Origin of the sequence: Streptomyces olivaceoviridis (assembly GCF_014650115.1) — a bacterium.
GTDB classification, from domain to species: domain Bacteria; phylum Actinomycetota; class Actinomycetes; order Streptomycetales; family Streptomycetaceae; genus Streptomyces; species Streptomyces olivaceoviridis.
Genome location: NZ_BMUI01000008.1, coordinates 1 through 224,234 on the forward strand (window position 1 = coordinate 1; position 224,234 = coordinate 224,234).

A 224,234-nucleotide genomic window follows, 5' to 3' on the forward strand; every position below is an offset into this window, starting at 1 on the left:
TCACCCTCGAAATGGTCACCGACGAGGAACGCGACTACATGTGGGCCGAGTACGCCAAGGACCCGCGGATGCGCGCCAACATCGGCATCCGCCGCCGCCTCGCGCCCCTGCTCGACAACGACCGCAACCAGATCGAGCTGTTCACCGCCCTGCTGCTCTCCCTGCCCGGCTCACCGATCCTCTACTACGGCGACGAGATCGGCATGGGCGACAACATCTGGCTCGGCGACCGCGACGCCGTCCGCACCCCCATGCAGTGGACCCCCGACCGCAACGCCGGCTTCTCGACGTGCGACCCCGGCAGGCTCTACCTCCCCACGATCATGGACCCGGTCTACGGCTACCAGGTCACCAACGTGGAAGCCTCCATGTCGTCCCCGTCCAGTCTGCTGCACTGGACCCGCCGCATGATCGAGATCCGCAAGCAGAACCCCGCCTTCGGACTCGGCTCGTTCACGGAACTGACGTCCTCCAACCCGGCGGTCCTGGCGTTCCTGCGCGAGTACGGCGACGACCTGGTGCTGTGCGTGAACAACTTCTCCCGCTTCGCCCAGCCCACCGAACTCGACCTGCGGGCCTACGACGGGCGGCACCCCGTCGAGCTGATCGGTGGAGTGCGCTTCCCCGCCATCGGTGAACTGCCCTACCTGCTCACCCTGCAGGGCCACGGCTTCTACTGGTTCCGGCTCACCCGAGTCGCATCCCGCATCGGCCGCCGCCGCTGAACGCCCGGCGCCGAGGAAAGGACGCGTCACCATGCCGAAGACCATCACCCCCCGACCGCGCACCGCGGCCGGGCCCGACGGGCCACTGGCCTCGTTGGGCGGGCTGCTGCGCGACTGGCTGCCGAGGCAACGCTGGTTCGCGGGCAAGGACCGGCCGGTCACCGATCTGTCGGTGCTGTCCGTGACGGAGCTGTTCCCGGGGTGTCTGCACCTGCTGGTGCACGCCTCCCACGTGCCGGTGCCCACTCCCGGCGGCACTCCCCCGCCCGGCGACTGCTACCAGCTGCTGCTGGGCCTGCGCCGGCACCTCGCCCCGCGGCTGGAACGGGCGTTCATCGGGCGTGCGGTGGACGGCCCGCTGGCCGGGCTCGCGGTGTACGACGCCCTGCACGACCCGCGCTCGGCCCATCTGCTGCTGGAGCGGCTGCGGCAGCCCGGCACGGTGGGCCCGCTGCGGTTCGAGACGGACCCGGCCGCCCGGGTGCCCGGCGGTCTGCCGCCGCGGCTGCTGGACGCCGAGCAGTCCAACTCCTCGATCGTGTACGGCGACGCGTACATCCTGAAGCTGTTCCGCCGGATCCAGCCGGGCGTCAACCCGGACCTGGAGGTGCCGGCGGCGCTGACCGCGCAGGGCTGCACCCGGGTGCCCGCGCCGGTGGCCTGGTTCACCACGACCGCCCCGCGCCCGGCCACCCTCGGGGTGCTGCAACCGTTCCTGCCGGACGCCACCGACGGCTGGACGCTGGCGCTGCGCGCGCTCGCCGCGGGCGACCACTTCACCACCGAGGCCCGCGCACTGGGCCGGGCCATGGCCGAGGTGCACCTGGCGCTGGCCGAGGCCTTCCCGCCGGCCGGGCCGGGCGAGAACGGCCGTACGGCCGAGGCGATGTGCGCGCGGCTCGACGCCGCCGCGCACGCCGTCCCCGGGCTGCTGCCCTACGTGCCCGGCCTGAAGGCCGCGTTCGGGGCGCTGGCCACGTGCGACACCGGGCCGCCCGCCCAGCGCATCCACGGCGATCTGCACCTCGGGCAGGTGCTGCGGGCCGGCCGCGACTGGTTCGTCATCGACTTCGAGGGCGAGCCGTCCCGTCCGCTCGCCGAGCGGCGGGCCCCGCAGTCCCCGGTGCGGGACGTCGCCGGGATGCTCCGCTCCTTCGACTACGCGGCCCGGCAGCGCCGCCCCTGGCGACCCGAGTGGGCGCGCCGCTGCCGGGAGGCGTTCTGCGCGGGCTACGCGGCCCGCGCCGGCTGGGACCCACGCAAGAAGCACGCGCTGCTGCGCGCGCACGAGACGGACAGGGCGGTCTACGAGGTGCTGTACGAGGCGAGACACCGGCCCGACTGGCTGCCGGTACCGATGGCGGCGATCAAACGGCTCGCCGTGTGGGGAGGCTGACCCATGGCACTGAAGGACACCACGCGCCCCGAGGCCGCCGGGCCCAGGCCCCCCGCGGCCGTGGCCCTGGACCCCGCCGACCGCGGCCGGCTGCTGGCCGGCGCGCACCACGATCCGCACGCCCTGCTGGGCGCCCACCCGATGCCGGGCGGCACGCTGTTCCGGGCGCTGCGCCCGAACGCGCGGGCGGTGAGCGTCGTGATCGACGGCACGCCGACCGAACTGCGGTCGGAGGGCGACGGTCTGTTCGCCGCCGTCCTGCCCTGCGCGCAGGTCCCGTCGTACACGCTGCTGGTGGCGTACGACGACACCGAGCAGGAGGTGCACGACCCGTACCGCTTCCTGCCCGCCCTCGGCGAACTGGACCTGCACCTGATCCGGGAGGGCCGGCACGAGCAGCTGTGGCGGGCGCTCGGGGCCGAGCCGATGGTCCACCAGGGCGTGGCCGGCACCCGCTTCACCGTGTGGGCGCCGAATGCCCAGGGGGTGCGGGTGGCCGGGGACTTCACGTACTGGGACGGCACGCAGTACCCCATGCGGTCGCTCGGCGCGTCCGGGGTGTGGGAGCTGTTCCTGCCCGGGATCGGCGAGGGCACCCGGTACAAGTTCGAGATCACCTCGCGGTACGGGCACCGGTTCCTGAAGGCGGACCCGATGGCGCGGGGCACGGAGGTCCCGCCGGACACGGCGTCCGTCGTGACGTCCTCGCACTACGAGTGGGGTGACGCGCGGTGGATGGCGCACCGCGGTGACCTCCCCGTTCACCAGGCGCCGTTCTCGGTGTACGAGGTGCACCTGCCGTCGTGGCGGCCGGGTCTGAATTACCGCCAGCTCGCGCAGGAGCTCCCGTCGTACGTCACGGAGATGGGCTTCACGCATGTGGAGCTGATGCCGGTGGCCGGGTACCCGTTCAGCGGGTCCTGGGGCTATCAGGTCACCTCCTACTACGCGCCCACGCCCCGGCTCGGCTCCCCGGACGACTTCCGGTACTTCGTGGACGCCTGTCACCGGGCCGGTCTCGGCGTGATCATGGACTGGGTGCCGGCGCACTTCCCCAAGGACGACTGGGCGCTGGCCCGGTTCGACGGGGACCCGCTGTACGAGCCCGGGAACGCGTTGCGGGCGGAGCACCCGGACTGGGGGACGTACGAGTTCGACTACGGCCGCACCGAGGTGCGCAACTTCCTCGTCGCCAACGCGGTGTACTGGTGCGAGGAGTTCCACATCGACGGGCTCCGCGTGGACGCCGTCGCCTCGATGCTCTACCTGGACTACTCGCGGGACTCCGGGCAGTGGGAGCCCAATGTGTTCGGCGGCCGGGAGGACCTGGACGCCGTGGCCTTCCTCCAGGAGATGAACGCCACCGTGTACCGGCGCTGCCCGGGCGTGGTGACCATCGCCGAGGAGTCCACCGCGTGGGACGGCGTGACCCGGCCGACGGACGGCGGCGGCCTCGGGTTCGGGCTGAAGTGGAACATGGGCTGGATGCACGACTCTCTGGAGTACATCCAGAAGGAGCCGGTGCACCGCAAGTACCACCACAACGAGATGACCTTCTCGATGGTGTACGCCTACAGCGAGAACTACGTCCTGCCCATCTCCCACGACGAGGTGGTCCACGGCAAGCAGGCGCTGGTGTCGAAGATGCCCGGCGACTGGTGGCAGCGGCGCGCCAACCACCGGGCCTACCTCGGCTTCATGTGGGCCCACCCCGGCAAACAGCTGTTGTTCATGGGGCAGGAGTTCGCCCAGGGGGCGGAGTGGTCGCACACCCACGGCCCCGAGTGGTGGCTGCTCTCCGACGACTACCACTCCGCCGGCGACCACCGGGGCGTCCAGGCCCTGGTGCGGGACCTCAACACGGTGTACCGGGCGACGTCGGCGCTGTGGCAGCGGGACACCGACCCGGGCGGCTTCCGGTGGGTGCTGTGCGACGCGGCGGACGACAACGTACTGGCGTTCCTGCGCTTCGCCGCCGACGGCGGCCCGCTGCTGGCGGTGTCGAACTTCTCCCCGGTCGTCCGGCACGACTACCGCCTGTGGGTCCCCGACGGGTTCCCCGCCTGGCGCGAGGAGCTGAACACCGACGACACCCGGTACGGCGGCAGCGGCGTGCGCACCGAGGGGCCCGTCAAGCCCGAGGAGGGGTTCCTGAGGCTGACGCTGCCCCCGCTCGCCACCGTCTGGCTGACGCCGGAGGACTGAAAGCCGCAGGTGTCGGCGGCCGTGCGAGGGGCAGTCGGGGTCGTACAGACAGCGACTGCCCCCCGTGGCACGGACAGAAGGGCGGCACCCAGGTGCGCACCGTCGGAGTGGAGGAGGAACTCCTTCTGGTCGATCCGGACAGCGGCGACCCGAAGGCACTGGCGGCGGCCGTCCTCGCACGGGCCGCCCAGGACGATCCCGGACAGGACGTCTTCGAGAAGGAGCTGTTCGGGCAGATGCTGGAGTTCGCCACGCATCCGCAGTCGGACATGGCGGCCCTGGGCGACGAGATCGTCCGCTGCCGCAAGGAGGCCGCCCGGCACGCCGGGCAGATCGGCTGCGGGGTCGCCGCGCTGGCCACCTCGCCGCTGCCGGTCAGTCCCGCCCTCAGCGTGAACGACCGGTACCAGTGGCTGGCCGAGCGGTTCGGGATACCGACCTGGGAGCAGTTGGTCTGCGGCTGCCACGTCCATGTGTCGGTGGAGTCCGACGAGGAGGGCGTCGCGGTCCTCGACCGGCTCCGTCCGTGGCTGCCGGTGCTGCGGGCGATCAGCGCGAACTCCCCGTTCTGGCAAGGCCGGCCCACCGGTTACGCCAGCTACCGCAGCCGGGTGTGGAACCGGTGGCCGTCGGCCGGGCCGACCGAGGCGTTCGGGTCCGCCGAGCGGTACCACCGCAGGGTGGCCGACATGGTTGCCACCGGCGTGATCCTCGACGAGGCCATGGCCTACTTCGACGCACGGCTGTCGGCCCGCTACCCGACGGTGGAGATCCGGGTGGCGGACGTGTGCCTGTGCGCGGAGACCGCCGTACTGATCGCGACGCTCTGCCGTGCCCTCGTGGAGACGGCCGCCCGGGAGTGGCGGGCGGGCCGGCCGGCTCCCGACCCCGGCGTGAGCCTGCTCCGGCTGGCCGACTGGCAGGCCGCCCGGTACGGCCTGGAGGAGGATCTGCTCGACCCGGTGACCATGCGGCCCCGGCGCGCGCCCCGGGTGCTGCGCTCCTTGCTGGAGTACACGGGGGACGCGCTCACCGAGAGCGGCGACGCGGCCCGTGCCGAGCAGTCCGTCGAGGAGCTGCTGCGCACGGGCAACGGCGCACGGGAGCAGCGCAGGCTGCTGGAGCACACCGGCAGCCTGCGGGACGTCGTCACCGACTGCGTGCGGCGCACACAGGGCTGAGCGGGCCGCTCAGAGGATCAGTACCAGGGCGTACACCAGGAAGAAGGCCGCGATCAGCACGACCAGCAGCAGGATCAGGGTCAGCGGCGCCTTGGCCCAGCCCCTGCGCTGGGCGTGCGGCTCGCGGGGGCCGGCCTCGGGCATGCTGCTCTCGGCCGGCGGGGTCTCGCCGGGCGGAACTCCCCCACCTGGTTCCAGACCGGTCGTGCGCTCGGGTTCCGGATCGGGGTTCACATGACTCATGTGTCCCGAGTCCCCAGGACACGCCGACATCATCAGCCGATCACGACTTCCACGTTCCCCTCACCGAACGCGCTTGCCTGGGCTACATTCGAGCACCGCCGACACCGAGCCGAACGGCGGTGTGACCCTCCGTACACCAGGAGCAGCGCATGCGGAACCTCGCCCCCGGTCCCGCCGTCGCCCCGCCGCTCACCGGCGGCCTCGCCGACAGCGTGTTCACCACGGCGGAACGGGATCCGGCGCTGCCGGTCCTCGCGCGCCGGGCCGGTCCCGCCGCCGCGGGATGGCAGGAGCTGACGGCGGTCGAGGTGCGGGACGAGGTGGTCGGCCTGGCCAAGGGCCTGATCGCCGCCGGGATCTCGCCCGGCCACCGGGTGGCCCTGATGGCCCGCACCCGCTACGAGTGGACGGTGCTCGCGCACGCGCTGTGGGCGGTGGGCGCGGAGATCGTGCCGGTCCATCCGGCTTCCGCACGGGACCAGGTGGAGTGGATCCTGCGCGACGCGGGCTGTGTGGCCGTGGTCGTGGAGGACGAGCAGGGCGCCATGACCGTCGGCACCGTGTGCACCCGGCTGCCGCGGCTGCGGCACGTCTGGCAGCTCGACGCGGGCGCCCTGGCGGACCTCGTGGAGCGGGGCACGGCCGTCCCGTACACCACGGTGGAGTCGCTGCGCCGGATCGTGCTGCCGGACTCCACGGCGGCCGTCGTCTACACCTCCGGCACCTCGGGGCGCCCGATGGGCTGCGCGCTCAGCCACCGCGGTCTGGCCTACCCCTGCGACACGCTGCTGGCCGGCTGGGCGCACACCGCCGCACCCCCGGGCGAACAGCCGTCCGTGCTGGCGTTCCTGCCGTTCTCCCACGTCTACGGCATCATGATCATGCTGATGTGTGTGCGCGGCGGGGCCCTGATGGCGCACGAGCCGGAGCTGACCGGGCCGGCCCTGTCGGCGGCCCTGAGCACGTTCCGGCCGACGTACCTGTACGGCGTGCCGTCGGTGTTCGAGAAGCTCTACAAGACGTTCCTGCGCACCGCCCGGCAGGCGGGCCGGGGCGCCCTGTTCGAGCGGGCCGCGCAGACCGCGCGGGACTTCGCCGCCGCGGAGGAGCGCCGGCGGCTGGGCACCGGGCCGGGCCCCGGGCTCGAACTGAAGCTGCAACACGCCCTGTACGAGCGGACGGTGTACCGCAGGCTGCGGGCCGCGCTGGGCGGCCGGGTGGTGCGCGGGACCTCCGGCGGCAGCGCGCTCGACCGCGAACTGTGCCTGTTCTACGCGGGCATCGGGGTGTACCTCCACGACGGGTACGGGCTCACCGAGGCCTCCGGCGGGATCACCATGCAGCCGCTCGGCCGGGAGAAGTCCGGGACCGTGGGCCTGCCGCTGCCCGGCACCGAGATCCAGGTGGCCGACGACGGGGAGATCCTGGTGCGCGGCCCGTCGGTGTTCCAGGGCTACATCAGCGACGAGCACGCGACGCGGGCCGCGCTGCGCGGCGGCTGGCTGGCCACCGGGGACATCGGCCGGCTGGATTCCGAGGGCCATCTGACGATCACCGGGCGCAAGAAGGACATCATCGTCACCAGCGGCGGCAAGAGCGTGGCCCCGGCCCCGCTGGAGCAGCGGCTGCGGATGCACCCGCTGGTCCACCAGGCGGTGGTGATCGGCGACGACCGGCCCTGTGTCGGTGCCCTGATCACCCTGGACCCGGAGTTCCTCGCGGACTGGCGGGCCGCCCTGGCGTTGCAGGGCGACGCCCGGGGACGGGAGGCCCGGGAGGAGAACGCGCTGCGGGAGGAGATCGCGCGGGCGGTGGCCTCCGCCAACAGTGCGGTGTCCCGTGCGGAGTCGATCAGGGTCTACCGTGTCCTCCAGGAACCCTTCGCACCGGACAACGGACTGCTGACGCCGTCCATGAAGCTGCGCCGGGACGCCGTCGTGCGGCACTACGCGGCCGAGATCGAGGCGATGTACGAGGCGCGCTCCCGGTCGCGTCCGGGTCCGCCGGAGCCGGCCGAGTGGGACGAGCCGGACGATGTCTTCCGCTGACGAGGGCCGCGGAGGTACGGCGTACGGGCGGCGGGTCCGAGGGGAGACGGATAGCCTGCGCGGCTGGGGGAACCCGCAGCGCATCGAGAGATCAGCAACGACGACCGTTCCGGTCGGAAGGGGCCGAGCCGGCCGCTTCCGGGCCGGGGCCAGGGAATGCGAGATGGTGACGGAGCCGCGCTGGGACGACACACCACCCTCGGAGGAGAGGTACGAGCGTACGTTCTCCTTCCCCGGGGAGCTGCGCAACGTCACGGGGGCGCGGCTCGCGGCGGAGGAGTTCCTGTGCTCCCTCGCCCGGGACGCGCCGCCGGGCGCGCACGAGTACTGGGACGACATCCTGCTGGTCGTGACCGAACTGGCCGCGAACGCGATCCAGTACGCGCCCGGTCCGTTCGACCTGCGGATGCGCCGCACGTTCGACGGGGTGCACGTGACGATGCGGGACACCAGCACGACCAAGCCGGAGCCGAGGCCGTTCCACCCGCGCACGGGCGGCGGCGGCATCGGCTGGCACCTGGTGCACACGCTGTGCACCCAGGTCAGTGTGGTCGTGCACGACCGCGGCAAGGACATCCACGCGTTCCTGCCCTGGTGACAGGTGTTCGACGTGTAGGTGTGCGCCAGCCGGTTACTCCACGTCCCAGTGGGGGCATGCTGGTTCCCACGCGTTCGTCTGCCTGCCGCACCCGGCTCGCGGAACGGCTGGACGCACGGTGGGATCGGAGTTGGCGCAGAGCGATCCGGGGCATGCGAACGGCGTCGAGTCGGACCGCCCGGAGCCGCAGAAAGGGATGAACACCGTGACACGACCCAGGATCCTGGTGGTTGGCGCAGGTTTCGCCGGAGTCGACTGCGTCCGCCGCCTGGAGCGGAAACTCGCCCCGGACGAGGCCGACGTCACCCTGGTGACGCCGTTCGCCTACCAGCTCTATCTGCCGCTGCTGCCCCAGGTCGCCTCCGGCGTGCTCACGCCGCAGTCGATCGCCCTGTCCTTGCGCCGCAGCCGGAAGTACCGCACCCGGATCATCCCCGGCGGTGCGATCGGGGTGGACCTGAAGGCCAAGGTGTGCGTCATCCGCACCATCACCGACAAGATCGTCAACGAGCGCTACGACTACATCGTGCTGGCACCGGGCAGCGTGACCCGCACCTTCGACATCCCGGGCCTGACCGAGCACGCCTTCGGGATGAAGACCCTCGCCGAGGCCGCCTACATCCGCGACCACGTCATCTCGCAGCTCGACCTGGCGGACGCCAGCGACGACCCGGCCGAGCGGGCCGCGCGCCTGCAGTTCGTGGTGGTCGGCGGCGGCTACGCGGGCACCGAGACCGCGGCCTGCCTCCAGCGGCTGACGCACGCGGCCGTGCAGCGCTACCCGCGGCTGGACCCGGGCCTGATCAAGTGGCACCTGATCGACATCGCGCCCAAGCTGATGCCCGAGTTGGGCGACAAGCTCGGCCGCAGCGCCCAGGAGATCCTCGGGCGGCGCGGCATCGAGGTCTCGCTGGGCGTGTCGATCGAGAAGGCCGGCCCGGAGGAGGTGACCTTCACCGACGGCCGGGTGGTGCCGACGCACACCCTCATCTGGACGGCCGGGGTGGTCGCCAGCCCGCTCATCGCCACGCTCGGCGCGGAGACGGTGAAGGGCCGGCTGGCGGTCACCGCCGAGATGTGCCTGCCGGGCCACGACGGGGTGTTCGCGCTCGGCGACTCGGCGGCCGTGCCGGACCTGGCCAAGGGCCAGGAGGGCGCGGTCTGCCCGCCCACCGCGCAGCACGCCATGCGGCAGGGCAGGAAGGTCGCCGACAACGTCATCGCGACGCTGCGCGGGCAGCAGATGCAGCCGTACGTCCACAAGGACCTGGGCCTCGTCGTCGACCTCGGCGGCAAGGACGCGGTGTCCAAGCCGCTGGGGATCGAGCTGCGCGGGGTTCCCGCGCAGGTGGTGGCCCGCGGCTACCACTGGTCGGCGCTGCGCACCAACGTCGCCAAGGCCCGGGTGATGACCAACTGGCTGCTGAACGCGGTCGCGGGCGACGATTTCGTCCGCACCGGCTTCCAGGCCCGCAAGCCCGCCCGGCTGAAGGACTTCGAGTTCACCGACTCCTACCTGACGCCGGACGAGGTCCGGGCCCGGGTGGAGGGCGCGGGCATCGACCATCCGTGAGGTGACGTGGATCACTGAGGACCGCCGATCATTGCACCGTGGATCGGCGGTCTTCCCATGTGACCGCAGACGCCGCACGAAGGGGGCACCCCAGCATGACCGAGAAGACCGTCAAGGGCCCGGCGAGCTACTTCCCGTCGATCGAGAAGAGGTACGGCCGCCCGGTCGGCGAGTGGCAGGAGCTGATCCGCCGCTCGCCGCTGACGAAGCACATGGAGCTGGTCGGCTGGCTGAAGTCGGAGCACGGTATGGGGCATGGGCATGCCAACGCGCTGGTGGCCGCCACCCTGGCCGGAGAGAGGTGAGCCGGGGCCGCGTGCGATGCTGGGGCGGAGATCGATTACCGGCACGGGAGAGAGCGCGGCGGCGTGAGGGCAGTGGCACGGTCGGGACGGGTACGGATGTGGGACCGGCTCGCGGCGTCGGATCCCGGGCTGCTCCGCCTGACCGCGGGACTGCGCACGGTCACCGCGATCGCCCTCACCCTCGCCGTCCTCGCCGCGCTGCACGTCCCGGTGTCCCAGTTGGTCGCCGGGGCGATCGCGGCGATGGTCGCCACCTTCGCCATCCGGGAGAAGCAGCGCGCCCAGCAGGCCGTGACGCTGGCGGTCGGCCTGCCGGTGGCGCTGGCCTCGGTGTCGCTGGGCGCGCTGCTCAACCAACGGGTCGTCGCCGGCGACCTGTTCTTCGTCGTCCTCATCTTCTGCGCCGTCTACGGCCGCCGGTTCGGCGACCGGGGCACGGCACTGGGGCTGATCGGCTTCCAGGTCTACTTCCTGTCGCTGTTCGTGGGCGCGACGGCGTCCGTACTGCCGGAGCTGTACGGCGTCATCTGCGTGGCGTTCGCGTGCAGCGCCGCCGCCCGCTTCGTGCTGCTCCCGCAGACCCCGGCGGGCACCCTGGACCGGCTGCGGCGGGCCTTCCGGGCCCGGCTGGCCCAGCTCCTCGCCACCCAGGCCGAGTTGCTGGACGCCGGTCCCGAAGAGGCCGAGAAGGTGCTCGCGGACCTGCGCACCGGGACCGCGCGGCTGCACGAGACGGCGTTGCTGATCCAGGGCCGGCTGGAGGACGGCACCTCGGACCCGGCGGTGGCCCGGCTGCTCCAGCGCAGGGTCGCGGACGCGGAGATCGCGGCCGAGCGGCTCGGCCTGCTGCTGCTCACCGCGCGCAGCGCGCAGCGGACCGACACGCTCACCCTGCATCTGCCGGGCGCCCCGCTGCCCGCCGGCGGCGAGCTGCCGGTGCGGGACCAGGCGACGGTCGCGCTGAGGCGGGACCTCCAGGCCCTGCGGCTGCTGATGCTGCGGCCGGCCGGGGAGGCGTCGGGGACGGCGCTCGCCCAGGTGCGCAACCGGCTGCTCGGCTACCGGGAGGAGGAGAACCTGCCCCCGGCCGCCCCGGCCGTGCAGGACGTCTTCCGTGGCCTCGGCGAGGCCGCGCGGGCCGCCCTGGGCCTGCGGCTCGCCCTGGACGGGCCGCAGGACGAGTCCGACGACACCCCGGCGACCGCACGCTCACGCGAGGAACTGGACGCGGAGGACACCGCGATCGAGATCAGCGAGGGGAGCGAAACGGAAGAGGCGCCGCCGACCGGCCTGAAACGACCCACGACCCGGGCCGCCGTCCAGGTGGCCGTCGGCTCCTCGCTGGCCATCGCCGGCGGTGAGCTGCTGTCCGCCCAGCGCTGGTACTGGGCGGTGCTGACGTGCTGGATCGTCTTCCTGAACACCGCCTCCACCGGCGAGATCCTGGTGAAGGGCTACCGGCGGCTGCTGGGCACGGTGCTCGGCGTGGTGGCCGGCATCGGGCTCGCCGCCCTGGTGGGACACCACACGTGGACGGCGTTCGCGCTGGTGCTGCTGTTCATCTTCGCGATGTTCTACACCGCGCCCCTGTCCTACACGCTGATGTCGTTCTTCGTGACGGCCATGCTGGGGCTGCTGTACACCCTGCTGAACACCTACAGCCTGTCGGTGCTGGTGCTGCGGATCGAGGAGACGGCGCTCGGCGCGGCCTGCGGGGTGATCGCGGCGGCCGTGGTGCTGCCGGTCCACACCGACCGCCGTACCAACGAGCTGCTGGTCGCGGTGCTGGACCGGCTCGCCGACGTCACCCGGGGCGCCGTCGACCAGCTCAGCGGCGGGGCGGGCGGCGACCTGGTGGAGCAGGCGCGCGAGCTGGACCAGGCGCTGGCCGACCTGCGCGCGGCCACCCAGCCGCTCACGCATCCGATCACCCCGCTGCGCTCGCGCCGGAACACGGTCCGCTATGTGGTGGCGCTGCTGGAGACCTGCGCGTACCACGGGCGGTCCCTCGCGGCCACGGCCGAGCTGCTGCCGACGCACCCGTCGATCGCGGCGGACCCCCGGCTGCGCGGGGCGTGCGCGCGGATCGTGCACAACATCGAGGCGATCGCCGCGCACGTCACGGACCCGAAGTCCCCCGCCCGGATCGAGACCGGCTCCAGCATCGCGTCGATGCTGGAGCCTGGAACCCTGCGCACCCCCCGCTACGGCCGTGTGACCGACCGGGTGCTGCGCCATCTGCAACGCCTGGACGAGGCCGTCTCCGGCCTGGCCCGGCCGCTGGGCCTGGCCGGTGGGCCGGCTCAGCCGCGGAAGTGAGCGCTCACCGCGGGTCGGCGCCGGGGCGGCGGCTGCCCAGCACCTCGTCGCGGACGCGGGCGCAGCTGCGGCTGATCAACCGGGAGACGTGCATCTGGGAGATGCCGAGCCGGTCGGCGATGCGGCTCTGGGTCATGTCCTCGAAGAAGCGCATGTAGAGGATGGCCCGCTCGCGCTCGGGCAGTCGGCGCAGCCCCTCCTTGGCGGCCTCGCGGTCGACCACGACGTCGTAGGAGGTGTCCGTGGCGCCGAGGGTGTCGGCGAGGCTGTAGCCGTCGTCACCGCTGGAGAGCTCGGCGTCCAGCGACAGGGTGCTGAAGCTCTCCAGCGCCTCCATACCGGCGGCCACGTCCTCCTCGCTGAGCCCGGTGTGGGCGGCGATGTCGGCGACGGTGGGTTCGGGGCTGCCGGGGTTCTGGGTGAGTTCCCGCCGGGCGACGCGCACCCGATTGCGCAGTTCCTGCACCCGGCGCGGCACCCTGAGGGCCCACATCCGGTCGCGGAAGTGCCGCTTGACCTCTCCGGTGATGGTCGGCACGGCGTAGCTCTCGAAGGCCCCGCGCGAGGGGTCGAAACGGTCGATGGCCTTCACCAGGCCCAGGGCCGCCACCTGGCGCAGGTCCTCGACGGACTCGCCCCGGTCGCGGAACCGGCCGGCGATCCGGTGGGCCATGGGGAGCCAGGCGGTGACGAGTTCGTCGCGTACGGCGTCCCGCTCGGGTCCGTCCTCCAGTTCCGCCAGCCGGACGAACAGCTCCGCGGTGTCCGGGGCGTCGTCGTGGTTCCGTCGGGTGGTCGCCGCGGGGGCGCCGGCGGTGTCGCTGGGGGTGGCGGGCGTGCCGGGACGGCTTGTCGACATGTCGGTCAGCATGCGGAATCGCTCCTGAACGGGGTTTCAGGGCACATGGCCGGAACCGCGGTTCCGGGTCCTGGCCCGAACGGTGGTGTCAGGGTTCTCCGCGGGTGAGCCACCGGGCCCGCCGGAAGGGGGCCCAGGCAGCGGGATTGTCCCCGCGGGGCAGGCGCCTCCGGTCCGAAGCACGAGATTCCGTCTGCCCCTCGCCCCCATGCGCAAACGCGCTGAGCGGAACTTCCGGGACCGCTTCAGCGCAGCGGTACGACGGCCGTGATGCACTTGCCGCCGCAGGGCAGCTCAGCCACCCGGATGTCCCGGGCCAGCCGGCACACGATGGGCCAGCCACGGCCGCCGGGGTGGGGGTGGCCGGGCTCGTCGCCGGCCGGATCGGTGACCGGGAGGTCGTCGCTGTTGTCGCTCACCGAGACCCGGACGCCGCCACCGTCGACGTCGACGCCGAAGCCGGTGATGCCGCCGCCGTGCAGCAGGGCGTTGGTAGTGAGTTCCGACGTGACCAGCAGGGCGTCCTCGACGGCCTCGTGCGCACACGGCAGGTCGCGGGCCCGGCACCGCTCGGTCATGACGCGCTCCACCGTTCTGCGGGCCTCGGCCGGCCGGCACGGCACCCGGCCGCGCGTCTCCGGCAGGGTCGCGCTGGAACTGGTCCGGTGCTTGTCGTCGAGCATCCCTTCCTCCTTGAGCGGTGCCCGGATTGCAGGGTTATCTCCCTCATTCGGCTGACCCGTCAGAGCGTCGTCAAACACCCTCGGTGCCCGTGTCATCACGGCGGACCGAGCGGGTACCCGCCGGACATGACCGATGTGGTGGACGCGGACGAGTTGTTGCGGCGGATCCGAAGGGGCCAGGAGCACGCGGCCGAGGAGGAGCGGGCCTGGCGGGAGCGGGCGCAGAGCCTGACGGCGACGGATCCGGAGGGCGCGCGGGAGGCGGCGGACCGGGCCCGGGCGTTCGAGGCGGTGCTGCGGGTGCTGGAGGAGATCGTCCGCCCGGGCGGGGACCCCGTGCGGACGGAAGGAGTGAAACAGGTCACCTGACCCACTGCTGGTTACCCAAAGGTACGACAGATGGTTTATGGTTCATCCATAACTGACGCGGGAGCGGCGTGGAAGCCGTTCTTCCCCGCTCCTTGTGTCACCACATACGGCCCTGGCTGGTTTCCCCCGTCCAGCCAGGGCTTTTTGCCCCGAGCACGACACGCGGGCGGAGATCCGCCTCCCTCGACGTGCTCCGGACGGTCACAGCGGCTGAAATGGGCTTGGGAGCACACCACCCGGACCGCGACCGCCGCCGGCGAGGAGCCATGCGCCATGACCAAAGCGATCAAACTGCTGACCGCCCTCCCCCAGGCGCAGCGCGAGCGCCTGATGGAGCTGGCGAAGGAGGTGTCCTTCCCGGAGGACACCCACATCTTCGAGGCCGGCGGCACCGCCGACCGGTTCTGGGTGATCCGCTCGGGCGCGGTTCACCTGGACCAGCAGGTCACCTCGCGGCAGCGGGTGACCGTCGCCACGCTGGGCGCGGGCGACATGCTCGGCTGGTCCTGGCTCTTCCCGCCGTACCAGTGGGACTTCGGCGCCGTCGCCTTCAGCAACGTACGGGCCTACGAGTTCGACGGGCCGTCGGTGCTCGGGCTGTGCGTGGAGGATCCGCTGCTCGGGCTCTCGCTGGTGCGGACGGTGGCCGAGATCCTCGCCCACCGGCTGGAGACGACCCGGGGGAAGCTGATGGAGCAGTACACGATGCGGCGGCGCAGCAGCCCGATCTAGGGCACCCGGATCCGCCGGGCCCCGGGCGCGCCCGGCCCTCAGATCCGGTAGCGGCGCAGGGCCGGGACGGTGGCGGCCAGGGCCAGCATCACCACGACGACCAGGACGCCGCCGCCCGCGACGGCGGCCCGCGGGCCGAACGCCGAACCGGCCGTGCCGTGCAGCACGTCGGCCAGCCGCGGCCCGCCCGCGACGACCACCGTGAACACGCCCTGCATCCGGCCGCGCATCTCGTCGGTCGCGGCGGACAGCAGGATGGCGCCGCGGAACACCATCGAGACCATGTCGGCGACACCGGCCACGGCGAGGAAGGCCACGGCGACCCAGAGGTTCGCGCTCAGCCCGAACCCGGCGACGGCCAGACCCCAGGCGACGACCGCCCCGATGACCATCCAGCCGTGCCGGCGGGCCCGCGAGAACACGCCGGAGAACAGGCCGCCGAGCACCGCGCCGACCGGGATGCCGGCGAACAGCACACCGAGCGCGAGACCCTCGCCGTAGGAGCCGTACGTGTGCGCGGCCAGTTCCGGGAACAGGGCGCGGGGCATGCCGAACACCATGGCGACGATGTCGGCGAGGAAGGACAGCAGCAGCACCTTGTGCCGGGAGATGTACTGGAAGCCCGCCGCTATCTCGCGCAGTCCGGCGCGGCGGGCGGTGGCGCCGAGCGGCGGCAGCGCGGGCAGCCGGAAGACGGCCCACACCGTCACGCACAGCGCCAGCGCGTCGATCAGGTACAGCTCGGGCAGCCCGATGACCGGGATGAGCACACCGGCGAGCAGCGGGCCGGCCACCAGGCCCGTCTGCATCACCGTCGAACCGAGGGCGTTGGCGGCCGGCAGTTGCTCAGCGGGGACCAGCCGGGCGATGGACGCGGTGCGGGCGGGCGAGTTGAGCCCGAAGAACGCCTGTTGCAGCGCGAGCAGGACCATGAGGACGACGACCGAGTCCAGACCGGTGACGGCCTGCGCCCAGAACAGCAGCGAGGTCACCGCGATACCGACGTTGGTGACCAGCAGCAGCTTGCGCCGGTCCACGGTGTCGGCGACCGCCCCGCCCCACAGCGCGAAGGCCACCATGGGCACGAGGCCCGCGAGGCTCGCGTAGCCGACCCAGGCCGAGGAGTGGGTGATGTCGTAGATCTGCTTGGGTACGGCGACGGCGGTGAGCTGGCTGCCGACGGCGGTGACGATCGTCGACGACCACAGGCGCCGATAGGCGGGGATGCGCAGCGGGCGGGTGTCCATCGCCCAGCGGCGCCAGCCGCGCCGGGGCGGGTCCCCGGCCGTCGGCGCGTCGGTGCCGGACGGGCCCCGCGTTCGGCTCTCGGACCGGTCGGCCTGGGTACTGCTGCTCTCGCTGGTGTCCACGGATGTCCTGGTTGCTCGTTACATCTTTTCGCTTCGAGAGCCTAACTGTCCCAGGAACTCTCGTGCGCGCCGAACCGGTTCGTCTCAGGGTCCGGTGACCAGGGTCGCGCCGAGGGCCAGCATGGTGAGGGCCACCAGGCCGTCCAGGACCCGCCAGGCGCCGGGCCGGGCCAGGAACCTGCCGAGCAGCCGGGCGCCGAAGCCGAGCGCGGCGAACCAGCACAGGCTGGCGAGCGCGGCGCGAGCCCGAACGTCCAGCGCAGCGGGCCCCGGTCGGCGGCCAGGGAGCCCAGCAGGAACACGGTGTCCAGGTAGACGTGCGGGTTCAGCCAGGTCATCGCCAGGCAGGTGAGCACGGCCCGGCGGCGCGAGCCGGCCGCCTCGCCCTGCGCGCGCAGTCCGGTGCCGGGTCTGAGCACCCGGCGGGCGGCGAGGGCGCCGTAGCAGAGCAGGAACACACCGCCGACGATCCCGATCGCCCGCAGCGCGCCGGGCCAGGCGACCACGACCGCGCCGACCCCGCCGACGCCGAGCGCGATGAGCGCCGCGTCGGACAGGGCGCAGATGCCGACGACGGCGAGGACGGCGTCCCGGCGCACCCCCTGCCGCAGGACGAAGGCGTTCTGGGCGCCGATGGCGACGATCAGGGAGAGGCCGGTGCCGAAGCCGGCGGCAGCGGTGGTCAGGGCGTGGTGCATGCCGTCGACGCTAGAAAAGTCCTGGCCGCAAGTACAGCTAAAGGTTTTTACGTATCATTAGCGCGTGTGATGTCAGAACTGCCTCTGGAGCAGGTGCGGACGCTGCTGGCCGTGGTGGACGAGGGCACCTTCGACGCGGCCGCCGCCGCGCTGCACGTGACGCCGTCCGCGGTCAGCCAGCGGGTCAAGGCCCTCGAACAGCGCACCGGCCGGGTGCTGCTCCAGCGCACCAAGCCGGTGCGGCCCACGGAGTCCGGCGCCGTGCTCGTGCGGTTCGCCCGGCAGCTCGCCCGGCTGGAGCGGGACGCCTGGGGCGAGCTGGGGCTGAACGGCACCGGGGAGCCGACGCGGGTGTCGGTCGCGGTGAACGCGGACTCGCTGGCGACCTGGTTCCTGCCGGCCCTGACCCGGGTCGCGGGCCTGTGCTACGAGCTGCACCGGGAGGACGAGGACCACACGGCGGCGCTGCTGCGCGAGGGCCTGGTGATGGCGGCGGTGACCTCCTCGGCCGACCCGGTGCCCGGCTGCACGGTCCGTCCGCTGGGCCGGATGCGCTATCTGCCGGTGGCCGCCCCCGAGTTCACCGCGGCCCACCTCGACGGGCGGCCCCTGCCGGCGGCGCTGTCCCGGGCGCCCGTCGTGGTCTTCGACCGCAAGGACGACTTCCAGGACGCCTTCGCCCGCCGGCACGGCCGTACGTCCGCCGGCCCGTTCCGGCACCACGTGCCCACCTCGGAGGGGTTCCTGGACGCGGTCGCCGCGGGGCTCGGCTGGGGCATGGTCCCGGAGGTGCAGGCGGGCCCGCTGCTCGACCGGGGGCGGCTTGCCGTGCTCGCCCCCGGCGAGTGGATGGACGTCACGCTGTACTGGCAGCAGTGGAAGCTCGACTCGCCCGCGCTGGCGTCCCTGGCCGATGCGGTGGCGACGACAGCGTCGGAAACGCTGCGCGGCTGACTCCCGTAGCGCCGCCCCGCTCCCCCGCTGAAGCCCGACGGAACTGTCCCGCCGCGCCGCTCCGCCGCCGGAGCCCGGCGGGGCCGAGGGGCGTGCCGCCGGGCCACTCATCGGTGCTGAAGGCCGGCGAGGCCGGGGCGCTGTGGCCCTGGCCCGGTCCGGGGCCCAAGCCCGGCCAGGCCGGGACGCCGTACCGCTCCCCCGTCGAACCCCCGCGAGGCGGACGGTCCAAGGCGCCCCGTCGAACCCCCGCGAGGCGAAATGCCGTGCCGTCGTGGCGCATCGGCGCTGACGGCCGGCGGGGCCGGGCGCCGTGCCGCCGGCCGCTTCCGTGATGAAGTCCGGCGGGGCCGAAGCCGAGCTCCGGGCCCTCGTGTGTTCCTCGTCCGGCGGTCCGTCACCTCGTCGGTGTCGGACGGTCCCTGGCGGAGTGGCGGGGCCCCTCGGTGTCGGGCCGGGCGGTCGGCCGGTTCGAACTCCTCGTCGGGGGTGCGTGGTCGGGTGGTCCGGCGTTCTCCGGGCCCCGCTGCCCGGCCTGTTGACCGCGTGCGGACCCGTCGGACCGGCGCCGCCCGGGGAGATCGCCGCGCGCTCCTCACCCGATCTCCGCCTCTTGTGCCGTTTCACACCCTCCCGACCGGTCACCCGAGACCGGAGAACGCGTGCGGAACGCCTCCACGACCCATCGGCGACGCATGCGACAGGGCACGGACGACTTCGATCCCGAACCAGGAGATTTCCGATGGACAACTGGCGCGAACATGCCGCGTGCCGTTACGAGGACCCGGACCTGTTCTTCCCGATCGGCACCACCGGACCCGCGCAGGTGCAGGCACAGCAGGCCAAGGCGGTGTGCGGGCGCTGCCCGGTGCGGGAGCAGTGCCTGGACTGGGCGCTGGACACGGGCCAGAGCATCGGGATCTGGGGCGGTACGACGGAACTGGAACGCCGGGCTCTGCGGCGCCGCGCCCGCTCCCGGCAGCGCTCCGGCTGACCGGGGCCCGGCGGGGGCTCAGCGGCCACCCCGGCGCAGGGTCCCCCACTCCCGCTCCTGCCGGCCCACCTCGTCCCGGGCCGCGTCGATCACCTCGTCGGCGATCCAGCACAGCGGCTCGACGTCGGCCACGAGCGGCTCGTTGTCGGGGCCCCGGCCCGTCTCCCGGCCCCGCAGGACCCAGGGGCGCACGCCGGGGCCCTTGTCGTGCGGCAGGTGCGCGTAGTCGTAGAGGCGGCGCGCCACCCACAGCTCCACCGACCGGTCCTCCCACCAGTTCTCCACGCCGAGCGGGTTGGCGGACAGCCCCGGCATGGGGACGCCGGTCAGTTCGTCGGTGCTGGAGACGCCGTCGAGGTCGGTGCCCGGTCCCTTGGACCAGCGCACGTACAGACCCTGGTGCCGTTCCACCAGGCGGGCCACTTCGGCCAGTGTGGACACGACCGGCAGGTCGTCCGGTCCGCTCATGGCATGGCCTCCCTCTGCCTCGCTGTGCTGCGCTCGCGCGACCGGGGTACCCCCGGCGCGCGCCGGAAATCGGATTCCGTCGCTCCGCTCCCGGGGCCTCGTAGGCACCGTTTTTCAGATCCCGTAGGCGCCGCCCCCAGGGCCCCGCATGCTCCGCCCTCAGGGCTCGTCGCCGGGCGGTGGCGTGGCCGGGAGCCGCAGCGTGAACACCGTTCCCACCCCCGGCTCGCTCGCGACCCCGGCCGTGCCGCCGTGGGCGGCCACCAGGTGGCGGACGATCGGCAGGCCGAGCCCGCTGCCCCCGGTGCGGCGGCTGCGGGACTTCTCCGCGCGCCAGAACCGCTCGAAGACGTGCGGCAGGTCCCCGGGCGCGATGCCCGAGCCGGTGTCGGCGACGGTGAACACGGCCTCGTCGCCCTCCCGGCGGGCGGAGAGCGTGACGGTGCCGTCGGCGAGGGTGTGCCGCAGCGCGTTGGAGACCAGGTTCCCGAGGACCTGCCGCATCCGCACCGGGTCGGCGTCCAGCCAGGCGGCGGCGTCGGCCTCGGTGCGCAGGGCGACCCCGGCGGTGTCGGCGGCGACGCGGTGGGCCGCGGCGACCTGGTCGAGCAGGTCGCCCGCCCGCAGCGGCTCCCGGTGCAGGCGCAGGGTGCCGGCGTCGGCCGCGGCGAGGTCCTGGAGGTCGTCGATGATCCGCTGGAGCACGAGCGCCTCCTCGTGCAGCGAGTCCAGCAGTGCCGGGTCGGGCTCGACGACGCCGTCCCGGACGACCTCCAGCCAGCCCCGGATGTTGGTGAGCGGGCTGCGCAGCTCGTGCGCGATGTCGCTGACCATGGCCTTGCGCTGCGCCTCCAGGCGGGCACGGCGCTCGGTGAGGTCGTTGAAGGCCTCGGCGAGGATGCCGGTCTCGTCCCGGGTGGTCACCGGCACGCGCACGTGCAGCTCGGGCGGCTGCTGCGCGGCGAGCGTGAGCGCGCGCAGCGGCCGTACCAGCCGGACGGCGACGACGGCGGTCACGGCGACGGTGACGGCGAGGACCAGACCGGCCACGCCGACCACCTTGGCCTTGTTGGCCGGTGACATGTCGAAGCGGGCCGGGTTCTGGTCGCCGATGCCGAGGAACAGCTCGGCCACCGGGGCGACATAGGGCTGGAGCTGGGTGCGACGGGCGGTCTGGACACAGCGCTGGGCGGTCCGCGTGGCCTCGCCGCTGCCGAGCTTGGGGAGCTTGGCGACCAGGAATCCGCCCCCGAGGGAGTCCTTGCCGCGAGGGTCGAAGGTGAAGAACAGCCGTCCGTCGAGGTTCAGTCCGTTCTTGCGCAGGCAGGGCCGGACCAGGTCGGACAGGGTGTCCAGGGCCTTGTGCTCGGTCACGGTGGGGGTGTTGAGCCGGCCGTCCTCGCACACGTCGGCGCCGTAGGCGAAGGGGTCGGCGCCGTCCGCGACGGGGACCACCGGCCGCCCGCTCTCGGTCCGTTCGACGGTGGCCTGGAGGCCGTGGCGTTCGTAGCAGTGTTCGCGTCGCTCGGCCAGCGAGTCCAGTTTGACGCGTTCCGCGGCCGGGAGCCGGTAGGGGCCCACCACGCGTGGGTCGACGCCGCTGAGCTGGGCGCCGGTCTCGGTGTAGGTGTCGGTGCGCAGCGGGTCGACGGTGGCGGCGGCCCGGGGCGGCAGCGGGGTGCCGCGGGGCGCGGAGTCGGCGACCGGGGTGCGGTCGGCGGTGGTGAGGGCGATCCGGCGTCCGGTGCGGGCGGCCAGTTCCCGCAGGGTGGGCCGGACCCCCGCCCAGTCGGAGTGGGTGGCGGCGTAGCCGCTGAGCTGGGCGAGGATGCGGTTGTCGGCGGCGAGGTCCTGCCCCTGCTCCTCCTTCAGGGCGCTGGTGGTGGTGGTCACGGCGAGCCAGGCGGTGGCCGCCACGGAGCAGACGGCGATCAGCGCGGAGACGAACAGCAGCCGGACGACCAGCCGTTTGCGCACCGGGATCCGGCGCCTCACCGCCGGGTGCCGCTCAGCTTGTAGCCGACGCCGAACACGGTCAGCAGCCGCACCGGCCGCCGCGGGTCGGCCTCGATCTTGCGGCGCAGGTTCATGATGTGCACGTCGACGGCCCGCTCGGTGGAAGCCCGGTCGAAGCCCCGGGTGCAGTGCAGCAGTTGCCGCCGGGTGAACACCCGCTCCGGCTCGCCCGCCATGGCCAGCAGGATCTGGAACTCGGCCGGTGTGCACTCCACCGGCGCGCCGTCGCAGCGCACCTCGTGCCGTACCGGGTCGACGCTGATCCCGGCGGCCCGGACGACCGGGTCCTCGTCCCGGGCGCCGACGCCCCGCCCGCTGCGCCTGAGGACCGTACGGATACGGGCCATCAGCTCGCGCGGGCTGTACGGCTTGGTCAGGTAGTCGTCGGCGCCGATGTCGAGGCCGAGCAGGACGTCGTCCTCGGCGGAGCGGGCGGTGAGCATGACGACCGGTATGTCCGGCCGCTCCGGGCCGGCGCGCAGCGCCCGGCACACGCCGAAGCCGTCGAGGACCGGCAGCATCAGGTCCAGGACGACGAGGTCGGGCCGCAGCCGGCGGGCGGCGTCGAGCGCCGCCGCGCCGTCGTGCACGACCGTGGCGGTATGGCCCTCGGCCAGCAGGGAGCGGCGGAGCAGTTCGGCCTGTTTCTCGTCGTCCTCGGCGACCAGCACATGTGCGCACACGAATGCGGATCCTAAGCGGCTCAGTGCGCGAGCCAGTCGGCGTGCCCCATGACGACGACCGGGTGCCGGTCGGGGTCGAGGGTGCGCAGGAGGTCCTTCATGTGCGCCTTGGCGACGCTGACGCAGCCGTGGGTGGGTCCGCCGTGGTCGACGTGCAGCCACACTCCCCCACCGCGTTCCGGACCGAGGGGCCGGGTCCAGTCCAGGGGCGAGGTGCCGGGCTCGCGGTTGTAGTCGATGGCGATGACGTAGTCGAAGGAGCCCTCCAGGGGCTCGCCCTTGAAGCCGGTGCCGGGCGAGTGGAATCCGCTGGAGTGGTGGTACGGGAGCTTGCCGCCGGGGTCCGGGAGCAGCCCGCCGGCGTCGGAGAGGGTGTAGACGCCGAGCGGGGAGCGGAGGTCGCCGAGCATGTGGTGGGCGCTCCAGCCGTGCAGCGCGTTGTGGCCGGGCCAGGCGGCTCCGGCCTGCCAGCCGGCGGGGGTGCGCTGGTGCAGGACGACGGTGCAGAGCGGGGAGTTCTCGCCGCGCCCGGTGACGACGACGGCCTGGGTGCAGCGCGCGGGTATCGCCGCGGTCCGCTCGGGCCCGAGGCCGGGTATGCCGCGCGGGGCCGACGGGCTGGGCGTGCCGGGGGTGGGCGCTGGTGCCGGAAGGCGGGCCGGGGTCCGGCCTTCGGTCGCCTCGGCTCCGCCGCCGCAGCCGGTGAGGAGCAGCGGGGAGGCGAGGAGAGCGACAGCGGTTCTGCGTCGGATCATGAGCCGATCTTGACCGGCAGTTGTTTGGAACCGGTCAGCGTCGGGAACGCGCGGGGAACTGGCCGGATCTCAGGCGTGGTTCGGCTTGCCCGAGGTGTACAGCCAGGTGTGGAACAGCCCGTCCAGCCGCTTGCCCGACGTCGCCTCGGCGAGGCTGACGAACTGTGCCGTGGTCCCGTGTCCGCCGCGGTGCCCGGTCGCCCAGGCCCGAAGGATCCGGAAGAAGTCCCGGTCGCCGACGGTCCGGCGCAGTTCGTGCAGCGCCATGGCGCCGCGGGCGTAGACGGGGGTGCCGAAGATGTTCCCGCCGCTGCCCGGGTCGCCGGGCGGGTAGGCCCACAACTCGTCGCTCGCGGGGCGGGCGTAGAGGGAGTCGAAGGCCTGCTGGGCGCTCCGGCCGCCGTGCTGCTCGGCGTAGAGCCACTCGGCGTAGGTGGCGAAGCCCTCGTTGAGCCAGATGTCCTTCCAGGCGGTGAGGGTGACGGAGTCCCCGAACCACTGGTGGGCGCTCTCGTGGACGAGGGTGTCGAGGTCGGGGGCGGAGTCGTAGACCGGCCGGGTCTGGGTCTCCAGGGCGTAGCCGACGTCCGGGGCGTGGTCGACGATGGCTCCGGCGGCCCGGAACGGGTAGGGCCCGAACAGCTTGCTCTCCCAGTCCAGCACGGAGGGCAGCTTCTTCAGCACGGGCGCCGCGGCGCTGGCCTCGCGGGGGTCCACGGCGTTGTACACCTGGATGCCGTCGCGGGTGGTGTACCGCTCGACCTGGAACTTGCCTATGGTGGCGGTCGCCAGGTAGGTGGCCATGGGCTGGGTCTCGCGCCAGCGGAAGGTCGTCTTCCCGCCGGCGGTGCTCCGGCCGAGCAGGACGCCGTTGGCGACGGCGGCGCGCCCCTCGGGCACGGTGATGGTGAAGTCGTACGACGCCTTGTCCTTGGGGTGGGCATTGGCCGGGAACCACGTCATCGCGCCCTGCGGCTCGCCGGCGACGAACGCGCCGTCGTCGGTGGGGATCCAGCCGTCCGCCGAGCCGTCGGGGTCGGTGACCGGCTTGGGTATGCCGTGGTAGGCGACCGTGACACGGAACTCCTGCCCGGCGCGCAGGGCGTGGCGCGGGGTGACGACGAGTTCCTGGCCGTCGCGCCGGAAGGCCGCCTTCGTGCGGTCGACGGTGACGGCGGTGACCTTCAGGCCGGTGAGGTCGAGGTCGAAGCGGGTGAGGCGCTGGGTGGCGCGGGCGGTGAGCACCGCGGTGGCGTCCAGGCGGCGGGCCGAGGTGTCGTACCGCAGTGTCAGGTCGTAGTGGCGGACGTCGTAGCCGCCGTTGCCGCTGAGCGGGAAGTACGGGTCGCCCGCGCCGGGGGCTCCGGTGGTGCCCGGGGCCGTGGGTCCGGCGGCGCCCAGGAGGGCGGCCACGGCGACGGGGACGGTGGCGAGGACGGCGGTACGGCGGCGGGCGGGCTGTCTGCGGGATGGCGTCACATGTGCTCCTCGGAAGTGGCCGATGATCGACTGGCCGTCAGAGTAGGCGCCGTGCGGGTCCATTTCCCCCTTGTTCAGGTCAAGTCGTTCCGCGTCGCCGCCAGGTGGGCGCGGGCCGGCGCAGTAGGCTCGCACGACCGTCCACGACCCGAGAGGGGCCCGACCGTGAGCGTGCGTGTGCGCCGGATCTACGAACCGCCCGAGCCCGACGACGGTCTGCGCGTCCTGGTCGACCGGCTGTGGCCGCGCGGCCTCGCCAAGGACGCGGCGCACGTGGACGAGTGGCCGAAGGAACTGACCCCGTCGAGCGAGCTGCGCACGTGGTACCACGGCGGGGGCTCCTACGAGGAGTTCAGGAGCCGCTACGAGCAGGAGCTGGAAGCCCCCCGGGCCGCCGAACTGCTGGACCGCCTCAGGGAGTCGGCCCGCTCGGGCACGGTGACCCTCCTCACGGCGTCCAAGAAGACCGAGGAGAGCCACGCGCACGTCCTCGCGGAGCTGGTGGAGGGCTGAGGTCAGCCGGTGTGCCGGGCCGCGTGCCGGCCCGCCGCGCGGCCCGAGAAGAGGCAGCCGCCGAGGAAGGTGCCCTCCAGGGCGTTGTAGCCGTGGACACCGCCACCGCCGAAGCCGGCGACCTCGCCGGCCGCGTACAGCCCCTCGATCGGCGTGCCGTCGGTGCCGAGCGTCCGGGAGTCCAGGTCGGTCTGGATGCCGCCGAGGGCCTTGCGGGTCAGCACGTGCATCCGAACTGCGATGAGGGGGCCGGCGGCCGGGTCGAGGAGGCGGTGCGGGGCGGCGACGCGGCCGAGCCGGTCGCCGATGTAGCGGCGGGCGTTGCGGATGCCCTGGACCTGGGCGTCCTTGCTGTAGGGGTGGGCGATCTGGAGGTCGCGGGCCTCGATCTGGCGGCGCACCACGGCCGCGTCCAGCAGCGGCTCGCCGGTCAGGCCGTTCATCTTCTCGACGAGCTGCTCCAGGTTCCCGGCCGTGACGAAGTCGGCGCCGTGGTCGAGGAAGGCCCGCACCGGTGCCGGGGCCCCCTTGCCGAGCAGCCGGTCGCGCAGCACGGCCTTGCGGTCCTTGGCGGTGATGTCGGGGTTCTGCTCGGAGCCGGAGAGCGCGAACTCCTTCTCGATGATCTTCCGGGTGAGGATGAACCAGGAGTGGTCGTACCCGGCGATGTCCTCGGTGGTGCGCAGGTACCTGAGGGTGCTGAGGGTGTCGTAGCCGGGCAGGCAGGGGTCGGGCAGCCGGCGGCCGAGGGCGTCGAGCCACAGGGACGACGGGCCGGGCAGGATGCGGATGCCGTGGCCGGGCCATATCGGGTCCCAGTTGCGCAGGCCCTCGGTGTAGTGCCACATGCGGTCGCGGTTCACCAGGCGTACGCCGGCCTCGGCGCTGATGTCGAGCATGCGGCCGTCGACGTAGGCGGGGACGCCGGTGACCATCTCGGCGGGGGGCGTGCCGAGCCGCTCGGGCCAGTAGCGGCGGACGATGTCGTGGTCGGCGCCGATGCCGCCGGTGGTGACGACCACGGCCTGGGCTGTGAGTTCGAAGTCGCCGGCGCGGTCGCGGCTGGAGGCGACGCCGCGCGGGGAGTCGTCGGGGGCGAGGACGGTGCCGCGCACACCGCGTGCCGTGCCCCCCTCGACGACCAGTTCGTCCACCCGGTGGCGGTGGTGGAAGGTCAGCAGTCCGTCCCGGGCGGCCTGCCGGGCGTAGCGCACGAAGGGCTCGACCACGCCGGTGCCGGTGCCCCAGGCGATGTGGAAGCGGGGCACGGAGTTGCCGTGCCCGTCCGCCCGCAGGTCGCCGCGCTCGGCCCAGCCGACCGTGGGCAGCAGCTCGATGCCGTGTCCCTGGAGCCAGGACCGCTTCTCGCCGGCCGCGAACTCGACGTAGGCGCGGGCCCAGCGCACCGCCCAGGAGTCCTCGTCGGCGAGCCGGTCGAACCGCGCGCTGCCCTGCCAGTCGCTCCAGGCGAGGGCCAGGGAGTCCTTGATGCCGAGGCGGCGCTGCTCGGGCGAGTCCACCAGGAAGAGGCCGCCGAAGGCCCAGAACGCCTGGCCGCCGAGGTTGGCGGCGTTCTCCTGGTCGACGAGGGCCACCCGGCGGCCCCGGCTGGTGAGTTCGTGTGCCGCGACCAGGCCGGCGAGACCCGCTCCGACGACGATGGCGTCCGCGTCCATGACGACTGTGTCCTTCCTGACGGTGCTCGGTACGGTGCTCGGCGCCGGCCCGTGCCGGTGCGCGTGCGCTCGTACGACGGTGCCGTGCCGGCTGTGCTCATGCGGCGGGGGTGCGGCTGCCGTCCGTGAGCAGTGCGGTGAGCAGCTGCCCCAGCCAGGCCCGGGCGGCCTCGACGTCCCGGTCCAGCAGCAGTTGGGTGGTGACCCCGTCGTACGCGGCGACCACGGCGTGCGCGGCGCCGTCGGCGTCGCCGAGCACGGCGGGAAGTGCGGTGTGGCCCCCGGCCCGGGAGAGCCGGTCGACGATGGCCCGCCGGAGCCGCGCGCGGTGGTCGAGGAGGGCCCGGGCGACGGCCGGGTTCCGGGCGGCGTGCACCAGGAAGTCGGTCTTCACCAGCAGCCAGTCGACGTCGAGCAGCAGCACCTCGGTGACCCGGTCCACGGAGGCGGGCACGTCGAGGTCGGGCCCGTCCTGGGCGAGCGCGTCGGCCACCTGGGCGGCGATGAGGTCGGCGCGCTCCTGGTAGAGGGCGAAGAACAGCTCGTCCAGGGTGGCGAAGTTCGAGTAGAAGGCGCCCCGGCTGAACCCGGCCGCCTCGCAGACCTCCTCGATGGAGACGCGCCCGTAGCCCTTGGCCGCGAACACCGCGAACGCGGCGTCGAGCAGCCGGGCGCGGGTGCGGACCCGGCGCCGGGTGACGCGTCCGGCCGTCTCCATGGCTGCCTCCTCCATTGGATACGCGAATGTATCGGATACACCAGTGTATCGAAACCCTCTGCGCGCCCGCTGATCAAATGGAACGAACTTTCGATTAAGGAGTACGCTGGACCCATGTCCACGCACCTCCAGGGCTCCCTGTTCGACCAGACCGACGAGCTGAGGCTCGGCCCGCTCGTCGGGCTGCGCCGGGCCGAACTGGGCTCGGGCGCCTGGATCGATGTCCTGCCGGGCTGGCTGAGCGGCGCCGACGACCTGTTCGAGCACCTGGCGGCCGAGGTCCCCTGGCGGGCCGAGCAGCGCAAGATGTACGACAACGTGGTGGCCGTGCCGCGCCTGCTCGCCTTCTACCGGGCCGAGGACCCGCTGCCCCACCCGGTCCTCGACGAGGCCCGCACCGCCCTGTCCCGGCACTACACCGGCGAACTGGGCGAGCCGTTCACCACCGCCGGGCTGTGCTACTACCGCGACGGCCGGGACAGCGTCGCCTGGCACGGCGACCGGATCGGCCGGGGCTCCCGGGAGGACACGATGGTCGCGATCCTCTCCGTCGGCGAGCCCCGCGACCTGCTGCTGCGGCCGGCCGGCGGAGGCGGTACGGCGGTCCGGCACCCGCTCGGCCACGGCGACCTCATCGTCATGGGCGGCTCCTGCCAGCGGACCTGGGAGCACTGCGTCCCCAAGACCAGCCGGGCCACGGGACCGCGCATCAGCATCCAGTTCCGCCCGCACGGCGTGCACTGACGACGGGGCCCGCCCGCGCGGGACGATCCTCCGTCTGGTTGGCTGTCCCCGACGATCCGCCGCTGAGGGCTCGGAGAGATCATGCGGGCAGAAGTAAGACAAGTCGCCGACGGCACCTACCTGGTGCACGGCCACAACACCAACTGGGTGATCCTCAAGGACGGCGACGCCGTCACGCTGGTGGACACCGGATACCCCGGGGACCGGTCCGGGCTGCTGGAGTCCCTCGCCGAGGTGGGGAGTTCACCGGACGCGGTCGCCGCCGTCCTCATCACCCACGCGCACAACGACCACCTGGGCTCCGCCGAGTACCTGCGCGCCGCCCACGGCACCCCGGTCTACCTCCACCCGGCCGAGGTCCCGCACGCCCGGCGCGACTTCCTCCAGCAGGCGACCATCGCCGACGTGGTGCGCAACGCCTGGCGGCCCGGCGTGCTGCCCTGGGCGGTGCACGTGATCCGCGTGGGCGGCACCGAGCAGCACCCCGTCACGTCCCCCGAGCCGTTCCCCACCGAGGGGGCGCTCGACCTGCCGGGGCGGCCGGTCCCGGTGCACACCCCCGGCCACACGGACGGGCACTGCGTCTACCACCTGCCCGACGCCGGCATCGTGATTTCCGGGGACGCCCTGGTCAGCGGGCACGCCACCTCCCGGCTCAAGGGCCCGCAGCTGCTGCCCGACTTCTTCCACCACGACCGCGCGCGGACACTGGCCTCCCTGGACGTGGTCGGCGCGCTCGACGGCGACACCCTGCTGCCCGGCCACGGACCGCTCCACCATGGTTCGGTACGGGCCGCGGCCGAACAGGCCCGGGAACGGGCGTCGTAGCCGAACGAGCCGCCTGGCGGAACCGGTCCGCCCGGAGCGCGCCGCGTCTCCCAGAGGGACCAGGCCGCGCGAAGGGACCGAGCCGCCCGGAGAGCGGCCCGCCCGGAGGGACCGGACCCGCCCGCAGCCTGCGTGGCCTCCCGGAAGGACCCGGCCGCCCGAAGCGTGGCCGGCTTCCGCGGGGGCCGGACCGCAGGAGGCACGCCTGGCCCCCCACAGGGGCCGGGCCGCCTGGCGCGAAGGTCCGCGCGGAGCGCGCCGGGCCTCCCGGAGGGGACCGGCCTCCTCGAACCGGAGCGCGGGGCCTTAGGGTTCGTGCCATGGCCTTGCAGATCAGCGCCACGAAACCGGAGCACCCCGCGCTCCTGCTCGCGCTCCCCTGGGACACCCCGCTGGAGGAGTGGCCCGAGGAGTACCTCGTGCCGCTCCCCCGCGGCATCTCCCGGCACGTGGTGCGCTACGCCCACGCCGGCGACGAGGTGGTCGCCGTCAAGGAACTGGCCGAACGGCCCGCCCTGCGCGAGTACGAGCTCTTGCGCGACCTGGACCGGCTCGGCATCCCCGCCGTCGACCCGCTCGCCGTGGTCACCGGCCGCACCGACCCCGCCGGCGCCCCGCTGGAGCCGGTGCTCATCACCCGGCACCTGCGCGGCTCGATGCCCTACCGGTCGATGTTCGAGACGACCATGCGCCCGGCGACCATGCACCGGCTCATGGACGCCCTCGCCGTGCTGCTGGTCCGCCTCCACCTGGCGGGGTTCGCCTGGGGCGACTGCTCGCTGTCCAACACCCTGTTCCGGCGGGACGCGGGCGCCTACGCGGCCTATCTGGTCGACGCCGAGACCGGCGACCTGCACCCCCGGCTCAGCCCCGGACAACGCGACTACGACCTGGACCTGGCCCGCGTGAACATCAGCGGGGAGCTGCTGGACCTGGAGGCGTCCGGCGCGCTGCACCCGTCCGTCGACCCGGTCGAGTTCGGCCACGAGATCTGCACCCGTTACCACGGCCTGTGGCAGGAGCTGACCCGCACCTCGGTGTACCCGGCGGGCAAGTACCACTACATCGAGCGCCGGATCCGCCGCCTGAACGACCTCGGCTTCGACGTCGCCGAGATGCAGATCGAGCACTCCTCCAACGGCGACACCGTCACCTTCGTGCCCAAGGTCGTCGACGCCGGGCACCACCAGCGGCAGCTGCTCCGGCTGACCGGTCTGGACGCCGAGGAGAACCAGGCCCGGCGGCTGCTGAACGACCTGGAGAGCTGGATGGCCACCCAGGACGACTACGCGCCCGGCGATCCCCTCGCCGCCCGCCCGGAGGTGCTCGCCCACCGCTGGGTGCGGGACGTGTTCCGGCCGACGGTGCGGGCGGTGCCACCGGAGCTGCGCGGCTCCATGGACCCGGCCGAGATCTACCACGAGCTCCTCGAACACCGCTGGTACCTGTCCGAGCGCGCGCAGCACGACATAGGTCTCGACACCGCCGTCAAGGACTACATCGAGAACGTCCTGCCCAAGGCCCGGGCCGGCCTGGAGACGGCCGACCCGGAGTAGGTCACTCGTGCGGGACCACGGCCACCGGGCAGTCGGCGTGGTGCAGCACCCCGTGCGCGACCGAACCGATCCGGGCGCCGACGGCCGTACGGCGCGCCCGGCGCCCGACGACCATCAGCTGGGCCCGGCCGGTCATCGACAGCAGCACCTGGGCGGCGCTGCCCATCTCGACGTGCTCGGCCACGGGCACCTCGGGGAACCGCTCCCGCCACGGCCGGAGGGCATCGGCCAGCGCCTGCTTCTCGTACGGTTCGAGACCGCCCGCGTCGTCCAGCAGCTTGAGCGAACCGGGGCTGTAGGCGAAGACCGGCGGCAGGGTCCAGGCCCGGACGGCCCGGACGGCGGCGCCACGGGCCGCCGCCGTCTCGAACGCGAACCGCAGCGCCGCCGCGCTGTCCTCGGGGCCGCCGTGCTGGCCGACCACGACGTCCCGGCCGGCCGCCTCCGCCGCGGGCTGGTCCTCGGCGCGCACCAGGACCACGGGCCGGGTCGCCTCCGCGATCACCTGCTGGCCGACCGAGCCCAGCAGGAACCCGACGACGGGTCCGTGGCCGCGCGAGCCGAGCACCAGCATCTCGGCGTCGGCCGCCGCGCCGGCCAGCGCGTGCGCCGCCGCGCCCTCCACCACGTCGGTGGTCACCGTCAGCTCGGGGTGCCGCTCGGAGATGGTGCGCACGGCCTGCGTGGCGCCCTCCGACACCCACCCGCGCTGGGTGTCCCGGTCGGCGGTGGCGAGCGCCTCGGCGTACCGCCAGGCATGGACCACCCGCAGCGGCAGCCCGCGGCGGACGGCCTCCCGGGCCGCCCAGTCCAGCGCGGCCAGGCTCTCCGCCGTACCGTCCACCCCTGCCGTGATCGGGCGTGTCATCCGTGGGCCTCCTCGTCGTCGTGTCCTCGGGTTCCGGGTGCCCGCTGTCGGGCGCCGGTGCGCACGGTCATGATGATCTCTTCCACGAACCGCCGCACCGGTCCCCCGGGCAGCGGGCGCGCTGGATGGTCACTGTCAGGCAAGTACCGGTCTCCGTCGGACAAGCGCGTCCGGGCGGACCGACCATACGATGGCCTGGAACCGGTGCGGTGTCCGCATGACACCGGCCGGGGGGGATCCGACACTCGGGTGGGAGACGTATGGCACAGGCCGCCGACACCGCGCGGACCGTCATCCTGACCGTGGACGACGACCCGGGGGTATCCCGTGCCGTCGCCCGCGATCTCAGGCGGCGCTACGGCGAGTCGTACCGGATCGTGCGCGCGGAGTCCGGCGAATCCGCGCTGGACGCCCTGCGCGAGCTGAAGCTGCGCGGCGACCTCGTCGCGGTGATCCTGGCCGACTACCGCATGCCGCAGATGAACGGCATCGAGTTCCTGGAGCAGGCGCTCGACGTGTACCCGGGGGCGCGCCGGGTGCTGCTGACCGCGTACGCGGACACCAACGCGGCGATCGACGCGATCAACGTGGTCGACCTGGACCACTACCTGCTCAAGCCGTGGGACCCGCCGGAGGAGAAGCTCTACCCGGTCCTGGACGATCTGCTGGACGCGTGGCGCAACAGCGCCTACAAGCCGGTGCCCAGCACCAAGGTCGTCGGGCACCGCTGGTCGGCGCGCTCCTCGGACGTGCGGGAGTTCCTGGCCCGCAACCAGGTGCCCTACCGCTGGTACTCGGTGGAGGAGCCGGAGGGGCAGCGGCTGCTGGCGGCGGCCGGGCAGGACGGGCAGCGGCTGCCGCTGGTGATCACCCCGGACTGCACGGTCCTGGTGGAACCCGAGGCGCCCGAGCTGGCCGCGCACGTGGGCCTGGCGACGACACCGACGGCCGACTTCTACGACCTCATCGTGATCGGCGGCGGCCCGGCCGGGCTCGGCGCGGCCGTGTACGGGGCCTCCGAGGGCCTGCGGACCGTGCTGGTGGAGCGCTCGGCGACCGGGGGGCAGGCCGGGCAGAGCTCCCGGATCGAGAACTACCTCGGCTTCCCCGACGGGGTCTCCGGCGCCCAGCTCACCGACCGGGCACGGCGGCAGGCCGCCAAGTTCGGCGCCGAGATGCTGACCGCCCGTGAGGTGACGGGCCTGGAGGTCAACGGGGCCGCACGCGTCGTACGGTTCGCGGACGGCTCGGCGATCGCCGCGCACAGCGTGATCCTCGCGACCGGGGTGCAGTACCGCCAGCTGGAGGCGGCGGGCTGCACCGACCTGACCGGCTGCGGGGTGTTCTACGGCTCGGCGCTGACCGAGGCAACCTCCTGCCAGGGCCAGGACGTGTACATCGTCGGCGGCGCCAACTCGGCGGGCCAGGCGGCCATGTACCTGTCCCGGGGCGCGAAGTCGGTGACGCTGCTGGTGCGCGGCCCGGACCTGTCGGCGTCCATGTCGCACTATCTGATCCAGCAGATCGGCGAGGCCCCGAACATCTCGGTGCGCTGCCACACGGTCGTCGAGGAGGCGCACGGCGCCGAGCACTTGGAGCAGCTGACGCTGCGGAACACGGTGACCGGGGAGACGGAGCGGGTCGACGCGCAGTGGATGTTCGTGTTCATCGGCGCCGCCCCGCTGACCGACTGGCTGGGCGAGGCGGTGCTGCGCGACCGGCGCGGGTTCATCCTGGCCGGGCCCGACCTGACCGCCGACGGGCGGCCACCGGCCGGCTGGGAGCTGGACCGGCCGCCGTACCACCTGGAGACCAGCATCCCCGGGGTGTTCGTGGCGGGTGACGCGCGCTCCGAGTCCGCCAAGCGTGTCGCCTCCGCCGTCGGAGAGGGAGCCATGGCCGTGATGCTCGTCCACCGTTACCTGGAGCAGTCGTGAGCGGGCAGGTCGTGGCGTGCAGCCCGCAGGAGGTCGGCTCGCTGTTCCTCTTCGAGAAGCTCAGCGACGAGCAGCTGGGCCGGCTGTGCGCCCAGGGGCGGGTGGAACTGTTCCAGCCCGGCCCGGTCTACGCCGAGGGCGACCCGGCCACCCGCTTCTACGTGATGATCGAGGGGGCGGTCGTCCTGTCCCGCCGGGTCGGCGGTGACGACGTGGAGGTCATCCGGACCTCGCAGCCCGGGGTGTACGGGGGCGCGATGCAGGCGTACCTCGGCGACCGGGTCCCGCAGGTCTACAACAACTCCATGCGGGTCACCGAGCCGACGCGGTTCTTCGTGCTGCCGGCGGAGCTCTTCGCGGACGTCGTGCGCGAGTGGTTCCCGATGGCCGTGCACCTGCTGGAGGGCCTGTTCTTCGGGACGAAGAACACCCAGGCGATGATCGGGCAGCGGGAGCGGCTGCTGGCGCTGGGCTCGCTGTCGGCGGGGCTCACGCACGAGCTGAACAACCCCGCCGCGGCGGCGGTCCGGGCCACCGCGACCCTGCGGGAGCGGGTCGCGAAGATGCGGCGCAAGCTCGGCCTGATCGCCGAGGGCCCCTTCTCCCGCGATGTGCTGGCGCGCCTGGTCGAGATCCAGGAGCGCACCGCGGAGCGGGTGGCGAAGGCCCCGGCGCTCAGCCCGCTGGAGGCCAGTGACCGGGAGGACACGCTCACCGACTGGCTGGAGGACCACGGCGTCGAGCGGGCCTGGCAGCTGGCGCCCACCTTCGTGCAGGCCGGGGTCGACGTGGACTGGCTGGAGCAGGTCGCGGCAGCGGTGGACCAGGAGATCCTGCCGAACGCGGTCGGCTGGCTCAACTACACCATCGAGACCGAGCTGTTGATGAACGAGATCGAGGACTCCACCGCCCGCATCTCGCACCTCGTCGACGCGGCCAAACAGTACTCGCAGCTCGACCGGGCGCCGTACCGGGTGGTGGACGTGCACGAACTCCTCGACAGCACGCTGCTGATGCTCTCCGGGAAGATCGGGCGGGGCATCGAGGTCGTCAAGGAGTACGACCGCGCGCTCCCGCCGGTGCCCGCCTACCCGGCCGAGCTGAACCAGGTGTGGACCAACCTGGTGGACAACGCCGTCTCGGCCATGAACAGCGCGGGCGGCCAGGGCACGCTGACCGTGCGGACGGCGCTCCACAACGAGCAGTTGCTGGTCGAGTTCCGGGACACCGGTCCCGGTGTGCCGCCGGAGATCAAGGACCGGATCTTCGACCCGTTCTTCACCACCAAACCGGTCGGCGAGGGCACCGGGCTCGGCCTGGACATCTCCTGGCGGATCGTCGTCAACAAGCACCACGGCGCCCTGCGGGTGGAGTCGGTCCCCGGCGACACCCGCTTCCAGGTGCTGCTCCCCCTGACCGCCGAGACGCCCGACGAGGAGCCGGTATGAACGACATCGAGGGAATCGACCCCAGCGTCCCGCCCAGCGGCACGGGCTGCGTGGAGTGCGAGGAGGCGGGCGGCTGGTGGTTCCACCTCCGCCGGTGCGCACAGTGCGGGCACGTCGGCTGCTGCGACGACTCCCCCTCGAAGCACGCCACCGCCCACTACCGCGAGACGGGACACCCGATCATCCAGAGCTTCGAGCCGGGCGAGGACTGGTTCTGGGACTTCGGCACGGACCAGCTGTACGGCTCCGGGCCCGCCCTCACTCCCCCGGACTCCCATCCCGCCGACCAGCCGGTGCCGGGCCCGGCGGGCCGGGTGCCGGCGGACTGGGCGCGGACACTGCGCTGAGGAACGCGACGGCCGGGCCGGGGGCGACCCCGGCCCGGCCGTCGCGTGTCCTGGGCACTGCCCTCAGCGGGCGCAGTCGAGGCTGTCCAGGTCGACGGCGTCGGCCATGGCCTGCATGCCCTTGTCGTTGGGGTGCAGGTGATCGCCGCCGTCGAGGAACGGCAGCATGCGCTCGGGGTCGTACGGGCTGCGCAGCACGCGGTCGAAGTCGGTGACGGCGTCGAACTCGTCGCTGCCGCGCAGGTACCGGTTCACCTCCTGCCGTACGGCTTCGCCGGCCGGGTCCCATTCCGGCCAGCCCTTGAACGGTCCGACGGTGGCGGCGACCACGCATGTGCCGGCCGCGTGCGCCCGGCGGGCGATCTCCCGGTAACCGGCGATCAGATCGTCGGCGGTGACCCCGGTGTGGGCCTTGATGTCGTTCACGCCCTCGAAGAGGAAGACCGTGCGCACCCCGGGCTGGGACAGCACGTCCCGGTCCAGCCGGTGCGGAGCGGCCTGTCCGGCGCCGTCGGCGAGGACCTTGTTGCCCGAGATGCCCTCGTTGGCCACGCCCTGGACGGGTCCGCCGGCCGCGTTCAGGCGCCGGGCGAGGTAGTCGGGCCAGCGCCGGTTCAGGTCGGTGCCGGACTGCCAGCCGTCGGTGATGGAGTCGCCGAGCGCGACCACGGCACCGCCGGCCGCCCGGGAGGGCCGTACGGCGACCGAGTCGATGTACCACCAGGACCCGGTGGTCCGCGTCCAGTGCGTCCCGCTCTCCTCGGCGGTGTACTCGCCCGGTCCGGTGTACGACGTCTGCATCGCCATCCCGTGGCCGGTGGCCGGGCCGGCCGCGTCCGGGGTGCGCAGACTGACGACCAGGTCGGTGCCGGCGGCGATCCGGCCGGGCAGCGGGTCGCTCCAGGCGACGGCCCCGGCCGGGACGGTGACCGTGCGGGCGCCGCCGAAGGTGAGCGGCCGGTTGCTGCCCGGCCGCAGGGCGGCGCCCTGGGCACGCACTCCCGCGTGGACGCCGTCCAGGGTCAGCGGCCGGTCGCCGAAGGCGTTGGTGAAGCGGACGCGGAGGTCGCTGCCGCCGACGCTGGTGTGGACGACGAGCCGGTAGCCCTGGCCGGCCGTGCCCTCGCCCATGCGGTCGGCGCTCGCCGCCCAGGTGACCACTCCGGTGGCCCGGGTGGCCGACTCGGGCAGGGCGGCCGACTCGGGCGGGGTGGCGGCCCGGGCGGCGGGCGCGGTCTGGAGGGCGACGGCGGTGAGCAGGACCGCGAGGACGCGCCGGCGGCGTGCGGGGCGGGCGCTCACCGGGCGAGGTCCCGGAGCGTGACGGTCTCGCCGGGCCGGACGCGGACCGTGCGGAACGTCCCCGCGTATCCCACGGAGGTCGTGGTGCCGCCGACGCTGCGCAGCCGTACCTCGGTGGGTTTCCCGTCCCGCCACCGAAGGTCCACGAGGAAGCCGCCGCGGGCCCCGGCACCGGTGAGCGAACCGGCCGCGGCCCAGGCGTCCGGGAGGGCCGGCAGCAGTTCCAGGTGCCCGGGGCGGGAGTAGAGCAGCATCTCGGCCACGGCGGCCGGGGTGCCGAAGTTGGCGTCGATCTGGAAGATGCCCCGGCCCCGCTCGACCTCGTAGATGTCGAAGAGGTTGGGCGCGGTGCCGTTGCCGCCGCCGGTGGAGGGGCGCAGGTTGGTGACGACGAGCTGGTAGGCCTTGTCGGCGTTCTTCAGCCGGGCCCAGCACAGGGCGCGCCAGGCGTTGGCCCAGCCGAAGCTGTTCATGCCGCGCGCGGTGAGCAGGGCGGTGGCGCCGGTGACGATGTCGGCGGGGGTGGAGCCGTCGGGCCGGATGCGGTCGCCGGGGAACAGGCCGACGAGCGGGGAGAGGTGCCGGTGGGTGGTCTCGCCGAGGTCGTCCGGCGACATCCACTCCTCCAGCAGGCCGGTCTTGGGGCTCACCACGGGCAGGTACAGCTTGTCGCGCAGGGCGCCGACGGTGCGCGCGTACCCGGCGTCCCGGCCCAGCTCACGCGCCGCGGTGCGGTAGTTGCCGAAGAGGGCCCACACCAGTTCCTGGGCGTAGGTGATGCCCTTGGCGTCGAGCGGGCCCTGCTCGGGGGACCAGTCGCTGTCGGCGATCAGCACCTCGCGGCCGTTGTCGGGCAGCGTGGTGGTGAGCAGCCGGGCCACCCAGAACTCGCAGGCGCCCTTCAGCAGCGGGTAGATCTTCTCCAGGTGGGCGCGGGACCGCGTGTACTCGTAGTGCTCGAACAGGGAGTTGCACAGCCAGGCGTTCCCGGCCGGGTGCCACCACCAGCCTCCGCCGCCGAAGGGGTTGGTGGAGATGGCGAGGGTCCAGCCGGCGTTCTCGCCGCTGGAGTTGCGGTAGCGGTTGCGGGGGTCGTTGAAGAGCCTTCGGGTGAGGTCGGTCCAGGAGGGGAGCTGGGCGACGCAGTAGTCGGTGAACGCGTCGAAGCAGGACGACAGGCCGGCCCGGTCGGCCATCCAGTAGTTCATCTGGAGGTTGATGTCGGTGTGGTAGTCGCCCATCCAGTCCGGGTCGTTGCCGTCGAGCCAGGGGCCCTGGAGGCCGAGCGGCAGGCTGTCCCGGGAGCCGGCGATCATCAGGTACCGGCCGAAGTGGACGTAGGCCGCTTCCAGTTCGGGGTCGGGCACGTCGTCGCGGGCGCGGGCCTGGATCCGCTCCCAGGTGTCCAGGGCGCGCTGTTCGGCGGAGGAGGTGCCGAGGGAGAGCCCGAACCGGTCGAACAGGGCGCGGTGGTCGGCGACGTGGGTGCGCAGCAGGGTGCCGGCGGAGTGCCGTGCGGCGGTACGGACCTTGGTGCGGGCCAGTGCCCGGGGGTCCAGGCCGGGGTCGCGGTAGTGGGCGGCGGCGTCGGGGGTGTAGTTCGTGCCGCCGCTGAGTACGACGGTCAGTTCGCGGCAGCCGGTGAACTCCAGGCGCGAGCCGGTCGTGCGGACCGTGCCGCCGTCGCCGCGCGCCTCGACGGCGGCGCCGTAGCGCAGGCCGCCGGGGAAGGCACCGGCGAAGGAGTCCGCCGTGCCGTTCTCGCCGTGGGTGCCGTCGAGCGTGATCGTGCCGGTGTACCGGCCGCCGCCGCTCTGGCTGAGGTGCAGCACGATGACGTCGTCGGGGTGGCTGGCGAACATCTGCCGCCGGTAGGTGACGCCGGAGCGGACGTAGGAGGTGGTGACCACGCCCTGGGCGAGGTCGAGGGTGCGGCGGTAGCCGGTGACGGCGGACAGGTCGTGGTCGGGGATGTCGACGGTGAGCCGGGCGAGGAGGGTGAGGGAGCCGAAGTCGTCGCGTCCGTAGGGGAACTGGCCGTCGGCGTCGAGGGTGTCGTTGAGGCCGCCGGTCCACATCGTGACGTCGGTGACGAGGAGCACCTCCCGGCCGGGGTCGTTGGTGGCGAGGGCGCCGAGGCGGCCGTTGCCGACGGGCAGTCCCTGCTCGATGAGCGAGTGTTCGTCGGCGGGGGCCCGCCACCACAGCCGGTGGCGGGCGTCGGCGGAGGGCACCGCGGTGGGCCGGCGCGGTGCGGCGGTGGCGGTGAAGGCGGGCAGTGAGGCGAGGGCTCCGGTGGCCGCGGCGAGCGCGAGGAAGCCGCGTCTGCTGGGCGGGGTGGGTATCACGGCGGGCTCCGAACTTCCGTGGCGTCAGCGCGGGGAGGAGGGGACGTCGATGCGGTCGATGTCCGGGGCGTAGTCCGAACCGCTGTCGAAGGTGACGGTGTTGCTGCCGGCCTTGAGGGTGACGGGGACGCTGACCGTCTCGACGGTCCCCCAGTCGCCGGTGGAGGGGAAGCTGTGGCGGGTGGCGGCGCCGGAGTTGGCGGAGACGTTCACCGGGCGGGGGTCGCCGCTGACGTAGGCCACCTTGATCAGGTAGGTGCCGGGGCGGTCCACGACCACGTCGTTGAAGCGGAGGGTGCCGCCGACGTAGAGGTCGCCGACCTTCTTGCCGCCGGAGCAGGCGGAGCAGTCGGTCACGGAGGCCCGGCCGCCGAGGGTGTTGGCGCCGGCCTCGGCCTCGTAGCCGGTGGTGGTCAGGGCGCTGCCGCGCGGGGTGACGGTGAACAGCCGGGAGCCGTGGGCCGGCAGGGCCTCGGTGATCCTGTTCTTGTAGGAGCCGAGGTTCTCGTGGTTCCACAGGTCGCGGACGGACGCCTTGCCGGTGAAGCCGAGGGAGGAGAAGTCGGCGGTGACGGCGGCGGGGGCATCGGCGAGGTTGAACAGGGCGACGGTGTAGGTGCCGTTGGGGTTCTTCGCGGCCCACACCTGCTGGGGGTCGGAGGGGGTGACCGGCCGGGCGGGCGGGGAGTCGCCCTGGTCGACGGCGATGACCTCACGGTTGGTGAGGAGCTTCACGCCGTAGTCGTCGAGCTTCGTCAGGTCGTCGCCGGTGTAGAGCGGGGACTTGGCGATGGCCCACAGGGTGGCGTAGGTCTGCCGTTCGGCCTTGGTCAGACCGTCCATGGCGCCGTTGCCGACGTCGAGGGAGTCCAGGTCGTTCCAGCCGCCGGGGCCCGCGTGCCTCGTCCAGCCGGGGGTGTCGGTGAAGCGGTCGTCCACCGAGTTCTCCCAGCTGACGAGGGTGTTGCAGTAGCACTCGACGTCGGTGTCGACGCGCCAGCCGTTGGAGTACTTCTTCCAGTCGGCGGCGTGGCCGATGTCCAGGGACCAGGAGATCTCCAGGTGGACGGGGCGGCCGGTGGCGGCGATCGCCTTCTGCCAGGCCGCGACGTCGGCGACGTTGTCGTAGTTCTCGCCGCTCTTGAAGGAACCGGGCCCGACGCCGTCGAGCTTGAGGAAGTCGTAGCCCCAGGAGGCGATCAACTGGGCCTGGGAGTCGATGTACTTCTGGGCGCAGGGCTTGTCGAAGTCGAGTTTGTAGGCGCTGTCCCAGCCGTTGGTGGTGCGCAGGTCGCCGTAGACGATGTCGGCGGTGGTGCAGCCCTCGGCGTGCCGGACGGGCACCTTGCCGTCGCCGTACGCCTCCTTCTCCAGACCGACGGGCAGGTAGATGCCGGCCTTGAGGCCGAGGCCGTGGATGTGGTCGGCCACCGCCTTCATGCCGTGCGGGAAGCGGACCGGGTCGGCCTGCTGGCGTGCGTAGGCGTCGAACTCCGGTTTCCAGTCCTTGTCCCGCCACCAGCCGGAGTCGATGTTGACGTAGGTGTAGCCGTACGGCTTGAGCCGGGCGGCGAGGGCGTCGGCCTGCTTGAGGACGTTCGCCTCGGTCAGATAGCTGAAGTCGCCGTCCGGGTTGAGGCCCGGGTACTTGGACGACTGCATGCTCCAGCTGGACCAGCCCATGTAGGGCTTGGCGGCCAGGACGGGTGCGGTGTCGGCGTGGGCGGTGGCCGGGGCGGCCGTCGTGAGGCCCGCGGTGAGGGCGAGGACGACGGCGGCTCCGAGCCCGCGAGCGGGCAGGACGGACGACGAGGGTGACCGCATGGGTCTGCCTCCTGGTGGGTTCGGGTCGGGGCGGCTCAGCCCTTTCCGCGGGCGGGGTTCTCGGTGATGAAGGTCTGGATCGCGGCGGCGGCCGCGCCCCGCGCCCACTCCTCGAAGGGGAGCGGGCGGGTCCGTACGTCGCACCGGGCGGCGGACCCGAAGGCGGCCGTGGTGAACGCCTCCCGGATCTGTTCGGCGAAGAGGTCGTAGGCGGCGAGCCCCTCACCGGAGATGATCACGCGTTCGGGGCCGAGCAGGTTGGCGACGGTGGCGATGCCCCGGCCGATGGCCTCGCCCGCCCGCGCGTACACCTCGCGCGCGCCGGGCAGGTCCTGGTGGGCGAGGGCCACGGCGGCGGCGCTGTCGGGGACCTGGTGCCCGGTGACCTCGCGCATCCGGGCGACGATCGCGGCGTCCCCGGCGATCGCCTCCACGCAGCCGCGGTTGCCGCAGTGGCACGGGGGCCCGGCGGGGTCGACGACGAGGTGCCCGATCTCGCCGGCCACCCCGTGGGCGCCGGCCACCACCCGGCCGTGCACCACGAGTCCGCAGCCGATGCCGGCGCCGACGGTCACCACGGCGAAGTCGCTGAGCCCCGCTCCGGCGCCGAACCACCGCTCGGCGACGGTCAGCGCGCGGACATCGTTGTCGACGGTGACCGGCAGTCCGCAGGCGGTGGCGGCGAGTCCGGCCAGCGGCACGTCCCGCCAGTCCAGGAACGGCGAGTAGCGTACGGCTCCCTCGGCGCGGTCGACGTCGCCGGACACGGCGATGCCGAGGCCGGCCACCGGCGCGCCCGACTCGGCGGCGTGGGCGAGGAGTTCGTGGACCAGGTCCGCGATCGAGGCCAGAGCGGGCCCGGCGGCCCGGTCGGGCAGGGGGGTGCGGCGGGCCAGGCGGACCCGGCAGCACAGGTCGGTCAGGACGGCGATCAGCTCGTCCCCGGTCGCCTTCACCCCGATGAACAGGGCGCGTTCGCCGTTGACCCGGACCAGGCCGGCGGGCCGGCCGAGGGCCGGGCGGGCCTCTTCCACCGGGCCCTCCCCCGGGCCGGTGCCCCCGGCCGGGTCACCGCCCTCCACCAGGTATCCCGCCGCCAGCAGGGGTCGTACCGCCTTGGTCACCGCGGCCGGGGACAGCCCGGCCCGGCGGCCCGCCTCCAGGCGGGTCAGGGGGCCGTGGGACAGGACCGTCGTGAAGACCTGGGCAGCGGCGGGCGTCTGCGCCGGGAAGGTCTCGGCGCGCGGGGTCGAGCGCATGGCACGGGAACCTAGGGCTCTTATTTTCCGCTGTCAATAAAAGAAACAGCGGTTGTTCCGGGGGCTGTTGGGGCTGAAAGGGCCCCCGGACACGCGGATGCCCCGCACGGGGCGGGGCATCCGGTGGTGCCGGTGTGGTCCGGTGTCCGTCAGTGGCGGACGCTCGGCGTGTTGGCGGCGGTGACGTTGACCGCGGCCCACGACTTGTCCACGGTCTTGTACTCGGTGCTGTTCGCGCCGTACAGGTCCTTGGCCGCCTTCAGCGTCGCGGTGCGCGCCTGGTGGAAGTCGGTCGTGGAGACCATGTACCGGGTCAGCGCGCGGTAGTAGATGGCCGTCGCCTTGGTGCGGCCGATGCCCTTGACCGCGATGTTGTGGTACGTCGGCGAGTTGTAGTTGACGCCGTTGATCGTCTTCTTGCCGCTGCCCTCGGCAAGGAGGTAGTAGGCGTGCGAGGAGACACCCGAACCGGCGTGCACCTCGGTGTAGTAGGTGTCCGCCGACCAGTAGTCGATCGTGCCTTCGAGCTTGTCGAGGGACGGGTGGTCCAGGCGGCGCAGGAACTTCTGCGCGAGGCCCAGCTTCTCGCCGACCAGGTAGTCCGGCGTGTCCTTCGTGTTCTTGGCGTAGAACTCGACGTTCGAGCCGAAGATGTCCGCGAGCGACTCGTTCAGCGAGCCCGGCTCGCCGTACTGGTTGCCGTCGGAGTCGACGAAGGTCGGCTGGAGGTTGGCGGTCGCCTCCACCACGCCGTGGGTCAGTTCGTGACCCGTGACGTCGAGCACGACGAGCGGCTTCTTGAACATCTGGCCGTCGCCGTCGCCGTACAGCATGCAGTTGCAGGTGGGGTCCCAGAAGGCGTTGGCGACCTGCTTGCCCCAGTGGACCATCGCCTGCGCGGGCTTGCTGTTGTTGGCGATGCCCTTGCGCTGGAACGTGGACTTGTAGAAGTCCAGCGTCTTGGTGATGCCGTACTGCGCGTCCGCGGCGGCGCTGACCCGGCTGGTGGTCGCGCCGTTGCCCCACACGTTGGTGGTGTTGGTGAGCTTCGTACCGGCGCTGAACTTCTCCGTGTACGAGCCCTTGGCGTCCCGTGTCTCGGTGCCGTACCGGTTCGGGTCCTTGAGCTGGTAGTGGCCGCGCGACGTCTGCGTGGTGGTCAGGCCGACGGTGCCCACGAAGAGGGTCTTGCCGGTGCCCTTGGCGGCCGACGGGTAGGCGGCGGCGCCGGCGCCGCGGGAGCCGACCAGGCCGGAGACGGCGGCGCCGGAGCCGGTGCCGGTGGCCGGGTCGAGGGTCTCGCCGCGCTCGCGCAGGGCGTCGAGCAGCTTCGGCGACAGGAACTCGTCCCTGGTCGGGGTGTTGCTGCGCACCTTGCCGGTGACCGCGTCCACGACGACCGTGCGGGCGCTGTCCTTGCCGGTGACGGTGACCTGGTAGGCGAGCGCGGAGGCACCGTCGCGGGCGTCGACGACGAGCTGCGCGCCGCCGGCGTCGCCCTTCGCGGCCTGGGCGGCCTTGGCGGCGGCCTGGCTTGCGGTCAGCTCGGCCTTGGCGGCGGCCGGCTTGACGGCGTGGTCGGCGGCGCGGGTGACGCCCGTGTAGCCGAGCCGGCGGTCGAGGTGGACGACGAGGTCGCCACCGAGCACCGGCAGGTCGTTGTGGGTGCGCACGAAACGGACGTGCCGGGCACCCTCGGGGTCGATCATGACGTCCTGCGCGTGCAGGTCGTCACCCTGGGAGACACCGGTCGCCGAGGCGTGCGCGAAGGCCGCGGTGCGCGCCGCCTCCACCACCGCCGTGGCGCTCGGGGCGGCGGAGGCGGCGGACCGCTCCACCCCCGTGGAAGGAGCCGCGAAGGCCGTACCGGCCAGGCCCGTGGCAGCGGTCGTCACCGCGACGGCGACAGCCACGGTGCGTATGTGCGGTCTACGCAATCTGATCAGGGTTCCTCCGTTCGAAGGCGGCCGGTCTGCCCAACCGCCTTGGGACGCGGCGCGGTTGGGCGCCACGGGGGCCGGTCCGGCCCCGAGGGGCAACCCTTGCGGATCAGTCATGGGCACGTAAAGCCGGAATGATCCATTTCGCGAACTTCTATGGCAATCCTTTACGAACGGCAGCCGCAGAGTGATCGCGAGATGACCAACTGTGTGTCGGCTGTGGAGACGCGGTCGCGATCCCCTAGGTTCCCAGGCGGACCGAAATCGCAGCGGAAACCGACCGATGGGAGTGGTTGAGGGATGGTCTCGGCAACGGTGGGGCGGGGAGCGGTCCTCGGAGCGGTCGCGCTGTCGCTGCTCGCGGTCCCGGCGCGGGCCGCTACGGCAGGCCCGGACACGCCGGTGCGGGCGGCGCTGCCGGCACCCGACACCGCCGGACTGGCCGCTGTACTGCGGTCGGCGGTGGCGCAGGGCGCGCCGGGGGCGTTGGCCCGGATCGACGACCGGGGCAGGACGTACCGGGTCACCCAGGGCGTCGCCGACCGCGCCACCCGGCGGGCCATCAGCACCGACGACCGCTTCCGGATCGGCAGCGTCACCAAGACCTTCTCGGCCGTCGTACTGCTCCAGCTCGTGGACGAACACCGGCTCTCGCTCGACGCGCCGGTCAACCGCTACCTGCCGAACCTGCTGCCGGACGACCGGATCACGGTCCGCCATGTGCTCAGCCACCGCAGCGGGCTGTACGACTACACCGACGACATGTTCGCGAGCAGTGTCTCCGGCTTCGAGGCGGTCCGGAAGAAGGTCTTCACCTACCGGCAGTTGGTCGCCCTCTCCCTGAAGAAGCCCCGCACCAACGCGCCGGGCGCCGCGTACGCGTACTCCAACACCAACTTCGTCGTCGCCGGGCTGCTCATCGAGAAGCTCACCGGGCGGTCCGTGAGGACGGCGTACCAGGACCGCGTCATCGGGCCGCTGAAGCTGAAGGACACGTTCTACGTCCATCCGGACACCGCGATCCCGGGCCGGTACGCCCGCGGGTACCTGACGCCGGACACGGCGGGCGCCCCGCTGGTCGACGCGACCGCGCAGACCGTGTCCTGGGCGCAGAGCGCCGGGGCGATCATCTCCAGCGCGCGGGACCTCGACGTCTTCTACAGCGCGCTGCTCAAGGGGAAGCTGATGTCCGCCGCGCGGCTCGCCGAGATGGAGCGGTTCACCAAGGTGAACAGCACGACGGCGTACGGGCTCGGGCTGCGGCGGCGGGACCTGTCCTGCGGGGTGTCGGTGTACGGGCACACGGGGGCGGTGCAGGGGTACTACACGTATGCGTTCAGCACGAAGGACGGGGGGCGGAGCCTGACGGCCGTGGCCAACACGTCGAACAACGGGAAGGTGCTGGAGACGTTGGCGGGTGCCCTGGAATCGGCGTTCTGCGGCAAGCCGGCGCCCCGCCACCGCGCGACGGTGCCGTCCGCCCGGACGCTCCGGTCGTGACGTCCGGAGCGCTCGGGAGATCCGGAGCGTCCGGAGTGTCCGGAGTGTCCGGGCGGACGGCGGTTCCCGGGGTCAGCCGCTCACTGCCGCTGCCACAGCGCGGGGGTGTTCGGCGGCTCCCAGCCCTGCTGGGCCTGGTGGGTCTGCAGACAGCGGTAGGCGGCGCCGCCGTAGGTGACCGTGACGCCCGCCTGGTAGACGGTGCCGGCCGACCAGGTGCCGCCCGGGTCGCCCGGATCACCGGGATCGCCCGGGTCACCGGGACCGGTCGCGGTCGTCTTCAACGTCAGGCCGTACGACTGGAGGATCGGGTTGACCGGCTGGAAGTACGTCGTGCCGCCGCTCGTGCAGTTGCCCGTGCCGCCCGAGGTGACGCCCTGCGCCTGGCTGCCGGAGATGAACGAGCCGCCCGAGTCGCCCGGTTCGGCGCACACCGAGGTGCGGGTGACCCCGGTGACCGTGCCCTCCTGGTAGGTGACGCTGCTGTTCAGCTGCTGCACCGTCCCGCAGTGCCAGCCCGTTGTCGAGCCGGAACGGCACACGGAGGAGCCCACCGTGGCCTGGGTGGAACCGGTGACCTGCGCACTGGAACCGTTGACGTACGGCGTCGCCGTCCAGCCGGCGTTCGCGGCCACCCACGCCATGTCGTTGCCGGGGAAGACGGACGCCTGGAAGGTGCCCTGCGCGACCCGGTTGGAGCCGGTGGTGGCACTGCCGGCCCGGCCGCAGTGGCCGGCCGTGGCGAAGCCCTGCTGCGTGCCGCGGGTCACCGGGAAGCCGATCGAGCAGCGGCTGCTGTTGTCGATGTAGTACGCGTCGCCGCCGCGCAGGTCGTAGAGCGGACGGGGGTGCTCGGCGGACTTCACGACGCGGACGAGGGAGGCGTCGACGTGGGCCGCCGCCAGCAGGGGGCGTGCGGCGTCCGTGCGTACCGCCCGCACCACCAGCGTGTTGGTCGGGACGTCGACGTACCAGACCGGGGTGTCGGTGGTGGCGCGCCGGGCGGCGACCCGGTCCAGGCGTGCCTTGGCCGCGTCGAGCGCGGCCAAGGAGTGGTCCACCACGCGCGCGGCGGCGCCCTGGGCCCGGATCGCCGGCACGTCGGCCGGGTCCGTGGTGGCGACGGTCAGCGTGTCCGACTCCGCGCCGCGCACCCAGGCGCCCGCGTAGTGCGCGCCCAGTGCGGCCCGCAGCCGGCCTGAGGCGGCGCCCGCCTCCGCCTCGTTGCCCAGGCGGCGTTCGGCCTGCTGCCGGTTCAGGCCCAGATCCCGTTGCAGCGCCCGCAGGAGGGCGGGCGGGGCCGCGTCGGTGCGGAGCGTCTCGGCCGCAGTGGGCGCGGCCGGGAGGCCGGACGGCCGGGCGCTCGCGGAGCCGCTGAGCCCGGCCACGAGCAGGGCACCCGCCGCCACGGCGGCGGCGCACGCGGCTCTGAGGTGTCGTTGGAGCATGGGGAGGTCTCCTCGGATTCGGTGGAGTGCCGGAAACCGTACGGAGCACCCGCCCGTTCCCGTAAGACGTCAACCGACCCCCTGCCCCGGTGTTATGGCAGCCGCGCGTCCCGCCGCGTGCCGTCAGGACGCCCGCGCCCGGTGCGGCGGTGCGCCGTGGCCGCCGGTTCCCCGCGGTGGGCGAGCCAGCGGGCGTAGCCGTCGCTGCGTGCCGCCGCGTCCTCGTGTGCCTTGCGGCTCTGCGCGAGCACCGTGGCCGCGGTGCCCGGTCGCTGGCCGGCCGGACACCAGCCCAGCAGGTGCCGCCACACCAGCGGGGTGCCGGCGAGCGGACGGGTGGTGAGGCCGGGCGTCGACGGGAAGGTGGCCCGGCACAGGCCCACCGCCCGGCCGACCTGCACCAGGTGGACGCAGGACGCGGTGTCCGTCTCGTACATGCGGCGGGGGGTGAAGCCGGCCCGGGCGCAGGCCGCGGTGAAGCAGTCGCCGAAACAGCCGTCGCCCGGGACGCACGCCCACTCCTCGTCCGCGAGCGCGGCCAGGTCGATCTCCCGCCCCCCGGCGAGCGGATGGGTGTCGGCGAGCATGACGAAGACCGGGTCGACGGCGATCTCCTCCCAGACCAGGTGCGTGCCGTCGGGCGGGGGCGCGGATCCACAGGTACCGGCCAGGGCGAAGTCCAGGCGCCCTTCGGCGAGCAGACCGGCCAGTTCCCGTTCCGACCAGGAGGCGCGGGTGGTCAGGCTGGTGCCGGGGGCGGCGTCGGCGAGCCGGTCCACCAGCGCGCCGAGCAGCGGCCCGTGGGTGCCGCCGAGCCGCAGCCGCTCCCCCTCCCGGCGCCCGCGGGCGAACTCGGCCGCCTCCTGCTGCAGTTCGCTGACCGCGGGGAGCACGATGCGGGTGCGTTCCAGGACCAGTTCGCCGAGCGCGGTGGCCCGCACCCCGTTCCGCCCCCGTTCGAACAGGGTGCCGCCCAGGGTCCGCTCGATGCGCCTGAGCTGCGCGCTGAGTGCGGGCTGCGCGAGCCCGAGCACCGTCGCCGCCCTGGTCAGACTGCCGGCCTCCGCGATGGTCCGAAGGGTCCTGAGATGCCGCAACTCCAACTCCATGAGGGGAGCTTGCGACGCCGTGGGGCACGGGGCAAGAGGTTGGTACAGACCATAGTGCGGTAGGTGATCCCTGCCCGTGAGAAGCGGCGAGCGCTCCGGCTCGCCTGGAGGAGGGGAGCACCAGCCATGCGCGGCACCACCGTCCCACCGGGAACCCCCGGTCTGCCGACCACTGCCGGGGACGTGCCCCTGCACCGGCTGGAGGTGGCCGGGCCCGGGGACCCGCCGTTCGCCGCGGGCTCCTTCGAGGCGGTGGGGCCGATGTCCCGGTGGGGCCGTCCGCACCGGCACACGTTCTACGAGATCATCCACGTCAGCTCCGGTTCCGGCACGCACGTCGTCGACCTGGCCCGGTGGCCGGTCCGGCCGCCGCGCCTGGCCGTGGTCCTGCCCGGGCAGGTGCACCACTGGGAAGGCGGCCGGGGCCCGGAGGGGACGCTGGCGCTGTTCACCGACGACTTCCTGGTCGACCACCCCGGCGACCGCGCGGTGCTGCGGCGGCTCGGGGAGCGGGGCTGGTTCGCGCTGGACGCCGAACACGACCGGTCCGTGGGGCGGTTGATGGCCGAACTCGTCGCGGAGCACCGGCAGCGCGCCCCGGGTCACGAGAGCGTCCTGCGCTCGCTGCTGCACGTGCTCGTCGTACGCGCCGCCCGGCTGCCACGGCACGCCGGGGACGACCGCGACGCGCGGGTGCTGGGCCGGCCGGCCGCCGTGTCCGAGGAGTTCACGCGGCTCATCGCGCGCCCGGAGGCGGCCGGGTGGACGGTGCGGGAGTGCGCGAGCCGGCTCGGCGTGACACCCGGCTACCTCACCCAGGCGGTACGGGCCGCCACCGGCCGTCCGCCGGGACGGCTGCTCATCGAGGCCCGGGTGTACCAGGCGCAGCAACTGCTCGCCCACACCCGGCTGTCGGTCCGGCAGGTCGCCGCCCGCACCGGGTTCACCGATCCGGCCTACTTCAGCCGGTTCTTCCGGCGGGAGACCGGCAGCAGCCCCGGCGACTTCCGAAAACACCACAGCCACCGCGACCAGTCCCTCGAAGTGCCGCCCGCGCGCGCCTAGTTTCGTTCCGCATCCGACCCCCCACGAGGAGGAGACATGGACGGAGCAGGCAGGGACGGCGCCGGGGCGCAGGAGGAGCCGAGGTCCGGGCGGCTCGTCCACCGCAAGACGGTGCTGCGCGCGGCACTCGCCGCCACCGCCGCGGTGCCCGTCGCCCTGATCGGCGGTCCGGCGCTCGCCCGCACGTTCGCCGCGGGCGGCACGGCGCCGGGGCTCACCCCGTCGTGCGACGACGGCGACGACCCCACTCCGGAGCAGATCGAGGGCCCCTATTTCAAGCCGAACTCACCGGAGCGCACGAGTCTGCTGGAGCCGGGTCTGCCGGGCACCCGGCTCACCGTGACCGGCTTCGTCTTCGGCCGGGCCTGCCTCCCCTTGTCCGGCGTCCTGCTGGACTTCTGGCAGGCCGACACCAACGGCGCGTACGACAACACCGGTTTCCGGCTGCGCGGCCACCAGTTCACCGACTCCCGCGGCTCCTTCGCGCTGACCACGATCGTGCCGGGCCTGTATCCGGGCCGGACCCGCCACCTCCACGTCAAGGTGCAGGCACCGCACCGTCCCGTCCTGACCACACAGCTGTACTTCCCGAACGAACCGCGCAACAACACCGACACCATCTTCGACCCCCGCCTGCTGATGACGGTGCGCGACGGGGGCGGTGGCCGGGAAGCGGCGTTCGACTTCGTCCTCGACGTCCCGCAGGACCCCGGCCCGGGTCCCGGCCCCTCCTCGCCGGAGAACACCTGGACGCCTGGGACCGCCTACCGGACGGGCGACTGGGTCACGTACGCGGCGCGCGCGTACGTCTGCCTCCAGCCGCACACGTCCCAGCCGGGCTGGGAACCCCCGGCGGTACCGGCGCTGTGGCAGGCCGCCTGACGGAGGAGGGGGCCGCCCGTGCCGGACGCCGAGCGCCGGCACGGGCGGACGGGCGACTGCCCCGGAAGGGCCGGTACGTTCCGCGATCTTGGCGGAATGCCACCTTCCGGGACACCATGCCCCGCATGAAGGGTGATCTCTTTTCCAGTCAGCACGTGGTGCAGCCGGCCGTGGAGCCGGGAATGTCCGTCGAGAACGCCAAGTGCCTCAAGTACGCGGTGAACGGCGAGATGTACGCCCGGCAGGGCGCGATGGTGGCCTACCGCGGCAGCCTCAAGTTCGAACGCAAGGGGCAGGGCGTCGGCGGCATGCTCAAGCGCGCGGTCACCGGTGAGGGGCTGCCCCTCATGGCGGTGCGCGGGCAGGGCGAGGCCTGGTTCGCGCACGAGGCGCAGAACTGCTTCATCGTGGAGGTGGAGGCCGGTGACCAGTTCACCGTCAACGGCCGCAACGTCCTGTGTTTCGACGCCTCGCTCTCGTACGAGATCAAGACGGTGAAGGGCTCCGGCATGGCCGGCGGCGGCCTGTTCAACAGCGTCTTCAGCGGGCAGGGCCGGCTCGGCCTGGTCTGCGACGGCAACCCGCTGGTCATACCGGTGTCGGCGCAGGCGCCGGTGTACGTCGACACGGACGCCGTGGTCGGCTGGACCGCGCACCTGGAGACCTCGCTGCACCGCTCGCAGTCCATCGGCTCGATGCTGCGCGGCGGTTCGGGCGAGGCCGTGCAGCTGATGCTCCAGGGTGAGGGCTTCGTCGTGGTGCGGCCGAGCGAGGTGACCCCCCAGAAGGACCAGCACTGAACCTTCACAGGTGATCCTGTAGGGCGGGCAACCCCCGTCGCCGTACCGGCGTCTTGATCATCGGCAGACCGAGCCCCGGCCCCTCGGGCCGGGGTGATTTTCCTGGATGCTATACACGCCATGTATACACTCCGTGTATAGAAGGGTACGCATGTACGGCAAGGCTTTCGCCCCGGAGTACCAGGGCACCCTGACCACCCTGTCCGTGAACTCCTCGCTGGTCGACGTGCTGGCCGCCGGCACCGAGCGGCTGCGCGAGGCCGAGCGCGCCGGACGCCCCGACGAGGCGGCGCGCTGCGGGCTCGCCGTCGCCGAGGCACACCGACGGCTCGGCCATGTGCGGGACGCCGACCGGGCCTGGAAGGCGAGTTACCGCGCCGCCCGGGAGGCCGGCGACACCGCCGCGATGGCCTGGGCGCTGTGGAGCGGGGGCACGCTCGCCCGGCAGCGCGGGGCCTTCCCGCTGGCCTGGCGGCTGCTGGGGCTCGCGGCCGAACTCGGCGAGCGCGGCGGGGACGTCGTCGTGCGCGGCTACTCGCTGGCCGGCCTCGCCGAGACCGGCCGCATCCAGGGCGACTACGCGGCGGTCGGCCGGCTGCACGAGCAGTTGCTGGCCGAGGCGCGCGAACGGGGTGAGGCCCGGCACACGGTGTGGGCCCTGGAGGGCATCGCCCAGATACACCGCAACACCGGGGACTACGACAGGGCCTACGCCCTGTTCGAGGAGGCGGCGGAGATAGCCGGCCGGGCCGACGACCGGCGTGGGCACGCCTGGGCGCTGCGCGGACTCGCGGACGTCCTCTCGGTGCGCGACGGCGCCACCGAGCGGGCGCTGGAGCTGCTGGCCGAGGCGGAGGCGACCTGCCGGGAGATGAACCTCTCCAGCGCGCTCGCCTACAACCACAAGATGCAGGGCAACGTCCTGTACCGCGCGGGCCGTCACGCCGAGGCCCGCGAGCGCTACGAGCTGGCGCTCACCGAGTTCCGGGCGATGAGCGAACCGCGCGGCGAGGCGCTGTCCCGGCTGGGCCTCGCCAAGTCCCTCGCCCGGCTCGGCCGCGACCGCGCCGAGACCGCCGCCGAACTCGCCGACCTGGCCCGGACACTGGAGCGCAGCGGGCTGCGGCACGCGCGGGAGATGGTGGCCCGGGCCCAGCGGGAGTTCGGCCTCGACGCGGAGGCGGTGCGATGACGGCGCCCGTCTCACCGGTGCGGGAGTCCGCCCGGGACGTCCTCGCCCGCTGTGGGGAACTGGTCCGGCCGGAACTGCGGAACGCGGTGGGGCGGCTGCACCCGTGGGTCGCCGAGATGGCCGCGTACTCCTTCGGCTGGTGCGAGGTCGGCGGGGCGCCCGTCACCGCGCCGGGCGGCAAGGGCGTACGGCAGGCACTGGCGGTCCTCGGGGCCGAGGCGGCGGGCGCCGACGGCCGGGCCGGGGTCCCGGCGGCGGTCGCGGTGGAGCTGGTGCACGCCTTCTCGCTGCTGCACGACGACATCATGGACGGCGACGCGACCCGGCGCCGCCGCCCCGCCGTCTGGCAGGCCTACGGCACGGGTCCCGCGGTGCTGGCCGGGGACGCCCTGTTCGCGCTGGCGGTCGACACCCTCGCCGCGGTGCCGGAGGGCGCCGGCGCGGTACGGCTGCTGTCGGCGGCCCTCGCCGAGCTGGTGCGCGGGCAGGCCGACGACCTGCTGTTCGCCACCCGGCCCTGGACCGGCCCGGACCGGGTGACGCCCGAGGAGTACCGGGCGATGGCGGAGGGCAAGACCGGCGCGCTGCTGGGCTGTGCCGCGGCGCTGGGCGCCACGCTCGGCGGGGCGCCCCGGGACACGGCCGACGCGCTCGACCGGGCCGGCCGCCACCTCGGGGTCGCCTTCCAGCTGGTGGACGACGTGCTCGGCATCTGGGGCGACCCGGCCGTCACCGGCAAGCCCGTGGGCGGTGATCTGCGGGAGCGGAAGAAGACGTTCCCGGTGCTGGCCGCGCTCGGCTCCCCGGCGGCCCGGCGGCTGCCCGCGCTGCTCGGTCCGGACGGGCACGCCGAGGAGGCCGCCGCGCTGATCGAGATGGCGGGGGGCCGTACGGCGGCCCTGGCCGAGGCCCGGACGCACACGGCCGCGGCACGGGAACTGCTCACCACCGCTCCCCTGGCCGCCGGGGCCGCCGAGCAGCTGACGGAGCTGCTGGAGTCCCTGGTGGGCCGCGCGCTGTAGCCATGATCCGGGACGCCGTTGACCTCCGGCCTCCTGGCGGGTGAAGGTGCGAGCGGCGCGGTCCCGACCCGCGCCGGAAGGGTGGAGCACCGTGATCGAGATCTCGGACATCGAAACCGCCGCCCGGCGGATCGCCGGGCACGTCGTCCGCACGCCGACGGTACCGAGCCCCGGCCTCGGCGCGCTGCTCGGCGTCCCCGTCACCGCCAAGCTCGAACTGCTCCAGCGCACCGGCTCGTTCAAGGCCCGCGGGGCCACGGCGAAGCTGCTGTCGCTGAGCGAGGCCGAGCGGGCGGCGGGCGTGGTCGCGGTGAGCGGCGGCAACCACGGGATCGCGCTCGCGGTGATGGCGGCGGCCCTCGATGTGAAGGCGACCGTGGTCATGCCGCGCACCGCGCCCGCGCGTTCCCTCGCCCTCGCCGAGGAGGCCGGGGCGGTGGTGCGGCTGACCGACGGCATGGACAGCGCCTTCGAGCTGGTGACGCGGCTGCGGGACGAGGGCCTGACCCTGGTCCATCCGTTCGACGACCCGGTCGTGATCGCCGGACAGGGCACCGTGGGTCTTGAGCTGGCCGAGGACGCCGGGGAGCTGACGGACGTCGTCGTCAGCGTGGGCGGCGGCGGTCTGATCGCCGGGGTCGCGGCGGCCCTGCGCGCCCGGCGGCCCGGGGTGCGCGTGTGGGGCGTGGAGACCGCGGGCGCGGAGGCGATGTCCGGCGCGCTGGAGGCCGGCGGTCCGGTGCCTGTGCCGCTGTCCTCCCTGGTCACCACCTTGAGCGCGCCCTCGGCGTCGCGGCTGACGTACGACCATGTGTCCGCGTTGGTCGAGGAGGTGCTGGTGGTCCCGGACCAGGAGGCGGTGCGGGGCTGTCTGGACCTCGCCGAGCACGCCAAGGTGTGGGCCGAGCCGGCCGCGGGCTGTCTGCTGCCGGCGGCCCGGCAGGTGGTGGAGCGGGTCGGCGACGGGGCACGGATCGGGCTCGTGGTGTGCGGGGGCAACACGACACCCCGGGAAATCACCGACTGGGCCGGCCGTTTCGGGCTGCTGTGACAGCGCCGCTGTGAGAACTCCGCCGTGAGTACTCCGCCTTGTGGACTCCACCTTGTGGACTCCGCCGTCAGGACTACGCCGGGGGAGCTTTTGGACGCGCCCCTGAACGCTCCCCCGCTCGCCCCGCGTACCTCTGGGAAGGACGAGGCAGGGGTTTCAGCGAGGGATGACCATGGTCAAGGCGCACGTCTCCGCACACGAGCTGGTCGACGGACGGTACCGGCTCCTGGAGGTCTTCGCCCGCGAGACGAACCGCCTGTGGTGGTACGCCGAGGACGTGGCGGCGGGGCAGCCCCGCCTGGTGGCGCGGACGGCCCTGCCGGGGCCCGTCGACCAGGACACCGCGCGGCACGTCACCGCCCGGGTCGTCCGTACGTCGGAGACGGTGCGGCTGCTGCGCCCCGGCCAGGTGGCGGCGGTCGTCGACGCCGTGGTGGAGGCGCACGCCCTGTGGACGGTCACCGAGTGGGTCGACGGCACGCCCCTGGGCGAACTCCTCGCCCAGGAGGGCTCGTTCCCCCCGGTGCGGGCGGCCCGGCTGGGCCTGGAGCTGCTGGACGTGCTCCAGGCCGCGCACGACGAAGGCGTCACGCACGGCGAGCTGAGCCCCGGCCAGGTCTTCGTGCGGGACGGCGGCCCGGTCGTCGTCACCGGGTTCGGGCTGGCGGGCGCGACGCTCGTGCCCCGGCTGACGGCACCGTCGTACGCCTCACCGGAGCAGGCCCGTGACGAGCGCATCGGCCCGGCCGCCGACCTGTGGGCGCTGGGCGCGCTGCTCTACACGATGGTCGAGGGCCGGCCGCCGTTCCGGGACCGCGGCCGGCCCGACGCCACGCTGAGGGCGGTGGACCGGCTGCCGCTGCGCACCCCGCTGCGCGCCGGGCCGCTCACCCAGGTCGTCCAGGGTCTGCTGCGCAAGAACGCGCGGGAGCGGCCGACCCGGCCGGTGGTCCGCGAGGCGCTGACCCGGGCGCTGCGCGAGGACACGGACGCGGAGCGGCGGCCGGGCCCGGAGCCCCGGCCGCGCGGCGCGTTCCGGGCCGTGCGCCACGCCGGACCGCTGCGCGGCGGACGGGTCCTGGCCGCCGGCACCGCGCTGGCCGTGGTCACCGTGGCCGCGGCGGCACTGGCCGCGTCCGGCGCACTGTCGTCCGGCACGGACACGGCGGGGGCGACGCCGCCCCGGGCCACCCCGTCCGGCCCCGCGGCCCGGCAACCGGGCGGCGGCACCGCACCCGCCTCGACACCCACCTCGGCCCCCTCCTCGAAGCCGGCTCCCGCCCTGCCGGCGGGTTACCGCCGGTACACCGCCCCGGAGGGCTTCTCGGTGGCGCTGCCCGACGGCTGGGAGCGGCTGACCACCTCCCGGGAGTCCGACCTGGCCTATCGCGTCACCTTCGGCCGGGGCGGCGGCTCGCCCGCGCTCGCGGTGACCTACAGCGAGCGCGTCGGCCCCGACCCGGTCGCCGTCTGGCGGGACGACGTCGAGCCCGGGTTGCGGAAGCTGCCCGGTTACGGCCGCGTCGGCGCGGTGCGGGCGACCACGTACCAGGGCCGCAGGGCCGCCGACCTGGAATGGCTGGCGGGGTCCGGGGCCGCGCGGGAGCGCACCTTCGGGCGGGGGTTCCTGCTGGGCGGGACGCGGGGCTTCTCGCTGCGCTTCACCACCCCGGCCGCGGCCTGGGACGACGCGGCGAACCGGCTGGCGCTGAAGACGTTCCTCGGGACCTTCCGCACGCCGGAGGAGCGACCCGGGCCCGTCGGCCGTTTTCCGGACGCCGACCCGGGGACTCGCCACCCATGGTGCGAATCGGATACACGATGATGACCGAGCAGGCAGGTCCCCGTGACCTGGTGGATCACGTGGTGCAGGCCGAGGAGGCGGGTTTCGACTTCTCGGTGATCTCCGACCACTACTTCCCGTGGCTGCGCTCGCAGGGGCACTCCTCGTACGCGTGGAGCGTGCTGGGCGCCGCCGCCCAGGCCACTTCGCGGATCCCGCTGATGACGTACGTGACCTGCCCCATCCTGCGCTACCACCCGGCGATCGTGGCGCAGAAGGCGGCGACCGTGCAGCTGCTGTCGGGCGGCAGGTTCCGGCTCGGCCTCGGCGCCGGCGAGAACCTGAACGAGCATGTCGTGGGCGGCGGCTGGCCCCCGGTCGACGTCCGCCACGAGATGCTCGAAGAGGCGGTGGAGATCATCCGGGCGCTGTTCGAGGGCGGCCATGTCACGCGGCACGGGCAGCACTACGACGTGGAGTCGGCCCGGCTGTGGGACCTGCCGGAGCAGGCGCCGCCGATCGGCATCGCCGTCTCCGGCGACCAGTCCTGCCGGCTGGCCGGGCACCTCGCCGACCTGGTGATCGCCACCGAGCCGAAGGCGGGCCTGCTGGAGGCGTTCGACCGGCACGGCGGCACCGGCAAGCCCCGGGTCGGCCAGCTGCCGGTGTGCTACGACCCGGACCGGGAGACGGCGATCAAACGCGCCCACTCCCAGTTCCGCTGGTTCGGACTGGGCTGGAAGGTGAACGCCGAACTGCCGCACCCGGACTCCTTCGAGGCCGCGACCCAGTTCGTGACCGAGGACGACGTCGCCTCCTCCATCCCGTGCGGTGACGACCCGGACGCGTTCGTGGAGGCCGTACGGCCCTACGCCGAGGCCGGGTTCGGGGAGGTCGCCCTGGTCCAGATCGGCGGTGACACGCAGCCCGAGTTCCTGGACTGGTCGGCGAAGACCCTGCTGCCGGCCCTGCGGGAGGCGTTCGCCTGACGCCGTACCGCCCCTGTGGCACGCCTCCCGTCCGCGGGATTCAGTCACACGGGTGAGCATTCCGGGCGCAGCGGGGGTACTAGAGGGCCCTACGCCGATCGTCCCGGAGGCCCCCGCGTGAACTCGTTCGTGCACAAGACCCTGGTGGTGCAGCTCCTCGCGCACGGCACCGGCCGGTGTCCGGTGCTGGCCCACCTCAGCTACGACGCCGACGACCCGTTCGCCGTCACGGCCGTGTTCGCCCACGACGGCCGGGTGCTGGCCTGCTGGCGGCTGGACCGGCAGATGCTCGCCGACGGACTGGCCGGGCCGGTCGGCATCGGTGACGTCCGGATGCGGCCGGAGGCCACCGGCCTGTGGCACGAGCTGCGCCTGGAGTTCCTCGGGGACGCCCGGCCGGACGGCGGCCGGCACCACGCTGTGGTGTTCGCCTGGGCGCCCGCCGTCGCCGCGTTCCTGCGCGAGACCTACCGGATCGTCCCACCGGGCCGGGAGCTCATGTCCGTGGACGAGCTGCTGGCGGAGATCCTCTCCGCGGCTGAGTAGCCGTACTCATGCCGGCGGCCCCGGCCGGGCGCCACGATGGGGCTCCTACGACCCCCAGGCCGACCCCAGGCAAGGAGCCTCGCCGTGACCGCAGTGCACCCCGCCCCGCGCCGCGCGCCGCGCCGCGTGCCGCCCGCCCTCTTCGCCGGCGTGGTGGCCGTGGGGCTGGCCGTGTCGGCGTGGGGCGCACGCGACCGCACCACCTGGTTCCTGGAGACGGTGTGGGCGCTGGCCGGACTGCCCCTGGTGGTGCTGCTCTGGCGGCGCTTCCCCCTGACCGGGCTGCTGTGCGGACTGCTGACCGCGCACGCGCTGGTCCTCGCGGTCGGCGGGCACTACACCTACGCGCAGGTCCCGGTGGGCGACTGGGTGCGCGACACCTTCGGCCTCGAGCGCAACCCGTACGACCGGTTCGGCCACCTGATGCAGGGCTTCGTCCCGGCCGTGCTGGTCCGTGAACTGCTCAGCCGCACCTCGCCGTTGCGCGGCAGCCGCTGGCTGGCGCCACTCACGGTGTGCGCCTGCCTGGCCTTCAGCGCCTGCTTCGAGCTGCTGGAGTGGCTGGCGGCCGAGATCGGCGGCCACGGCGCGGACGCGTTCCTCGCCACCCAGGGCGATGTGTGGGACACCCAGTGGGACATGTTCTGCGCCCTGATCGGCTCGGTCCTGTCCCTGCTGCTGCTCAGCGGGACGCACGACCGGCAGCTGAGGGCCCTGGCGGCCCGCCGGTCCTAGCCGTCCGTGCGGGACGTGTGCCGGCGGCGGGCCCACAGCGGCAGGCCGTACCAGCACAGCAGGTACCAGGCGACGACGGCCGCCACCAGGTACGGCACATAGCCGTCGTGGGTGGCCACCCGGAGGATGAGCAGCAGGGACGACGTCATCGTGGCGAGCAGCAGGACCAGGCCGACGAAGGTCATCCGGGACGCCAGCCGGACCGCCTGCGGCTTGACCCGGCGGCCGGAGACCAGGCGGTGCAGGGACACCGGTCCGATGAGGGCGCCGGTCGCGCAGGCGCCCAGGACGACGGTCACGATGTAGATGACCTGGTCGACGGGGGCGAGCTGCGCGTACTTCGGCTGGAAGACGACGGTCAGCAGGAAACCGAAGAGGATCTGCACCCCCGTCTGCGCCACCCGGACCTCCTGGATGAGCTCGCCCCACATCCGGTCGGCCCGCTCCTCCTCGGTCTCGTTCCGCCCTCTGCGCCGTCCTGCCTCCGTCATGCGATTGCGTGTAACCGCCCGGCCGTCCCTTCAAACGGTCCGCAAGCCCGCGGCTACCAGCGGTGCTCGACCTGGTCCTTGATCCGGCGGTCGTACAGCTCGCGGATCGCGGTGGACGTCTCCGGCGGCAGCGGCGGCAGCTTGGCCGCGGCGGCGTTGGCGCGGGCCTGCTCGGGGTTGCGGGCGCCCGGGATCACCGTGGTCACGCCGTCCTGCTCGATGATCCAGCGCAGCGCCAGCTGGGCCGGGGTGTACCCCTCCGGGGCGAGCGCGGCGAACTCGGCGGCGGCCTCGACGCCCGTGCCGTAGTCGACGCCGGAGAAGGTCTCGCCCTGGTCGAAGGCCTCGCCGTGCCGGTTGTAGGTGCGGTGGTCGTTGGCCGCGAACACCGTCTCCTTCGTGTACTTGCCGGACAGCAGCCCGGAGGCGAGCGGCACGCGCGCGATGATGCCGACGCCGGCCGCGCGGGCGGCGGGCAGCACCTCGTACAGGGGCTTCATCCGGAACGGGTTGAGGATGATCTGCACGCTCGCCACGTTCGGCCGGGCGATGGCGGTGAGCGCCTCGGCACAGGTCTCCACGCTCACGCCGTAGGCGGCGATCCGTTCCTCCTCGACGAGGGTGTCCAGGGCGTCGAACACCGCGTCCGAGGAGTAGACCGGGGTGGGCGGGCAGTGCAGCTGCACCAGGTCGACGCGGTCGACGCCGAGGTTGCGGCGGGAGCGGTCGTTCCAGGCGCGGAAGTTGTCCAGGACGTAGTTCTCCGGGACCTGTTCGACCCGGCGGCCCATCTTGGTGGCCACCAGCACGTGCAGATCGGGCCGGCCGCGCAGGAACGAGGCGATGGTGGCCTCGCTGCGCCCGTCGCCGTACACGTCGGCCGTGTCGAAGAAGGTCACCCCGGCCTCGGCCGCCGCCTCCAGGACGGACAGCGCCTCCTTGTCGTCCACGTCGCCCCAGTCGGCGCCCAGCTGCCATGTGCCGAGCCCGACCACCGATGCCCACTGACCCGACCTGCCGATTACGCGTTCGTCCATGCCGTCAGTCTGTCATCCGGCCGGGGAGCCCGCGTCGGCGGCCACCCCGGCGGTGGCCCAGGCGGAACTCCCCGGGCTTCCGGACGAGATGGACCCCTGCCGCACGGCGCTCACCGACCGGCTCCGCGAGATCACCGCCGGGGGTCCGCCCCGGCCGGGTCCCGCTGGTCGGCACCGGGTGTCAGCTGCGCCTGGACGGCGGGTCCGTAGCGGTCGGCGAGGGCGTCGGTGTCGGTCTCGCGCAGGTGGGGGCCGCGGGCGACGCCGTACATGACGCCGAGGCCGACCAGGGCGGCGACGGCGAGTTCCGCGCGCAGGCCCGCGTCGGGGCCGGCGAGCCGGGCGGCGAGGCGTTCGGTGACCTGGGCGCGGAAGTTGGCGCGCAGGACGTCGCCGTGGTCGCCGTGCAGCGGGGCGAAGGCGATGCGCAGCAGCGGGTCGGCGCCCCGCTCGCGCTGGCTGGACACGACGTGCCGGACCATGTGCCGGCCGAGTGCGTCCAGCGGCGCGTCCAGGAGGGCGTCGGCGTCGGTGTCGAAGGACATCACGCGGGCGAACAGGGCGTCCTTGTTGCCGAAGTACTTCAGGATCAGCGGCGGGCTCACCCCGGCGCGCTCGGCGACGGCCTTGAGGGTGATGTCGGCGTGCGCGTGCCGGGCCAGGAGGTGGCGGGCGGCCTTCAGGATGGCGGCCTTGGTGGCCTCGGCGTCCCGGCGTGCGGGGGCGGGCGCCTGACCGGGTGGCGTGGTCATGGTCCTCATGCTCCCTCCATCGCCTCGTCACGGGCGCCCCGGGTGCCGCTCCGGGCCCGCCGGGTGCCCGGCGCGGGGCCGTCGCCGGGGATGGACAGGGCCGCCGTGCAGGCCGCGAGGGCGACGGCGCCCGCCATGGCGAAGGCGAGCTGGTAGCCGTGCAGGCTGGGCACGGGGACGCCGCCGAGGGGGCTGCTGTGGTGGACGAGGACGGCGGCGACGGCCGCGCTGGAGACGGCCTGGCCGATGGTGCGCATGAGGACGTTGACGCCGTTGGCGGAGGCGGTCTGCGCGGCCGGTACGGCGCGCAGGATGAGGGTCGGCAGCGCGGAGTAGGCGAGCGTGGTGCCGGTCGCCACCACGGTGGCGCCGAGGATGATCATCCACAGGTCGCGGCTGTCGGCGATGCGGAGCGCGTACCCGCAGGCGATGACGGCGGCGCCCAGCGCGAGCGTGATCCGGGGGCCCCGCGTGGCCGATATACGGGCCGACAGCGGGGAGAACAGCAGCATGGTGACACCGCCGGGCAGCAGGCAGAGGCCGGTGGCGACGATGGACAGGCCGAGGCCGTACCCGGTGGCCTTCGGTGCCTGCACCAGCTGGGCGGTGACCAGGGAGTTGGCGTAGAAGGCGAACCCGATCAGCAGGGCCGCCACATGGGACAGGCCCACCCGTGGCCGGGTGACCAGCCGCAGGTCGACCAGTGGCCGTGCGGTGCGCAGCTGCTGCCGGCACCACAGGGCGAGCACGACGGCCGCCCCGAGGAACAGTCCGAGGACCCCTGCGCTCCCCCAGCCCCAGGTGCCGCCCTGGGAGACGCCCAGCAGCAGGCAGACCAGGCCGGCGGCGAGGCCGAGGGCGCCGAGGACGTCGAACCGGCCGGGTTCCCGCACCGGCGACTCCTTGACCGCCCACCAGGTCGCCGTGACGCCCGCCGCGCCGAGGACGCTGGTCAGCCAGAACATGGTGTGCCAGTCGGCGTACTGCACGACCAGCGCGGCGAGCGGCAGGCCGAGCGCGGCGCCGATGCCGACGGTGGAACTCATCAGCGCCACCGCCGAGCCACGGCGTTCCGGCGGGAGTTCGTCGCGCAGGATGCTGATGGACAGCGGGACCACCGAGGCGGCGGCGCCCTGGAGGGCGCGGGCGGCGATGAGGACGCCGATGTCGGAGGAGAGCGCGCACATCACGGAGCCGACGGTCATCAGGGCGAGCGCGGCGGTGAGCACCCGGCGCTTGCCGTACATGTCGCCGGCCCGGCCGAGGACGGGGGTGAGGACGGCGCCGGAGAGCAGGGTCGCGGTGACCGTCCAGGAGACGGCGGCGGCCGACGCGCCGGTGAGCCGGGGCAGGTCGGGCAGGAGCGGGACGACCACGGTCTGCATGACCGCCATGAGGATGCCGCCGGACGCCAGCACGGGAATGGTGAGCCGGTCGCGCAGCCGGGGCGACGGGGATATCGGGGCGGGCTGGTCCATCGGCGCTCCTGCGGGCGGCACGGTGACGGGGTGAATACTCATTCACCATATCGAGTGAATGGGAATTCACCAACGTTTCCTGGCCCGAACGGGGAGGCCACGACGACCGGGTGCGGGCGGCCGGACCTCAGGCCGGGTTCTGCTCCGGGACCGTCAGGCCAGGTTCTGCTCCAGGACCGTCAGATAGGTCCGCATGGAGTGGTCGCGGACGCCGTCGGAGGCGGGCGCGAACGGGTCCGCGGTGTGGCCCCTGGCCCGGTCGCCCAGCGCCGACAGCATGGGCATCGACTCGTGCAGCCGGCCCTTGGAGTCGAAATACCGCAGGGCTCGTACGTGGGTGTAGGCGGGCTCCGGCGGGAGCTGGGCGACGATGTCGTTGTTGTTGACGAAGCGGTACATCCGGCCGCCGAATCCCTCGTGGAACGCCTCGGCCAGCAGCCGGTCGCAGGTGCGGGGCTGGCCGTAGGTGTAGACGCCGTCCGCGGCCAGGTGCGGCTCCTCCAGGTAGAGGCGGGCGCCGGCCAGCATCGCGAGCGCCCCGCCGAGGCTGTGCCCGGTGAAGTAGACGGCCTGGCCGTCGGTGCGCAGCTCGGTGAGGGTGTCGTGGACCGCCGGGTAGACCGGTGCGAGGGCCTCGGCGAAGCCGTGGTGGACGTAGCCGTGGCCGCCGGGTCCGGGCCGGGGCGGGGTGGTGGCGTCGGAGAGCCAGTCCTTGATCTGGCCGGGTTCGGTGCCGCGGAACGCGGTGACGATCATCCGGCCGCTCGCCAGGGTGCAGGCCTGGGTGTCCTGGAGCGGGAAGGGCGGGGTGAACCGGGTGTGGTGGTGCCGCACCTCCTCGAAGCCCCACCGGGCGGCCTGTTCCCCGATGGCGGCCCGGTCCCGGTACGCCAGGTCGGCCGCGCGGGCCAGCCAGTAGGCGCGCCGGAGGCTGTAGCCGGTGGAGGTGTGGTCGAAGGCGACGGGTACGGCCATGCGGGGCTCCTCGGGTGGGGCGGGAGGGAGTGGCTAGTCCCGGCGGGCCGCGGCACGGGCGTGCAGGGCGCGGGCGGCGCGCGGGCCGAGCCAGCGCTTGAGCCGGCGCAACGCCTCCAGTCGTCCGGCCGCCTTGTCCAGGCCGTAGTAGAGCTGCGGCGGGACGTACGGCAGCAGGGGCGAGTGGCGCTGGCCGAGCAGGGCGAACATCCGGTGCGGGGGCAGCTGGACGTAGCGGGGCAGGTTCTCGTACCACTGGGCGCTGTAGCGGGCCGCGCTCTGCACGGACAGCAGTTCGGCCTGGCGCCGGCGCTGGTAGGCGGCGAGGGCGTCGGGCAGGTCCGCGTGTGCGCCCAGGGCGTCGGCGAGGCACATGGCGTCCTCCAGGGCGAGGGTGGTGCCGGCGCCGATGGAGTAGTGGGTGGTGTGGGCCGCGTCGCCGAGCAGGACCAGGTTGCCGTCGTGCCAGGTCTCGTTGGTGAGGGTGCGGAAGGTCAGCCAGGATGCGCCGGAGCGGGCGGTCAGCCGGTGGCCGTCGAGGACATCGGCGAAGAGCTTCTCCAGCAGGGCGAGGCACTCCCCCTCGTCGGCCCGGTCCAGGCCGAGGCCGGTGAAGGTCTCCGGGGAGCACTCGACGACACAGGTGCTGTGGTCGCCGCTGTAGCCGTAGCCGTAGGCCCAGATCCAGCCGTGGCCGGTCTCGGTGAAGGCGAAGGTGAAGGCGTCGAAGACCTTGCTGGTGCCGAGCCAGATGTAGGGGTTGCGACCGGAGGTGATCCGGGTGCCGAAGTGGCCGGCCCGGCGGGTGCGCAGGGCGCTGTGCACGCCGTCGGCCGCGACGACCAGGTCCGCGCCGGCGGGCGGTTCGGTGAGTTCGCTCTCGTACTCCAGGCGGACGCCCAGGGCGCGGGCCCGGGCGGCGAGCAGGTCGAGCAGGCGGTGGCGGCCGATGCCGAAGCCCTCGTCGCCGTGGTGCCGGGTCGTCAGGTCCCGTACGTGGGCGACGCCGTCGCTCCAGCGGACGGAGTGCTCCTCGATCGCCCGCGCCGATGCGGGGTCGTGGGCCTGGAGCTTGTCGAGGAGGCCGCGCCAGTACGTCACGCCCCAGCCGTAGGTGGAGCCCCGCGGGTTGCGTTCGTGGACGGTGATGTCACGGGAGGGGTCCTGCCGCTTGAGCAGGATGGCGAGGTACAGACCGGCGGGCCCGCCTCCGACACAGATGATCTTCACGCGCACACCCCTGACAGTCACCTTACGTGGTCGATCGGCACCGGAGAGTAGCAGGGTGGGGGACGCGCCCGATCGCGTCAGTCTGCCGCGGTGAGCCGCGCCACCCGGACGGACGGCAGCCGGAAAGGATCGGCGGGAATCCGGTCGGCCGGGCAAGGAATTCCCCGTTCCGGGGCGGACCACACCGTCGTCACGGCAAGATCATCTTGGTTCAACTCTGTACGACATGTGGCTGATTGTCCGGATCCCGGCCAACCGGTTCCGCCCGATTTCTCCCGCTCCCCGACCTCCCGATAGGCATGCGTCGTCACCACCGGGACCACTCCTGAGGAGGACCCGCATGCCCGACATCACCCGGCGCCGCGCGCTCACCGCGGCAGCCGCCGTCGCCGCGACGGCCTCGGCCGCCCCCCTCGCCGCGCCCGCCGCGCCCGGCTCCTTCGACGAGGTCTACAAGGGCCGCCGGATACAGGGCCGTGAGGCGAGCGGCGGCGGGCACCACCACGGACACGGCGGCGACTACGCCGTGTTCGTCGACGGCGTGCGGCTGCACGTGATGCGGAACGCCGACGGCAGCTGGATCAGCGTCGTCAGCCACTACGACCCAGTGCCCACCCCGCGCGCCGCCGCCCGTGCCGCGGTGGACGAGCTCCAGGGCGCGCCGCTGCTGCCGTTCCCCGCCAACTGACCGCCCCCGCAAGGACTTCCGGAGCACCGCGCACCATGACCGTACGCAAGAATCAGGCCACCCTGACCGCCGACGAGAAGCGCCGGTTCGTCGCCGCCGTCCTCGCACTCAAGCGCAGCGGATACTACGACGACTTCGTCCGCACGCACAACGAGTTCATCATGGCGGACACCGACGGAGGCGAGCGGACCGGCCACCGCTCCCCCTCCTTCCTGCCCTGGCACCGCAGATTCCTGGTGGACTTCGAGCGGGCGCTCCAGTCGGTGGACTCCTCCGTCACGCTGCCCTACTGGGACTGGAGCACCGACCGCACGGTGCGGGCCTCGCTGTGGGCGCCGGACTTCCTCGGCGGCACCGGGCGCAGCACCGACGGCCGGGTGATGGACGGCCCGTTCGCCGCGTCCACGGGGAACTGGCCGGTCACCGTGCGCGTCGACGGCCGTACGTTCCTGCGCCGCTCGCTCGGCACCGGTGTGCGCGAGCTGCCCACACGCGCCGAGGTGGAGTCGGTGCTGTCGATCGCGACGTACGACACGGCGCCGTACAACAGCGCCTCGGACGGCTTCCGCAACCACCTGGAGGGCTGGCGCGGGGTCAACCTGCACAACCGCGTCCATGTGTGGGTCGGCGGGCAGATGGCCACCGGGGTCTCCCCCAACGACCCGGTGTTCCGGCTGCACCACGCCTATGCCGACAAGCTGTGGGCGGAGTGGCGGCGGCGGCACCCGGGCGCCGCCTACGTGCCGGCGGGCGGCACACCGGACGTGGTGGACCTGAACGACACGATGAAGCCGTGGAACACGGTGCGCCCGGCGGACCTGCTGGACCACACCGAGTACTACACGTTCGACGCCTGATCAGGCGTCGGCGGTACGGCACTCCGGATGGCCCCAGCCCTGCGCGTTCTTGGCGATCTTCTCGCCGGCCGCGTAGGACCGTCCGCACAGGCAGCGGCCGGGGAACTTCGCCTTGATGGTGCGGGCGGACGCGGTGCCGCCGGCGCGTGCGGCCGCGGTGGCACCGGTGCGGCGGGGCGCCTTCTTGCGCGCCGCCCCGGCGCCCGCCGGGGTGTCGGGCGACGGCGGGGGCTCCGGCGAGCCGAGCGCGCTGCCGGCCGCTTCCTGGACGGAGGCCGCCTGGCTGGCGGCGCGGTCGGCGAAGTCGTTCAGCGGGTCGCCGTCGACCTGGTGGGCGGGGACGTAGCGGAACTCGACGGACCGGCCGCCGAGCAGTTCGTCGATGCGGACCACCAGGTCCTGGTTGGCGACGGGCTTGCCGGCGGAGGTCTTCCAGCCGTTGCGCTTCCAGCCGGGCAGCCAGGTGGTGACGGCCTTCATCGCGTACTGGGAGTCCATCCGGATCTCCAGCGGCACGTCCGGGTCGACGGCCGTGAGCAGCCGCTCCAGGGCGGTCAGTTCGGCGACGTTGTTGGTGGCCCGGCCGAGCGGGCCCGCCGCCCAGCGGGCGGGGGTCCGCTCGTCGTCGTCCGAGACCACCCACGCCCATCCGGCCGGTCCGGGGTTTCCCTTCGAAGCCCCGTCGCACGCGGCCACCACACGTTCACGCATGTGCCCGATCATGCCATGGCCGTGCGGAGCGCTGTTCCGGGACCGGTCAGACGTCCTTGACCTTCGGCATCTCGCCCTCGGTGGTGGTGATGTCGATCACCGAGAAGTTCGCGCCCTGCGGGTCGCTGAGCGCCGCGAACCGGCCGAAGGGGCTGCTCATCGGCCCGAAGCGGAGGATACCGCCGAGCTTGACGGCCCGGTCGACGGCCGCGTCGCAGTCGTCGACGGTGAAGTAGACGTTGATGTACGACGGCACCTCGGGCGGGAAGTCGTCGGTCATCCGCATCCGGCCGAGGACGGTGTCCTCGCCGACGTCGAACATCCGGAAGTCCACCGCGTCGTCCTCGATCTCCTTCATCCGGTACGGGAAGACCGCGGCGAGGAAGGCGTCCGCCTGTTCCGGCTCCCTGGTGAAGACCTCGGCCCAGCAGTAGGCCCCGGGCGTGGCCGTCGCCTCGAAGCCCTCGTGGGTGCCCGCCTGCCACACGCCGAACACGGCTCCGCTGGGCTCCCGGGCCAGACACATCGTGCCGAACTCACCGACCTGCATCGGCTCCATCAGCACCTCGCCGCCGTTCTCCCGGATCTTCTCCGCGGTGGCTGCGGCGTCCGGCGAGGCGAAGTACAGGCACCACTGCGACTGGCCCTCCTGACCGGGCATGGGCGGGACGACCGCCGCCACGGCCCTGCCGTCCGCGTAGGCCTGGGTGTAGTGGCCGTACTCCGACGACGACTCGCCGAAGGTCCAGCCGAGGACGTCGCCGTAGAACCGCTTGGCTCCCTCGACGTCACTGAACATCGCATCGGCCCAACAGGGCGTTCCTTCGGGTTGCACGGCCATGCTGGCGACCCTCCTGAGGTGGTGTGTCCCGTTTGTTCACGCTAGTCATCAGGAGTCCGGCCCGCGCGCCGAGCCGGGAGCCGCGATTCGGTCGACAGCGGGGCCCGCGTCCCGCTGTGATGGGCCCGGTGAACACCGTCAGGATGCGTGAGGGCGAGGTCGCTGTCGACGCGGCGCTGGTCGGCCGGCTGATCGCCCGGCAGTTTCCCGGGTGGGCGGCGCTGCCCGTACGGCGCGTGGACTCCTCCGGCACGGAGAACGCCATGTTCCGCCTGGGCACCGGCCTGGTGGTACGGCTGCCCCGGCACCCCGGCGCCGTCGCCGACGTGACGCACGAGCAGCGCTGGCTGCCCCGTCTCGGCCCGCTGCTGCCGGTGGCCGCGCCGGAGCCGGCCGGGCTCGGCGCGCCCGACGAGGACTTCCCGTGGCCCTGGTCGGTGTACCGCTGGCTGGACGGCCGGAACCCGGTCGCCGGTGCCGTCGCGGAGCCCGCGTGCCTCGCCGAGCGGCTCGGGGCGTTCGTGGCGGCGCTGCGCCGGGTCGACCCGCACGACGGGCCGCCCGGCCCCCGGGGCGTGCCGCTCACCACCCGGGACGAGCCGACCCGGGCCGCGCTGGGGCGGCTCACCGAGCTCACCGACCGGATCGACGCGGCTGCCGTGACGGCCCTGTGGGAGGAGGCGCTGCGGGCCCCGGCCCACTCCGGTCCGCCGGCCTGGGCGCACGGGGATCTCTCCCCGGGGAACGTGCTGGTCGACGGGGACGGGCTGGGCGCGGTCATCGACTTCGGCTGCGCCGGCGTCGGCGACCCGGCCGTGGACCTGATCGTGGCCTGGAACCTGCTGCCCGCGTCCGCCCGGGACGTCTTCCGCGAGGCCGTCGGCGCGGACGACGCGGAGTGGGCGCGCGGGCGGGGCTGGGCGCTGTCGATCTCGCTGATCCAGTTGCCGTACTACCGGCACACCAACCCGGCCCTGGCGGAGAACTCCCGGCATGTGATCGCCGAGATCCTCGCCGAGGCCGGGCGACGGTGACGGCGGCCGGCCGGGCGTCGCGCTACGCGCCCGCGTACGCCTCCTCCAGCGCGGCGGCGTCCAGCTTGCCCATGCCCATCATGGCCTTGGTGGCGCGCGCGGCCTTCTCCGGGTCGGGGTCGGCGACCATGTCGAGCAGCTGGGCGTAGACGACCTGCCAGGAGACGCCGTACTTGTCCTTGAGCCAGCCGCAGGGTCCGCCCTCGCCGCCGTTCTCGGTGAGCTTCGTCCAGTAGTGGTCGATCTCCTGCTGGTCGGAGCAGAGGATCTGGAACGAGACCGCCTCGTTGAAGGTGAACTCGGGGCCGCCGTTGAGCGCGACGAACTTCTGGCCGTTGGCCGTGAACTCCGCGGTCAGCACCGAGCCGGCCGGCCCGGGGCCGCCCTCGGGCCAGCGGACGACGCGCCCGAGCGCGGCGTCCTTGAAGACGGACACGTAGTGGTGCGCGGCCTCCTCCGCCTGGCCGTCGAACCAGAGACAGGTGGTGAATCCGGCGGTGGTCATGAGCGCCTCCCGAGGCGTGAACGAGGGGGTGGAACCGGGCGTGGAACGCCGTCGTGTGCAGGGACCGCTCCCCCACGCGAAACTCATCGGTCCGCCCCGCACCTGCCGGAAGGACGCCCGGACGCGGACAGCCGGTCAGGCAGCCAGGCACAGTCCCTGGTACGGCCGGTTCGGCGCGGCGACGGCCCGGCTCGGCGCGGTGGCGGACCGGTGCGGTGCGGCGGCGGGCCGGTGCCGCTCGGCCGTGCGCCGGACCAGCTCGCCGTGCGCCAGCGACAGCAGGTCGCCGAGGCCCAGGCCGAGCGCGTGGGCCGCGGCGGCCAGCACCTCGGACGAGGCCTCCTTGCGGCCCCGCTCGACCTCCGACAGGTAGGGCAGCGAGATCCGGGCCGCGTCGGCCACGTCCTTGAGCGTGCGCTCCTGCGCCTGCCGCTCCCGGCGCAGCACCTCGCCGACCAGATCCCGCCACAGAGGCTCCCGGGGCGCGGGTTCGCCGTCCGGCGCGTCCGGGCGGACGGGCGCCGGCCGCAGGGGGATCACTCGGGCTTCCTCGCTCAGCGGGTTGCTCATCCCGTCAGCCTAGAAGCGGTACGGTGCGGGACAAGGGCGCGGCGTTCCGCCCTCAGGGAAACCCGGGCCGGACCGTTCGTTTCTCGCCACTGCGGCACGGCGTACGCATGCGCCCCGTCACCGGGGGTACTCGCGCCGTGAGCGGCTCCGCGGGAGGAATGACCCGCCGCACATCGGGTACCCGCAGGGACGCGTCCTGTGCCGGGAGCCACGAAGCTGCCGTGCAGGAAGACGTCGAACCGTGACTTTCGTGGGAGAGGCAATGAACACCGCCGCCGGGATCCGGTCGCAAGCAGAGGTCGTCGAGCAGACCGAGCAGGACAGGACGGGCGAGGGATCACTGCCTGGCATCACGGACCCCGCGTCCGTCGCCCCGCGGGACGCACGGGAGCTGTCCCGCCAGTTCTTCCGCCGGCTGACCGAGCTGGAAGAGGGGACGCACGAGTACCAGTACGCGCGCAACACGCTCATCGAGATGAACATGTCGCTGGTGCGGTTCGCGGCCGGACGGTTCCGGGGCCGTGGCGACGACATGGAGGACATCGTCCAGACCGGCATGATCGGCCTGATCAAGGCCATCGACCGGTTCGAACTGGCACGCGAGGTCGAGTTCACCTCCTTCGCGCTGCCGTACATCGTCGGCGAGATCAAGCGGTTCTTCCGGGACACCACCTGGGCCGTCCATGTGCCGCGCCGGCTCCAGGAGCTGCGGGTGGAGCTGGCCAAGGCGCGGGAGGAGCTGTCCAGCCGCCTGGACCGGGACCCGACGGTCGCCGAGCTGGCCACCCTCATGAACCTCTCCGAGAAGGAGGTCGTCGAGGCCCAGCTCGCCTCCAACGGCTACAACTCCGCCTCCCTGGACGCCGCGCTCACCGGAGACGGCCCCGAGGACGGCGAGGCCGTGCTCGCCGACTTCATCGGTGTGGAGGAGGAGGGGCTGCGGCTCGTCGAGGACTTCCACGCGCTCGCCCCGCTCATGGCGGAGCTGAGCGACCGCGACCGGCAGATCATCCACATGCGGTTCGTGGAGGAGGCCACCCAGGCGGAGATCGGAGAGCGGCTGGGGTGCTCCCAGATGCACGTCTCCCGGCTGATCAAGCGGATCATCACCCGGCTGCGGCAGGGGATGCTGGGCGAACTCGGCTGTGCCTGACACCTCGGTCGGGCCGACGCCCCGGCGTCGGCCCGACAGCTCAGACCATCGGGGGTTGATCAGTCCGTCAGGCGCGGGTCAGCCCGTCCGGAAAGGGTCGGCTCCGGCTGCCGGAGCGGGAAGACGGCCCGCACGCGTTTGCCCACGGGCACCCGCTCCACGGTGACCTCCGAGGCCAGGGCGTGCACGATCTCCAGCCCGTGCCGTCCGACGCGCTTCGGGTCCTTCGGGTAGCGGCGGGGCAGGGCGGTGCTGCTGTCGTACACGGACACCGCGACCGAAGCGGCCGTGCCCTCCAGTTCCAGGATGTAGGGGCCGTCGCTGTGCTGGTCGGCGTTGGTGACCAGTTCGCTCACCATCAGCAGCAGCTCGCCGTCGGCCCGGCCGTCGGCGGTGGCACACCATTCGGTGCGCAGCTGCTGGAGGAACTGGGACGCGAAGGCACGCGCTTCGGCGATGCATCCGGGTTCGCCTGTGTAGTGCGCCGCACGCCGCAGCGGCTCCACGGGTACATCGAAACCAGTCGGTATCACTGCCCCGCCCAGGTGCTTGATCATGCTGTCTCTCTCGAAAACCCGGTCCGGCCGGTCGCTGTTGCACCAGTCCTCGTACCCCGAGCCCGGCCCTCCAGTCCACCGGATGCGTTCGCCCACCGCGCACAGTGGCGAGGGTCACGCCGCACGCCGTCACGAGAGGCCGGAACGGACCGGGCGGCCGGCCGGACACGGGCGCCTGCGGCAAGCCGGCCGGCCACGGCGGGGGCCGGCCGGGTGACGGGTACGGCGGCCGGTCAGGCGACGGGTACGACGAGGGCCGGGACGGTCCGCTGCATGCGCAGGGCGTCGACGGACTCCGCGAGCAGTTCGTACTCGGTCGTCTCGTCACCGGTCGCGATCCGCACCAGCCTCCCCGCGGCCAGCTCGTCGGCGACCAGCTCCTGCTGGGCCGGGTCGCCGCACCACGCGCGCAGGACGGCCGGCACGTCGGGCACGGTGTCCGCGACCGGGACGAGCGCGCTCGGCGGGAAGTGCCCGGCCTCGGGGCTCGGGTCGAGGCGGTCGGCGATCCAGTTGGCGCGGTCGCGCAGCCACCACAGGGCGAGGGCCAGGGTAGGAGCCCGGTAGGTGCCCAGGGGCACTCCGATGCGCTGCCCACCGCAGGTGCCGTACGCGGTGACATGGCACAGGAACTCGTCGTGCATGCGCACTCCCCCGTCGCGTCGTTCGCCTGCCGGCTGGCCTCGCTTTCGGTGCGGCTCATCTGCGGGTGCGGCCGTGTGCGGTGCGTGATCGGAACCTCGCTGGAAGTGAAGTCCTCACAGTTGAGTATGTTCACTACTGAACCACTGTCACCATGACTTTCCGGCCACTCTCTTGGCATATTCAGCGCCCGTTCTGGCCGAAATGAGACGGGCCGTCCCGCCCGTCGGGCCATGACCCCGGAGGTAATCGACCCGGCACCCCCTCCTCCCGCATGGTGGTCACACCGGAGCGGCGATCCCCGCGTCCGGGACCTGACCAGCAGAGACGACCTCTATGGAGGATGCTTCACCATGGCCGCGCACACCGACCGTCACGACAACGCCGCCGCCCGTTACTTCGAGGCCTGGAACGCCACCCGGCCGGAGGACATCGAGAAGGCCGTCGCCGCCGCCTGGACCGAGGACGGCGGCTACACCGACCCGCTCGTGGACGTCCGCGGGCACGAGCAGATCGCGGCCGTGATCGCGGCGACCCACGAGCAGTTCCCCGGCTTCGTGTTCCGTCCGCTCGGCACGGTCGACGGCCACCACGACACCGCGCGCTTCGGCTGGGAGCTGGTGAACGAGCAGGACGGCTCGGCGCCGGTGGCCGGGTTCGACGTCATCACGCTGGACGAAGAGGGCCGCATCCGGCAGGTGCTGGGATTCCTGGACCGGGTTCCGGCGGGCGCCTGACCACGCCGTACCGGCGCCTCCAGGGAGGGCGACGGGGTGGCGGTACGACGGAGGGGAGCAGCCGCGGTTCATCGCGGCCGCTCCCCCGGACCGTCCGGTACGCCGGCGCTGAGGCGCCAAGGCAATACGGCGCTACGGCGCTACGGCGCTACGGCGCTACGGCGCTACGGCCGGACGATCGCGTCGATCCGTGCCAGTTCGTCGGAGTCGAAGTCGAGGTTGCCGATGGCCGCGACGCTGTCCTCGAGCTGCCGCGGGCTGCTCGCGCCCACCAGGGCGGACGTCACCCGGCCACCGCGCAGCACCCAGGCGAGGGCGAGCTGGGCCAGGCTCTGGCCGCGGGACTTGGCGATCTCGTCCAGCGCGCGCAGCCGCGCGACCAGGTCCGCGGTGACCGCGTCCGAGTTCAGGAACGGGCTGTCGCTCGCGGCCCGGGAGTCCTCGGGGATGCCGTCGAGGTAGCGGCCGGTGAGCAGGCCCTGCTCCAGCGGGGAGTACGCGATGGAGCCGACCTGGAGCTCGTCCAGGGCGTCGAGCAGGCCCTGGTCCTCGGGGCGCCGGTCGAGCATCGAGTAGCGCGGCTGGTGGATGAGGAGCGGCGTGCCCAGCTCGCCGAGGATGCGGGCGGCCTCGCGGGTCTGCTCGGCGGAGTAGTTGGAAACGCCGACGTAGAGGGCCTTGCCCTGCTGCACCGCCGTGTGCAGGGCACCCATCGTCTCCTCCAGGGGAGTGTCCGGGTCGAAGCGGTGCGAGTAGAAGATGTCGACATGGTCCAGGCCCATCCGCGTGAGGCTCTGGTCGAGCGAGGACAGCAGGTACTTGCGCGAGCCCCACTCGCCGTACGGACCGGGCCACATCAGGTAACCGGCCTTGGTGGAGATGACCAGTTCGTCGCGGTAACCGGCGAAGTCCGCCTTGAGCGCCTCGCCGAAGGCGGACTCGGCGGCGCCGGGCGGCGGGCCGTAGTTGTTCGCGAGGTCGAAGTGGGTGACACCGAGGTCGAAGGCGCGGCGGAGGATGGCCCGCTGGGTCTCCACCGGCCGGTCGGGCCCGAAGTTGTGCCACAGGCCGAGCGACAGGGCGGGGAGCTTCAGGCCGCTGCGGCCGGTGCGCCGGTAGGGCATGTCGGCGTAGCGGTCGGGGTGTGCGGTGTACAACGCGACTCCAGAGGGGTTGGCACACGATCTACCGGTGCCACTCTTCCCCGGGCGGCGGGCAGCGGTCCAACAGAAGAATCCGATGGAATTCAGCGGATAGGCTTCTCAATCATGGAACTGCGCCATCTCCAGCACTTCGTCGCGGTCGCCGAGGACCAGCACTTCACCCGGGCCGCCGAACGCCTGATGGTGTCCCAGTCGGGCCTGTCGGCGTCCATCCGGGCACTGGAGCGCGAGCTGCGGGCGCCGCTGTTCGTGCGGACCACCCGCCGGGTGACGCTCACCGAGGCGGGGCGCGCGCTGCTGGGGGAGGCCGAACGCATCCTGGCACAGGTGCGTTCCGCGCACGAGGCGGTGGCCGCGGTGCAGGGTGTCCTGCGGGGCACGCTGGCCCTCGGCACCGAGCAGTGCATCGCCGGGGTGCACGTGGCCCGGCTGCTGGCGGCCTTCCGGGGCCGGCACCCGGATGTGGAGATCCGGCTGCGGCAGGCCGGCTCCGGCGCGCTGGCCGAGGAGGTCGCGGCCGGGCGGCTCGACCTGGCCTTCGCCTACCGCACCCAGGCCGACACCGACCAGCTGCGCTCGGTGTCGCTGACCAGCGAGCCGATGACCGTGCTGTGCCACCCGAGCCACCGCCTGGCCTCCGCCCCGGCCGTGCTCGGCCCGGAGGACCTCGCCGGGGAGGTCTTCGTCGACTTCCACCCCGACTGGGGTCCGCGCCGCACCACCGACGCCGCGTTCGCCACGGCCGGCGTCCGGCGCACGGTCGCGCTGGAGGTCAACGACGTGCACAGCCTGCTGGACCTCGTGGACGAGAACCTGGGGATCGCGGTCGTACCCCGGCACTTCCGGCACAAGCGGCCGGCACTCACGGCGCTCCCGCTGAAGGGCGCGGACGAGCCGGAGTACGAGACGGTCGCCCTGCTGCCGCCGGAACGGGCCACGAGCCCGGCCGCGCGAGCGCTGGTCACCCTGCTCGAAACGGGGGTGCCGGCCGCGGCCACCGACGAGGTGCGGTGACGGCGGCCTCCGCGAAAGCCGGGTTCCGGGCGCGTGGGCGCTGGTGATTTGCGATGGTGGACGGTATGCATGCGAAGGACATCCTCATCGACGGCTACGGCCGCATCCAGGAAGAAGTCCATGCCGCCCTCGACGGCCTCGGCCCGGACGAACTGCACCACCGCCCGGCCGCCGACGCCAACTCCATCGCCTGGCTGGTCTGGCACCTCACGCGGGTGCAGGACGACCACGTCGCCGACGCCTTCGACCTGGACCAGGTGTGGCTCGCGCAGGGCTGGGAGAAGCGTTTCGGTCTCGACCTGCCACGGCACGACACCGGGTACGCGCACACCCCCGCCAAGGTCGCGAAGGTGCGGGTGGAGTCGGCGGACCTGCTGACCGGGTACTACGACGCCGTCCACGAACAGACCCTCGGCTGCCTGCGCGCGCTGGCCGCCAAGGATCTGGAACGCATCGTGGACGAGCGCTGGGACCCCCCGGTGTCACTGGGGGTGCGTCTGGTGAGCGTCCTGTCCGACGACCTCCAGCACGTCGGACAGGCCGCCTACCTCAGGGGGCTCCTCTAGAGCGCGCTCCCGTACCCCGGCAGGACCACGTCCTCGATGAGGGCGTTGCGCTCGTCGAACGGGAGGAACGCGCTCTTGAGGGCGTTCACCGTGACCGTGCGCAGGTCCTCGACGGTCCAGCCGGCCTCCTCGACCAGCAGGGACATCTCCCGGGTCATCGTCGTCCCCGAGACCAGACGGTTGTCGGTGTTCAGGGTGACCCGGAAGCCCAGGTCCTTCAGGGCGGTGATCGGGTGCTCGGCGATGGAGGTCGCGCAGCCCGTCTGGAGGTTGGAGGTCGGGCACATCTCCAGGGCGATACGGCGGTCGCGCACCCAGGAGGCGAGACGGCCGAGCTTGCCGGCCGCGAGGTCGGGGATGTCCTCGGTGATGCGGACGCCGTGGCCGATGCGCTGGGCGCCGCAGACCTGGAGGGCCTGGTGGATGCTGGGCAGTCCGTGCGCCTCGCCGGCGTGGATGGTGAACGGGACGTTCTCGCGGCGCAGGTACTCGAAGGCGTCGAGGTGGTCGGCGGGCGGGAAGCCGTCCTCGGCACCGGCGATGTCGAAGCCGACGACGCCCGCGTCGCGGTAGGCGACGGCCAGGTCGGCGGCCTCGCGGACGCGGTCGAACATGCGCATGCCGCACAGCAGGGTGCCGACGCGGACGGGGGTGCCGGCGGCGGCTGCCTTGGCCATGCCGGCGGCGAGGCCCTCCTGCACGGTCTCCACGACCTCGCGCATCGTGAGCCCGCCGCTCGTGTTCAGCTCGGGGGCGTAGCGGACCTCGGCGTAGACGACACCGTCGGCGGCGAGGTCGAGGACGTACTCCTCGGCCGTGCGCAGCAGGCCCTCGCGGGTCTGCATGACGGCGAGGGTGTGCTCGAAGGTGGCTATGTAGCGGACCAGGTCACCGGAGTTGGCGGCCTCGAAGTACCAGGCGGCCAGCTCGTCCGGGTCGGTGGTGGGCAGTGTGTGGCCGACCGCGGCCGCGAGTTCGACGACGGTGGCGGGGCGCAGACCGCCGTCGAGGTGGTCGTGCAGGACGGCCTTGGGGAGCCTGCGGAGGGTCTCGGTGTCGATGCGGGACGCGGTCATGGGCGTTTCGTTTCCTCGGGTCCTGGGACAGGTGGTGCGGTGGTGGGTCAGTGGCCGGCGGGCTGGAGCAGGTCCCAGCGGTTGCCGTACAGGTCCTGGAAGACGGCGACCGTGCCGTACGGCTCGTGGCGCGGCTCCTCCAGGAAGGTCACGCCGGCGGCGGTCATCCGGGTGTGGTCGCGGGCGAAGTCGTCGGTGTGGAGGAAGAAGCCGACGCGCCCGCCGGTCTGGTCGCCGACGCGGGCCCGCTGTTCGTCGCCCTTCGCGCGGGCCAGCACCAGCCCGGGTCCGTCGCCCCCGGGCTCCACGACGACCCAGCGCGAGCCGTCGGGACGCGGGGCGTCCTCGACGAGACGGAACCCGAGGGCTTCGGTGTAGAAGCGGATGGCCTCGTCGTAGTCGTGCACGACGAGGGTGACAAGGGCGACGCGACGCATGGCGACCTTCCGGTGGGGGTGGTTAGCCGGTGAGGTTATACGTAAAACTTCTCGGACGCCAGTCTTGGTCTACGCGCGTTGCGGGAGGGGGTCGGCGGGATGCGCGGCGGGGGCACGTGGGGCGCTGTGGGGGGCGGGCGTACGGGGGCCGCGGAGGGCGACGCCCGTACGAGGCCGCTCGGGGGCCCGGCCCCGCGCCCCCGTACGAAGCCCGCGCCACGGCCTCCTGCCCGTCCCACCCAGGCTGCCCGCGCCGGGGTGGGTTCGCGTGGGCGCCGTCGACGCTCTCTACGGATCGCTGGGCAGTTTCCCGCCGGACGCCGGGGCGGGGTGCGCTCGCTCGTCGACCGGCAGGCTCGCATGGGCGCGTCAGGCGCTCTCCACAGCTTGCCGGGCAAGTTCCCGCCGTCGCCGGGCGCGGGTGCGCACGCGCGCCGACCGGCAGGCTCGCATGGACGCATCAGGCACTCTCCACAGCTTGCCGGGCAGTGTTCCCGCCGGTCGCTGCGGCGGGTTGGGGTGCACACACGCGCGTCGCCGGACGGGTCCGCACGCGCATCTCCAGGCGGTTCTCCCGGCCGAGTCGGCCCTCCCCCGTGCGCCGGGCGGATGGGTTGCGTGCGCGCTCAGCCGGACGTCTCCCTCGCGGGCGGTGCGCGTCGGCGTACGGGCCGCGTGGCGGTCGGCGGTCCCGGGTCTGTCCTCCGTGCTCCCGCGGGGCGGAGCGGCGGAGGTGTGTCAGGGACTCGCCTCGCCCTGTGCGATCTCCACACGGTGGTGGACGTCGGCCGTCGAGGTGGCCGCGGCCACGCAGGAGAGCGCGGTGCAGGCGATGAGGAGTGCGGAGATCGCGCGGGCGGTGCGGGCCCGCGGGGCGGCCAGCAGGGCCTGGACGCGCTGCGGGACGGGGCCCGTGGCCGCGCCGGGCGCGAAGCCGGGGCGTGCGGACCGGGCGGCCTGCCCGGCGAGGGCGGCGCGGGCGATGGCGCGGGCGGTCAGGCGCCGGTCGCCGACCGAGACGGCGGCGGCCTCGTCGGCGGCGCGCTCGGCGGCGAGCCGGATCGTCGCGCGGACCGGGCGCAGCGCGGGGTGGCAGTGCGCCGCGAGTTCGGCGGCGGCGAGGGCGTAGTGGTGGCGGCCCGCGGTGTGCGCCCGCTCGTGGGCGAGCAGCGCCTCCCGCTCGGGACCGTCCAGGCTGCGCAGCATCGCCGTGGTGACGACGACCCGGTGCGGGCGGCCCGGCAGGGCGTAGGCGTCGGGGCGGGACGAGTCGATCACGCACAGGTCACCGGCGACGGCTCCGCACGCGGCCTCCGCACGGGCCGCCCGGAAGGCACGGGCCTGGCCCAGCACCGAGCGGACGAGGCTCCAGCCGCACCCGGCCAGCGCGCCGGCCGAGGCGATGGCGGCCGGGACGACGAAGGCGTCGGGGGCGGTGCGCAACGGATGGACCAGTTCGCCCAGCGCGGCGAAGAGCGGCAATTTCAACAGCCCGGTCAGGACGGAGGTGCCGAGCGCCAGCGCCGAACAGCCGGCGAGGAGCACCGCGCAGCCGGTGACGGACCACAGCGCCGCGACCGGGCTCAGCCGGTCCAGGGCCCGGCGGGCCAGGGGCGGCAGGGCGCACGGCAGCAGCAGCGGCAGGATCAGCAGGAGCGGGGCGGTCATCGGCCGTCGGATTCGAGCAGGTCGCGCAGGATGCGTTCGTCGTCCGGGCTGAGCTGGGCGACGAAGCGGGCGAGGACCGTCTCACGGTCGCTGTCCCGGTCCAGTTCGCTGTGCATCCGGCGGGCGGTGAGGCCGTGGGCGTCCTGGACGTCCTGGGCGGGGAAGTAGGCGTACCCGCGGCCCTGGCGCCGCCGGTGGACGACGCCCTTGTCGTGCAGGCGGGTGAGGATCGTCGTCACCGTCGTACGGGCGAGGTCCGCGCCCAGGCTCCGCTGGACCTGGCCGGGGGTCTGGGGTGCGCCGGCGGCCCAGAGCGCGGCCAGGACACTCGCTTCGAGCTCGCCGGCCGGCCGGCGTTCGTCCTTGGCATCGGTCATGGGGAGGTTCTTCACCCGTCCTCGTGTGCGGTCGTCTTCGCGTGCGGTCCAGCAGGGCGTCCACGCCATCGTAGTCAGCCCGGCGCCGGCCCCGACCGCACGCCGTCGTGATCACGCGGGCCGGGTACGGCTCGCACCGGACGCACCACGAGACGCCCCACGACACCCACCCAGGACCTGACCCTGCGCACGGGGGCGCCTGCGGATCCTCGGTGCCGACCACACTCCGTGGCCGTCGGTCAGCCCGCCCGCGCGCGTTCAGCCCGCCTGTGCGCGGGCCTCGTCCAGCCGTGCCCGCTCCTCCTCGGTCAGCCGCAGCGCGCCGGCCGCGACGTTCTCGACCAGGTGACCGGGGTTGCCGGTGCCGGGGATGGCGAGGACGTGCGGGCCCTGGTGCAGGGTCCAGGCGATGCGGACCTGCGCGGGGCTCACGCCGTGGGCCCGGGCGACGGAGAGCACCGCGTCGTCGTGAGCGGTCGTCGCACCGCGCTCTCCGGTCTCACCGGCCACGGCGTAGAAGGGGACGAAGGCGATGCCGTGCTCGCCGCACAGCCGCAGCACCTCGTCGTCCACGGGACCGGGCCGGTCCACTGCGTACCGGTTCTGCACGGACACCACCGGCGCGATCTCCAGCGCCTCGGCGAGGTGCCGGGGTTCGACGCCGGAGATCCCGAGGTGCCGGATCAGACCGGCCTCGCGCAGTTCGGCGAGGGCGCCGAAGTGTTCGGCGACGGAGTCCTGGCGCATCCGGCGGAGATAGACCAGGTCGAGATGGTCCCGCCCGAGCTGGCGCAGGTTCTCCTCGACGTGCCCGCGCAGCTGGTCGGGCCGGGCGGAGGTGCCCCACTCGCCGTGGTGGTCGCGGTAGGGGCCGACCTTGGCGGCGATGACCAGGTCGTCGGGGTACGGGGACAGCGCGGTGTTGATGAGTTCGTTGGCGGAACGCAGCGACGAGAAGTAGAAGGCCGCCGTGTCGATGTGGTTCACACCCAGCCCGACGGCCTTGCGCAGGACGGCGAGGGACCGTCCCCGGTCGCTCGGGGTGCCGTGGTGGAAGGCGGCGCTGCCCGTCAGCCGCATCGCGCCGAAGCCGATGCGGTGGACGGGCAGGTCGCCGAGTTTCCAGGTGCCGGACGCTTCCGCGGTGATCATGTCGTCAGCAGTCATCGGCGGAGTCTCGCACACGGCACCCGGCCGGGCCCCGGCAGTGCGTCAGCAGTACAGGTTGGCGCCCGGGGAGACCCCGAGGACCTGGGCGAAGCGCTGGTAGGCGGAGACCCGGCTCTGCACCTGGGCGGGGTTCTTGCCGTCGCATTCCAGGGAGCCGTTGATCGAGCGGATGGTCTGGCCGAAGCCGGCGCCGTTGACCATGGCGTTGTGCGGGGTCATCGTGCCGGGCCCGGACTGGGTGTTCCAGTACCACAGGCCGGTCTTCCAGGCCACGGACGCGTTGTTCTGCACCAGGGAGGGGTTGTTGAGCAGGTCGATGCCGAGCGCGTCCCCGGCGGCCTTGTAGTTGAAGTTCCAGGACAGCTGGATGGGGCCGCGCCCGTAGTAGGCGGCCTGGCCCGCCGGACAGCCGTACGGCCTGCTCCAGTCGCAGTAGTGCGGGTAGTTGGCGGTGTTCTGCTCGACCACGTACACCAGGCCGCCGGTCTCGTGGCTGACGTTGGCGAGGAAGGCGGCGGCCTCCTGCTTCTTCACGGTGTCGCTGCCGGTGTTCGCGAAGGCGGGGTAGGCGCCGAGGGCGGCGGTCAGGCCGCTGTACGTGTAGAAGGAATTCCGGTTCGGGAACATCTGGTTGAACTGCGCCTCGCTGACCACGAACCCGGCGGCCGAGGCCGTGGGCGCCGCCTGGAGCACCAGGGCGGACGTGCCCAGGGCGAGCGAGGTCAGAAGCGCGGCGATGCGGTGCCTCACCATGGACCAACTCCTTTGTGCGGCACGGCCGCACCCACGAGGTGGGAGCGGCCGTGGTGGGGGGTTGGGCACACTCAACCGCCTTGGTCTGTACCAGTCAAGGGTGTAGACCAGTCAATCCCTGACCGGTCGCGTCGGCGAACACCGGCTGCCCACAGGGGAGTTGTCCGGACGCAGGCCGAACCCGGACGCGTGCGCGCGGCCGGGCCCGGAACGCCGGAGGACGTCAGCGCAGCGGCTTGGACAGCACCGCCTTGCGGTGGCTGAACGTCTCGATGGAGTAGCGGCCGTGGTAGCTGCCCATGCCGCTCTCTCCCACCCCGCCGAACGGCAGGTCGGAGACGGTGAGATGGGCGAGGGGCAGGCCGTGGCCGAGGCCGCCCGAGGACGTCTCGGCGGCGATGCGCTCACGGGTCTCGTCGGACTCGCTGAAGACGTACAGGGCGAGCGGCTTGTCGCGGTCGTTGATGAAGTCGATCGCCTCGTCGAGGCCGGGCACGGTGACGATCGGCAGGATCGGGCCGAAGATCTCCTCCCGCATGACGGGCGACTCCGGGTCGACGTCCGCGAGGACGGTGGGCGCGAGGTACTTCGTCGCCCGGTCGCCGACGCCGCCGACGGCGACGCGGCCCGAGTCGAGCAGGGCGGAAAGCCGGTCGAAATGGCGCTCGTTGACGATCCGGCCGTACTCCTCGGAGCGCTGCGGATCCGCGCCGAACAGACCCTCGACCGCCCGGACCAGCGCGGCTTCCAGGGCGGTCGCGGTCTCCGGATCGGTCAGGACGTAGTCCGGGGCGACACAGGTCTGGCCCGCGTTGAGGAACTTGCCGCGGGCGAGCCGGCCCGCGACCGTCTCCAGGTCGGTGCCCCGGTCCACGAACACCGGTGACTTGCCGCCCAGTTCCAGGGTGACCGGGGTGAGGTGCTCGGCGGCGGCCCGCATGACGATGCGGCCGACGGTGCCGTTGCCGGTGTAGAAGATGTGGTCGAAGCGCTCGGCCAGCAGGGCCGTGGTCTCCGGGATGCCGCCCTCGACGACGGCGACCGCGTCCGTGTCCAGATAGGCCGGGAGCAGCTCGGCCAGGACGGCGGAGGTGGCCGGGGCCAGCTCGCTCGGCTTGGCGACGACCGCGTTGCCCGAGGCCAGCGCGCCGACCATGGGGGCGAGCAGTAGTTGCACCGGGTAGTTCCAGGGCGCGATGACGAGGACGACGCCCAGGGGGTCGTACTGCGTCCAGGCGGTGGCGTCGGCGCCGAGGTGCGCCGGGACGGGCGCGGGCTCGGGGCGCAGCCACTCCGCCAGGTGCTCCAGGGTGTGGTCGATCTCCCGGACCGTGAAGTCGATCTCGGTGCGGTAGGCCTCCGCGCCGCTCTTGCCGAGGTCTGCTTCGAGGGCGGCGGCGAGGTCGGCGCCGCGTTCCGTGAGCATCGCGCGCAGCCGGCGCAACTGGCCGGTGCGCCACTCGACGGGCTTGGTCCGGCCGGCGGCGTAGGTGGCGCGCAGCCGGGCCACGACGTCGGCGGGCCGCTCGGTGGGAGAGTCGTTCACGGGTGCCTCACTGGGTGCACGGGCCGGTTGGGGCCAGGTCCGGGTTTCCGGTTCGATCAGGTGTAGACACCAACCTTTCATATCCTGAAGTTCATTCCGAAGCCGCGTCGGGGTGAGGAGGGTCACGTCCCCCTACGGCCCGGCGCCCGCCGGCGCGCCTCCCGTCGCCGGAGCTCCAGCTACGCCCGTTCGGCCTCGCTCGGTGCCGGCTCGGCGGCGCGGCCGTACTCCGCCGCCGCCTCGGCGGTCCGGCCCAGTCGGCGCGGCAGGTCGGCGCGGACGGCGTGCAGCACGTGGCACCGGCCGAGACCGAGCGCGTCGGCCAGTTCAAGGGCCGTCGCCGGCCCCTCGGTCCCGGCGACCGCGACGGCCCGGTTCAGGGCGACGACCGGCGACGGCGCCACGGCCATCAGCTGGTCGTACAGAGCGAGGATCTGGCGCCAGTCGGTGGCGGCGGCGGTGGGCGCGTCGCTGTGCACCGCGTTGACGGCGGCCTGGATCTGGTACGGCCCAGGCAGCGGCGGACCAGTTCCTGCCCCTCGGCGATCAGCGCCCGGTCCCACCGGGCGCGGTCCTGCTCGGGCAGCGGGACGAGAACGCCGTCCGCGTCCCTCCGGGCCGGCCGTCGGGCCTCCACCAGCAGCATCAGCGCGAGCAGACCGGTGACCTCGGGTTCGTCCGGCATCAGCTCGGCGAGCAGCCGGCCGAGGCGCAGCGCCTCCGCGCACAGGGCGGGATCGCCGGTGTACCCCTCGTTGAAGATCAGGTAGACGACGGCGAGGACGGCGGAGAGCCGGTCGGGCAGGTCGGCGTCCCGGGGCACGCGGTACGGGATGCCCGCGTCCCGGATCTTGGCCTTGGCCCGCACCAGCCGCTGGGCCAGGGTCGCCTCGGGCACCAGGAAGGCGCGGGCGATCTGCGCGGTGCTCAGGCCGCCGAGCAGCCGCAGGGTGAGCGCGATCCGGGACTGCGGGGCGAGCGCGGGGTGGCAGCAGGTGAAGATCAGCCGGAGCCGGTCGTCGCGCACGGGGCCCTCCTCGGGCGGTGCGTCGGGGGCGTGCAGCCGGGCGGCCTCGGCGTGCCGGGCGTCCCGGGAGGACTCCTGGCGCAACCGGTCGACGGCCCGGTTGCGGGCGGTCGTGATGATCCAGCCGACCGGGCTCGGCGGCACACCGGTCTCCGGCCACCGGGCCACGGCCGTGGCGAAGGCGTCCTGGACCGCTTCCTCGGCGAGGTCGATGTCGTCGAGGAAGCGGACCAGGACGGCGACCGCGCGCCCGTACTCGGCGCGGAAGACGGCCTCCATGTCGGGGGCCTCGGCCATCGGTGCGCTCCGCCGTCGGTGCTCGTCATCCGTGCTGGTCGTCCGTGCTGGTCCGCCGTCAGTGCTGGTCCACGAAGGGACGTACCTCGATGGGCAGGGTGGTGGCGAGGGCGGCCTTGCGGCCCCAGTCCAGGGCCTCGTCCAGGTCGGCGGCCCGGATGAGGCACAGGCCGCCCAGGTACTCCTTGCCCTCGGCGTACGGGCCGTCGGTGACGAGCACGTCACCGCCCCGGGGACGGAGCATGGTCGCGGTCTCCGGGCCGTGCAGACCACCGGCGAAGACCCAGGCGCCGGCGGCGCGCAACTCGTCGTTGAAGGCCTCGACATCGCGCATGATCGCGGCGAGGGCTTCGGGACCGGGCGGGGTGGCGCCGGCCGGCTGGACCACGCTGAGCAGGTAGTGCTTCATGACGTCCTCCAAGGCGTCGGGCCCGGGGCGGGCTCTGTGTCACCTCCTACACGAACGGCCGGGCCCCGGCTCGACACCGCGCGCCACGGTCGCGGAAAAAACCGCGGAGCGCCGGAACGCCGGAAGTCCGGAACGCCGGAACGCCGGAACCCCGCGATACCGGAAGTCCGGAACACCGGAACCCGCGATACCGGAAGATCCGGATGACCGGGCGGCGGGGAAGAGCGGAAGAATCTCCCGTATGGACCTCACCTCGCATCCTCTCGTCGTCCGCGCCCGCCGGCTCGCCACGGACCTGCTGGCTCCCGAGGCCGAACGGATCGACCAGGAAGGGGTGCCCGCGAGCCACATCGAGGCGGTGAAGCGTTCGGGGCTGCTCGGGGTGGCCGCGCCGGCGGAGTACGGCGGCGCGGGGGCGCCGCCGGCCGTGCTGCGGGAGACCGCGGAGATCCTGGCCGGCGCGTGCTGTGCGACCTGGTTCGTGCAGACCCAGCACCACACGCCCGTGCAGACGCTGGCGCGCGGTGAACGGGCGGTGCGGGAGCGGCTGTTGGGCCCGCTGTCCCGTGGGGAGCTGCTGTCCGGGGTGGCGTACGCGCACCTGCGCTCGTATCCGCGCCGCCCGGTGCGGGTCCGCCGGGAGGGCACCGGCTGGCGGTTCGACGGCACCGTCCCCTGGTACACCGGGTGGGGCCTGAACGACGTGATGCTGCTGGCCGGGGTGACGGACTCCGACAAGGTGCTGTTCGCCTTCGCCGAGGCACGCGAACAGCCCGGGCTGCGGGCGTCGGCGCCGATGCGGCTGGCGGCCCTCACCGCCGCGCGCACGGTGTCGCTGGAACTGGACGGCCTGTGGCTGCCCGCGGAGGCGGTGTCCCTGCACACGCCGTACGACCGGTGGGCCGCCGGCGACCGGGTCAAGACCCTGAGCACCAGCCCGGCGGTCTTCGGCGTGGCGGAGGCGGCGCTGTCCCTCCTGGACGACGAAGCGGCCACCCCGCTCCGCTCCCGCCTGACCGGCCTCCGCGAACGGGCCTACGCCTTGGCCGACGCTCCGGTCCCGCAGGCGCGGGGCGAGGAGCGAAGCATGGCGGGGGCCGAGGGGGCCGGGCATGGGCCGACCGTACGGGGAGCGGCGGCCGGGCCAGGCGTGGACGACTGGACCGGGCCAGGCGTGGACGACTGGGCCGCGGAGCGGCTGGCCGTGCGCGCGGAGGCGTACGACGTGCTGCGTGCGGCCACCACCGCGGCGGTGGTGGCCGGCGGCGGCCGTGCGATGGCCCTGACGAGCCGCGCCCAGCGCCTGGCCCGGGAAGGGCTGTTCCTGCTGGTGCAGGGCCAGACGGCGGAATCGCGCGCGGCACATCTACGGGCGCTGGGCGGGGCACCGGCCACCACCGGGGAACGGGACCGGTAGGAGCAGCCGCCGTGGGCCGACGGCCTCCGCCCAGCTTCGCTCCCCCCGTCACCGGGCCGGCCGGCTGCCCGCCGCTCGCTCAGCCCGCGAACGGCACCTCCGCCGATGCGGCGGCCCTGCTGTCAGGGTGTGTCCACAGTCCCTGGGCGGCGAGCCGGGGCAGGACGCCCTCGCCGAACCAGTAGGCCTCCTCCAGGTGCGGGTAGCCGGAGAGGACGAACTCGTCGATGCCGAGGGCGTGGTACTCCTTGATGCGCTCGGCGACCTCCTCATGGCTGCCGACCAGCGCCGTGCCCGCGCCGCCGCGCACCAGGCCGATGCCGGCCCAGAGGTTGGGGTGGATCTCCAGGCTCTCCCGGCTGCCGCCGTGCAGCGCGAGCATCCGCCGCTGGCCTTCCGACTCGCTGCGCGCGAGGCCCGTCTGAACAGCTCGTACGGTCTCCGGGTCGAAGCCGTCGAGCAGCCGGTCCGCCTCCGCCCATGCCTGCTCGGAGGTGTCCCGGGTGATGACGTGCAGCCGGATCCCGAAGCGCGGGGTACGGCCGTGCTCCGCGGCGAGCTGCCGGATCCAGGCGATCTTCCCGGCGACCTGCGCGGGCGGTTCGCCCCAGGTGAGGTACACGTCGGCGTACCGGGCCGCGACCTGTCCGGCGGCGGGCGAGGAGCCCCCGAAGTACACCTCGGGGACCGGGTCGGGCAGCCGGCTGAGCTTGGCGTCCTCGACTTGGAGGTGCTCGCCGCGCAGGTCGACGCTCTTGCCGTCCCACAACTGCCGCACGATGTGCAGGAACTCACCGGTACGGCGGTAGCGGGCGTCCTTGTCGAGGAAGTCGCCGTAGGCGCGCTGCTCGTGACTCTCGCCGCCGGTGACGACGTTGAGCAGCAGCCGTCCGCCGGTCTGCCGCTGGAAGGTGGACGCCATCTGGGCGGCGAGCGTGGGGGAGACGAAGCCGGGCCGGAAGGCGACCAGGAACTTCAGCCGCTCGGTGTTCTGGCTGACCATCGCGGTGGTCAGCCACGCGTCCTCGCACCAGGCACCGGTCGGGGTGAGCGCGCCGGCGAAGCCCAGGTCCTCGGCGGCCCGGGCGATCTGGCTCAGGTAGGCGACGGTCGGCGGCCGGTCCCGGCCGGAGGCGGTCGCCGGGGTGCCGTGGCCGCCGCCTACGACATGGCGGCTGTCGCCGTTGGTGGGCAGGAACCAGTGGAAGGCGAGGGACACGTGGGGTCTCCGATCAGGGCAGGCCGTGCCGGGGCGGCCGGTGGAGCGGCGCGGTGTGGCACGGTGCGCGTCGCCGGGGGGCGGGAGTATGGGGCGGTGCGCACACCGAGGGGCGGGGGTGCCGGGCATCCGGCGGCCGACGCCGTCAGCTCGCCGCCGCCAGCAACGGGGTGCGGTCCAGGGCCGCGGCGAACTGGTCCACCACGTGCCCCAGGGCCTCGGCGGTGGTGGGCGTGAGGGACACCGCGCCGTCCTCCCGCACGGTGATGTCCTTGTCGAGGGTGAACCAGCCCTGGACTATGTGCGCGGCACCCATGGAGTTCAGCACCGGGCGCAGGGCGTAGTCGATGGCGAGCACATGGGCGGTGGAGCCGCCGGTGGCGAGCGGCAGCACGGTCTTGCCGGTGAGCGCGTACTGCGGGAGCAGGTCCAGGAGCGCCTTGAGGACGCCGGAGTACGACGCCTTGTAGACGGGGGTGCCGACCACGACGCCGTCGGCGCGGGCGAACAGTTCGGTGGCCTCGACGATGGCGGGGTGCCGGAAGTCCGCGCCGAGCAATGCCTCGGCCGGGACGGTACGGACGTCGAGCGGGATGACCTCGTGGCCCTGGGCGATGAGCCGCTGGTCCAGGTGGCGCAGCAGACGGCCGGTGCGCGAGGAGGCGGAGGGGCTGCCGGAGACGGACAGGACGGTGGCCATGGGTGCCTCGTTTCTGGGGGTGCGCCGGGCACGCGCGCACGGGGACGGGCGCCCGGTGAAGTCGAAGGGGAGCGGATTCCGGCTCGGCGGTCAGGCGGGGACCCGGCGGGCGGAGTCACAGGCGCTCCGGGCATGCGGGACCCAACGAACTCCGCGCACCCGAGAACCCGAGAATCCGAGAACCCGAGAACCCGAGAACTCCAGGGACCCGCGCACTGCGCGGACTGAAGAACCCCAGAACCTCGGGACTGCCGCTGTGGAATTACCCGGCGTGATTTCCGGGCAGGCCGAATTCCGGTGCCGAAAAGGGCGGAGAGGGCAGGCGAGTCACGCGTAGGGGAGGCCCGACGGGACCGGCGGGAAATCGCGGATCAGGCCGTGGGGCGACAGGAGGCGCTGGAGACGCGCGCGAGGTCGACGTGGCGTCGCCGCGTGAGGTCCAGTCGCATCGTCATGCCGTGATCGTGGCAGCAGCCGACGACGGCCGTCAAGGAATTCCCGACCGGTCTCGTATGGCGGACCGGGGAGGAGAAGGAAGGCGTGGCGGGAAATCGGGAACGCCTCCTGTGGGGCCGAACGCCTCAGGCCCGGCCGTCCTCCTCCTGTGCCTCGACCACGACGAGGAACGCGTCCGACTTCAAGTCCATGACCACGGTCGCCGGTTCGCCCTCGGCGCGCCGGGCGGCGGCGTACTCCTCCGCGGGCCACGATCCACGCGGAGCCCCTGCGGGGAATCGCTCCAGCACCTTGGCACTCATGGCGGCGGACACCTCCTGCGTCGCTGACCGAACGGAATGTACAGCTTGTACCGGACCGGCTGCCCCCGATCGCTGAGGACATGTCACCGCATCCGGTCCTCGGCACCGCGCGGCGGGCCGTGCGGTCGACCGGTGGCGGCCGACCGGCCGACGCGCGGACACGCACGACCACACGAACGCACGACCACCCGAACGTACCTAGACACGAACGCGCACAGACACACAGACACACAGACACACAGGCACACAGACGCCCGGACGCGCTCGGACGTTCGGCCGATGGGACGACGCGCATCCGCCCACCGGGCCCGGCGGGAAGTGATTCCCGGGGGACCACCGACACGGAGGGCCTGCACGGGATGAACCACGACGACTCGACGGGCCGGCTCCGCTGCCTGGTGACGGGAGCCACGGGCTACATCGGCGGCCGCCTCGTGCCCGAACTGCTGACCGCCGGGCACCGGGTGCGCTGCCTGGCCCGCTCCCCCGAGAAGCTGCGCGACCACCCGTGGGCTGACGAGACGGAGGTGGTGCGGGGGGACGTCACGGACGCGGACTCGGTCGCCCGGGCGATGCGGGACGTCGACGTGGCGTACTACCTGGTGCACGCGCTCGGCAGCGGCAAGGACTTCGAGGACACCGACCGCCGCGCGGCCCGCGTCTTCGGGGAACGGGCGAAGGCGGCCGGTGTGCGGCGCATCGTCTACCTCGGCGGTCTCACGCCGTCCGGGGTGCCCGCGCACCAGCTCTCCCCGCACCTGAGGTCCCGGGCGGAAGTGGGCCGCATCCTGCTGGCCTCCGGCGTGCCGACCGCCGTACTGCGTGCCGCCGTGATCATCGGCTCGGGCTCGGCCTCCTTCGAGATGCTGCGCTACCTCACCGAACGGCTGCCGGTGATGGTCACGCCGAGCTGGGTGCGCACCCGTATCCAGCCCATCGCCGTGCGGGACGTGCTGCGGCTGCTGGTCGGCAGCGCGGGCCTGCCGGACGACGTGAACCGGGCCTTCGACATCGGCGGGCCGGACATCCTCACGTACCGGGACATGATGGTCCGGTACGCGCGTGTCGCGGGGCTTCCCCGGCGGCTCATCGTGGCCGTGCCGGTCCTCACCCCCGGCCTGTCCAGCCACTGGGTGGGGCTCGTCACGCCCGTCCCGGCGTCCATCGCGCGCCCGCTGACCGAGTCGCTGCGCCACGAGGTGGTCTGCCGCGAGCACGACATCGCCCGGTATCTGCCCGACCCGCCGGGGCATCCGCTCGGCTTCGACCAGGCCGTACGACTCGCCCTGCGCCGGGTGCGCGAGGCGCGCGTGACCACCCGCTGGTCGTCCGCCGCGGTACCCGGCGCGCCCAGTGATCCACTGCCCACCGACCCCGACTGGGCCGGCGGCAGCCTGTACACGGACCGTCGCGAGGCGGTGGTGGACGCCCCGGCGCAGGAACTGTGGCGGGTGATCGAGGGCGTGGGCGGAGAGCACGGCTGGTACTCCTTCCCGCTGGCGTGGAGCCTGCGGGGATGGCTGGACCGGATGGTCGGTGGGGTGGGCCTGCGCCGGGGCCGACGGGACGCGGAGCGCCTGCGGGCGGGTGACTCGCTGGACTTCTGGCGGGTGGAGGAGATCGAACGGGGTCACCTGTTGCGGCTGCGGGCGGAGATGCGCCTGCCCGGGCTGGCCTGGCTGGAGATGTGCGCGGAACCGGCCGGCGACGGTCGCAGCCGCTACCGGCAGCGGGCCCTGTTCCACCCGCGCGGGCTGCTGGGCCACGCGTACTGGTGGAGCGTCTCACCGTTCCACGCCGTGGTCTTCGGCGGGATGGCCCGCAACATCGCGCGGGCGGCGGCCCGGCAGGGTCCCGAAGTCGCTCGCTGACGCCGCATCCGCCGGGCCCACCGGGACGGAAGTGACCGGTTGTCCCCCTAGCCCGTTTCTCGCTCGTTCTTCCTCGTTCTTCCTCGTTCCGGAGCCGCGCCATGGATGTCTCGGTCGTCCTGTTCACCGCCGACCTGCGCCTGCACGACCATCCGCCGCTACGGGCCGCGCTGGACGGCCCCCGTCAGGTCGTCCCGCTGTTCGTCCGCGACCGGGGCGTGGCCGACGCGGGCTTCGCGGCACCCAATCGGCTGGCGTTCCTCGCCGACTGCCTGCGGGACCTGGACACCGGGTTCCGTGAGCGTGGCGGGCGGCTGGTGGTGCGCTCCGGCGACGTCGTGGAGGAGGTCTGCGCGGTGGCCGCCGAGGCGGACGCCGACGAGGTGCACATGGCGGCCGACGCGAGTGCCTACGCCCGGTCGCGGGAGCGGCGGCTGCGGCGCGCCCTGGAGGCCGAAGGGCGGCGGCTGCACGTGCACGAGGCCGTGACCACGGTGGTGCCGCCCGGCGAGGTGACCCCTGCCTCCTCGGACCACTTCGCGGTGTTCACGCCGTACTTCCGGCAGTGGTCGCGACAACGGCCGCGGGACGTCCTGGGTGCGCCCCGCTCGGTCACCGTGCCGCCCGGCATCGGCTCCGAGGAACTGCCGTCCCGGGCCTCGCTGCCGGGAACCTCGCCGGGGCTGGCGGAGGGCGGCGAGGCGGCCGGCCGGAAGCGGCTCGCCGCCTGGCTCCGCTCCGGCATGGCGCTCTACGCGGACCGGCACGACGACCTGGCCGGGGACGCGACCTCCCGGCTCTCCCCGCACCTGCACTTCGGCACGGTGTCCCCCGTCGAGCTGGTCCACCGGGCGCGCCGCGCGGGCGGTCCGGGAGCGGAGGCGTTCGTACGGCAGATCGCCTGGCGGGACTTCCACCGTCAGGTGCTGGCGGCCCGGCCCGGCGCGGCCGTCGCCGACTACCGCACCCGGCACGACCGTTGGCGGTCCGAGCGGACGGCCCGGGAGGACATCGAGGCATGGCGGGAGGGCCGTACCGGCTGGCCGGTGATCGACGCGGCGATGCGCCAGCTGCGCCACGAGGGCTGGATGCACAACCGGGCCCGGCTGCTGACGGCGAGCTTCCTGGCGAAGACGCTGTACGTCGACTGGCGGGTGGGGGCCCGGCACTTCCTGGAGTGGCTGGTCGACGGCGACCTGGCCAACAACCAGCTGAACTGGCAGTGGGTCGCGGGCACCGGCACGGACACCCGCCCCAACCGGGTCCTCAACCCGCTGCTCCAGGCCAGGCGGTACGACCCCGACGGGGTGTACGTGCGGCGGTGGGTGCCCGAGCTGAAGGAGGTGGCGGGCGCGGCGGTGCACGAGCCGTGGAAGCCGGCAGGCCCCGACCGCGAGCTCGCCGCCGCGTATCCGGAGCCGATCGTCGACCTCGCCGACGGGCTGGCCCGGTTCAGACGGGCACGCAGCCGCGGTTGAGCGGGTCGGCCGGCCCGGCCGGGGCCGCCGAACATCACCAGTGGTATCGCGTCGCGGGCGCCCCCGGTGCCCCGTTCCATGGCGGCGAGGTGCTCCGCCAGGCCCTCGGGGCGCGGTGTGTGCCACCTAGGCGTGGTGGACATGCCAGGGCAACGGTGCTCGACCTCGACGTACCGGTCCCCCGCCCAGGCCCGTCCGCGGCCCACGGCGTGCAGGGTCGGCACCCCGGCACGGCAGCCTCCTGCGGCGGTGGCCAGAGACCGCCACCCAAGCCCTACACATAAGGAAGAAATAAGGGCAAACTGGAGTATGCGGCGCTTATCGCAATGCCGCACCAGACGCGGTCTGGCCTGCAACGTCAAAGGAGACGACTCATGGCCAACTTGCACAGGGGTGACATATCGAGCCACCCTGATGTCTCCGAAATGCGGGACCGCTACGCCCGCATGCTCGGCGGTCGTGATGTGGCGCTCGTGGACGGGCCGGTGTTCCTGCTCGGCCTGTACTGCGCCGCCTCCCCGTGGATCCTGCACTACACGGCCAGCCAGCCCGCCCTCATGACCCACAACTTGATCATGGGCATCGCGATAGGCCTGCTGGCACTGGGATTCACCCGGGCACCCGAGCGCATGTACGGCCTGAGCTGGGCCATGTGTGCCCTGGGCATCTGGATGATCGTCGCTCCGTGGATCGTGGGCAGCGGCCCGGACACGGGCGTCGTCATCAACAACATCGTCATCGGAGCCCTGGCCCTCGTCCTCGGACTGATATGCGCCGGTACGGCGGCGAAGAGCGCCCCCAGGCCGTAGAAGCGCCGTAAGAGCCCTCAAAGAGGAGACCGAGGAAAGGAAGGGAAGAACGCGGGGCCGGTCCGCCCTCGGCGGACCGGCCTCCGCGTTCCCGCGTCCGCGCGGCGCGCGCCCACCCTCGTCGTCGCGGTCCAGGAAGCCCCTGCGCTCCGGCGTGGTCAGCCGGTCACCGTGAGGGAGATCCACATGTCCGCGGGCAGGTCCGGCCGCCCCGGCACCGGCCGTGGCTCCCGGGTCCACGCGTCGCCGGCCAGGTCCCCGGCGACGCGCGGCCAGAAGCTCACCGCGGCCGGGTTGCCCTGCTGGAAGGCGATCTCCCACGGCCCCGGGTGCCGGGTGAGCACCTCGCGCACGGCCCGCAGCCCGATGCCCCGGCGCCGGGCGCCGCGTACCACGAAGAAGCTGTTCAGCACGCGGACCGGACCGTCGAGCCCGCGGACGAAGGCGAACCCGGCGGGGCGTTCTCCGCAGGTCAGCAGGTACGGCGCCCAGCCCGGCTCCGTGAAGGCGTACGTCACGCGTTCACTGCGGAAGGTGCCGTCGGCGGCGGGCAGGAGGCCCGTGAACTCGGACAGATCGTGGCGGAACATCAGCCACAGCCGCTCCACGGCGGGCCGGTCCTCAGGGGTCGCGGGGCGGACGGTGACGTCCGCGGTCATGATGTCGGTCATGAACCGAAGCCTCCCCGGCGGACTGTGGTCCGGCCGGGGAGGTGCGCTTCGATGACAGTAACTCTAGCTCATGCCAAGGGCGTTGCCGTGACCGCCCCCGGGGTTTCCGCGCCGGTCTCCTCGCCGACCTCCTTCGGGCCGAACGGCCACACCTTCTCCAGCCGCGCCCAGATCACGAAGGCCACACCGCCGAGGGCCAGCCAGGCCAGGGACCACTCGATGGGATGACGGCCCGGGGAGTTCTTGTCGGCGTAGCCGTAGATCACGCACCAGCCGACGAAGGCAGCGGCGCTCGGCAGGGGGTACAGCCACATCCGGTACGGACGGGGCAGGTCCGGCCGGCGTCGGCGCAGCACCGTCAGCGCGACGATCTGCGCCAGTGCCTGCACGATGACCATCACCGTGGTGAGCAACTGGATCAGGGTCGCGAGGTCGGTGTGGCGGCCGATCAGGAACCCGACGGCGGTGATCACGCCCATGGTGGCGAGGCCGAGCATCGGGAAGCGGTGCCTCGGGTGCAGCTTGGCGTACGGGCGGAAGAAGACCCGGTCGCGGGCGGCGTCGTAGGGCACCCGGGAGCCGCCGAGCAGGCCGGCGAAGACGGAGGCGAACGCGGTGATCAGGATCAGCACGGTCACCGTGTCGGCCGCGCCCTTGCCCCAGGTCTCCTCCAGCACGGCGGAGGCCACGGAGGAGGAGGCGATGTCGTGCGGGTCGGTCATCCGGTGCCAGTCGACGACACCGAGGGTGCCGATCTGAAGCATCAGGTAGATCGCCATGATGCCGAGGATCGAGAACAGGATGGAGCGCGGCAGCGTACGTCCGGGCTCCTTGATCTCGGCGCCCATGTAGGCGGTCGTGTTGTAGCCGAGGTAGTCGTAGATGCCGATGGTCAGGCCCGCCGCGAACCCGAGCCAGAAGTGGTTGCTCATCACATTGAAGGCCCCGGCCGGATAGGTGAAGGCCATGTGTGGGCTGAAGTGAGTGGCGGCGGCGACGATCACCAGCAGCACGGAGGCGATCATCACGGTCCACATCACGGCGGTGATCCGGGCGATGTGCTCGATGCCGCGCCAGAGCAGGACCACCACCAGGGCGATGGCGCCGAGGCCGACCAGGTCACCGGCGGTCTGCCCGAGGCCGGGGGCGAGATAGCCGAGGTACTGGACGAAGCCGACCACGCCCGTGGACATGATCAGCGGAATGAAGAGCATCGCCGTCCACACGAACAGGAACGGCATCAGACGGCCGGTGCGGTACAGGAAGGCCTGGCGCAGATAGAGGTAACTCCCGCCGGAGCCGGGCAGCGAGGCGCCCAGCTCGGCCCAGACCAGGCCGTCGCACAGCGCCAGGACCGCGCCGGCGACGAACCCGATGACCGCCTGGGGGCCGCCGAACGCGGCGACCATCAGCGGGATCGTCACGAACGGCCCGATGCCGCACATCTGGCTCATGTTGATCGCCGTGGCCTGGAACAGACCGACACGGCGGACAAAACCACCCGGGGGTGGCGGGCTACCGGACATGGGGGACTCCTGACGCGACGGGCGCGCGACGCCCGGCGGAGGGTGACTGGCGGATAAAGTTAAGGAGCCTTACTAGAGGCGTCAAGTGTGCGACAGGAATGCACGAGAATGGTGCGATGCCCGCCAGCGATGTCGCAGAGCAGCCGGAACAGCCCTGGAGCCGCCGGCGTCTGCGCAGTACCAACGAGCGGCTGCTGCTGGACCGGCTGCGCGCGCTCGGCGCCGCCTCGCGCGCCCAACTGGCCCGGGAGACGGGCCTGTCGAAGCCGACGGTCTCCAGCGCGCTGGCCTCGCTGGCGGCGGCCGGCCTGGTGCACGAGGTCGGCACGCAGGCCCCGGAGCGCGGGCGCACCGCCGTGCTCTACGCCCCCGATCCGGCCGCCGGGTACGCGCTCGGCGTGGACATCGGCCGGGGCTGGCTGCGCGTGGCGGTGGTCGACCTGGACGGCACGGTCGTGGCCCGCGCCGACATGCGCAACCGGGCCCGCGCCTCGGCCGCCCTCACCGACCTGGTCGTGAGCACCGCCCGCCAGGTGATCGCCAACTCGGGCGTGGACCCGGCCGAGGTGGTGCACGGAGTGGTGGGAACGCCGGGGGTGTACGACGAGAGGCAGCGGCGGGTGCGCTACGCGATGCACCTGCCGGGCTGGGGGCGGGCCGGGCTGGTGGACGGCATACGCACGGAGCTGGGTGTGCCGCTGGAGGTGCACAACGACGCCAATCTGGCGGCGCTCGGCGAGTACACCTACGGCGTCGGCGCGGGCAGCCGGCTCTTCGCGTACATCCTCATCGGCACCGGCCTGGGGATGGGGGTGGTCAGCGAGGGGCGGCTGTTCACGGGCGCGCGCGGGCTGGCCGGGGAGATCGGCTTCCTGCCGTGGCACGGCAGACAGAAGCCCGAGCGGCTGGAGGACGCGGTGTCGGGGGTGGCGGTGGTGGAGTCCGCCCGGCGGTTCGGGATGCACGGGCAGCTCACGGCGAAGGCCGTGTTCGACGCGGCCCGGCAGGGACATCCGGGCGCCGTGCGTGCGGTGGAGCTGGAGGGCGAGCGGATAGCGCACACCGTGGCGGCTGCCGCCGCCGTGCTCGACCCGGACCTCGTGGTGCTGGGCGGCGGTGTCGGGCACAGTGTCGATCTGCTGCTGCGGCCCGTACGGGAGCGGTTGCGGGCGCTGACCCCGCTGCGGCCCCGGATCGCGCCGAGCCGGCTCGGCGAGGACGCCGTCCTGCTGGGCGCGGTGGCCACGGCGCTGGACACGGCCCGCGACCTGGTGTTCGAACGCCGTACGGCCGGAACCTGACCCGTGCAACGGCCTCCACGGCGGGGGTCGTTGACACGACCCGTGGTGCGCCCTAGCGTGGCCCAGGTTAGTAAAGTTTCCTAACTTTACGAGGCTGGAGACCATCGTGTTCCCTCGCCCCGCCCGCCGGCTCCCCCTGACCGCCGCGCTCCTCGCCCTGGCCGGCGCCCTGACCATCGGCGCCTGGGCCGGCCCTCGGGACACGGCGGAGCCCCACCGGCCGGTCCGGATCACCCATGTCCCCTCCGACCCCGGCACCAGCACCCCGCTGTCCGGCTACGCCGTCCAGTCCACGGCGAAGGTGGGCGACTCGGCGGCGGACGTGTCCTCCCCCGGCTATCCGGCGCGGGACTGGTATCCGGCCGGCCCACGCTCCACGGTGCTGGCCGCACTGCTGGCGAACGGCGTGTACGCCGACCCGTTCCACTCCACCGACCAGCAGAAGATCCCCCGGGCCGACTTCGAGGTGCCCTGGTGGTACCGCTCCGACTTCGCCGTCGGGGACACCCGGCAGCGCACCTCTCTGGACTTCAGCGGGGTCGTCTCGGCGGCGGACGTCTACGTGAACGGCCGGCAGGTGGCGAAGGCCGCCGAGGTGACCGGCGCCTACACCCACCACGAGCTCGACATCACCCCGCTGGTCAGGTCCGGCACCAACACGGTCGCCTTCCGCGTCCGGCCCAACGATCCGCTCAAGGACCTGACCATGGGCTGGATCGACTGGATCCAGCCGCCGCCCGACCAGAACATGGGAATCGTCCGGGACGTCCTGGTCCGCAGGGGCGGCCCGGTCGCGCTGCGCGACGCGCACGTGGTCACCGAGCTGGCGGTGCCGTCACTCGCCACGGCCGACCTGACCGTCAAGGCCCAGGCCCGCAACGACACGGACGCGCCGGTCACGGCGGAGGTCGCCGGCAGCGTCGGCGGGACCGGGTTCCGCACGACGGTGTCGCTCGCGGCACACGAGACGAAGACCGTCACCTTCTCCCCCGCCGACACCCCCGGCCTGCACCTCACCGACCCGAAGGTGTGGTGGCCGGCCGGCATGGGCGGGCAGCCGCTGTACGACCTCGACCTCACCGCCACCGTGGCCGGCACGACGTCGGACACCGCGCACGAGACCTTCGGCATCCGGGACGTGAAGGCCCCGCTGGACTCCGACGGCGCCCGGCAGTACCGGATCAACGGCCGCAAGCTGCTGATCAAGGGCGGCGGCTGGTCCCCGGACGAGTTCCTGCGCTGGGACCCCACCTATGTCGAGGACCGCTTGAAGTACGCCCTGGACCTGGGCCTGAACACCCTCCGCCTGGAAGGCCACCTGGAACCGGACGAGTTCTTCGACCTGGCCGACCGCCACGGCGTGCTCACCCTGCCGGGCTGGGAGTGCTGCAACAAATGGGAGGGCCAGGTCAACGGCAGCGAGAAGGGCAACCGGTGGACCGACGCCGACTACCCGGTCGCCGGGGCGTCCATGGCCGCCGAGGCCGCGCGGCTGCGTGACCACCCGAGCGTCGTCTCCTTCCTCATCGGCAGCGACTTCGCCCCCGACGCGAAGATCGAGAAGACCTACCTGGACGCCCTGGAGTCCGCCGACTGGCCCACGCCCGTCGTCTCCTCCGCCTCCGACCGGTCCTCCCCACGGCTGGGCGGCTCGGGCATGAAGATGACCGGCCCCTACGACTGGGTGCCGCCCGGCTACTGGTACGCCAAGCGCGAGGGCGGGGCGACCGGCTTCAACTCCGAGACCAGCGCGGGCCCGAGCATCCCCACCCTCGACACCCTGCGCCGGATGATGACGCCCGCCGAACTCGACACCCTGTGGAAGGACCCGGACGCCAGGCAGTACCACCGTTCGCCGTCCCCCGTCTTCGGCACGCTGAAGATCTACGACGACGCCCTCGCCGGCCGCTACGGCGCCCCGACCGGTCTCACCGACTACGTCCGCAAGGCCCAGCTGGCCCAGTACGAGAACGTCCGCGCCCAGTTCGAGGCGTACGGACGCAACGCGACCGACCAGGACCGGCCCGCCACCGGGGTGATCCACTGGATGTTCAACAGCGGCTGGACGTCCCTGCACTGGCAGCTCACCGACCGCTACCTCGACCAGAACGGCTCCTACTTCGGCGCGAAGAAGGCGAACGAGCCGCTGCACATCCAGTACTCCTACGACGACCGCTCGGTCGTGGTGGTGAACAACCGGCCCGCCGCCGCCAAGGGCCTCACCGCGCGAGCCACGCTGTACGACCCCGACGGCACGCAGAAGTACGACAGGACCGTCACCGGCGTGGCGGTGGACGGGGGCGGGGCGCACGGCACACCGCTGACCCTGCCGTCCTCGGTGAGCGGGCTGTCGCGGACATATCTGCTCCGGCTGGTGCTGACGGACGCGCACGGCACGGAGGTGAGCCGGAACGTGTACTGGCTCTCCACCCGGCCCGACACCCTCGACTGGGACGGCACCACCTGGTACCACACGCCGACGACGAGCTACGCCGACATGAAGGGGCTCGCCTCGATGGCACAGGTCCCGGTGACGGCGACGGCGACCACGCGTTCGTCGGACGGCACGGCGACCACGACGGTGACCCTGCGCCACAGCGGAAGCGGCAAGACCCCGGCGCTGCTGACGGACGTGCACCTCGTGGACGGGCGCGGCAGGCCCGTGCTGCCGGTGCGCTGGTCGGACAACGAGGTGAGCCTGTGGCCGGGCGAGTCGGTGACGCTGACCGCCACCTACCGGACCGCCGACCTGCGCGGCTCGGCACCGGGTGTGCGGGTGTCCGGGTGGAACACGCCGGAGCGGACGGTGCCGGCGGCCTGACGCCACAGGGGGGTGGGCCGTCCCGGCCCACCCCCCTGTCCCTGTCCCTGTCCCTGTCCCGGCTCAGCTCAGCTCAGCTCACGGTGAGCGCGGTGTCGTCGAGGACGAACGACGTCTGGAGGGTGGAGCCCTCGGTGCCGGTGAACTTGATCGTGACGGTCTGGCCGGCGTAGCTCGCGAGGTTGAAGGCGCGCTGGGTGTAGCCGCTCGCCGCGTTCAGGTTCGAGTACGTCGCGAGGGTGGACAGCACCGTTCCGCCGCTGCTCAGCACCTGCGCCTTGAGGGTGTCGTAGGCCGTCGAGGTGGTCGTCTCGGCGGTGTCGACGTGGAGGTAGAAGCTCAGGGTGGCGCTCGTGCAGCCGGCGGGGACGGTCACCGACTGCGCGAGGGTGTCGGTGTGGGCGGAGCCGTAGCCGTTCAGCCAGGCCTTGTAGGAGCCGGTGCGGGCGGCCTCGCCGGTGTCGTTGGTGACCACACCGCTGGAGGCGGTCCAGGAGGTGGCGCCGGACTCGAAGCCGGGGTTGGCCAGGAACTGGCCGGCCGTGCAGGTGCCGCCACCGCCACCGCCACCACTGCTGCCGCTCGCGCCGGACAGCCACTCGGTGGCGTTGAGGGCGAGGGCCGCGTCGGTGGCGCTGGAGTCGTTCCAGCCGTCGTACAGGGTGTTGCCGGACTGGCCGGTGCCGTCGTCGATGGGTGAGCTGTCGCCCCAGAACGCGACCCGGCCGCTGCCGAAGGTGCTGGTGGCGAAGAAGGCGCCGGTGTTGCCGGAGTAACCGGTGCGGTAGAGCAGGCCCTTGACGGCCGCGTTGTCGGCGGGCTTGAGGGTGGCGGTCGTACCGCTGGCGATCAGGCTCTTGGTGACGGTGCCGAAGGAGCCGTGGAGCACCGGGTCGGTGCTGTCGCCGATCGCGGCCGGGTGGTCGGAGCTGATGCTCAGCGAGTCGACGGAGAAGCCGAACGGGTCGGTGGAGTCGACGCTGTTGTTCGTCATCAGGTCGTTGAAGATCTCGACCGCGTCGTAGCCGTCGTTGTTGCGGTCGGCGCCGGTGTGGTCGGAGATCATGAACAGACCGCCGCCGTTCTTCACGAAGTTCATGATCGCCGTCTTCTCGGCGCTGGTGAACGGCGTGTTGGGTTCCGGCAGGACCAGCGTGTCGAAGTTCGACAGGTCGGTCGCGGACGTGCCGCCATAGGCGAGGCTGGAGCCCGACGGCAGGGTCTTGAGGCTGTAGTCGCCGGTCTTCTGGAGCGCCACGCCCCAGGAGGACAGGGCGCCGGTCCAGTCCGTCTCGGCGGACGGGGTGGAGTCCTGGCCGAGCGGGTCGGGCTGGCTGGTGGAGATGATCCAGTCGGCGTTGCCGGCCGTCTCGGCGTGGGCGTTGTCGAACAGGACGCGGTGCGTGGTCGCCGCGTGGGCGGGGGTGCCGGTGCCGACCTGGAGGGCGGCTCCGGTGACCAACAGGCCCACGCCGGCCAGGGCGGTGGTGAATATGCGGCGGGATCTTTCGGATCCGGGCATCCGTCGAACCTCCGTGAAGGGGTGGGGAAGAGGGCGGTGCGGGCGCCAAGTCTGCGCGCGTAGAACCCGCTTGAGGGTTCTACACGCGTCGAACGGTTGAAAGGTACATGGCATGAAGGGGCGGTGAACAGAGGCTTCCGGGGGCAACCGGAGCGGAGTGGCTCCGCTTACAGCGGGCACATGCCACATCAGCGGGGATCACCCACAAGAACGTCAAGGAGGGGCGGCCATGGAGATCTCAGGCATCATCAGCGCCATCGTCATCGGCCTCGTCATCGGTGTGCTGGGGCGGCTGGTCGTCCCCGGACGGCAGCACATCGGGGTCCTGTGGACCATCGTCGTCGGCATCGTGGCCGCGCTGCTGGGCTCGGCGATCGCCGCCGGGCTGGGGGTCGCCGACACGAAGGGGCCCGACTGGATCGAGTGGCTCATCCAGATAGCCCTGGCGGCCGTCGGAGTGGCCGCGCTGGACCGGAGCCGGGCCCGGCGCTGAGTCAGTTCTCGTACACGTAGGGCGTCGTGGTGCTCAGCGCGTGGAAGCCGAGGCGGGCCAGGATCGGGCGGCTCATGGACGAGGCGTCGACGTACACGTAGCGGTAGCCCTGGGCGGCGGCGACGCGGGCGCGGTGGGCGATCAGGGCGCGGTAGATGCCCCGGCCCCGCCAGGCCGCGACCGTGCCGCCGCCCCACAGCCCGGCGAACCGGGTGCCGGGCACCAGCTCCATGCGGGCGGCGGCGACGGGTTCGCCGTCGGCGAGGGCGGCCACGGCGACGACCGTGCCGGGGTCGGCGGCCAGGCGGGCGAGCAACTGGTGCCGCAGGCCGCCGCCGTCGGTCCCGAAGACCCTCTCGTGCACGTCCACGACGAGGTCGACGCCGGCCTGATCGGTGGCCTCGACGAAGCGGACGCCGGCCGGCGGTGCGGTGTCCAGCGGCAGCCCGGCCACCTCGGCCACCATGAGCGTCTCGGCGGGCTCGGCCCGGAATCCGGCGGCGAGCAGCCGGCCGCCGAGATCGGCCGGCTCGTCATGGCCGTAGAGCTTCCACTCGAAGTCCAGACCCAGGCCGGCGAAGTAGGCGATCTGCTCGCGGACGGTCCGGTCCACGTCCGCCGCGCCCAGGCCGGACCAGAGCACGCCGTTCCAGCCGTGCGCGTCCGCGACCTGGCGCACCACCCCGTCGGCCCGCTCGATCCGGGCCCCGGGTCCGTCGGGCCGGGCACCCTCGCGCAGGTCCCGGTCGTACACAGCGAGCACTGAGGCATGATCCATGTCCTCACTTCAGCACGCCGACCGGGCAGACACAAAGGATTTACCGGTCAGACCCGGAAGATATGGCAGGAAGTCAGCGGCCGTCCGGCCGTACCGCCGCCAGGTAGGCGGTGAGGCGGTCGCGGTTGCGGGCCAGGCAGTCGATGCGGGCCTGGATGCGGTCGATGTGCCCCCTGGAGCAGGGCGGCCGTCTCCGCCGGCACGTCCTCGGGAGCCGGCACGAGGTGATCCGGACCGCAGAGGTACGGCAGGATCACGCGGATCATCCCGGTGGTCAGACCGGAGTCCAGCAGGCCGCGGATCTGCCCCACCCGAGCGACCGCCGACTCGGGATAGCTGCGGTAGCCGTTGCCGGTGCGTTCCGGGTGGAGCAGGTGCTGTTCCTCGTAGTACCGCAGCAGCCGGGTGGGGACGCCCGTACGGCGGGACAGCTCACCGATCCGCATGACGGCCTCCCGGACCCGCGCTTGACCTTCACACTGATGTGAGGCTTCGACCATGGTCGCATGACCCTGTCCTCCCAGGTCGAGGGCGGTCGCTTGCCGTGGTCGGGGCTGCTCGCCCTGTCCTGCGCCGCGTTCACCGCCGTACTGACCGAACTCCTCCCGGCGGGCCTGCTGCCCGCGATGGCGCCCCCGCTGGGGGTGGCCGAGTCCCGGATCGGTTTCCTCGTCACCGCGTACGCCGCCGCCTCGTTCGTGGCCGCGATCCCGGTGACCGCGGCCCTGCGGGGACTCCCCCGGCGGCCGGTGCTCTGCGGCACGCTGGTGGGGTTCGCCGTCAGCGACGCCCTGGTCGCGCTGTCGTCGTCGTACCCGCTCACCGTCGCGGCCCGGCTGCTGGCCGGGGCGATGGGCGGCACGCTGTGGGCGATGCTCGCCGGGTACGCGGCCCGGATGGTGCCGGCCGAGCGGCGCGGCCGGGCCATCGCGGTGGTGCTGGCCGGGATCACACTGGCCCTGGCGCTGGGCGTGCCCGCCGGTACCGCGCTGGCCGGAGCGATGGGCTGGCGGTCCGCGTTCGGCACGCTCGCCGTGCTCGCCGCGCTGCTCGTGGGCTGGGTACGGCTGCGGGTGCCGGGCTTCCCGGGCGAACCGCCGCACGTGCGCGTGCCCCTGGTCCGGGTCGCCGTACGCCCCGGGATCCGCCCGGTGCTGTCCGTGACGCTGTTCCTGCTGCTGGGGCACCAGGTGATGTACACGTACCTCGCCCCGTTCGCCGCGGACGCGGGGTACGGCCGTACGGGCGTGCTGCTCGCGGTGTTCGGGTCCGCCACGGTGGCCGGCATCTGGCTCACCGGCGTGCTGGTCGACCGAAGGCCACGCCCCACCCTGCTCACGGCGCTCGCCCTGGTCGCCGCCGTGCTGCCGGCGCTGGGCCTGGGCGCCCGGGTGCCCGGGCTGCTGGTCGGCGCGGTGGCGCTGTGGGGCGTGGCCTTCGGCGGGGCGCCCACGCTGATCCAGACCGCGCTGGTCGACGCGTCGGGGCCGGCCGACGCCGACGTGGCGACCTCGTTGCAGACCACGGTGTACAACGCGGGCATCGCCGCCGGTTCGCTCACCGGCGGTCTGGCGCTGGACGCCGCGGGCGCCGGGGCGCTGCCCTGGACCGCGCTGGCGCCGGTCCTGCTGGCGCTCGCGACGGTCGCGGCCGGACGCCGGTACGCCTTCCCGGCGCGGCGACCGGCTGTTGCCGCTGGGGCGAACGCGCTGGCCGGGTCGGCCGCGGTGGCCGTAGCCTGCCCTGTCGGAGATCATGCCGTGAGGAGGCGGGCCGATGGTACGGGACAGTGAGCTGCGGTATCTGCGCCGCTGTGTGGAGCTGGCGACAGAGGCGCTGGACGCCGGTGACGAGCCCTTCGGGTCGGTGCTCGTGGCCGGGGACGGGACGGTGCTGGCGGAGGACCGCAACCGGGTGGCGGACGGGGACCGCACCCGGCATCCCGAGTTCGAGCTGGCCCGCTGGTCGGCCGCGCACCTGACGCCCGAGGAGCGTGCCGCGGCGACCGTCTACACCTCCGGCGAGCACTGCCCGATGTGCGCGGCGGCGCACGCCTGGGTGGGGCTCGGCCGGATCGTGTACATCGTCTCCTCCGTCCAGCTCTCCGCCCTGCTGGCCGAGTTGGGCGTACCCGCGCCCCCGGTGCGCACGCTGCCCGTGCGGGACATCGCGCCGGACGTGGCCGTGGAGGGGCCGGTGCAGGAACTGGTGGACGAGGTACGGCAGTTGCACCGCCGCCACCGCACCGGGAGCTCCGACGGCGCCTGAGCTCAGCCGAGTTCGAGGGTGGTGACGCCGAACACCCGCTCCCGGGTGTACGCGCGCACCGGTCCCGTGTACATGCGGGCGGTCTCGAACGAGGGGCGCAGGCCCGCCGCTTCGGCGAGGGCGACGCCGGCCGCGTTCGGCTCGGGGACGTCGATCGCCACCTCGCTGCCGGCCGCCTCGGCGGTGAGGGCGGCGAACAGGGCCCGGGCGTCGTCGGCGGTGTCCGCGAAGAGGGGGCCGATGCGCAGGGTGTCGTGGCCGGGGCGGAGCACGCCGTAGCCGGTCGGGCGGCCGTCCTTCGCACGGAGGACGGCACGGTGGCCGGGTGTGCGGAGCCACTCCGCGAGGAAGCGGGGGCGGTCGGCGGGGTGGCAGGCGCTGTCGTAGGCGGTCAGCGCGGCCAGGTCGGCGGGCCCGGCCGGGCGGACGCCGGTGGGCGTGCCGCCGCCGGGGGCGGTGCCGGTGAAGCGGATGGTGCGGTGGGCGGAACGGAAGCCGGACTGGCGGTAGTTGCCCTGCTGGGCGACGACCCCGTCCAGGCCGACCGTCCGGTTCCCGGCGTGGGCCAGCGCGGTCTTCCACGTGGTGAGCCCGTGTCCCAGGCCGCGCAGGTCGGGGCGGACCAGGTAGCAGCCGAGGAAGGCGTAGTCGGGGCCGTGGTTGACGACGGAGATGGCCGACACCGGCTCCCCGTCGATCCGGCCGAGGAAGAACCCCTCGGGGTCCTGCGCGAAGAACGCGGGCCCGTCGGACAGCCCGGGATTCCAGCCCTCCGCGGCCGCCCACCCGCTGATCACCGGCCAGTCGTCGAGGGTGGCCCGTGTGACGACGAGGTCGTGGGGGGTCGCAGAGGTCATCGATGCGCTCCGTTTCCGTCGGGTGGGGCTGTCGGTACGGCACGGCCGTCCGCCGGCCGCCCGCAGCATCCTTCCGAATCGGGGGAGGCCGCGCCATGGGGAGATCGGACGATACGGCTGGACTCCGTCCACCGGGCCGGGGAGTTGGAGACGCCTGGATACGGCGATACAGGATGCCGGCCACCTGGTGGGAGGGCACAGGGATCGGCCGGATCGGCTTCGCGGTGCCGTCGGCCGCTCCGCGGGGTGGTACGGCGTCGGTGGGGGCACGGGCCCGCACCCGACGTCCGCCGCAGCGTTCACCGCACCCCGCGCGGGAGCGCACGGCCCCGCCGGGCCGGGGTCCGGTGGGGCCGTGTGCGGGGTGGGTCAGTAGGGGCGGCCGGGGCGGAAGCGGCGGTACAGGATCGCGCCCGTGAGGAGGAACGCGGCGCTGCCGGCGAGGGCCGGGGCCGTCACGTCCGCTCCCGTGTGGGCCAGCGTGGAGGTCGCCGGGTGCGGAGCGGGGTGCGACCGGACGGGGGCCGGCGGCTTCGGGGCCCGGTGCGTCGGGGCCGGGGTCCGCGGGGGCCGGGTCGGTTCGTCGCCGGGGCCGTTGACCGACTGGTTGCCGTGCGCCGGGTTGCCGATGCCGACGACGTCGACGCTGTTCCCGCTGACGTTGACCGGCAGGTCGACGGGGAGCTGGATGCCGTTGCCCGAGAGGACCCCGGGCGAGTCCTCGGTGGCGCCGTGGGCGGACGCCCCGCCGGACGTGGCCGACGCCCCGCCCTTCCCCGTGCCGCCGCTCTTCGCTCCGCCGGTGTTCGCGCACGCGTTGCCCGCGGCCGGATTGAGCAGCCCCACGACGTCCACCGTGTTGCCGCAGACGTTCACCGGCACGTGCACCGGCAGTTGGATGCCGTTGCCGGAGACCAGCCCGGGCGAACCGGCCGCCGAGCCGTGGGCGTCGGACCCGCCCGCCGCGAAGGCGGTGGACACCGGCAGCGCCACGACCATCGCGCCGGACGCGGCGGCGACGGCGATCACACCGTTTCGGGTAGCCCGTCTCATAGGTTCCCTGCCTTCCAGACATCATCGCGAGTACTCACCCGCACCACCTAAAACGGAGTCCACCCAATCGGAGTTATGGCTGATCGGCCTTTCACCCCATCGAGCGGCACGGTTATCGAACTGCGTGTAAAGCCGCTGAAAGATCACCAACGGGGCCCGGAGGGCGGGCACGGTACACCGCCGGCAGCCGCCCCGCTCGCCCGGAGGCGAGCCGTGCGGGGCCCGCTTAACCTGTTCCGAGGGCGCCGACCCCGGTCCGCGGCGGGCGCCCCGGGAGGCGAACGATGCTGGCCAAGCTGTCCACACGGCCCGCCGTCCGGCGCTGCGCGGGTGCCTCGGCCCTCGCCCTCGCGCTGCTCGGAGCCGGGCTGCCCGCGGCTGCCGCCGACCAGCCGCAGCCCGACCTGTCCCGGTTCTACCGGCAGAAGCTCACCTGGGCCCCCTGTCGGGGGACTGCCATGCCGAAGGACCTCCAGTGCGCGAAGGTCACCGTCCCGCTCGACTACGCGCGACCACGCGCCGGCACGCTCGACGTGGCGCTGGCCCGCTACCGGGCCAGTGGCACGTCCCAGGGCTCGCTGCTGCTCAACTTCGGCGGTCCGGGCGCCGCCGGCATCCCCTCTCTGGCCGCCGAGGGCAAGCAGTTCATGGACCTGACCAACGGCTATGACCTGGTCACCTTCGACCCGCGCGGGGTCGGCCGGTCCTCCCCCGTCAGCTGCGGCGACGGGAGCGACGAGGCCTCGGCGGTGACCGAGAAGGACGCCGACATCAGCCGTCCGCGGACGCTGCTCGACCGGTTGCGGCAGGCCGCCGACCAGTGCGCCCGGTTCTCCGGCCCGGTGCTGCCGCACATCGGCACCGTGAACGCCTCACGCGACCTGGACGTCATCCGCCAGGCGCTCGGCGACGGCCGGCTCAACTACCTCGGCTTCTCGTACGGCAGCCGGCTCGGCGCGGTGTACGCGGCCCAGTTCCCCGGCAAAGTCGGCCGGGTCGTCCTGGACGGCGTGGACACGCTGACCGAGTCGCCGGCCGAGCAGGGGGTGGCGGGGGCCGAGGGGCAGCAGACGGCACTGGACGACTTCCTGGACTGGTGTACGACGGACCTCGGCTGTCCGTTCGGGCAGGACCGGCGCAGGGCCGGGGACCAGGTGATCCGGCTGGTGCGCTCGCTCGACGAGAACCCGGTGCCCACGGGCTTCGGCGGATCGTTCTCCGGCCAGGACCTGGTGGGCGCCATCGGGCAGGCCCTGTACAGCAGGGAGCTGTGGCCCTCGCTGGAGCGGGCGCTGGCCTCGCTGGTCGACGACGGCGACACCCGGGGCGTCCTGGCCTTCGCCACGGGCGGCATCGGCCTGCCCCACGAGCGGCGCCGGACGGACGGCGGGCTGGCCGACGCCCAGGACGTCCCGGCGGACAACCTGCCGGCGGCGCTGATGGCGATCAACTGCGCGGACGACCCCGACCGGCCCACCGCGGCACGGCTCACCGAGGACCTGAAGGACCTGCGGGCCGCCTACGACCAGGCCTCACCGGTCTTCGGCCGCTACCGGCTCACCCAACTGCTGCTGTGCTACGGCCGGCCCCGGGGCACCGACTTCATCCGCGACCGGGTGAAGGACGTGCGCTCGGCGAAGATGCTGCTCGTCGGGACGCGCGGCGATCCGGCGACGCCGTACCGGTGGACCGTGGAGACGGCGGACCGGCTCGGCCCGTCGGCGGTGGTGCTCGACAACAGGGGTGAGGGCCACACCGGGTACTCGTCCTCCCTGTGTGTGCACCGCAAGGTCAACGACTTCCTGCTGTACGGCTCGCTGCCCGCGAGCGGCAGCTCCTGCCCGGCCGACGCGAGCCGCCAGAGTCCCACCTCGGACAGCACCGGCTGAGGGCCGCACACCGCCGGCCTCCGGTCCCGCCCGCGCCGGATGTGGCGCATCCTGGTGAATGCCGCACACCGGGGCAACCTCCCGGCCGCGCCGGCCGTCCCACTCGACAAGGCGCGCCCAGGCCGCCGTATCCCCCATCCCGTACGTGACCATGACAGGGAGCCCGTCATGCGCATGCGCGCCGTCATCGCCGTACCCGCCGCCTCGGCCGCCGTGGCGGCCCTGCTGCTGACCGCCCCGCAGAGCCAGGCGGCCCCCGGCCAGGACCGGCCCGCCCGCTGCGCCGAGAAGGCGCTGACGATCCGGGCGAAGGCCGTGACCGGCCACCCGACCGTGCTGCGCACCAGCGTCACCAACCGCGGCACACGCGCGTGTGCCGTCGACCGGGTGCCCACGGTGACCTTCGGGGACCTGGACGGGATCGCGTTGCCGGTGCCGGAGGGCGGCGCGGGCGGCTACCGGCTCGCGGCGGGCGGCACGGCCTACGCCGACGTGCGGACCATCGCCGACCCGGCGGACCCGGAGGCCCGCCGGGTGGTGGGGGTCGGGGTGGCGGCGTCGGCCGCGCACGGGGGCCGCTCCTTCACCGCGGGGCGGCTCGGCACCGGGCGCCGGGTGCTCGTCTGGGAGCCGGTGACCACCTGGTGGCAGCGGTCGGCGCAGGCCGCGGACCGCGCCATCGGGCTCGGCTGACCGCTCAGTCGAGCACCAGCTCGGGCGAGTAGAGGTCCAGCCACTGCGCGAGGTCCAGGGTGCGTTCCAGGCCGCGCCGGGCCGCCTGGGTGGAGACCGGCGCCTCGCGTTCGGCGGCCTGGCGGACCCGGTCCCGGTCGACGAGGTCGAAGACGGGGTGCGAGGGCCGGGCGAGCAGCTCCTTGGTCTGCTCCTGGAGGGCGCGGGCGTACCGGGGGTCCTGCGTGGACGGGTACGGGCTCTTGACGCGCTCGTACACCGAACGCGGCAGCACGTCCGCCGCCGCCTCCCGGAGCAGGCTCTTCTCCCGGCCGTCGAAGGACTTCAGGGCCCAGGGCGCGTTGTAGACGTACTCGACCAGCCGGTGGTCGCAGAACGGCACCCGGACCTCCAGCCCGACGGCCATGCTCATACGGTCCTTGCGGTCGAGCAGCATGCGCACGAAGCGGGTCAGGTGCAGGTGGCTGATCTGCCGCATCCGGAACTCGAAGTCGCTCTCGCCGTCCAGCCGGTCGATGCCGGCGACGGCGGTGCGGTAGCCGTCGGCGACATAGCTCTCCAGGTCCAGGGACTTGACGAGGTCGGCGCGGACCACGCCGGCGTCCTCGCCGAAGTGGCGGCCCATGGTCGTCAGCCACGGGAAGGTGTCGGCGCGGCGCGCCTCCTCGTCGAAGAACTGGAGGTAGCCGCCGAAGACCTCGTCGGCGGACTCGCCGGACAGGGCCACCGTGGACTTCTCCCGGATGGCGCGGAAGAGCAGCAGCAGGGAGCTGTCCATGTCGCCGAGGCCGGACGGCAGGTCGCGGGCCCGGATGACCTGGGCGCGTACGGCGGGGTCGGCGAGGGCGTCGGCGTCGAGCACGATGTCCTGGTGGTCGGTGCCGGCGAGCCGGGCCACGTCGTGCACGAAGGGCGTGTCGGGGGTGCCGCGCAGTTCGTCGGCGACGAAGTTGTCGGTCTGGCCGACGAAGTCGACGGCGAAGCTGCGCACCTTCTCGCCCTGCGCGGCGAGTTGCCGGGCGGCCAGCGCGGTCATGGCGGAGGAATCGAGCCCGCCGGAGAGCAGGGTGCAGCGCGGCACGTCGGCGACCAGCTGGCGGCGCACGATGTCGTCGAGGAGCGAGCGCACGGTGGCGATGGTGGTGTCGCGGTCGTCGGTGTGCGGGCGGGTCTCCAGGCGCCAGTACACGCGCGTGGACAGGCCGGAGCGGTCGACGGTGACGACCGTGCCGGGCTCGACCTCGCGCATGCCGTCCCAGAAGGCGTGGCCCGGCGTCTTGACCATGACGAACAGCTCGCGCAGGCCGTCCAGCGTGACGCGGGGCCGGACCAGCGGGTTGGCGAGGATCGCCTTGGGTTCGGAGCCGAAGAGGACGCCGTCGGCGGTGGGCTGGTAGTAGAACGGCTTGATGCCCATGCGGTCGCGGATCATGACCAGCTTGTCGTGGCGGCCGTCCCACACGGCGAACGCGTACATGCCGTTGAGCCGTTCGGCGACGGCGTCGCCCCACTCCAGATAGCCGTGCAGCACGACCTCGGTGTCGGAGTCGGTGGTGAACCGGTGGCCGCGGTCCGTGAGTTCCCGGCGCAGCTCGGTGAAGTTGTAGGTCTCCCCGGAGTAGACGAGGGCGACGGTGCCCTCGGGGGTCGGCAGGGACATCGGCTGACGGCCGCCCGGCAGGTCGATGATGGCGAGCCGGCGGTGTCCCAGGGCGGCGGAGCCCTCGGTCCAGGTGCCGCGGTCGTCCGGGCCCCGGCAGGCCATCGTCTCGGTCATCGCATGCAAGGTGGTGGCCTCGGCCGCGAGGTCACGGTCGAAGGAGACCCATCCGGTGATGCCGCACATGCGCTACCTCCTGCCTCCGGCTGCCCGTCGGCCCCGCGTTCACCTGCGCTTTCGCGGTCGCGGGGGATCGACCGGCAAACCAGTTGTATCGAGCACCTATATGACGAGCGTCCGTCAGTCGGTCCGCCGAGTCAACGCGGCCGTAACACCGGCGCGGGCATGCACCCCACGGTTTCAGCCGCGTTTCAGCCGCGTTTTGCCTCAGCGAAATCCATGGACAGGCCCGACACCGGGGTTGGGGTGACATGAACCGGCCACAGGCAAAAACTTCCTCAAGCGGCCCGAGCGGTTGGCCCCGCTACGGCTTCGCGGTCAGAAACGAGTCCGGCAAACCGGTCTGTTCGGTCGGCCGCTCCACCGGCAGTACATGGCCCGCGTCCGGGACACGGACGACCGCGTCGGGGCAGGCCGGCCCAGGATGTCGACGACCCGCAGCGCGCCGTGGAGCGTCAGGGCAGCCACGCGCGGGGTGCGCGAGGGCCACGGTCCGCGCATCCATCCCGCCCGTCGAGTGGCCGACCGGCGCGCACCGCCCCACGTCGAGGTGATCGAGGAGCGCCACGACGTCCCGCGCCGCTTCGGTGGCGGTCCGCGCCCCGGCGCCCGTGCTGGTGGTCCAGGCGGGTGCGACACGGTCCGGTTACCGGCGAGTACGGCAACCGGCCGCCGGGGCGCGTCGCCGCCGTCCGCCGGGAACGGGGGCGGCGGTCAGCGCGGGAACAGAAGCCCGGATTACCCCGAATGCCGTAATGGTGAATCCGCCCTATCGTCGTGTCATGGAGCACGCACTGAGTCCCGTGACCCTTGCCGAACTGCGGCGCCCGCGTCCGTATCCGGCAGTCTCCGTACTGACCCCGACGCACCGTCGGGAACGCGGAGGCGGCCAGGATCCGGTCCGGCTGCGCAACGCGCTGACCGAGGCGCGCAGGCGCCTGGAGTCCGACCCCGCCGTCACCCGTGAGCGGCGCGCCGACGTCGTGGCACAGCTCGACCGCGCCCTCGCGGAGGTCGACCTGACGCATGCCGAGGACGGTCTGGTGATCTTCGCCGCTCCGGGTGAGCACCAGGTCTGGTCCCTGGCCCGGACCGTCCCCGAGCGGGTGGTGCTGTCCGACACCTTCCTCACCCGCAACCTGGTCGCCGCACACACCGCCGAGCGGCCCTACTGGGTGCTGTCCGTCGCCGCGGACCGCGTCACCCTGTGGAGCGGCGGCCCGGACCGGGTCGTGGAGGACCGCTGGGGCGGCTTCCCGCTGGAGCGCAGACGGGAGAACTTCGACGCGGAGCGCCAGATGCGGATCGGCGATCTGCCGAGCACCTTCCGCGACGAGGGCACCCGCCAGTTCCTGCGCGAGGCGGACACCGCCATGGGCACGGTCCTGCGCGAACAGCCCCGTCCGCTCTACGTCATGGGCGAGCAGGCGGCGCTGTCGCTGCTGGACGAGGTCGGCAGCGTCGCCAAGTCCGCCGTGCACGTCCCGCACGGTGGCCTCGGGCACGCCGGCCCCGACGCGGTCTGGCAGGCGCTGCGCCCGGTACTGGCGGAGGAGTCCCGCAAGGACACCACGGCCGTGGTCGAGGAGCTGACCTCGGCGCGCGGTCACCGCACGTACGCGGCCGGACTGGACGAGCTGTGGCAGAGCGCCCGGGAGGGCCGGGTCCGGCTGCTGGCCGTGGAGGAGGACTTCCGGGCCACCGTCCGCGATGTCGGCGAGCACCTGGTGCCGGCCGAACCCGGCGACCTCGACGCCCGCGACGACATCGTGGACGAGATCGTCGAGCAGTGCCTGGAGACGGGCGCCGAGGTGCGCTTCGTGCCCGACGGCGCGCTGGGCGACGCCGACGGCATCGCGGGAGTGCTGCGGTACTGACCCTGCGGGGCCGCCCTTGCGTCGGCGTACGCTACGGCGTGATCGTCGGCGTAAGGGAGCGCGCACATGGGTGACCTGCTGGGTGTGGCGGTACTGGGTGCCGGACACATGGGGGCCGATCACATACGACGGCTCGACCAGGTGGTCAGCGGAGCCAGGGTCGCGGCGGTGGCCGACCCCGATGCCAAGCGGGCCGCGTCAGCGGCGGCCGGGCTCGACGGGGTCAGCGTGCACACGGACCCGGTGGCCGCGCTCGACGCGCCCGGCGTGGCGGCCGTCCTGATCGCCTCCCCCGGCCCCGCGCACGAGGAGGCGCTGCTCGCCGCCTTCGCCCGCCGGCTGCCGGTGCTGTGCGAGAAGCCCATGGTGCCGGACTCCGCCGGTGCCCTGCGGATCGTGGAGGCCGAGGCGGCGCTCGGCCGCCGGCTGGCGCAGATCGGCTTCATGCGCCGCTACGACGCCGAGTACCGGCGGCTCAAGGCCCTGCTGGACGGAGGCGGCCTGGGCCGGCCGCTGATGCTGCACTGCACGCACCGCAACGTCTCCTCCCCCGCCGGCTTCACCAGCGCCATGCTGATCAACAGCTCGGTCTCGCACGAGATCGACGCGGCCCGCTGGCTGCTCGGGCAGGAGCTGACGGCGGTCACCGTGCTGCGGCCCACGCCGTCCTCGGACGCGCCCGAGGGCCTGCTCGACCCGCAGTTCGTGCTGTTCGAGACCGAGCGGGGCGCCCTGGTGGACGTGGAGGTCTTCGTGAACAGCGGCTTCGGCTACCAGGTGCGCTGCGAGGCCGTGTGCGAGGCGGGCAGCGCCCGGATCGGCGACGAGCACACCATGGTCGTCACCACCCGGGGCGGCGCCCGGGAAGAGGTGGCGCAGGACTACCTCGTCCGCTTCGCCGACGCCTACGACCGTGAGGTGCAGGCGTGGGTCGACGCGACCCGGCGCGGGGAGGTCACCGGGCCGGACGTGTGGGACGGCTACGCGGCGTCCGCCGTCGCCGAGGCGGGGGTCCGCGCTCTTCAGACGGGAGGCCGGGTGGCCGTCGACCTGGCCCCGCGTCCGGACCTGTACGCCACCGCGGGCCGCTGACGCCGGCGGCGCGGGCGGCCGGTGCCGTCCGTCCGGCTGGCTGGCTGGCTGGCTGGCTGGCTGGCGACCGGACCGCCACTGAGGTGCCACCGCCTCACACCCCGTCGAACAACGCGCTCAGCCCCCGCTCCACCACGTCGGCCACGTCCTCCTGCCCGCCGGCCACCACCTCGTACGTGCGCACCAGGAAGCGCCGCAGCGACGACGCCGGGAACAGCAGCAGGGCCATGCCGTGCGGCGAGTGGAACTCCACCACCGTCCGGGTACGGCCGTACGGCCATATCTGCACGTCCCCGTGGCCGGCCGGGGCCCGCAGCCCCTGGTCGAGCAGGGTGCGCGCGAAGGTCCAGGTGACCTCCTCACCGTGCAGCGCGGCCTCGGCCGGGAAGTCCACGAACACGGCGAGGGGGTCGTCGGCGGTGTAACGAAGAGTGGCGGACACCGGGACCTCCTGGTCCTGGGCGGTGACGAGCCGGGCCTCGGCGAGCTGTTCGACGGTGATGTCCATGCTCTTAAGGAGTCGGCTCGGCCCTGTCACATGCCGCCAATTCCGGTCAGACTTCGTCAGATACCGGCCGCTCCGCACCGTCACGGAACACACAGGCGTCGAACACGCGCTTGAACACGGGGGCCGGGCGGCCCGAATTGGCTCAACTCGCGTACCAGTGCTACGACTTGGCCACCCGGGCGGGTACGCCGTTCGTACCCGCGAATCCCCTCGGGGAGACTCTGGCATATGCCAAAAGCACCACCGTATCGTGTGTTGCCAAATCCCTTACAGGGCGTCGCGGGCTGTGCGACAGTCGTAGCGGTCCCCCGTCATCCCCGCCGTACCGTCCCCCATCGGAGTGCGTCATGCCGTCCCCAGTCTCCGCGGACCGCCCAGCCGCCCAGCCGCCCGGGCGCGGCTCGGTCGAGGCGCTGATAACGCAGGCGCGGCGGCTCAAGGGCGACGTGGACGCCGTACGGCGGGACACCCGGAGCGACGGCGCGGACCCCGAGGAACGCTGGCAGCGCGCCCTGTACGACCTCGCCCTGCACCAACTCGACGATCTGGACGCCCACTTGGCCCAGCTGCGGGACGGCCCGCAGCCCGCCCCGGCCGAGCCCGCGGCGCCGCCCGCGCCGGCCGCCGTCCCGAGCGGCTCGCTGCTCAGCCGCGTCGGCAGCGCCGAGTGGGATCTGCTGACGGACGAGGCCACCTGGTCCGGCGAGCTGTACCGGATCCTCGGCCTCGACCCGGACCGTCCGGCGCTCACCCTGGACGAGCTGCCCAGCCTGGTCCTGGACGAGGACCGGCCGAAACTCACCGCGATGGTCACGGACTGCCTGGTCGACGCCAAGCCGATCGACGGCGAGTTCCGCGTCGTACGGCCCGACGCCTCCGTGCGGACCGTGCACATGATGGGCGAGCCGGTGCTCGGCGCCGACGGCGGCACGACCTCCATGTGGGCCGTGCTGCGGGACGTCAGCGAACTGCGCCGCAGCCAGCGGACGGTGCGCGAGACCCGTGACTCGCTGCACCTCCACCGCCGGCAGCAGCAGACCGAGCACCGGATCGCGGTCGAGTTGCAGGAAGCCGTGCTGCCACCCTGGCGCGGCTCCCTGCGGCTCCCGCGCCAGGGACCGGGCGCGCTGGACCTGGCGGCCCACCGCCTCCCGGCCGCGACCCCGACGCTGCTCGGCGGCGACTGGTACGACGCCCTGGAACTGACCGACGGCCAGATGCTGCTCAGCGTCGGCGACCTCACCGGACAGGGCGTGGCCGTCGCCTCCGGCATGGCCACGCTGCTCGGCGCCGTACGCGGGATGGCGATGGCCGGCACGGAGCCCGGCCAACTGCTCACCCTGCTCAACCGGTTACTCGACACCACCGTGCAGCCCGCCCTCGGCAGCGCCGTCTGCTGCCGCTACCGGCCCGAGACCCGCACACTGGTCTGGGCGCAGGCAGGACACCCCGCCCCGCTGCTGTACCGCGACGGGACGGGGCGCGTGCTGAACGCATCGGACGGCGTCCTGCTCGGCGCCTCCTCGGGCGCCGTCTACGGACAGTCCGTCGTCACCCTGCGACCGGGCGACCTGCTCCTCCTGCACACCGACGGGCTGCTGTCGGGCCACAGCGGGACGGCGGCCGTGGACCGGCTGCTCGGCCTCGCCCCACGGTTCGGCGCGGCGCGCACCGCGCAGGACTGTGTGCGAACGGTCGTCGAGGAGTTCGGTGGAGCCGGGCGCGAGGACGACGCGTGCGTGCTCGTCGTCAAGGTCACGACCTGACGGTCACCCTGTGACCGACCCTCCGGTCCGGGCAGCGCACAGGCCCCCTACGCCTGTGCGCTGTTGCCCTCCCCCTTGCTCCTCGGCTTGGGCAGGGCGCGCCTGATCTCCTCCCGCAGCTCGTGGATCTTCGGGTAGCCGGCGTACTCCGCGGTCAGCCGGTACATCTGCCGCAGCCGGTCCCAGGTGCGCCGGGAGGAGTTCGAGCCCATCGACATCAGGGCCAGCCGGGCGTAGCGGTCGGCCTGTTCGGGGTCGTCGGCGATGAAGCAGGCCGACGCCATGGACAGATGGTCGAAGATCTTCGACCGCTCCCGCCCGTCGACGCGGAGGGCGAGGGCCTTCTGCGCGTAGTGCTGGGCGGGCGCGGCCGCGCCCGGGTCGAACTCCGCCAGCGTGCGGTACGCGAGCGCCTGCATGCCGTACAGATCCTCGTCCTTGAAGGTCTGCATCCAGCCCGGCGGTTCCACGTCCTGCCGGTCGGAGACGAAGAGGTCCTCCGCCCGCCCGAGCGTGCGGCGCATCGCCTGGCCCTTGCCCATCGACGCCTGCGCCCAGGCCTCGATGGTGTGGAACATCGCCTTCGTCCGTGGTTGCAGGCGGTCCCCGGCGCCGGACTGGGCGAGCTTCATCAGGTCCAGCGCGTCGTCCGGCCTGCCGAGGTGCACCATCTGCCGGGCCGCCCGCGACAGCGCCTCACCCGCGCGCGGACGGTCACCGCCCTCTCTGGCGGCGTGGGCGGCGATGACGAAGTACTTCTGCGCCGTGGGCTCCAGGCCGACGTCGTGCGACATCCAGCCCGCGAGGACGGCGAGGTTGGCCGCGACGCCCCACAGGCGCCGCTGGAGGTGGGGAGGGTGGCGGTAGGCGAGCATGCCGCCCACCTCGTTGAGCTGGCCCACGACCGCCTTGCGCTGCAACCCGCCGCCACGGGCCGCGTCCCAGGCGCGGAACACCTCGACCGAGCGCTCCAGCTCCTCGATCTCCTGGGATCCGATGGGGGCGGCCTCGTAGCGGTCGAACCCGGCGGGGTCGGCGTGCAGGGGGTCGTCGAGGACAGGGGCGTCGGCCTTCAGGGCCGGGTCGGTGTGCAGCCAGTCGTGCATGGCGCTGCTGAGTGTGGATCCCGCGGCGAGCGCGGCACCCGCGCCCACCAAGCCGCGTCGGTTGAGCATGAGGTCCATTCCCGTGAATTCGGTGAGGACCGCGGCGGTCCGTTCGGGCGCCCACGGCACAGCGTCAGGATGTTCCTCGATCCCGTCGCTCTGCCGTTTCCCCGTACGCCCGTGCCGCACCAGACCTAGGTCCTCGATGGTCACGACACGGCCGAGACGCTCGGTGAACAGGGCCGCCAGCACCCGCGGCACCGGATCGCGCGGGATCTCTCCCCTGTCGATCCACCGCCGCACCCGGGAGGTGTCGGTCGCCAGCTGGGGGTGGCCCATGGCCGCCGCCTGCCGGTTGACCAGCCTCGCGAGTTCGCCCTTCGACCAGCCGGCCAGGCCGAACAGGTCCGCAAGGCGGGTGTTGGGTTGTCCGCTCACGTCAAGCCCCCAGGTTCTCGGCTGAGTTGACAGTAGCCGGGTGCAGGTTGCCGGGCGACTATTCGCCAGGGTTCGCCAGGGTCCGCCAGATGGTGTGCCACCGGCGATCGGGTGTCAGGTAGGAACGCGCCACCCCGACCCGGTCGCCACCCGCATATGACGGCCGTATACGGCCGAGCACGGCGGGCGATGACGGGCACATTCCCCAGGGTGTACCCGGACGGCCGGGCCGGGTGGGCGCACGCTCCCGGAACCACGCTCACGGGGCACGCGATGTGAGCATGGGTTCGGGACGCGGACGTACAGGCAGGCACCGCAGGCACACGAAGGGATCTGTTTCTCCCATGTACGCAGCATCGTCCTCCGTGTCCGCCCCGCCCCGGCCGCTGCGCCCCCGCCCGGCGGGCGGTGGGCCCTACCTCGACCCGGCGCCGCGTCCGGGCGGTCCCGTGCCGGTCGCGGGCCGGACCCGGCGGGTACCGGGCCAGCCCGGCACCCAACCGCTCAGCGGGAGGCTGGACTTGTCCGGCCCCCAGGGCGCGCAGCTGCGCACCGCGCTCGCCTCGGTGCACCGGATCTGCCCGGAGTTCGCCCCGGTGCAGGTCCTGCGGCGCAGCGGACGGTCCGTCCTCCTCGTCGGGACGACAGGGCGCAGCACGGCCGTCGCGAAGTGTCTCCTGGACCACTCACCTGCCTGGGCGGAGCGGAGCCGCCAGGAAATAGCCGCATACCGCACGTTCGTCCGGCACCGGCCGCCGGTCCGGGTGCCGAGGCTGATCGCGGCGGACCCGGACAACTGCACGCTGGTGATCGAGCGGATGCCGGGCCGGACGGCGGCGTTCCAGCGGCATCCGATGGAGGCCCCGCCTCGCGCGGACATCCGGGCCGCGCTCGGCGCGATCTGCCGGCTGAACGCCTGGCGGCCCCCGGCGGGCACCTTCGACGTGCCGCTGGACTACGCGGCCCGGATCTCCCGATACCACGAGCTGGGCCTGCTCACCGACCGGGACCTCGGTGACCTGCAAAAGCTGCTGCACGGCATCGCCCATGAGGTGGGCCGGCAGGGCATGCTCCAGTTCTGCCACGGCGACGCCCTGCTGTCGAACATCCTGTTGTCACCGGCCGGTCCAGTGCTGGTGGACTGGGAGCACGCGGGCTGGTATCTGCCGGGGTACGACCTGGCGACGCTGTGGCTGGTCCTCGGGGACGCGCCGGTGGCCCGGCGGCAGATCAGCCAGATCGCCCAGTCGGCGGGACCGGCCTCCCGGGACGCCTTCCTGGTGAACCTGATGCTCCTGCTGACCCGGGAGATCCGTAGGTACGAGACGGCCGTGCAGCGTTCGATGCACGACACGGCCCCGGCGGCACCGGCCGTGTCCCATCCCGGTGCCACGCCGTCCGGCGAGGAACAGCGGCTGCTGCTCAGGCGGTTGCACGACGACTGCCAGATGGCCCGCAAGGCCGTCCGCGCGGCGGTCGGCACTCGCTGACGGGGCGACGGCTCCGCGGTGCGTCCTGAGCGGCGGCGCACCGCGGACCTTCTGCGCACGCCCGGACTCCGAGAGCCACTGGTGTATGCCAGTGACGCCCCGCAGGCCCGCGCACCGCCGCCGCGAAACTCGCCCGAAACCCTCCGTGACATGGGAAATCACCGTCCTGAAGGCATCATTGACGGATCGTCGGCAAGCCGGTACCACTGACCCAGCTCGGCGCCGTACGCCCCGCCACGCCCCGCCCGTCACAGGAGGCCGCATTGCGAGGATCCGCCACCGACCCCACGTCCACACCCGGCCACAGACGTCTGCGGCGGACCGCCGTCCCGCTCGCCTCCGCGGCCCTGCTGCTGCCCCTGCTCGGCGCCGCCCCGGCGCCCACCACCGCGGATTCCAGCACGCACCGGTTGCAGCACGCGTTCGCCACCGCGGCGGCCGACCACCACGTGCCGCAGAGCGTTCTGCTGGCCGTCTCCTACCTCCAGTCCCGCTGGGACGCGCACGGCGGCGCGCCGAGCGTGACCGGCGGCTACGGCCCGATGCACCTCACCGACGCCCGGACCGCGCTCGCCACCGCGGAGCACTTCGCCGAGGGAACGGAGGACGCCCGCGGCGACAGCGCCCGTGCCGCGCTGCACCCCGTCGTCGAGGCGCCGGCCGAGTCGGCGGTCCCGGCCCGTCTGAAGACGCTGCCGAGGGCGGCGGAGCTGACCGGCATCCCCGCCGAGGAGCTGCGCACCGACCCGGCGGCGAACGTGGCGGGCGGTGCCGCCCTGCTCGCCGCCACGCAGAAGGAGCTGGGCGAGCCGCTGAGCGCCGACCCGGCCGACTGGTACGGCGCGGTGGCCCGGTTCTCCGGCGCCGACGACACGGCGACCGCCGCCGCGTACGCCGACGACGTGTACGACGTGCTGCGCACCGGCGAGGAGCGCGTCACGGACGACGGCCAGCAGGTGTCCCTGGCCGCCCAGCCGCGGCTGACCCCCGACACCGGCCGACTGGGCCGCACGGGCCTGCGCACGCTGCCCGCGGACGGCACCGAGTGCCCCAAGTCGGTGTCCTGTGTGTCGGTCCCGGCGCCGTACGAGGAGTTCGGGGACAACGACTACGGCAACCACGACCTCGGCGACCGCCCGGCGTCGCAGAGCGTCAAGTACATCGTCATCCATGACACGGAGGGCGCCTGGGACGGGGTCATGAACCTCATCCAGGACCCCACCTATGTGTCCTGGAACTACACGATCCGCTCCACCGACGGTCTGATCGCCCAGCACGTCAAGGGCAAGGACGTGGCCTGGCACGCCGGCAACTGGTACGTCAACGCCAAGTCGATCGGCATCGAGCACGAGGGCTTCCTCGTCTCGCCGGACGCCTGGTACACGGAGGCGATGTACCGGTCCTCGGCGCGGCTGGTGCGGTACCTGGCCCGGACGTACGACGTCCCGCTGGACCGGCAGCACATCCTGGGCCACGACAACGTGCCCGGTCCGACCGCGTCCACCGTCCCGGGGATGCACACGGACCCCGGCCCGTACTGGGACTGGCAGCACTACTTCCAGCTGCTCGGCCACCCGTTCCGGCCCACGGCCGGCCGGCACGCCGAGGTGCTGACGATCCTGCCGGACTACGCCTCCAACCGGCCCGTGTACACCGGCTGCACCACCAAGGGCGAGCCGTGCGCGGCGCACGGCTCCAGCGAGGTGCGGCTGTACACCGACCATGACGTGACCGCCCCGCTGATCAAGGACATCGGGCTGAAGACGGACCCGACCGACGGGGTGAACGACCTGTCCTCGCGGGTCTCCACCGGCCAGCAGTACGCGGTGGCCGACCGCTGGGGCGACTGGACGGCCATCTGGTACCTGGGGCAGAAGGCCTGGTTCCGGAACCCGGTCGGGGACCCGACGGCGGTACCGGCGAGGGGCCTCGTGGTGAGGCCGAGGGACGGCCTGGCGAGCATCCCGGTGTACGGCCGCGCCTACCCGGAGAAGGAGGCCTACCCGGCGGACGTCCCCGCCCAGTCGGTGGTACCGCTGCCCTACACGATCCCGGCCGGGCAGAAGTACGTGGTCGGTGACGAGGTGCCGGGCGAGTACTACTACGCGGTCACCTTCACCCCCGACTCGCACCGGGTCGTGGTGGGCCGGGACCTGTACTACGAGATCCAGTACGGCCACCGGGTCGGGTTCGTCCGGGCGGCGGACGTGACGCTCGAAGGGCCGGCGCACTAGCGAGGGCCGGGGTCTGTCACCCCGTCCCTCGCCCCGCGCCCGTCCCTGCTCTCAGCCCTGCTGGAAAAGCTCCGCCGGGAGCGGCTTCAGCAGGGCGTACAGGTCGTCGGTGATCGGGCGGTCCCAGGCCGCGATGGTGACGAGGACGCCGTCGCTGCGGTCGAACTGGACGCAGGAGATCCGGCTCTCGGAGAGCTTCAGCCGCCGCACGATGAGGAGGTTGTCCCCCTGGAGCACCGGGGTGTCCTCGACGCCGACGACGGTGACCTCCTCGTCGTTCTCCAGCGCCAGCAGCAGCTGTCCCACCTCGAAGGGGATCTCCCCCTCGGCGACGTCACGGGCCGGGGAGCCCTCGGGAAGGTTGCCGATGATCATGGCGGGGCCGCGTCCGCCGAACAGGTCGTACCGCAGGAAGACACCCTGGCAGGTGCCGTCGGGGGCGGGCAGCAGGCCCGCGCCGAGGTTGCCCGGCCAGTCGCCCGGGTCCATGGCCAGCACGTCGAAGTCGGGTCCGGCGGGGGTCGCGCTGCGGCGGCGGAGGAACGACATGCGGCCATGGTACGTGCCTGGGCTCGGGTGGGTGACCTGCGGGCGCCCGGGAGATCGGCCAGGCCCTGTCGTGCGGACCGGACCGGCTGCCGGGGGCCGTCGAGCCGAGCCGGGCGGGGCCTGGCGCGTGCAGCCGCCGCGAGGCGGAGGAGGCCGCCGGCGCGATCCGGGCCCCCCGCGCGGGCGCGGCCGAGCGCGCGGGAGTCGGCAACCGGCGGCAATGCGGCGGACGCGCGCGCCGGGCCCCGCGACGCCGGGATGACCGACGGCAGCGGCTAGCGCAGGGGGCAGCTGGTGAGCAGGGTGGCCGGGTCCGCGCCGGCCGGGCGGGCGACGGTTCGGTCGGCGGGCGGGCGGCCGGCTCCGGCGAGCCAGCGTTCCAGGGCCGTGAAGGCGGAGCGGTGGCAGGGCACCATCGGGCGGAGCCGGTCGGGGAAGGCGTCGGCGAGCGAGTCGGTGTGGGTGCCGTCCTCGATGCGGTAGTAGCGCAGCAGGGAGCCGCGGCCGGCCTGGTGGACCATGCGCGCGTAGACGTCGGAGTCCTGGCTGATCGGCAGGAGTACGTCGAGGGTGCCCTGGAGGGTGATCAGGGGCTTGCCGATGCGTCCGGTCAGGGCGATGCGGTCGACGGCCCGGTGGACGTCGGCGGGCCGGTCCGGGTAGGCGTAGTCGGCGTCGCAGGCGGGGGTGCCGGAGGCGCAGTACGGGGTGCCCGCCTCGGTGTCACCGTCGTAGCCGGGGTCGAGTTCCTCCCGGTAGATCCGCTGGGTGAGGTCCCAGTAGACCTGGTGGTGGTACGGCCACAGGAACTCGGAGCCGGCCGGGAAGCCGGCCCGGTGCAGCGCCGCCTCGGCCTCGGCCGCGCCGGGGCCGCCCGCGGCGTAGGCGGGGTAGTGGCGCAGCGCGGCCGGCAGGAAGGTGAGCAGGTTGGGGCCGTCGGCGCGCCAGAGGGTGCCCTCCCAGTCGACTCCGCCGTCGTACAGCTCGGGGTGGTTCTCCAACTGCCAGCGCACCAGGTAGCCGCCGTTGGACATGCCGGTGGCGAGGGTGCGGGCCGGGGGCCGGTGGTAGCGCTGGGTGACGACGGCGCGGGCGGCGCGGGTGAGCTGGGTGAGGCGGGTGTTCCATTCGGCGATGGCGTCGCCCGGACGGCGGCCGTCACGGTAGAAGGCCGTGCCGGTGTTGCCCTTGTCGGTGGCGGCGTAGGCGTAGCCGCGGGCGAGCACCCAGTCGGCGATGGCCCGGTCGTTCGCGTACTGCTCGCGGTTGCCGGGGGTGCCGGCGACCACCAGGCCGCCGTTCCAGTGGTCGGGCAGCCGGATGACGAACTGGGAGTCGTGCTGCCAGCCGTGGTTGGTGTTGGTGGTGGAGGTGTCCGGGAAGTAGCCGTCGATCTGGATGCCGGGGACGCCGCTGGGCGTGGGCAGGTCCTTGGGGGTGAGGCCCGCGTAGTCGGCCGGGTCGGTGTGGCCGGTGGCCACGGTCCCGGCGGTGGTCAGCTCGTCCAGGCAGTCGGCCTGCTGGCGGGCGGCACCGGGGACGTGCAGCCGGGCCTGCCCCGCGCAGTGGGCGTCCGCCGGCCCCGGGCCGACGGGTGCCGCGGTGGCGGGGGTGACCAGGAGGGAGCAGGCGGCGGCGAGCGAGAGGGCGCCCAGCGCGGTGCGCCGGGCGGCGCGGCCGAGTGGTGGTGTGGGGCGGGGAAGCATGGGGTTCCTCCGGCGGGTTGGGGACGCGCTGGAGGCTAGGGGTGGTGTGGAGGTTTCGGACATGTGTTGGGCCGCCATGATGACGGCGCGTTCGACGGCGTCGGGCACCATGGCGACCCTTCATGTGCGCTGACTGGCTGTCAGGGGCAGCCGGTGTCGGCGAGGGTGAAGTAGCCCGGGGGTGACTCCTTCAGCGTGTGGGTGACGAACGTGTTGTAGAGGCCCATGTTCTGCTGGGAGCCCTTGGCGTAGGTGTAGCCGCCGCTGGTGGTGGCCCGTCCGGCCTGCACCTGGGCGTAGTTGCTCGCCGTCCAGCAGGCGGCGGTGCCGCCGCCCGGGTCCGGGTCCGGGCTGCCCGGGTCGCTGGTGTCCAGGCCGAAGAACCGGGCGATCCAGCGGCTGGAGCAGATCGAGTCGAGGAAGTACGGGGCTGCGGTGCTTCCGCACTGTTCGCTGCCGGTGCCCGGGTCGACCGGGGTGCCGTGCCCGATGCCCGGGACCCGGTCGACCTCGACGGCGACCGTGCCGTCGGCGGCCAGGTACTGGTCCTGCCGGGTGGCGTCCGGCCCGATCGTCGTCGTGCGCGTGGGCGTCTGGGACAGGCCGTGCAGGGCCGTCCACTGGTCGCGCAGCTCGGTGGCGTTGCGCGGTACGACGGTGGTGTCCTGGTCGCCGTACCAGATGGCCGTGCGCGGCCACGGCCCGCCGTACGACGGGTAGGCGTCCCGCACGCGCTGGGCCCACGCGGCCGGGCTCAGGTCGACGCCGGGGTTCATGCAGGTGTAGGGGCTGTTGTCCTTGGTGCAGTCGTAGGGCAGGCCGGCCACGACCGCGCCCGCCGAGAACACGTCGGGGTAGGCGGCGAGCATGACCGCGGTCATCGCGCCGCCGGCGGACAGGCCGGTGACGTAGACGCGCTGCGGGTCGGCGCCGTAGGCGGTGACGGCGTTGCTCACCATCTGCCGGACCGACAGGGCCTCGCCCTGGCCGCGCCGGTTGTCGCCGGTCTGGAACCAGTTGAAGCACTTGCTCGCGTTGTTGGCGGTGCCGGTCTCGGCGAGCACGAGCAGGAAGCCGTCGCGGTCGGCGAGTTGCGGCAGCCCGGAGTTGTCGGCGTAGACCTGGGCGCTCTGCGTGCAGCCGTGCAGGGCCACGACCACCGGCGGATGGGCCGGCAGGGTGGCGGGCCGGTACACGTACATGGTGAGGGCGCCCGGGTTGGAGCCGAAGTCGCTCACCCGGGTGAGCGTGACGGCGGCGTGCGCCTGGGGCGCGGGGCCGACGAGCGCGGTGCCGAGGACGACGGCGAGGACGGCGAGAAGGCGGGGCAGGAGGCGGGACAGCAGGCGGGCCCGTGGTGGCGCTCCGGGTGCCCGGCTGAACGGGGACAGTGGCATGGCGGCTCCTTCGGTGGACACACGGGTCCCGGCCGCTCCCGCGCGGGGCGGCGCCTTGCGCGCCTGGCGTGCCGAGCGCGGCGGAACCAGCCGGGAGTGCCGGAACCATAGGTTCAGGTGTGTCCGGGGACCATGGCGCGGCGCACCACAGCGGTGGGGTCGTCCGTCGGCATCGGACGGATTGCGGAGCGCGGTGCGGTCTGCTAGGCCGACGTCGTCCCGCACCACCCCACGTGCACCACCCCATGTGCGTCACTTCGCCTGCATCGTTGAGCCGACCGCACTCCGCCGACCGCACTCCGCCGGCCGCACTCCGCCGCACCTCACCCGGCGGCCGAACTCCTCGGCCGCACTCCCCTGTCGTCGCTCCTCGGCCTCACTCCTGTGGTGGCGTCGGCGGCACCACCGCGATCGGGCTCGCCGCGTGCAGCAGGACGGCCTGGGTGACCGAACCCATCATGCGGGCCGGGGCGAGCAGCCCCCGCCGGTGCCGGCCGACGACGACCAGGTCGGCGTCCTTCGAGGCGGCGACGAGGTGGCCGGCCGCGTCGCCCGGCAGTGCCTCGGCGTCGGCGCGGACCTCGGGGTGCCGCTCGCGGTGCGGGGCGAGGAAGCCCTCGGCGAGGGCGCGGGTCTCGTTCGCCACGGCGTCCTGGTCGATCGGGGGCGGCACCAGCTGGCCGGGCGCCGACCAGGTCTGCACCGGCCACGGGTAGGCGGCGATCACCTGGAGCCGGGCGTCGCGCAGGGCCGCCTCGGCGAACGCGAAGGCGAGGACGGACTCGTCGGGACTGTCGACGTGCAGGCCGACGACGACCCGCGCCCCGGGCTCGGCCGGCCCCTCCCCGTGCACCTCCCGGCCCGGCCGGGGTACGACGACCACCGGGCACTCGGCGTCCCGGGCGGCGGCGAGGCCGTTGGAGCCGAGGAGCAGGCCGGCGAAGCCGCCGCGGCCCCGGGAGCCGAGCACCAACAGCTGGGCGTCGCTGCCCAGTTCGGGCAGGACGGCACCCGGTACGCCCTCCACGGCGAGGTACTCCACGGCCGGTGGCCCTGCGTGGTCCGCGAGCCGGCCGCGCACCTCGTCGAGCACCGGATCGCCCTCCGCCTCGGGCGGCCCGGCGACCAGCACGTCGGCCTGACCCCAGGCGGCGTACTGCCGTACGTGCACCACGCGCAGCGGTGCCGCACGGCGGCGGGCGGCGTCCAGGGCCCAGTCCAGGGCGCGCAGACTGTCCGCGGAACCGTCGACCGCGGCGATGACCGGCGCAGTGTTCATCCTTGCCCCACCTCCGGAACACGACCTTCCCCTTGCTGGAACCAGCCTGGCTCAGGCCCGGCCCCGGCAGGGCTCTGCCGGTCGCGTGTCCGGAAATCCGGCCGGAACACCCCCGGTTCAGGTGAGGTCGAACTCGCCCTCCCGCGCGCCGGAGACGAAGGCGCCCCATTCCGCGGGCGTGAAGATCAGGGAAGGGCTCTCCGGCCGGCCGCTGTTGCGCATCGCGATGAAGCCCTCGACAAAGGCGATCTGGACATCGCCCAGACCGCGGCTGCTGGACTGCCACTCGGCCTTGCTCAGGTCCAGCTCCGGCTTGTCCCAGCCCGCGAGCGGCGGCTGCTGGATGGTGCTCTCGGCCACGTCCCTGCTCCTCCCGGTTCGTCGTCCGCGGGTCAGCCTAGCGACCGGTCGCTACGGCGGACAGGGCACGCGGGGAGAACCCTCCGGCGGGCCGGCCGGTCGCTCCGGCGGGACCGTCAGGAGTCGGGGGGCTCGGCGCCCACGAGCCACATCGAGAAGAACTGGGAGCCGCCGCCGTACGCGTGCCCGAGCACCCTGCGGGCGCCGTCCACCTGGTGTTCTCCGGCCTGGCCGCGCACCTGGAGGGCGGCCTCGGCGAAGCGGATCATGCCGGAGGCGCCGATGGGGTTGGTGGAGAGCACACCGCCCGACATGTTGACGGGCAGGTCCCCGTCGAGCTCGGTCACGCCGGACTCGGTGAGCTTCCAGCCCTCGCCCTCCGCGGCGAAGCCCAGGTTCTCCAGCCACATGGGCTCGTACCACGAGAACGGCACGTACAGTTCGGCGGCGTCGATGTCCCGGCGCGGGTCGGTGATGCCGGCCTGCCGGTAGACGTCGGCGGCGCAGTCCTGGCCGGCCCTCGGGGAGACGAAGTCCTTGCCGGCGAAGAGAGTGGGCTCGCTGCGCATGGCGCCGCCGAGCAGCCATGCGGGCGGCCGGGGGGCACGGGCGGCCCCGGCGCGGTCGGTGAGGACCATGGCGCAGGCTCCGTCGGAGGACGGGCAGGTCTCGGAGTAGCGAATGGGGTCCCACAGCATGGGCGACGCCACCACCTTTTCCAGGGTGATGTCGTGCTCGTGGAGGTGGGCGTAGGGGTTCTTCAGGGCGTTGCGCCGGTCCTTGTGGGCCACGAGGGCGCCGATGGTGTCGGGGGCGCCGCTGCGTCGCATGTAGGCGCGCACATGGGGGGCGAAGAAGCCGCCGGCTCCGGCGAGCAGGGGCTGCTGGAAGGGGATGGGCAGCGACAGGCCCCACATGGCGTTGGATTCGGACTGTTTCTCGAAGGCGAGGGTGAGGACCGTGCCGTGGACGCGGGCGGCGACCAGGTTCGCGGCGACGAGCGCGGTGGAGCCGCCGACGGAGCCCGCCGTGTGCACCCGCAGCATGGGTTTGCCGACCGCGCCGAGCGCGTCGGCGAGGTACAGCTCGGGCATCATCACGCCCTCGAAGAAGTCGGGCGCCTTGCCGATGACGACGGCGTCGATGTCGGCCCACGTCAACTCGGCGTCGCCCAGCGCGCGTTGCGCGGCCTCGCGGACGAGTCCGGCGATCGACACGTCCCGGCGGGCGGCGACGTGCCTGGTCTGGCCGATCCCGACGACGGCCACGGGTTCCTTGCTCATCGTGGATCCCCTTCGAGTACGGCGACCAGGTTCTGCTGGAGGCAGGGGCCGGAGGTGGCGTGGGCGAGGGCGCGGTCGGAGGCGCCGCGGTGGATGCGGGCGGCGGCCTCGCCGATGCGGATGAGCCCGGCGGCCATCACGGGGTTGGCGGCGAGGGCGCCGCCGGAGGGGTTGACGCGCACGCCGTCGTCGAGGCGGAGGGCCCGGCGCAGGACCACTTCCTGGGAGCTGAACGGCGCGTGCAGTTCGGCGGTGTCGACGGGCCGTTCGAAGGCGCCCGCGTTCTCGGCCGCGAGCCGGGTGGAGGGTGAGTCGGTGAGGTCGCGCACGCCCAGGCCGTGGGCCTCGACGCGGTGGTCGATGCCCCGGATCCAGGCGGGCCGCTCGCACAGCCGGCGGGCCCGCTCCCCCGCCGCGAGGATCACGGCGGCGGCGCCGTCACCGATGGGCGGGCAGTCACCGGTGCGCAGCGGCCGTACCACGTAGTCGCCCTGGGGTACGCGGCCGGTGAGCTGGGCGTGGGGGTTGGCGGTGGCGTCGGAGCGGCTGCGGGCGCCGACGGCGGCGAGCGCGGGTTCGTCGGTGTGTCCGGCATCCAGGAGCGCCTGGGCCTGGAGGGCGGCGAGGGCTATGGCGTCGGGCCACAGGGGGGCGACGTAGTACGGGTCGAGCTGGCGGGTGAGGACGTCGCGGACGGAGCCGGGCGAGCACTTGCCGTAGGAGTAGACGAGCGCGGTGTCGGCGTCGCCGGTGAGCAGTTTGGTCCAGGCCTCGTACAGGGCCCAGGCGCCGTCCATCTCGACGTGCGACTCGGAGATCGGCGGCCAGGCGCCGACGCCGTCGAGGGCGAGGGTGAAGGAGAAGGCGCGGCCGGCGAGGTAGTCGCTGGAGCCGGAGCAGGTGAAGCCGATGTCGGCGGTCCGCAGGCCGGTCTGCGCCAGGACGTCGTGCAGGACCGGCATGAGCATCTCGACCTCGGAGGACTCCTGGGTGGAGCGCCGGTGGGCGGTCTGGGCGAAGGCGACGACGGCGATGTCCCGCGGGCCTGCGGCTTCCTCGCTGGTCACAGCAGCTCCTTGTACGTCTCGTAGGCCGCGTCGGGCTCGCCGGTGGGCCGGTAGTGGTCGGGGTGGCGGGCGCCCTCGGTCCACACCGGTTCGACGCGCAGGCCCATGCGGACCTGGTCGTAGGGGATGCCGCCGATGCGGGCGTGCAGGGCGAGGTCGGCGCCGTCCAGGGCGATGTGGGCGTAGACGTACGGGACCTCGATGTCGAGGTTCTTCGCCTTGATGTTGACGATGCAGAAGGTGGTGACTGTGCCGCGGGGCCCCACTTCGACCTGTTCTGCTGTGGCGACCCCACATGTGGGGCAGGCACCCCTCGGCGGGACGTACACCTTGCGGCAGGACGGGCAGCGCTCTCCGACGGTGCGCCGCGCGGAGAGGGCGTCGATGTAGGCGGACTGGGCGCGGCCGGGCGAGTAGGTGTAGTCGAGGCGGGCGGGGGCGACGATGCCGGTGAGCGGGTCCTCGAACGCGCCGCTGTGACCGCCCGGTCGGGCGGGGTCCCCGTCGTACGGTTCGAAGCAGGCGATGTCGGTGATGGCGCCGGTGCGTTCCCCGGCCCAGCGGACGCGGACGCGCAGGCCGGTGCGGACGGCGTCGGGGCCGGGGGCGTCGAGAACGTGCAGCAGGGCGGTGTCGGCGCCGTCGAGCCGGACCAGGACCCACGCGAAGGGTGTGGTGAGGGGCTGGCCGCGGCGGGGGGCGTGGTTCCAGGCCCAGGTGGTGACCGTGCCGGTGGGGGCGACCTCCACCAGGTCGTGGATCTCCTCGGCGGTGACGGGGTCGTACTCGACGGGCGGGACCAGGGTGCGGCCGTCGGTGGTGCGCACGCCCAGGACGACGCGTTCGCGCAGACCGGTGAGGAAGGCGCTCTGGACGGGGCCGAGGGAACGGGTGAAGGGGAACTCGACGACGAGTGGGGCCTTGAGGACTTCTGGCATCGGCTGCCTCCTCGGGAGGTCGACGGTGGGAGCGCGCGCGAGGGGCGCGGGGCGGTGGCATCCGCGGTTCCGCCGCGCGGGTACGGCCGGCCGGGGACGGCCCGCCGGCGGCACGTCATGCGCGCTTGTAGACGGGTGGCCGTTTCTCCACGAAGGCGCGGGACCCCTCCTTGGCGTCCGCGGTGTCGAAGACGGGCCGGCCGCGGGCGAGTTCGGCGGCGAGGCCGTCGGCCTCGGTCATCTCGGCGGTCTCGTACACGGACGCCTTGACGGCTTCGACGGCGAGCGGGCCGCACGCGTTGACCTGTTCGGCGATCTCCAGGGCCTTGGCGAGGGCGGTGCCGTCGGGGACGACATGTCCGATCAGGCCGATGCCGGCGGCTTCCCGGGCGCTGTAGGGGCGTCCGGTGAGCAGCATCTCCAGGGCGTGGGTGCGCGGGATCTGGCGCTGGAGGCGGACGGTGGAGCCGCCGATCGGGAAGAGGCCGCGTCTCACCTCGTACAGGCCGAAGGTCGCGGACTCGCCCGCGACCCTGATGTCGGTGCCCTGGAGGATCTCGGTGCCGCCCGCGACGCAGGGGCCCTCGACGGCGGCGATCACGGGTTTGCGGGGGCGGTGGTGGCGCAGCATCGCCTTCCAGTGCAGGTCGGGATCGGCCTTGAGCCGTTCGCGGTGCTCCTCTCCCCGCATACGGTCGCCGGCGAGGGCCTTGAGGTCCATGCCGGCGCAGAAGGAGCCGCCGGCGCCGGTGAGCACGATCGAGCGGACGGAGTCGTCCGCGTCGGCCTCGGTCCAGCCGTCGTACAGGCCGACGAGCATCGCCAGTGAGAGCGCGTTCCTGGCGTCGGGCCGGTTGAGCGTGAGCACCAGTGTGGCGCCTTCTCGTCGCACGGTGAGGTGTTCCGTCCCACCCATGGGTCATCTCCCCTCGGTCAGAACGAGAACAGGTTGCAGGAGGCGAGGGGGCACTTCAAGAGTTTTCTGACAGCCAGTCAGATTTCTTCGGTACGAGCCCTTCACAGTTGCCGCGCCCTTTGCTCTGATGACCGGCGAACCGACGGACGCGCCTCACGTCGCCAGCACTGCCGGGTCAGGAGGAAGCGGTGGAGTACAACCTTGCCGACCTGTTCGAGTCGGTCGTCGACGTGGTCCCCGACCGCGAGGCGCTCGTGTACCTCGACCATCCCGGCACGGGCGCGGAGCGCCGGCTGACCTACGCGGAGCTGGACGCCGCCGCCAACCGCGTCGCGCACCACCTGATCGACCACGGCCTGCGCCCCGGCGAACACCTCGGCCTGCACCTGTACAACGGCGTCGAGTACCTCCAGACGGTGCTGGCCTGCCTGAAGGCCAGGATCGTGCCGGTGAACGTCAACTACCGCTACGTCGAAGAGGAGTTGGTGTACCTCTACCGGGACGCCGATCTGGTGGCGCTGGTCTTCGACGCGGAGTTCGAGGACCGGGTGGCGGGTGCGCTGCCACGGGCGCCGAAGCTGCGGCATCTGCTGCGGGTGGGCGCACCGGCCGTGGAGGCGGTGCCCGGGGCGGTGCCGTTCGCCGGGGCGGAGGCCGCCGGGTCGTCCGGGCGGGGCTTCCCCGCGCGCTCCGGGGACGACCAGTTCATCATCTACACCGGCGGCACGACGGGCATGCCGAAGGGTGTGATGTGGCGTCAGGAGGATTTGTTCTTCGCCGGGCTGGGGGGCGGGGCGCCGACCGGGGAGCCGGTGAAGGCCCCGGAGGAGCTCGCCCGGCGGGTGGCCGCGGGCGGCGCGGGGATCACCTTCTTCCCCACCCCGCCGCTGATGCACGGCACGTCGACGCTCACGGCGTTCATCGGCTTCCACTTCGGCCAACGCGTGGTGCTGCACCGCAAGTTCGTACCGGAGGAGGTGCTGCGGACCGTCGAGCGGGAGAAGGTCACCAGCATGTCCCTGGTCGGGGACGCGATGCTCCGGCCGCTGGTCGACGCGCTCGGCGGTCCCCTGAAGGGCACCGACTGCTCGGCCCTGTTCAGCGTCTCCTCGTCGGGCGCGATCATGTCGGAGACGGTGCGCCGGCAGTTCCACGAGCTGCTCCCGCACGCCGTGCTGCTGAACAACTTCGGCTCGTCCGAGTCGGGCTTCAACGGCACCGCGACCGAGGACTCGGGGCCCGAGCGCGGATTCCGCGTCCGGGTCAACTCCCGTACCCGGGTGGTGGATCCGGCGACGCATGAGCCGGTCGCACCGGGCGAGGTGGGCCGGGTCGCGCAGTGCGGTCACGTACCGCTCGGGTACTACAACGACCCGGCGAAGACCGCCGAGACGTTCTTCGAGAAGGACGGGCGGCGCTGGGTGCTGCTGGGCGACATGGCGACGGTCGACGCGGACGGCGTGGTCACCGTCCTGGGCCGGGGTTCGCAGTGCATCAACACCGGGGGCGAGAAGGTGTACCCGGAGGAGGTCGAGCAGGCGCTCAAGGCGCATCCGGATGTGTACGACGCGCTGGTGGCCGGGGTGCCGGACGCCAGGTGGGGCAACCATGTGGCGGCCGTGGTCCAGCTGCGCGCGGGGGCGCCGCGCCCCTCGCTGGCCGACATCCAGGGCCACTGCCGTAGCCGCCTGGCCGGGTACAAGGTCCCCCGCCAGCTGGTCATCACGGACGCCATCCAGCGGTCGCCGAGCGGCAAGGCGGACTACCGGTGGGCGCGGCAGGTGGCGGTGGCGGCGGAGCGGCCGTAGTGCGGGGTGCCCCGCCCCGACGGGACCGCACCCGGTGATCACTCCGTGTGCCGGTCACGCTCATCGCCCACGACCCCGAGGCCCGCCTCCGGTCGGGGGACCCGTCACCGGTCGAGGAAGGCGAGCGTCCGGCCGACGAACCGTTCCGGGGCGTCCAGCCAGGGGTAGTGCGCGGCGCCGGGCTGGACGGCGCACTCGGCGTGCCGGAAGGCCTCGGCGGTGCGGCGGGCGACGGCGGGGCTCGGCCAGCCGTCGAGCGCGCCCGCGTACACGAGGACCGGCGCGGTCAGGGCGGCGAGGGCCTTCCGGGTGGCGTCCGGGGTGAAGGCGCCCTCGGCGAAGTAGCGCTCGCCGGCCTCCTCGTTGGTCTGGCGCAGCTCGGCGTCCGCGTGGGCCCGGGCGGTGTCGTCCCAGCGGCCGTGGAAGAACGGCAGGAACACGTCGTCGAAGTCCGCCTCGCCCGTGAGCCAGGCACGGAAGGCGGGGAACGCCCGCCCGAACCACGGCTCGTCCGCACGCAGCCGGGCCGCGGCCAGCCGGTCCTCGGCCACGGCCCGCAGGCCCAGGGCGGACGGGTTGGGGGTGACCAGCACCAGCCGTCGTATCCGCTGCGGATGGCGGGCCGCGTAGAGCATCGCCAGGGCGGCACCCGCCGAGTGGGCGAGCAGATCCATGTGCTCCAGACCCATGTGGTCCCGCCATACCTCCAGGTCCTCGACCATCCGGTCGCAGCGGTACGTCGCCGGGTCCGCGGGCGCCTCAGAGTCACCGGTCCCCCGCAGGTCGAGCAGGGCCAGCCGGCGGTGCGCGGCCAGCCCGCCCAGTTCCCCGAGGTACTCGGAGGCCCGCATGGGCCCGCCGGGCACCACGGCGAGCGGCTCCCCCCGCCCCCGCAGGTGGTAGGCGAGCCGGGTGCCGTCGGACGCGGTGAAGATCGGCATGCCGTCGATCATGGCGGCGCCCGCCGCTCGGGCGCAACACAATCGCGCCCCCGCGCGGAAATTCTTCGCCGCCCTCTTGCCTCAGGGTTCGTGAGCTGCATTTACTGACCCGGAACACCTCGACCGAATGATCGGTCGGTGGAACGACGTGCTGGTGAGGGAGACGTCGCGATGGCGGATGTGACGGACCTGCTCGACGCGGGCGAACGGCTCGGACCCGAGGAGTTGCGGGCGCTGCAACGGGAGCGGCTGCGCGCGTCGCTGCGGCACGCGTACGAGAACGTGCCGTTCTACCGCGAGTCCTTCGACAAGGCCGGCGTCCGCCCGGAGGACTGCCGCACCCTCGCCGACCTCGCGCACTTCCCCTTCACGACCAAGGCGGACCTCCGGGAGAACTACCCGTACGGCATGTTCGCCGTGCCCCGGGAGAAGATCCGCCGGCTGCACGCCTCCAGCGGCACCACGGGACGCCCCACCATCGTCGGCTATACGGACAACGACATTTCCATGTGGGCCGACGTGGTGGCGCGGTCGATCAGGGCGGCCGGCGGCCGACCGGGCGATGTCGTCCATGTGGCGTACGGGTATGGGCTGTTCACCGGTGGTCTCGGTGCGCACTATGGCGCCGAGCGCCTGGGCTGTACGGTCGTCCCCGCGTCCGGCGGCATGACGGCCCGGCAGGTGCGGCTGATCCAGGACCTGGAGCCGTCCGTCATCATGGTGACCCCGTCCTACATGCTCACCCTGCTGGACGAGTTCGAACGGCAGGGCGTGGACCCGCGCACCACCTCGCTGCGGGTGGGCGTCTTCGGTGCCGAGCCCTGGACCGAGCAGATGCGGCGGGAGATCGAGGAGCGGTTCGCGATCGACGCCGTCGACATCTACGGGCTGTCCGAGGTGATCGGCCCCGGCGTCGCCCAGGAGTGCGCGGAGACCAAGGACGGCCTCCATGTGTGGGAGGACCACTTCTACCCGGAAGTCGTGGATCCGATCACGGGTGAGGTGCTGCCGGAGGGCGAGCGGGGCGAGCTGGTGTTCACCTCGCTGACCAAGGAGGCCATGCCGATCGTCAGGTACCGCACGCGGGACCTGACACGGCTGCTGCCCGGCACGGCCCGGGTGTTCCGGCGGATGGAGAAGATCACCGGGCGCAGCGACGACATGGTGATCCTGCGCGGGGTCAATCTGTTCCCGACCCAGATCGAGGAGATCGTGCTGCGCACGCCCGGTGTGGCGCCGCACTTCCAGCTGCGTCTCACCCGCGAGGGCCGCATGGACGCGCTGACCGTGCGGGCCGAGGCCCGCCCCGACGCACCGCCGGAGGTGCGGGAGGCGGCGGCCCGGTCCATCGTCGCGGCGGTCAAGGACGGCATCGGGGTGTCGGTCGGCGTGGAGATCGTGGAGCCCGAGTCGCTGGAGCGCTCGGTGGGCAAGATCCGCCGGATCGTGGACCTGCGGCCACACGACGCCGGGTAGGACCCGGCCGGCGGAACTGGGCGAGGTCGTACGGCGCCGGCGGTGGCCAGCGGGTCTGCCTGATCCACCTCGACTTACCCCGACGACGACCCTCCTCCGGCGGCGACCGCTTCGTGGACGGCCTGGTGTTCCGGTGCGACCCGGACACCGTCGTACGGAAGCCGCGCGGGCACGTCGACGCGGGCGCCGACCGTGGGGCCGTACAGGTGATCGGCGTGCGGCCGGGCGAGTCGGCGCCGCCGCACCGACGGTCGCCGGCCGACGCGCTGCCGCCGGCGAAGGACTCGGCCGGCCGATGAGCGACCGGCCCGGTCGCGGTACCCGCCGGCCGAGCGTCATGCCCCGGGCCCGGGCGTCGTGTGTCCGGGCCCGGGCTCCGTCCGCGCCCGGGCGCCGTACGCCCAGACCCGGGCTCCGTCCGCGCCCGGGCGCCGTACGTCCGGGCCGGCCGCCGTGCGCCCCGGCCGGCCGCCCTACGCCCCGGCTAGCCGCCGAAGCGGTCGCGCAGTTCGCGCTTGAGGATCTTGCCACTCGCGTTGCGCGGCAACTCCCCCGCGAACAGCACCCGTTTGGGCGCCTTGAACGGCGCGAGCCTCGCCTTCACGTGCGCGATCAGCTCCTCCTCCGTCACCTCGCCGCGCGGGACGACGACCGCCGTGACGGCCTCGATCCACCGCTCGTCCGGCAGGCCGACCACGGCGGCCTCGGCGACCGCCTCGTGGGTGTACAGGGCGTCCTCGACCTGGCGCGAAGCCACCAGGACGCCACCGGAGTTGATGACGTCCTTCACCCGGTCCACGATGGTGAAGTACCCGTCGGCGTCCCGCACGGCGAGGTCCCCGGAGTGGAACCAGCCGTCGCGGAAGGCCTCGGCGGTCTCCTCGGGCTTGTCCCAGTAGCCCTCGCACAACTGCGGTGACCGGTAGACGATTTCGCCGGGCGTGCCGGCGGGGACGTCCTTGCCGTCCTGGTCGACCACGCGGGCGTCGACGAACAGGACAGGACGGCCGCAGGAGTCCATCCGGCCCTGGTGTTCGTCGGGCGCGAGGACGGTGGCCAGCGGGCCGATCTCGCTCTGGCCGAAGCAGTTGTAGAAACCGAGCTCCGGCAGCCGCTCGCGCAGGCGCTCCAGGACCGGCACCGGCATGATCGACGCGCCGTAGTAGGCCTTGCGCAGTCCGGACAGGTCCCGGGTCGCGAAGTCCGGGCGGCCCGCGAGGCCGATCCAGACCGTCGGCGGGGCGAACAGGCTGTCCACGCGGCCCGCTTCGATCAGGTCGAACAGCCGGTCCCCGTCGGGCGCGTCGAGGATCAGGTTGGTGGCGCCGACCGCGAGGTAGGGCAGCAGGAAGACGTGCAGTTGCGCGGAGTGGTACAGCGGCAGGGAGTGCGCGGGGCGGTCACCGGCGCTGAGGTCGAGGGCGGTGATCGCGCTCAGGTACTCGTGGACCAGGGCGCGGTGCGTCATCATCGCGCCCTTGGGCAGGGCGGTGGTCCCGGACGTGTAGAGGAGCTGCACCAGGTCCTCTGTGCGTGGCTCGGGGCCGTCGTACGGGGGTGTGGTCGCCAGGCGCGCCAGGAGCGAATCGCCGGTGTCGCGCAGGGGCAGCGTGCGGACGTCGTCGGGGAGCCGGCCGGCGATGCCGGGGTCGGTGAGCACCAGGGAGCTGCCGGACTGGCGGACGAGGTACGCGAGGTCGTCGCCGGTGAGGTTGTGGTTGACCGGCACGTGTACGAGGCCGGCGCGGGCGCAGGCCAGGAAGCCGATCAGGTACGCGTCCGAGTTGTGGCCGTAGGAGCCGACCCGGTCGCCGGGGGCGAGGCCCTGGCCGAGCAGGACGCCCGCCGCGCGGGAGACGGCCTCGTCGAGTTCCGCGTACGTCCAGGCGCGGCCGGCGTACTCGACCGCGACCCGTGCCGGGGTGCGCCGGGCGCTGCGCCGCAGCACCCCGTCCACCGTGCTGCCCTGTCCCTGCGTCATGACTCATGATCCTGGGTCCGGCGCCGGGGCGGGTCAAGCACCCGGGCGGCCCGGACGCGTACCGGTCGGCACGCCAACCGTCGATTTCCTCCACGACGTTGGGAGACACGACGTGCGGATCGGGGGCGATCCGGCGCGAACACTGATCCGCGCGCCCGTCTGTGGTCCCGTCCCCCATGGGGCGGGACCACACCGGTCTCACACGGGACGTGTGCGTCCCTCCCAGTACGGGTCCCGCAGCCGCCGCTTGTACAGCTTGCCGTTGGGGTCGCGGGGCATCTCGGCGATGAAGTCGACGCTCCTGGGACGTTTGTAGCCCGCGAGCCGCCCGGCGCAGTGGTCGAGGAGCGCGGCGGCCAGCGCCGGGCCCGGTTCATGGCCCGGGGCCGGTTCGACCACGGCCTTGACCTCCTCGCCCCAGTCGTCGTGCGGGATGCCGAAGACGGCGGCGTCGGCGACGGCGGGATGGGCCAGGAGGGCGGACTCGACCTCGGCCGGGTAGATGTTCACCCCGCCGGAGATGATCATGTCGATCTTGCGGTCGCGGAGGAAGAGGTAGCCGTCCTCGTCCAGGTAGCCGAGGTCGCCGACGGTGAAGAAGTCGCCGATGCGGTTCTTCCGCGTCTTGGCCTCGTCCTTGTGGTACGAGAAGCCGCCGGTGTTCATCTTCAGGTACACGGTGCCGAGTTCACCCGGCGGCAGCCGCTCGCCGTCCTCGTCGAAGACCGCGAGTTCGCTGATCGGCCAGGCCTTGCCGACGGTGCCGGGCTTCTTCAGCCAGTCCTCGGCGGTGGCGAAGGCCCCGCCGCCCTCGCTGGCGGCGTAGTACTCCTCCACACAGTCCCCCCACCAGTCGATCATCGCCCGCTTCACGTGGTCGGGGCAGGGGGCGGCCCCGTGGATGGCGTGCCGCATGGACGAGACGTCGTAGCGGGCCTTGACGTCGTCCGGGAGGGCCAGCAGCCGGTGGAACTGGGTCGGGACCATATGGGTGTGCGTGCACCTGTGCGCGTCGATGAGGCGGAGCATCTCCTCGGGCGTCCACTTGTCCATCAGCACCAGGCGGTGGCCGATGTGCAGGGAGGCGCCCGCGAACTGGAGAACGGCGGTGTGGTAGAGCGGCGAGCAGACGAGGTGCACGTTGTCGTCGTACGGCTGGATGCCGAAGATGCCGAGGAAGCCGCCGAGATAGGCCTCCTCGGGGCGCTTGCCGGGCAGCGGCCGGCGGATGCCGCGCGGGCGGCCTGTGGTGCCCGAGGTGTAGTTCATGACCCAGCCCAGCTCCCGGTCACAAGGTGCCGACCCAGGCTGCCCGGCGAGCAGTTCGGCGTACGGCCGGAAGCCCTCGACCGTGCCGACGGCGTACCGGTGGCTCGGCGGGAGCCCGGCCTCGTCGGCCGCCCGGCGGGCCGGGCCGGCGAACCGCTCGTGGGCGAGGAGCACCTTGGCGCCGGAGTCGGCGACGATCCAGGCGATCTCCGGGCCCACGAAGTGGTGGTTGACGGGGACGAGGTAGAGACCGGCCTGGCTGGCGGCGAGGTACGCGGTGAAGAACTCGGGGCCGTTGGGCAGGACGACCGCGAAGGCGTCCCCGCGCCCGAGGCCTGCGGCGCGCAGGCCGTGGACGAGACGGTTCGCGGCGGCGTGCAGCCGTCCGGCCGTCCACTCCTCGCCGTCCGGGGCGATCAGGACCGTACGGCCGGGGTCCTGGGCGGCCTGGGCCCAGAAACCGGGGGGTGTGCTGGCGGGTGCGCTCACGGCCGGCCGCTCCTTCCGGCGATGCGGTTGACGCGGTCCACGGCCTTCTCGAAGCCGCGGGTGAGGTCGTCGAAGACGGCCTGGACGCTGCGTTCGGCGGTCATCCGGCCGACGATCTGGCCGACCGGGGTGCCGAGCAGGGGCTCGACCTCGTACTTCTGGATGCGGGAGACGGCCTCGGCGACCAGCAGACCCTGCAAGGGCATGGGCAGGGTGCCGGGGCCGGCCGGGCCGTCCCAGGCGTCGGTCCACTCGGTGCGCAGCTGGCGTGCGGGTTTCCCGGTCAGGGCGCGGGAGCGGACGGTGTCCCCGGACCCGGCGGCGAGCAGTTTGCGGGTCAGGGCGGGCGAGTGGAGGTCGGCTTCTGTGGTGGTCAGCCATATGGAGCCCAGCCATACACCTTGGGCGCCGAGGGTGAGTGCGGCGGCCACCTGTGGTCCGCTGCCGATGCCGCCCGCGGCCAGGACGGGCAGCGGGTCGACGGCCTCCACGATCTCGGGTGTGAGCACCATGGTGGCGATCTCCCCGGTGTGGCCGCCGGCCTCGTAGCCCTGGGCCACCACGATGTCGATGCCGACTTCCTGGTGCTTGCGGGCGTGCCGGGCGCTGCCGGCGAGCGCGGCGACCAGGATGTCGCGGTCGTGGGCTCGCTCGACGATGTCGGCGGGCGGCGAGCCGAGGGCGTTGGCCAGCAGCCTGATCGGGTAGTCGAAGGCGACGTCGAGCTGGGTGCGGGCGACCTGTTCCATCCAGCCGGTGATGCGCCACCCGGACGCCTCCCCCTCGACCAGTTCCGGGACGCCGTGCGCGGCGAGGGTGTCCCGTACGAACCGCCGGTGTTCCTCGGGGATCATCGCCTCGACGTCGGCCTCCGTGACGCCCTCGACCTTCTTCGCGGGCATGACCACGTCCAGCCCGTAGGGCCGGCCCCCGGCGTGGGCGTCGAGCCAGTCGAGGTCGCGTTTGAGGTCGTCGGGGGCGGTGTAGCGGACCGCGCCGAGCACGCCGAAGCCGCCGGCCCGGCTGATGGCCGCGGCGACGGCGGGGAACGGTGTGAAGCCGAAGACGGCGTGCTCGATTCCCAGTTTCCTGCTCAGCTCCGTCTGCATGGGCGCAGGATGCCGCAGCCGACCGGACGACGGAAGACCCTTTCTGATACATCGTCAGATTTCTCGGAAGCTCACGCGCCCCGTTGACACATCCCCTCCCTGACAGGAAAGTTTCACGGTGCAAGGCAGGCGCCGAAAGATTCTTTCACGCGGGAGGCCGCAGCATGACGGACGACGTGGCAGGCGGACGAGCGAGCGGACCCACCCGCCGCCGGCTCGTCGCGGGCACCCTGGCGGCGGGCGGCGCACTCGCCCTCGCCGCGCTCCCGGCGGGCCCGGCCGCCGCCGCACCCGCCCCCGGCCGCCACCCCACCCTGCGCCACGGCTCGCCGGAACGCGCCGGGCTGCTCCCCGCGCACCTGCGGCAACTCGTCACGGACGCCGAGGCGTTCCTCGCCCCCTCCCCCCGGCACCCCTGGTACGCGGGCGCCGTGCTGCTCGCCGGGCGCGGCGGCACCGTGGCGCTGCACGAGCCGATCGGCATGGCGGTGCGCTACGCCCGGTACGACGAGAAGACCGACACCGGCGTCGAACTGCCGCCCGAACAGCGGCTCCCGATGACCCGGGACACCGTGTTCGACCTCGCCTCCGTCTCCAAGCTGTTCACCTCCCTCCTCGCCGTGCAGCAGATCGAGCGGGGCGCACTGGCCCTGGAGGGGACGGTCGCCTCGTACCTGCCGGAGTTCGGACGCGCGGGCAAGCAGTCGGTGACGATCCGTCAACTCCTCACCCACACCTCGGGCTTCCGCGCGTGGCTCCCGCTGTACGACGCGCCGACGTACGAGGGGAAGCTCCAGCTCATCTGGGACGAGGCACCCCTGAACCCGCCGGGCACCGCCTACCTCTACTCGGACCTGAACCTGATCTCCCTCCAGCTCGTCCTGGAGAAGATCACCGGCCGCGCGCTGGACGTGCTGCTGCGTGACGAGATCACCGGACCGCTCGGCCTCGACAGCACCCGCTACAACCCGCCCGCCTCCTGGAAGCCGCGGATCGCGGCCACCGAGGACGCGCGCCGGCCCTGGTCCGGGCTGGACCGCGGGATGGTGTGGGGCGAGGTGCACGACGAGAACGCGTACAGCCTGGGCGGGGTGGCCGGCCACGCGGGGGTGTTCGCGAGCGCGTGGGACCTCGCGGTCCTCGGCCGTACGCTGCTCGGTGGCGGCCGGTACGGCCGGGCCCGCATCCTGCGGCCCGAGTCGGTGGACCTGATGTTCACCGACTTCAACACGGCCTTCCCCGGCGACGAGCACGGCCTCGGCTTCGAGCTGTACCAGCACTGGTACATGGGGGCGATGGCCACCCCGCGCACGGCCGGCCACACCGGCTTCACCGGCACCTCGCTCGTGCTCGACCCCACGACCGACTCGTTCCTGGTCGTCCTCGGCAACTCCGTGCACCCGGTGCGTAGCTGGCGGTCCGGTTCCGCTCCCCGGGTCGCCGCCGGGAACCACCTCGCCCGCGCGGTGCCGGTCCGTCCGGCGAGCGGCCGTACGGCCTGGTTCTCGGGCATGGCGAACGCCACGGCCGCCACGCTCACCCTGCCGGCGCTGGACACCTCCTCGGGCGCGGCCCGGCTGCGCTGCGCCCTGTGGTGGGACACCGAACCCCGGTCCGACCTGGTGGCCCTGGAGTCCACCACGGACGGCGGGACCACCTGGCACCCGGTTCCCTTCACCACCACCCGCCATGGCGAGGACCCCGAGGACCACCCGGCGGGCACGGTCACCGGCTGGTCGGGCCGCGTCTGGCACCGGCTGACCGCCGCCCTGCCGGCCGACCCCCGGCTGGTCCTGCGCTGGCGGTACACCACGGACGCGCTGTACGTCGGCCGTGGCGCGTACGTCGACGCGCTGCGCGTCGACGCGGGCGGGACGGTGCTGTTCGACGGGGCGCGCCCGGCGGACGCGGCACGGATCGCGGCGGTGGGCTGGCAGGGCTCGGCCGACTGAGCCGGGGACCCCGTGGTCAGTGCCGCTCCAGCACCGCCATCGCCGCGTTGTGCCCCGGCACCCCGCTGACCCCGCCCCCGCGCACCGCGCCCGCCCCGCACAGCAGGACGTTGGGGTGCCGCGTCTCCACGCCCCAACGGCCGCTGTCCTCCTCGGCGTAGGGCCAGGACAGGGCCCGGTGGAAGATGTTGCCGCCGGGCAGCCGCAGGTCCCGTTCGAGGTCGAGCGGGGTCTTCGCCTCGATGCAGGGGCGGCCGTCGGCGTCGGTGGCCAGGCAGTCCGCGAGGGGCTCGGCGAGGTGGGCGTCGAGCTGGGCGAGGGTCGACTTCAGCAGTTCCTCGCGTACGGCGTCGTTGTCCCGGTCGAAGAGCCGGGCCGGGGCGTGCAGGCCGAAGAGGGTGAGGGTCTGGTAGCCGCGTTCGGCCAGGTCGGCGCCGAGGATGGTGGGGTCGGTCAGGGAGTGGCAGTAGATCTCCGAGGGCGGGGCGGCGGGGAGTTCGCCTGCGGCGGCCTGGGCGTGGGCGGTGGCCAGTTGCCGGTAGCCCTCGGCGATGTGGAAGGTGCCGGCGAACGCCTCGCGCGGGTCGGCCTCGGGGTCGCGCAGCCGGGGCAGCCGGGTGAGCAGCATGTTGACCTTGAGCTGGGCCCCTTCGACGGGTTCGGGCGCCGGACCGCCGGTGAGGACGGCCAGTTCGTGCGGGGAGGCGTTCACCAGGACGTGCCGGGCGGCGGCGGTGCCCTCGCCGGCGGCGGTGCGGTAGACGACCTCGGCGGTCGTCCCGTCCGTGTCGATCCGGATCGCCTCGTGCCCGGTGGCGATGCGCGCGCCCGCCGCGCGCGCCGCGGCGGCCAGCGCGTCGGTCAGGGCACCCATGCCGCCGACGGGCACGTCCCAGGCGCCGGTCCCGCCGCCGATGACGTGGTAGAGGAAGCAGCGGTTCTGGACGAGGGTGGGGTCGTGGGCGTCGGCGAAGGTGCCGATGAGCGCGTCGGTGAGGACGACACCCCGGACCAGGTCGTCGGTGAAGGTCCGCTCGATGGCGGCGCCGACCGGCTCCTCGAACAGGGCGCGCCAGGCGGCCTCGTCGTCGATGCGGCGGCGCAGTTCGTCGCGGGTGGGCAGCGGTTCGGTGAGCGTCGGGAAGACGCGCTGGGCGACGTGGCCGGTCATGCCGTAGAAGCGCTGCCAGGCCTCGTACTCGTGGTCGCCGCCGGTCAGCCGGGCGAACGCCTCCCGGGTGCGCTGCTCGCCGCCGCCGACGAGGAGGCCGGTGGGCCGGCCCGCGCGCTCCGCCGGGGTGTACGACGAGATGGTGCGGGAGCGGACGCGGAAGTCCAGTCCGAGGTCGCGCACGATCTTGTCCGGCAGCAGGCTGACCAGGTAGGAGTAGCGCGACAGGCGGGCGTCGACCCCGGCGAACGGGCGGGTGGAGACGGCGGCGCCGCCGGTGTGGTCCAGGCGTTCCAGCACCAGCACCGAGCGGCCGGCCCGGGCCAGGTAGGCGGCGGCGACCAGGCCGTTGTGGCCTGCGCCGACGATGACGGCGTCGTACGCGCGGGATCCCTCGTTCGCGGACATGGTCCTTCGTAGCACGCGGTGATCCACGACGGCCAGAGGCGGGCCGGGGCCGGATCAGGCCCTCACCTTGTGCGGTGCCGGACGCGCCTGCGGGCCGAGTCGCGCCATGGCGCGCAGGATGTGCTTCGGCGGGAGCTGCCAGCGCAGCCGTGCGGGGATCCGGCGCAGCACGGCCGCGGTGACGCGCAGCCGGCGGGTGACGTCGGCGGGCGCGGGGGCGGGCCTGCCGTACAGCTCATGGGCGTACGGCGGCAGGGCCGCGTACGCCAGCAGGGCCACCCGCCGCCACAGCAGTGCGCGCGCCGGAACCAGGAGGGGGTGGGCCGGCGGCCGGAGCAGGAAGTCGTCCACGTCGTGTGCATCGGGTCCGGCGGCCAGCTCCGGCCGGACCGCCTCGAAGTACGCGGCCAGCTCCGCCCGGCTCGCCGGTACGGTGTGCGGGTCGAGCCCCACCAGGCGGGCGCTGACGCGGTGTTCGGCGATGTACCGGTCGGCCTGGGCGTCGGTGAGCGGGAAGCCGGAGCGGCGCAGGACGTGCAGATAGGAGTCGATCTCCGCGCAGTGCACCCACAGCAGCAGCTCCGGCTCGTCGACGCCGTACCGCTCGCCGGTGTCCGGGTCGGTCGCGGTGAGCATGCTGTGGATCTTCCGCACCCGCGCCCCGGCCCGCTCGGCGGCCTCGCTCGTGCCGTAGGTCGTGGTCCCGACGAAGTGCGCGGTCCGCATCAGCCGCCCCCAGGCGTCCCGCCGGAAGTCGGAGTTCTGCATGACACCCCGGACCGCACGCGGGTGCAACGCCTGGAGGTACAGCGCACGGACCCCGGCGACCCACATCATGGGGTCGCCGTGCATCTGCCAGGTCACGGAGGCGGGGGTGAACAGTCCGGGGTCACCCGGGCCCGCGGATGTGCCCACAGCCATCGGACGTGACCCCCTGCCGTTGTCGACCGGCGCGTGTGCCGGTGCGCGGAGCATCGCACCGAGCTCCCTCGGCGCAGCCTATTCGCCCGAGCCCTCCGGCGGAATCGGAGCGTCGCGGTGGCTGTGCGGCAGCGTGTACCGCTGTCGACCCGCGCTCCCGACTCACTGATCGATACGGCGCGCCGTTCATCAGGGCGCCCATGGCGAGCCCCTCCTCCCCGGCCGCCTTCTCAGGGCTGTCGCAGCGGACGACCGCGAGGGCGCGAACAGGGTGGGAACGGCCCTGGCGGCAGGGCCGTTCGTCCCCTGCTGCGGGGCCGGCGCGCCGGGGTGTGATGGACGGGGACCATGCCTCATCCAGCGACGCCGGACGGACAGAGGTGGCCATGAACCACTCCGCCTACATCACACGGCTGCGCTCCCTGGCCGTGACCGTTGCCTCGGCACGGCTGGAGCCCGCATTCCTGGCTGTCACAGCGGCGGCCTTGACCGCAGGGGGTGCCGCCTGGCTCGCCGGTGACGAGGGTCTCGCCGACCTCCTGTGGGGTCTGGGTACATGGGCCGCGGTTCTACCAGCGGTGGGCTGGGTGCTCGCCGCACTTCGTCACGGCCGTGCGGGCGTCGACCTGATCGCGGTTCTCGCTCTCGGTGGCACCCTCGCCGTCCATGAGTACCTGGCCGGTGCGCTGATCGCGCTGATGCTGGCCACCGGGCGGACCCTGGAGGCGGCCGCCCAGCGGCGGGCCTCGCACGATCTGCGTGCGCTGCTGGAGCACGCGCCCCGCTCGGCACGCCTCCGGACAGCGGCCGGCGTCACGACGGTTCCGCTGGCCGACGTCGCCGTGGGTGATCTGCTCGTCGTGGGTCCTGGCGAGGTTGTCCCCGTCGACGGGCGGGTGGAGGACGTCGTGGCCAACCTCGACGAGTCCGTGCTCACCGGCGAGTCCCTGCACGTCGAACGGGCGGCGGGTGACACGGTCCGCAGCGGGGTGGTCAACGCCGGCGGCGCCTTCGAGCTGCGGGCCACGGCAGGCGAGCAGGACAGTACCTACGCCGGAATCGTGCGTCTGGCCAGGCAGGCCGGGGCCGAGTCGGCGCCCGTGGTCCGGCTGGCCGACCGCTACGCGGTCTGGTTCCTTCCGCTCGCCCTGGCGATGGCGGGACTGGCCTGGCTGCTGAGTGGCTCGGCGGTCCGGGCGGTCGCGGTGCTGGTGGTCGCCACCCCTTGTCCGCTACTACTGGCCGCACCGGTGGCCATCGTCTCCGGGATTTCCCGCGCCTCACGCCTGGGAGTTGTCATGCGTGACGGTGGCGCCCTGGAGAACCTGGGCCGGGCCCGCACCCTGCTGCTCGACAAGACCGGCACCCTCACCCGCGGCTGCCCTCGCGTCCTGGACGTGTTCGCTGCACCGGGGTGGCAGCCTGCGGAGGTGCTGAGGCTGGCCGCGTCGCTGGACCAGTACTCCCCGCATGTCCTGGCCGAGGCGATCGTCGGCGCCGCGCAGGAGCGGAAGCTGGTCCTGGCGGTGCCGTCCGATGTCACGGAGAAGCCAGGCCAGGGTGCCTCCGGCACCGTGGACGGGCACCGGGTGTCCGTCGGCCGCATCGACGCGTCCGGCGCACGCCCGGCCTGGGCGAGGGTGGCGGACAACCGGGCGCTTCTCGACGGCGCGGCCGTCGCCTGGCTGACCGTGGACGGATGTCAGGTAGGTGCGGTGCTGCTCCGGGATCCCCTCCGCCCCGATGCCCCACGCGCCCTTCGCCACCTACGGGCCGCGGGCATCGAGCGGCTGATGATGCTGACGGGCGACCGTGCGGAGCCGGCGGCCGAGGTGGGCTCCGTCCTCGGCCTGGACGACGTCCGCTCCGGCCTCGACCCCGCCGGCAAGGTCGCCGCCGTACGGGCCGAACGCGAACGCGCGGTCACCGTCATGGTGGGCGACGGTGTGAACGACGCCCCCGCGCTGGCCGCCGCGGACATCGGTGTGGCGATGGGTGCCCGCGGCTGCACCGCCTCCTCGGAGGCCGCTGACATCGTGCTGACCACCGATCGCGTGGACCGGCTCGCCGATGCCCTGTTCATCGCCGTACGGGCCCGGCGAATCGCCGTGCAGAGTGCCCTGGGCGGGATGGCGATGTCCCTGGCCGCGATGGCCGCAGCCGCCGTCGGCCTGCTACCACCCGCCGGCGGCGCCCTCCTCCAGGAGGCCATCGACGTGGCGGTCATCCTGAACGCCCTGCGCGCGCTGCGCACGGACCAGGCCACACAGCTGGCGCTGGCCCCCGCCGCCGAGGCGCTCATCCAACGCTTCGCCTCGGAACACAACGACCTCCAGGATGTGCTCGAGGCGGTGCACAGCGCGGCTGACCGCCTCTCCGACGGCCCCGGCCCGCAGGCTCTTGCGGCCGTCGAGGAGGCGCACCATCTGCTCACCGATCGGCTCCTGCCTCACGAGTACGCCGAGGAGCACGAGCTCTACCCCGCCCTCGCCCCGGCTCTCGGCGGCCCGGAGGCCACGGCCACCATGAGCCGGGCCCACACCGAGATCGAACGCCTCGCCCGCCGCATCGCCACCCACCTGCAGCTGGCCCGCGCCGAAGGCGGCCTGTCCCCTGGCCAGCTCGACGACCTGCGTTCCTGCCTGTACGGGCTGCACACCGTCCTCCGCCTGCACTTCACGCAGGAGGAGGAGAGCTACTTCTCGCTGGCCCAGTGAGATCCGCCAGAGGTGCGTGTCGGAGCACTGCGCCCCGGAGGGCCGTTCGGCCCGCGCGGTGCCCGGTCAGCCCCTGTGCCACCGGGCCCCCGCCGCCGGACGCTGAAGGCGGGATCCTCCGGAGGGAGAGTTCGTGATGACCGGCATCCAGGAAGCCCCGGTGCATGCCCTGCTGGCCGACGGAACCACGGTGCGCATACGGCAGGCGGGGCCGGCTGATCGTGCGGAGGTACAGCGGCTGTACGAGGCGATGTCACCCCAGAACCTGCGGATGCGCTTCTTCTCCGTCAGCCCGTCCTCCGCCCGGCAGGCCGCCGAGCGGGTGGCCGAGGGCGACCGCCCCGGGTACCGCGTCCTGGCCGCCGAGTACGACGGGCGGCTGGTGGGGCTGGCCGAGTACGAGGTGCTGCCGGGCGGCAGCACGGCGGAGATCTCGGTGGCCGTGGCCGACGGCTGGCACCACCGTGGTGTGGCCACCCTCCTGCTGGAACACCTCGCGGACGCCGCGCGTACGGCGGGCGTCACCGCCTTCAGCGCCGACGCCCTGACCGAGAACCACGACGTGCTGAAGGTCTTCCACGACCTGGGGCTGCGCGTCACGCGCCACTTCGACGGACCTGAGGTGCACTGCACGGTCGAACTCACCGAGGACGAGACCTACTTGAGCGCGGTCGAGGCCCGCGGTCGGGTCGCCGGCATCATCAGTCTGGAACCGCTGCTGCGGCCCCGGGCGGTCGCGGTGATCGGCGCGGGCCGCAGGCCCGGGTCGGTCGGGCGCGCCATCCTGCGGAACATCCGGAACGGTTCCTACGCCGGGCGGCTGTCCGTCGTGCATCCGCAGGCCGCCGCGATTGCCGGGGTGCACGCCTGCCGGTCCGTCGCCGAGCTGCCGCAGGTGCCGGACCTGGCCGTGATCGCCGTACCGGCCGCATCCGTTTCCCAGGTGGCCGAAGAGTGCGGGAGGGCCGGCGTGCGCGCCCTGCTCGTGGTGTCCGCGGGCCTCGACACACACGAGGGCAGCGCGCTGATGGACGCGTGCCGACGCCACGGCATGCGGCTCGTCGGCCCGAACTGCCTGGGCGTGGCCAACACCGGGGTAGACGTCCACCTGGACGCCACCTTCGCCGCACGGCATCCAGGAGAAGGCTCCGCCGGGGTCGCGGTGCAGTCCGGCGGAGTCGGCATCGCGCTGCTGGACGGGCTGGCCCGGCTCGGCATCGGGGTGTCGACCTTCGTCTCGCTCGGCGACAAGTACGACGTCAGCGGCAACGACATGCTCCAGTGGTGGGAGAGTGACGGGCACACCGACCTGGCGTTGCTGCACCTGGAGTCCTTCGGCAATCCCCGCTCCTTCTCGCGCACCGCCCGCCGGGTCGCACGAGCGATGCCGGTGCTGACCGTGGACGCGGGCCGGTCCGAGGCAGGACGGCGGGCCGCAGCCTCGCACACCGCGGCGGCGGCGACCCCGACCATGACCCGGCAGGCCCTGTTCACCCAGGCAGGCATCACCGCCACCCGCACCATCGGCGAACTCCTGGACACCGCCGCCCTCTTGCACGCCCAGCCGCTGCCCCGCGGCACGAAGGTCGCCGTCGTCAGCAACGCGGGCGGGGCCGGCGTCCTCGCCGCCGACGCGTGCGTGGACGCCGGACTGGTGATCCCGCCACTCGCCGCCGACGTGGTGGACGAGCTCCGCGCCCTGCTGCCCGACGGCGCCACCGCGACCAACCCCGTGGACGTCACCGCGGCCGTCGGCGAGGAGCGACTACAGGCATGCATCAGTCTTCTGGCCCGGCACGGCGCTGTCGACTCCGTCCTCGTGAGCCTGGTCCCCACGGCGGTCGCCACGGCCACCGGAGAAGACCTGGTACGCGCCCTGACCTCGGCCCCCGGCCCGCTCGCCCGCCCCGTCGTCGCGGTGCTCCCCGCGCAGGCGGCCCGCGTCGAGCTGCTGCCCACCGCCGGCAGGTCCACCGTGCCCGCGTACTCCGACGCCGAGGACGCTGCCCGCGCCCTGGCCCACGCCGCGGCCCGCGCCGACTGGCTCGCCCGGCCGCAGGGCACCGTACCGGAGTTGCCGGACGTGGAGACCATGCGGGCGAGGGACGTGGCCAACGCCTACGTGGAGGCCCGTCCGGAGGGCGGCTGGCTCGACCCTCGGACCACGGCCGCGCTCCTGGGCTGCTACGGCATCCGCCAGATCCCTTGGGCATGGGCCCGGGACGAGGACGAGGCGGTCGCGGTGGCCGAACGGCTCGCCGGACCGGACGGACGCGTGGTCATGAAGGCCTACTGGCCGGGTCTGGTGCACAAGAGCGAGCAACACGCCCTCCACCTGGACCTACAGAACGCCGCACAGGTCAGGGCCGCCCACCGCGACCTGGTCACCCGGTTCGGCGACCGGATGACCGGAGTCGTCGTCCAGCCGCTCGCCGAGCGTGGCACCGAACTGTTCGCCGGAGTCGTCCAGGACGAGGTCTTCGGACCCCTCGTGGTGTTCGGCCTCGGCGGTACGGCGACCGAACTGCTCGCCGACCACGCCGCCCGGCTCGCGCCGCTGACCGACCTGGACGTGCACGACCTGCTCACCTCCCCACGCTGCTCCCCCCTGCTGTTCGGTTATGCCGGCAGCCCTGCCGTCGACCTGGGCGCCCTGGAGCAACTCCTGCACCGCCTCTCCCGGATGGCCGCGGACCTTCCCCAGCTGGCGGAGGCCGACCTCAACCCCGTGCTGGCCGGGCCGCACGGCGTCACCGCCCTCGACACCCGCCTACGGCTGGTTCCGCGCCGGCCCCACGACCCGTACCTGCGCCGACTGCGCTGACCGGGCCACGACCGTTGCGAAGGAGGACGGTCATGAAGCCGACGAAGATCGGTGCCGTCATGAGCGGCGACGTCGTCACCGCCCGGTACGGCACCCCGTTCAAGGACGTCGTCCGCCTCTTGCGGGACCACGGCATCAGTGGGCTGCCCGTGATCGACGAGGACGACCGGGCCATCCGGGTCGTCTCCGAGAGCGACCTGATGCAGCGCCAGGCGCGGCCGAGCGGATCCGGTGGCCGTCTCAGCGTCTGGGCGTGCAGGCTCCGCCGCCGTACACGCGAGAGCTCCGCACGGAGCCGGGCTCGTACGGCCGGCGGAATCATGTCGGCACCCGCGGTGACGGTGCGTGCCGAAGCCGGCCTGCCGGAGGCCGCCCGGCTGATGGCTCGGCACGGCATCGAACGTCTGCCGGTGGTCGACGAGGAGGACCGGCTGGTCGGCATCGTCACCCGCCGCGATCTGCTCCAGGTCTACCTGCGCAGCGACGACGAGATCCGGCGGGCTGTGCAGCGCGAGGTGCTCGTCGACGCACTCCGGCTCGGCCCGCACACCGTCGACGTGGCGGTCTGCGAAGGTGTGGTCACTCTCTCCGGGCGACTGGGACGCCACAGCGACACCGCCGTCGCCATGACCTGGCGCGTCGACGATGTCGTGAACGTGGTCGACGACCTCGCCTACGGCTTCGACGACAGGCACGGACAGCCCGCCGGACCGGCCGTGCACGGGGTGGCGGGCGACTGGCTGCGCCGGTCGTGAGAAGTCCTGGACCGGCTGTGGGCGGTCGGTGCGGTGGCCGCGCCGACCGCCTCACGGGTCCCGGCGGGAGCGGGAGGGGGTGGCCGGGGCCGCCACTGACAGTGAGGGCGTGACCGTCCTGCGGGGTGAGGCGTGCCCATGCCGAGCCGGTGGACCAGCCGTGCGGTGGTAAGGACCCGCGGGAGGCGCGGAGGAGTGGCCGGCAGCCGCACACCGCGCGATCGGGGTCCGCGAGCGGGTGACGAGCCCTTCCCGTCCAGACATGCCATGGCCACGCCATCGGCGCCTCGTGCCGCGACGACCCCGTGCCGGAGGGGCTCGTCCTCGACTCGCTCCACGGCGTTCGGCCGGTCCAGTCGGCGGGCGTCAGGCTCCAGGCGGTGGACGCGGCCGGCGTTTCCCGGTCGGGGGCGCGCGGCCTGCGGGGCGACGGTCAGGTCCGTGTGGTCCCCCAGCCGGATCAGCCGCCCCGGATCGAGGTCGCACTCCGCGAGTACGGTGCCCGGCGGGAAATGCCTCTCCAGCGCCCGCTCGCGCAGGCGGGACAGCACCGCCCGGCCGGCCCCCTCGTCGTGGCGGGACGGGTCACCGACCGCGATGACGGCGATGCGCGGAGAGACGCAATTGATCGGGCTCCCTCCACCGCGGGTGCGTCCAGCGTGCGTGGACCGGCGGGCGGGGCGCACGGGCCGAAGGAAGCCCGACAAGGGCCAGCGCGGCCCTTTCGGAGGTGCGGCACGAGCTTGTTCCGGCGTGCAGCGGCACCGGCCCGGCGATGCCCCGCGCGGTATGAGCCGAAGGGCCTACGGCCGGGTCCGGGCGGCCTGTGGTGCCGGCTCCCGAAGGCGCGCACGCTGGGAGCGACAGCCCAGGAAGGGAGCCGGTGCGATGACCTCCGCAACCACCATGAGCACGGCGCTTGAGCCCGTGCACCGCGAACGGCTGATGCGCCTCGCGCGCGAGGTCTCCTTCGAGGCCGGCACCCGCCTGTTCGAGGAAGGCCGGCACGCCGACCGTTTCTGGATCGTCCGCACCGGCACCGTCGCCCTCGACCTGCACGTGCCCGGCCGCCGGCCGGCCGTCGTCGAGTCGCTCGGGCACGGCGAACTGGTCGGTTGGGCCTGGCACTTCCCGCCGTACCTCTGGCACCTGGGCGCCGAGGCGATGACCCCGGTGCGTGCCTGGGAGTTCGACGCCGAGGCGGTACGTGAGATGTGCGCCGCGGATCCCGCGTTCGGACGGGCCATAGCGGTGTGGGTGGGACGTGTGGTCGCCCAGCGGCTGCACGCCACCCGAGTCCGGCTGCTCGACCTGTACGCCCCCTACGGCAGCGGTGACCTGTTGTGACCGCCCGCCCGCTCCGGCCGGCCGAACGGCTTCGGGAGGAAGGCATGGAGAGCAGCCCGCACCGGGTGGGTGAGGTGATGACGCGTGCCGTCGTCACCGTGGGCCGCAAGGCCCTGTTCAAGGACATCGTCGAACGCATGGAGGAGTGGAAGGTCAGCGCCCTGCCCGTGCTGGAGGGTGACGGCCGGGTGATCGGGGTGGTCTCCGAGGCCGACCTGCTGCCGAAGGAAGCGCTCCGGGACAGCGACCCGGACCGGTTCTCCCGGACGCGCCACCTGACCGACCTCGCGAAGGCCGGGGCGGTGTCCGCCGAAGAGCTGATGACCACCCCGGCCGTCACCGTCCACGGGGACGCCACGCTCGCCGAAGCGGCACGGATCATGGCCTTGCGGCATGTCAAACGACTACCCGTGGTCGATGCCGAGGGCGTCCTCGAAGGCGTGGTCAGCCGCGGGGACCTGCTGAAGGTGTTCCTGCGACCCGACAACGACCTGGCGGACGAGATCCGCCGCGACGTCGTCGACGTCCTCTTCCCCGCCCCGGTCGAGCCCGTGCACATCGTCGTCAGCGACGGCGTCGCGACCCTGACGGGACGCGTCGGGGACGCCGCGCGGATTCCACTTGCCGCGCGCCTCGTCCAGGGTGTGGAAGGGGTCGTGGGCGTGGACTGCCGGCTCACCGCCGCCCGGTGACGCCTTCAGCGCGCGCCCGTTCGGCGTTCGTCGACGCGTCCGACCGCCCGGCTCGATCGGCCGTGGGGTTGCGGCCGTCGCCCCGTGACCGCCGTTGCGGTGCCTCTCACTGCCGGCCGTTGCCGATCAGCCTCTGCCCCCGCTCCGCTTCCGCCACTCGGGTCCGGCCCGCTCCCAATTCTCGTCCCACTCGGCCAGGCGCCGCAGCAGGAGCCGCTACGGATCAGCCGGCCTCCGGCCCGGACGGTCGCGTCGGCAGAGCCTCGAGGTCGCCGGTCATCACCACCTGCGCAGCGTCGCGCCCGTCCCGCTGGGGGCGGGGAGACGATCCGGCCGGTACGGTCCGTCCACACGATGAGCCTGCTGCCCACGGGGGAGCCCGGGAAGATCTTCGCCTGGCCGATGCGCGTCCTGCCGTCCGCGTCCGTCCGGCGCACCGCGGCCCACATCCGGCCGTCGTCGTCTCCATTGCCGCCGGGCAGGCTCTTCGGCGCGTCGTCGGTGGGTACGGCGGACACGACGTGCACCCGAGCGCGCCGGGCGGCGATCGCCGAGTCCATCGGCTGCGCCGCGACCACGCCCCGCGAGCGCTCCTCCGAGAAGGGTCAGGGTCCACGTGACGAGCACCATCCATGCCTCGACCACGTCACTGTGCCGCTTGAGCGGGTCGTGCCGCCAGCGCCACGGCCTCACCCGTGTCACGGTCGTGGGAGGTGTCCGTACCATCGGTCCGCCCCTCCGTCGGCATGCGGCCGGCCTCCGTCAGGCAGGGGCCGACCGTCACGGGTCCGGCGGATCCGGGTCGGGGTCCGGACGGCGGGGCGGACCGCTGAGCGCGCAGTGCACGTCCACCACGCCCGCGACGACCCGAGGCGAGGCGGGCGGCGAGCGGAATCAGAGCGGTATGGGGTCCCCTGACACCGGCCCGGCCGGCCCCCAGCCCGGCGCGAGGGGAGTGCCCGCTGTCCTACGTGCCACGCAGAGGCACCCGCCAGCGCAATGTGGCACCGCCTCCATCGGGGCTGGACACGTCCAAGTGCCCGCCCAGCTGTTCGGCACGCTCGGCCATGTTGCGCAGCCCGCTGCGTCGGCCGTCGGGCGGAATGCCCACACCGTTGTCCGAGACCGTGAGAGAGACCTCCCGGCCATCGGTCGTCACGGCGACCTGGGCCCGGTCGGCGCCGGCATGGCGGGCGGTGTTGGACAGAGCCTCGGAGAGGACTGCCACGATGTGGTCGGCGATCTCGTACGGCACATCCGTGTCGAGAAGGCCCTCCATACGCACACTCGGCGGAAACCCCAGCACGGCGGTCTCCTCGTCGACCACGCGCACGATCCGGGCCCGCAGCGCCGCGTCGGCGGCACCCTCGCGGGACCGCAACCCGAAGATGGCCGAACGGATGATCTTGATGGTCTCGTCCAGGTCGTCCACGGCCCGCAGCACCCGCTCTGCGGCCTCGGGATGCTCGATGAAGCGGCCCGCGCTCTGCAGCGTCATGCCGGTCGCGAAGAGCCGCTGGATGGCCAGGTCGTGCAGGTCCCGGGCGATCCGGTCACGGTCCTGGAGCACCGCGATCTGCTCGGCGTCCGTACGGCGCTCGGCCAGTTCCATCGCGATCGCGGCCTGCGCGGCGAAGCCCTGTAGCTTCTCGGTCTCCTGGCCCGAGAACACCGGCGCGCCGGCCTCGCGGGCCACCAGCACCACACCGCGCACGCCGCCTTCCCCGGTGCCGATGGGAACGGCCACGGCGGGGCCCAGCCCCTGGAAGCGCGGCGATTCCGGGGAAATCCGCTCGTCCTGGCCCATGTCGTCACTGGTGACCGGCGCGGCAGCGGAGAAGGCAAGGCCCATGAGAGTCGAGGACAGGGGCAGCACCAGCCCCCGGTGTGCCTGCGCGTCCATGCCGACGGCGATCTCCACGGCGAGGGACTCGGTGGCCTCCATGGGCAGCGCCACCGCCGCCAGTGCCGACCCCATGATCTCGCGCGCCCGTTCGGCGATCAGTTTCAGGGCCTCGGCGCGTGCGCTGCCGGACATCAGGCTGTAGGTGATCTCGGCGTTCGCACGCAGCCAGCGCTCGCGCAGCCGGGACTCCTCGTACAGCCGGGCGTTGTCGATCGCCACCCCGGCCGCCACGGCCAGCGTGGACAGCACCGACTCGTCCTCCTCGTCGAACTGCACCCCACCCCGCTTCTCGGTCAGGTACAGGTTGCCGAAGACCTGGTCGCGGACCCGGATGGGAACGCCGAGGAAGCTGTTCATCGGCGGATGGCCGGGCGGGAAGCCGTACGAGGCCGGGTGCTGGGAGATCTTCTCCAGCCGGAGGGGCTCAGGGTGCCGGATCACTTCACCGAGGATGCCGTGCCCCTCGGGGAAGGGGCCGATCTCGGCGATCTGCTCCTCGGTCACCCCGACGGTGAGGAAGGCCGAGAGGGAGCTGCCGTCCGGTCCGATGACGCCGAGGGCCGCGTATTCGGCGTCGACCAGCGCGGCGGCCGCCTCGACGATGGAGTGCAGTGCCTGCTCAAGGTCCAGTTCGCGGCCTACGGTGAGCACCGCCTCCAGCAGGCTGTGCACACGGTCCCGGATGCCGCGAGCCGCGTCGATCCGGGCCCGCAGCTCCTCCAGCAGCTCGTCGAGTTTGAGCTGGGGCAGTCGTACACGAGGCTCTTCTTCGCTTGCCATGACGCTCCTCCATGCCAGTCAACCAGCCTCTGCCGGTGGACGCAGAAAGGCGGCACCAGCGGCCGGAGACGGTCTGCCGACGGCGGAACCGGCCGCCCTCCCGGCTCTCAGGGCCGGTCGGCCCACCGCGTGGGACGGAGGGCACCTGCCTCGGCGCGCCGCTCCCTCCCAGGCTGGGAGGGAGCGAGAGCACGGAGCCGAGGAGTGGCGTCATGGCCCGCTATGTGTACGACTTCCAGGACGGTGGCCGTGACCTGGCCGGCCTGCTCGGCGGCAAGGGCGCGAACCTGGCCGAGATGGCCCGGCTGGGGCTGCCGGTACCGCCGGGGTTCATCGTCTCCACCGAAGCCTGCCGTGCGTTCCTGGCCACCGGCGAGGAACCGGAGGGGATGCCGGCGGAGGTCTCCCGGCACCTTTCGACGCTGGAGACGGGAGCCGGGCGGCTGCTGGGGCAGGGGGACGACCCGCTGCTGGTCTCCGTCCGCTCCGGGGCGCGCTTCTCGATGCCCGGCATGATGGAGACGGTTCTCGACATCGGCCTCAACGACGACTCCGTGCTCAGCCTGGCCAAGGTGTCCGGTAACGAGCGCTTCGCCTGGGACTCCTACCGCCGGGTCGTCCAGATGTACGGCAGCACGGTGATGGGAGTCGGTCCGGCCCTGTTCGACGAGGCCATGACCCTGCTGAAGGACGCCTGCGGGGCCCCCGACGATCTCCATCTCGACGCGAGCGACCTCGCATGGCTGGTGGGGACGTACAAGAGCCTGATCCGGGACGAGACCGGCCGCGACTTCCCCCAGTCCCCCGCCGAGCAGCTCCGGCAGGCGATCCTCGCCGTGTTCCGGTCCTGGAACGCCGAACGTGCCGTGCTGTACCGGCGGCGCGAGCACATCCCGGACGACCTCGGCACGGCCGTCACCGTGCAGCGCATGGTGTTCGGCAACCTCGGCCCCGACTCGGGCAGCGGCGTCGCCTTCACCCGCGACCCGGCCACCGGGCGCCCCGGGCTGTACGGCGACTACCTGCCGAACGCACAGGGCGAGGACGTCGTGTCGGGCGTGCGGGACGCCGTGCCGCTGGCCGAGCTGGAACGGCTGGACCCCCGCTCGTACCGACAGCTGCGCGACCACGCGCGAACCCTGGAGCGGCATTACCGCGACCTGTGCGACATCGAGTTCACCATCGAACGCGGAACGCTGTGGATGCTGCAGACCCGGGTGGGCAAGCGCACCGCCGAGGCCGCCTTCGCCATCGCCACCGAACTGGTGCGGGAAGGTCTCATCAGCTCGGACGAGGGCCTGGCGCGGGTGAGTGGTGACGGGCTGGTCCGGCTGATGTTCCCGCGCTTCGACACCACCGCCACGGGTGAGACGCTCGCCCACGGCGTGCCGGCCTCGCCGGGCGCCGCGGTGGGCGCGGCCGTGTTCGACTCCGCGGAGGCCGTGCGGCGGGCCGCGGCCGACGAGCGGGTCGTACTCGTCCGTGAGGAGACGACACCCGACGACCTGTCCGGGATGGTGGCCGCACAGGCGGTGCTGACCGGCCGCGGTGGCAAGACCAGCCACGCGGCCGTCGTCGCCCGGGGCATGGGCAAGGTGTGCGTGTGCGGGGCGCAGGACATCACCGTCGACACGCGGGCCCGGCGTTTCACCGCCCGTGACGGCACGGTCGTCGAGGAGGGCACCGTCATCTCGGTGGACGGTTCCACCGGTGACGTGTACCTCGGGGCGGTGCCGTTGGCCCCGTCGGCGACCATGCGGTACCTGGAGAGCGGTGAGCAGGCCGACAGCCTGGTCTCCGCGGTGGCCCGGGCGCTGGACCACGCCGACTCGGTTCGGCGCCTGGAGGTGCGGGCCAACGCCGACACCCCTGAAGACGCTGCCCGGGCCCGGACGTTCGGGGCGCAGGGGATCGGACTGTGCCGCACCGAGCACATGTTCCTCGGCGAGCGGCGCAAGCTGGTCGAGGAGATGATCCTCGCCCGTACCGATGCCGACCGCGACCGCGCGCTGGCGGCTCTGCTGCCGCTCCAGCGGCGCGACTTCACGGGCATCCTGGAGGCGATGGACGGCCTCCCGGTCACCGTCCGGCTGCTCGACCCACCCCTGCACGAGTTCCTGCCCGACCGCACCGACCTGGCCGTCCGTATCGCGGCCGTCGAGGCCACGGGTCGGCGACCGGACGTACACGACGCGGAGTTGCTCGCCGCGGTGAACCGGACGCACGAGGAGAACCCGATGCTGGGCCTGCGGGGCGTGCGGCTCGGCCTGGTGGTTCCCGGCCTGGTCGCGATGCAGGTCCGGGCGATCGCCGAGGCGGTCGTCGAGCGCACCCGAGCGGGTGGCTCTCCGCGAGCGGAGATCATGGTGCCGCTGGTCGGCGCCGTCGAGGAACTGCGACTCGCCCGCGAAGAGGTGGCCCGAGTCCTGGCCGAGGTGGGTGAGGAGACCGCCACCCCCGTCCACTGTCCTGTCGGCACGATGATCGAACTGCCCCGTGCGGCGCTCACCGCCGGCCGGATCGCCGAGGAGGCGGAGTTCTTCTCCTTCGGCACCAACGACCTCACCCAGACCACGTGGGGTTTCTCCAGAGACGACGTGGAGGCCGCGTTCTTCTCGGCCTACTTGGACAAGGGCGTCTTCACCGCCTCACCCTTCGAGACGCTCGACCGGGACGGGGTGGGCCGGCTGGTCCGGATCGCCGTCGAGGAGGGTCGTGCGGCGCGCCCGGACCTGGAGACCGGCGTCTGCGGCGAGCACGGTGGCGATCCGGAGTCGATCCGCTTCTTCCACGAGGTCGGTCTGGACTACGTCTCGTGCTCGCCGTTCCGGGTCCCGGTGGCCCGTCTTGAGGCGGGCCGTGCGGCCCTGGCGGACGTGGACGCGAGTGAGAGCAGGTGACGGGAGTGCACGGTCCCCTCATCGGCATGGGCCCGACCGGCAGCGGAAAGGAGGCGCGTCATGCCGGCCCGTGAGATGCGAGCACATCGGCGCATCGACCTCGACCACGCCGAGGCGCTGCGGTTGCTGGGCAGCGTGTCGCTGGGAAGGATCGTCTTCACCCGGCAGGCTCTCCCCACCGTCCGCCCGGTCAACCACGTCCTGGACGACGGCGACATCGTCATCCGTACCCACGAGGGTGCCGCGCTCACGTCTCACGCGCGGGAAACCGAGAGCACGGGCGTCGTCGTCGCGTACGAGGCCGATGTCATCGACCCGGACACCCACCTCGGCTGGAGCGTGGTCGTCACCGGGTACGCCCACCTGGTCACCGACCCGGTCGAACTGGAGCGCGTCCGTGGCCTGCTGGAGCCCTGGGTGCCGATGGAACCCATGGACCAGGCGGTGCGCATCCGCCCCGAGCTGGTCATCGGTGTGCTCCTCACCGAGACGGGCGGCGGGGCGAAGACAACCGGCTGACGGCGGTCACCCACACGGCGGGGGGTGGTACGGGTGCCCCGCCGTCTCGGGCACGTCGCCCGCGACGGGACTCACATCACTTTCACGTCTGCCGCGGCTTTCGGCCGTCACCTCAAGAGCCCGATGGGGACCAATGGGCCCTGCCGGCGTGTGATCGGGGTCCGGGCGGCCTTCCGCCGAGCCCCATCGGCCCTATCGGCAGGGCCCCGCCGGAGCCACCGTCGAAGGAGGCACCACGACGAGGAGGTGTTCCGTCATGAGCACCACGAAGCGGCTGTGGCGGTGGCGGAGCAATCCGCTGCGGCGGCACGAGGACGTCGTCGAGGCGTGGATCGTCCTGGCTGTCTGGGTGGTGGTCGCCGTCGCCGGCGCCGTCGCCGGACTGGTGACGGCTTGGAGCGCCGAGCACGAGTTCGCGGAGCAGCGCGCCCACAGGCACGCCGTTCGAGCGGTGCTGGTCACCGACGCGCCACACGGCGCCACCACGGACCGGCAGACCGACGGCCGGGTCCGGGGCTCCGTGCGCTGGGCGGCTCCCGACGGCACCCCCCGCGGTGGGCAGACGCTGGTCGGCGGTGGCCTGAAGGCCGGAGCCTCGGTGACCGTCTGGCAGGACGACCAGGGCCGGCTCGCGCCCTCGCGGCCGACGGGCCGTACCGAGGGGCACGTCGAGGCCGCTCTCTTCGGTGCCGCGGCCACCCTCGCCGTCGCGGCTCCGGTCTTCGGTGCGGGTGCTCTCGCTCGAGCCCGGCTCGACCGGCGTCGCATGGCCCGCTGGGACCAGGAGTGGGAACTGCTGGGAACGCAGTGGGGCCCGAAGACGGGCTGAACCGTCCCCCGGGAGCCGGCCCTCCCGGCACCCGCCCCATGGGCACGCGGCCCCACGGGACACAAGCTGGAGGCGAGGTTCATGAACGAGACGCTGTCCCTCGGCCGGATCGCCGGCGTGCGGGTCGGCCTGAACTGGAGCGTCCTGGTCATCGTCGTCCTGGTGACGGTCGCTCTCGCGCGCGGTCAATTCCCTGCCGCCCATCCGGGCTACTCCGCCGTGCAGTACTGGACGCTGGCCCTGCTGGCCGCAGTGGTCTTCCTCGTCTCGCTGCTGGCGCACGAGCTGGCGCACGCCGTGGTCGCCCGCCGTAACGGCGTGCAGGTCGACGGCATCACCCTGTGGATGCTGGGCGGTGCGGCGCGCCTGCACAGCGAGGCCGCGACACCGGCCGCGGAGCTGCGCATCGCCGCCGTGGGCCCGCTCACCAGTCTGCTGGCCGGTGGCGCCCTGGCGGGCGTCGCCGCCGGGCTGGACGCGTTGCACGCGTCCGGGCTCGTGGTCGAGGCGGTCGCCTGGCTGTCCGCGATCAACATCCTGCTGGGCGTCTTCAACGCGCTGCCCGCCGCCCCGCTCGACGGGGGACGGCTGCTGCGGGCGTACCTGTGGCATCGCACGGGCGACCGGCTGCGGGCCACCCGCGGCGCCTCGGCGGCGGGCCGGGCGCTGGGCTGGTTCATGGTGCTGACCGGCTTCGCGGCCGTGCTGTTCGGGCACCACCTGTCCGGCCTGTGGCCCGCGCTGATCGGCTGGTTCCTCATCAGCGCGGCGACCGCTGAAGCCCGCCAGGCGGAGATGCGGAGCGTACTGGGCGGAATCCCGGTCAGCCGCGTCATGACCCCGAACCCGGTCACGGTTCCGGACGCGGCGACACTCGCCGGCTTCGTCGCCGAGGGGCCCTTCGGCCACTACCGCCACTCGGCCTTCCCGGTGCTGGCGGCGGATGGCTCGGTGGTCGGTCTGCTCACCGTGCGGCGTGTGGAGGTGACACCGGCCCAGGCGCGTGCGAGCACGACGGTCCGCGAGGCGATGCGTCCCCTGGACGACGTCGTCATCGCCGCGCCCGAGGAGCCGGTGCTGGATCTGCTGCCCCGGCTGGAGGCGAGCCCCGTCCGCCGTGCGGTGGTCCTGGACGAGGGACGCCTCGTCGGCATCCTCACCGTCGCCGACATCACCCGGGCTCTGGCCTGGCCGGCCGAGCCCGCGCAGACCCCGCCGCGGGGCACCGGTCCGCACCTGACCAAGGAGGCGTCATGACCGGAGCCGTGCGATCGTGGTGCCGGCGCGCGGTGGCGCTGTCCCCGCCCGCGCGGGCCGGGCTCAGACGCGCTCCGGCACCACGGCCACCGGGCAGGCCGCGTGGTGGAGCACCCCGTGGGCGACGCGGCCGAGTTGGAGGCCGAAGCGACCTTGGCGGCGCCGGGCGCCGACGACCAGCAGGTCGGCTTCGCGGGACACCGCCAGCAGGGCGTCGCGGGCGAAGCCCTCGATCGTACGGCGGTGCACCCGCAGGCCGGCCGGGGTGTCCCGCAGCGCCTCCTCCACCAGTTCCGCAGCCCGCTGCTCCTGGAAGTGGGCCGGTTCCCCGACGAGCAGGGGATGCGCACGGGGCTCGTGCAGCGGTCGGCGCCAGGCCCGCACAGCCTCCAGCGGGACCCCGCGCAGCAGGGCCTCCTCGGCCGCGAAACGTACGGCGGCCGAGCCTGCCTGCTTCTCGCCCACCCCCAGGAGGACGCGGCCTCGTGCGCCGGAGCGGTTGTCGTGGCTGCCGCGCACGACGATCAGCGGGCAGTGCGCGTGGCCGGCCACCGCGACGCTCACGGAGCCGAGCAGTGCCTCGGTCACACCGCTGCGGCCCCGGCAGCCCAGGACCATGGCGAGGGCGCTGTGGCTCTCCCGGATCAGGCTGTACCCGGCTTCCTCGGGCAGCACGTCGGTGGTGACCTTCACGCCTGGCTGCCGCTGACGGGCGCGCCGTTCGGCGGTCCCCACGATGTCCTCGGCCATCACCTCCTCCGAGGGCGTGCCGAGGTCGTGGGCGAAGATCCCGCCCTCGTAACGCTCCCAGAGGGAGGCGTACACGAGACGGAGTGACGCCCCGCGCAGGGCCGCCTCGTCGGCAGCCCACTCCACTGCTCTCATGCTCGGCTCGGAGCCGTCGATTCCGACGACGATCGGGAGGTCCACGGGCTCGCCGAAGGCCCGTGCGGCTGGTGCCTTCATGGGTTCTCCTCCTCGGGGCGGCGGCTCAGCCGTGCGCGACGACCGCGACGGGGGCGGTGATGTGGTGCAGGGCCGCGTGCGTGACATGGCCGATGTGAGCACCGAAGGAGCCGGTGCGGATACGCCGGCCGACGACCACCAGGGAGGCGTCACGGGAATCGTTGACGAGGACCTGCGGCGCGCTGCCGCACCGGCTCGCCTCGATGACCTCGACGTCCGGGAACTTCTGCCGCCAGGGACGCAGCACCTTGCCCAGCAGGGAGGCCTGTCCGCGCGCGAGCGTGTCGTGGAGTTCGGCGTCACCGGGGAAGCGGTAACCGGACGTGGACGGCTCGGGCCAGGCGTGGACGGCCCGTAGGGCGGCTTCGCGGCGAGCGGCCGAGTCGAAGGCGAATTCCAGCAGTGTGTCGTCCGGCTGATCGATGTCGAGGCCCAGGACGACGGGACGGAACGGCGGCGCGGCGGACGGTACGCCCGCCGGGTCCCTCCCGTGGTCGTCACCGGCCTGCTCCTCCGCGCGCACCAGCACCACCGGGCGCTCGGCACGGGCCACGATCCCCAGACTCACCGAGCCGACCATGAACCCTCGTAGTCCACCGAGCGCCCGCGAGCCCAGCACCAGTAGTTCGGCGTGGCCCGCCGCCTCGCAGAGGACGTCGGCCACGGTCCCCGTGAGCTGCTCGGTGATCACCTCGATGCCCGGGTGGCGCAGCCGGATCCCTTCCGCGGCCTCGTGTGCCAACCGCTCGGCCCAGCGCTGGTAACGCTCTATGTCCAGCAACGGGGTACGGGCGGCGTACCGGGGCGTCGGCTCCTGGACATGCACGATCTTCAAGGGCAGACCGCGCAGCAGCGCTTCACGAGCCGCCCACTCGGCTGCGGCCCGGCTTCCGGGCGAGTCGTCGAGGCCGACGGTGACGGTCCGGGACATGGTCTCCACCTCCGGGTGAGAGGGTTCCGCTTTCCGCGTGGCGCTGCGGCGCCGGCCGGACGTGATGTCCTCCCCCGCCGTGGCGGTCCGGGCCGCCGCCGCGCTCGCCGAGGCCGCGCGCGTCATGGCGCGAGAGGGGGTCAGGCGGCGGTGAGCAGGTTCTTCACCTCGACCACGTCGGAGATCTCCTCCACCTCCGCCACCAGCCGGGCCAGCGCAGCGGGGGGCATCCGCCCGGTCAGCTCCACGATGCCGTCGTGCACGGCGACTTGCACGTTCTCCCGGTCCCCCGGTGGGCAGCAGGCTGCGATCGTCGCCTCGACCTCCGTCCGGATCCCGGCGTCGTCCCTGATGAGGCACTGAAGCAGCGCATCACGGCGCACGACGCCCACCAGGCGGCCATCGCGGTCGGTGACAGGCATCCGCTTCAACCGGGACAGCGCGGCGAGCCAGCCCGCCTCGGCAACCGTCGCGCCGGGGAGCACAGTGATCGCGGGACTTGTCATCAGGTCGGCGGCCGAATCGCCACGAGCCTTGCCATGGATCCGGCGCTCACGCAGCCTGCCGATGGGTCCGGGCCGGTGACCGGACGCCTCGAAAGCGACCTTGGCCAGCAGGTCGGACTCCGAGACGACGCCGATCACATGGTCCTCGGCGTCCACCACCGGGAGTGCGCCGACGTGCTCGCGCGCCAGCGAGCGGGCGATGTCGCGGTACGGCAGGTCTTCGCGCAGGGAGGCGGCGGGCACGTCCATCACGTCCCGCACCAGGGGCAGTGCGGGTTCGGACGCGGACGCGGACTGCGGCGTGAGCGGGGCGGACGGAGGTACGGACCGGGTACCGCTCGGCGGAGTCGTCGGGGCCTGCGCCTGCGTACCCGCGTGCTTGGCGGCGGCGGTGGCCACGGCACCCAGGTAGCGGAGCAGCGTGTCCCGCCGTGCCGTTTCACCGGGGCTCCGGGGGCGGGAGGGCACATCCTGCCGGGCTTCGGCCTCCGTGGAGAAGTTCTCGTGCTCGTTCACGACGGCCTCCTGACTCCGTCGAGTCGCCTACCGTCCCAGTCTTTCGCTCTCGCCGGCCGTGCCAAGAGCCGAACGGCCCTGGTGGAACGGCGTGACGGCCCTATCCGGTGCGGGCCGGGACGGCAACGGTGAGACTGGAGGAGCAGCCGATCGGCAGGAGGCCGCCGATGAGCTTGCGGGACTTCCTGGAGCGGTTCCGTCCGGCGGGCACGCCGGGAGCGTCCGCCACCGGTGTGCCCGCCGACCGTACGGCGGAACGCACCGCGGAACTGGAGCCCGCCCTCGCCCGGCTGGCGGACGTTCAGCGGGAGGCGGCGCGGATCCGGGCAGCGGCTGAGCGGGAGGCCGAGGCACTGCGGCAGAACACCGCGCGAGAGGCGGCACGCCTTGTGGAGGCCGCGCGAGACCACGCTCCCGAGGTGCGCCGGCAGGCCGCGGAACCCCTCCTGCGGGAAGCGCGGCAAGAGGCGGACGCCCTCCGCGCCCGCGGAGACCGCACTGCCTCGGTGATCCGCGAGCGCGCCTTGGAGCGCATGCCCCGCCTGGTGGATCTCGCTGTGGCCGATGCCCTGCGCCTGACAGGCGGGGAGCGGGAGGGGCCATGAGTGCCGGGTGGGTCGCCGCGACGGTGCGGGCGAAGGCCCTCGTCGTCCGGTATCCGGGCACCGCCGGGGTACGGGAGATCGCGCGTGGTCCGACCCTCGATGACGCCCTGCGACGCCTGGCGACCACGCCCTACGCGAGATACGCACGGACGGCGACGGACGTGCGCGAGGCCCAGCGGGCGGTGTCCGCCACCCTGCTGTGGCACCTGCGGGTACTGGCCGGCTGGCTGCCCCGGGGCGGTGCCCGCCTGCTGGTCCCGCTCGCCGCCGGGTTCGAGATCGCCAACGTCGCCTCCCGGCTGCCCGCACCGGACGGCCGCCGCGCCGAGGCTCCGGAGCCCTATCGGCTCGGGGCGCTGGAGACCGCCTGGCGAAATCTGCAACGCGCCGGGACACCCGCTGAGACACGGGCCGCGCTCACCGCCTCCCCTTGGGGCGACCCGGGCGGCGACACGCCGTGGGCCCTGGTCACCGGCATGCGGATGGCCGCCGTGCGCCGCACCGCTGTCGCCGTACAGCCCGCGCGCCGCTGGGCCCAGGGACGCGCTGTCCTGCTGGCGGCCCGTGAGATGTTCGTACATCACCGCTCTCTTCCGGAGCCCGTACTGCGCGATGCGGCGCGGCTGCTCGGGAGGCGGGCGACGGTCGCCGCCACGTACGAGGAGTTCCGTGGGCGTCTGCCCTCGTCCGCGGGTTGGGCCCTGAAGGACATCGACGAGCCGGGTGAGCTGTGGCGGGCCGAAGCCCGTTGGTGGCGGACGGTGCAGGCTGACGGCGCGGCGCTGCTGCGTGCGGGCCGGCACGGGCCCCGGGCGGTCGTCGGTGCGGTGGCGCTGCTGTCCGTGGACGCCTGGCGGGTGCGGGCGGCGCTGGAGTCGGCGGCGCGCGGTGGCCGGCCCGGGGAGGTGTTCGATGCCCTGGTCTGAGGCGGTGACGCCGGTCCGGATGCGCCGTGTGGCGGTGGTCGTCCCGCAGGCGGCCCTGCGGGACGCTCTGGTGCGGATCGCCGAGGAGGGCTGCGTGGAACTGGACCACGCCGAGGAAGCGGCTCCGGGTGCGGCGGCCACGCGCCTGCAACGGTTGCGGGGGCGGGGCGGGCCAGGCGGCGCCGAGAGCGCCGCCACAGCAGTGCTGTCCTCCGCCGCGCCCGACCTCGACCTGCTCGAACGCCGTGAGAACGTCGCACTGCTGGCGGGCGAGGCCCTGTTGGAGGAGCGCGCCGGGAGCGCGGTACGGCAGGGAGAGGTGGCCGCGCTCGCCGGGTGGTGCCCGGCCGCCGAGGTACCCCGCGTCGCGGAACGCCTGGCCGCTGCGGGAGGCGCTCTGCTGCCGCTGCCGTACCCGCACGGGACCGATCCGCCGACACTGCTGCGGCCGGGCCGGGCCGCCTCCTTCACCCCGCTGGTGACGACGTACGGGACACCCGCCTACGCGGACGTGGATCCCTCGTGGCCGGCGGGCCTCGCCTACGTCGCGATGTTCGGAATCATGTTCGGTGACGTGGGGCACGGGGCGCTGCTGGTGCTCGGCGCCGTCGCATTGCGCCTCGGGTGGCCCCGCCGGTCGGCCGGGCTGGGCCGGTTGTGGCCGTTTCTCGCGGGTGCGGGCGTCGCCTCCATGGTGGCGGGGGCCGCCTACGGCGAGTTCTTCGGGCCGACGGGTCTGCTGCCGGTGCTGTGGCTGAGCCCGCTGGAGCGTCCTGCTCGTCTGCTGGCCGCCGCCGTGGTGTTCGGTGCCGGTCTGCTGGCCCTCGCCCACGCCGCCGGGGCGGTGAACCGGGTGCGTGAGGGCGGCTGGGGCTCGGGGCTGTACGCGGCGTCGGGCTGTGCCGGGTTGCTGTTCTACCTGGGCCTCGCTCTGGCCGCGGCGGGCCCGGTCCTGCACCGGCAGGCTCCGGCCGTCGCCGGAACCGCTCTTGCCGTGACCGGGCTGGCGCTGGTGGCGTTCGGCCTGTTCCGGGCCACGGCGGGCGGCGGCGCGGGAGTCGCCGAGACAGCGGTGCGGCTGTTCGACGTCGTCGTGCGGACGGGCACCAACACCCTGTCGTTCGCCCGGCTGGCCGCGTTCGGCCTGACCCATGCCGCCCTCGCGGGTCTTGTGTGGCGCGGTACGACCGGCCTGGCCGGCCGAGGTGCCGCCGGAGTCGTGGGGGCCGCCCTCCTGTTCGTCGTCGGCACGGCCGTGACCTTCGGCCTGGAAGCCCTGGTGGCCGGTGTGCAGGCGCTCCGGCTGGAGTTCTACGAACTCTTCTCCCGGCTCTTCGAGGCGGAGGGCCGGCCGTTCCGTCCCTGGCACGTTCCCCCTGCGGAACCCGCCGATCCCGCTACGAAGGTGATCCCATGCTCACCTGGTTGATCGTCCTTCCGGTCCTGGTCGCGGCGCTCGGCGCCGTCCGGCTGCTGCGGCGGCGCCGGGCCGGACACGCCTTCCGCTGGCTGCTGGCCACTGACCTCGCCCTGCTGGGCGGCGCCCTGGTCGTCCTCGCCACCGCCCTGGCGGGGCCGGCACGAGCCTCGGCGCAGGCCGCCGCGTCCGGTGGCGTCAACGGATCCGCCTTGATCGGGGCGGCCATCGCGGTGGCCGGCGCGTCGATAGGAGCCGCGATAGCCGTCGCCTACACGGGCGCCGCGGCGCTGGCCGCGTTGAGCGAGCGACCGGAGATGTTCGGCCGGGCGATGGTGATCGTCGGTCTGGCGGAGGGCATAGCCGTGTACGGGCTGGTGGTCGCGATCCTGCTGATCGGAAGGGCATGACGATGGCCACCGTGGCCGCCATCGGCACCCGGACCAGCGTGTCCGGCCTGGCGCTGGCGGGGATCGACGTGCTGGTCGCGGAGGATCCGGACGCCGTCCGCCGGGCCTGGCGGACGCTGCCCCGCACGGTCGGCCTCGTGATCCTCACGGCCGACGCCGCCGAAGCGCTCGTCGGCCAGGCGACGGCACCGGACCCGTCCCGGCCGCTGACGGTGGTGATGCCCGGATGACCGCGCCCTTGGACGCGCTGAGCCCCGTCCGCGCCGCATTGCTGCGCGCGGCACGGGCCTCCGCCGACGCCGTTCGGGACCGCGCTCAGGCCGACGCGGAGGAAACCCTGCGCTCAGCCCGCGCCACGGCCGAGGCGGTGCTCGCGCGGGCCCGGGACCTCGGCAGAGCCGACGGTGCCGCCGAGGCGGCTCGCGAACGGGTGCGGGCGGCCCAGGACGCCTGGGCGGCGGAACTGGCGGCCAGGGCAGAGGTCTACGCGGCCCTCAGGACTGCGGTTCACGCAGGTGTGCGCAGGCGATTCACGGAGGACGCGTCTGTGGGGTCGCTCTCCGCGGAGGCGGCACGAAAGCTGTTGGGTCCGCAGGCGAGGGTCACGGCGGCCCCGGCGGGCGGGGTGACGGCCGAGGTGCCCGGCCGCCGGGTCGACCTGTCGGCGGACGCCCTCGCCGATCGTGCCCTGGACCGGCTGGGTGTACGGGCCGAGACGTTGTGGGAGCCGGCGTGACCACCGTCGGCAATCCTTCGTCGGACTCGCCGGACACGCGCGCGCTCCCGAGGATCACGGCCGGTGCTGCGCCGGACGGCGCGGACCGCCCACGGATCCTCCGCGTCGCCGGCCCCCTCGTGGAGATCACCTGCCCGCCCGCGGTGGCCATGCACGACCTGGTGGTGCTGGGTGCCGCCCGGCTGCCGGGCGAGGTGGTCGCCATCCACGGCGACACGGCCACCATCGAGGCCTACGAGTACACCGGGGGGCTGGCTCCCGGGCACCCCGCGGAGCCCCAGGGCCGCCCCCTGTCGGTGCGGCTGGCACCGGATCTGCTCGGCGGCGTGTTCGACGGGCTGCTGCGTCCTCTGGCCGGCATCGGCGACCTTCTCACGGCAGGCGAAACGGCGGCCGGTGAACCGGAGCGGCACACCTGGTCGTTCACACCGCGAGTGGCTGCGGGAGGTTCGGCTGCGGCCGGTGACGTCCTCGGGGAGATCGGCGCGGGCGTGCCGCTGCGGCTCCTGGTGCCTCCGGACCTCTCGGGTGAGGTGACCTGGGTCGCGGCGGCGGGCGATCACCCCTCGGACGGCGTGCTCGCCGTGGTGGGCGGCCAGGAAGTGCGGCTTGAGCAGACCTGGCCGGTGCGCAGACCACGACCGGTCGCGCGGCGGTTGCCGGCGGACGTGCCCCTGAACACCGGACAGCGGGCCGTCGACCTGCTCTTCCCGGTGGCCCGCGGCAGCACGGTCGCCGTGCCCGGCGGCTTCGGCACCGGCAAGACCATGCTGCTGCAACAGATCGCCAAGTGGTGCGACGCCGACGTCATCGTCTACGTCGGCTGCGGCGAGCGCGGCAACGAGATGGCGGACGTCATCGAGGAGTTGGCGGAGCTGACCGACCCGCGGACCGGGGGTCGTCTGGCCGAACGGACCGTGACGATCGCGAACACCTCCAACATGCCGATGATGGCCCGCGAGGCCGGCGTGCACACGGGCGCGACGGTCGCCGAGTACTTCCGCGACATGGGCCTCGACGTCGTTCTGATCGCCGACTCGACCTCCCGCTGGGCGGAGGCGCTGCGCGAGTTCGCCTCCCGTAGGGGAGAACTCCCCGCCGAGGAAGGCTATCCGGCGGGGCTCGCCTCGCAACTGGCCGCGTTCTACGAGCGGGCCGCCGCCGTGCGCACCCTCGGCGGCGCGACCGGCTCGGTCACGGTGATCGGCGCGGTGTCCCCACCGGGCGGTGACCGCACCGAGCCCGTCACCGCGCACACCGAGCGCTTCGTGCGCTGCCTGTGGAGCCTGGACCGCGATCTCGCCTACGCCCGCCACTATCCCGCGGTGTCCTGGTCGGAGTCCTTCTCCCGGGACGCCGCCGCGCTGGCCGCCGCCCATGCGCGGGCCGGTGACGCCGCGTGGGCCGAGCGGCGTGGTCGTGTGGCGCGGCAGCTGGCGGAGGCAGACCGGCTGGCCGACCTCGTCGAACTGGTCGGCATCACGGCGCTGCCGCCCCGGGAACGGATCAACGTGCTCGCCGGACGGCTGCTGCGCGAGGCCGCGATCCAGCAGAACGCGCTGTCCCCGGCGGACGCCTACAGCGCCCCCGGGAAGACGGCGGCCCTGGTGGAGGCCGTACTGACGGTCATCGACCGCTGCCTGGAACTGGTGGACTCCGGCATCCCCGCGAATGCCGTCGAAGCGGTCGACTTCAGTCCACTGCTGCGGGCACGCGAGACGGCGGGCCCCGCCGAGACCGCTCCGGTCACCGCGGCCCGCGACAGCGTGCTGGCCCGCCTCAAGGAGGCGGCATGACCGGCGCCGTGGGCATCGAGTACACGAGGGTGCGGGAACTGCGCGGTCCGCTCCTGTTCGTCGAGGGAGTGAGCGGGGTCGGGTGGGACGAGTTCGCCACGATCGTCCTCGACTCCGGTGGGCGACGGCACGGCCTGGTCCTGGAAGTGGACCGCGACGTGGCGGTGGTGCAGGTCCTGGAGGACACGGCCGGCATGAACCGCACCGGCACCCGCGTCGCCTTCTCGGGGACGCCGCTGCGGATCCCGGTCGGTGCCGGATGGCTGGGGCGCGTGTGCGACGGGCGCGGCGAACCGGCCGATGGCGGGCCCCCGGTACTGGGCGGGTCGTACGCGGAGGTCGGTGGCGCGCCGATCAACCCGGTGCGCCGGGAACCGCCGGACGAGGCCGTACTCACCGGTGTGGGCGCCGTGGACGTGCTCACCACCCTGGTGCGGGGCCAGAAGCTGCCGGTGTTCTCGGCAGCCGGGCTGCCGCACCTGGAACTCGCCGTGCAGATCGCGGCCCAGGCGACGTGCGCGGGGGAGCCGTTCGCCGTCGTGTTCGCCGGCATGGGGCTCACCCATGCCGACGCGGCGTTCGTCCGCGAAGGGCTGGCGGCCCGCTCGGCCGCGAGGGAACTGGTCCTGTTCGTGAACACGGCGGACGACCCGGTGATCGAACGGCTCCTCACCCCGCGACTTGCCCTGACCGTCGCCGAGCACCTGGCGTTCACCGAGGGCCGTCACGTCCTGGTGGTCATGACGGACATGACGGCCTACGCGGAGGCGCTGCGCGAGGTGTCCGCCGCCCGTGGCGAGATTCCGGCCCGCCGGGCCTACCCCGGATACCTCTACAGCGACCTGGCGTCCCTCTACGAACGCTGCGGTCGCATCAGGGGCCGGCCGGGCTCGGTGACCGTCCTTCCCGTTCTCACCATGCCCGCGGGCGACATCACCCACCCCGTCCCGGACCTCACCGGCTACATCACGGAAGGCCAGATCGTGCTGAGCGCGGAGGTGCAGGCAGCAGGTACCCATCCGCCCGTGGATCCGCTGGCCTCGCTGTCGCGGCTGATGCGCAAGGGAACCGGAGCGGGACGCACCCGCGCGGACCATCCCGCCGTCGCGGCGCAGTTGATCGCCGCGCTGGCCCGGTCCCGGCAGGTGCGGGAGCTCGCCGACCTGATCGGACGCTCGGCGCTCAGCCCGACCGATCTGCGCCACCTGGACCTGGAGGAGGCTTTCCGGCACCGGTTCCTGGCGCAGGGCACCGACGAGAACCGGTCGCTGGACGACTCCCTGGACCGGGCCTGGGAGGTGCTGCTGACCCTGCCGCGCAGCCAGCTCGGCATGCTTCCGGCCGGCCTGCTCGACGCTCACGCTCCGCCGCGGGACCAGGAGGCACGATGAGCCCGCGGGTTCGCCGCGTCCCGGCGGGACGGGCCGGACGCCTGCGGCTGCGTCGCAGTCTCGCCACGGCGGTCCGCGGAGCGGACCTCCTGGAACGCAAGCTCCGGCTCCTGCGGGACCGGGAGCACAGGGCACGGCGAGCGGCTGAGGACGCGGGCAGGGTGTGGCGCCAGAGGCTGGCCGAGGCGGAAACGTGGCTGGTGCGAGGCGTGCTGCTCGGCGGCGAACGCGCGCTGGCCGAGGCAGCGCCGCTGGAACGGGCGCGCGTAGACGTCCAGTGGGGTGCGCTGATGGGCGTGCGCCACCCGGCAGCGGTCGGCTGGACGGACCCCGTCCGCTCCCCGCGGGAGCGGACACCGTCCAACACCGCCCTCGCCCACGCCGAGACGGCCTGTCGTGCCGCGGCCCGCGCCGCGGCGGAACTCGCGGCCCACCAGGCAGCCGCCGAGCTTCTGGCCGCCGAGGCCGTACGCACTGGGCAGCGGGTCCGCGCCCTGCGCCGGCACTGGATCCCCCGGCTGCGGGACGAGCTGGCCGTGGCGGAACTGGCGTTGGAGGAGGCGGAGCACGAGGAAGCGGTACGGCGCCGCTGGGCCGCCGGCGCCGGCGGCCTCTGAGCGTTCCGCCCGACCGCCCAGCCGACGGGCCCCACGCGCGCCGTCCGCGTCGGTCCACCCGGCCGGGGGTTCCTGGTCGCCGCGGGCCTGGAGTCCGCCCTGGCCTTCCCGGCCTGCTACCGCGTGGAGCGGGACGACACCGAGGAGGGAGCGCGCATCGCCACCGGGTACTGGCCGAGCTCCGGCGCGGACCTGGTTGCGGGATCCGCCTGGACAGCGGTGCCCTCGACGCGCTCTCACGCCGGTCACGCGCCGTCCTGGACGCGGCCGGACCGGCCGACGTACGGATCGTGGCCGGCGGCGGGCTCGACGAGATCGCCCCTGGCCAGGGAGCAGCCTCCGGAGTCCGTCGGAGCCCGACTGCGCCCCGTGGGGCACGCCGCGCTCTCGGACGTTTCCCGCTCCGTCCCCCTCCCGGCGCACACGCGCTGACCGGTCCCCGAGGTGGCGGAGGGTCGACAGGACCGCCACGGGGACCATTGGCCCCTGGCAGGCCGGCGGTGCCGAAGACTTCCATGGAATCGGCGGCGGCATACCTCCGCGCCACCGCAGGGAGGAGGCGAACGGCGATGTCCGCTCCCCCACCGCTGAAGGACGACGACCGGGCCGTACCTGCTACCGGCCCCGAGGCCACAGGTGCCTCGATGCGCACAGGCGTCGGCGACGAGATCGTCGGCCTCCATCACCCGGACGGCAGCCCGCCCCACGACGTGCGGTGGGCCGACAGCGGACGGGTGACCCTGTACGGCCCGGGTCCTGATGCCTGCATCCGCCATCTGGTGACCGGAGACGGCCATGTCCCGGCCCGTTGACCGCCGACCCGTCGTGGTGGGCCTCGACCCTGGCCCCGGTCGTCGGATGGCGCTGACCTGGGGGGCCGACGAGGCCGCCCGTCGGCGGTTGCCGTTGCGCCTGGTCCATGTCGAGGGCGTGCCCACCGGGGGTTACCGCGGGCGGGAAGTCCCACCGTCGTGGGAGGAGTGGAACGAGGCGCTGCACAAAGCCGGCCGGCAGGTGCTGGAGGAGGCCGCGGTCTTCGTCGCGGCCCGGCACCCACAGCTTGAGGTGGAGTCCCTGCTCGCGGAGGGCGATCCCGTGTGGGTGCTGCGCGAGCAGAGTCGCGACGCCGCCGCCGTGGTGCTGGGATCACGGCACCTGAGCCGCAGGCAGGAGGTGTTCGGCTCACACGCGGTGGCCCTCCCGGTCATGGCCCGTACCCGCTGTCCCGTGGTGGTCGTTCCCGAGCCGGAACACATCACCCAGGACCCGGCGTACTTCGTCGTCGGCGTCGACGGCAGCGAACACTCCGCCACCGCGGTCGACCTGGCGTTCGAGGAGGCGGCCCTGCGGGGCGCCGAGCTGCGGGCCCTGCTCGTATGGGAGCCCGGACCGTTCCGGATCTTCGACGAGTACGAGCCGCAGCAGGAGTGCCGCCGCCTGCTCTCCGAGATCGTGGCAGGCCGCCACGCCCGCTTCCCCGAGGTCGACCTCCGTCACGAAGTGGTCCTCGGGCATCCCGTCAAAGCACTCACCGATGCCTCGGCACATGCGCTGGGTCTCGTGGTGGGGACCCGAGGCCGCGGCGGCTTCGCCGGCATGCTGCTGGGCTCGGTCAGCCAAGGCGTCCTGCACCACGCCGCCTGCCCTGTCATCGCCGTCCCGACACCAGGGTGAAACCCCGGTCAGGCACGAAGGGAAGCCGCCGTGACCGCAGAACCCCTCGACGTGAACACCGTCACCGCACTCGTGGCGGACGCCGCCGCGGCGCCCTCGCTGCACAACGCGCAGCCCTGGACCTTCCGCTACCTGCGGGACATCGGCGTTCTCCGCCTGTACGCCGACCTGGAGCGCGCCCTGCCGCGAACCGACCCGGAGAGCCGGGGTCTGCACATCGGTTGCGGCGCCGCCCTGCTGAACCTGCGCGTGGCCGCCGCCGCGGCGGACCTTGCGCCGCTCGTCCGCTTGCTGCCCGACCCCGCCTACCCGGAGTTCCTCGCCGAGGTGCATCTGTACGGCACCGGACCACCCGACGGGGCGCTCGCCCGGCTGGACACCGCGGTCCGGCGCCGCCACTCCAGTCGGCTGCCCTTCCGCGACGAGGACATCCCCGGCGCGGTGCGGGAGGGGCTGTCCGGAGCGGCCCGCGACGAGGGGGCCCAGCTGTTGTTCCCCGGCGCGTGGCATGTGCGGTCGATCCTGGAACTGGTGCGGGACGCGGAGGCCAGGGAGGCGCTCGCGCCGGACGTGCGTGAGGAAACGGCGCGCTGGGCGCGCACGGAGCTGCCCCATGCCGCCGGGATGGCCGACGGCATCCCGGGCGAGGCGTTCGGTCCCCGGCAGCGCGGCACCTCGGCTCCTGTGCGTGACTTCGCCGCCGGCCGGCCGATGCCCGGCCGCGGCTGGGCCTCCTTCGAGAAGAGTCCGCACATCGCCCTGCTGGGTACGGCCCACGACAGGCCTCTGGACTGGCTCGTGGCGGGTCAGGCACTGGAGCGGGTGCTGCTGCGGGCCACCGCGGACGGGCTCGTGGCCTCGGTCACCTCCCAGCCCCTGGAGTGGCCGGAGCTCCGGTGGGCCGTCCGCGACCCTGTCTCGGCGATGGCGCACGTCCAGATGGTGATCCGGCTCGGCTACGGTCCCGAAGGTTCCGCGAGCCCGCGTCGGCCGGTCGCCGATCTGCTCGACATTCTCTGAACGGTCCGTCGGACGGCACCGGACACCAAGGAGTGATGGCATGAAGGTCTCCGAGGTGATGACCGCTCCCCCCGTGTGCGTCGAACCCCGTGTCCCGCTGGCCGAGGTGACCCGGCGGATGGCCGAGTGCGCCGTCGGGTCCGTCCTCGTGGTCGAGGACGGAGTGCTGCACGGCATCGTCACCGATCGTGATCTCGCCGTACGCGGCATGGGCGGCGGCCTGGATCCGAAGGCCCCGGTGGACGCCGTCATGTCGCCACGTGTCGTCACGGTGGGAGCCGCCGCCGACCTGGAGGTGGCCTACCGGACGTTCCGCCGCGCGGGGGTCCGCCGGCTCGCGGTTCTCGACGCGGGCCGGGTGGTGGGCGTGCTGACGATCGACGACCTGCTCCTCGACGTCTTCCGGCGCCTCGCCGACCTGCTGGGACCGGTGTCCTGGAGCGTCCTGCAAGAGCCGCCAGGCCCCCCTGCCGGGCCCGGAGCACCGGATGAGCCCTGAACCAGAACGGCAGGGGACGGCCGTGCTCCGTGCGGGCGGGCCACCGACGGGCGTCACGACGACGGTGCCGCCCCCTGGCCGGCGGGATGCCTCCGGCTCGTCCGTCCCCGTGCTGCCGGTACCGGACGTCCTTGCCGCCCTGGGAAGCTCCGTCCGCGGTCTCACACCGGCCGAGACAGCCGCGCGGCGGGACCGCTACGGCCCCAACGAGCTGCCCGGCGTGCGGCGGGGCCGGGTGTGGCGTCGGCTGGTCGCGCAGTTCACCGACCTCTTCGCGGTGGTCCTGCTCGTCTCCTCGGCGATCACGTTTCTCGCGTACTGGCTGGGGCAGCCCCGGGATCCGGCCACCCTTCAGCTGGCCCTGGCGATCCTCGGTGTGGTGCTGCTGAACGCCGGCATCGGTTTCGCGCAGGAGTACTCCGCCGAACGCACGGCCGAGTCCTTGCAGGCGATGGTGCCGCACACGTGCCGCGTGCTGCGCGACGGAGAGCGGCGCGAGCTGTCCGCGCGGGATCTGGTGCCGGGCGACGTGGTGATCCTGGAGGCCGGGGACGCGGTGCCTGCGGACTGCCGATTGATCGAGGCGCGGGAAGCCGCGGTCAACAACGCCGCGCTCACCGGTGAGAGCGATCCCGTCGCCCGCGTCGCCGAACCCGTACCGCCGGGGCCACCGCTGCGGGCGCGCAACTGCGTCCTCATGGGCACCGACCTGGTCGCGGGCACGGTCAAGGCCGTCGTGTTCGCCACGGGTACGTCCACCGAGTTCGGGCGGATCTTCCGACTGGCCGCCGCCGCGCCGAGGCAGCAGACCCCGCTGCAACGGCAAGTGGCCCTCATGGCCCGCAGGGTCGCGGGCGTGGCCCTCGCGACCGGTGCGCTTCTGTTCGCGGTGCGCGTGCCCAGCGGGCAGCCGTTCGTCGGCACGTTCGTCTTCTCGCTCGGTGTGATGGTCGCCCTGGTCCCGGAGGGGCTGCCGGCCACGCTCTCCGTCTCGCTGGCGATCGGTGTCCGCCGCATGGCTCGTCGGCACGCGCTGGTCAAGCAGCTCCTCGCGGTGGAGGCACTCGGCTCGACCAGCGTGATCTGCACCGACAAGACCGGCACCCTCACCCAGGCCGAGATGACCGTCGTACGGCTGTGGGCGGACGGTGTGTCGCACGCCGTGACCGGCGTGGGGTACGCACCGGTCGGCGAGATCTCCGACGCGGGGCCCGTGCGAGAGCTGCTGAGGGCGGCGGCTCTGTGCAGCAACGCCCGGCTGGTGCCGCCGAGCGGGCGGGACGCGTGGCGGGTGCTCGGAGACACCACCGAAGGGGCGCTGCTGGTGGCCGCCCGGAAGGCCGGCCTGGATCCAGCGCGGGAGGAGATGCGCACCCCCCGGGTGGCGGAGCATCCCTTCGACTCCGCGCGCAAGCTCATGAGCACCGTGCACCGCGACAGCGACGGCAGGTGCTTCGCGTACGTCAAAGGCGCACCGCTCGAACTGCTCGCCCGCTGCGATGCCATCGACCGCGGTGGCGCGACGACAGCGCTGTCCGATGCGGCCCGCACCCAGGTGGCGGCGGCCTCGGACGGCATGGCCGGACAGGGCCTGCGCGTACTGGCGGTCGCCCGGCGGCAGGTGGCCGATCCGCGACCGCCACTCGGAGAGGTCGAGTCGGGGCTGACACTGCTGGGTCTCGCCGGGATGTACGACCCGCCCAGGCCCGAGGTACGCGAGGCGGTGGACGCGTGCCGGCGGGCCGGGATCCGCATCGTCATGGTCACCGGGGACCATCCCCTCACCGCGGAGGCGGTCGCCCGCCGCGTCGGCATCGTGCGCCGTCCGGCCCCGACCGTGGCGACGGGCACCCAGTTGGACGCGCTGGACGACAGCGGCCTGGACGCCCTGCTGACCGGCTCCTGCGAACTGCTGCTCTGCCGGGTCAGTCCCGAGCACAAGATGCGGGTGGTCACCGCGTTGCAGCGGCGCGGCGAGGTCGTCGCCGTCACCGGCGACGGGGCCAACGACGCCCCGGCCCTCAAGCACGCCGACATCGGCGTCGCCATGGGCGCCTCCGGCACCGACGTCGCCCGCGAGGCCGCCGTGATGGTGCTGCTCGACGACTCCTTCGCCTCGATCACCACCGCGGTCGGGCTGGGCCGCTCGGTCTACCGCAACATCCGCAAGTTCCTGATCTACCTCTTCAGCCACAACATCGCCGAACTCGTGCCGATCCTCGCCGCGACCTTCGCCGGGTTCCCGCTGGTGCCGATCACGGCCGTACAGATCCTCGCGATCGACCTCGGCTCGGACGTGCTGCCCGCCCTGGCGCTCGGTGCGGAACCGATGGAGACCGACGTCATGAACGGCCCTCCCAGGCCCCGCCACGAGCGACTCTTCTCGGCGTCTGTCATGGGCCGCATCCTCTTCCTCGGCGGTATCCAGGCCCTCGGCGTGTGCGCCGTCTTCTTCTGGCACATCCATGCCTCGGGCATCCCCTACGCCGGCTTCACCAAGGACAGTCCCGTGTACCGCGAGGCGATCACCCTGGTGCAGGCCGGCATCGTCGTCAGTCAGTTCTTCAACGCGCTCGCCGTGCGCACCGACCGGCAGAGCGTGTTCCGGGCCGGTCTGCTGACCAACCCCTGGCTGCTGGCCGCCGGCTGCTTCGGCATCGGGCTGATGGCCGCCATCAGCTACGCGCCGCCGCTCCAGGCGGTCTTCCGCACCGCACCGCTGGCCCCCGCCGACTGGGCGGTCCTGGCGGCGTTCGGAGCGCTGCTGCTTGCCGCCGAGGAACTCAGGAAGTGGGTGCTACGGCACCGGAGGCCATCCCCGGAGGGAGGAAGGCGATGAGAGTGATCATCGCGGGGTGCGGCCGGGTCGGGGCCACCCTGGCCACACAGCTCGTCGCCGAGGGCCACGACGTGCGGCTCGTCGACCGGCAGCCGAAAGCGCGGCGGAAGTTGTCACCGGGCTTCCCCGGCGCCTTCCACGTGGGCAACGGTTTCAGCCGCTCCGTGCTGGAGACGGCCGGAATCGCCCATGCGGACGCCTTCGTCGCGGTCACGTCCGGGGACAACAGCAACATCGTCAGCGCGTGGACCGCGAAGGAGACGTACCGGGTCCCGATCGTCCTCGCCCGCATCCACGATCCGCGCCGCGCCGACATCTACCGGGAGCTGGGCATCCCGACGATCTCCGGCGTCCGCTGGGCCGTCAACCGCATCCACCAGATGCTGCTGCACCGCCACCTCACCCCCGAACTCACCTTCGGCAACGGCGAGACGCTTCTCGTGCGCTCCCAGCTGCCTTCCTACCTCACCGGCCGGCAGGCCACCGAGTTCGACGTCGACGGTGAGATCCGCGTCGTGGAGATCACCCGTGCCGGTCGCTCGCTGCTCCCCGCCCACGGTGTCCTGGCCGAGCCCGGTGACCTGGTCACCTTCAGCGTTGCCGCCACGGCGCTGGGCCGGCTGAGCGGATTTCTCGACAAGGAGCTGGGCACGTGAAGGTCCTGATCGCCGGAGCGGGCCGACTCGGCACCCAGATCGCCCAGGTGCTGTCCGCCGCTCGCAACGAGGTCACCCTCGTCGAGTACGACGACGACCGTGTGGCCGAACTCGGCGACCTGCCGCACGTGCGCGTGGTGGCCGGGGACGCCTGCGAGCCGGTGCTCCTGGAGCACGCGGGAGCCCTCGCCTGCGATCTCGTCATCGCCGCCACCGGCCACGACGAGGACAACCTCGTCATCAGCCTCCTGGCCAAGCGGCAGTTCGCAGTGGGGCGGGTGGCCGCGCGCGTCAACGAGGAGGAGAACGCCTGGCTCTTCGGCCAGCGGTGGGGCGTGGACGTGGCCGTGCCGGCGGCCACCCCGCTGATCTCCCTCATCGAGGAGGCCACCGGTGCCACGGACACGGTGGCGCTGTTGCGGCTGAGCAAGGCGGGCGTCGAGGTCATCGAGACCGCGATCACCGAGGAGTCCCGGGCCGTGGGACACAAGCTGGGTGAGATCGGGCTGCCCGCCGGCACCGTGGTCGCCACCGTCGTACGCGAGGGCCGGCCCACGGTCCCGGGCCCCGAGGTGCGGTTGCTTCCCGGCGACGAGCTCCTGCTCGTGTCACACGAGGCGACCGAGCAGGAGATCCACGCGGCATTCCAGTGAGCCGGCCCCGCACAGTCGGTCACTGCTTCCTGGCACGTACGATCACGACCGGGCAGCTCGCGTGCTGCGACACGTGCTGGCTGACGGAGCCGAGCAGGGCACGCGCGAACCCGCCCCTGCCCCGGCTGCCCACCACCAGGACCTCGGCTCCTTCGGCGGCCCGCAACAGGACATCGGCGGCGTTGCCGCGCACCACATGGGTCCGCACCGAGCCCGCCGCCTCCGCGCCGAGCACGTCGGCCAGCTCCTGGGTCATCTTCTGCCGGGTCTCGTCCTCGTCGACCTGCGTGTCGACGGCGGGACCGGACCAGCCGTACAGGCCCGGCAGCTCCCACACCGCGACGGCCTCCACGGTGCCCCCGATCCGGCCGGCGTAGCGCACGGCCCAGCGCAGGGCCTCGTACGAGGAAGGCGACCCGTCGACACCGACCACCACCCGTGGCTCGGGGACATCCGCGTCCATGCGTCCCACTCTCCTCCGGTGTCCGTGCCCACGGGGCCGGTCCGCCCCTGTTCTCCACGCTGCGGCACTCATCCCCTCACCGCCACAGATGGGCAGCCGGCGGCATGACGGACGACGGGGGCGGCGGTGCCGTCGGCTCCCGTGGTCCCGCCCGCTGGGGTACGGGGAGGGTGATGCCGGGGCGTCGCACTCCGCGTCGGCGGTCGCGAGGGCGCTTCGGCCCGCGCTGGAGGACCATCGGCCCCCTACCCCTCGTGCCCCGATCCGTAGGCGTGCCTGACGGAGGCGGCGACCTGGTCGACCAGGTCGGGGAGCGCCGACCTGGCCGCTTCGCTCAGGGGCGCGCCGAGTTCGACGTCCGCCACCTCCATGGCGTGCACCACGAGCCCCTTGGGCAGCCGCCCGAGCGCCTCCGCCAGGGCAAGGCACTCTCCGAGGCCGAGCGCGTGGGTGCTCGCCGTAGCCGCTGTCCGGTTGGCCGCGTCCGCCGGCGTCAGGGTGTGCAGCTCCCCCGGCCGGGCCGGCCGTGTCCGGAGGGCTTCCACCACGACGACCGTGTCCGCACCGCGCCACAGGTCGAGCATGCGTGCGGGTTCGCCGTCGCTGACCGTCAGGACGGTGCCATCCGGCACACGGCCCCGCAACGCCTCCACTGTTGCCGGACCGACCCCGTCGTCACCGCGCAGGGGGTTGCCGACACCGATCACCACGACCCGGCCGTTCATCGACGTTCCACGGTCACGTCGAGGAAGTGGGCGGCGCAGGAGATGCAGGGGTCGTGGTTGCGGATGGCCCGTTCGCACAGATGGGTGAGCTCCTCGTCGTCAGCGGCGGGCCCGGTCGCTTCCAGTCGCGCCTGGACGGCCCTGCGCACGTCCTCCTCGATGGCCGTCTGGTTCTGGGCCGTGGGCGGGATGATCCGGGCCTCGGCGATCGTGCCGTCCTCGGTGAGGGCATAGCGGTGGTACAGCAGCCCCCGGGGTGCCTCGGTGGCCCCGGCACCAGCCGCCCGGCGCGGCGGGACCCCGACGGCCGGGCGGGGAGGTCGTTCGTATCCGTCGATGATCCGCAGGGCTTCCTCGACAGCCTGCACCACTTCCACGGCGCGTACGACGATGCTGCGGAAGGGGTTGTCGCAGACGGCGCCGGTCTCCGGGTCGCCCAGCCCGGCGTCCCGCGCCGCCTCGGCGGCCACGGGGTGGAGCCAACGGCCGTTGATCGCGTAGCGGGCCAGCGGGCCGGTCAGGTAGCGGCGGCCGTCGAGTGTGGCCGTCAGGGCGGTGGAGTGCGGTACCTGTCCTTCCTTGACGTGCTGTTCGAAGTCAGGCAGGGGCAACTCGCGCGACGCCGGGCCCCGCCCCTGAGCGGACACGACCGCCGGTGTGCCGGAGTCGATGGCGTAGCGGCCGGGGTCGCGCAGTGCGAGCAGGTCGTGGTCGCACACGGCGTCCGGAAAATCGAACGCCGCCACCCAGCGGACGGTTTCCCGTGCGTCATCACGGGCTTGACGCAGCCGTTCCGCCAGTGGGCGGAGTTCGTCCGGTGCCGGTGTCCGGTAGAAGCCGCCGATCCGGACGTTGACCGGGTGGATGGGGCGACCGCCGAGCTGCTCGACGATCGCGTTGCCGGCCTGCTTGAGTCTCAGGCCGCGCTCGACGGCGGCTCGCTGATCGCGGGCGAGTTCCACGACGTCCGCGCGCCCCAGGAAGTCCGGGGCGTGCAGCAGGTAGATGTGCAGGGTGTGGCTCTCGATCCACTCACCGCAGTACAGCAGGCGGCGCAGCTCTGCGAGAGGGCCGTCCACCGTGACACCGCAGGCGTCCTCGATCGCCCGGCAGGCGCTCATCTGGTAGGCGACCGGGCAGATGCCGCAGATGCGGGCGGTGATGTCGGGAGGCTCGGTGTGGCCCCGGCCGGTCAGGAAGGCCTCGAAGAAACGCGGTGGTTCGTAGATGCGCAGCCGCGTCTCGGTGACCGTGTCACCCTCGACGCGCAGGTGGAGAGCGGCCTCGCCTTCCACCCTGGCCAGCGCGTCCAGTCGCAGGACGCGGGTTCCGCGATGGTTCATGCGAGCCTTTCCTGCGGGACGTCGTCAGGCCGGAGGGCTCTGCTGCTCCTCGGCGGCGAGGTCGGGTACGGGGGCATACTCCGGCGAAGCGGCGTTGAAGGTGCGGAAGACACGCTGGATGTCCCGCTCGCTCATCCCGTCGCGGCGCAACTGCGCGACCATCGAGCGCAGGTTGGGCTTGCTCGACGGTCCGAAGCAGCCGTAGCACCCGCGGCCGTAGGCGGGGCAGACGGCGCCGCAGCCGGCATGCGTGACCGGGCCCAGACAGGGGGTGCCGTGGGCGACGGTGATGCAGGTGGTGCCGCGCCTCTTGCACTCGAAGCAGACGCTGTGGTCGGAGATCTGGGGTTTGCGTCCGGCCAGGTAGGCGGTGACGACTTCCAGGAGCTGACGGCGGTCGATGGGGCAGCCGCGCAGTTCGAAGTCGACCGGGACGTGGGCCGAGATCGGTGTCGAGGTCTCCAGCGTGGCGATGTACTCCGGCTGGGCGTAGACCGCGGTGAGGAAGTCGTCGACGTCGGCGAAGTTGCGCAGTGCCTGGATGCCGCCCGCGGTGGCGCAGGCTCCGATGGTCACCAGACGGCGGGAGACGCGGCGGACGTGCTGGATGCGCTCGGCGTCCTCGGCGGTGGTGATCGAGCCTTCGACCAGGGAGAGGTCGTACGGCCCTCGGCCCGCCAGCCGCGCGCGGTCCCGGTCGGCGCCCTCGGCCGGGGTCATCTCCAGGAAGTGGTCGATCCGTACGCGCCCGGTGAGGCCGAGGAGCTCGTCCTCGCAGTCGAGCAGGGTCAGCTGGCAGCCGTCGCAGGAGGCGAACTTCCACACGGCGAGCGTCGGCCGTGTGCGGATGACCGGGCCGAGGTCGGTGACCATGTCACAGCTCCCTCACGAGGAGCAGGTCTGCCACACGGTCGTAGCCGACGACCGGCCCGTCCCGGCACAGCAGGAGCGGGCCGAGCTGGCAGTGGCCGCAGTGGCCGGTGGCGCAGTGCATGTTGCGTTCCAGCGAGACCTGTATGCGGTGCGGGACCAGGCCCCGCGCCAAGAGGTCGCGTGCGGTGTGCCGCATCATCACCTCGGGGCCGCACAGCAGCGCGCAGGTCCCTTCGGGGCGCAGGTCGAGGCGGTCGAGGAGGGTGGTGACCACGCCCACCGCGCCCTGCCAGCCCGGACCGGGGCGGTCGACGGTCGCCTCCACCCGGGCCGGGCCGCGCCAGCTCTCGATCTCGTCCTGGTAGACAAGGTCGGCAGGGGTGCGGGCGCCCACCAGGACGGCGAGCCGACCGTACTCGGCCGGCCGGTCCAGGACCGTGTGCACGACCGGCCGCAGCGGAGCCAGCCCGATACCGCCGGCGACCACCAGTACGTCGTGGCCCGCTGCCGCTTCGAGGTCCCAGCCGGTGCCGTACGGCCCGCCGAGTCCGACGCTGTCACCAGGGCGCAGCCGGTACAGCGCGGTCGAGACCGCGCCCACCGCGCGCACGGTGTGCACAAGACCCCCGTGTCGGCCGCGCAGGGCACTGGCCGAGACGGGCACCTCGCCGATCCCGAAGGCGTAGATCATCGCGAACTGGCCCGGTGAGAAGGGCGCGAGTGCTTCTCCGGCCGGTACCAGCTCGATCGACCGGGTGTCGGCGGTCTCGTCCCAGGCATCGGCGACGCGGTACGGCAGCGGGGGCGGCACGGTGGTCATCCCTCCTCCGGCTCCGCCGCCGTTACGCCGGACCGGGTCCAGTCGTGCAGGGCGGCCGCTTCCTCGGTGATGTCGATGCCGACCGGGCACCACACGATGCAACGCCCGCAGCCCACGCACCCGGACGAGCCGAACTGGTCGTACCAGGTGCCGAGTTTGTGGGTCATCCACTGCCGGTAGCGGCTGCGTGCGGAGGCGCGGACCGGGCCGCCGTGCAGCTGGGAGAAGTCCAGGTCGAAGCACGAGTCCCACAGCCGCCACCGCTCCGCGTGGTCACCGGTGAGGTCCGTGACGTCCTCGGTGGTGGTGCAGAAGCAGGTGGGGCACACCATGGTGCAGTTGCCGCAGGTCAGGCACCGCCCGGCGACGTCGTCCCAGCGTGGCGCGTCGAGCGTTCCGGCCATCAGCTCCCGCAGGTCGGCCTCGGGCATGGTCCGCCCCATACGATCCGCAGCGGCTGTGACGTCGGCGCGGGCCTTCTCCCGGGTTTCGGGGCCGGCCGGACGGGCGGGCAGCTCGGCCAGGATCTCCGCTCCCTCCTCGCTGCCGCTGCGGATCCAGAACCGGTGCCCGTCCGCATCGACCACTTCGGTCATCACCAGGTCATGACCGGGACCGGCAGCCGGTCCGGTGCCCATCGAGACGCAGAAGCAGGTGGCGCCGGGCTCCGTGCACTCGACCACGATCAGCAGGGCCCCGGAGCGCCGTCCCGTATAGCCGGGATCGCGGTACGCCCCACCGGTCAGCACACGGTCCTGGACGGCGATGGCCCGCAGATCGCAGGGGCGCACACCGAGGAACGCGTACCGAGGAGGCGCGTCCCGGTCGGGCGTGAGGACCAGTTCCCCCTCCACCCGGTCGGCGCTCCACTCCCTCACCCGCGACGGATGCAGGAAGGATTTCCACGACTGGGGCCCCGCCGCGTTCGCGAAGGCCGCGCCGTCCGACCGCTCCCGCAGCCGGTACCGCCCGGCCTCCAGTTCCACGCCCCATCCGTACGGCAGCTCGTCGGCCGACCGCAGCTCCGCCAGCACGATCGCACCGTCCCGCGCCGTGGGGCCGATCACGGTGAAGCCGCGCCGGACCAGCACGTCCACGAGCGCGGCCATGCCGTCCTTGCCCATCACGAGCCCCTCGGACGCGGTGGCCGGGACGGCGTTCACACGGGTGTCGGCACTCATGACCGACCTCCTTCGGCACGGCGGACGACACCTGGGGCCGTGCTGTCCCCTACAGGCCCACAACGGCAGCATCGCCGGTACGGCGCCACGCCGACAGAGCCACCTGGGCATGTCCGCGGGGGCCGTTGGTCCCAGACGTCCGGGTCACACGACCGCACGCCGGACGAGCCACAGGCGTGGGCCGGAGCCGTCCGGCCCACGGACGGGGGCCGTTCGACCCAGTGCGGACGGGACGGACCAGGTGTGTGCAGGACCGTGGTGGACGAGCGCGCGCACCGGACTCACTCCTCGCTCCCCCCCACCTCCACGGTCACCCCCACGGTGCCCCCGGACAACACAACCGCGCGTGTGCCTCAGTCCGGCTCCATGTACGGACGGCGGAAGACCGGGGCCTGACCGGTTCCCCACGGGCGTACGGCCGTCAGCGCCCGGGAGACGGCCAGTTCCAGCGCGCCGCTGGTGTCGACCGGGACGGCTTCGGGCCACGGCGGTTCGCTCGCGGCCATGGCGTGGGCGATCTCGGGGCCTGCGTCGGATGCGCCGGGGGCGCGCGTGCGCAGGCGAGCCTCCGACACATCGCCCGGAACATGGCAGTGCAGGGCCACCAGTTCGGCGCTCGCGCGCCGGGCCACCCGCACCGCCGCCTCGCGTTGGACGGAATCGGACCAGGTGGCGTCGAGGACGACGGACTCGCCGGAGGACAGCAGCAGAGCTGCGCGGTCGAGCAGGGCGGCGTACGTCCTGGCCGTCCACTCGGGTGAGTACAGCCCCTCGCCGTAGCCGGAGGCCGCGGACTGCTCGGCCGGGATGCCGGCCAGCTCCTTGCGGATGCGGTCGCTGCTGAGCAGGGTGACCCCCAGCCGGTCGGCGAGGGCGCCGGAGAGTGTCGACTTCCCGCTGCCCGGCAGTCCGCCGACGAGGACGAGCCCCACGTCGGAGGTGCGCAGGTGGCGCAGTGCCATGACGGCGAGGCGCCGCGACGCCGCGTCCGCGCCGGGCGCGCCCTGGCGGGCCTGGATCACCGAGACCTTGGCACGGACGAAGGCTCGGTAGGCGATGTAGTGGTGCCACAAGGAAGGAGGCGCGGGGTCCGCCGCGTACTCGCCGTATCGGGCGAGGAAGCACGCCGCGGCCTCCGGAGCGCCGAGCTGTTCCAGGTCCATGGCGAGGAAGGCGGCGTCGTCCAGGCCGTCGACGTAGCGGAGGCGATCGTCGAACTCCAGGCAGTCCAGGACCCGGGGGCCGTCATCGAGGCAGAACACGTCCTCGGTGAGCAGGTCGCCGTGGCCGTCGACCACCCGTCCCTGCTCGATACGGCTGTCGAAGAGCCGCTTGCGGCCGGCGAGATAGCGGCGCACCAGCCGCTCGATGTCCGCCAGGCAGTCGGGTACGACTCCCTCCGCGGCCAGCGCGTGCAGCTGCGCGAAGCTCGCCTCCCAGCGCGCCGACAGCGCGTCCCGCGTGCCCTGTTCGTTCACGTCGCGGCCTCGGGGTGCGGCCGCGTGCCACGCCGCCAGGTGCCGGGCGACGGTCCGGAGGACGTCGTCCACGGCGGCACCTGCCCGTACGAGACGGGAGAGGCGGCGGTCCTCCGGCATGCGGCGCATCACCACGACCGGTTCGGGCACCTCCGCATCGGGGCCGCGGAACTCGCCCAGACCCACGTAGACGTCGGGGGCGAACCGGCGGTTGAGGGTGATTTCGCGCTCGCATGCGGTCCGGCGTGCCGCGACCGTGGTGTAGTCCAGGAACCCCAGATCGACCGGCTTCTTGAGCTTGTAGGCCCGGTCGCCGAGGAAGAGCAGGGTCGCGGTGTGGGTCTCGCACACCCCGGCGCGCGGGAGCGGCTCTGCGTCGTGCCTGGCGGCCGACCGGAGCGCGGACGCGTCGGCCGGAAACGTGCGAGGACTGGGCTCGGTCATGAGGGACGGCGGCGAGAGGGAAGCACCCGTGATCCGTGCCGCCCCCGTCTCCGAGGCGGCGGCCAGGCTCCGGGACGTGCTGTGAGGCCTGTGACGACTGGTGGCATGGCGACGGCCTCCGTCTCGCAAGAAGCTGGAGGGCGCGGCGGACGAGCCCGCCCGGGTACGCGGTCCGCACGTCACTTGAACGACCGGGCGCGAGGTGTCTCCCCTTCGAGGATCCCCTGGGCCTCACCGTGGCGCACGCGGGGGCCGCGGCGGAGGGCCGGAGCCGTGGAACGCGGCATGACAGGAGTCAGGCGCGGTGACGGTTCCTCTGGTGGTGGGCGCCGCCGGAACCGACGCGAGCCTGGAAGCGGACTCGGAGACCTGTCGGGCATGCTCGGGGACGCGGCGGTGAGCCGAAGACCGATCGAGCGACCGGCGCGCCCGGCGCTGCTGGAGGCCGCGTCGACGGCGGATCTGCTGGTCGTGGGCGCCCGTCGACGACTGGCGGCACCCGGGCCCGCACCAGGGCCTGATCGACCACGCACTGCCGCGTCACGCACCGTGTCCCGTCACCGTCGTCCCCCAGGTGTGACCGCCCCGCACGGGGAGGCGGCCGGCGCCCAGGGCCGGTCGCCGGTCCGCCAGGGACTTCCGGCCCCTGTGGCCGGGGAGCGCTGTCGTCCGATCGTGGAAAGGACCCGGGACCGCGAGGTGGCCGGCCGGGCGCCGGCCGGCGCGCCGCACACAGGCAAGGAGAGAACGATGTCGCACACCGGACAGTGGAGCGTGCGTCTCCACCTCTTCGAGGACGACGACGGAACGACGAAGGCACACGTCACGCTGGACACCGGCACCACGGCGCTCACCGGGCACGGAACCGCGCACCGCAACCCGGTGGACACGAACGTGCCGGAGATCGGCGACGAACTGGCGGCAGGGAGGGCCATGTACGACCTCGCCCACCAACTGCTGAACGCCGCCGAACGCGACGTCCAGGGCATGGCGGTGTCCCGTCCCGGCGCCCCTCGGGCCGCTGGACGCACCGCGTGACCGGCCGAGGGGGTCAGCTGTCGCCGGACGCGTCCCGCGAGTCGTCCTTCCGGTAGGAGAGATTCCCGGACACCGACACCACGCCGTCGACACCCCGGCACAACTGCTCGACGACGGGAATCAGACTCCTGTACTCGACGGTGCCGGTGAGCGTCACCCGCCCGTCACGCACCTCCGCGGTCACGTCCCGCGGATCGAGCCCGAGGGTCCGCCGCAGGAGTTCACCGGTGATCTCCTCCCGGAGGGCCTCGTCACGGCGGAGGAAGACCCGCAGCAGATCCCTGCGGCTGACGATGCCCAGGAGCCGGTCCGCGTCGTCCACCACGGGCAGTCGTTTGACGTTCTGGGTCTCCATGAGCCGGGCGGCCTCGACCACGGTCCACTCCGGCCGTGCGCACACGGCGGGAGCGGACATCAGTTCCTCGGCGCGGGAGCCCTCGGCCTTGGCCCGTTCCCAGGCCTCCAGGTGCGGCATGGGGGTCCGGCCCGTGGGATCGGTCTGGTCGGCGCTCTTGCGCAGCAGGTCCGCCTCGGACACGACACCCATCGGGCGGTCCAGTTCGTCCACCACCGGCAGGGCGGTCACGTCGTTCTCCTCCAGCAGCCTGACGAGCTCCTTGAACGGCGTGTCAGGCCGCGCCCGGACGACGTTCCGGCTCATGAGCTCCTCGACCGTTCGATGGTGCATGTCGCCTCCCGGATACAGGCCGTCCACCTCGCGGAACGGGGACTGCCGCCCCGTGCGGCCGTGCGGCCCGCGTGGCAGGTTGGATACAGCACCATTCTGAGGAGAGGGCGGCGATCATGCGAGCTCACCTCGGGGACCAACTCGTCATCGAGAGCCCGGCGACCGGTGTCGCCAGGCGCGACGGCGAGATCGTCGGACTGCACCACGACGACGGAACGCCCCCTTACGACGTACGGTGGTCGGACACGGACGAAGTGACGCTCGTGTTCCCCGGGCCCGACGCCCACATCCGCCACCTCGATCACGAACAGACCGCGTCCGAGCGCGGAGAACGGACGAGGGCCGTGCCCTCCGCCACCCGTCCGGCCGGAGCGACCGACGCCGGGGACATCGGCCGGCGCGTCGCCGAGGAACGGCGCAGGCGCGGGCTCAGCCGGGAGGTCACCGCCGGCCGCGCCCGGATGTCGCCCGACTACCTCGCATACCTGGAGGAGAGGCCCGCCGACCCGACTCTGGCGACCCTCATCAGACTGGCCGACGCGCTGGGCACCACGGTCGCGGCGCTGCGTGGCGGAGGGATGGATCTCCCACCGGGCCAGGGCCGTGCCCTGCTCCACCCCCGGCTGCGAGACCTCGGCCCGGAGGAATGCCGCACCCTGCTGTCCACGCACGGCGTAGGGCGTGTGTCGGTGTCGGCGCCCGACGGCCGCCCGGCGGTCGTCCCGGTCAACTACACGATCGTGGGCGACACCATCGTCTTCCGGACCGCGCCCGGCTCCGTGCCCGCGGCGGCAGCGGGCACGGAGGTCGCCTTCGAGGTCGACCACGTGGACGACGCTCTGAGCCAGGGCTGGAGCGTGCTCGCCGTCGGCCCCGCGAGCGAGGTGACGGATCCGGAGGCGACGCGCAGACTCACCCAGCACGCGCACACCACCCCCTGGGCCGGTGGTGAGCGCGAGATGTGGGTGTCGATCCGGCCCACGAGCCTCACGGGCCGCCGGATAACCCCGGCGGACCAGTAGCCGGCCACGGTCCACCCGCCCCGCGCGGTGAACCGGAGCGCCAGGTCGCCCTCGGGCACCACACCGACGACCCGCTCCCCGCCGCTGACATGGTGTTCGTCCTGAGGGGGTCGGCTCGGCCACCGACCACCGGCCCACCGGCAGCGCGGCGGCCCGGTGGCGTGTCGCGGCGTGGAGCAGTCAGTGCGACGGTATTCACAGGGGGCTCTCGGCGACCGGAGGCGAAGGCGGTGACGGTGATGGACCTCCCACTGGTTGTGGGCGTCGACGGATCGGACTCCAGCCTGGCGGCGGTCGACTGGGCCGTGGACGAGGCGGCACGGCACGGGCTGCCCCTTCGCCTCGCCCATGCCTCCCTGTGGGAGAGCTACGAGGGGGTCCAGCCGTCCTTCACCAGGGACCGCCCGGCCGACAAGGTCATGGCCGAGCACATCGTCGCGTCCTGCGTGGAACGGGCCCGGCACCGCAACCCCGAAGTGAAGGTCTCGGGTGGGGTACTGGCCGAGGACGCGGTGTCGGCGCTGCTTCGGGCGGGCCCCGAGGCGTTCGCTCTGGTCACGGGCTCACGCGGGCGAGGCGGGATCGCCGGGATGCTCCTGGGGTCCGTGAGCCTCGCGGTCGCGGCACGCGCCGTCTGCCCGGTCGTCGTGGTGCGGGGCGCGGATCCGAACCGCCGGGAAGCCCTGGGCCGCGTCGTCGTGGGGGTCGGGGACGCGACCGGCAGCGCGGCGGCGGTTCGGTTCGCCGTCCGCGAGGCCGAGGTGCGCGGCTGCGCCCTGACGGCCGTACGGGCCTGGTGCCACCCGTCGCAGGAACCCGTGGACCACATGCTGATCGCCGACGACGCCGCCCGGCTGCGCGAGGAGCGGGCTTCCACCTACCTCGACGACGCGCTGCGCGAGGCCGCGCGCAAGCACCCACAGGTCGATGTCCGACGTCAGCCGCTCGAAGGCCCCGCCCACCGGGTTCTCCTGAGGGCGTCGGCCGAGGCCGACCTGATCGTCGTCGGCGCCCAGCGACGGCACGGATACTTCGGTCTCCAGCTCGGGAGGGTCGCGCACACCCTCCTGCACCACTCCGACTGCCCGGTCGCCGTCGTACCGCAACCGGCCTGACACGCACCACTCGTACGTGGGCTTCCAGGGCCTCCGGAGGACAGGAAGGTGGCGGATGCCGGAGTGGACGTGGGAGTGGACGGGCTACGACCCCGCCACCGAGCGCTTGCGCGAATCCCTCTGCACCCTGGGTAACGGATACTTCGCCACGCGGGGCGCGCTGCCCGAGCGCCGGGCCGGCCTGGTGCACTACCCGGCGACCTATGTGGCCGGCTGCTACAACCGTCTGGAGTCGACCGTGACGGGACGGCGTGTGGTGAACGAGGATCTGGTCAACCTCCCGAACTGGCTGCTTCTCCGATTCCGTCTGCGCCCCGCCGAGGGAACGTGGGGTCCGTGGATCTCCCCCGGCACCCACACCCTCCTCGACCACAGGCACACCCTGGATCTGCGCCGGGGCACGCTCACCCGGTCCTTCCACCACCGGACGGGCGGGAGGGGTGTGCTCGGCGTCGAGCAGATCCGCCTGGTGCACATGGGGGATCCCCACCTGGCCGCGCTGCGCACGGTGGTCACGGCCGAGGACTGGTCAGGCGAGATCGAGATCGAGAGCTCGATCGACGGTGAGGTGATCAACGGAAACGTGCACCGTTACCGCGCCCTCAACCGCCACCATGTGACCGATGTGCGCACCGGCGCCCACGAGCCCCACACCGTCTGGCTGACCTGCCGGACCAGCACGTCGCGCATCTCCGTCGCCCTGGCCGCCCGGACCACGGTCACCGCCGACGGGGTTCCGGCCTCGTCGGTGCTCCGCCCCGGTCGCCAACGCGCGGTCCACCGACTGGTGATCGCCCTCGCAGCGGACCGGACCATCACCGTGGACAAGACCGTGGCGCTCCACACCTCGCGGGACACGGCGATCAGCGACCCACTCGGCGACGCGGTCGACCGGGTGAGCACGGCACCGGACTTCCGGGCTCTGGTGGACTCCCATGCCGCCGTCTGGAAGCGGCTGTGGCGACGCGCGGACATCCAGGTGCCCGGAGAAGCCGGCCGCATCCTGCGCTTCCACCTCTTCCACGTCCTGCAGACGCTGTCGCCCCACACCGCGGACCTGGATGTGGGAGTGCCCGCCCGGGGGCTGCACGGCGAGGCGTACCGCGGGCATGTCTTCTGGGACGAGCTCTTCGTCCTGCCCTACCTCAACCTGCACTTCCCCGAGATCTCACGATCCCTGCTGGACTACCGCTACCGGCGGCTCCCGCGCGCCTGCCGGACCGCGGCCGCGACCGGCCGATCCGGCGCGATGTACCCGTGGCAGAGCGGCAGCGACGGCCGTGAGGAGTCCCAGGAATGGCACCTCAACCCCGCCTCGGGCCGCTGGCTGCCGGACCGTTCCCGCCTCCAGCACCACGTGGGTTCGGCGATCGCCTACAACGTCTGGCAGTACTGCGAGGCCACCGGCGACACGGAGTACCTGCACACCAGGGGCGCCGAGATGCTGTTGCAGATCTCCCGCTTCTGGGCGGACCTCGCCGCCTTCGACCCCGGCACGGGCCGCTACCGGATCCGCGGGGTCGTCGGCCCCGACGAGTACCACGACGGCTATCCGGGTGCCCCCTGGCCGGGGCTGGACGACAACGCCTACACCAACGTCACCGCGGCCTGGGTCCTCACCCGCGCCCTGCATCTGCTGCGGCGCCTGCCCGCATGGCGGCGCGAGGAGCTGCTCGACCGACTCCGGCTCGAAGCCGGCGAGTTGCAGGAGTGGGAGGAGGTCTCCCGCCGGCTGCGGGTGCCGTTCCACCGGGGAGTCATCAGCCAGTTCGAGGGCTACGACGACCTCGCCGAGCTGGACTGGGACGCCTACCGTGCGCGCTACAGCACCATCCGCAGGCTGGACCGGATCCTGGAAGCGGAGGGCGACACGGTCAACCGCTACAAGGCGTCCAAGCAGGCGGACGTCCTGATGCTCGGCTACCTGTTCTCACCCGCCGAACTGCGGGCCCTGTTCCGCCGTCTCGGGTACGACCTGGACGACGACATCTGGCGCAGCACCGTCGACTACTACCTGCGGCGCACCAGTCACGGCTCCACCCTCAGCGAACTCGTCCACGGCTTCGTCCTGGCCAGGGCCAGACGGGCCGAAGCATGGCAGTACGTGCACGAGGCCCTGGAGGCGGACGTCGCCGACATCCAGGGCGGCACAACCGGCGAGGGTGTCCATCTCGGGGCCATGGCCGGGACCCTCGACCTGGTCCAGCGCGGCCTGTCGGGACTGGAGACACGTGAGGACGCCCTGTGGCTGGACCCCGTGCCGCTCCCGGCCCTCTCCGAGTACGGGTTCACGGTGCACTATCGCGGTCACTGGGGCGTAGGCGTACACCGCCGGAGCGGGCAGTTGGAGATCAGCGTGCCGGACTCGGAGGAATCCCCGATTCGCGTGGTGCTGGCCGACCGGGCGGTGACCATCGCGCCGGGGGAAACCCGCTCGCTCGTGGTGCCGGACCCCCCGGACCGCTCCCCGGCTCGGCGTTCTCCAATCGGCGGTGCTCGACGATCATGGTCTTGACAGTGCGAACCAGGGGTTACGGGAGGCCACGAGAGCATCGCCGACGCGCGCCCCTCCGTGTCAGATGTCCGCCTTGGCGCGAGACCCCGTCAGTGTAGTTCTCGCGTAGCCTCCCGTTGCGCGTGTTCCCCTTCAGTCACGTCAGCCCGAACAAGAGCCTCCCGGCCTCCCGTGGGGTCCCCGGCGGCCTCTCGCGCCCGTGGCCGCACCGCCGTGGCGCCGGCCGGGCGCCATTCGTCATGCGAGCCATGCGGACTCGTTGTGACGTATGCGTGGGGAGACGTCCGAGTGGCCCGCGACAGCGCCCGTGGTGCCGGGTACAGCCGAGTGCCCCAGGTGCCGGTGCACGAAGTGGATGGCCATCGCGCCCTCACCGGCCGCGGAGGCCACCCGCTTCACCGAGCCGCTGCGGACGTCCCCTACCGCGAAGACCCCGGGCAGGCTGGCCTCCAGGGTCATGCACGAGCGCCCGCGGCCGTGCCACACCTCGGGGTGGGCGCAGGCTTCCTGGGCCTCCGGCCCGGTGAGGACGAAGCCGCGGGAGTCGAGGGCGATGATGCCGGCGAGCCACTCGGTGTGGGGGTCGGCGCCGGTGAAGACGAACAGGCTCCGTACCGCGAGCCGGCGGTGCCCGCCCGTGCGGTTGTCGACCACGTCGAGCTCCTCCAGCACTTCCTGGCCGATGACCTCGGTGACCTCGGTGTGCAGCATGACCTCCACCCGCGGATGGCGCTCGACCTGGTCGACCAGGTAGCGGGACATGTCGGCCTCAAGGCTGGCTCCTCGGACCAGCAGGTGCACCTTCGGCGCGTACCCGGCGAGGAACAGCACCGCCTGGCCCGCCGAGTTGCCTCCGCCGACGACGGCCACCGGGTCGGTGCGGCACTGCTGGGCCTCGTAGACGGTCGCTGAGTAGTGCACGCTCGTTCCCTCCAGGCGTTCGATGCCGGGCACCTGGAGCCGGCGGTAGCGGGCACCCATGGCCAGGACGATGGCGCGGGCGGCGATCTCGCTGCCGTCGGCGAACGCCACCACGTAGTGGTCCTCGTCCTTGGGACGGAGACCGGTCGCCTCCAGCGGAATGCTGATCCTGGCGCCGAACTTGTCGGCCTGGAGCACGGCCCGTTCGGTGAGTTCGGCGCCGGAGATGCCGGATGGGAAGCCGAGCAGATTCTCGATGCGGGACGACGTGCCGGCCTGGCCGCCGGTGGCCATCGCCTCCACCACCGTGGTGCTCAGGCCCTCGGAGGCCGCGTACACCGCTGCAGCGAGGCCGGCGGGTCCGGAGCCTACGATGAGGACGTCGCCGTGACGGTTTCCGGCGGGTAGTGACGGCAGGCCGATGAGCCGGGCCAGTTCCGCGTTGCTGGGGTTGCGCAACAGGGTGGTGTCCCGCCAGATGACGAGTGGTGTCTCCGCCGGGCCGACGCCGAAGCGGCGCAGCAGTTCCTCGGCCTCCTCGTCGGTCTCCAGGTCGATCCAGCGGTGCGGCAGCCGGTTGCGGACGGCGAACTCGCGCAGCCGTCTGGTGTCGGGCGAGTAGCGCGAGCCGATGATGCGGAAGCCGGCGCCCTGTCCGACGAGCAGCGCGCGACGGCACAGACAGGCGCGCAGCACGATGTCCCCGATGGTGGAGTCCTGGGACACCAGGTGGCGCAACTGGTCCAAGGAGACGACGAGAACCTCGCCCGGCTCCTTGGCGACAGCGGTGTAGAAGGCTACCTGTCCGTACAGCAGGCCGAGTTCGCCGATGAAACGACCGGGGCCGTGCACGCGCAGCACGTGCTCCTCGGGAGTGCCGTAGTCCTCGACGACGGCGACGGTACCGCTGAGGACGACGAAGAACGTCTCGCAGCGCTCCCCCTCCCGGATCAGCACGTCGTTCGGAGCCATGTTCCGGCGTTGCCCGTGCTCCCCCAAACGTGCTGTCTGGTCCTCCGTGAGGCGCGGATACGCACCGTAGATGTCCGGGGTCTCCCAGAAGGCGGCCTCGTCCGCTTCCTCCGGCACCGGTTCTTCGCCCGGCAGCGACTGGTCGCCGGACATCAGACGAACGCCTCGTGAACGTAGCACCAGCGCCATTCCTCGCCGGGCTGGAGCGACTGCACGATCGGATGGGCGACGGCAGCTGCGTGCCTGCGCGCGTGCTTGTTCGGCGAGGAGTCGCAGCAGCCGACGTGCCCGCAGGTCAGGCAGAGCCTCAGGTGGACCCACGGGGAGCCGAGCGTCAGACACTCCTGACATCCTTCTGGGGTCAGCGGCTGGACCGGCCGGACGAGCGCGAGGTGGGGGTCTGCGTGCAGGGTCATCCGGATCACCCTTTCCGGGCGGTGATCGACTGTTCCACCCACTGGCGCAGAGCGGGGGCGGGCACCGCCCCCGCCTGCCGGGCGACCGTCTCGCCCTGGTCGAGGATCAGCAGTGTCGGTACGGCCTGGACCTCGAAACGCTGCGACAGTCGTGGGTTCTTGTCGACGTCGACCTTGACGAGTTTGATTCGGCCGGCGAGATCGGTGGCGACCTTCTCCAATGCGGGGCTGACCATGCGGCAGGGGCCGCACCAGGTGGCCCACAGGTCGACCACGACGGGGAGGTCGGCCCTTTCGGCGACCTCGGTGAAGTCGTCGTCGCCCGCGTCCACCATCCACGGCAGGGGCTGCTCGCAGTGGCCGCACCTGGGGCGGCCCTCCGCGGCCACGGGCACCCGGTTGGTGCGCCCGCAGTTGGGACACCTGACGGTCGTCGCCTGCATCGTGCTCATGCCGCCCGCGCTCCCCTCACGTTCTCCGGCTGGTCGTAGGTGACCACCAGTTCTCCGTGTTCGGCGTCGACGCGGACCGTCGCGCCGTCCTGGACGTCACCGCGCAGAAGGGCGCGCCCGACCATCGTCTCGACCTCGTGGGAGATGTAGCGGCGCAGCGGCCGGGCCCCGTATACCGGGTCGTATCCCTGGTGGGCTATCAACTCCCGGGCCGCTTCGGTGAGTTCGATGGTGATGCGGCGTTCGGCGAGCCGGCGGCGCAGCTCGTCGAACTGCAGCTCCACGATCCGCTCGATCTGCCGCTCACCGAGCGGTTTGAACAGCACGATGTCGTCGACGCGGTTGAGGAACTCCGGGCGGAAGTGCCCGCGCAGCTCGCCCATCACCAGGGCGCGGGCGTCCGGCTTGATCTCGCCCTCGGCGGTGGCTCCGTCGAGGAGGTGCTCGGAGCCGATGTTCGACGTCATGATGATCACGGTGTTGCGGAAGTCGACGGTTCGGCCCTGGGAGTCGGTGATGCGGCCGTCGTCGAGGACCTGCAGCAGGGTGTTGAAGACATCGGTGTGCGCCTTCTCGATCTCGTCGAACAGCACGACCGAGTACGGCTTGCGGCGTACGGCCTCGGTGAGCTGGCCGCCTTCCTCGTAGCCGACGTATCCGGGTGGTGCGCCCATGAGCCGGCTGACGGTGTGCCGCTCCTGGTACTCGCTCATGTCGAGGCGGACCATGTTCTCCTCGGAGTCGAACAGGGCCTCCGCGAGGGTCTTGGCCAGCTCGGTCTTCCCGACGCCGGTGGGGCCGAGGAAGATGAACGAGCCGATGGGGCGGCGCGGGTCGCGGATGCCGGAGCGGGCGCGGATGATGGCGTCGGCGACGAGTTTGACGGCCTCGTCCTGGCCGATGACGCGCTCGCGCAGGATCTCGTCGAGGCGCAGCAGCTTCTCGCGTTCGCCCTCCTGGAGACGGGCGACGGGGATGCCGGTCCAGGCTGCGACGATCTCGGCGATCTCCTCCTCGGTGACGACCTCGCGCAGCAGCCGGTTCTGCCCTTGTTTGGTGGCCAGTTGCTCCTCCTCTGCCTTCAGCCGGCGCTCCAGGTCCTGGAGGCGGCCGTAGCGGAGTTCGGCGGCGCGGTTGAGGTCGTAGGCGCGTTCGGCCTCCTCCGCCTCGTGGCGGACCCGCTCCAGTTCCTGGCGCAGCTCCTGCACGCGGCGGATGGCCTGCCGTTCGGCCTCCCACTGGGCGTGTTTGGCGTCGGCCTCGCCACGCAGGTCGGCCAGTTCCTTGCGCAGTTCCTCCAGGCGAGTTCTGCTGGCGGGGTCGGTCTCCTTGGACAGGGCCGCCTCCTCGATCTCCAGGCGGGTGACGCGGCGGGTGATCTCGTCGAGTTCGGCGGGCATCGAGTCGATCTCGGTGCGCAGCCGGGCGCACGCCTCGTCGACGAGGTCGATGGCCTTGTCGGGCAGGAACCGGTCGGTGATGTAGCGGTGGCTGAGGGTGGCCGCGGAGACCAGTGCGGTGTCCTGGATCTTCACGCCGTGGAAGACCTCCAGGCGTTCGCGCAGTCCGCGCAGGATGGAGATGGTGTCCTCCACGCTCGGCTCGTCGACCAGGACCTGCTGGAAGCGGCGTTCGAGGGCGGCGTCCTTCTCGATGTGCTTGCGGTACTCGTCGAGGGTGGTGGCGCCGATCATGTGGAGTTCGCCGCGGGCGAGCATCGGCTTGAGCATGTTGCCCGCGTCCATGGCCCCTTCGGCGGCGCCCGCGCCTACGACGGTGTGGAGTTCGTCGATGAAGAGCAGGATGCGCCCCTGGGCGGCCTTCACCTCGGACAGGACGGCCTTGAGGCGTTCCTCGAACTCGCCGCGGTACTTGGCGCCGGCGACCAGGGAGCCCATGTCGAGAGCGAACACCGTCTTCTCGCGCAGGCCCTCGGGGACGTCGCCGCGAACGATGCGCTGGGCCAGGCCCTCGACGATGGCGGTCTTGCCGACGCCGGGATCGCCGATGAGGACGGGGTTGTTCTTGGTCTTGCGGCTGAGGATCTGGGTGACGCGGCGGATCTCCGCATCACGGCCGATGACCGGGTCCAGCCGCCCGGACCGAGCCTCGAGGACGAGGTCACGGCCGTACTTCTCCAGAGCCTCATAGGCCACTTCGGGGTTGGCGGAGGTGACGCGCTGGTTGCCGCGGACCTGGGTGAGCGCGCCCAGGAACGAATCCCGGGTCACGCCGTGCTCCTTGAGCAGGCGTCCGGCGGCGGTCGCCGAGCCCTCCTCGGCCAGGGCGAGCAGGAGGTGCTCCACCGACACGTACTCGTCCTTGAGGCGTTTGGCCTCCCGCTCGGCGGCATCGAGCAGGCGGGACAGGCGCTGAGTGACGAAGACCTGGCCGGGTGCCGCGCCGGGACCGGTGACCTTCGGGCGGCGGGAGAGTTCCTCGCGCACGGCCGCGCGCAGCTCCTTCGGCCTGGTGCCGGCCTGTTGCAGCAACCGTGGGATCAGACCGTCCTCCTGATCGAGAAGCGCGAGCAGCAGGTGTTCCCCGTCGACCTCGGTCTGCCCCATGCCGACGGCCGCGCTCTGGGCCGCCTGGAGGGCTTCCTGGGACTTCTGGGTGAGACGGTTCATGTCCATGGGGGTGTTTCACTCCTCGTACCGGCGCGGCGCAGGGCGGCTTCGAGCAAGCTGATGCGGTCCAGCAGGTCGAGCACCAGGCCGATGGATGCGTAGTTGAGGCAGAGTCCGGTGCGCAGCCGCTGGATACGGGCGAGAACCGCCGGAGCCGTGGGGTCGAACACCAGTCGCCCCCCGGAGTCGCGTTCGGCGTCGACCAGGCCGAGGGCGACGAACCGGCGGATCAGATCGGGGTGGAGGCCCGAGCGACGGGCCACGGCGGCCAGGGAAAGCCTGGGGACGGGCACGAGCGCGTACCGGACAGCCGTCGAGGCGGTGATGTCGGCGCCCGTTCGTACCGGACGGGCGCCCACCCCGGCCCGGCCGATGCCTCCCGCTCCCGCGGGTCGTTCGTTCATCGCGTCCTCCTGGGGTCGAACGTGGAGGTGGCGGCGAGCTCCTCGAACAGTTCGCGCTCCCGGTCACCGAGGGCGGGAGGCACCATGACACGGAGCTCGGCGTACAGGTCGCCGTTCGCGCCCCGCGGGTTCGGCATGCCCTCGCCGCGCAGCCGCAGCCGCCGGCCGCTGGACGAACCTGCGGGCACCGTGACCTTGGCAGTGCCGCCGCCGGGCGTCGGCACCGGCACGGTCGCACCCAGGGCCGCCTCCCACGGCGCGACCGGGACCTGGACGTGTACGTCACGGCCGTCCAGCCGGAACCGGGGATGGGACTGGATACGCACCCGCAGGTACAGGTCGCCCGCGGCGGCGTCACCACTGCCCCGGCCACCTTCACCGGCCAGCCGGATGCGCTGCCCGTCGGTGACGCCCGCTGGCACGTCGACCTCGTAGCGCCGCGGCTGCCCGGTGGAGCCGGCGAGCGTGACGGTGCGACGGCCGCCTCGGTACGCCTCTTCGACGGTGAGCGGCAGTTCGGCCTCCTGGTCCGCTCCGGGGACGCCGCCCCGGGCGGCGCCGGCTCCGAACACGGAGCCGAGCAGGTCCTCGATGTCGATGCCCTCCGCGCCGAAGTCGTCGCCGAAGCCGGTGGCGTACCGGACGCGAGGACCGCCACGGCCCGCGGTCCTCCGACCGCGGAAGCCGCCGCCCGCTCCCGCCGCGACCCGTTCGTCGAAGTCCTCCGGGATCTTACGGAAATCCTCGCCGAAGCGGTCGTAGCGGGCTCGGGTCTTGGGATCGGACAGGACGCTGTATGCCTCGTTGAGGTCCTTGAAGCGCTCCTCCGCCCCGGGATCCTTGTTGACATCCGGGTGGTACCTGCGGGCGAGTTTGCGATATGCCTGCTGGATCTCGTCCTGGCTCGCGGTCCGCGACACGCCCAGTACCTCGTAGAAGTCCCGTGCCATGACCGGTCACTCCCGCTTCGCGACCGTCACGGCGGCGGGCCTGAGCTGCCGTTCGCCGTCCCCGTAGCCGGGGCGCAGCACCTCGACGACGGTGCCCGGTGGGGCGTCGGGGTCCTGGACGACACCGACCACCTCGTGCCGGGCCGGGTCGAAGGCGACGCCGGTCTCCGCATACCTGGGGTAGCCGAGCAGTTCGAGGGCGTTCACCGCCTGGTCGCGTACGGCTCGTACGCCCTCCACGATCGCGCCCGGATCGGCGCCGGCGTGGGTCAGGGCGAGTTCGAGGTTGTCGAGGACGGGCAGGAAGGCGGCCGCCGTGCGGGACCGCTCGACCGCCCGTTCGCGCTCCAGTTCCCTGGCGTGACGCTTGCGAAGGTTGTCGAGGTCGGCGAGTGCGCGCCGCCAGCGGTCCTCCAGTTCCTGGATCGCGGTCGTGTACTCGTCCTCGGCACGCGCGGGGCCGGCGGCATCGGGTCCCGGTTCGCCGTTCGCCGCTTCGGGCCGGGGCGGGCTCGGTTGGGGCAAATCCCCGCGAGGAGGGCGTCGGGCGCCTTCCGGGACCCGTACGCCCTGATCCGAGGCGGCCCGGTCGGGTTCCTGGGGGTGGGTGGGCATGGCGCACCTCAGCCCTTGTCGAACTCGGCGTCGATGACATCATCGTCACCGCCACCGCCACCCGTGGGACCGCCGGTGGCGGCCGCCTGGCCGGGACCGCCGTCCTTGGCGGCGGCGCCGCCCTGATGGGCCGCCAGCCCGGCGAGCACCTGCTGGAGTTCGGAGGTCAGAGGCCGCACGCGCTCCGCACCCGCCTCGTCCTTGACCGCCGCCCGGGCGTCGGACACGAGCATCTCGGCGCGTGCCTTCTCGTGCGCGGGCGCCGCGTCGCCCAGTTCTGCGAGGCGCTTCTCGACCTGGTACGCGACGGCGTCGAGTTCGTTGCGGGCGTCGACGGCCTCGCGGAGTGCCTGGTCCTGGCCCCGGTTGCGCTCGGCCTCCTGGACCATGCGTTCGACCTCACTGCGGTCCAGGTTCGAGCTCTCGCTGATGGTGATGCCCTGTTCCTTGCCGGTGTCCCGGTCGCGGGCCTTCACGTTGAGGATGCCGTTGGCGTCGATGTCGAAGGTGACCTCGATCTGTGGTTCGCCCCGCGGTGCCGGCCGGATGTCGGTGAGCTGGAACCGGCCCAGCACCCGGTTGTCGGCGGCCCGCTCGCGCTCGCCTTGGAGGACCACCACATCGACGGCCGGCTGGTTGTCCTCGGCGGTGGAGAAAGTCTCGCTGCGGCGCACCGGGATGGTGGTGTTTCGCTCGATGATCTTCGTCATCACTCCGCCGCGCGTCTCCACGCCCAGCGACAAGGGTGTGACGTCGAGCAGCAGGACGTCCTTGACCTCGCCCTTGAGCACCCCGGCCTGGATCGCGGCGCCCAGGGCCACGACCTCGTCGGGGTTGACGCTCATGTTGGGTTCCTTGCCGCCGGTCAGCCGGCGGACCAGAGTCTGGACGGCGGGAATGCGGGTGGAACCGCCGACGAGGATGACCTCGTCGATGTCGCTCTCGCCGACCTTCGCGTCGGCCATCGCCTGCTGCACCGGTCCCAGACAACGCTCCACCAGGTCGCCGGTGATCTGCTCGAAAGTGGACCGCATGATCGAGTCGGTGAGGTGCTTGGGGCCCGATGCGTCGGCGGTGATGAACGGCAGGCTGACCTGCGTCTGCGTCACCGAACTGAGCTCGGTCTTGGCCTTCTCCGCCGCCTCGAACAGTCGTTGCAGCGCCTGCGGGTCCTTGCGCAGGTCGATGCCGTTCTCCTTCTGGAAGTCGTCCGCGAGGTAGTCCACCAGACGCCGGTCGAAGTCGTCGCCGCCCAGGTGGCTGTCACCGGCGGTGGAGCGCACCTCCACCACGCCGTCGCCGACGTCGAGGATGCTCACGTCGAAGGTGCCGCCGCCCAGGTCGAAGACGAGAACGGTCTCGTGCTCCTTCTTGTCCATGCCGTACGCCAGGGCGGCCGCCGTCGGCTCGTTGATGATCCGCAGCACCTCCAGTCCGGCGATCCGTCCGGCGTCTTTGGTGGCGGTACGCTGGGCGTCGTTGAAGTAGGCGGGCACCGTGATGACCGCCTCCGTGACCCGCTCCCCCAGTTGCTTGGACGCGTCGTCGGCGAGTTTGCGCAGCACCTGTGCGCTGATCTCCTCAGGCGCGTACAGCTTGTCGCGCACCTTGAAGCGGGCCGCCCCGCCGTCGCCCTCGACGACGTCGTATGCCACCGCCCTGGCCTCGTCGGAGATCTCGTCGAAGTGCCGGCCGATGAACCGCTTGGCCGAGTAGATGGTGCCCTTGGGGTTGAGGATCGCCTGGCGCCGGGCCAGCTGGCCCACCAGACGTTCCCCGGTGTCGGTGAAGGCCACCACGGACGGTGTCGTGCGGTTGCCCTCGCTGTTGGGCACGACGGACGGCTCGCCGCCCTCCCACACGGCGATCACCGAGTTGGTGGTGCCCAGGTCGATGCCCACTGCCTTGGCCATGAGGAACTCCTCCCGGTGCAGCGCCTGCGTCGACTCTCCGGATCACGGTCGTTCGGACAGAGGTGGGACTCCGCCGGTTTCCCACCGGTGCGCACGGAGGGTCTCGGGCCCTTCCCAGGGTGACGAACCGGGTGGCTCCACGCCTACGCCTGGCGAGTCAGGAATGCACGGGTCCGGTCGCCCCACGAGTACGAGAGAAAAGAACCCACGCGTGTCGGGTAGCCGACCCGGGACCGGGTACGCGAAAGCCGCTCACCTCCGAAGGACGGAGTGATCTCCCATGGTCGGCAGTCGGGCGTACAGCCTGTACCACCGCTACTCCGACGGGACGCGCAGCCTTCCGCGGGGCAGCGCCGGGCGGCGCCCCGCGGCCGCGCCCAGGCGGCCCCGCCCGCCCGCTCGCACCCCAGCCGCCCATGCCCTCCTCGAACTGATCACGCTCTCCCGCGCCCAGTTCGACGCTCCGGACGAAGGCGAGATCCTGCACCTGGCCATGGATCACATAGTCGCCGCGGGGCCCTACAGCGCCGAGGCCGGATATCTCAAGGTGGGCGGCGACCTGGTCCCCAGCCCGTGGAACGGGCGAACGCATGCCTTGACCGTGGGCCGGAGGGTGCGGGAGCTGGCCGGGCAGGACGGCGACGTGACCATAGCCGGCAGGCCCTGGGGCCGGGCCCTGGGGCTACGCGAGCCTGGGGTCCTCCACGGCTACCTCGTGGTCACGTCCCGCTCCCGGCCCACCAAGGCCGAGCGATCCCTGCTCTCCGTACTCGTCCGGCACACCGCTGCTGCACTGTCAGTCGCCTTCGCACACCGCAGCCAACGCGAGGAAGCGCTGGAGCTGCACCGGCTGAGGGAGGAACGCACAGCCCTCCAGCGGAAGCTGATCTCTGTGGTGGCTGAGCTGGGCTACGAGCGAGCCGTTCACGCTCTCATGGCCGACGTCGCTGCCTCGGGTGGCGGTGAGGAAGCTGTCACCCGCGCACTGCACCGGCTCACAGGACTTCCCGCGCTGGTCGAGGACCGCTTCGGCCGGCTGAGGTCCTGGACCGGTCCCGACCGCCCCGTCCCCTATCCCGAACCGGACCCCGTGCGCCAGGACGAAATGCTGCACGCTGTCGCCAAAGAGGCCGGGCCGGTGCGGATAAGGGACCGGCTGATCACCCTGATCCGCCCGCACGGCGAGATCCTCGGCGTGCTGGCGCTGGTCGACACCCGGGACGAGGCCGACGAGCACACCGTCCTCGCGCTGGGACACGCCGCCACGTCGCTCGCCCTGGAGCTGACGCACCTGCGCAATCTGGCCGAAGTGGAGCTGAGGCTGCACCGCGAGCTGGCCGACGACCTCCTGGCAGGGACGGACGAGCCGAGCGCCTACGCCCGGTCCGAGGCAGTCGGACACGACCTGCACGGCAGCCACTACATCGTCGTGGTGCAGTGGTCGAACCGGACTGCGGACGATTCCTTCGCGCAGACCGTGGGTCGGGTGGCCGCTGCGGTGGGCATGCGCTCGCTGCTGACCCGCCGCTCCGACCACGTCGTCCTCATCACTGGCGACAGGCCGCACGCTCGCGCGTTGTACGAAGCGCTCGCCCGAGAGAACGGGACACGGTCCGGGACGATCGGGGTGAGCGCCCCTTGCGACTCCGTGGACGACCTCCCCCACCACTACCAGGAGGCGCAGCGCGCCCTGGACGTGCGCCGCCACTCCCGCGAGCGCTACGGCACGTCATTCTTCGACGAGCTCGGCCTCTACCGCATCCTGGGACCCGGCAGCGGTCACCGGGAACTGGAGACGTTCGTCCAGGAGTGGCTCGGGCAGCTCATCGACTACGACTCCCGGCATCACTCGACCATGGTGGAGACCCTGTCCCGGTACTTCGACTGCGGCGGCAACTACGACGAGACCGCCGACTCCCTCGCGATCCACCGCAGCACGCTGCGCTATCGGCTCCAGCGCATCCGCGACATCAGCGGCCACGACCTCGCGAACGTCGAGGACCGGCTGAACCTCCAGGTGGCGACCCGGGTGTGGAAGATCGTGCTGGGCGGACCCGGCTGATGCCTCACTGAACCTCTGCGCGAGCGGCGTCAGTAGCAGTTGGGCAGGCTGCCCCCGTTACAGCGCTGCCGTGGCACCAGCCTCGAAGGGGCCGAGAAGGTGTCCGACGCCGCCTGTGGACCACAGCAGCGCGAGCATCAGCGGACGCTCCGGCAGTGTCGCGGCCTGAGCGAGGCGAACGCGGGGGCCGGACACCACCGATGGGTGACGTCCGGGCCCCGGCCGGGCGTCACAAGGCGATGACGTGGAGGTCGACCAGCTCGAGCGTCGCTCGCAGAGCCGAGCTGGGCCGCCGGGTCGACGACGTGCCGAGATGCGTGCTCCAGCGGAGCGTGGTGTCGTGGACGTCCAGGACGTGCAGGCCAGGGGTGCGGGCAACGGCGAACGCGGGCAGGAAGGCGATGCCCGGTCCGTGCCGGACCAGTGCCGCCCCCATGTCGATGTCGGGCACTTCCAGTGCCACCCGGCGTACGACGCCCGCCGCCGCGAACGCCCGGTCGACCACCTCGCGGTTGGCGTAGCCCGGCGGGAAGTCCACGAAGGGCTCCCCCGCGAGGTCCGCAAGTGCCACCTTCGACGAGGCGTGCCCGCCGCCCAACGGGCCCACGCCCCTTGAGATGCTCTGGGGGGGGTGCCAGGGTGGCGCTCGGTCTCCGGTATCTCACGAGACACCTCACCGTATGGAGAAGAACGGCCGCCGCTGCCTGCTCTTCGGCCCCACCCCTGCAATTGGCTGGCCGAGGGATGCCTGCGCCCTTCGTGCTGCTCTGCCAGGGGAAGAGGGGGCGCGCTTTTTCGGCCTGGAGTGCGGAGGCGCCCAGCAGGGGGCTCTGCGAATCTCGACCGGGTAACAGCCGATGGCGGCGCGGGCGGGAGCGAACGGCGCCGTCCGTTCCCGGTGAGGAGGCGAGAGGCATGACCGTGATGGGTGTGTCGAAGTTCGAGAGGTTCTTCCGCGCCGCCGCAAGCCTCGACGTGGACAGGAACGACCTGAAGCGGTACGGCGATTTCGTCGACGCCAAGCTCTACGACCTCCTGGTCGTCGGCCAGGCGTCGGCCAAGGCCAACGGCAGGGACACCGTCGAACCGTGGGATCTACCGATCACCAGGGGCCTCCAGGAGAGCATCCATCGGTTCCGGCGGCTCGACGAGGAGGTCGAGCTGAAGCCGGTCCTGGAACAGCTCGCCACACACCCTCCCCTCGACAGGACACCCACCCAGGAGGCCGAGGAGCGCTACCCCGAGATCATCGGCGGTCTCAGCGTCGCTCTCGCCGAGACGTTCGAAATCGTGTATCCGGATGTCAAGAACCCGCAGACCAGTCACTGGGAGGGCGTTACAGCCGTGTTCGACCGGCTGCTGTAGCGGTAGCGCCCCGGTGCATGTCGCCGGCTCGTCTCAGGCCGGGAAGGCCGAGCCGCCCCGGATCGTCCCGGACACCAGTATTCCGGCGCCCGTGACGACGGCTGGACGAAGGTCGTCCTCACTCGGACGGCAGCGTTTACTGAGCGCGCGCAGACATGCTCCAGGGGCACCTCCGGGCCTTGCAGTCCGGTCCGGGAAGGGAATGCGGACGGCCCTGCTGGGTGTCCCAACCGCTCGCGTCCCAAGAACCGGCGACTCGTGAAGGGAGCCGTACCATGACACAGGAACTCCGGGGGATGCGGGTGGGGATTCTGGCCACCGACGGCGTCGAGCGCGTGGAACTCGACCAGCCACGCGGCGCGCTGCAGGGCGCGGGGGCGAAGACCGAGATCGTCTCGCTCCACCACGGCGAGATCCAGGCCCGCCAGTTCGACCTCAACGCGGCCGGAACCTTCCCCGTCGACCGCCTGGTCGCCGACGCCTCCGTCGACGACTACCACGCCCTGCTCCTGCCCGGCGGCACCATGAACCCTGACCAACTGCGCATGGACCGCGACGCGGTGCAGTTCGTCAAGGACTTCATGGCCAGCGGGAAACCGGTCGCATCGATCTGCCACGGCCCGTGGACCCTGGCGGAAGCCGACGCCGTACGCGGCCGCCGCCTGACGTCCTGGCCCAGCATCCGCACCGACCTTCGCAACGCCGGCGCGGAGGTCGTCACCGACCAGGAGGTGGTCGTCGACGGGCAGTTGGTCACCAGCCGCGGCCCGGCCGACCTGCCCGCTTTCTGCGCCGCCGTCGTGGAGCAGTTCGCCCGGGCGCATCACCCCATGCCCGGCTGACCCGGGGGCCTGGTCGCAGGCGGTGGGAGCAGGCGGTGCACGGTGACATCCGCCACAAGCTGGAACGCGGCATGGCGACGCGCGGGACCCCGCGCCCCGGAGCCGGTTGAGTGCCAACCGAAGTGCTTCGTCACACCTGGCTACCGCCGTACGCGGGGCATTCCCAGGCCGATCCAGGAGATGATCTCCCGCTGGATCTCGTTGTTGCCGCCGCCGAAGGTGAAGATGACCGCCGAGCGGTAGCCGCGTTCCAGTTCGCCGTGCAGGACGGTGTTCGCCGAGCCCTCCTTCAGGGGGCCGGCCGCGGCGACGATCTCCATGAGCCAGGCGTAGGCGTCCCGGCGGGCCTCGGAGCCGTAGACCTTGACGGCGGAGGCGTCCTGTGGGGTGAGGGTGCCGTCCTGGACGGCGGTGACCATCTGCCGGTTGAGGAGTTTGAGCGCGTCGAGGCGGGTGTGGGTGCGGGCGAGGAGGCGGCGTACCCAGGGCAGGTCGGCGACCCGGCGGCCGTCGCCGAGCTTGGTCTCCATCGCCCAGCGCTGCACGTCGTGCAGGGCGCGGATCGCCATGGTGCCGTGGGCGGCGAGGGTGACGCGTTCGTGGTTGAGCTGGTTGGTGATCAGCCGCCAGCCCTCGTTCTCGGCGCCGACACGGCGGGAGACGGGGACGCGGACGTTCTCGTAGTAGCTCGCGGTGGTGTCGTGGGAGGCGAGGGTGCGGATGAGGGTGCAGGAGTAGCCGGGGTCGGAGGTCGGCACCAGCAGCATGGTGATGCCCTTGTGCGGCGGGGCCCCGGGGTCCGTGCGCACGGCCAGCCACACCCAGTCGGCGGTGTCGCCGTTGGTGGTCCAGATCTTCTGGCCGTTGACGACGTACGCGTCGCCGTCGCGGACCGCGCGGGTCTTCAGGGACGCGAGATCCGTGCCCGCGCCGGGCTCGCTGTAGCCGATCGCGAAGTCGATCTCCCCGGAGAGGATGCGCGGCAGGAAGTACGCCTTCTGCTCGTCCGTGCCGTACCGCATGATCGTCGGCCCGACCGTGTTGAGCGCCATCAGCGGCAGGGGTACGCCGGCCTGCGCGGCCTCGTCGAAGAAGATGAACTGCTCCATCGCCGTCATCCCGCGCCCGCCGTACTCCTCGGGCCAGCCGACGCCGAGCCAGCCGTCCGCGCCGAGCCGGCGGATGGTGTCGCGGTAGAACCGCTTCTGCGCGGCCGGGTCGGCGTACCGGGCGTAGGCGTTGTCCGGAACCAGCTCGGCGAAGTAGGCCCGCAGTTCGGTGCGCAACCGCTGCTGCGCGGGCGTGTGGTCGAGGTGCACGGCGCCTCCAGGCTCCCCAAGGGCGGTCCTGACGGCGCACACCGTAGAACGCGTTTCAGAAATTGGGAATGCCGGGGCCCGGGCGGATTCAGGGGCGAGGACGGCCCGGGGCACTCACCCTAGGGTTTCCAGGAAGTCCGCACAGGCGTCGGCGCAGGCCCGGCAGGCCGCCGCGGCGGACTCGGCACCGGGGTACTCGTCGAACACCCGGGCACAGTCCAGGCAGACCGAGCGGCACCAGTCCACTCGGACCCTGATGATCTCCTCGTCCTGTCGGTTCTCCTCGCACAGCACACGGCAGGTGGCGTCGCACACCTCGGCGCACATGATGCCCAGCCGGCGCGCCCGCTCCTGGTGCTCACTCCCGTCCGGGTCGACCAGGCTCGCGCGCACGGCACAGGCCCGGGCGCACTCCGTGCACGCCTGGGCACAGGTGAAACGGTCCTCCAGGAACCGGTAGAGCTGCTGCGAAGTCGGCGATGTCACACCGTGCGGGTAGCCGGGGCGGGCGGCCACAAACCACTGTCCCCAGGGGCCGGCCGGCGGACACCGCTCGCACCTCCACCGCAACCGCCGATGTCCGGATTCGTCCCGCTCTGACCGGGTATCCCTGTTCTATGAACACTGCATCGATGCAGCTGGCCGCGGCGAGCGGCCTGATGAGCCTCTTCCTGTTCATCGTGGCCGTGGGCGTGCTCGCGCTGCTCGCCGGCGGCTTCTGGATGACCTCGCGCGTCAGATACCGCGAGTCGCCGCGCCCCCGCCCCGAGGAACAGCCCAAGCTGCCGCCGGAGGGGCCGGTGCACGAGGTACGGGAGAACCGGGAGTCCGCGGAGATACCGCAGATCCCCAAGGGCGACCGCCCGCTCACCCCGTACGAGCTGACCAACATGGACACCCGGACGAGCGAGTCGAAGCAGCGTCCACGCTGGAGCAAGGGCTCCAGCGGCTCGTTCGGCGGCGGCGGACTCGGCGCCCACTGAGCCCCGGCCCCCGTCGGTGACCCGTCCCGCGCCGGACCGCGGTACGCCCCTAGGAAGAGTCCCGGGCGGCGTCCAGGCGGCCGACGCGGGCCACGTTCCGCCGGTCCTCGGGGTCCTGGCTGGGCTCGGCCGCGAACCAGGCGTCGAGGATCTCCTTCAGCACCGGTTCCGAGGTGAGCCTGAGGCTCAGCGCGAGGACGTTGGCGTCGTTCCAGCGCCGCGCTCCGTCGGCCGTGCCGGCGTCCACGCACAGCGCCGCGCGCACGCCCGGCACCTTGTTGGCCGCGATGGACGCGCCGGTACCGGTCCAGCAGCACACCACCGCCTGGTCGGCCGCGCCCTCTGCCACGTCCCGGGCGGCGGCCTCCGAACAGACCGCCCACTGCGCGTCGGCCCCGGGTTCCAGCGCGCCGTGCTCCCGGACCTCGTGGCCACGGCGCCGCAGCTCCGCGACCAGCAGACGGGCCACGGGTTCGTCCATGTCGGAGGAGACGGAGATCCGCATGCTCCGCAGCCTAGCGCGTGGCGCCCGGACCCGGCCGGACATGCCGGACGGCCCCGCGAAGGGGCCGTTCGGCAGACATCGGGCAGGGTGCGGGGTCAGGGGTGATCGGGCTGCTGTGCCGGAGGCACCCCGCCGCCCTCTCCCCCGCCCTTGCCGCCCTTTCCTGCCTTGTCAGAGCCGTGCGGGCGACCGCCCGCGTCCCGGCCGGCCCGCTGGCGGGCCTTCAGCTCGCCGCTGTCCTGCGGGGTGGCGCCACCCTTGTCACTGCGCCGCTGTTCGGGCTGCTGCGGATCGGACATGCTCCGGACTCCCTCCGGATGGTGCGTGCTCCGTACGGGGTCCGGGTTCCCAGGGGGACGCGGGTGACGCACACCGGCGGTGGACCGCAGTCACGGCGTGGGGCGGGTCAGCGCCCGGTGGAGGTGTTCGAGGGCGTCCAGGAGCACCGAGCGGTGGTACCAGCTCAGCCAGGCCGACGTGTCCGAGGCGAGCAGGGCGAACGCCTCGGCCTGCGCGGCGGTCGTCCGGTGGCCGGCGTCGGGCCAGTGCAGGGTGATCACGCCGGTGCACGTGCCGGCGGAGGAGAGCACCGGGACGCTGTGCACGGCTTGGGTACCGGTGGCCAGCAGCACGCCCCGGCAGTCGTCGGAGAGCTGCGCGTCCGTCGCGACGTCGGGCACGCTCACCTGGCGGCCCCGGACCCGGGCCGCCGCGTCGGCCGTGCCGTCGCCCCGGCCGCGCACGAGCTGGTCCAGGAACGCCTCCGCGCATCCGTAGTGGGTCTCCGGCGTCAGGGCGTTCACGGCCGGGTCGACGAACTGCACGTACCCGGCGGGCGCCTTCCCGATGGCCAGCGCCTCGTGCAGGACGGCGTCGATCATCTGCCGGCGGTAGCGCGGGTCCCGGCCGCCGCGGGCCAGTATCCGCAGCTGCGGCACCGGCAGCGAGCGGCGGCCCGGGAACCACACGTCGCCGTCCGGGGGCCGGGCCACCACCACGGCCGAGACGAGGACCCGCAACGGCACGTTGAACCGCTGCGAGGCCTCGCGCAGCGCCCGGAAGGCGCTGCCGGAGTCCGGCAGTCCGTAGCGGACCATGAGCGTGCCCTGGGCCATGCCGATCACCGGCGCGGTGCGCACCCGGGCGCGCAGCGCGCGGACCTCCTTGTACAGGTCCTCGTACGAGGGCCGCAGCGGGTCCGCCATCTGCGACCGCCAGGCGGGCAGCTCCTCCACCCGGGAGGCGACGCGGGCCAGCTCGCGCAACGCCTCGTCCAGGGTGGCGTACAGCCGGACGCCGTCCAGACGGGCCAGGTGCACCGCCTCGCGGACCCCGGGCCGGGCGCGGACGATGATCAGGTCGGGGCGTCCGGTGCGCGCCCGGGTCGTCTCGCTGAGCGTGCGCAGCACGGCGGCGCCGCCGAGCTGGACGTGTGCCATGTCGAGCACGGGGCGCAGTCCGGCGCGGTCCGCCTGTTCCAGGTGACCGCGCAGTTCCTCCGACCAGGTCTGGGCTCCGTCGGCGTCGAGGCTGCCCGACATGCGCAGCAGGAGGGCGCCCTCGGCGGGCAGACCCTCGACGACGGAGGACTCGATCACGAGGGGAGCCGGTGCCGCAGGCCGGCCGGAAGAAGGTTTCATCGCATCACCCAGACAGGACGTCCCAAAGAACTCGATCGGCCTCTTCCCGACCTGTGCGCCATCCCGCACCGTAGGCCCCGGGCCATCGGCCGCGCCATCCACCGCGCCGTGCGGCGGAGCGGCGGGCGGCGCGGTCGCTATCCGAGGCCGCCGGGGTCCGGGCGGGCCGGTTCGTACGCCGGTTCGTACGCCCGTTCCCGGGCCGGTTCGCGGGATGTCAGGGCGTCCAGGGCCGACGTCAGGGTCGCGTGCACCCGGATGCCCGGCAGGCCGGCCGAGGTCAGGGCCTCCCGGACGTGCGGTCGGGGCTGTACGACGGACAGGGCGCGGCCGGTGTGCGCGAGGGCCCCGGTCGCCCGGTCCAGGGAGCGGACCGCGTCGGCACAGGCGAGATAGGCCTCGCTCAGGTCCAGCAGGGGGTGTTCACCGGCCTGGCCGGCATGGGCCACGTGCTCGGCGAGGGCTTCGGAGAACAGCCGGGCGTTGGAGGCGTCGACCGTGCCCCGGGCCTTCAGGACGCCGATGCCGCCGAGCCCCGGGCGGTGCTCGTGCACGGTCTGTAGGAGCAGCGGGGCGGGGCCGCCGGGGCGGACGCGGGCGGGGGACGGCTGACCGTCTTCCCTGGGTGATCGGGTTTCCACGGGGATCGGGCTTCCTGGAGGCGGGAGGAAGGATCAGCCGGCCGCGTCTTGACCGGGACATCACTGTGCCCGCGCCGTGCGGGGGATGCAACGACGTCCCCGGGCGTGTCGTAGCGCAGGGGGTCTCAGCCGACGTACCGCCGGGCGGGTGAGTTCCTGCGGGCTCTTTCGAGTGCGGCGAGCCGGCGTTCCAGGTCCGGCGGTACGGGGTCGCGCTGGCGCAGCACCCACGGCAGTCCGGCGGTGGCGTGGGCGAACGCGCGGGCGGAGGCGGCGTCCCGGGGCACGGTCCGGATGAGGTGCCCGGTACGGCGCAGCGCCGGCAGCAGCGGGCGGCGCAGCCAGGTGAACCACAGGGTGTTGCGCAGTCCGAGGACCCGCCGGGCCGTGCTGTCGCGCAGCCGGGAGGCGTGGTGGTGCACGGTGAGTTCCTCGGCGTAGGCGAGCCACCAGCCCTGGCGGAGCAGGTCGCAGGCGAGCAGTTCCTCCTCGCCGCCGAGCCACAGGCCCGGGTGGAAGCCGCCGCCGGCACGGAAGGCCCCGGTGCGCAGCACGGTGGCGGCGGCGAGGAAGGAGCCGAGGGCGGGTCCGGGGAGCCAGTCGGGTCCGGACAGCGGGGACTCGCGCAGTTCGCGCACGACCGGGTCCTCGGTGCCCTCCGGTTCCACGAGGATCCGCGCGGTGACGCCCGCGAGCCGGGGCCCGGCGTCCAGCAGGTCGGCGGCCCGGCGCAGGCTGCCGGGGGCCCACCAGGTGTCGTCGTCGCAGAAGGCGACGTACGGCGTGTGCACCCGCTGCACGGCCAGGTTGCGGCCGATGGCGCCGAGGTTGCGGCCGGGGCGCAGCAGGGTCATCTCCGGGAACTCCCGGGCGACCGCTTCGGCGGTGCCGTCGGTGGAGGCGTTGTCGGTGACGATCACGGGCGGCCGTTCGGGCAGCCGGCGCAGCAGGGCGAGGGTGCGCAGCAGTTCGTCACGGCGGTTGTGGGTGATCAGGACGACGGTCGTACGGTCGTCGGGGGCGGTCCGGGTGGGGGCCTCGGGGGCGGTACTGGTCATCGTCCGGCGCCTCCGGGTGGGTGGTCAGGGGGCGGGGTCGTGATCGTCGTGATCGTCCGGCGCCTTGCCGTGGTCTCTTGCCGTGCGCGGCCAGGGTGGAATGGTCGTCGTCCGGGGTCTCCGCGTACGTGCCGGGCCGGATCGCGGGCGCTGGCGTTGGGCGGCACCCTCTCGTGGGGCGTCGAGGGGGTCCCGGGCATGGGGCTCGCCGCCGTACCGGTCATCGCCCGGTGCTTCTCCGGGGGCGGGCGGCCGGGTCGCGGTCGAGCAGGCCCGCGGCGTGTTCGACGGGCGGGGGCAGGGGCCGGCGGCGGGCGAGGGCGGCCGGGAACCGGGCGACGGTCTCCTTCAGGGCGCGGCGCGCTCCCGGGCGGCCCGCCGCGGCGGCCAGCGCGAGGTCGGCGCCGGCGCGCAGGACGACCGGCCAGGGGCGGCGCAGGCAGGTGGTCAGCACGTGGTTGCGCCGGACGAGGAAGGAACGGCCGGTGCGGTCGTGGTCCTCGGGGTGGTGGCGGGCGCGCAGGGAGGGTTCGTAGGCGACGCCCCAGCCCGCGGCGGCCAGGTCGTAGGCGAGCAGGGTCTCCTCGCCGCCGAAGAAGAGCAACGGGTGGTAGCCGCCGGCGCTCAGGAAGGCCTCGCGGCGGACCACGCAGGCGCAGCCGAGGAACCCGAGGACCGGGCGGCCGGGCAGGTCCGGTTCCAGCGGGAGCGGGGAGGCGGCGAGCACCGCGTTGAGGGGGTCCTCGGCGGCCTCGTGGCCGACCAGGGTGCGGGCGGCGAGCAGGCCGAGCCGGGGGTGCTGGTCGAGGAGGTCGGCGGCGCGGGCGAGGCTGCCCGGCTCCCACCAGGAGTCGTCGTCGCTGAAGGCGACGTAGGGGGTGCCGGCGTGCCGGACGGCCAGGTTGCGGCCGAGGGCACCGGTGTTGGCGGCGGGCCGCAGCAGGCGGGCGATCGCCGGGTGGCCGGCCACGGCGTGGCGGGTGGTGTCGTCGCGGGAGTTGTCCACGACGACGACCGGCGGACGCTCGGGCAGCGCGGCCAGCACGTCCAGGGTGCGCACCAGGCTGGCGCTGCGGTCGCGGGTGATGACGGCGACCGTGACGCGCGGGTCGCCGGCGGAAGTGGGCCGGTGCACGCGGTCGGGGGCCCGCTCAGTGGACATGCGCCACCTCCGGTCCCGGCCGCCGCTGCCGGCCGCGCACGTCCCGCAGGAGCGTCAGACAGGCGGCGGCGACCTCACCGGCGCGGAGGCGCAGCAGGCGGGCGTCGGGGGTGCGGCCGTGCGGGTCGCCGGGCGGACCGGGCTTCCACAGGGCCAGGTGGTCCGGGCTCGGGGGTGGCCCCCACAGCCGCGGGGAGACCGGTCCGAACAGGGTGACGGAGGGGGTGCCGTGGGCCACCGCGAGGTGGGCGAGGCCGGTGTCGCCGCTGAGCACCAGGGACGCGCCGGCGACCAGCGCGGACAGCTCCCCGAGCGGCAGACCGCCGGACAGCGCGTCGCAGCCCCGCCGGCCGCCGCGTTCGGCCACCGAGCGGACCAGGGCGTCCTCGCCGGGGCCGCCGGTGAGGACCACGTGATGGCCGGCGGCGCGCAGGGACCGTACGACGGCGGCGAACCGCTCCCCCGGCCAGCGGCGCGAGCCCGAGGCCGCGCCGGGGTGCACGACGACCGCGCCCGGGGCCGGGGACGGGGTGGTGGGCCGGGGCAGCCGTAGGTCCAGGGGGTCGGCCGCGATGCCGTAGGCGTGCAGGAAGGCGCACCAGCGGTCCCGCTCGTTCGCCCGGTCCCGCCACGGCGGGCCGTCCGGGCAGGCGTGGGCGAGCAGCCGGCGCGGGCGCAGGGCGGCCAGGGCGTCACGGCTCTCGGGGCCGTTGCCGTGCAGGTCGACCGCCACGTCGGGGGGCGGGCCGGACCAGTGGCCGAGGTCCGGCACCGCGCGGCCCGGCTCCTCGGCCGGGAACACGGCGTCGACCGCCCCGGTCTCCAGGGCGAGTCCGGTGAGTCCCGGCGGCTGGGCGAGGACGACCTGGTGGCCGGGAAATGCCCGCCGGACGCCCCGTAGCGCGGGCACACCGGCCAGCAGATCGCCCAGGCCCAGGGCGCGCAGGATCAGGACGGTCGGGGGGTGCGGGGTGGGGATCGGGGTGCGGGTCACCGAGTGGGTCCTCCGTAGCGTGCGGAAGCCGGGGACGGGCGGCGGGCCGGGCTCCGTTCGCCGACACCGCCCACCGCAGCGGGCGGTACGCCTCGGCCGGCGGTGCGGGGCGCGGTCGGGACGCTCGCGCCGGGGGCCGGCGGTCGGTTCCGGCGCCGGGTGCGCGGAAGGCATCCGGCGCCCGCCGGCCGGCCTCCCCCGTACGAGGCCCGCACCAGACGTGCGGCGCCTGCGCCACGGCCCGGCGCGGCACCCCGGAGCGAGGCACGCGACCGGCATCCGGCGCTCGGCGGCCACCGGTTCCCCCGGAGCGGGGCGCGACGGGTCCGCCCGGCCGGGGGCTGCGCCGTGCTCACCTGGCGTCTCCTCCCGTGGGTGCCGGGGCCAGGGCCGCGCGGCGGGCGAGACCGGTGGTGGAGCGGCCGTCGAGGTAGGGCAGCAGCAGGACCTGGCCGCCCCAGCTCTCCACGAGGGGCTGTTCGGGCAGCCGGCTCCGGGCGTAGTCGCCGCCCTTGGCCCAGATGTGCGGGCGGAGCTCACCGAGGATGCGTTCGGGGGTGTCCTCGTCGAACACGGCCACGGCGTCCACGCACTCCAGGGCCCGCAGCACCCGCACCCGGTCGGCGGCCGGGACGAGGGGGCGGCCGTCGCCCTTGCGGCGGCGGACCGAGTCGTCGGAGTTGACGCACACGACGAGGCAGTCCCCGGCCCGGCGGGCGGCCTGGAGCAGGGCGACGTGCCCGGCGTGCAGCAGGTCGAAGCAGCCGCCCGCGGCGACCACGGTGCCGCCCGCGGCCCGCACCCGCGCGGCCGTGCGCACGGCATCCGTGGTGGTGTCGCCGTCGCCCGGCGCCTCCTCGGCCGTCTCCGGCTGGTCCGGGACGGCGACCGCGCGGGCGCCGCCCTCGGTGACGTACCGGGTGGCGGCGTGGACCGCGGCCTGTACGGCGGCCTCGGTGAGGGCGCCGTCGGCGAGCAGGCCGGCCGCGGCAGCGGCGAACCGGTCGCCCGCGCCGCACGGGTCGCCCGTGGCGGCGGCCGGGGTCGGCACGAGCAGCGGGGTCTCGCCGTGGGAGAGCAGGGCGCCGCGTTCGCCGAGGGTCACCGCGACGGCCTGGGCCCGCCAGGCCCGCACGAGGCCGCGGGCGTCCCGGGCGGCGGTGCGCAGCCCGGCCGCGTCGCCGGGCTCGGCGTCGTCGAGCTGCCGGGCGAAGGCGCGGGCCTCCTGGGCCGAGGGCGTGGCCAGGCGGACGCCGGGGACCGGGGGCCGGCCGCGCACGTGCGGGTCCCAGACGACGGGGGCCGCCGTGTGCGCGAGGGCGTCCCGGAGGACGTCGGCGGTACCGCGGCCGTAGTCGGCGACGAGGACGCCCCCGGCCGCCGCGATCGTGGCCACCGCCTCCTGGGTCGCCTCGCGGGCCCGGCCCTCGCCGTCGTCGAGGCGGAGCAGCGGCCGGTCCCCGGCCAGGACGCGGGTCTTGCTGCTCAGGGTGCCCTCCAGCGGCACCTCGACCAGGCCGACCCGGCCGGAGAGCAGCTCCCGCAGGGTGTCGCTGGCGGCGTCGGCGCCGAGGGCGGTGACCAGGGTGACGGGCCGTCCGTCGGCCGCCGCGAGACAGGCGGCGAGGGCGGCGCCGCCGGGCCGGGAACTGCGCCGGGTGCCGTGCACGACGGGGACGGGCGCGTCCGGGGCCAGCCGCTCGGCCCGGCCGCACAGGTCGTGGTCGAGCAGGGCGTCGCCCACGACGACCAGGGGTGTCTGCGAGGCGGTCATGTGTGTCCCTTCCTGGGGGCTGCGGGCGTGCCGGGCGTGGCCCGGCCGACGGTGCGGGCGCGGCCCACGAGCCGCCCCACGACACCGGGTTTGCCGTCGGCACCCGGCCGGCCGTCGACACCGGACCGATGATCGGCACCCGTCGCGCCGCCGGCACTCCGCCGGCCATCGACACCCGGCCGACCATCGGCACCCCGCCCGCCGTCGGCACCCGGCCGACCGTCCTGACCCCGTCGGCCATCGACAACGCGCTCGCCCTCGCCGCGTCGCTCGCCCTCGGCAGGTCTCTCGCCCTCGCCGCCCGCCCCGTCCCCGGTATCCGCGTCCGCCCGGTCGTCGGCGCCGGTGTCCGCCGTCCCGTGGTCGGCCTCACCCCGTTCGACGGCCTGGTCGAAGGCCTCGCAGAGCATGTGGACGGCGACCAGGTGCAGTTCCTGGACGGTGGCGCCGAGGGGGGCGTCGACGCACAGCGCGTCGTCCGCGCCGAGGTGCAGCGGGTTGGGGGCCCGTCCGGTCAGCGCCCACACGGTCATGCCGAGCCGGTGCGCGCGGTCGGCGGCGGCCAGCAGGTTGGCGCTGGCGCCGCTGGTGGACAGCAGCAGGAGTACGTCGCCGGGGCGGCCGTGCGCGGCGGTCTGGCGGGCGAACACCTCCTGGACGCCGTAGTCGTTGGCGATCGCCGTGGTGGAGGAGGTGTCGGCGTGCAGGGCGACCGCGGAGAACGGCGGCCGGTCGTCGCGGTAGCGGCCGACGAGTTCGGCGGTGAGGTGCTGGGCCTGGGCGGCGCTGCCGCCGTTGCCCGCGACGAGCAGCCGGGCGCCCGCGCCCAGCCGCCGGGCGAGTTCGGTGCCCCAGCGCTCGATGAGCGCACCGTGGTCACGGAACGCCTCCAGGGCCTTGGCGAGGTCGTCGCAGTGCGCGGTGGCGGTGGCGGTGTTCCCGTGCGCCGTGCAGGTGACGGCCTTCGCCCGACTCCTCATCGGACCACTCCCGAGAGCGAGCGGACGGAGGACACGGCGCCGTACACCGCGGCCACGCCGTCGGCCACCCGGTCCCAGGTGTAGTGGCTGAGCACCCGGGCGCGGCCGGCGGCTCCGTACCGGGCGAGCCGGTCGGGGTCGGCGAGGAGGGCGCGGACGACCGCGCCCAGGTCGTGGTCGTCGTCGGCCGGGACCAGGACGCCCGTGGTGCCGTCCACGACCGTGTCGAGCTGGCCGCCGACGGCGGTGGCGACGACCGGGGTGGCACAGGCCATGGCCTCCAGCGGGACGATGCCGAAGGGCTCGTACCGGGGCAGCGACAGCACCAGGTCGGCGCTGGACATCAGCCGGGGCATACGGGCCCTGCCGACCCCGCCGAGCAGGGTGACCCGGTCCTGGACGCCGTACTCGCCGGCGATGCCGTAGAGGCGCTCGGCCTCGGGTTCGGCACCGAGCAGGTCGGCCTCGGGGCCGCCGGCGACCAGGAGTTCGGCGTCGGGGACGTCGGTGAGGGCGCGGATGGCGCGGTCGAAGCCCTTGCGGGGCACGAGCCGGCCGACGGCCAGCAGCCGCCTGCGGGCGCCGGGCGGGCGGGTGCGGGCGACGGGGGCGAACTGGTCGGGGTCGACCCCGCACGGTACGACGCTGATGCGGTCCTCGGGCAGCCCCATGGCCTTCAGTTCGGCCACCTCGTCGCTGCACGTGGCGATGATCCGGGCGCATTCGTGGCCGATGGCCTCCTCGATGGCGAGGCGCTGCGGTGGGCTGGTGTCGGCGGCGCCCTGGTAGCGCTTCTTGACCGTGCCCAGCGCGTGGTAGGTCTGCACGACCGGGATGCCCGGGTCGCGGGCGCCGGCCAGGGCGGCCAGGCCCGACATCCAGAAGTGGGCATGCACCACGTCGGGTGGGCTCTGGGCCCACTGCCGGGCCAGGAAGTCGCCGAACTCGGGCATGTGGGGCAGGAGTTCGTCCTTGGGGACGGGTGCGGGCGGTCCGGCGGGCACGTGCACGACCTGCACGCCGTCGATGAGGGTCACCCGGTCCGGAAGGCCCGCAGAGTCCCGCCGGGTGTACACCGTGACCCGGTATCCCTTTCTGGCGAGTTGCCGGGCGACCTGTGCCACGTACACGTTCTGGCCGCCCGCGTCCGGCCCGCCGAGCGCGGCCAGGGGGCTGGCGTGCTCGGAGACCATGGCGACGCGTCCGGCCGTGTGCGGAATGCGGCTCATCGGGTGACCTCCTTGATCAGGCGCTCCCAGTCGTCCAGGAAGCGCCGCTCTCCGTAGCGGCCCTGGGCGGCGGCCCGGGCCGCCGCGCCGGTGCGGCGCGCCGGCCCGGGGTCGGCGAGGAAGGCCCGTACGGCGTCCTCCAGGACGTCGAGGCGGTTCGAGACCACCCCGGCGCCCTCGGGTATCGCCTCACGGGCCTCCGTGGTGTCCAGGGCGACCACGGGCATGCCCAGGAACATGGCCTCCAGCAGGGACAGACCGAGCGAGGTCCAGCGCACGGGGTGCAGATAGACCCGGCACCGGGCCATCTCCCGGTGCAGCGCGTGCTGCGGCAGGTCCCGGGTGCGGCAGCGCTCGGGCGGCAGGCCGAGGTGCTCGGCGAGTCCGTCGGTGCGCATGCCGAAGACGTCCAGGGGCGCGGAACGGGCGAACCGGGGCAGCAGGTCGGTGCCGGTGGTACGGCCCCTGCGCACGGGCTCGTTGACCACGACGGCCGCGCGCCGCTCGGTGCCCGTGTAGAGCGCGCCGGGGTCGATGATGCCGTGCTCGACGACCTCGGTGGGGGCCTGGCCGTTGTCCCACATCAGCCGGTTGAAGTGGGTGACGTGCACGACGGGGATCCTCGACTGCCCGGCCAGCGGGTGGAGTTGACGCTCGGGCGACTCGTCGGGGCTGTTGTGCTCGACGTACACGGCGGGCACGTCCACGCCGGGCCGGCGGCCGGTCCAGCGCAGGGCGAGGTCGAGTTCGTGCGGGCGTTGCAGGACCATGAGGTCGATGTCGCAGTCCCACAGTTCCTGCGGCGTGCGTTCCCGCACGCTCCGCGGCCAGTCCCAGGTGACGGCGCGGCCGAGCCCGTCGGGTCCGCGGTCGTCGGTGACCGGGACGAGGTAGGTGTGCGGGCCCCGCACGAAGGCGGTGAGCCAGGATCCGTGCACGTGCCAGACGAGGATGTTCATGACTGCCGCTCCTGGATGAGCTTGTGCACCGCGCGCACCACGTCCTGTCCGGTGACCTCGTCCAGACAGGGGTGGCCGGGCACCGGGCAGGTGAGGGCCCGGGTGCCCGCGCAGGGCGCCGACTGGTCGCCGAGCAGGATGACGGGGACGCCGTACGGCGCCCAGCGCCCGGCCGGTACGACGGGTGCGAACAGCGAGACGACGGGGGTGCCGACGGCGGCGGCGAGGTGGGCGGGGCCGGTGTTGGCGCTGATCACGACGTCGGCCATGCGCAGCACACCGGCGAGGGTGCGCGGGGAGGTCCGGCCGCCGAGGTCCACGGCCAGATCCCCGCTGACCCGCCGGGTGAGGCCGGTCTCCTCGGGGCCGCCGGTGACGACCACGCGGTGCCCGGCGTCGGCGAGCAGCGCGACCGCCTCGGCGCAGCGGTGCGGGCTCCAGGCGCGGGCGGGGGCGCTGGCGCCGGGGTGCAGGACGACGTAGGGGCCGTAGCCGGTGAGGCTGCTGGTGTCCGGGGGCGGGAGGACGCGCAGCCGGCCGTCGTCCCCCGGCGGCGGCGGGAAGCCCGTCGCGGCGGCGGTGTCCAGCGCCGCCTCGGCCTCGTGTCGGCCCGCCGGCCGCCGGTGGCGTACGTCGAGCAGCCGGCCGGCGTGGTCGACGCTGTCGGCGCCGATCCGGCCGACGCCGGCGAGCCGGAGCAGCAGGGCGGTGGGAAGCGGGCTCTGGTGGAAGGAGGTGAGGACGAGCGCGGTGTCGTAGGCCCCGGCACGCAGCCGCCCCACCAGCCCGTCGATGTCCGCGGGGCTGACCGGGGGCGGGTCGAACCCCTCCCAGGGCGCCTCCCACACCAGCACCTCGTCCACCCCGGGCAGCAGCCGGGCGGCGTCCGCGCCGCGGGGGCCGCACAACAGGGTGACGTGCGAGGACCGGGCGGCGACGGCACGTACGGCGGGACCGGCGAGCAGCACATCACCGAAGCTGTCGAGCCGGACGACGAGCGATTTCACGCCGACCACCCCCCGTGGGCCCGCCCCACGGCCGCCCGGGGCCGGTCGGGGACCGACGGCTCGGGCGCGGACGGACGGGGCCGCTCCGGGGGCATCCCGCCCGACGCGGGCGACGGGGACTTCGCCGGGGCCGCCTCGCCTGACACGGAAGCCGGGAGCTCCTCCCGGGCCGCCTCACCCGGCACCGACGCCGGCCATTCCTCCGAAGCCGCCTCACCCGACACCGGCGACCGTGTCCGGTGCAGGGCCGCCGGACCCGACGCGGACGGCCGCCGGGACCCGGAGACCACCGTGGCGCGCCCGGACGGTCGTACGCCGTCAGGCCCCTCGGCGTCCCGCACGGAGGACCACCGGCCCTCGGAGACCACCGCGGTGCCCTGGCGGGACCACCGCATCCCGTCGCCGGCCGGTGCCGTCCGCGCGGGCGGGGCGTGCGGGGGCCGTCGCGGTGGGGCGAGGCCCGCCTCCGTCAGGGCCGCGCGGACCGCGGTGAGGGGATCGGGGGCGCTCTCCACGGCGAAACGTTCCACCTCCGCCGGCGCGGTGGCCGCGTTCGGGACCAGGACGCCCCGTGCGCCGGCCGCGCGGGCGGCCAGCACGTCGGCGGCGATGTCCCCGATCACCAGGCACTCGGACGGCGGTACGCCGAGCCGGGCGGCGGCGGTGCGGACCAGGCCGGGGCGGGGCTTGCGGCAGGCGCAGCCGGCGTCGGGGGCGTGCGGGCAGAACACCCAGGTGTCCAGCCCGCCCAGCAGTTCGTCGGCACGCTCGTTGACGCGGACCACCTGGTCCACGGTGAGCAGTCCGCGGCCGACGCCGGACTGGTTGCTGACCACCCCGGTCGGCAGCCCGGCGGACCGGGCCAGCGCGACGGCCGCGGCGGCGCCCGGCATCAGCCGCACCCGGCCGGGGTCGCCGTTGTACGGCACGTCCACGACGAGGGTGCCGTCGCGGTCGAACAGGACGGCGGACAGCCTGCTCACCCGGCACCTCCCAGGGGCTCGGCGTGCCGGTGGCGGACGACTCCGCGCAGCCAGTGGCGGACGGCGAGCGGCGGGATGAGCACGCTGGTGCCGAGCATCCCGGCGATCTCGCGGGCGGTGCGCGGCCCGGGCAGGATGCGGGCGAGGGCGAACTCGGTGGTGCCGAGCGTCCACAGGGCGGCGTAGGCGGTCGCGGCGCGGCGCCGCCCGGTCAGGGCGCAGCCGGCCGCGGCGAGGGCGGCGCCGGTGACCACCAGGTGGCGGGGCAGCCGGCCGCGCGGCGCCTGCGCGCGGTCCCACCAGTCGCGGCCGTGCAGCCGGTTCATCAGGGCGTCGTCGGCGTTGCCGCGCTGCGCGGGCAGCGAGGCCCACCAGTGGGCGGGGCGGACCGGGTGCCGGGTGACCCGGGTGCCCCGGGTCAGGGACCAGCCCGCCCGCTGCACGCGCAGGGCGAGGTCGGCGTCCTCGCGGAAGGCCCGCGGGAAGCGTTCGTCGAAGCCGCCGGTCCGCTTCAGCGCCTCGGTGCGGTAGGCCATGTCGGCGGTGGCCCAGGCGGCGTTCTCCAGGCCCTTGGTGGTGCGTTCCCAGTCGGTGGGCCGGCGGTCCGGGGGCAGGGGGACACGCAGCCGCCCCTGGACTCCGCCGACGTCGGGGCCGGCCTGCCGCAGGTCGTCGGCGAGCCGCCGGGACCAGTCCGGCAGCACCTGGACGTCGTCGTCCAGGAAGACCGTCCAGGGTGTGCGGACGGTCTGCCAGCCGGCGTTGCGTGCGGCGGCCGGCCCCGTGCCGCCGGTGCGCAGGGTGCGCACCCGGTCGAGCAGTTGCCCGGCCGGTTCCAGGGGCAGGTGGCCGTCGGGCGCGGGCCGGTCGTCCACGACGACCACCTCGTGCGGCGGATGGCCCTCGGCCGTGGCGAGCGCGCGCAGGCACTCGGCGAGGCAGGGGCGGCCGATCGTCGGGACGACGACGGTGTAGGCGGGGGCGTCGGTCATGCGAAGGCCTTCCCACGGCGGATCGCGAACGGGCCGAGCACCAGCAGGTCGACCGGGGCCGAGCCGAAGCACTCCAGGGCGTCGCGGGGGTCGTCGACCATGGGCCGCCCGGCGGTGTTGAGACTGGTGTTGACCACCACGGGCAGTCCGGTGCGCCGTTGGAAGCCCTCGATCATGCGGGCCACCAGGGGTTCCTGGGCGCGGTCCACGGTCTGGACGCGGGCCGTGCCGTCGACGTGCACCACGGCCGGGATGCGGGCCCGCCACTCGGCGGCCACGTCGTGCACGAACAGCATGTGCGGGCTGGGCAGCGGCCCGTCGAAGATCTCGCCCGCGCGCTCGGCGAGCACCATGGGCGCGACGGGCCGGAACTCCTCGCGTCCCTTGACCGCGTTGAGCCGTTCCAGGTTCTCCGCCTTGCCGGGGTGGGCCAGCAGCGAGCGGTGCCCGAGCGCGCGCGGCCCGTACTCGCTGCGCCCCTGGAACCAGGCCACGATCCCGTCGTCGGCCAGCGCCTGGGCGGCGGTCTCGGCGATGTCGGCGGGCTCCTCGTACGGTACGGCCGCCCGCTCCAGCCACGCGCGCAGCTCGGCGTCGCTCCAGCCCCGGCCGAGCGCGGCGGTCGGCATCGGCTCCAGGGTGTCCTTCTGCCCGGCGACGTACGCCGCCGCGCCCAGGGCCGTACCGGCGTCGCCGGCGGCGGGCTGCACCCACACGTGCCGGAAGCCGCTCTCCCGCCACAGCCGGGTGTTGGCGACACAGTTCAGGGCGACACCGCCGGCCATGGTGAGCGCGTCCTCGCCGGTGCGCTCGCGCAGCCACCGGGCGAGGGCCAGCATGGCCTCCTCCAGGCAGAGCTGGGCACTCGCGGCGAGGTCGGCGTGGTCCTGGTCCCAGGCGCCGCCGGGCGGGCGGGGCGGGACGAACTCGGCCCAGGGCACCGGGCGGGCCCGGAAGCCGCCCTCGCCGTCGGCGTGGACGTACGCGCGCAGCCGGTCGGCGTGGCGCGGGGTGCCGTAGGAGGCGAGGGCCATGACCTTGAACTCGTCGCTGCTGCGCAGGAATCCGAGGTGCTGGGTGAGGTCCTCGTAGAACAGGCCGAGGGAGTCCGGCAGTCGCTGGGTGCCGAGGACGGTCAGTTCCCGGCCGGTGCAGCGGCCGGCCAGGTGGGAGCCGCACTCGCCGCGGCCGTCCAGGACGAGGACGGCGCAGTCCGGGTACGGCGAGACGGGCCCGGCGGAGGCCGCGTGCGCGACGTGGTGCGGGACGAACCGCACCTTGGCCGGGTCGAGTCCGGGCAGGGCCTCGGCGAGGAAGTCCGGTGCCTCGCGGGCGTACTGCTGCCGCAGGTGGTCCCAGGGGTCGTGCAGCCCCATCTCGTCGGCGGGGCGGGCCAGCGCCGGGTCGTAGGAGTAGGCGACGGCGTCCAGGTCGGACGGGGTGAGGCCGGCCTGCTCCAGACACCAGCGGGCCGACTGTCCGGGCAGTTCCCAGGCCGAGAAGGGAACGGGCCGCTTGCCGTGCTTGCGGCGGGAGAACCGCTCCTCCTCCGCCGCCGCCACGACCCTGCCGTCGGTGACGAGGGCGGCGGCGGGGTCGTGGAAGAGTGCGTTGATACCGAGGACGTGCATGCGCTGTCTCCAGGGCCGGGGAACGTGCGGGGGTCAGGACCGCGGGGCCGGTTCCTCCCCGCGCGGGTCCGGGTCCGGGGGCGGGGCCGCGAAGTAGGCGATGGTCTGTTTCAGGCCCTCCTCCCAGGGGACCTGCGGCGACCAGCCGAGCAGTTCGCGTGCGAGGGTGGTGTCGGGCCGGCGCCGGCCGGGGTCGTCGACGGGCCGGTCGACGAACGCGACCGGGGAGCGGGAGCCGGTGAGGGCGACCACCCGGCGGGCCAGGTCGGCGACGGTGATCTCGTCGCTGCCGCCTATGTTGACCGGTCGTACCGACCTGCTCGCGGCGACCCGCAGGATGCCGTCGACGGTGTCGTCGACGTAGCACAGCGAGCGGGTCTGGCTGCCGTCGCCGGTGACCGTGAGCGGCTCGCCGGCCAGGGCCTGGCAGATGAAGGTGGGCACGGCACGGCCGTCGTGGGCCCGCATGCGCGGACCGTAGGTGTTGAACAGCCGGACGATGCCGGCGTTCGTTCCCCTGGTGCCGGCGTGTGCCGTGACCAGGGCCTCGGCGAACCGTTTCGACTCGTCGTACACGCTGCGCGGCCCGACCGGGTTCACGTTGCCCCAGTAGCCCTCGTGCTGCGGGTGGACGAGCGGATCGCCGTAGACCTCGGAGGTGGAGGCGAGCAGGAAGCGGGCGCCGTCGCGTTCGGCGATCGCCAGGACGTTGCGGGTGCCGTGGCTGCCCACGTCCAGGGTCTCCAGGGGCATGCGCAGGTAGTCGGCGGGTGAGGCCGGGCAGGCGAAGTGCAGGACGAGGTCGTACGGCCCCGCCAGCCGCTCGGTGCAGTCGGGTGCGCAGACGTCGCAGTGCGTGTACCGGAAATCCGGCCGGTCCTCCAGATGCGCGATGTTCTCGCGCCGCCCGCAGGCGAGGTTGTCGGCGCAGTCGACTTCGACACCTGAATCCAGCAGCCGCTCGCACAGATGGGAGCCGAGGAAGCCGGCGCCGCCGGTCACGAGGGCGCGCCGCCAGGAGAACGGTGTGTCACCAGTCATGGGGCTGTTCCTTCGTCCACGTCGTACGCGCCCGGGAACGCCCCTGCCTGGGGTTTCGGCGCGTAC

The 224,234-nt window shown here is 73.3% G+C and carries 198 protein-coding genes and 3 pseudogenes; 90 read left to right on the forward strand and 111 right to left on the reverse strand.

Translation table 11 applies throughout. The features are described from left to right. The 4 genes from IE273_RS17095 to IE273_RS17110 form a co-directional block, all read left to right on the forward strand. On the forward strand, positions 1-725 hold a 725-nt coding region (locus tag IE273_RS17095; RefSeq protein ID WP_189816043.1), incomplete at its 5' end, for an alpha-glucosidase C-terminal domain-containing protein. A 31-nt stretch (positions 726-756) separates the two neighbouring features. Then, positions 757-2,121 carry a maltokinase N-terminal cap-like domain-containing protein gene (locus IE273_RS17100; RefSeq protein ID WP_189816044.1) on the forward strand — a complete coding sequence of 455 codons (1,365 nt, stop codon included), beginning with the start codon at positions 757-759 and terminating at the stop codon, positions 2,119-2,121. A 3-nt stretch (positions 2,122-2,124) separates the two neighbouring features. Continuing rightward, positions 2,125-4,326 carry a 1,4-alpha-glucan branching enzyme gene (gene glgB / locus IE273_RS17105; protein WP_189816045.1) on the forward strand — a complete coding sequence of 734 codons (2,202 nt, stop codon included), beginning with the start codon at positions 2,125-2,127 and terminating at the stop codon, positions 4,324-4,326. Positions 4,327-4,418: 92 nt separating this feature from the next. After that, positions 4,419-5,507, forward strand: coding sequence for a glutamate--cysteine ligase 2 (locus IE273_RS17110; RefSeq protein WP_189816046.1), 1,089 nt, complete (start codon positions 4,419-4,421; stop codon positions 5,505-5,507). Between the two features lie 9 nt (positions 5,508-5,516). On the opposite strand, the gene IE273_RS17115 is transcribed toward IE273_RS17110, so the two are convergent. Beyond that, on the reverse strand, positions 5,517-5,750 hold the full coding sequence (locus IE273_RS17115) for a DUF6480 family protein (RefSeq protein WP_189816047.1): 234 nt from the start codon (positions 5,748-5,750) through the stop codon (positions 5,517-5,519). A gap of 149 nt (positions 5,751-5,899) precedes the next feature. Here IE273_RS17115 and IE273_RS17120 point away from each other — a divergent pair, with 149 nt between their 5' ends. The 5 genes from IE273_RS17120 to IE273_RS17140 all read left to right on the forward strand — a co-directional run bounded on the left by IE273_RS17120 (position 5,900) and on the right by IE273_RS17140 (position 12,593). Next, positions 5,900-7,798, forward strand: a complete 1,899-nt coding sequence (locus IE273_RS17120; protein WP_189816048.1) for an AMP-dependent synthetase/ligase — start codon at positions 5,900-5,902, stop codon at positions 7,796-7,798. A 163-nt stretch (positions 7,799-7,961) separates the two neighbouring features. Next, positions 7,962-8,396, forward strand: coding sequence for an ATP-binding protein (locus IE273_RS17125; protein ID WP_014670719.1), 435 nt, complete (start codon positions 7,962-7,964; stop codon positions 8,394-8,396). Between the two features lie 196 nt (positions 8,397-8,592). Further along, on the forward strand, positions 8,593-9,969 hold the full coding sequence (locus IE273_RS17130; protein ID WP_189816049.1) for an NAD(P)/FAD-dependent oxidoreductase: 1,377 nt from the start codon (positions 8,593-8,595) through the stop codon (positions 9,967-9,969). Between the two features lie 95 nt (positions 9,970-10,064). Beyond that, on the forward strand, positions 10,065-10,274 hold the full coding sequence (locus tag IE273_RS17135) for a DUF4287 domain-containing protein (RefSeq protein WP_189816050.1): 210 nt from the start codon (positions 10,065-10,067) through the stop codon (positions 10,272-10,274). A gap of 96 nt (positions 10,275-10,370) precedes the next feature. Then, complete coding sequence (locus IE273_RS17140) at positions 10,371-12,593, forward strand: FUSC family protein (protein WP_189816315.1); 2,223 nt, start codon at positions 10,371-10,373, stop codon at positions 12,591-12,593. A 4-nt stretch (positions 12,594-12,597) separates the two neighbouring features. On the opposite strand, the gene IE273_RS17145 is transcribed toward IE273_RS17140, so the two are convergent. Next, a complete protein-coding gene (locus IE273_RS17145) occupies positions 12,598-13,464 on the reverse strand; it encodes an RNA polymerase sigma factor SigF (RefSeq protein ID WP_189816051.1) in 867 nt (288 codons plus the stop codon). Between the two features lie 233 nt (positions 13,465-13,697). Continuing rightward, positions 13,698-14,135 (reverse strand): ATP-binding protein, encoded by a 438-nt coding sequence (locus tag IE273_RS17150; RefSeq protein ID WP_189816052.1) that lies wholly within the window; start codon positions 14,133-14,135, stop codon positions 13,698-13,700. A gap of 126 nt (positions 14,136-14,261) precedes the next feature. Between IE273_RS17150 and IE273_RS17155 the strand changes: the two genes are divergently transcribed. Together IE273_RS17155 and IE273_RS17160 are read left to right on the forward strand one after the other, a co-directional pair. Next, positions 14,262-14,504, forward strand: a complete 243-nt coding sequence (locus IE273_RS17155) for a hypothetical protein (protein ID WP_189816053.1) — start codon at positions 14,262-14,264, stop codon at positions 14,502-14,504. Between the two features lie 273 nt (positions 14,505-14,777). Further along, entirely contained in the window at positions 14,778-15,236 is a 459-nt protein-coding gene (locus IE273_RS17160) for a cyclic nucleotide-binding domain-containing protein (protein WP_103816649.1), read from the forward strand. 38 nt (positions 15,237-15,274) lie between these two features. Here the strand turns inward: IE273_RS17160 and IE273_RS17165 are convergent, their stop codons facing one another. Both IE273_RS17165 and IE273_RS17170 read right to left on the reverse strand, forming a co-directional pair. Then, positions 15,275-16,606 carry an MFS transporter gene (locus tag IE273_RS17165; protein ID WP_189816054.1) on the reverse strand — a complete coding sequence of 444 codons (1,332 nt, stop codon included), beginning with the start codon at positions 16,604-16,606 and terminating at the stop codon, positions 15,275-15,277. 84 nt (positions 16,607-16,690) lie between these two features. Then, positions 16,691-17,304: pseudogene (locus IE273_RS17170) on the reverse strand (LysE/ArgO family amino acid transporter). Between the two features lie 66 nt (positions 17,305-17,370). On the opposite strand from IE273_RS17170, the gene IE273_RS17175 reads away from it, so the two are divergent. Together IE273_RS17175 and IE273_RS17180 are read left to right on the forward strand one after the other, a co-directional pair. Beyond that, positions 17,371-18,258 (forward strand): LysR family transcriptional regulator ArgP, encoded by an 888-nt coding sequence (locus tag IE273_RS17175; RefSeq protein ID WP_189816055.1) that lies wholly within the window; start codon positions 17,371-17,373, stop codon positions 18,256-18,258. Between the two features lie 742 nt (positions 18,259-19,000). Then, positions 19,001-19,252, forward strand: a complete 252-nt coding sequence (locus IE273_RS17180; RefSeq protein ID WP_189816056.1) for a WhiB family transcriptional regulator — start codon at positions 19,001-19,003, stop codon at positions 19,250-19,252. 18 nt (positions 19,253-19,270) lie between these two features. Here the strand turns inward: IE273_RS17180 and IE273_RS17185 are convergent, their stop codons facing one another. The 5 genes from IE273_RS17185 to IE273_RS17205 all read right to left on the reverse strand — a co-directional run bounded on the left by IE273_RS17185 (position 19,271) and on the right by IE273_RS17205 (position 24,653). Further along, positions 19,271-19,720 carry a DUF6098 family protein gene (locus IE273_RS17185; protein WP_189816057.1) on the reverse strand — a complete coding sequence of 150 codons (450 nt, stop codon included), beginning with the start codon at positions 19,718-19,720 and terminating at the stop codon, positions 19,271-19,273. A gap of 159 nt (positions 19,721-19,879) precedes the next feature. Next, positions 19,880-21,715 carry a sensor histidine kinase gene (locus tag IE273_RS17190; RefSeq protein ID WP_189816058.1) on the reverse strand — a complete coding sequence of 612 codons (1,836 nt, stop codon included), beginning with the start codon at positions 21,713-21,715 and terminating at the stop codon, positions 19,880-19,882. Then, complete coding sequence (locus IE273_RS17195; RefSeq protein ID WP_189816059.1) at positions 21,712-22,419, reverse strand: response regulator transcription factor; 708 nt, start codon at positions 22,417-22,419, stop codon at positions 21,712-21,714. The genes IE273_RS17190 and IE273_RS17195 overlap by 4 nt, the downstream gene beginning before the upstream one ends. A gap of 20 nt (positions 22,420-22,439) precedes the next feature. After that, complete coding sequence (locus tag IE273_RS17200; RefSeq protein ID WP_189816060.1) at positions 22,440-23,174, reverse strand: L,D-transpeptidase family protein; 735 nt, start codon at positions 23,172-23,174, stop codon at positions 22,440-22,442. A gap of 69 nt (positions 23,175-23,243) precedes the next feature. Further along, positions 23,244-24,653 (reverse strand): M1 family metallopeptidase, encoded by a 1,410-nt coding sequence (locus tag IE273_RS17205; protein ID WP_189816061.1) that lies wholly within the window; start codon positions 24,651-24,653, stop codon positions 23,244-23,246. Between the two features lie 165 nt (positions 24,654-24,818). Here IE273_RS17205 and IE273_RS17210 point away from each other — a divergent pair, with 165 nt between their 5' ends. Next, positions 24,819-25,166 (forward strand): DUF488 domain-containing protein, encoded by a 348-nt coding sequence (locus tag IE273_RS17210; protein WP_189816062.1) that lies wholly within the window; start codon positions 24,819-24,821, stop codon positions 25,164-25,166. A 2-nt stretch (positions 25,167-25,168) separates the two neighbouring features. Here IE273_RS17210 and IE273_RS17215 read toward each other — a convergent pair whose 3' ends face one another. Both IE273_RS17215 and IE273_RS17220 read right to left on the reverse strand, forming a co-directional pair. Then, positions 25,169-26,842 (reverse strand): FAD-binding dehydrogenase, encoded by a 1,674-nt coding sequence (locus IE273_RS17215; RefSeq protein ID WP_189816063.1) that lies wholly within the window; start codon positions 26,840-26,842, stop codon positions 25,169-25,171. 97 nt (positions 26,843-26,939) lie between these two features. Continuing rightward, on the reverse strand, positions 26,940-27,560 hold the full coding sequence (locus tag IE273_RS17220; RefSeq protein ID WP_189816064.1) for a TetR/AcrR family transcriptional regulator: 621 nt from the start codon (positions 27,558-27,560) through the stop codon (positions 26,940-26,942). 114 nt (positions 27,561-27,674) lie between these two features. Between IE273_RS17220 and IE273_RS17225 the strand changes: the two genes are divergently transcribed. From IE273_RS17225 to IE273_RS17235, 3 genes are all read left to right on the forward strand, one after another. Further along, on the forward strand, positions 27,675-28,304 hold the full coding sequence (locus IE273_RS17225) for an alpha-ketoglutarate-dependent dioxygenase AlkB (RefSeq protein WP_189816065.1): 630 nt from the start codon (positions 27,675-27,677) through the stop codon (positions 28,302-28,304). Between the two features lie 81 nt (positions 28,305-28,385). Then, positions 28,386-29,132, forward strand: a complete 747-nt coding sequence (locus IE273_RS17230) for an MBL fold metallo-hydrolase (RefSeq protein WP_189816066.1) — start codon at positions 28,386-28,388, stop codon at positions 29,130-29,132. Between the two features lie 320 nt (positions 29,133-29,452). After that, positions 29,453-30,688 carry a DUF4032 domain-containing protein gene (locus IE273_RS17235; protein WP_189816067.1) on the forward strand — a complete coding sequence of 412 codons (1,236 nt, stop codon included), beginning with the start codon at positions 29,453-29,455 and terminating at the stop codon, positions 30,686-30,688. A gap of 1 nt (position 30,689) precedes the next feature. On the opposite strand, the gene IE273_RS17240 is transcribed toward IE273_RS17235, so the two are convergent. After that, a complete protein-coding gene (locus tag IE273_RS17240; protein WP_189816068.1) occupies positions 30,690-31,556 on the reverse strand; it encodes a universal stress protein in 867 nt (288 codons plus the stop codon). A gap of 260 nt (positions 31,557-31,816) precedes the next feature. On the opposite strand from IE273_RS17240, the gene IE273_RS17245 reads away from it, so the two are divergent. From IE273_RS17245 to IE273_RS17255, 3 genes are read left to right on the forward strand one after another with little or no spacing between them, the layout of a single operon-like run. Further along, positions 31,817-33,493 (forward strand): NAD(P)/FAD-dependent oxidoreductase, encoded by a 1,677-nt coding sequence (locus tag IE273_RS17245; protein ID WP_189816069.1) that lies wholly within the window; start codon positions 31,817-31,819, stop codon positions 33,491-33,493. After that, on the forward strand, positions 33,490-34,941 hold the full coding sequence (locus IE273_RS17250; protein WP_189816070.1) for an ATP-binding protein: 1,452 nt from the start codon (positions 33,490-33,492) through the stop codon (positions 34,939-34,941). Before IE273_RS17245 ends, IE273_RS17250 begins: the two co-directional genes overlap by 4 nt. Then, positions 34,938-35,288 (forward strand): UBP-type zinc finger domain-containing protein, encoded by a 351-nt coding sequence (locus IE273_RS17255; RefSeq protein WP_189816071.1) that lies wholly within the window; start codon positions 34,938-34,940, stop codon positions 35,286-35,288. The genes IE273_RS17250 and IE273_RS17255 overlap by 4 nt, the downstream gene beginning before the upstream one ends. A 63-nt stretch (positions 35,289-35,351) precedes the next feature. Here IE273_RS17255 and IE273_RS17260 read toward each other — a convergent pair whose 3' ends face one another. The 5 genes from IE273_RS17260 to IE273_RS17280 all read right to left on the reverse strand — a co-directional run bounded on the left by IE273_RS17260 (position 35,352) and on the right by IE273_RS17280 (position 43,934). Beyond that, positions 35,352-36,590 (reverse strand): SGNH/GDSL hydrolase family protein, encoded by a 1,239-nt coding sequence (locus IE273_RS17260; protein ID WP_189816072.1) that lies wholly within the window; start codon positions 36,588-36,590, stop codon positions 35,352-35,354. Continuing rightward, positions 36,587-38,938 (reverse strand): glycosyl hydrolase family 95 catalytic domain-containing protein, encoded by a 2,352-nt coding sequence (locus IE273_RS17265; RefSeq protein ID WP_189816073.1) that lies wholly within the window; start codon positions 38,936-38,938, stop codon positions 36,587-36,589. The genes IE273_RS17260 and IE273_RS17265 overlap by 4 nt, the downstream gene beginning before the upstream one ends. Before the next feature lie 24 nt (positions 38,939-38,962). Continuing rightward, the gene (locus IE273_RS17270) at positions 38,963-40,762 is read right to left on the reverse strand and encodes an alpha-galactosidase D (RefSeq protein ID WP_189816074.1); all 1,800 of its coding nucleotides are present in this window, start codon (positions 40,760-40,762) and stop codon (positions 38,963-38,965) included. A 35-nt stretch (positions 40,763-40,797) separates the two neighbouring features. Next, positions 40,798-42,021, reverse strand: coding sequence for an ROK family transcriptional regulator (locus IE273_RS17275; RefSeq protein WP_189816075.1), 1,224 nt, complete (start codon positions 42,019-42,021; stop codon positions 40,798-40,800). A 149-nt stretch (positions 42,022-42,170) separates the two neighbouring features. Further along, a complete protein-coding gene (locus IE273_RS17280; protein WP_229887264.1) occupies positions 42,171-43,934 on the reverse strand; it encodes a M4 family metallopeptidase in 1,764 nt (587 codons plus the stop codon). 327 nt (positions 43,935-44,261) lie between these two features. On the opposite strand from IE273_RS17280, the gene IE273_RS17285 reads away from it, so the two are divergent. Then, entirely contained in the window at positions 44,262-45,461 is a 1,200-nt protein-coding gene (locus IE273_RS17285; RefSeq protein ID WP_189816077.1) for a serine hydrolase domain-containing protein, read from the forward strand. Between the two features lie 80 nt (positions 45,462-45,541). On the opposite strand, the gene IE273_RS17290 is transcribed toward IE273_RS17285, so the two are convergent. Continuing rightward, positions 45,542-46,909: an alpha-lytic protease prodomain-containing protein gene (locus IE273_RS17290; RefSeq protein WP_189816078.1), complete on the reverse strand. Its 1,368-nt coding sequence runs from the start codon at positions 46,907-46,909 to the stop codon at positions 45,542-45,544. Positions 46,910-47,001: 92 nt separating this feature from the next. After that, the gene (locus IE273_RS17295; protein WP_229887265.1) at positions 47,002-48,018 is read right to left on the reverse strand and encodes a LysR family transcriptional regulator; all 1,017 of its coding nucleotides are present in this window, start codon (positions 48,016-48,018) and stop codon (positions 47,002-47,004) included. A gap of 126 nt (positions 48,019-48,144) precedes the next feature. Here IE273_RS17295 and IE273_RS17300 point away from each other — a divergent pair, with 126 nt between their 5' ends. From IE273_RS17300 to IE273_RS17345, 10 genes are all read left to right on the forward strand, one after another. Next, positions 48,145-49,083 (forward strand): helix-turn-helix domain-containing protein, encoded by a 939-nt coding sequence (locus tag IE273_RS17300; RefSeq protein WP_189816079.1) that lies wholly within the window; start codon positions 48,145-48,147, stop codon positions 49,081-49,083. 36 nt (positions 49,084-49,119) lie between these two features. Continuing rightward, positions 49,120-49,965, forward strand: coding sequence for a dioxygenase family protein (locus IE273_RS17305; RefSeq protein ID WP_189816080.1), 846 nt, complete (start codon positions 49,120-49,122; stop codon positions 49,963-49,965). 125 nt (positions 49,966-50,090) lie between these two features. After that, the gene (locus IE273_RS17310) at positions 50,091-50,765 is read left to right on the forward strand and encodes an AIM24 family protein (RefSeq protein ID WP_189816081.1); all 675 of its coding nucleotides are present in this window, start codon (positions 50,091-50,093) and stop codon (positions 50,763-50,765) included. A 151-nt stretch (positions 50,766-50,916) separates the two neighbouring features. Next, entirely contained in the window at positions 50,917-51,957 is a 1,041-nt protein-coding gene (locus tag IE273_RS17315; RefSeq protein WP_189816082.1) for a tetratricopeptide repeat protein, read from the forward strand. After that, on the forward strand, positions 51,954-52,979 hold the full coding sequence (locus IE273_RS17320; RefSeq protein ID WP_189816083.1) for a polyprenyl synthetase family protein: 1,026 nt from the start codon (positions 51,954-51,956) through the stop codon (positions 52,977-52,979). The genes IE273_RS17315 and IE273_RS17320 overlap by 4 nt, the downstream gene beginning before the upstream one ends. A gap of 91 nt (positions 52,980-53,070) precedes the next feature. After that, on the forward strand, positions 53,071-54,030 hold the full coding sequence (locus tag IE273_RS17325; protein ID WP_189816084.1) for a threonine/serine dehydratase family protein: 960 nt from the start codon (positions 53,071-53,073) through the stop codon (positions 54,028-54,030). Positions 54,031-54,196: 166 nt separating this feature from the next. Continuing rightward, positions 54,197-55,855, forward strand: coding sequence for a protein kinase domain-containing protein (locus IE273_RS17330; RefSeq protein WP_229887266.1), 1,659 nt, complete (start codon positions 54,197-54,199; stop codon positions 55,853-55,855). Then, a complete protein-coding gene (locus tag IE273_RS17335; protein ID WP_189816085.1) occupies positions 55,831-56,802 on the forward strand; it encodes an LLM class F420-dependent oxidoreductase in 972 nt (323 codons plus the stop codon). Before IE273_RS17330 ends, IE273_RS17335 begins: the two co-directional genes overlap by 25 nt. Before the next feature lie 117 nt (positions 56,803-56,919). After that, positions 56,920-57,348, forward strand: a complete 429-nt coding sequence (locus IE273_RS17340; protein WP_189816086.1) for an SsgA family sporulation/cell division regulator — start codon at positions 56,920-56,922, stop codon at positions 57,346-57,348. An 84-nt stretch (positions 57,349-57,432) separates the two neighbouring features. Further along, the gene (locus tag IE273_RS17345; protein ID WP_373309364.1) at positions 57,433-58,083 is read left to right on the forward strand and encodes a DUF2238 domain-containing protein; all 651 of its coding nucleotides are present in this window, start codon (positions 57,433-57,435) and stop codon (positions 58,081-58,083) included. On the opposite strand, the gene IE273_RS17350 is transcribed toward IE273_RS17345, so the two are convergent. The 6 genes from IE273_RS17350 to IE273_RS17375 all read right to left on the reverse strand — a co-directional run bounded on the left by IE273_RS17350 (position 58,080) and on the right by IE273_RS17375 (position 64,052). Next, positions 58,080-58,574 (reverse strand): DUF6328 family protein, encoded by a 495-nt coding sequence (locus IE273_RS17350; RefSeq protein ID WP_189816087.1) that lies wholly within the window; start codon positions 58,572-58,574, stop codon positions 58,080-58,082. The genes IE273_RS17345 and IE273_RS17350 overlap by 4 nt on opposite strands. A 53-nt stretch (positions 58,575-58,627) precedes the next feature. Further along, positions 58,628-59,611 (reverse strand): aldo/keto reductase, encoded by a 984-nt coding sequence (locus tag IE273_RS17355; RefSeq protein ID WP_189816088.1) that lies wholly within the window; start codon positions 59,609-59,611, stop codon positions 58,628-58,630. Positions 59,612-59,742: 131 nt separating this feature from the next. After that, positions 59,743-60,372 carry a TetR/AcrR family transcriptional regulator gene (locus tag IE273_RS17360; RefSeq protein WP_189816089.1) on the reverse strand — a complete coding sequence of 210 codons (630 nt, stop codon included), beginning with the start codon at positions 60,370-60,372 and terminating at the stop codon, positions 59,743-59,745. Then, entirely contained in the window at positions 60,369-61,841 is a 1,473-nt protein-coding gene (locus IE273_RS17365; protein ID WP_189816090.1) for an MFS transporter, read from the reverse strand. Before IE273_RS17365 ends, IE273_RS17360 begins: the two co-directional genes overlap by 4 nt. Before the next feature lie 153 nt (positions 61,842-61,994). After that, positions 61,995-62,816: a lipase family protein gene (locus IE273_RS17370; protein ID WP_189816091.1), complete on the reverse strand. Its 822-nt coding sequence runs from the start codon at positions 62,814-62,816 to the stop codon at positions 61,995-61,997. Positions 62,817-62,849: 33 nt separating this feature from the next. Further along, positions 62,850-64,052, reverse strand: a complete 1,203-nt coding sequence (locus IE273_RS17375) for an FAD-dependent monooxygenase (protein WP_189816092.1) — start codon at positions 64,050-64,052, stop codon at positions 62,850-62,852. Between the two features lie 334 nt (positions 64,053-64,386). Here IE273_RS17375 and melC1 point away from each other — a divergent pair, with 334 nt between their 5' ends. Beyond that, complete coding sequence (melC1, locus tag IE273_RS17380) at positions 64,387-64,734, forward strand: apotyrosinase chaperone MelC1 (protein ID WP_189816093.1); 348 nt, start codon at positions 64,387-64,389, stop codon at positions 64,732-64,734. A gap of 35 nt (positions 64,735-64,769) precedes the next feature. After that, positions 64,770-65,591: a tyrosinase MelC2 gene (melC2, locus tag IE273_RS17385; protein ID WP_189816094.1), complete on the forward strand. Its 822-nt coding sequence runs from the start codon at positions 64,770-64,772 to the stop codon at positions 65,589-65,591. Here the strand turns inward: melC2 and IE273_RS17390 are convergent, their stop codons facing one another. Together IE273_RS17390 and IE273_RS17395 are read right to left on the reverse strand one after the other, a co-directional pair. Next, positions 65,592-66,314 (reverse strand): ribonuclease H family protein, encoded by a 723-nt coding sequence (locus tag IE273_RS17390; protein WP_189816095.1) that lies wholly within the window; start codon positions 66,312-66,314, stop codon positions 65,592-65,594. 34 nt (positions 66,315-66,348) lie between these two features. Then, complete coding sequence (locus IE273_RS17395) at positions 66,349-67,143, reverse strand: VOC family protein (RefSeq protein ID WP_189816096.1); 795 nt, start codon at positions 67,141-67,143, stop codon at positions 66,349-66,351. A gap of 119 nt (positions 67,144-67,262) precedes the next feature. On the opposite strand from IE273_RS17395, the gene IE273_RS17400 reads away from it, so the two are divergent. Then, a complete protein-coding gene (locus IE273_RS17400) occupies positions 67,263-68,177 on the forward strand; it encodes an aminoglycoside phosphotransferase family protein (RefSeq protein WP_189816317.1) in 915 nt (304 codons plus the stop codon). Between the two features lie 22 nt (positions 68,178-68,199). Here the strand turns inward: IE273_RS17400 and IE273_RS17405 are convergent, their stop codons facing one another. Further along, a complete protein-coding gene (locus IE273_RS17405) occupies positions 68,200-68,682 on the reverse strand; it encodes a VOC family protein (RefSeq protein WP_189816097.1) in 483 nt (160 codons plus the stop codon). A 135-nt stretch (positions 68,683-68,817) separates the two neighbouring features. Continuing rightward, the gene (locus tag IE273_RS17410; protein ID WP_229887268.1) at positions 68,818-69,252 is read right to left on the reverse strand and encodes a helix-turn-helix domain-containing protein; all 435 of its coding nucleotides are present in this window, start codon (positions 69,250-69,252) and stop codon (positions 68,818-68,820) included. Positions 69,253-69,514: 262 nt separating this feature from the next. On the opposite strand from IE273_RS17410, the gene IE273_RS17415 reads away from it, so the two are divergent. Continuing rightward, a complete protein-coding gene (locus tag IE273_RS17415) occupies positions 69,515-70,405 on the forward strand; it encodes an RNA polymerase sigma factor SigF (RefSeq protein WP_189816319.1) in 891 nt (296 codons plus the stop codon). A gap of 59 nt (positions 70,406-70,464) precedes the next feature. Here IE273_RS17415 and IE273_RS17420 read toward each other — a convergent pair whose 3' ends face one another. Beyond that, positions 70,465-70,962 (reverse strand): ATP-binding protein, encoded by a 498-nt coding sequence (locus IE273_RS17420; protein WP_189816098.1) that lies wholly within the window; start codon positions 70,960-70,962, stop codon positions 70,465-70,467. 233 nt (positions 70,963-71,195) lie between these two features. Next, positions 71,196-71,606, reverse strand: coding sequence for a hypothetical protein (locus IE273_RS17425; protein WP_014670779.1), 411 nt, complete (start codon positions 71,604-71,606; stop codon positions 71,196-71,198). 351 nt (positions 71,607-71,957) lie between these two features. On the opposite strand from IE273_RS17425, the gene IE273_RS17430 reads away from it, so the two are divergent. Continuing rightward, complete coding sequence (locus IE273_RS17430) at positions 71,958-72,341, forward strand: nuclear transport factor 2 family protein (RefSeq protein WP_189816099.1); 384 nt, start codon at positions 71,958-71,960, stop codon at positions 72,339-72,341. A gap of 164 nt (positions 72,342-72,505) precedes the next feature. Here the strand turns inward: IE273_RS17430 and mgrA are convergent, their stop codons facing one another. After that, on the reverse strand, positions 72,506-73,498 hold the full coding sequence (gene mgrA, locus IE273_RS17435; protein WP_189816100.1) for an L-glyceraldehyde 3-phosphate reductase: 993 nt from the start codon (positions 73,496-73,498) through the stop codon (positions 72,506-72,508). A gap of 111 nt (positions 73,499-73,609) precedes the next feature. Here mgrA and IE273_RS17440 point away from each other — a divergent pair, with 111 nt between their 5' ends. Both IE273_RS17440 and IE273_RS17445 read left to right on the forward strand, forming a co-directional pair. Next, on the forward strand, positions 73,610-74,518 hold the full coding sequence (locus IE273_RS17440) for a LysR family transcriptional regulator (protein WP_189816101.1): 909 nt from the start codon (positions 73,610-73,612) through the stop codon (positions 74,516-74,518). A gap of 65 nt (positions 74,519-74,583) precedes the next feature. Then, positions 74,584-75,084: a mycothiol transferase gene (locus IE273_RS17445; protein ID WP_041665879.1), complete on the forward strand. Its 501-nt coding sequence runs from the start codon at positions 74,584-74,586 to the stop codon at positions 75,082-75,084. Here the strand turns inward: IE273_RS17445 and IE273_RS17450 are convergent. The 9 genes and pseudogenes from IE273_RS17450 to IE273_RS17490 all read right to left on the reverse strand — a co-directional run bounded on the left by IE273_RS17450 (position 75,081) and on the right by IE273_RS17490 (position 83,844). Then, on the reverse strand, positions 75,081-76,160 hold the full coding sequence (locus tag IE273_RS17450) for an adenosine deaminase (RefSeq protein ID WP_189816102.1): 1,080 nt from the start codon (positions 76,158-76,160) through the stop codon (positions 75,081-75,083). The genes IE273_RS17445 and IE273_RS17450 overlap by 4 nt on opposite strands. 47 nt (positions 76,161-76,207) lie before the next feature. After that, positions 76,208-76,597: a VOC family protein gene (locus IE273_RS17455; protein WP_189816103.1), complete on the reverse strand. Its 390-nt coding sequence runs from the start codon at positions 76,595-76,597 to the stop codon at positions 76,208-76,210. 738 nt (positions 76,598-77,335) lie between these two features. After that, positions 77,336-78,265, reverse strand: coding sequence for a M48 family metalloprotease (locus IE273_RS17460; RefSeq protein WP_189816104.1), 930 nt, complete (start codon positions 78,263-78,265; stop codon positions 77,336-77,338). Then, positions 78,262-78,642 carry a BlaI/MecI/CopY family transcriptional regulator gene (locus IE273_RS17465; RefSeq protein WP_189816105.1) on the reverse strand — a complete coding sequence of 127 codons (381 nt, stop codon included), beginning with the start codon at positions 78,640-78,642 and terminating at the stop codon, positions 78,262-78,264. Before IE273_RS17465 ends, IE273_RS17460 begins: the two co-directional genes overlap by 4 nt. A gap of 258 nt (positions 78,643-78,900) precedes the next feature. Continuing rightward, on the reverse strand, positions 78,901-79,809 hold the full coding sequence (locus IE273_RS17470; RefSeq protein ID WP_189816106.1) for an aldo/keto reductase: 909 nt from the start codon (positions 79,807-79,809) through the stop codon (positions 78,901-78,903). A 45-nt stretch (positions 79,810-79,854) separates the two neighbouring features. Further along, positions 79,855-80,565, reverse strand: coding sequence for a chitinase (locus IE273_RS17475; RefSeq protein ID WP_189816107.1), 711 nt, complete (start codon positions 80,563-80,565; stop codon positions 79,855-79,857). Between the two features lie 223 nt (positions 80,566-80,788). Continuing rightward, complete coding sequence (locus IE273_RS17480; protein ID WP_189816108.1) at positions 80,789-82,111, reverse strand: aldehyde dehydrogenase family protein; 1,323 nt, start codon at positions 82,109-82,111, stop codon at positions 80,789-80,791. A gap of 179 nt (positions 82,112-82,290) precedes the next feature. Beyond that, positions 82,291-83,435: pseudogene (locus tag IE273_RS17485) on the reverse strand (RNA polymerase sigma factor). Positions 83,436-83,493: 58 nt separating this feature from the next. Then, positions 83,494-83,844, reverse strand: coding sequence for a YciI family protein (locus IE273_RS17490; RefSeq protein ID WP_189816109.1), 351 nt, complete (start codon positions 83,842-83,844; stop codon positions 83,494-83,496). Between the two features lie 241 nt (positions 83,845-84,085). On the opposite strand from IE273_RS17490, the gene IE273_RS17495 reads away from it, so the two are divergent. Next, a complete protein-coding gene (locus IE273_RS17495; RefSeq protein ID WP_189816110.1) occupies positions 84,086-85,261 on the forward strand; it encodes an acyl-CoA dehydrogenase family protein in 1,176 nt (391 codons plus the stop codon). A gap of 79 nt (positions 85,262-85,340) precedes the next feature. Here IE273_RS17495 and IE273_RS17500 read toward each other — a convergent pair whose 3' ends face one another. From IE273_RS17500 to IE273_RS17510, 4 genes are all read right to left on the reverse strand, one after another. Next, a complete protein-coding gene (locus IE273_RS17500) occupies positions 85,341-86,480 on the reverse strand; it encodes an LLM class flavin-dependent oxidoreductase (RefSeq protein WP_189816111.1) in 1,140 nt (379 codons plus the stop codon). Between the two features lie 145 nt (positions 86,481-86,625). Beyond that, positions 86,626-87,180, reverse strand: coding sequence for an NADPH-dependent FMN reductase (gene ssuE / locus IE273_RS17505; protein WP_014670795.1), 555 nt, complete (start codon positions 87,178-87,180; stop codon positions 86,626-86,628). Positions 87,181-87,551: 371 nt separating this feature from the next. Then, the gene (locus tag IE273_RS45165) at positions 87,552-87,635 is read right to left on the reverse strand and encodes a putative leader peptide (protein WP_355075612.1); all 84 of its coding nucleotides are present in this window, start codon (positions 87,633-87,635) and stop codon (positions 87,552-87,554) included. 126 nt (positions 87,636-87,761) lie between these two features. After that, positions 87,762-87,938: a DUF8839 family protein gene (locus tag IE273_RS17510; RefSeq protein WP_189816112.1), complete on the reverse strand. Its 177-nt coding sequence runs from the start codon at positions 87,936-87,938 to the stop codon at positions 87,762-87,764. Between the two features lie 359 nt (positions 87,939-88,297). Here IE273_RS17510 and IE273_RS17515 point away from each other — a divergent pair, with 359 nt between their 5' ends. The 3 genes from IE273_RS17515 to IE273_RS17525 all read left to right on the forward strand — a co-directional run bounded on the left by IE273_RS17515 (position 88,298) and on the right by IE273_RS17525 (position 92,096). After that, positions 88,298-89,809, forward strand: a complete 1,512-nt coding sequence (locus tag IE273_RS17515) for an SDR family oxidoreductase (RefSeq protein ID WP_189816113.1) — start codon at positions 88,298-88,300, stop codon at positions 89,807-89,809. A gap of 101 nt (positions 89,810-89,910) precedes the next feature. After that, entirely contained in the window at positions 89,911-91,287 is a 1,377-nt protein-coding gene (locus IE273_RS17520; protein ID WP_189816114.1) for a cryptochrome/photolyase family protein, read from the forward strand. A gap of 374 nt (positions 91,288-91,661) precedes the next feature. Continuing rightward, on the forward strand, positions 91,662-92,096 hold the full coding sequence (locus IE273_RS17525) for an SPW repeat protein (RefSeq protein WP_189816115.1): 435 nt from the start codon (positions 91,662-91,664) through the stop codon (positions 92,094-92,096). A gap of 158 nt (positions 92,097-92,254) precedes the next feature. On the opposite strand, the gene IE273_RS17530 is transcribed toward IE273_RS17525, so the two are convergent. Together IE273_RS17530 and IE273_RS17535 are read right to left on the reverse strand one after the other, a co-directional pair. After that, complete coding sequence (locus tag IE273_RS17530; RefSeq protein WP_189816116.1) at positions 92,255-92,767, reverse strand: GNAT family N-acetyltransferase; 513 nt, start codon at positions 92,765-92,767, stop codon at positions 92,255-92,257. Positions 92,768-92,835: 68 nt separating this feature from the next. After that, on the reverse strand, positions 92,836-94,293 hold the full coding sequence (locus tag IE273_RS17535) for an APC family permease (RefSeq protein ID WP_189816117.1): 1,458 nt from the start codon (positions 94,291-94,293) through the stop codon (positions 92,836-92,838). A 116-nt stretch (positions 94,294-94,409) separates the two neighbouring features. Between IE273_RS17535 and IE273_RS17540 the strand changes: the two genes are divergently transcribed. Then, the gene (locus tag IE273_RS17540) at positions 94,410-95,594 is read left to right on the forward strand and encodes an ROK family protein (protein WP_189816118.1); all 1,185 of its coding nucleotides are present in this window, start codon (positions 94,410-94,412) and stop codon (positions 95,592-95,594) included. 106 nt (positions 95,595-95,700) lie between these two features. After that, on the forward strand, positions 95,701-98,415 hold the full coding sequence (locus tag IE273_RS17545) for a glycoside hydrolase family 2 protein (protein WP_189816119.1): 2,715 nt from the start codon (positions 95,701-95,703) through the stop codon (positions 98,413-98,415). Between the two features lie 73 nt (positions 98,416-98,488). On the opposite strand, the gene IE273_RS17550 is transcribed toward IE273_RS17545, so the two are convergent. After that, positions 98,489-99,937, reverse strand: a complete 1,449-nt coding sequence (locus tag IE273_RS17550; RefSeq protein ID WP_189816120.1) for a hydrolase — start codon at positions 99,935-99,937, stop codon at positions 98,489-98,491. A 229-nt stretch (positions 99,938-100,166) separates the two neighbouring features. Here IE273_RS17550 and IE273_RS17555 point away from each other — a divergent pair, with 229 nt between their 5' ends. After that, positions 100,167-100,430: a GlsB/YeaQ/YmgE family stress response membrane protein gene (locus IE273_RS17555; protein WP_014670806.1), complete on the forward strand. Its 264-nt coding sequence runs from the start codon at positions 100,167-100,169 to the stop codon at positions 100,428-100,430. A gap of 1 nt (position 100,431) precedes the next feature. On the opposite strand, the gene IE273_RS17560 is transcribed toward IE273_RS17555, so the two are convergent. Both IE273_RS17560 and IE273_RS17565 read right to left on the reverse strand, forming a co-directional pair. Then, a complete protein-coding gene (locus IE273_RS17560; protein ID WP_189816121.1) occupies positions 100,432-101,208 on the reverse strand; it encodes a GNAT family N-acetyltransferase in 777 nt (258 codons plus the stop codon). 73 nt (positions 101,209-101,281) lie between these two features. Further along, a pseudogene (locus tag IE273_RS17565) lies at positions 101,282-101,654 on the reverse strand (MerR family transcriptional regulator). Between the two features lie 60 nt (positions 101,655-101,714). Between IE273_RS17565 and IE273_RS17570 the strand changes: the two are divergent. Both IE273_RS17570 and IE273_RS17575 read left to right on the forward strand, forming a co-directional pair. Next, positions 101,715-103,001, forward strand: coding sequence for an MFS transporter (locus tag IE273_RS17570; protein ID WP_189816122.1), 1,287 nt, complete (start codon positions 101,715-101,717; stop codon positions 102,999-103,001). Continuing rightward, a complete protein-coding gene (locus IE273_RS17575; RefSeq protein ID WP_189816123.1) occupies positions 102,985-103,476 on the forward strand; it encodes a nucleoside deaminase in 492 nt (163 codons plus the stop codon). The genes IE273_RS17570 and IE273_RS17575 overlap by 17 nt, the downstream gene beginning before the upstream one ends. Before the next feature lie 2 nt (positions 103,477-103,478). Here IE273_RS17575 and IE273_RS17580 read toward each other — a convergent pair whose 3' ends face one another. Together IE273_RS17580 and IE273_RS17585 are read right to left on the reverse strand one after the other, a co-directional pair. Then, complete coding sequence (locus tag IE273_RS17580; protein ID WP_189816124.1) at positions 103,479-104,333, reverse strand: GNAT family N-acetyltransferase; 855 nt, start codon at positions 104,331-104,333, stop codon at positions 103,479-103,481. Between the two features lie 369 nt (positions 104,334-104,702). Then, positions 104,703-105,386 carry a chaplin gene (locus IE273_RS17585; RefSeq protein ID WP_189816125.1) on the reverse strand — a complete coding sequence of 228 codons (684 nt, stop codon included), beginning with the start codon at positions 105,384-105,386 and terminating at the stop codon, positions 104,703-104,705. A gap of 284 nt (positions 105,387-105,670) precedes the next feature. On the opposite strand from IE273_RS17585, the gene IE273_RS17590 reads away from it, so the two are divergent. Together IE273_RS17590 and IE273_RS17595 are read left to right on the forward strand one after the other, a co-directional pair. Beyond that, entirely contained in the window at positions 105,671-107,275 is a 1,605-nt protein-coding gene (locus tag IE273_RS17590) for an alpha/beta hydrolase (protein ID WP_189816126.1), read from the forward strand. Between the two features lie 168 nt (positions 107,276-107,443). Further along, entirely contained in the window at positions 107,444-107,968 is a 525-nt protein-coding gene (locus IE273_RS17595) for a DUF4232 domain-containing protein (protein ID WP_189816127.1), read from the forward strand. 4 nt (positions 107,969-107,972) lie between these two features. On the opposite strand, the gene asnB is transcribed toward IE273_RS17595, so the two are convergent. Continuing rightward, positions 107,973-109,814 carry an asparagine synthase (glutamine-hydrolyzing) gene (asnB, locus tag IE273_RS17600; RefSeq protein WP_189816128.1) on the reverse strand — a complete coding sequence of 614 codons (1,842 nt, stop codon included), beginning with the start codon at positions 109,812-109,814 and terminating at the stop codon, positions 107,973-107,975. A gap of 776 nt (positions 109,815-110,590) precedes the next feature. On the opposite strand from asnB, the gene IE273_RS17605 reads away from it, so the two are divergent. Both IE273_RS17605 and IE273_RS17610 read left to right on the forward strand, forming a co-directional pair. After that, entirely contained in the window at positions 110,591-111,685 is a 1,095-nt protein-coding gene (locus tag IE273_RS17605; protein ID WP_189816129.1) for a baeRF3 domain-containing protein, read from the forward strand. A 66-nt stretch (positions 111,686-111,751) separates the two neighbouring features. Next, positions 111,752-112,777, forward strand: coding sequence for a Gfo/Idh/MocA family protein (locus IE273_RS17610; protein WP_189816130.1), 1,026 nt, complete (start codon positions 111,752-111,754; stop codon positions 112,775-112,777). Between the two features lie 94 nt (positions 112,778-112,871). Here the strand turns inward: IE273_RS17610 and IE273_RS17615 are convergent, their stop codons facing one another. Then, positions 112,872-113,285 (reverse strand): SsgA family sporulation/cell division regulator, encoded by a 414-nt coding sequence (locus IE273_RS17615; RefSeq protein ID WP_189816131.1) that lies wholly within the window; start codon positions 113,283-113,285, stop codon positions 112,872-112,874. A 347-nt stretch (positions 113,286-113,632) separates the two neighbouring features. On the opposite strand from IE273_RS17615, the gene IE273_RS17620 reads away from it, so the two are divergent. Continuing rightward, entirely contained in the window at positions 113,633-115,051 is a 1,419-nt protein-coding gene (locus IE273_RS17620; RefSeq protein ID WP_189816132.1) for a PP2C family protein-serine/threonine phosphatase, read from the forward strand. A gap of 47 nt (positions 115,052-115,098) precedes the next feature. Here IE273_RS17620 and IE273_RS17625 read toward each other — a convergent pair whose 3' ends face one another. Then, positions 115,099-116,595: a DNA-binding protein NsdB gene (locus IE273_RS17625; protein ID WP_189816133.1), complete on the reverse strand. Its 1,497-nt coding sequence runs from the start codon at positions 116,593-116,595 to the stop codon at positions 115,099-115,101. Positions 116,596-116,939: 344 nt separating this feature from the next. Here IE273_RS17625 and IE273_RS17630 point away from each other — a divergent pair, with 344 nt between their 5' ends. Then, positions 116,940-118,085, forward strand: a complete 1,146-nt coding sequence (locus IE273_RS17630) for an aminoglycoside phosphotransferase family protein (RefSeq protein ID WP_189816134.1) — start codon at positions 116,940-116,942, stop codon at positions 118,083-118,085. A gap of 263 nt (positions 118,086-118,348) precedes the next feature. Then, positions 118,349-120,319 (forward strand): N-acetylmuramoyl-L-alanine amidase, encoded by a 1,971-nt coding sequence (locus tag IE273_RS17635; RefSeq protein WP_189816135.1) that lies wholly within the window; start codon positions 118,349-118,351, stop codon positions 120,317-120,319. Positions 120,320-120,370: 51 nt separating this feature from the next. Here IE273_RS17635 and IE273_RS17640 read toward each other — a convergent pair whose 3' ends face one another. From IE273_RS17640 to IE273_RS17680, 9 genes are all read right to left on the reverse strand, one after another. Next, positions 120,371-120,868 carry a glycosyltransferase family protein gene (locus tag IE273_RS17640; protein WP_014670824.1) on the reverse strand — a complete coding sequence of 166 codons (498 nt, stop codon included), beginning with the start codon at positions 120,866-120,868 and terminating at the stop codon, positions 120,371-120,373. A 275-nt stretch (positions 120,869-121,143) separates the two neighbouring features. Next, entirely contained in the window at positions 121,144-122,574 is a 1,431-nt protein-coding gene (locus IE273_RS17645) for a 3-hydroxybutyrate oligomer hydrolase family protein (RefSeq protein WP_189816136.1), read from the reverse strand. Positions 122,575-122,714: 140 nt separating this feature from the next. After that, a complete protein-coding gene (locus IE273_RS17650) occupies positions 122,715-123,971 on the reverse strand; it encodes an extracellular catalytic domain type 1 short-chain-length polyhydroxyalkanoate depolymerase (RefSeq protein WP_189816137.1) in 1,257 nt (418 codons plus the stop codon). A gap of 376 nt (positions 123,972-124,347) precedes the next feature. After that, the gene (locus IE273_RS17655) at positions 124,348-125,250 is read right to left on the reverse strand and encodes a universal stress protein (protein WP_189816138.1); all 903 of its coding nucleotides are present in this window, start codon (positions 125,248-125,250) and stop codon (positions 124,348-124,350) included. A 117-nt stretch (positions 125,251-125,367) separates the two neighbouring features. Continuing rightward, positions 125,368-125,610 (reverse strand): DUF397 domain-containing protein, encoded by a 243-nt coding sequence (locus IE273_RS17660; RefSeq protein WP_014670828.1) that lies wholly within the window; start codon positions 125,608-125,610, stop codon positions 125,368-125,370. A gap of 116 nt (positions 125,611-125,726) precedes the next feature. Then, positions 125,727-126,893, reverse strand: a complete 1,167-nt coding sequence (locus tag IE273_RS17665; protein WP_189816139.1) for a thiolase family protein — start codon at positions 126,891-126,893, stop codon at positions 125,727-125,729. Further along, entirely contained in the window at positions 126,890-127,960 is a 1,071-nt protein-coding gene (locus IE273_RS17670; protein ID WP_189816140.1) for a thiolase family protein, read from the reverse strand. The genes IE273_RS17665 and IE273_RS17670 overlap by 4 nt, the downstream gene beginning before the upstream one ends. Continuing rightward, positions 127,957-128,898, reverse strand: a complete 942-nt coding sequence (locus IE273_RS17675) for a Zn-ribbon domain-containing OB-fold protein (protein WP_189816141.1) — start codon at positions 128,896-128,898, stop codon at positions 127,957-127,959. The genes IE273_RS17670 and IE273_RS17675 overlap by 4 nt, the downstream gene beginning before the upstream one ends. A gap of 115 nt (positions 128,899-129,013) precedes the next feature. After that, a complete protein-coding gene (locus tag IE273_RS17680; RefSeq protein ID WP_189816142.1) occupies positions 129,014-129,814 on the reverse strand; it encodes a crotonase/enoyl-CoA hydratase family protein in 801 nt (266 codons plus the stop codon). 188 nt (positions 129,815-130,002) lie between these two features. Here IE273_RS17680 and IE273_RS17685 point away from each other — a divergent pair, with 188 nt between their 5' ends. After that, positions 130,003-131,622 carry an acyl-CoA synthetase gene (locus IE273_RS17685; protein ID WP_189816143.1) on the forward strand — a complete coding sequence of 540 codons (1,620 nt, stop codon included), beginning with the start codon at positions 130,003-130,005 and terminating at the stop codon, positions 131,620-131,622. A 104-nt stretch (positions 131,623-131,726) separates the two neighbouring features. On the opposite strand, the gene IE273_RS17690 is transcribed toward IE273_RS17685, so the two are convergent. Beyond that, the gene (locus tag IE273_RS17690) at positions 131,727-132,563 is read right to left on the reverse strand and encodes an alpha/beta fold hydrolase (protein ID WP_189816144.1); all 837 of its coding nucleotides are present in this window, start codon (positions 132,561-132,563) and stop codon (positions 131,727-131,729) included. Positions 132,564-132,734: 171 nt separating this feature from the next. On the opposite strand from IE273_RS17690, the gene paaK reads away from it, so the two are divergent. Then, a complete protein-coding gene (gene paaK, locus IE273_RS17695) occupies positions 132,735-134,039 on the forward strand; it encodes a phenylacetate--CoA ligase PaaK (protein ID WP_189816145.1) in 1,305 nt (434 codons plus the stop codon). Positions 134,040-134,523: 484 nt separating this feature from the next. Here the strand turns inward: paaK and IE273_RS17700 are convergent, their stop codons facing one another. The 3 genes from IE273_RS17700 to IE273_RS17710 all read right to left on the reverse strand — a co-directional run bounded on the left by IE273_RS17700 (position 134,524) and on the right by IE273_RS17710 (position 138,887). Further along, positions 134,524-136,020, reverse strand: a complete 1,497-nt coding sequence (locus IE273_RS17700; RefSeq protein ID WP_189816146.1) for an acyl-CoA synthetase — start codon at positions 136,018-136,020, stop codon at positions 134,524-134,526. Between the two features lie 198 nt (positions 136,021-136,218). Next, a complete protein-coding gene (locus IE273_RS17705; protein WP_189816147.1) occupies positions 136,219-137,778 on the reverse strand; it encodes an acyl-CoA synthetase in 1,560 nt (519 codons plus the stop codon). After that, positions 137,775-138,887, reverse strand: coding sequence for an NAD(P)H-dependent flavin oxidoreductase (locus tag IE273_RS17710; RefSeq protein ID WP_189816148.1), 1,113 nt, complete (start codon positions 138,885-138,887; stop codon positions 137,775-137,777). The genes IE273_RS17705 and IE273_RS17710 overlap by 4 nt, the downstream gene beginning before the upstream one ends. Positions 138,888-139,051: 164 nt before the next feature. On the opposite strand from IE273_RS17710, the gene IE273_RS17715 reads away from it, so the two are divergent. After that, a complete protein-coding gene (locus IE273_RS17715; protein WP_189816149.1) occupies positions 139,052-140,839 on the forward strand; it encodes a serine hydrolase domain-containing protein in 1,788 nt (595 codons plus the stop codon). A gap of 16 nt (positions 140,840-140,855) precedes the next feature. On the opposite strand, the gene IE273_RS17720 is transcribed toward IE273_RS17715, so the two are convergent. Then, on the reverse strand, positions 140,856-142,418 hold the full coding sequence (locus tag IE273_RS17720; RefSeq protein ID WP_189816150.1) for a phytoene desaturase family protein: 1,563 nt from the start codon (positions 142,416-142,418) through the stop codon (positions 140,856-140,858). Between the two features lie 54 nt (positions 142,419-142,472). Then, a complete protein-coding gene (locus tag IE273_RS17725) occupies positions 142,473-143,339 on the reverse strand; it encodes an oxygenase MpaB family protein (protein WP_189816151.1) in 867 nt (288 codons plus the stop codon). Between the two features lie 386 nt (positions 143,340-143,725). Between IE273_RS17725 and IE273_RS17730 the strand changes: the two genes are divergently transcribed. The 5 genes from IE273_RS17730 to IE273_RS17750 all read left to right on the forward strand — a co-directional run bounded on the left by IE273_RS17730 (position 143,726) and on the right by IE273_RS17750 (position 151,674). Continuing rightward, positions 143,726-146,056: a heavy metal translocating P-type ATPase gene (locus IE273_RS17730; protein WP_189816152.1), complete on the forward strand. Its 2,331-nt coding sequence runs from the start codon at positions 143,726-143,728 to the stop codon at positions 146,054-146,056. A 136-nt stretch (positions 146,057-146,192) separates the two neighbouring features. Beyond that, positions 146,193-148,880 (forward strand): bifunctional acetate--CoA ligase family protein/GNAT family N-acetyltransferase, encoded by a 2,688-nt coding sequence (locus IE273_RS17735; protein WP_189816153.1) that lies wholly within the window; start codon positions 146,193-146,195, stop codon positions 148,878-148,880. Between the two features lie 32 nt (positions 148,881-148,912). Beyond that, positions 148,913-149,635 (forward strand): CBS domain-containing protein, encoded by a 723-nt coding sequence (locus IE273_RS17740; protein ID WP_189816154.1) that lies wholly within the window; start codon positions 148,913-148,915, stop codon positions 149,633-149,635. A gap of 888 nt (positions 149,636-150,523) precedes the next feature. Further along, entirely contained in the window at positions 150,524-150,982 is a 459-nt protein-coding gene (locus IE273_RS17745) for a Crp/Fnr family transcriptional regulator (protein ID WP_189816155.1), read from the forward strand. A gap of 44 nt (positions 150,983-151,026) precedes the next feature. After that, positions 151,027-151,674 (forward strand): CBS domain-containing protein, encoded by a 648-nt coding sequence (locus IE273_RS17750; protein ID WP_189816156.1) that lies wholly within the window; start codon positions 151,027-151,029, stop codon positions 151,672-151,674. 5 nt (positions 151,675-151,679) lie between these two features. Here IE273_RS17750 and IE273_RS45530 read toward each other — a convergent pair whose 3' ends face one another. Beyond that, positions 151,680-152,234: a hypothetical protein gene (locus IE273_RS45530; protein ID WP_506005252.1), complete on the reverse strand. Its 555-nt coding sequence runs from the start codon at positions 152,232-152,234 to the stop codon at positions 151,680-151,682. A 407-nt stretch (positions 152,235-152,641) separates the two neighbouring features. Next, positions 152,642-154,360: a sensor histidine kinase gene (locus tag IE273_RS17755; protein ID WP_189816157.1), complete on the reverse strand. Its 1,719-nt coding sequence runs from the start codon at positions 154,358-154,360 to the stop codon at positions 152,642-152,644. Between the two features lie 212 nt (positions 154,361-154,572). Between IE273_RS17755 and ppdK the strand changes: the two genes are divergently transcribed. From ppdK to IE273_RS17775, 4 genes are all read left to right on the forward strand, one after another. Next, the gene (gene ppdK / locus IE273_RS17760) at positions 154,573-157,260 is read left to right on the forward strand and encodes a pyruvate, phosphate dikinase (protein WP_189816158.1); all 2,688 of its coding nucleotides are present in this window, start codon (positions 154,573-154,575) and stop codon (positions 157,258-157,260) included. A 60-nt stretch (positions 157,261-157,320) separates the two neighbouring features. Next, positions 157,321-157,779: a pyridoxamine 5'-phosphate oxidase family protein gene (locus IE273_RS17765; protein ID WP_014677344.1), complete on the forward strand. Its 459-nt coding sequence runs from the start codon at positions 157,321-157,323 to the stop codon at positions 157,777-157,779. A gap of 256 nt (positions 157,780-158,035) precedes the next feature. Continuing rightward, positions 158,036-158,608 (forward strand): Rv1733c family protein, encoded by a 573-nt coding sequence (locus IE273_RS17770; RefSeq protein ID WP_189816159.1) that lies wholly within the window; start codon positions 158,036-158,038, stop codon positions 158,606-158,608. Between the two features lie 81 nt (positions 158,609-158,689). Further along, a complete protein-coding gene (locus IE273_RS17775; protein WP_189816160.1) occupies positions 158,690-159,865 on the forward strand; it encodes a site-2 protease family protein in 1,176 nt (391 codons plus the stop codon). Positions 159,866-159,928: 63 nt separating this feature from the next. Here the strand turns inward: IE273_RS17775 and IE273_RS17780 are convergent, their stop codons facing one another. From IE273_RS17780 to IE273_RS17790, 3 genes are all read right to left on the reverse strand, one after another. Then, on the reverse strand, positions 159,929-160,831 hold the full coding sequence (locus IE273_RS17780) for a universal stress protein (protein WP_189816161.1): 903 nt from the start codon (positions 160,829-160,831) through the stop codon (positions 159,929-159,931). 25 nt (positions 160,832-160,856) lie between these two features. Beyond that, positions 160,857-161,762 carry a universal stress protein gene (locus IE273_RS17785; RefSeq protein ID WP_189816162.1) on the reverse strand — a complete coding sequence of 302 codons (906 nt, stop codon included), beginning with the start codon at positions 161,760-161,762 and terminating at the stop codon, positions 160,857-160,859. Positions 161,763-161,902: 140 nt separating this feature from the next. Next, positions 161,903-162,784, reverse strand: a complete 882-nt coding sequence (locus IE273_RS17790) for a CBS domain-containing protein (protein WP_189816163.1) — start codon at positions 162,782-162,784, stop codon at positions 161,903-161,905. A 167-nt stretch (positions 162,785-162,951) separates the two neighbouring features. Between IE273_RS17790 and IE273_RS17795 the strand changes: the two genes are divergently transcribed. The 16 genes from IE273_RS17795 to IE273_RS17870 all read left to right on the forward strand — a co-directional run bounded on the left by IE273_RS17795 (position 162,952) and on the right by IE273_RS17870 (position 178,023). Continuing rightward, positions 162,952-163,389: a hypothetical protein gene (locus IE273_RS17795; protein ID WP_229887270.1), complete on the forward strand. Its 438-nt coding sequence runs from the start codon at positions 162,952-162,954 to the stop codon at positions 163,387-163,389. Then, the gene (locus IE273_RS17800) at positions 163,386-164,315 is read left to right on the forward strand and encodes a hypothetical protein (protein WP_189816164.1); all 930 of its coding nucleotides are present in this window, start codon (positions 163,386-163,388) and stop codon (positions 164,313-164,315) included. The genes IE273_RS17795 and IE273_RS17800 overlap by 4 nt, the downstream gene beginning before the upstream one ends. After that, positions 164,302-165,744 (forward strand): V-type ATPase 116kDa subunit family protein, encoded by a 1,443-nt coding sequence (locus IE273_RS17805; RefSeq protein ID WP_229887271.1) that lies wholly within the window; start codon positions 164,302-164,304, stop codon positions 165,742-165,744. Before IE273_RS17800 ends, IE273_RS17805 begins: the two co-directional genes overlap by 14 nt. After that, entirely contained in the window at positions 165,729-166,142 is a 414-nt protein-coding gene (locus IE273_RS17810; protein WP_189816165.1) for an ATP synthase subunit C, read from the forward strand. Before IE273_RS17805 ends, IE273_RS17810 begins: the two co-directional genes overlap by 16 nt. Then, on the forward strand, positions 166,139-166,372 hold the full coding sequence (locus IE273_RS17815; protein WP_189816166.1) for a V-type ATP synthase subunit F: 234 nt from the start codon (positions 166,139-166,141) through the stop codon (positions 166,370-166,372). Before IE273_RS17810 ends, IE273_RS17815 begins: the two co-directional genes overlap by 4 nt. Next, entirely contained in the window at positions 166,369-166,878 is a 510-nt protein-coding gene (locus tag IE273_RS17820) for a hypothetical protein (RefSeq protein ID WP_189816338.1), read from the forward strand. Before IE273_RS17815 ends, IE273_RS17820 begins: the two co-directional genes overlap by 4 nt. Beyond that, a complete protein-coding gene (locus IE273_RS17825; RefSeq protein WP_189816167.1) occupies positions 166,875-168,674 on the forward strand; it encodes a V-type ATP synthase subunit A in 1,800 nt (599 codons plus the stop codon). The genes IE273_RS17820 and IE273_RS17825 overlap by 4 nt, the downstream gene beginning before the upstream one ends. Further along, positions 168,671-170,065: a V-type ATP synthase subunit B gene (locus IE273_RS17830; protein ID WP_189816168.1), complete on the forward strand. Its 1,395-nt coding sequence runs from the start codon at positions 168,671-168,673 to the stop codon at positions 170,063-170,065. Before IE273_RS17825 ends, IE273_RS17830 begins: the two co-directional genes overlap by 4 nt. Then, positions 170,062-170,682: a V-type ATP synthase subunit D gene (locus tag IE273_RS17835; protein WP_189816169.1), complete on the forward strand. Its 621-nt coding sequence runs from the start codon at positions 170,062-170,064 to the stop codon at positions 170,680-170,682. Before IE273_RS17830 ends, IE273_RS17835 begins: the two co-directional genes overlap by 4 nt. A 569-nt stretch (positions 170,683-171,251) precedes the next feature. Then, positions 171,252-171,494, forward strand: a complete 243-nt coding sequence (locus IE273_RS17840; RefSeq protein WP_189816170.1) for a DUF1918 domain-containing protein — start codon at positions 171,252-171,254, stop codon at positions 171,492-171,494. Then, positions 171,478-172,356, forward strand: coding sequence for a universal stress protein (locus IE273_RS17845; RefSeq protein ID WP_189816171.1), 879 nt, complete (start codon positions 171,478-171,480; stop codon positions 172,354-172,356). The genes IE273_RS17840 and IE273_RS17845 overlap by 17 nt, the downstream gene beginning before the upstream one ends. 30 nt (positions 172,357-172,386) lie before the next feature. Further along, positions 172,387-173,376 (forward strand): Acg family FMN-binding oxidoreductase, encoded by a 990-nt coding sequence (locus IE273_RS17850; protein WP_189816172.1) that lies wholly within the window; start codon positions 172,387-172,389, stop codon positions 173,374-173,376. Positions 173,377-173,416: 40 nt separating this feature from the next. Next, positions 173,417-173,875, forward strand: coding sequence for a CBS domain-containing protein (locus tag IE273_RS17855; protein ID WP_189816173.1), 459 nt, complete (start codon positions 173,417-173,419; stop codon positions 173,873-173,875). Next, a complete protein-coding gene (locus tag IE273_RS17860; RefSeq protein ID WP_229887272.1) occupies positions 173,865-176,714 on the forward strand; it encodes a cation-translocating P-type ATPase in 2,850 nt (949 codons plus the stop codon). The genes IE273_RS17855 and IE273_RS17860 overlap by 11 nt, the downstream gene beginning before the upstream one ends. Beyond that, entirely contained in the window at positions 176,711-177,370 is a 660-nt protein-coding gene (locus IE273_RS17865; RefSeq protein WP_189816174.1) for a potassium channel family protein, read from the forward strand. The genes IE273_RS17860 and IE273_RS17865 overlap by 4 nt, the downstream gene beginning before the upstream one ends. Further along, the gene (locus tag IE273_RS17870) at positions 177,367-178,023 is read left to right on the forward strand and encodes a potassium channel family protein (RefSeq protein ID WP_189816175.1); all 657 of its coding nucleotides are present in this window, start codon (positions 177,367-177,369) and stop codon (positions 178,021-178,023) included. The genes IE273_RS17865 and IE273_RS17870 overlap by 4 nt, the downstream gene beginning before the upstream one ends. 19 nt (positions 178,024-178,042) lie before the next feature. Here the strand turns inward: IE273_RS17870 and IE273_RS17875 are convergent, their stop codons facing one another. The 7 genes from IE273_RS17875 to IE273_RS17905 all read right to left on the reverse strand — a co-directional run bounded on the left by IE273_RS17875 (position 178,043) and on the right by IE273_RS17905 (position 185,257). Next, on the reverse strand, positions 178,043-178,486 hold the full coding sequence (locus IE273_RS17875; protein ID WP_189816176.1) for a universal stress protein: 444 nt from the start codon (positions 178,484-178,486) through the stop codon (positions 178,043-178,045). A gap of 245 nt (positions 178,487-178,731) precedes the next feature. Next, the gene (locus tag IE273_RS17880; RefSeq protein WP_189816177.1) at positions 178,732-179,211 is read right to left on the reverse strand and encodes a hydrogenase maturation protease; all 480 of its coding nucleotides are present in this window, start codon (positions 179,209-179,211) and stop codon (positions 178,732-178,734) included. Continuing rightward, on the reverse strand, positions 179,208-180,554 hold the full coding sequence (locus IE273_RS17885; RefSeq protein WP_189816178.1) for a Ni/Fe hydrogenase subunit alpha: 1,347 nt from the start codon (positions 180,552-180,554) through the stop codon (positions 179,208-179,210). The genes IE273_RS17880 and IE273_RS17885 overlap by 4 nt, the downstream gene beginning before the upstream one ends. Positions 180,555-180,578: 24 nt before the next feature. After that, the gene (locus IE273_RS17890; protein WP_189816179.1) at positions 180,579-181,427 is read right to left on the reverse strand and encodes an NADH-quinone oxidoreductase subunit B family protein; all 849 of its coding nucleotides are present in this window, start codon (positions 181,425-181,427) and stop codon (positions 180,579-180,581) included. A 1-nt stretch (position 181,428) separates the two neighbouring features. Continuing rightward, entirely contained in the window at positions 181,429-182,247 is an 819-nt protein-coding gene (locus IE273_RS17895; protein ID WP_189816180.1) for an FAD/NAD(P)-binding protein, read from the reverse strand. Beyond that, on the reverse strand, positions 182,244-183,428 hold the full coding sequence (locus IE273_RS17900; protein ID WP_189816181.1) for a 4Fe-4S dicluster domain-containing protein: 1,185 nt from the start codon (positions 183,426-183,428) through the stop codon (positions 182,244-182,246). The genes IE273_RS17895 and IE273_RS17900 overlap by 4 nt, the downstream gene beginning before the upstream one ends. A gap of 353 nt (positions 183,429-183,781) precedes the next feature. Next, positions 183,782-185,257 (reverse strand): bifunctional aminoglycoside phosphotransferase/ATP-binding protein, encoded by a 1,476-nt coding sequence (locus IE273_RS17905; protein ID WP_189816323.1) that lies wholly within the window; start codon positions 185,255-185,257, stop codon positions 183,782-183,784. 843 nt (positions 185,258-186,100) lie between these two features. Between IE273_RS17905 and IE273_RS17910 the strand changes: the two genes are divergently transcribed. Further along, positions 186,101-186,388, forward strand: coding sequence for a DUF1876 domain-containing protein (locus tag IE273_RS17910; protein WP_189816182.1), 288 nt, complete (start codon positions 186,101-186,103; stop codon positions 186,386-186,388). Between the two features lie 13 nt (positions 186,389-186,401). Here the strand turns inward: IE273_RS17910 and IE273_RS17915 are convergent, their stop codons facing one another. Beyond that, positions 186,402-187,076: a CBS domain-containing protein gene (locus IE273_RS17915; protein ID WP_189816183.1), complete on the reverse strand. Its 675-nt coding sequence runs from the start codon at positions 187,074-187,076 to the stop codon at positions 186,402-186,404. 116 nt (positions 187,077-187,192) lie between these two features. On the opposite strand from IE273_RS17915, the gene IE273_RS17920 reads away from it, so the two are divergent. The 3 genes from IE273_RS17920 to IE273_RS17930 all read left to right on the forward strand — a co-directional run bounded on the left by IE273_RS17920 (position 187,193) and on the right by IE273_RS17930 (position 191,728). Continuing rightward, complete coding sequence (locus IE273_RS17920) at positions 187,193-188,098, forward strand: pyridoxamine 5'-phosphate oxidase family protein (protein ID WP_189816184.1); 906 nt, start codon at positions 187,193-187,195, stop codon at positions 188,096-188,098. Between the two features lie 239 nt (positions 188,099-188,337). Beyond that, positions 188,338-189,213: a universal stress protein gene (locus tag IE273_RS17925; protein ID WP_189816185.1), complete on the forward strand. Its 876-nt coding sequence runs from the start codon at positions 188,338-188,340 to the stop codon at positions 189,211-189,213. A gap of 55 nt (positions 189,214-189,268) precedes the next feature. Further along, positions 189,269-191,728, forward strand: a complete 2,460-nt coding sequence (locus tag IE273_RS17930) for a glycoside hydrolase family 65 protein (protein WP_189816186.1) — start codon at positions 189,269-189,271, stop codon at positions 191,726-191,728. 237 nt (positions 191,729-191,965) lie between these two features. On the opposite strand, the gene IE273_RS17935 is transcribed toward IE273_RS17930, so the two are convergent. The 8 genes from IE273_RS17935 to dnaK are packed head-to-tail and all read right to left on the reverse strand — an operon-like array spanning position 191,966 to position 201,001. After that, positions 191,966-193,774, reverse strand: coding sequence for an FAD-dependent oxidoreductase (locus IE273_RS17935; RefSeq protein ID WP_189816187.1), 1,809 nt, complete (start codon positions 193,772-193,774; stop codon positions 191,966-191,968). Continuing rightward, on the reverse strand, positions 193,774-194,037 hold the full coding sequence (locus tag IE273_RS17940) for a UBP-type zinc finger domain-containing protein (protein WP_189816188.1): 264 nt from the start codon (positions 194,035-194,037) through the stop codon (positions 193,774-193,776). The genes IE273_RS17935 and IE273_RS17940 overlap by 1 nt, the downstream gene beginning before the upstream one ends. A gap of 5 nt (positions 194,038-194,042) precedes the next feature. Continuing rightward, positions 194,043-194,489, reverse strand: a complete 447-nt coding sequence (gene trxA, locus IE273_RS17945; protein WP_189816189.1) for a thioredoxin — start codon at positions 194,487-194,489, stop codon at positions 194,043-194,045. Continuing rightward, positions 194,486-197,125, reverse strand: coding sequence for an ATP-dependent chaperone ClpB (clpB, locus tag IE273_RS17950; protein ID WP_189816190.1), 2,640 nt, complete (start codon positions 197,123-197,125; stop codon positions 194,486-194,488). Before clpB ends, trxA begins: the two co-directional genes overlap by 4 nt. Further along, positions 197,116-197,523 (reverse strand): chaperone modulator CbpM, encoded by a 408-nt coding sequence (locus IE273_RS17955; protein ID WP_189816191.1) that lies wholly within the window; start codon positions 197,521-197,523, stop codon positions 197,116-197,118. The genes clpB and IE273_RS17955 overlap by 10 nt, the downstream gene beginning before the upstream one ends. Next, a complete protein-coding gene (locus IE273_RS17960) occupies positions 197,520-198,473 on the reverse strand; it encodes a DnaJ C-terminal domain-containing protein (protein WP_189816192.1) in 954 nt (317 codons plus the stop codon). The genes IE273_RS17955 and IE273_RS17960 overlap by 4 nt, the downstream gene beginning before the upstream one ends. 6 nt (positions 198,474-198,479) lie before the next feature. Then, on the reverse strand, positions 198,480-199,088 hold the full coding sequence (locus tag IE273_RS17965; protein ID WP_189816193.1) for a nucleotide exchange factor GrpE: 609 nt from the start codon (positions 199,086-199,088) through the stop codon (positions 198,480-198,482). An 8-nt stretch (positions 199,089-199,096) separates the two neighbouring features. Further along, positions 199,097-201,001, reverse strand: coding sequence for a molecular chaperone DnaK (gene dnaK / locus IE273_RS17970; RefSeq protein WP_189816194.1), 1,905 nt, complete (start codon positions 200,999-201,001; stop codon positions 199,097-199,099). Between the two features lie 280 nt (positions 201,002-201,281). Between dnaK and IE273_RS17975 the strand changes: the two genes are divergently transcribed. After that, complete coding sequence (locus IE273_RS17975; RefSeq protein ID WP_189816195.1) at positions 201,282-203,063, forward strand: PucR family transcriptional regulator; 1,782 nt, start codon at positions 201,282-201,284, stop codon at positions 203,061-203,063. 229 nt (positions 203,064-203,292) lie between these two features. On the opposite strand, the gene IE273_RS17980 is transcribed toward IE273_RS17975, so the two are convergent. Next, entirely contained in the window at positions 203,293-203,670 is a 378-nt protein-coding gene (locus tag IE273_RS17980; protein WP_308437043.1) for a LysR substrate-binding domain-containing protein, read from the reverse strand. 308 nt (positions 203,671-203,978) lie between these two features. On the opposite strand from IE273_RS17980, the gene IE273_RS17985 reads away from it, so the two are divergent. Both IE273_RS17985 and IE273_RS17990 read left to right on the forward strand, forming a co-directional pair. Continuing rightward, positions 203,979-204,428, forward strand: coding sequence for a DUF1931 family protein (locus IE273_RS17985; RefSeq protein ID WP_189816196.1), 450 nt, complete (start codon positions 203,979-203,981; stop codon positions 204,426-204,428). Between the two features lie 275 nt (positions 204,429-204,703). Then, positions 204,704-205,270, forward strand: coding sequence for a type 1 glutamine amidotransferase domain-containing protein (locus IE273_RS17990; protein ID WP_189816197.1), 567 nt, complete (start codon positions 204,704-204,706; stop codon positions 205,268-205,270). A gap of 140 nt (positions 205,271-205,410) precedes the next feature. Here IE273_RS17990 and IE273_RS17995 read toward each other — a convergent pair whose 3' ends face one another. Continuing rightward, positions 205,411-206,589, reverse strand: a complete 1,179-nt coding sequence (locus IE273_RS17995) for an acyl-CoA dehydrogenase family protein (RefSeq protein ID WP_189816198.1) — start codon at positions 206,587-206,589, stop codon at positions 205,411-205,413. Positions 206,590-206,703: 114 nt separating this feature from the next. Continuing rightward, positions 206,704-207,075, reverse strand: a complete 372-nt coding sequence (locus tag IE273_RS18000) for a four-helix bundle copper-binding protein (protein ID WP_189816199.1) — start codon at positions 207,073-207,075, stop codon at positions 206,704-206,706. A gap of 146 nt (positions 207,076-207,221) precedes the next feature. On the opposite strand from IE273_RS18000, the gene IE273_RS18005 reads away from it, so the two are divergent. Further along, complete coding sequence (locus IE273_RS18005) at positions 207,222-207,572, forward strand: DUF6479 family protein (RefSeq protein ID WP_189816324.1); 351 nt, start codon at positions 207,222-207,224, stop codon at positions 207,570-207,572. A 49-nt stretch (positions 207,573-207,621) separates the two neighbouring features. Here IE273_RS18005 and IE273_RS18010 read toward each other — a convergent pair whose 3' ends face one another. From IE273_RS18010 to IE273_RS18085, 16 genes are all read right to left on the reverse strand, one after another. Continuing rightward, entirely contained in the window at positions 207,622-208,077 is a 456-nt protein-coding gene (locus IE273_RS18010) for an RpiB/LacA/LacB family sugar-phosphate isomerase (RefSeq protein ID WP_189816200.1), read from the reverse strand. Between the two features lie 95 nt (positions 208,078-208,172). After that, positions 208,173-208,376: a hypothetical protein gene (locus IE273_RS18015; protein WP_189816201.1), complete on the reverse strand. Its 204-nt coding sequence runs from the start codon at positions 208,374-208,376 to the stop codon at positions 208,173-208,175. A 90-nt stretch (positions 208,377-208,466) separates the two neighbouring features. Further along, a complete protein-coding gene (locus tag IE273_RS18020) occupies positions 208,467-209,675 on the reverse strand; it encodes an ANTAR domain-containing protein (RefSeq protein WP_189816202.1) in 1,209 nt (402 codons plus the stop codon). Between the two features lie 179 nt (positions 209,676-209,854). Next, complete coding sequence (locus IE273_RS18025) at positions 209,855-210,358, reverse strand: STAS domain-containing protein (RefSeq protein WP_189816203.1); 504 nt, start codon at positions 210,356-210,358, stop codon at positions 209,855-209,857. Positions 210,359-210,483: 125 nt separating this feature from the next. Further along, positions 210,484-211,416, reverse strand: coding sequence for a glycosyltransferase family 2 protein (locus IE273_RS18030; RefSeq protein WP_189816204.1), 933 nt, complete (start codon positions 211,414-211,416; stop codon positions 210,484-210,486). Positions 211,417-211,636: 220 nt separating this feature from the next. Continuing rightward, entirely contained in the window at positions 211,637-212,578 is a 942-nt protein-coding gene (locus tag IE273_RS18035; RefSeq protein WP_189816205.1) for a glycosyltransferase family 2 protein, read from the reverse strand. Further along, positions 212,568-213,572 carry a glycosyltransferase family 9 protein gene (locus tag IE273_RS18040; RefSeq protein ID WP_189816206.1) on the reverse strand — a complete coding sequence of 335 codons (1,005 nt, stop codon included), beginning with the start codon at positions 213,570-213,572 and terminating at the stop codon, positions 212,568-212,570. Before IE273_RS18040 ends, IE273_RS18035 begins: the two co-directional genes overlap by 11 nt. A 352-nt stretch (positions 213,573-213,924) precedes the next feature. Beyond that, on the reverse strand, positions 213,925-215,346 hold the full coding sequence (locus tag IE273_RS18045; protein WP_189816207.1) for a PfkB family carbohydrate kinase: 1,422 nt from the start codon (positions 215,344-215,346) through the stop codon (positions 213,925-213,927). After that, positions 215,343-216,326: a D-sedoheptulose-7-phosphate isomerase gene (locus tag IE273_RS45170; RefSeq protein WP_189816208.1), complete on the reverse strand. Its 984-nt coding sequence runs from the start codon at positions 216,324-216,326 to the stop codon at positions 215,343-215,345. Before IE273_RS45170 ends, IE273_RS18045 begins: the two co-directional genes overlap by 4 nt. Beyond that, entirely contained in the window at positions 216,323-217,555 is a 1,233-nt protein-coding gene (locus IE273_RS18055) for a glycosyltransferase (RefSeq protein ID WP_189816209.1), read from the reverse strand. The genes IE273_RS45170 and IE273_RS18055 overlap by 4 nt, the downstream gene beginning before the upstream one ends. Beyond that, a complete protein-coding gene (locus IE273_RS18060; RefSeq protein ID WP_189816210.1) occupies positions 217,552-218,514 on the reverse strand; it encodes a glycosyltransferase in 963 nt (320 codons plus the stop codon). The genes IE273_RS18055 and IE273_RS18060 overlap by 4 nt, the downstream gene beginning before the upstream one ends. Further along, positions 218,511-219,521 (reverse strand): glycosyltransferase family 9 protein, encoded by a 1,011-nt coding sequence (locus IE273_RS18065; protein ID WP_189816211.1) that lies wholly within the window; start codon positions 219,519-219,521, stop codon positions 218,511-218,513. The genes IE273_RS18060 and IE273_RS18065 overlap by 4 nt, the downstream gene beginning before the upstream one ends. Continuing rightward, entirely contained in the window at positions 219,518-220,504 is a 987-nt protein-coding gene (locus IE273_RS44950; RefSeq protein WP_308437044.1) for an HAD-IIIA family hydrolase, read from the reverse strand. Before IE273_RS44950 ends, IE273_RS18065 begins: the two co-directional genes overlap by 4 nt. After that, positions 220,501-221,496, reverse strand: a complete 996-nt coding sequence (locus IE273_RS18075) for a glycosyltransferase family 2 protein (RefSeq protein WP_189816212.1) — start codon at positions 221,494-221,496, stop codon at positions 220,501-220,503. The genes IE273_RS44950 and IE273_RS18075 overlap by 4 nt, the downstream gene beginning before the upstream one ends. Continuing rightward, positions 221,493-223,127 (reverse strand): carbamoyltransferase family protein, encoded by a 1,635-nt coding sequence (locus IE273_RS18080; protein ID WP_189816213.1) that lies wholly within the window; start codon positions 223,125-223,127, stop codon positions 221,493-221,495. The genes IE273_RS18075 and IE273_RS18080 overlap by 4 nt, the downstream gene beginning before the upstream one ends. A gap of 33 nt (positions 223,128-223,160) precedes the next feature. Further along, positions 223,161-224,168 (reverse strand): NAD-dependent epimerase/dehydratase family protein, encoded by a 1,008-nt coding sequence (locus tag IE273_RS18085; RefSeq protein WP_189816214.1) that lies wholly within the window; start codon positions 224,166-224,168, stop codon positions 223,161-223,163. Positions 224,169-224,234: the final 66 nt, after the last annotated feature.

What these genes read in the sequence shown, in the direction of transcription:
- IE273_RS17200 (WP_189816060.1), bottom strand. Translation starts at nt 23,174, where the DNA reads ATGATCCGACGCAGAACCGCTGTCGCTCTCCTCGCCTCCCCGCTGCTC.
- IE273_RS17100 (WP_189816044.1), top strand. Translation starts at nt 757, where the DNA reads ATGCCGAAGACCATCACCCCCCGACCGCGCACCGCGGCCGGGCCCGAC.
- ppdK (WP_189816158.1), top strand. Translation starts at nt 154,573, where the DNA reads ATGGCCCGCTATGTGTACGACTTCCAGGACGGTGGCCGTGACCTGGCC.
- IE273_RS17805 (WP_229887271.1), top strand. Translation starts at nt 164,302, where the DNA reads ATGCCCTGGTCTGAGGCGGTGACGCCGGTCCGGATGCGCCGTGTGGCG.
- IE273_RS18055 (WP_189816209.1), bottom strand. Translation starts at nt 217,555, where the DNA reads ATGAGCCGCATTCCGCACACGGCCGGACGCGTCGCCATGGTCTCCGAG.
- IE273_RS17350 (WP_189816087.1), bottom strand. Translation starts at nt 58,574, where the DNA reads ATGACGGAGGCAGGACGGCGCAGAGGGCGGAACGAGACCGAGGAGGAG.
- IE273_RS17145 (WP_189816051.1), bottom strand. Translation starts at nt 13,464, where the DNA reads ATGCTGACCGACATGTCGACAAGCCGTCCCGGCACGCCCGCCACCCCC.
- IE273_RS17225 (WP_189816065.1), top strand. Translation starts at nt 27,675, where the DNA reads ATGTCCACGCACCTCCAGGGCTCCCTGTTCGACCAGACCGACGAGCTG.
- IE273_RS17650 (WP_189816137.1), bottom strand. Translation starts at nt 123,971, where the DNA reads ATGCCACTGTCCCCGTTCAGCCGGGCACCCGGAGCGCCACCACGGGCC.
- IE273_RS17930 (WP_189816186.1), top strand. Translation starts at nt 189,269, where the DNA reads ATGCCGGAGTGGACGTGGGAGTGGACGGGCTACGACCCCGCCACCGAG.
- IE273_RS17510 (WP_189816112.1), bottom strand. Translation starts at nt 87,938, where the DNA reads ATGAGTGCCAAGGTGCTGGAGCGATTCCCCGCAGGGGCTCCGCGTGGA.
- IE273_RS17915 (WP_189816183.1), bottom strand. Translation starts at nt 187,076, where the DNA reads ATGCACCATCGAACGGTCGAGGAGCTCATGAGCCGGAACGTCGTCCGG.
- IE273_RS17310 (WP_189816081.1), top strand. Translation starts at nt 50,091, where the DNA reads ATGAAGGGTGATCTCTTTTCCAGTCAGCACGTGGTGCAGCCGGCCGTG.
- IE273_RS17230 (WP_189816066.1), top strand. Translation starts at nt 28,386, where the DNA reads ATGCGGGCAGAAGTAAGACAAGTCGCCGACGGCACCTACCTGGTGCAC.
- IE273_RS17235 (WP_189816067.1), top strand. Translation starts at nt 29,453, where the DNA reads ATGGCCTTGCAGATCAGCGCCACGAAACCGGAGCACCCCGCGCTCCTG.
- IE273_RS17655 (WP_189816138.1), bottom strand. Translation starts at nt 125,250, where the DNA reads ATGAACACTGCGCCGGTCATCGCCGCGGTCGACGGTTCCGCGGACAGT.
- IE273_RS17640 (WP_014670824.1), bottom strand. Translation starts at nt 120,868, where the DNA reads ATGTCGTTCCTCCGCCGCCGCAGCGCGACCCCCGCCGGACCCGACTTC.
- IE273_RS17785 (WP_189816162.1), bottom strand. Translation starts at nt 161,762, where the DNA reads ATGTCCCGGACCGTCACCGTCGGCCTCGACGACTCGCCCGGAAGCCGG.
- IE273_RS17130 (WP_189816049.1), top strand. Translation starts at nt 8,593, where the DNA reads ATGAACACCGTGACACGACCCAGGATCCTGGTGGTTGGCGCAGGTTTC.
- IE273_RS17275 (WP_189816075.1), bottom strand. Translation starts at nt 42,021, where the DNA reads ATGCGCTCGACCCCGCGCGCCGAGACCTTCCCGGCGCAGACGCCCGCC.
- IE273_RS18015 (WP_189816201.1), bottom strand. Translation starts at nt 208,376, where the DNA reads ATGTCCGATCCGCAGCAGCCCGAACAGCGGCGCAGTGACAAGGGTGGC.
- IE273_RS17605 (WP_189816129.1), top strand. Translation starts at nt 110,591, where the DNA reads ATGGAGCACGCACTGAGTCCCGTGACCCTTGCCGAACTGCGGCGCCCG.
- IE273_RS17185 (WP_189816057.1), bottom strand. Translation starts at nt 19,720, where the DNA reads ATGAGCGGACCGGACGACCTGCCGGTCGTGTCCACACTGGCCGAAGTG.
- melC1 (WP_189816093.1), top strand. Translation starts at nt 64,387, where the DNA reads ATGCCCGACATCACCCGGCGCCGCGCGCTCACCGCGGCAGCCGCCGTC.
- IE273_RS17490 (WP_189816109.1), bottom strand. Translation starts at nt 83,844, where the DNA reads ATGAAGCACTACCTGCTCAGCGTGGTCCAGCCGGCCGGCGCCACCCCG.
- IE273_RS17180 (WP_189816056.1), top strand. Translation starts at nt 19,001, where the DNA reads ATGGACAACTGGCGCGAACATGCCGCGTGCCGTTACGAGGACCCGGAC.
- IE273_RS17425 (WP_014670779.1), bottom strand. Translation starts at nt 71,606, where the DNA reads ATGCACGACGAGTTCCTGTGCCATGTCACCGCGTACGGCACCTGCGGT.
- IE273_RS17880 (WP_189816177.1), bottom strand. Translation starts at nt 179,211, where the DNA reads ATGAACGGCCGGGTCGTGGTGATCGGTGTCGGCAACCCCCTGCGCGGT.
- IE273_RS17455 (WP_189816103.1), bottom strand. Translation starts at nt 76,597, where the DNA reads ATGCGTCGCGTCGCCCTTGTCACCCTCGTCGTGCACGACTACGACGAG.
- IE273_RS17475 (WP_189816107.1), bottom strand. Translation starts at nt 80,565, where the DNA reads ATGGTGAGGCACCGCATCGCCGCGCTTCTGACCTCGCTCGCCCTGGGC.
- IE273_RS17955 (WP_189816191.1), bottom strand. Translation starts at nt 197,523, where the DNA reads ATGAACGAACGACCCGCGGGAGCGGGAGGCATCGGCCGGGCCGGGGTG.
- IE273_RS17315 (WP_189816082.1), top strand. Translation starts at nt 50,917, where the DNA reads ATGTACGGCAAGGCTTTCGCCCCGGAGTACCAGGGCACCCTGACCACC.
- IE273_RS18035 (WP_189816205.1), bottom strand. Translation starts at nt 212,578, where the DNA reads ATGTCCACTGAGCGGGCCCCCGACCGCGTGCACCGGCCCACTTCCGCC.
- trxA (WP_189816189.1), bottom strand. Translation starts at nt 194,489, where the DNA reads ATGAGCACGATGCAGGCGACGACCGTCAGGTGTCCCAACTGCGGGCGC.
- IE273_RS17715 (WP_189816149.1), top strand. Translation starts at nt 139,052, where the DNA reads ATGACGGACGACGTGGCAGGCGGACGAGCGAGCGGACCCACCCGCCGC.
- IE273_RS18005 (WP_189816324.1), top strand. Translation starts at nt 207,222, where the DNA reads ATGCAGCTGGCCGCGGCGAGCGGCCTGATGAGCCTCTTCCTGTTCATC.
- IE273_RS17245 (WP_189816069.1), top strand. Translation starts at nt 31,817, where the DNA reads ATGGCACAGGCCGCCGACACCGCGCGGACCGTCATCCTGACCGTGGAC.
- IE273_RS18080 (WP_189816213.1), bottom strand. Translation starts at nt 223,127, where the DNA reads ATGCACGTCCTCGGTATCAACGCACTCTTCCACGACCCCGCCGCCGCC.
- IE273_RS17750 (WP_189816156.1), top strand. Translation starts at nt 151,027, where the DNA reads ATGGAGAGCAGCCCGCACCGGGTGGGTGAGGTGATGACGCGTGCCGTC.
- IE273_RS17515 (WP_189816113.1), top strand. Translation starts at nt 88,298, where the DNA reads ATGAACCACGACGACTCGACGGGCCGGCTCCGCTGCCTGGTGACGGGA.
- IE273_RS17420 (WP_189816098.1), bottom strand. Translation starts at nt 70,962, where the DNA reads ATGATCAAGCACCTGGGCGGGGCAGTGATACCGACTGGTTTCGATGTA.
- paaK (WP_189816145.1), top strand. Translation starts at nt 132,735, where the DNA reads ATGGCGGATGTGACGGACCTGCTCGACGCGGGCGAACGGCTCGGACCC.
- IE273_RS17270 (WP_189816074.1), bottom strand. Translation starts at nt 40,762, where the DNA reads ATGCGGTCACCCTCGTCGTCCGTCCTGCCCGCTCGCGGGCTCGGAGCC.
- IE273_RS17115 (WP_189816047.1), bottom strand. Translation starts at nt 5,750, where the DNA reads ATGAGTCATGTGAACCCCGATCCGGAACCCGAGCGCACGACCGGTCTG.
- IE273_RS17665 (WP_189816139.1), bottom strand. Translation starts at nt 126,893, where the DNA reads ATGAGCAAGGAACCCGTGGCCGTCGTCGGGATCGGCCAGACCAGGCAC.
- IE273_RS17290 (WP_189816078.1), bottom strand. Translation starts at nt 46,909, where the DNA reads ATGCTCCAACGACACCTCAGAGCCGCGTGCGCCGCCGCCGTGGCGGCG.
- IE273_RS17390 (WP_189816095.1), bottom strand. Translation starts at nt 66,314, where the DNA reads ATGATCGGGCACATGCGTGAACGTGTGGTGGCCGCGTGCGACGGGGCT.
- IE273_RS17305 (WP_189816080.1), top strand. Translation starts at nt 49,120, where the DNA reads ATGGACGGAGCAGGCAGGGACGGCGCCGGGGCGCAGGAGGAGCCGAGG.
- IE273_RS17355 (WP_189816088.1), bottom strand. Translation starts at nt 59,611, where the DNA reads ATGGACGAACGCGTAATCGGCAGGTCGGGTCAGTGGGCATCGGTGGTC.
- IE273_RS17840 (WP_189816170.1), top strand. Translation starts at nt 171,252, where the DNA reads ATGTCCGCTCCCCCACCGCTGAAGGACGACGACCGGGCCGTACCTGCT.
- IE273_RS17920 (WP_189816184.1), top strand. Translation starts at nt 187,193, where the DNA reads ATGCGAGCTCACCTCGGGGACCAACTCGTCATCGAGAGCCCGGCGACC.
- IE273_RS17990 (WP_189816197.1), top strand. Translation starts at nt 204,704, where the DNA reads ATGACACAGGAACTCCGGGGGATGCGGGTGGGGATTCTGGCCACCGAC.
- IE273_RS17525 (WP_189816115.1), top strand. Translation starts at nt 91,662, where the DNA reads ATGGCCAACTTGCACAGGGGTGACATATCGAGCCACCCTGATGTCTCC.
- IE273_RS17135 (WP_189816050.1), top strand. Translation starts at nt 10,065, where the DNA reads ATGACCGAGAAGACCGTCAAGGGCCCGGCGAGCTACTTCCCGTCGATC.
- IE273_RS17620 (WP_189816132.1), top strand. Translation starts at nt 113,633, where the DNA reads ATGCCGTCCCCAGTCTCCGCGGACCGCCCAGCCGCCCAGCCGCCCGGG.
- IE273_RS17540 (WP_189816118.1), top strand. Translation starts at nt 94,410, where the DNA reads ATGCCCGCCAGCGATGTCGCAGAGCAGCCGGAACAGCCCTGGAGCCGC.
- IE273_RS17595 (WP_189816127.1), top strand. Translation starts at nt 107,444, where the DNA reads ATGCGCATGCGCGCCGTCATCGCCGTACCCGCCGCCTCGGCCGCCGTG.
- IE273_RS17495 (WP_189816110.1), top strand. Translation starts at nt 84,086, where the DNA reads ATGGACCTCACCTCGCATCCTCTCGTCGTCCGCGCCCGCCGGCTCGCC.
- IE273_RS17445 (WP_041665879.1), top strand. Translation starts at nt 74,584, where the DNA reads ATGCATGCGAAGGACATCCTCATCGACGGCTACGGCCGCATCCAGGAA.
- clpB (WP_189816190.1), bottom strand. Translation starts at nt 197,125, where the DNA reads ATGGACATGAACCGTCTCACCCAGAAGTCCCAGGAAGCCCTCCAGGCG.
- IE273_RS17300 (WP_189816079.1), top strand. Translation starts at nt 48,145, where the DNA reads ATGCGCGGCACCACCGTCCCACCGGGAACCCCCGGTCTGCCGACCACT.
- IE273_RS17860 (WP_229887272.1), top strand. Translation starts at nt 173,865, where the DNA reads ATGAGCCCTGAACCAGAACGGCAGGGGACGGCCGTGCTCCGTGCGGGC.
- IE273_RS18085 (WP_189816214.1), bottom strand. Translation starts at nt 224,168, where the DNA reads ATGACTGGTGACACACCGTTCTCCTGGCGGCGCGCCCTCGTGACCGGC.
- IE273_RS17975 (WP_189816195.1), top strand. Translation starts at nt 201,282, where the DNA reads ATGGTCGGCAGTCGGGCGTACAGCCTGTACCACCGCTACTCCGACGGG.
- IE273_RS17320 (WP_189816083.1), top strand. Translation starts at nt 51,954, where the DNA reads ATGACGGCGCCCGTCTCACCGGTGCGGGAGTCCGCCCGGGACGTCCTC.
- IE273_RS17745 (WP_189816155.1), top strand. Translation starts at nt 150,524, where the DNA reads ATGACCTCCGCAACCACCATGAGCACGGCGCTTGAGCCCGTGCACCGC.
- IE273_RS17465 (WP_189816105.1), bottom strand. Translation starts at nt 78,642, where the DNA reads ATGACCGATGCCAAGGACGAACGCCGGCCGGCCGGCGAGCTCGAAGCG.
- IE273_RS17430 (WP_189816099.1), top strand. Translation starts at nt 71,958, where the DNA reads ATGGCCGCGCACACCGACCGTCACGACAACGCCGCCGCCCGTTACTTC.
- IE273_RS18075 (WP_189816212.1), bottom strand. Translation starts at nt 221,496, where the DNA reads ATGACCGACGCCCCCGCCTACACCGTCGTCGTCCCGACGATCGGCCGC.
- IE273_RS45170 (WP_189816208.1), bottom strand. Translation starts at nt 216,326, where the DNA reads ATGAGGAGTCGGGCGAAGGCCGTCACCTGCACGGCGCACGGGAACACC.
- IE273_RS17835 (WP_189816169.1), top strand. Translation starts at nt 170,062, where the DNA reads ATGAGCCCGCGGGTTCGCCGCGTCCCGGCGGGACGGGCCGGACGCCTG.
- IE273_RS17755 (WP_189816157.1), bottom strand. Translation starts at nt 154,360, where the DNA reads ATGGCAAGCGAAGAAGAGCCTCGTGTACGACTGCCCCAGCTCAAACTC.
- IE273_RS17530 (WP_189816116.1), bottom strand. Translation starts at nt 92,767, where the DNA reads ATGACCGACATCATGACCGCGGACGTCACCGTCCGCCCCGCGACCCCT.
- IE273_RS17935 (WP_189816187.1), bottom strand. Translation starts at nt 193,774, where the DNA reads ATGTCCGGCGACCAGTCGCTGCCGGGCGAAGAACCGGTGCCGGAGGAA.
- IE273_RS17285 (WP_189816077.1), top strand. Translation starts at nt 44,262, where the DNA reads ATGGTCTCGGCAACGGTGGGGCGGGGAGCGGTCCTCGGAGCGGTCGCG.
- IE273_RS17675 (WP_189816141.1), bottom strand. Translation starts at nt 128,898, where the DNA reads ATGCCAGAAGTCCTCAAGGCCCCACTCGTCGTCGAGTTCCCCTTCACC.
- IE273_RS17365 (WP_189816090.1), bottom strand. Translation starts at nt 61,841, where the DNA reads ATGGACCAGCCCGCCCCGATATCCCCGTCGCCCCGGCTGCGCGACCGG.
- IE273_RS17535 (WP_189816117.1), bottom strand. Translation starts at nt 94,293, where the DNA reads ATGTCCGGTAGCCCGCCACCCCCGGGTGGTTTTGTCCGCCGTGTCGGT.
- IE273_RS17830 (WP_189816168.1), top strand. Translation starts at nt 168,671, where the DNA reads ATGACCGGCGCCGTGGGCATCGAGTACACGAGGGTGCGGGAACTGCGC.
- IE273_RS17700 (WP_189816146.1), bottom strand. Translation starts at nt 136,020, where the DNA reads ATGACGCAGGGACAGGGCAGCACGGTGGACGGGGTGCTGCGGCGCAGC.
- IE273_RS17555 (WP_014670806.1), top strand. Translation starts at nt 100,167, where the DNA reads ATGGAGATCTCAGGCATCATCAGCGCCATCGTCATCGGCCTCGTCATC.
- dnaK (WP_189816194.1), bottom strand. Translation starts at nt 201,001, where the DNA reads ATGGCCAAGGCAGTGGGCATCGACCTGGGCACCACCAACTCGGTGATC.
- IE273_RS17780 (WP_189816161.1), bottom strand. Translation starts at nt 160,831, where the DNA reads ATGAAGGCACCAGCCGCACGGGCCTTCGGCGAGCCCGTGGACCTCCCG.
- IE273_RS17895 (WP_189816180.1), bottom strand. Translation starts at nt 182,247, where the DNA reads ATGACCACCGTGCCGCCCCCGCTGCCGTACCGCGTCGCCGATGCCTGG.
- IE273_RS17295 (WP_229887265.1), bottom strand. Translation starts at nt 48,018, where the DNA reads ATGGAGTTGGAGTTGCGGCATCTCAGGACCCTTCGGACCATCGCGGAG.
- IE273_RS17890 (WP_189816179.1), bottom strand. Translation starts at nt 181,427, where the DNA reads ATGGTCACCGACCTCGGCCCGGTCATCCGCACACGGCCGACGCTCGCC.
- IE273_RS17415 (WP_189816319.1), top strand. Translation starts at nt 69,515, where the DNA reads ATGAACACCGCCGCCGGGATCCGGTCGCAAGCAGAGGTCGTCGAGCAG.
- IE273_RS17720 (WP_189816150.1), bottom strand. Translation starts at nt 142,418, where the DNA reads ATGTCCGCGAACGAGGGATCCCGCGCGTACGACGCCGTCATCGTCGGC.
- IE273_RS17550 (WP_189816120.1), bottom strand. Translation starts at nt 99,937, where the DNA reads ATGCCCGGATCCGAAAGATCCCGCCGCATATTCACCACCGCCCTGGCC.
- IE273_RS17820 (WP_189816338.1), top strand. Translation starts at nt 166,369, where the DNA reads ATGACCGCGCCCTTGGACGCGCTGAGCCCCGTCCGCGCCGCATTGCTG.
- ssuE (WP_014670795.1), bottom strand. Translation starts at nt 87,180, where the DNA reads ATGGCCACCGTCCTGTCCGTCTCCGGCAGCCCCTCCGCCTCCTCGCGC.
- IE273_RS17120 (WP_189816048.1), top strand. Translation starts at nt 5,900, where the DNA reads ATGCGGAACCTCGCCCCCGGTCCCGCCGTCGCCCCGCCGCTCACCGGC.
- IE273_RS17815 (WP_189816166.1), top strand. Translation starts at nt 166,139, where the DNA reads ATGACGATGGCCACCGTGGCCGCCATCGGCACCCGGACCAGCGTGTCC.
- IE273_RS45530 (WP_506005252.1), bottom strand. Translation starts at nt 152,234, where the DNA reads ATGGACTCGGCGATCGCCGCCCGGCGCGCTCGGGTGCACGTCGTGTCC.
- IE273_RS17925 (WP_189816185.1), top strand. Translation starts at nt 188,338, where the DNA reads ATGGACCTCCCACTGGTTGTGGGCGTCGACGGATCGGACTCCAGCCTG.
- IE273_RS17865 (WP_189816174.1), top strand. Translation starts at nt 176,711, where the DNA reads ATGAGAGTGATCATCGCGGGGTGCGGCCGGGTCGGGGCCACCCTGGCC.
- IE273_RS17765 (WP_014677344.1), top strand. Translation starts at nt 157,321, where the DNA reads ATGCCGGCCCGTGAGATGCGAGCACATCGGCGCATCGACCTCGACCAC.
- IE273_RS17810 (WP_189816165.1), top strand. Translation starts at nt 165,729, where the DNA reads ATGCTCACCTGGTTGATCGTCCTTCCGGTCCTGGTCGCGGCGCTCGGC.
- IE273_RS17690 (WP_189816144.1), bottom strand. Translation starts at nt 132,563, where the DNA reads ATGCCGATCTTCACCGCGTCCGACGGCACCCGGCTCGCCTACCACCTG.
- IE273_RS17725 (WP_189816151.1), bottom strand. Translation starts at nt 143,339, where the DNA reads ATGGCTGTGGGCACATCCGCGGGCCCGGGTGACCCCGGACTGTTCACC.
- IE273_RS17410 (WP_229887268.1), bottom strand. Translation starts at nt 69,252, where the DNA reads ATGAGCAACCCGCTGAGCGAGGAAGCCCGAGTGATCCCCCTGCGGCCG.
- IE273_RS17160 (WP_103816649.1), top strand. Translation starts at nt 14,778, where the DNA reads ATGACCAAAGCGATCAAACTGCTGACCGCCCTCCCCCAGGCGCAGCGC.
- IE273_RS17740 (WP_189816154.1), top strand. Translation starts at nt 148,913, where the DNA reads ATGAAGCCGACGAAGATCGGTGCCGTCATGAGCGGCGACGTCGTCACC.
- IE273_RS18030 (WP_189816204.1), bottom strand. Translation starts at nt 211,416, where the DNA reads ATGACCAGTACCGCCCCCGAGGCCCCCACCCGGACCGCCCCCGACGAC.
- melC2 (WP_189816094.1), top strand. Translation starts at nt 64,770, where the DNA reads ATGACCGTACGCAAGAATCAGGCCACCCTGACCGCCGACGAGAAGCGC.
- IE273_RS17370 (WP_189816091.1), bottom strand. Translation starts at nt 62,816, where the DNA reads ATGGCCGTACCCGTCGCCTTCGACCACACCTCCACCGGCTACAGCCTC.
- IE273_RS17575 (WP_189816123.1), top strand. Translation starts at nt 102,985, where the DNA reads ATGGTACGGGACAGTGAGCTGCGGTATCTGCGCCGCTGTGTGGAGCTG.
- IE273_RS17900 (WP_189816181.1), bottom strand. Translation starts at nt 183,428, where the DNA reads ATGAGTGCCGACACCCGTGTGAACGCCGTCCCGGCCACCGCGTCCGAG.
- IE273_RS17590 (WP_189816126.1), top strand. Translation starts at nt 105,671, where the DNA reads ATGCTGGCCAAGCTGTCCACACGGCCCGCCGTCCGGCGCTGCGCGGGT.
- IE273_RS17155 (WP_189816053.1), top strand. Translation starts at nt 14,262, where the DNA reads ATGACCGATGTGGTGGACGCGGACGAGTTGTTGCGGCGGATCCGAAGG.
- IE273_RS17360 (WP_189816089.1), bottom strand. Translation starts at nt 60,372, where the DNA reads ATGAGGACCATGACCACGCCACCCGGTCAGGCGCCCGCCCCCGCACGC.
- IE273_RS17615 (WP_189816131.1), bottom strand. Translation starts at nt 113,285, where the DNA reads ATGGACATCACCGTCGAACAGCTCGCCGAGGCCCGGCTCGTCACCGCC.
- asnB (WP_189816128.1), bottom strand. Translation starts at nt 109,814, where the DNA reads ATGTGCGGCATCACCGGATGGGTCTCCTTCGACCGTGACCTCGCGGCC.
- IE273_RS17255 (WP_189816071.1), top strand. Translation starts at nt 34,938, where the DNA reads ATGAACGACATCGAGGGAATCGACCCCAGCGTCCCGCCCAGCGGCACG.
- IE273_RS17560 (WP_189816121.1), bottom strand. Translation starts at nt 101,208, where the DNA reads ATGGATCATGCCTCAGTGCTCGCTGTGTACGACCGGGACCTGCGCGAG.
- IE273_RS17845 (WP_189816171.1), top strand. Translation starts at nt 171,478, where the DNA reads ATGTCCCGGCCCGTTGACCGCCGACCCGTCGTGGTGGGCCTCGACCCT.
- IE273_RS17395 (WP_189816096.1), bottom strand. Translation starts at nt 67,143, where the DNA reads ATGGCCGTGCAACCCGAAGGAACGCCCTGTTGGGCCGATGCGATGTTC.
- IE273_RS17570 (WP_189816122.1), top strand. Translation starts at nt 101,715, where the DNA reads ATGACCCTGTCCTCCCAGGTCGAGGGCGGTCGCTTGCCGTGGTCGGGG.
- IE273_RS17985 (WP_189816196.1), top strand. Translation starts at nt 203,979, where the DNA reads ATGACCGTGATGGGTGTGTCGAAGTTCGAGAGGTTCTTCCGCGCCGCC.
- IE273_RS17440 (WP_189816101.1), top strand. Translation starts at nt 73,610, where the DNA reads ATGGAACTGCGCCATCTCCAGCACTTCGTCGCGGTCGCCGAGGACCAG.
- IE273_RS17585 (WP_189816125.1), bottom strand. Translation starts at nt 105,386, where the DNA reads ATGAGACGGGCTACCCGAAACGGTGTGATCGCCGTCGCCGCCGCGTCC.
- IE273_RS17610 (WP_189816130.1), top strand. Translation starts at nt 111,752, where the DNA reads ATGGGTGACCTGCTGGGTGTGGCGGTACTGGGTGCCGGACACATGGGG.
- IE273_RS17795 (WP_229887270.1), top strand. Translation starts at nt 162,952, where the DNA reads ATGAGCTTGCGGGACTTCCTGGAGCGGTTCCGTCCGGCGGGCACGCCG.
- IE273_RS18060 (WP_189816210.1), bottom strand. Translation starts at nt 218,514, where the DNA reads ATGAACATCCTCGTCTGGCACGTGCACGGATCCTGGCTCACCGCCTTC.
- glgB (WP_189816045.1), top strand. Translation starts at nt 2,125, where the DNA reads ATGGCACTGAAGGACACCACGCGCCCCGAGGCCGCCGGGCCCAGGCCC.
- IE273_RS17940 (WP_189816188.1), bottom strand. Translation starts at nt 194,037, where the DNA reads ATGACCCTGCACGCAGACCCCCACCTCGCGCTCGTCCGGCCGGTCCAG.
- IE273_RS17885 (WP_189816178.1), bottom strand. Translation starts at nt 180,554, where the DNA reads ATGAACCATCGCGGAACCCGCGTCCTGCGACTGGACGCGCTGGCCAGG.
- IE273_RS17580 (WP_189816124.1), bottom strand. Translation starts at nt 104,333, where the DNA reads ATGACCTCTGCGACCCCCCACGACCTCGTCGTCACACGGGCCACCCTC.
- IE273_RS17910 (WP_189816182.1), top strand. Translation starts at nt 186,101, where the DNA reads ATGTCGCACACCGGACAGTGGAGCGTGCGTCTCCACCTCTTCGAGGAC.
- IE273_RS17710 (WP_189816148.1), bottom strand. Translation starts at nt 138,887, where the DNA reads ATGCAGACGGAGCTGAGCAGGAAACTGGGAATCGAGCACGCCGTCTTC.
- IE273_RS17735 (WP_189816153.1), top strand. Translation starts at nt 146,193, where the DNA reads ATGACCGGCATCCAGGAAGCCCCGGTGCATGCCCTGCTGGCCGACGGA.
- IE273_RS17855 (WP_189816173.1), top strand. Translation starts at nt 173,417, where the DNA reads ATGAAGGTCTCCGAGGTGATGACCGCTCCCCCCGTGTGCGTCGAACCC.
- IE273_RS17215 (WP_189816063.1), bottom strand. Translation starts at nt 26,842, where the DNA reads ATGGACGCGGACGCCATCGTCGTCGGAGCGGGTCTCGCCGGCCTGGTC.
- IE273_RS17680 (WP_189816142.1), bottom strand. Translation starts at nt 129,814, where the DNA reads ATGGGTGGGACGGAACACCTCACCGTGCGACGAGAAGGCGCCACACTG.
- IE273_RS17335 (WP_189816085.1), top strand. Translation starts at nt 55,831, where the DNA reads ATGGTGCGAATCGGATACACGATGATGACCGAGCAGGCAGGTCCCCGT.
- IE273_RS17400 (WP_189816317.1), top strand. Translation starts at nt 67,263, where the DNA reads ATGGGCCCGGTGAACACCGTCAGGATGCGTGAGGGCGAGGTCGCTGTC.
- IE273_RS17875 (WP_189816176.1), bottom strand. Translation starts at nt 178,486, where the DNA reads ATGGACGCGGATGTCCCCGAGCCACGGGTGGTGGTCGGTGTCGACGGG.
- IE273_RS17460 (WP_189816104.1), bottom strand. Translation starts at nt 78,265, where the DNA reads ATGACCGCCCCGCTCCTGCTGATCCTGCCGCTGCTGCTGCCGTGCGCC.
- IE273_RS45165 (WP_355075612.1), bottom strand. Translation starts at nt 87,635, where the DNA reads ATGACGATGCGACTGGACCTCACGCGGCGACGCCACGTCGACCTCGCG.
- IE273_RS17960 (WP_189816192.1), bottom strand. Translation starts at nt 198,473, where the DNA reads ATGGCACGGGACTTCTACGAGGTACTGGGCGTGTCGCGGACCGCGAGC.
- IE273_RS17405 (WP_189816097.1), bottom strand. Translation starts at nt 68,682, where the DNA reads ATGACCACCGCCGGATTCACCACCTGTCTCTGGTTCGACGGCCAGGCG.
- IE273_RS17775 (WP_189816160.1), top strand. Translation starts at nt 158,690, where the DNA reads ATGAACGAGACGCTGTCCCTCGGCCGGATCGCCGGCGTGCGGGTCGGC.
- IE273_RS17965 (WP_189816193.1), bottom strand. Translation starts at nt 199,088, where the DNA reads ATGCCCACCCACCCCCAGGAACCCGACCGGGCCGCCTCGGATCAGGGC.
- IE273_RS18010 (WP_189816200.1), bottom strand. Translation starts at nt 208,077, where the DNA reads ATGCGGATCTCCGTCTCCTCCGACATGGACGAACCCGTGGCCCGTCTG.
- IE273_RS17125 (WP_014670719.1), top strand. Translation starts at nt 7,962, where the DNA reads ATGGTGACGGAGCCGCGCTGGGACGACACACCACCCTCGGAGGAGAGG.
- IE273_RS17770 (WP_189816159.1), top strand. Translation starts at nt 158,036, where the DNA reads ATGAGCACCACGAAGCGGCTGTGGCGGTGGCGGAGCAATCCGCTGCGG.
- IE273_RS17470 (WP_189816106.1), bottom strand. Translation starts at nt 79,809, where the DNA reads ATGACTGCTGACGACATGATCACCGCGGAAGCGTCCGGCACCTGGAAA.
- IE273_RS17140 (WP_189816315.1), top strand. Translation starts at nt 10,371, where the DNA reads ATGTGGGACCGGCTCGCGGCGTCGGATCCCGGGCTGCTCCGCCTGACC.
- IE273_RS17240 (WP_189816068.1), bottom strand. Translation starts at nt 31,556, where the DNA reads ATGACACGCCCGATCACGGCAGGGGTGGACGGTACGGCGGAGAGCCTG.
- IE273_RS17630 (WP_189816134.1), top strand. Translation starts at nt 116,940, where the DNA reads ATGTACGCAGCATCGTCCTCCGTGTCCGCCCCGCCCCGGCCGCTGCGC.
- IE273_RS17330 (WP_229887266.1), top strand. Translation starts at nt 54,197, where the DNA reads ATGACCATGGTCAAGGCGCACGTCTCCGCACACGAGCTGGTCGACGGA.
- IE273_RS18045 (WP_189816207.1), bottom strand. Translation starts at nt 215,346, where the DNA reads ATGACCGCCTCGCAGACACCCCTGGTCGTCGTGGGCGACGCCCTGCTC.
- IE273_RS17150 (WP_189816052.1), bottom strand. Translation starts at nt 14,135, where the DNA reads ATGCTCGACGACAAGCACCGGACCAGTTCCAGCGCGACCCTGCCGGAG.
- IE273_RS17450 (WP_189816102.1), bottom strand. Translation starts at nt 76,160, where the DNA reads ATGACCGCGTCCCGCATCGACACCGAGACCCTCCGCAGGCTCCCCAAG.
- IE273_RS17800 (WP_189816164.1), top strand. Translation starts at nt 163,386, where the DNA reads ATGAGTGCCGGGTGGGTCGCCGCGACGGTGCGGGCGAAGGCCCTCGTC.
- IE273_RS17520 (WP_189816114.1), top strand. Translation starts at nt 89,911, where the DNA reads ATGGATGTCTCGGTCGTCCTGTTCACCGCCGACCTGCGCCTGCACGAC.
- IE273_RS17730 (WP_189816152.1), top strand. Translation starts at nt 143,726, where the DNA reads ATGAACCACTCCGCCTACATCACACGGCTGCGCTCCCTGGCCGTGACC.
- IE273_RS17645 (WP_189816136.1), bottom strand. Translation starts at nt 122,574, where the DNA reads ATGCTTCCCCGCCCCACACCACCACTCGGCCGCGCCGCCCGGCGCACC.
- IE273_RS17220 (WP_189816064.1), bottom strand. Translation starts at nt 27,560, where the DNA reads ATGGAGACGGCCGGACGCGTCACCCGGCGCCGGGTCCGCACCCGCGCC.